The following is a 187,088-nucleotide window of genomic DNA, read 5'->3' as shown; positions in this document are numbered from 1 at the left end:
GCCGCTCTCGTAGATGGCCCGCAGAACCAGACGGCCGATACGGCCAAAACCGTTGATCGCTACCCGAACAGCCATTGTTTTCCTCCAGTCTGGCATTCCCCGACCCCGAACCGAACGGCTTGGGGCGGTCACTCCCGGCCCCGGACCGAAGTCCGGGGCGGCAATTCGATTACAAGCGCGCCTTCGCCGCGGCGACGACAGCCTCAGCGGTGATGCCGAAGTGCTTGTAGAGTTCCTGATAGGGGGCCGACTCGCCGAAGCCGCTCATGCCGATGAAGGCGACGGCCGTGGCGCCCGGATAACCCAGCCAGCGGTCCCAGCCCTGACGGATGGCGGCCTCGACCGCAACGCGGACGCCGCTGCCCAGAACCGATGCCTTGTAGGCGTCGTCCTGCGCCTCGAACAGCTCGAAGCTCGGGATCGACACGACGGCGGCGCCGATGCCCTCGGCCTGCAGCGCCTTGCGGGCTTCGGCGGCCAGCGAGACTTCCGAGCCGGTGGCGAGCAGCGTCACCTTGCGCTCGCCCTCGGCCTCCAGGATCACGTAGCCGCCGCGGGCGGAGCGGTTCTCCGCCGCGTGCTCGGTGCGCAGGGTCGGCACGTTCTGACGGGTCAGCGCCAGGACGGACGGGCCGTTGACGCGCTCCAGGGCGATCTGCCAGCACTCCGCGGTCTCGACGGCGTCGGCCGGGCGCAGGGTCAGCAGGTTCGGGATGGCGCGCAGCGCGGCCAGATGCTCCACCGGCTGGTGGGTCGGGCCGTCCTCGCCGAGGCCGATCGAGTCGTGGGTCATCACGAAGATCGAGCGCTGCTTCATCAGCGCGGCCAGACGGATCGACGGGCGGCAGTAGTCGGCGAACTGCATGAAGGTGCCGCCGTAGGGAATGACGCCGCCGTGCAGCGCCATGCCGTTCATGACGGTGGCCATGCCGTGTTCGCGCACGCCGTAGCGGACGTAGCGGCCGTTGAATTCACCACGGCCCTTAACGTCGGCGGTGTTCTTGGCCTTGGTGTTGTTCGACGGGGTCAGGTCGGCGGAGCCGCCGATCATCTCCGGCAGCGCCGGGACCAGGATGTCGAGCACGTTGCCCGAGGCGACGCGGGTCGCCCAGCTCGGCCTGTCCTCGGACACCTTCTTCTTGAAGGCGCCGATCAGCTCGTCCAGGCCGGCGGGGACGCCGCGGTCCATGGCCGCCTCGAACGCCTTGCGGGCGGAGGGGTCCATCGCCGCGACGCGCTCCGCCCAGTCGGCGTAGGCGGCGTCGGCGCGGGTGCCGGAGGCGCGCCAGGCGTCGAGCACGTCCTGCGGGACGACGAAGGCCTCGTGCGGCCAGCCGAGATTCTCGCGGGTGGCGGCCACCTCGTCGGCGCCCAGCGGCGAGCCGTGGCAGCCGTGGGTGTTGGCCTTGTTCGGGGCGCCCTTGCCGATGATGGTGCGGCAGGCGATCAGCGTCGGCTTGTCGGAGTCCTGCGCGGCCTCGATGGCCTTGGCGACGGCCTCGGGATCGTGGCCGTCGACGGTCGCGGTGTTCCAGCCGTAGGAGCGGAAGCGGGCCGGCGTGTCGTCGGTGAAGCTGAGATCGGTCGAGCCGTCGATGGAAATGTGGTTGTCGTCCCACAGCACGATCAGGCGGTTCAGCCCGAGATGGCCGGCCAGCGAGCAGGCCTCGTGGCTGACGCCCTCCATCAGGTCGCCGTCCGAGGCGATGACGTAGGTGTAATGGTTGATCAGGTCGTCGCCGAAGCGGGCGTTGGTGATCCGCTCCGCCAGCGCGAAGCCGACGGCGGTGGACACGCCCTGGCCCAGCGGACCGGTGGTCATCTCGATGCCCAGGGAGGGGTCGACCTCCGGGTGGCCCGGCGTCAGGCTGCCGAGCTGGCGGAAGCGCTTCAACTCGTCGATGGTCATCCGCTCGTAGCCGGTCAGGTAGCCCAGCGAGTAGATCAGCATCGAGCCGTGGCCGGCCGACAGGATGAAGCGGTCGCGGTCGGCCCAGGCCGGCTGCTTCGGGTTGAACTTCAGGAAGCGCGTGAACAGCACCGTGGCCACGTCGGCCATGCCCATCGGCATGCCGGGGTGGCCGGACTTCGCGGCCTCCACCGCGTCCATGGACAGCGCGCGGATGGCGTTCGCCATGGTGGTGATGGGGGCGGGCGGGGTGGCGGCGGAAGCAGCGGACATCGGGCAGGGTTCCTGAAGAAATGTTCCCGTGGGCAGGCGGGCAAGTCGAACGGGGTTGGGCCGAGCGGGGTCGAGCAACACCGATTGGGCGGGAAACCAGGGGTTCCCGCAGGACGCGCGCACCATGCAGAAGCCGTGTGCGCAGGTCAACACGGGAATGGGGATGGCGGCCCGGCTTTCAGCGCATTTTGGAGGCGCCATTTCCACCGCAATCCGTGGCGTAATTCCGGTTGACGGCGTGGCGTGGTCGGCCCAACTGTAGCGCTCGGCATTTTATGCATGTGCGAATTATGCATGTGCGAACTGCTGCCCCGTTCGCCGTCCATCCGTCCGTCAAGGTTCCCCGCCCATGGATTCCCTGAAAGCCGCGCTCGACCGCCTCTCCAAGTCCGTGGATCGTCTGGAGCATGCCGCGTGTGCCCGCGAGGAACGGGTGGCCAAGCGCGAGCAGGAGCTGAGCGAATCCCTGCGCGAGGCCCGTATCGAACAGGCGCGCGCCCAGGAGAATGCGGAAACCGTGTCGAAGCGTCTGGAGGCGGCCATCGGCCGTCTCGAAGCGGTTTTGGAGAATTGAGCCATGGCCCAGGTGGAATTCGAGGTGAACGGGCGCGCCTACCGCGTCTTCTGCGAGGATGGGCAGGAATCCCGCCTGCGTGAACTGGCCGCCTTCGTCGACGCCAAGCTGAAGCAGGTGACCGGCGGCGGAAAGTCCGGGTCGGAGGCGCAGATGCTCGTCCTGACCGCCATCGTCATGGCCGACGAGATGCAGGACCTCATGGCGGGCCGGGGCCTCGCCCCGCTGTCCACGGTCAACGAGGCCGAGGTGGCCGCCGCTGTGGATAATGTCGCTTTGCGCATCGAAGAGGTTGCCGCGCGGCTCGAGCGCGCTTAAGTTAGTCCACGGAAGGTCGCTGCCTGGTTCGTCAGGTCGCAATAATCCCCAGGGCCGATAATCTTAGACTCTCGGGAGCTGTCCCTGTCCGGACCTTGGTCCGGGTATATGGCGCCCACCTGCTCTGCAGGTCATGGAGGATAAGCATATGCCAACGGCCAAGGCGGCACCTTCCGCCTCTCCCCTGATTTCCCCCGGCGTTTCCAGGCGACGATGACCGACCCGCGCGCTGCCAAGGACGCCGCCCGAGCCCAGGCGCGCGCCCGGCGCGACTCCCTCAACGACGACCGACTGCGCGCTTTTGCCGCGGAGGCCCTGCGCGAGCGTTTCCTGGAGAAGCTGGTCCTGCCGGGGTTCATCCCGGACGGCCCCGTTGCCGGCTATTGGCCGCTCGGCTCGGAACTCGACGTACGCCCCCTTCTGCTCCATCTTAAGGCGGGTGGGCGCTCCGTCGCGCTTCCGGTGTCCGGGCCGCGCGGGCAGGCTCTGGCCTTCCGCGACTGGGACCCGGCGCAGCCGCTGGCCGCCGGCCGCTACGGCATTCATGAACCCGGCGCCGACCGGCCCGAGCTGGTTCCGGCGGTGCTTCTGGTGCCGATGCTGGCCTTTGACCGCAGCGGGCACCGGCTGGGCTACGGCGCCGGCTACTACGACCGGACGCTGGACGCCCTGCGCGCGATCCGTCCCGTCCTGGCGGTCGGCACGGCCTTCGCCGCACAGGAGATGGACGCGGTGCCCCACGGGGCGCATGACGAGCGGCTCGATTGGATTCTGACGGAGCGCGAGACGCTCCGCTTTACGCACTGAAGGTTGGGGACGATGCGGCTTTTGTTTCTGGGCGACGTGGTGGGGCGGTCGGGACGCGACGCGGTGATCGCGCATATGCCGATGCTGCGCGACCGGCTGGACCCCGACCTGACCGTGGTGAACGGCGAGAACGCCGCCGGCGGATTCGGCATCACCGTGAAGATCGCCGAGGAGTTCTTCGCCGCCGGCGTGGACGTGGTGACGCTGGGCAACCACTCGTGGGACCAGAAGGAGCTGGTGGCGGCGATCGACCAGCAGCCGCGCATCATCCGCCCGCTGAACTATCCGGAAGGAACGCCGGGGCGCGGCTTCGTGCTGCTGCAGGCGCGGGGCGGGCGCAAGGTGCTGGTCATGAACGTCATGCTGCGCCTGTTCATGGACCCGATGGACGATCCCTTCGCCGCGGTGGACCGGGTGCTGCGCGCCCATCGGCTGGGTCCCAACGGCGCCGACGCCATCCTGGTCGACGTCCATGGCGAGGCGACCAGCGAGAAGATGATCATGGGCCATTTCTGCGACGGCCGCGCCTCGCTGGTGGTCGGCACGCACAGCCACGTCCCGACCGCGGACCATGTGGTGATGAGGGGCGGCACCGCCTATCTGACCGACGCCGGCATGTGCGGCGACTACGACAGCGCCATCGGCATGAAGAAGGAAGTCGCCATGGCCAAGCTGATCCGCAAGCTGCCGACTGAACGGCTGAGCCCGGCGGAAGGCGAGGGCACCGTCTGCGGCTGCTACGTCGAGACGGACGACCGCACCGGCCTCGCCACCAGCATCCAGCCGTTGCGGCTGGGCGGCCGGTTGAGCCAGTCCGTGCCGGTGCGGGGCTGAGCGACGCCGCCGTCCCCGGCCCCGCAGGGCGCAAAAGGGGCGCCCCAATACTGCCATATTGACTTTCTATATGGGTAGGTGTCGTCTCCGGCGCCGAAGGCGTGCGGTGGCGCACAAAGGCTGGTACATGTGTCCCACCGCTTACCAAGCTGTTTCACAAGACCTTGTATCTTTGAATCCATCTGGGGCTCGTTCGACGCATGGCCGGTCATAGCCAATTCAAGAACATCATGCACCGCAAAGGCGCGCAGGACGCCAAGCGGTCGAAGATCTTCAACAAGCTCGCCCGCGAGATCACCGTGGCGGCCAAGGGCGGCCTGCCGGACCCGGCGGCCAACCCGCGCCTGCGCGCCGCGATCACCGCGGCCCGCGTGCAGAACATGCCGCGCGACCGCATCGACCGCGCGATCAAGCAGGGCACGCCCGGCGGTGGCGACGACGCGAACTACGACGAGGTGCGGTACGAGGGCTACGGCCCCGGCGGCGTCGCGCTGATCGTCGAGGCGCTGACCGACAACCGCAACCGCACCGCGTCGGAAGTGCGCTCCGCCTTCACCAAGTATGGCGGCTCGCTGGGTGAGACGAACTCGGTCAGCTTCATGTTCAGCCGCGTCGGCGCGATCTACTACCCGGCCGCCGCCGCGGCGGCGGACGCCGTGTTCGAGGTGGCTCTGGAAGCCGGCGCCGAGGACGTGGCGTCCGACGAGAACGGTCACGAGGTCACCACCACGGTGGAGAATTTTGCGATCGTGCGCGACGCGCTGGAGGCCAAGTTCGGCGGTGCAGAGAGCGCGCGCCTGACCTGGAAGCCGCTGAACACCGTCGCCCCGTCCGAGGACGCCGCCGCCAGCCTGATGAAGCTGCTGGACGTGCTGGAGGACAACGACGACGTCCAGACCGTCGAGGGCAACTTCGACATCTCCGACGAGCTGATGCAGAAGCTGACGGCCTGAGTTCAGGTCGCGGAGCGGAGGGGAACCGGGGTGCTTGGGCAGGCCGGAAGGAGCGGGGCGGCGCAACAGCCGCCCGTACGCCTGTTGGGGCTGGACCCCGGCCTCCGGCACACCGGCTGGGGCGTCATCGACGTGTCCGGCAACCGGCTGACCCATGTGGCGGACGGCGCCGTCCATTCCGACGGCGACCGTCCGCTGGCCGAACGGCTGTGCCAGCTCCACGAGGCGCTGACCGAGGTGCTGGAGCGCTACCGTCCTGACGAGGCGGCGGTCGAGGAGACCTTCGTCAACAACAACGCGGTTTCCACGCTGAAGCTGGGGCAGGCGCGGGCGGTGGCCCTTCTGGTCCCGGCGCTGGCGGGGCTGTCTGTGGCGGAATACGCCAACAACATGGTGAAGAAGGCCGTGGTGGGGCAGGGCCGGGCCGACAAGACGCAGGTGCAGGCCATGGTGCGCCTGCTGCTTCCCGGCTGCGCCATCACCACGCCGGACGCCGCGGACGCTCTGGCCGTGGCGATCTGCCACGCGCATCACCGGCAGTCCCTTCTGTCCTGGACGCCGACCTCTCCCCTCTCCCCCCCGGGGAGAGGGCAGGGTGAGGGGGTGCAACTTCTAGCGCGCGGCAAGATGAGCAGCGTTCCCCCCTCACCCCAACCCTCTCCCCGGGGGGGAGAGGGAGAATGGGGCATGCTGGCGCAAGAGAAGCCGTCCGAAGTCCAGACCGTTCGGGCGCGCCAGTTGCGGCAGAACTCGACCGATGTCGAGAAGCTGCTGTGGCAGCGGCTGCGGAACGCCCAGATGGGGGCGAAATTCCGCCGTCAGGAACCGATATTGGGCTTCACAGTGGATTTCGTGGCCCACGACCATCGTCTGGTCATCGAACTGGACGGTGGACAGCATGCGGATCGCGTTGAACAGGATCAGCGCCGGACCCGCATGCTGGAGCAGGCGGGTTTCCGCGTGCTCCGCTTCTGGAACAACGAATTGAACGAGAACCTGGACGGGGTCCTTGAAACGATCAAGGCCCGTCTCGACGAAACAACCATTCTGCGGCGCCAACCGTCCGGCAGGGAGTCATTTCCATGATCGCCAAGCTCACCGGTGTCGTGGATTCGGTCGGGACCGACTGGGTGGTGGTGGACGTCAACGGGGTCGGCTACCAGGTCGCCTGTTCCAACCGCACGCTGTCGCGCATGGCGGTGGGGGAGCGGCGGGCGCTGGTCGTCGAGACCTTCATCCGCGACGACCGGATCACCCTCTATGGCTTCGCCGACGCTGGCGAGCGCGACTGGTTCCGGCTGCTGACCACCATCCAGGGCGTCGGCTCGCGCCTCGCCTTGTCGATTCTCGGCGTGCTGGACCCCGATCAGCTCACCCGCGCCATCGCCGCGCAGGACAAGACGGCGCTGACCCGCGCCGACGGCGTGGGGCCGAAGGTGGCCGCGCGCATCGTCAATGAGTTGAAGGACAAGGTGGGCAACCTCACCCTCGGCGCCTCGGCCTCCGCCGCTCCGGCGGCGGGCGGCAAGGCGGCGCCGGCGGGCGGCCCCGACAACATGGTCATGGCGGACGCCGTCTCGGCCCTCGTCAACCTCGGCTACGGGCGGTCGGAGGCGTTCGGCGCCGTCGTGGCCGCCGGGCGCAAGCTGGGCGACGGGGCCGGCGTGTCGGAACTGATCCGGCATGGCCTTAAGGAACTCAGCCAATGACCGCCGACCAGAACGGCTCCGATCCCGACCGGCTGGTGCAGCCGGGGCGGGGCGCCGGCGACTCCGGCGAAGCCTCGATCCGGCCGCTCTCGCTCGCCGAGTTCATCGGCCAGCGGCAAGCGCGTGAGAATCTGTCGATCTTCATCCAGGCCGCCCGTTCCCGCGGGGAGGCGCTGGACCATGTGCTGCTGTTCGGGCCGCCGGGCCTCGGCAAGACGACGCTGGCCCAGATCGTCTCGCGCGAGCTGGGGGTCGGCTTCCGCGCGACCTCCGGCCCGGTCATCGCGCGGGCCGGCGACCTCGCCGCGCTGCTGACCAACCTGCAGCCGCACGACGTCCTCTTCATTGACGAGATTCATCGCCTTAATCCCGCCGTGGAGGAGGTGCTCTATCCCGCCATGGAGGATTTCCAGCTCGACCTCATCATCGGCGAAGGCCCGTCGGCGCGGTCCATCCGGATCGACCTGCCGCCCTTCACTCTGGTCGGCGCGACGACGCGGTCCGGCCTGATCACGCGCCCGCTGCGCGAACGGTTCGGCATCCCCGTGCGGCTTCAGTTCTACGAGCCGGACGAGCTGGAGCTGATCGTCCGCCGCGCCGCGGGCGTGCTCAACATGCTCATCACCCCGGAAGGGGCGCGGGAGATCGCCAACCGCTCGCGCGGGACGCCGCGCGTGTCGGGGCGGCTGCTGCGCCGGGTCCGCGACTTCGCCTCGGTGGCCGGCGTGCCGGAGGTGGATGCCCGCATCGCCGACGCCGCCCTGACCCGGCTGGAGGTCGACCGGCTCGGCCTCGACAGCATGGACCGCCGCTATCTGGGCATCATCGCCAACAACTACGGCGGCGGGCCGGTGGGCGTGGAAACGCTGGGCGCCGCGCTCGGCGAGCAGCGCGACGTGCTGGAGGAGGTGGTGGAACCCTACCTGATCCAGCAGGGCTTCCTGCAGCGGACGCCGCGTGGGCGCATGCTGACCGACCAGGGCTTCCGCTATCTCGGCCTCAACCCGCCCTCGGCGCCGACGCGGCAGTTCGACCTGCTGGACCGGCTGTCGGAGGCCAACCCGGACCCGGAGGACGGCGATGTCTGACGGCGCCGGGACGGCAAATCTCTCGGGCTGCTTTGACGAGAACGCGCAGCACAGGCTGGTGCTGCGGGTCTACTACGAGGACACGGACGCCGGGGGGCTGGTGTATCACGCCAACTACCTGCGCTTCTTCGAGCGGGCGCGCACCGAGATGCTGCGGCTGACCGGTTTCACCAACGCCGGGCTGGCCCAGAGCGACGGTGTGTCATTTGCGGTACGACGGGCGGAGATCGATTTTGTCGCTCCCGCAAAGCTCGAGGATACGCTTGAAGTGGTGACGCGAATCACCGATACCGGCGGTGCCTCCTTCGCAGTTGCACAACTTGTCCGTCGCGACGGCCGTGACCTCGCGCGGGCGGTGATTCAGCTGGCGATGATCAATTTGGCCGGTAACCGGGCCGGACGTCCCGCGCGCCTTCCGGCGCCGGTCCGCGAGGCGCTCAATGATTTGTACAAAAGGCAGAAGCGAGACTGACTGCGATGGATCTTAATTCCGCCCAGGTGGTCGGGGCCGCGGTGAAGGCCCACGACATCACGATGTGGGGCCTGTTCTGGCAGGCCGACCTGATCGTCAAGGTCGTGATGCTGATGCTGCTCGTTGCCTCGGTGTGGTGCTGGGCCATCATCATCGAGAAGCTGATGCGCATCCGCCGCCTGAACGCGCAGGCGGACGCCTTCGAGGAGAGCTTCTGGTCCGGCGGGTCTCTGGACGCGCTGTACGACCGCATCGGCCAGAACCCGACCGATCCGATGTCGGCGACCTTCGCCGCCGGCATGCGCGAATGGCGCCATGCCGCCGACCGCGGCATCGGCTCCATGAAGGGCTCGCTGCAGCAGCGGGTGGAGCGCGTCATGTCGGTGACCATCGGGCGCGAGATGCTGCGCGCCGAGCGCTACATGACCTTCCTGGCGTCGGTCGGTTCGACGGCCCCCTTCATCGGTCTGTTCGGCACGGTGTGGGGCATCATGAACTCCTTCACCTCGATCGCCGCGTCGGGCAACACCAGCCTCGCCGTCGTCGCCCCCGGCATCGCCGAGGCGCTGTTCGCCACGGCGCTGGGTCTCGTGGCCGCCATTCCCGCCGTGATCTCGTACAACAAGTTCACCACCGACCTCGGCCGCTACGCCGACCGGCTGGAGACCTTCTCGGGCGAGTTCTCGGCGATTCTGTCGCGCCACCTCGAGGAGCGGGGAGCCGCCTGACATGGGAGCCCAGCTCGCAGGAAAGGGCGGCCACGGTCGGGGCCGCCGCCGCGGATACCGCGCGATGGCCGACATCAACATGACGCCCTTCATCGACGTCATGCTGGTGCTGCTGATCGTCTTCATGGTCGCCGCGCCGTTGCTGACCGTCGGCGTGCCGGTGGATCTGCCGAAGACCAACGCCGCCCCGCTGGAGGCGCAGAAGGACCCGCTGTTCGTGACCGTCCAGGCCGACGGCCGGGTCTATGTGCAGGAGACGGCGGTGGAGACGGCCAACATGGTGCCGCTGCTGATCGCCGTCACCAACAACAACCCCGATGCCCGCATCCTGGTGCGCGGCGACGCGAAGATCGCCTACGGCAAGATGCTGGAGGTGATGGGCACCATGAGCGCCGCCGGCTTCAAGAAGGTCGGGCTGGTCGCCGAGATGCCCAGCGGGCCGGGCGCCACCGGGCCGCGCGTCGGCGGCTCGGCGCAGCGCTGAGACGCCACGGCGAGTTGAAGGCTGACCCATGCGCAAACCCCTGATCGCCTCGGCAACGCTGCACGTCGCGCTGGTCGCGCTGTTCGTGCTCGGCATGCCGCCCAGCGATCGCAAGCTGGACATCCCCGAGTCCATCCCGATCGAGATCGTGGACATGGGCGAGGTGACCCAGGCCGCGCGCGTCGACAAGGGCGAGCCCAGGCCGTCGGCCCCCAAGCCGCCGGTGCCCGAGGCCAAGCCGAGTCCGCCGGCCCCCGCGCCGCCGGAGCCGGCCAGCGAGCCGCCGCCCCCGCCGCCGCCCCGGCCCGAGCCAAAGGTTCCGGAGCCGCCGAAGGTCGCCCAGGTGACGCCGCCCCCGGCGCGCGAACCGCCGCCGCCGCCCAAGCCGGCGCCGCCCCCGCCGCCGCCCGATCCGGAGCCGGCGCCGGCGCCGGTGGTCAAGCCGCCCGAGCCCAAGCCGGAACCGAAGCCGCAGCCTCCGAAGCCGGAGCCGCCCAAACCGGAACCGCCGAAGCCGGAGCCTCCCAAGCCCGAGCCCCCGAAGCCGGAGCCGAAGAAGCCTGAGCCGCCGAAGCCGGAACCGGCCAAGCCCGAGCCCAAGAAGCCCGAGCCGGCCAAGCCGGAACCGCCGAAGGCCGAACCGAAGAAGCCGGAAAAGCCGCCGGAGAAGACCGACGCGCTGGCCGACCTTCTGAAGAACGTTCAGAAGAACGCCCCGGCCAAACCGGCGGCTTCGGAGAGCAAGGCCGACGCCAAGCCGACCCAGAACGCCGCCGCATCGGCGGCGCCCTCGGCGGCGCCCTCAGGGGCCGCCAAGGCGGTGAACGGTCCCGACAAGCCGTTCAAGCCGTCCGGGCGCGCCATCGACGGCATCCGCGGCGCGGTGAGCAAGAACTGGAACTTCGACCCGGGCCGCAAGGACGCCGGGAACATGCAGGTGGAGATCATCGTTGAGCTGGGCCGCGACGGTTCGGTGCTGAACGCGACGATCAACGAGAGGTACCGCTCCCGCTACATGTCGGACGCGGCCTTCCGGGCATCGGCCGACGCCGCGCTGCGCGCGGTGAAGCGGGCCAGCCCCCTGCCCATCAGCGAGTTTTCCGGCGACTTCACGCCCGCCCGGTATGAAGAGTGGCGTTACTTCGTGTTCAATTTCGACCCGAGGGACATGTTCTGACCATGACGAAGAAGACGAGGCTTCTGCTGAAGGCCGCCGGTTGCGCCGGCGCCCTGCTGCTCGCCCTCGGCGTCGCGGCGCCCGCCCCGGCCCGCGCCGAGGTGCGAATCGACATCACCAAGGGCGTGGTCGAGCCGCTGCCGATCGCCATCACCAGCTTCGCCGGTGCCGGCGGGCGCGAGGCGCAGGTCGGTTCGGACATCTCCAAGGTGGTCGCCGCCGATCTGGAGCGGTCGGGCCTGTTCCGTCCGCTCGACCCCAAGGGCTTCCTGCAGACCCCGGACCAGCTCCGCTCCGGCGAGCCGCGCTATCAGGACTGGCGCGCCGTCGGCGCCCAGGCGCTGGTCGCCGGCAACACCACCGCCATGGGCGACGGCCGCATGAAGGTCGACTTCCGCCTGTGGGACGTCGCCGCCGGCCAGTACATGCAGGGGCTGAGCTACACCGCGACCGCCGACAGCTGGCGCCGCATCGCCCACATCGTCGCCGACGCCATCTACAAGCGGCTGACCGGCGAGGAGGGCTATTTCGACACGCGCATCGTCTATGTGGCCGAATCCGGCCCGGCCAACGCGCGCAAGAAGCAACTCGCCATCATGGACCAGGACGGTGAGAACCATCAGTTCCTGACCGACGGCAAGAACCTCGTCCTGACGCCGCGCTTCTCGCCGGCGACCCAGGAAATCACCTACATGTCGTACTTCAACAAGAAGCCGCGCGTGTACCTGTTCAACATCGACAGCGGCCGCCAGGAGGTCCTCGGCGACTTCGTCGGCATGACCTTCGCCCCGCGCTTCTCGCCGGACGGCAACAAGGTCGTCATGAGCATGGCGCAGAACGGCAACACCGACATCTACGCCCTGGACCTGCGCACCCGTCGCCAGACCCAGCTCACCGATTCGCCGGGCATCGACACCGGCCCCAGCTACTCGCCGGATGGCCAACGCATCGTCTTCGAGTCGGACCGCGGCGGCAGCCAGCAGCTCTACATCATGGGCGCGGACGGTTCGGGGCAGAAGCGCCTGACCTTTGGCGAGGGCCGCTACGGCACGCCGGTGTGGTCGCCGCGCGGCGACCTGATCGCCTTCACCCGCCAGCGCGGCAGCAACTTCGCGCTCGGCGTGATCCGTCCGGACGGCACCGGCGAGCGCATCCTGACCGAGTCGTTCCACGTCGAAGGCCCGACCTGGGCGCCGAACGGCCGCGTGCTGAGCTTCTTCCGCGATGTTCCGGCCGGGGACGGCCGCGGGCGAAGCGCGAAGCTCTACACGATCGACGTGACTGGGGCAAACGAACGTCGTGTGATCACTCCGCTCGACGGCTCCGATCCCGCATGGTCGCCCTTGATTCCCTAGTGGAGTAGCCCTATTTTGCGCGCGCAAGAACGACGCTCAAGACGAAGGCCGGAAGTCGGTACTTCCGTCGGGGTCTGGCGGAAGTCGGCGGCGTTCTTCCTTCACAATCCGGTCAAAACAATCTCGTGTCGCTTAGGGGGTCATTAGACATGCGTATCAAGTATCTGAGCCTGATCGCGGCTGTCGCTCTGGTTGCCGCTTGCGAAACCGCTCCGAAGGACGCCGGCAACGCCAACACCACCGGTGGCGCCACCCAGTCCAGCATCCGTCCGGGCTCGCAGGAAGACCTGGTCGTCAACGTCGGCGACCGCGTGTTCTTCGGTCTCGACCGCTACGACCTGGCTCCGGAGGCTCGCGCCACCCTGGACCGTCAGGCTTCCTGGCTGAAGCAGTACCCGAACGTCACCGTGACCGTCGAAGGCCACGCCGACGAGCGCGGCACCCGCGAGTACAACCTCGCCCTGGGCGAGCGCCGCGCCAACTCGGTGAAGAACTACCTCGTCGCCGGCGGCATCAACACGTCGCGCGTCAAGGTCATCTCCTACGGCAAGGAGAAGCCGGCGGTCCTCGGCTCGAACGAGGCCTCCTGGGCGCAGAACCGCCGTGGCGTGACCGTCGTCGACTAACGACGGCGCCCGTCCGGGTTCCAAGAAAAACGCCGCTCCGGAGCGATCCGGGGCGGCGTTTTTCTTTTGGGGACGTTGGGGGAGGGCCGGGGTGGGCAGACCCAGTCCATCGCTGAACGCAGAACGCAAAAAACCACGCAAGCCGGCCAACGGCTGCGCTTCAGCATTCTCAAAGAAATAACGAAGGGGGGAGGATGGTGCTGCCAGAGAGGATTGAACTCTCGACCTCTCCCTTACCAAGGGAGTGCTCTACCACTGAGCTACGGCAGCGCCGGGACGGTGTTGCTGGCCGGGAAGAACTTGCGGCCAACCGTCGAAGTGGCGCGGTTTATGCCACAGGCTTTGCTCCGATGCAAGCGGTGAAGTGTCCCCCTTTGAAGAAAATGGCACCAAAGAAAAATGGGCGGGGAATTCCCCGCCCATGGTCACGCGCGGTTCGCGCACCGCGCCGTCGGGGGCGCCCTGGTTCAGCGATCCGCCTCGCCGGTTGCCGCAGCATTGCCGAAGGCGCTCGGCGGCGGCAGGACGGCCTCCGCGCGGAAGTCGGGGACGATGTTGGACAGGATGGTCATCACCCGCTCCGCATCCCCCGCCCGCGCCGCCGTTTCCAGCTCGCCCAGCGCGCGGTTGATGAGGGCGTAGTCGATCACGCGGGGCGAGGCGAGGAATACGCCGTCGGCCTCCGTGCGCGTCGGAGCCTCGGTCGAGGTCAGGATCTCCTCGAACAGCTTCTCGCCGGGGCGCAGGCCGGTGAACTCGATCTTGATGTCGTGGCCGGGCCGGTAACCGGCCAGCCGGATCATCTGCCGGGCGAGGTCGACGATCTTCACCGGTTCGCCCATGTCGAGCACCAGCACCTTGCCGCGCTCTTCCAGGCGGGCCACGCCGTGGGCCGAGGCCTGGAGCACCAGCTCCACCGCCTCCCGCACCGTCATGAAGTAGCGGCGCATGTCGGGGTGGGTGACGGTCAGCGGGCCGCCCTTGGCGAGCTGGCGGGTGAACAGCGGCACCACCGACCCGCTGGAACCCAGCACGTTGCCGAAGCGGACCGTCATGTAGCGGGTCGCCGTCTCGCCGCCGTCGCGCGGCGGCAGCATGTCGAGCGCTTGGCAATAGCATTCGGCGAAGCGCTTGGTGGCGCCCATCACGCTGGTCGGGCGGATCGCCTTGTCGGTGGACACCAGGACCATCGCCTGGCAGCCGTTGGCCCGCGCCGCGTCGGCGACGTTGCGGGTGCCGATGACGTTGGTCAGCGCGCCTTCCGCCGGGTTGGCCTCCACCAGCGGCACATGCTTCAGCGCCGCGGCGTGGAACACCATGTGCGGGCGCTGCGCCTGGAACAGGCGGAAGATGCGGTCGCGGTCGCGCACGTCGGCGATCACCGCCTGGAGCGCCAGGGCGGGGAAGCGCTCCCGCACCTCCATCTCGATGCTGTAGAGGTTGAACTCCCCGGCGTCGACAAGGGTCAGCGTCTCCGGCTGGAGGGCGGCGATCTGGCGGACCAGTTCGCTGCCGATGGTGCCGCCCGCTCCGGTGACGACGACGCGCCGTCCGGTGACGAGGCTGGCGATGGCGCCGCGGTCGAGGACCGCCTGGGGGCGGCCCAGCAGGTCCTCCAGCGCGATCGGGCGCACCTCGATCTTGCCTTCGCCCAGCGCCGACTTGAACTCGGTCAGGCTGGGCAGCCGGGCCATGGACAGGCCGAGCGATTCCGCCTGCTCCAGCAGGTCGCGCAGGACGGTGCCGGGCACGTCGGCCTGACCCTTGGCGACGATCAGGCGCTGCGGGCGGTCGCCGCGCTGCGCCAGTTCCTCGACAACGCGGGGCAGGTCGTCGGGGCCGCCCAGGACGGGCACGCCGCGGATCGCGTGGCCGATGCGCCGGTTCTTGTCGTCCAACAGGCCGACCGCGCGGTAGGCGGCGCCGGCGTTCTGGTCCAGCGAGCGGATGAACAGCTCCGCCGCGTCGCTGACGCCCAGCAGGAGAACCGGGATGCGCGGCACCCCCGTCGAATCCCGGTCATGCAGACCCAGCCGGCGGTCCTTCACGAGACGGTAGGCGAAGCGCGGCCCGCCCAGCAGGACAAGCTGCACGAACCACAGGATCACCGGCAGGGACCGGGGCAGGGCCTCCAGCCGGGTCAGCAGGAACATGACCGCCAGGAAGCACAGCACGACCGTCGTGACCGCGCGCAGAAGCTGCGCCAGATCGGGGACGGAGGCGTAGCGCCAGATGCCGCGGTACAGCCCGGAGAAGCGGAACACCACCGCCGCGATCAGCACCAGGATGGGCAGTCCCGTCAGCAACGGGTCTCTGTATTCCTGGAACGCCTGCTCGCCCACGCGCAGATACAGAGCCACGACCAGGGCGGCGGCCGTCATCGTCAGATCGTGCAGGTAGACGAGGGACGCCCGCGGAGACGGGATACGCATGCGCTTTACCTTAGACTATCGCTTCGCCGGGGTTGTTCCCTTGCGGGAAATCCCAGGCCCATCCTGGCCGTTCAGCCGCGCAAAGCTTTGAACCATTCGGCGGTCAGGCGCAAGCCGTACGCGGGGTAGCAGGGCGGGCGCCAGTTCAGCGCGCGGCGGATGGCACCGTCGTCGATCACCAGCGAGCCGGCGACGCGGTCCAGCATGGCCTCCCGCCGGACCAGCCGGGCGGCGAACGCCAGCATCGACGGCGGCACGGGCAGAAGGCGCGCGGGCTTGCCCAACGCCTCCGCGATGGCGCGCACCAGTTCCGCCGTGGACATCGGACGCCCGTCATGGACCAGGAACCGACCGCCCGCCGCTTGCGGGTGGGTCAGGCACTCCTGGACGGCGTCGGCGAGATTGCCCACGAAGATCAGGCTGCGTCGGTTCTCCAGGGCGCCCAGCGGCAAGGGAATGCCGCGGTCCACCGCCTGCATCAGCCGCAGGAAGTTGCCGCCCACGCCGGGGCCGTAAACCAGCGGCGGACGGATCACCACGGCCTCCAACCCGGTGCGGGCCGAGATCTCCGCCAGCGCCCGTTCGGCCTCCAGCTTGGAGATGCCGTAGGGAGAGTGCGGATCGGGCTCCGTCTCCTCGCTCAGTTCGTCGGGGCGGCTCTCGTCGGCCAGCGCCTTGACGCTGCTGAGATAGACCATCCGCTTGACGCCCGCGGCCGCGGCGGCCTCGGCCAGAACGCGGGTGCCGGCGGTGTTGACGCGGCGGAAGGCGGCCAGCGGGTCGGATTCGCGGTCGCGCATGACGTGGACGCGGGCGGCCAGATGGACCACCGCGTCCATGCCCTGAAGGACGTTGCCCCAGGCGGTGGCCGGGCCGATGTCTCCGATGGTGACGGTGTCCGCGGCGCCGGGAACGGCGGCGCCGGCCCGGCGCACCACGGCGCGCACGCTGTGCCCGCGCTCCACCAGCAGGGGAATGACCGTCCGCGCGACGAAACCGGTGGCTCCGGTGACCAGGACGCGCATCACGCCGCCGCCCGCGCAGGCCGCGCCAGCAGGGCCAGCAGAAGCACGACCGCAGCGGCCCCCGCCGGCAGCACCGTCCAGCCGAGCGCCAGCGACGCCACGGCCAGCAGAAGCAGCGTGGCGTTCAGCGCCAGGACCAGACGAACCACCTGGGCGTGGTTGCGCCCGCGCTGGGTGGCCTTCTGATAGAAATGCTCGCGGTGCGCCTGCCACACCTTCTTCCCCTCGGCCAGACGGCGCAGCAGGGTGACGGTGGCATCGGCCAGGAAATAGGCGGGGATGAGCAGCGCCGCCACCCAAAGCCCCGACGCCGCCAGGACCAGCAGCAGCCAGCCCAGCGTAAAGCCCAGCGGCACGCTGCCGACGTCGCCCATGAAGAGCTTGGCGGGGTGCCAGTTCCACACCAGGAAGCCCAGCGCCGCCCCCGCCGCGGCCAGCCCGTAGAGCGCCAGCGCCGGGTCGAGCGCGCCGAGCGCCGCGACCAGCGCCAGCCCGGCGCCGATGGACGCCGCCTCGCTGCCGGCCAGCCCGTCGATGCCGTCCATGAAATTGAACAGGTTCACGAACCACAGCCAGCCGACCGCGGCCACCAGCCGGTCCGCCCAGAAGGGCAGAAGCCCCTGGAAAACCAGGCCATCGCCGGGAAGCGCGCTCAGCCCCGCGACCACCGCGGCGATCTGGGCGAGGAATCGCGGCGCCGGACCCAGCCCGCGCCGGTCGTCCATCCAGGACACCGCCATCAGCGCCAGCGTTCCGGCCAGAATCGGCAACGCTCGCAGCGGATCGTCCGCCGTCATGGCGATGAGCGTCCAAACGGGCAGCAGAGTCAGCATGACGCCCCAGCCGCCGCCGCGCGGCGTCGGGATTGAATGGCTGGAGCGGTCGTTCGGATGGTCGAGGATCGCCTTGCGCCGCAGATAGGCGAGCACGCGCCCGGTGAACAGCCAGGACAGCGCGAAGCTGCCAGCCAGGGCGAGGAACAAGGCAAGCAACAAGGCCAGGGGGCCGCTCATGATGCCTCCGCGACCGGCGCCGTGCCGGGCTGGGTGGATGCCAGCAGCCGATGGTACAGCTCGACCGTCTTCGCGCCCACCCGGTCGGACGCCATGTCGGATTCGACCAGACGCCGGCTGGCGGAGCCGAAGCGCTGGCGCAGGGCGGCGTCGCGCACCAGAACCTCCAGCGCGTCGGCCAGGGCCGCGGCGTCGTCGGGTGGGACGAGCAGGGCGTTCTCGCCGGCGTGCGCCACCTCGCGGCAGCCCGGCACGTCTGTGGCGACGATGGCCCGCCCGCAGGCCGCGGCTTCCAGCAGGCTCTTCGGCAGCCCCTCGCGGCGGGAGGCCAGCACGGCGATGTGGCAGCGCGCCCAGACCTGCCGCACGTCGGCGCTGTGGCCGGGCAGTTCGACACCGGGCAGGGCGGCCCAGCGGTCCAACTCGGCCTGAGTCACGGAGGTCGGGTTTTCCGGATCGGGCGTGCCGGCCAGCAGCAGCCGGACGTCCAGCCCCTTGGCCCGCAGCCTCTGCTGCGCCTCGACCAGCGGGCCGACGCCCTTGTCGGCCAGCAGGCGGGCGACGCAGCCCACCGTCACCGGCGGCTCCGGCGGCTCGGGAAGCACCTGATAATGGGCGGTGTCGATGCCGGAGCCGCGGATGATCCAGGCGCGCTCGTCGGGCAGCAGCCCGGCGGCCACCAGCGTCTTCCGGTCGTCCTCGTTCTGCAGGATGGTCAGGCTGTTCGGGCGCTTCAGCACGGTGCGCAGCAGCGGGCGGGCCGCGGCCCCGGCGACGCGGGACTTCAACCCGCCGGTGCCGAGGAAGGCGGAGCCCAGCCCGGTCAGCGCGTTCACCACCGCCGGCACCCCGGCCAGACCGGCGGCCAGCCCGCCCAGCAGAACCGGCTTCATGGCGACATGGTGGACCAGATCCGGCGCCTCCCGCCGATACAGCGCGGCAATCTCCGCAACGGCGGACAGGGCGCCCGCCGGGTTGATGCTGCGCCGCTGCCAGGACAGGGGCAGCACGCGGAAACCCTCCGCCTCGATGCGGGGGCCGTGCTTGTCGACGCGGGTGGCGACGGCGACCTCGAACCCGGCCTCGCGGGCGGCGCGGGCCATGGGCAGGCGGTGGGACCAGAAATACCAGTCCTCCGTCACCAGATAGATCAGCTTGCGGCCGGCGTTTGTGGGGCTGGCGCTCACGGGATGGACCTCAGGCAATGCCGTGATAGTCCTTGTACCACGCGATGAAGCGGGGCAGGCCGACGTCGATCGGTGTCTTCGGCTCATAGCCCAGGTCGCGGCGGCTCGCCTCGATGTCGGCGGTGGTTTCCGGCACGTCGCCCATCTGCAAGGGCTCCATCACCTTCACCGCCTCGCGGCCCAGCGACTCCTCGATGATGCCGATGAAGCGCATCAGGTCCTCGGTCCGGTTGTTGCCGAGGTTGTAGACGGTGTGCGGCGCGCCGTTGGCGTCGGGTTTCGCCGGATGGTCCAGCGCCGCCAGGACGCCCGCCGCGATGTCCTCGACGAAGGTGAAGTCGCGCTTCATCCGGCCCTCGTTGAAGACGCGGATCGGGCGGCCCGCCATGATCGCTTCGGCGAACAGGTAGGCGGCCATGTCCGGACGCCCCCACGGGCCGTACACGGTGAAGAAGCGCAGGCCGGTCGCCGGAAACTTGTAGAGGTGGCAGTAGGCGTAGGTCATCATCTCCGCCGCCTTCTTCGTCGCGGCGTAGATCGACATGGGGGAGTCGACGCGGTCCTCCACCGAGAAGGGCATTTTCTTGTTGGCGCCGTAGACGGAGGAGGTGGAGGCGTAGACGAAATGCTTCAACTTCGGCATGCGCCGTGCCGCTTCGAGCATCGCCACCTGCCCGGTGACGTTGGCGTCCACATAGGCGTAGGGGTTCTCCAGCGAATAGCGCACGCCGGCCTGGGCAGCCAGATGCACGACGCCGGTCGCCTCCGCGAAGTCGGGGGCCAGCGCCTCGATGGCGGCGCGGTCGGAGACGTCGGCCTTGACGAAGCGGAAGCCGGGGCGGGCGGCGAGGCGGGCCAGCCGCGCCTCCTTCAACGCCACGGAATAGTAGTCGTTGAGGTTGTCGATCCCCAACACCGTCTCGCCGCGATCCAGCAGGGCCGCCGCGACGTGCGAGCCGATGAAACCGGCCGCGCCGGTGACCACGATCGTCATATCCACCATCCTTGACCGGCCCGCGCCGGCCAGACGCTTGCCTCAAACGTAACGCGCGCGCGTCAACAGCCCGTCTTATGCCCGAGCCGATGCCGGGATGCCAGCCCGCAAACGGCGCCCGCCGCTTGACAGGCGCCGGGCGCACCCGATCTACTGCCGCAACCTTAATCACGTTGCCGAGCCGGACATCCATGCCGCCGAAGAAGAATCCCGCGAACCTCAACCCGCTTCAGCTCAAGACGCTGACCCTCCTTCAGGAACTCGCCCGTCTGGAGCAGAAGCCGGTCGAGGGCGAGGAGGGGGCCTTCCAGGTCACCAACCTGCCGCACGCCCATGGCAACCACTTCCATCTGGGCAGCGCGGTCGTCGCCTCCCGCGACGCCACCGGCCTGACCAACGAGGCCGTCTGGACCATTCTTGAGCGCAAAGGCATGCTGCGCCGCGATGCCGGTTACGGCGTCGTGACCGCCGAGGGCATGGCCTACGAGACGGGCCTGCGCGACAGCATCCTGCACCGTTCCGACCACTAAGGACGGGGTTTCGCGCCGTGTGCGGCATCTGCGGCTTTCTGGCCGGTCCCGGCTCCGGATCGGGCCCCGAGTCCGGCCTTGAGGCCGCAGCGCGGCGCATGGCCGACACCATCGCCCACCGCGGCCCCGACGGGGACGGCGTGTGGGCCGATGGCGAGGCCGGGATCGCGTTCGGCCACCGGCGGCTCGCCATCGTCGAGCTGTCGCCGCTGGGCCGCCAGCCGATGGAGTCGGCGGACGGGCGCTGGGTGATCGCCTACAACGGCGAGATCTACAATTTCCAGGACCTGCGGGCGGAACTCGAAGCCGCCGGCCACCGGTTCCGCGGCCATTCGGACACCGAAGTGCTGCTGGAGGGCTGCGCCGCCTGGGGCGTCGAGTGCACCGTGCGCCGTCTGGTCGGCATCTTCGCCTTCGCCCTGTGGGACCGCCGCGAGCGCACGCTCCACCTCGTCCGCGACCATCTGGGGGTGAAGCCGCTCTACTGGGCGCGGATGGGCGGGGCGTTGCTGTTCGGCTCCCAGCCCAAGGCGTTGCGCGCCCATCCGGCCTTCGCGGCGGAGATCGACCGCGACGCGCTGTCCGCCTATCTGCGTTTCAGCTACGTTCCGGCGCCGTACAGCATCTACCAGGGCGTCCATAAGCTGGAGCCGGGGAGCATCCTGACTGTCCGTCCGGGGCGCGAACCCGAGCGCACCGTCTATTGGGACGCCGGTGCGGCGGCACGGGCCGGCATTGCCGACCGGCTGTCGCTGTCCGACGCCGACGCGACGGACGCGCTGGAAGCGCTGCTGAAGGACGCGGTCGGGCGGCAGATGATGGCCGACGTGCCGCTGGGCGCCTTCCTGTCCGGAGGGATCGACAGTTCCATCGTCGTCGCGCTGATGCAGGCGCAGAGCGCGCGGCCCGTGCGCACCTTCACCATCGGTTTCGGCGAGGACGGCTACGACGAGGCGGTTCACGCCCGTGCGGTCGCCGCCCATCTCGGCACCGAGCACACCGAGCTTCGGGTGGAGGCCCGCCACGCGCTGGAGGTCATCCCCAAGCTCGCCGACTGGTACGACGAGCCTTTCGCCGACAGCTCGCAGATCCCGACGCTGCTGGTGTCGGAGATGACGCGGCGCTCCGTCACCGTAGCGCTGTCCGGCGACGGCGGGGATGAGCTGTTCGCCGGCTACAACCGCTATCTCACGGCGCCCGCCCTGTGGCGGCGCATGGCGACCCTTCCCTCCGGTCTGCGGCGCGGCGCCGCCGGGCTGATCCGCGCCGTCCGGCCCGCCGGATGGGACGCGCTGGCCGGGATGATCCCCGAAGGGCGGCGCCCGCGCCAGACCGGCGACAAGCTGCACAAGCTGGCCGGGGTGCTGGACGCCGCCGGGCCGGACGCCATCTACCGCCGTCTGGTCAGCCAGTGGCAGGACCCCGATGCGCTGGTCCGCGACGGGCGGGAGCCTCATGGCCCGGCCTGGGACGACGGGCTGGCCGCGGGCATCCCCGATTTCGTCGAGCGCATGCAGCATCTCGACAGCGTCACCTATCTGCCGGACGACATCCTGGCGAAGGTGGACCGCGCCAGCATGGGCGTGTCGCTGGAGGCGCGCGTGCCGCTGCTCGACCATCGGGTGGTGGAGTTCGCCTGGCGTGTGCCGCAATCGCAGAAGCTGCGCGACGGCAAGGGCAAGTGGCTGCTGCGCCAAGTGCTTTACCGCCATGTCCCGCCGGCCCTGGTGGAGCGGCCCAAGGCCGGCTTCGCCATTCCGCTGGACGGTTGGCTGCGCGGCCCGCTGCGCGACTGGGCGGAGGATCTGCTGGACGAGGGGCGGTTGCGCCGGGAGGGCTTCTTCGACCCGGCGCCGATCCGCGCCTGCTGGGCGGAGCATCTCGCCGGGACCCGCAACAACCAGCACCGGCTCTGGAACGTGCTGATGTTCCAGGATTGGAACCGCCGCTGGGGCAGCGCCGCCGCCCCGGCCCCGCTTGCCGCGAGCGCCGCATGACGACCGACGAGACGACCAAGACTCCCGCCGCCCCGCCGAAAAAGGACGACAAGCAGGACCGGCTCGCCGCCCGGCTGCGCGAGAACCTGCGCAAGCGCAAGGAGCAGGCGCGCGGGCGGGAGAAGGACGGCCAGCCGGGCTGACCGTCACGGGCCGGTGACGCATTTGCCGCATCGGTTCGGAGTTGGTCACACGGTATCGTTGCCGCCGATCCGGAACGGGGCAGGGCAGGGCCATGGCGGTTGAGTCGGCGCGGGCGCGCCTGTGGGGCTATGGCTGCATCGTCGCCTCCGCCCTGCTGTTCGGCGTGGCCGGGACGGCGGCCAAGATGATGTTCGTCGCCTCGATGCCGCCGCTGGTCATGATCGCGGTGCGCGCCATGGTGTCCGCCGCCGTGCTGGCCCTGATCATGCTGGCGCTCGGCCGGCCGATCCGGGTGCGGCGGGCGGACCTGCACTTCCTGTCGGAGCTGGCGGTCTGGCTGACGCTGGTCAACCTGACCTTCTTCTACGCCATCGCCCTGACCAACGTGGCGCTGGCGCTGATGCTGGAATACACCGCGCCCATGCTGATCGTAGCCGCCGGGCTGCTGCTCGGCACCCACCGGATGAACCGGGTGGTCGCGCTGATCCTGGCGGGCAACGCCGCCGGCTGTTTCCTGCTGGTCGGCGCCTACGACCCGGCCCTGTGGTCGGGCAACGCGCTGGGGGCGGCGGTGGGGATGCTCTGCGCCGTGTCCTTCGCCGCCTACAACGTCCGCTGTGCTCACGGTCACCGGCGGGGGCTGGACAGCTGGTCGATGACCTTCTGGCCCTTCTTCCTGTCGGCGCTGTTCTGGCTGCTCGCCACTCCAGCCATTGATTACGAGGCGGTCGAGGTGACTTGGGAGACGGTGGGGTTCGTGCTGTTCATCGGCGTCTTCGGCACGGTGGCGCCCTACTGGCTCTATCTGGAGGGGCTGAAGACCATCGAGCCGTTCCCGGCGACGGTGATCGGCATGCTCGATCCCGTCTTCGCCGGGGTCACGGCCTTCCTGCTGCTGGGCGAGAGCTTCGAGCCGCCGCAGCTGGCCGGGATGGCTGTGGTCTGCGCGGTGATCGTCTTCCTGAAGCGCAACGAGTCCGCCGTGCAGGCTATTCCCCGTCCCGCCGCAGAGCCTTCCTGAGCCAGATCTGCGTGTGCCCCGGCGGGTAGCCCTCCATCTCCGCCCACACCTCGTAGCCCTGCTTGCGGTAGAAGCCCGGCGCCTGGAAATCGTAGGTGTAGAGGCGCGACCAGCGGCAGCCGCGCTTCACCGCCTCCTCCTCCGCGGCGGCGAGCAGGCGGGCGCCGAGCCCGCCGCCGCGCCGGCCGTCATGGACCCACAGATAGTCCACATACAGCCATTCCCAGTTCGTGTAGCCGGTCAGCCCGGCCATCAGCGCCCCGTCCGCGTCACGGACGGTCGCCAGGACGTCCCGCAGGTCGTAAGGGGCGGTGAAGCGCTCGTTGAAGGCGCGCAGTTCGCCGTGGATCTGCTTCACCTCGTCCGGGTCGAGCCGCCCGGAGAGGGAGAAGGTCAGCCCGGCCATCATGCTGTCCTGGGTGTTGTCCCGGGCGCTGTCCTGTGTCACGCGGTCGATCCTTTCAATTGCGGCGGGAGAAGGGCTTCCATGAGAAAAAGCCTCAATTCCTTCCCTTGAGCGCGCCCGCATGCTCCGCTACAACGCCTGACAGATTCAATCCCCGTAAGACCCGAGGAGTCCGCCGACGATGGGCCTGTCGCCGGACCTTCGGACCCGCATGATGGCCTAATCCGCCGGGCTTCGGCCTTTTCGACAGCATCTGACCGGACAAGACAGCTTCATGGACAAGATCCGCATCCGCGGCGGCAAGCCCCTTCACGGGTCGATCACGGTCGGCGGCGCCAAGAACGCGGCGCTGCCCCTGATGACCGCGGCGCTCCTCACCGACGGGACGCTGACGCTCACCAACCTGCCGATCCTCGCGGACATCAACACGCTGTGCAACCTGCTGCTCCAGCACGGCGTCGCGATCCACATGGCCGGGGCGGGCGGGGATTGCGCCGGCCGCGTGGTGGAGTTCACCGCGCGCGACATCACCAACACCACGGCCCCCTACGACCTCGTCCGCAAGATGCGGGCGAGCGTCCTGGTGCTCGGCCCGCTGCTTGCCCGCTGCGGCGAGGCCAAGGTGTCGCTTCCCGGCGGCTGCGCCATCGGCGCGCGCCCGGTGGACCTGCACATCAAGGGCCTGGAGGCCATGGGGGCGGACATCCGCATCGAGGGCGGCTACATCGTCGCCAAGGCGCCGCCGGGCGGCCTGCGCGGTGCCGAATATGTGTTCCCCAAGGTATCGGTGGGCGCCACCGAGAACCTGCTGATGGCCGCCACGCTGGCCCGCGGCACCACCGTGCTGGTCAACGCCGCCCGCGAGCCGGAGGTCAGCGACCTCGCCGACTGCCTCGTCAAGATGGGCGCCAAGATCACCGGCATCGGCACCGACCGGCTGACCATCGTCGGCGTCGACCGGCTGAACGGCGCCCGCCACATGGTGGTGCCGGACCGCATCGAGACCGGCACCTACGCCATGGCGGCGGCGATGACCGGCGGCACGCTGGACATCCTGAACACCCGCCTGGACCTGATCAAGGCGGCGGTGACCGCCCTGGTCCCGGCGGGCGTGGAGTTCACGGAGATCGAGAATGGAATCCGGGTGTCCCGCGCCAACGGCGAGCTGGTCGGCGTGGACGTGATGACCGAGCCCTATCCCGGCTTCCCCACCGACCTTCAGGCCCAGATGATGGCCCTGATGTGCATGGCCAGGGGTGCAGGCATGATCACCGAGACCATATTTGAGAATCGGTTCATGCACGCGCCCGAGCTGACCCGCATGGGAGCCCGCATCACGGTGCACGGTTCCTCCGCCCTCGTCCGGGGTGTGGAGCGTTTGACCGGCGCGCCCGTTATGGCGACGGATCTCCGCGCGTCGGTGTCGCTGGTTCTGGCCGGTCTTGCGGCGGAAGGGGAGACGACGGTCAACCGCGTCTATCACCTCGACCGCGGCTATGAGCGGCTGGAGGAGAAGCTGGCGGCTTGCGGCGCGGACATCGAACGCATCCGGGCGGAGGACGACTGACGGCGTCCTGCGCCCGCTCAGCCGTCCACAGCGAAGGGAAGCTCATGACCGCCACGCCGATCCGCCTGCGCGCCCAGGATGCCGAGGATCTGAAAGTCGTCTCCGCCTGCCTGCAGGACGCCATCCTGCCGATCGGCGACATGTGCTTCCTGCCCGAAGAGTCGCGCTTCGTGCTGGTGGCCAACCGTTTCAAGTGGGAGACGGCGGACCGGCGGCGCCCCGGCCCCACCGCCGACGACGACCACCTGAACCCCTTCGAGCGCGTCAATTGCGGCGTGCGCATCGAGGGGGTGACAGCGGTCAAGCTGCGTGGCCTCGATGTGAGGGACCGGGCGCAAATCCTGGAACTGCTCTCCGTCGAGGCGGCGGAGGGCGCCCTGGTCCTGAATTTCGCCGGCGGCGCCTGCATCCGGCTGGAAAGCCCGTCCTGGACCTGCTTCGTGGAGGACCTGGGGGAACCCTGGCCGACCGGCTGCAAGCCCTGCCATCCATTGGAAGACGAACAATAATCGGGAGACCGCCATGAAGGCGCGGGTGAAGTGGGTTGATGGGCGGATGTTCGTCGGCGAGTCCGGCAGCGGCCACGCCGTGGTCATGGACGGCGCGCCGGAGGCGGGCGGGCGCAACCTGGGCATCCGTCCCATGGAGATGCTGCTGATCGGCATGGGCGGCTGCACCGGCTTCGACGTGGTGATGATCCTGGAGAAGGGCCGTCAGGCCATCACCGACTGCGTGGCCGAGATCGAGGCCGAGCGCGCCGAGACCGACCCCAAGGTCTTCACGAAGATCCACGTCCATTTCGTGGTCACCGGGCGCGGCCTGGACCCGGCGAAGGTGGAGCGCGCCATCGCCCTGTCGGCGGAGAAATACTGCTCCGCCTCGATCATGCTGGGCGCCACCGCCGCGATCAACCACGATTTCGAGATCGTCGAGGCGCCGTAAGCGTAACGGTGGAGGAACCGGCGGGCTCCGGGCGGGTTGGGACAGCGTCGATGCTCGTCCCAGCCAACGGAGCCCCGCCGCCATGCCCACCAATCCTGTTGCCGGCCGGAACCGGCCCGTCGTCGTCGTCACCGGAGCGTCCGCCGGGGTCGGGAGGGCGACGGCGCTTGCCTTCGGGCGGGAATGGGGTGCGGCGGTCGGGCTGATCGCCCGCTCCCGCGCCGCGCTGGAGGAGGTGGCGGCGGAGATCGAGCGGCTCGGCGGCACGGCGCTGGTGCTGCCCGCCGACGTGGCTGACGCCGACGCGGTGGAAGCCGCCGCCGAGCAGGTCGAGCGGGCGCTCGGCCCCATCGACGTCTGGGTCAACAACGCCATGGTGACGGTGTTCGGGCGCATCCGCGACCTGACGCCAGAGGAAATCCGGCGGGTGACCGAGGTGACCTATCTCGGCTCCGTCCACGGCACGCTGGCGGCGCTGCGCCGTATGCTGCCGCGCGACCGCGGCCTCATCCTCCAGGTCGGGTCGGCGCTGGCCTACCGGTCCATCCCGCTCCAGGCCGCCTATTGCGGGGCCAAGAGCGCCATCCGCGGCTTCATCGACAGCCTGCGCTCGGAACTCATCCACGACGGCAGCCGCGTTCGGGTGACGATGGTCCATCTGCCCGCCGTCAACACCCCGCAGTTCGACTGGGCGCGCAGTCACATGCCGCACCGGGCGAAGCCGGTCGGCGCCATCTTCGACCCCGACGACATCGGCCGCGCCATCGTCCGGGCCGCGGCGGACCCGAAGCGGGAACACTGGTTGGGCTTCACCACCGCCGAGGCGATCCTCGGAACGCAGGCGCTTCCCGCCTACGCCGATTACCGGGCGGCCTTCACCGCCTTCGAAGGGCAGGAGACGGAGGAGGCGGAAGCGCCCGGCCGGCCCGACAACCTGTTCGAACCGGTGTCCGGCCTGCACCGCACGCACGGGCGCTTCACCGGGCAGGAGGAGCGCCTGTCGCTGAACACCACGGGAACCGCGGCGCGCGGCTTCGCCTTCCTCGCCGGCCTCGCGGTGGTCGGGGGGATCGGCTACGCCGCGCGGGCGGCCCTGCGGAAGGAGCGCGCCTGATGGCGGCGATGGGTCAGGGCGTGATCAGCTTCAGCCCGAGGATGCCCGCCACGATCAGCGCGATGCAGCCGAGCCGCAGGATGTCGGCGGATTCCCCGTAGAGCAGGATGCCCAGGATGACCGTGCCGACCGTCCCGATGCCGGTCCACACGGCATAGGCGGTACCAAGTGGCAATGACTTCAGCGCCATCCCCAGCAGGGCGAGGCTGACGACCATCGAGGCGACGGTCAGCGCGGTGGGAATGGGACGGGTGAAGCCTTCCGTCTGCTTCAGGCCGACGGCCCAGCCGATCTCGAACAGGCCGGCGAAGAACAGGATGACCCAGGACACGGAACACCTCCGATGGATTGGAGGCAGGGTCGTCCCCGCCGAACTCCCCACGCCCGACTCGGGGGTGCCATGGTCGGGCGTGCCGTGGTGAGGTCGTCCTCACGGGAAGGCGACCGGGATATAGGGATGCGGGTTGCCCGGTCAAGCCCCGTCCCAGCGATGGCCGCTGTCGGTCTCGCACAGCACGGCGATCTCGCGGCGGGGACAGCGGCGGTCGTCCAGAGGCAGGAACGCGAGGCTGGGCTCGGGGCGCTCGCGGGTCGCCGGCTGTGACGGGGGTGGGGGCTGAGGGTGGAATGCGCTGCGTCGGGTCATGGCGGTCACCAGGGCGGGAGGGGCGTTCGATCCACTCTAGCCCTGGTGTTCTCGCCCCGCTGTGGTGGGGCTCACAGGGCGGGTCACGCCCGTTTGCGCTCCGCTGCGTCCTTGGGCAGGAACAGGCGGCAGGTCAGGACCGGCCCGATCTCGTAGCCGTTCACGCGTGGAAAGCGCTGGGCGACGCGGTCCAGCGCCTCCTTCTGGTTGGCCGCGACGATCAGGTAGGCCCGCCCGTCGCGCCAGGAAGCGGCCATGGCGGCGCTGGTGTAGAGCGCGTCCGGGGCGCGGCGCACCGCCACCTCCCAGATTGTTCCGGGCCGTGCCTCCAGCCGGTCGAAGACGTGGAAAAGCTCCATCGGCGCCTGCTGGACCGCGTCGAGCTGCCGTTCCAGTACCTCGGCCTGCCGCTTCGCCTCGGCCAGCGTCTCCTCCAGGCCGCCCAGCTTCCCGCGGGTCGTCTCCAGCGTCTTCCGGGCCTCCTGGACGCTTTGCTCGATGGTCCGGATATCCTTGTCGGCAGTGGCCAATTCGTCGCGCGCCGCGCGGACGCGGCGTTCGCCCATCCGGTTCACCAGCACGCTGGCCGCCAGAATCAGCAGCGCCGCGTAGAGGATGATCGCCGTCATGGGGAGACCGGCCGTACGCCGTCGTTGGCCCCGTTTCCGGCCGGGATCAATGGGATCGTCTCGGGCCGCGAGGACAGCACCCCGTTGCGCGCGCTGAAGGCGCGCTGAAGCATCGCGGCCGCGGCGTCCGGGGTGTCGGCCCAGATGCGGGCGATGTTCCGGCGCTCCCAGATCACCCGTGCGAACAGCATGCGCCGAGGGTCGAGGCGGGCGAAATCCGGAACGGTGCGCAACTCGCTCTCATAGCGCTGGGTGCCGCTCTGCGCGTCGCCGATTTCGTGCACCAGGGCGACCTTGGATGCCTTCACCGACGCGATCAGGCTGGTCAGGCGCCCGCGCTCGGCGGTCAGCCGGTCGATGGACTCTTGCCGGGCGGCGCTTTCGGCCTGGGCATCCTCGATCTGCCGGCCGAGCGTGGCGAGGTCGGCGGTCAGGGCGTCCAGCTTCCGCCGCACCAGCGCCTTGCGGCTGCTGGTGGCGGTCATGCGGGACGCCTCATAGACGATGGCGAGGCCGAGGGCGCCGACGCAGAGGACCAGCACGGCGAAGGCGAAGGTGTCCATGTTCATCGCGTCATCATCCGAACCATCAGCGTCCGCCCAATCCGCCGCCCAGTCGGCCAGCCGATGCGCCGGTCGCGCCCATCACCCCGGACAGGGCCGGACCGCCGCCGAGCGGAGGCATCTCCACAACGCCGCCATCCGTCTCCTCCGTGTGCGCCGTCAGCCAGGCGGCGGCGGCATCGACCAGCGGTAGGGGCAGCAGCGCGCGAAGCGCTGCGCCGAGCAGGGGATCGCGGCGTGTGTAAAGACCGGCCACCGCGAAGAGGGCCATCGCCTCCGGCGGGACGCTGCCGTCGGCTATCGCGCCGCGCACGCAGGCCAGCAACTCGTCGATCTCCATGTCCGGCGCCCGCCCGCCCAGCGACCGCCACCCGTCGGACAGGCGCAGCGCGGCGGCCAGCGTGTCCACATCCGTGCCGTCCAAGGGACGCAGCGCAGCGACGCCACCGGGAATTGCCAGGGTGCTGGCGGCACGCATGCGATGCGTGTTGGCCTCCTCCAGGAAGTGGGCGAGCGCGGCGGGGTCGGTGCGCATCGCGTCCAGGACGGCCAGCGACCGGTCACGCAAGGTTTCGGCCCAGTCCACCATTTCCGGCGAGGCGAGGACGCGATCCAGGGCGCCGTCGGCCAGCCGGTTCTCCAGGCGGGTCTGCACGGTGACCGGCAGGTCGTTCATGCGCCGCGACAGGGCCGGCCACCAGCCGGCGGTGTCGATGACGCGAATGCAGCCGGGCAACGGGTCCGGAATGGAGAGCAGGACCGGATCGCGCAGCATCACCGGTTCCAGCCAACGCGCCCACAGGCGGCGCGTGTGGGCTCGGCGCCGGCTGGACAGCAGGCCAAGAAGCATGGTGCGCATGGGGGGGCTTGCCGGTTGCTCCGCGGTCCGCGACGAACCGGTTCGGTGATCGAAGCGCGACAGGAACCGGCGGAACGCCGCGTATCGGGCGGATGCGCCGTTCGGGTTCGTGCCGTTCAGGTCCATGCCGTCCAAGCCCCCAGCATCAAGATCGCCGCCCTTGAGATCGGCGACCCGGTAACCGCTCGTAAGATCGCCGTTGAGTTCCATGTCCATACGTGGGCCAACTCCCTCGTTTTCGGGGAGTATAAAAGATTAAGGTAATACTTGGGTATTCATCAAAGGGCAGAATGGGCGCCAATTCGCGCTAGGTGGCTCTAAAACATTGCGTTTTGTGACAATTTGATACGGCCCTGGACGGGCGGGCCTAGGTCTCGTACCGCTTTGGTGCCTTTCTGGCCGGTGATGCGGAACCATTTGAGTAGGTCGTGCGTGGAGGAGGCCATGGGCCAGGATATGGACGAAGGTCTGGACGACGAGCCGCTGTTCGGCCCCGACGACGGGTTTGCCGACGACTCCGCGGCCAACGCCCGACCGGCGGACCCCTGGCCCGTTCTGGTGGTCGACGACGATCCCCAGGTCCATACCATGACCGAGGTGCTGCTGCGCGATTTCGAGTTCGAAGGCCGGCCGTTCGAGGTGGTCAGCGCCCTGTCCGCCGCGGCCGCGCGGTCGCTGCTTCTGACGCGCCCGGACATCCCGGTGGCGCTTCTCGACGTGGTGATGGAGACGGACGACGCCGGGCTGCGTCTGGTCCGCTTCATCCGCGAGGACCTGAACAACCACCGTATGCGCATCATCCTGCGCACCGGCCAGCCGGGGCAGGCGCCGGAGCGGGACGTGGTCGTCGCCTACGACATCAACGATTACAAGGCCAAGAGCGAACTCACCGCCCAGCGCCTGTTCACCACGCTGGTCAGCGGACTGCGGGCGTGGCGCGACATCGTGACCATCGAGCGGCACCGCCAGGGTCTGGAGCGCATTCTCGCCGCCTCCGCCCCGCTGTTCGAAACCCGCTCCATGCGCACGCTGGTGGAAGAGCTGGTGGACCAGCTCAGCAAGGTCGTGGACAACAGCGGCGGCGCCGTTCTGGCCTGCCGCATGGTGGACCGCGGCGACGGCAAGACGCGGGCCACGGTGATCGCCGGCTCCAGCCGCTTCGCGCGGCTTATCGGGCGCCCCGCCTCCGACGCGCTGGAGCCCGACCTGACCGCCCAGGTGATCTCCGCCTTCGAGACCCAGCGGAGCGGTTTCGGATCGGCTCGCTGCATCCTGGCCTTCCGCACGCGGGAGCACGGGACGACGGTCTTCGCCCTGGAGCGGAGCGAGCCCTATAGCGAGGACGACCACCGGCTGCTGGAGCTGTTCTGCGCCCGTGTCATCATCGGTTTCGACAATGTGTGCCTCTATGAGGATCTGGTGGCGCTGAACCAGTCGCTGGAACGGCGCGTCGGCGAGCGGACGGCCGAGCTGGCCGCCAACCAGGCCGCTCTGGTCGCCGCCAAGGAGCGGGTGGAACGCGCGCTGGAGGCGGAGCTGGTCGCCCGCGAGCAGCAGCGTCAGTTCGTCACCATGGTCAGCCACGAATTCCGTACCCCGCTGGCCATCATCGACAGCGCGGCGCAGATGCTGACCCTGCGGGCGGAGCGGGAGACCCCGGAGTCGCTGGAGCGGCTGCGCGTCATCCGCAGCAGCGTGCAGCGCCTGACCGGACTGATCGACACGCATCTGACCGACGAAAGGCTGCAGGCCGGAACGCTGAAGGTGCAGCGGGCGGAAGTTGATCTGCCGGCGCTGCTGCGTTCGGTGACCGAACCCTTCCGCACCGCCTACCCAGGGTGCGACTTCCGCCTCGATCTCGACCGTCTGCCGCCGATGGTGATGGCCGACGGGCATCTGCTGGGAATGCTCTTCAACAACCTGCTGAACAACGCCTTCAAATACTCGGACGGCGACTGCCGCGTCACGGTGAGCGGGTGGGCCGAGGGCTGCGTGGCGGTGGTGGAGGTGGCCGACCAGGGCCGCGGCATCCCGCGGAACGAGTTGCCCCTGCTGTTCGAGCGGCATTACCGGGGGGCCGGTTCCGCGGGTGTGCCGGGAACGGGAATCGGTCTGCACACGGTGCGGCAGATCATCCTGCTGCACGGCGGATCGATCACCGCGGAAAGCACAGTCGGGCAGGGCAGCGTCTTCCGCGTCCGCCTTCCCGTGAAAGGCTGAATCCGCAACGCCGGGCTGCCGTTGTGCGCCGTGATAATTCTTCCAGCGCGGCGGACGGAAATGTAACGTGTCCATAACGAGGCCGGCGCGAACTCCGGATGCGGTCCGGAACGTTCAGACGCAACGGACGGCCTCGTCGCACTCCAACGGAAGAACCGTGGACTCCACCATGCTCGCTCAACAATATGTCGGGATCAAACGGGACCTTGACGAGAAAGGCATCATCTTCTCGTTCAGCGGCTATCTGTCCGAGGGGATACTCTATTCCCTGGGTGAGGCGTTGCGGGAAAAGATGACGTTGGAAGACACCGATGGCCCGACGGTCCGCCGGGTCTTCGCCGTCTTCGTCGAGCAGATGCAGAACATCATCCGTTATTCGGCCGAGAAGGTGACCGGCGCGCGCGAGAAGCCGGTCGAACTGAGCGCCGGCATGGTCACCATCGGCATGGAAGGCGGGAAGGTCTTCATCGTCTGCGGGAACACCGTGTACAACGCCGACGTGCCGCGCCTGCGCGAACGGCTGGAGTATCTGAAGGGCTTGGACAAGGACGCGATCAAGACCTATTACCGGGAGCAGTTGCGCGAAACCCCGGAAGAGGGCGCGCGGGGCGCCAACATCGGGCTGATCGAGATCGCGCGCCGCGCCAGCGAACCCATCGAGTACGACTTCCTCGAAATGGACGAGGGCAAGAGCTTCTTCTGCCTCAAGGCTCGGATCTGAAAGCGGCTGTGGACATCCGGACGACCATGGAATCCCTGAAATTACCCGCGACGGGCCGGACGCCCGAGGTCGATTTCGACTTCGCCCAGGGCGTGCTCCGTCTCAGCGGCGAGTCCTATCCCGACGACGTGGCGACCTTCTTCGGGCCGATCTTCGCGGCGCTCCGCGCCTTCCTGGGCGAGGCGGGCGGTCATCCCATCCGGTTCGACATGGAGCTGCTGTACTTCAACAGCTCCAGCGCGAAGGCCCTGATGAACATCTTCCAGATGCTGGAGACGGCGGCCAGCGATGGGCGCAGCATCTCCGTCACCTGGTGTTACGAGGAGAACGACGATTCCATGCAGGAATTGGGCGAGGATTTCTCCGAGGATCTGCATCACGTCGCCTTCACTTTGAAACAGATTCCCGCAGACGGGGCGTCATGACCTTCAACCTCTTCGCCGCCGAAGAGCAGGCCATCGAGCAGGCCCGCCTTCTGGGGGAGAGGCTGGGCGCCGCCGCGCCCGAACTGCGCGCCGACTTCGAGGCGCTGGTGGAGGCGTTCCAGCGCAGCACGCGCGAACAGCGCCGGCTGGTCCGGGTCAGCGACCGGCTCCAGGCGCAGCTCGGCTCCGCCAACCAGGAGCTGGAGCGCCGCCGGCAGGAGGCGGAAACCGCGCTGGCCGACCTGCGCGAAGCGCAGGAGGCGATGGTCCGCGCGGAGAAGCTGGCGTCCCTGGGCGCCCTGGTGGCCGGGGTGGCCCACGAGATCAACACGCCCGTGGGCATCGCCGTGTCCTGCGCGTCGCATTTGTCGGACGCCACGGCGCGGTTGCGCGGGCGTGCCCAGTCGGGCGAATTGAGCAAGTCGGATTTTTCCCGCTACGTCGCCACGGCGACCGACACGACGGCGCTGATCCTCACCAATTGCGAGCGGGCGGCCAAGCTGATCGCCAGCTTCAAGCAGGTGGCGGTGGACCGCGCCAGCGCCGAGCGCCGGGTCGTGCATCTCAACCGCTACATCCAGGAGACGCTGGTCAGCCTGGAACCGAAGCTCCGTCAAGGCAAGCACAGCATCATCGTGTCCTGCCCCGACGGGCTGGTGGTGGACACCTATCCGGGCGCCTTGTCGCAGATCCTGACCAATTTCGTGATGAATTCCGTCACCCACGCCTTCGTCGACGCGCATGGGGCCGAGGGGCAGGGCGGTTCCCTGTCGATCGCCGTGGACGAGCCGGAACCCGGCACCGTGCGGCTGGTCTACACCGACAACGGCCGGGGCATTCCGCCGGACCATCTGCCGCGGGTCTTCGATCCGTTCTTCACCACCCGGCGCGGCGAGGGAGGCAGCGGGCTTGGCCTGCACATCGTGCACAATCTCGCGGTCGGCGCGCTGAAGGGGACGATTTCCGTGGACAGCGCGCCGGGGCAGGGAACGCGCTTTGTCCTGACTTTCCCGAAGGACACCCCTCCGGACGACGCAGCCGCCTGAACGGCGTCAGAGCCCCCGCCGTTCAGATCACCCGGACTGGGGCTGAGAACACATAGCCCACGCCGTGGACCGACTTGACCGGGGCGGTTTCACCGATCGCGTTTTCCACCTTGTGACGCAGGCGCCCGACCACCGTGTCGATGGAACGGTCATCGGGGTTCCAGCGGCGGTTGTAGAGCGCGACGGAGATCTGGTCGCGAGTCGCCGGCTGGCGGGCCTGTCCGGCCAGCAGGGAGACCAGCTTCATCTCCATGCTGGTCAGGCTGACGCGCACGCCCGCCGGGCTGGTCAGCGCCCAGGCGGTGGCGTCCAATATCCAGTTGCCCTCGTCGGTCGCGGGCTGGCCCGAGGGCTGCGGGGCCGGCGGGGCGGCACCGCCGTTGCTCGTCTCCAGACGGCGGAGCAGGGCCTTGGCCTGGGCTTCCAGTTCACGCATTTCGACGGGCTTCACCAGATAGGCGTCGGCCCCCAGTTCCAGCCCGACCACCCGATCCACGGTGGAGCCGCGGGCGGTCACCATGATGATTCCAATGGCGGGATTCTCGCGAAGCCGCGTGGCGATCTTGAATCCGTCTTCACCCGGAAGGTTGACGTCCAGAACAACCAAGGACACCGGGCGCGACGCGATCTGTTCGTCCAGTTCGCGTCCACTCTTCGCCCCGATTGCATCGAAGCCGCAACTGCGCAGGTACTCGATCATGTCACGTCGCAGAGACGCCTCGTCCTCGACGACAACGATCGTAACGGCCGCCATCCCCTCTGCTCCCCCGTTACCGGTGCTTATTGTTCATAGGGCCGGTGTGGAAACTATATGAAGTCGAATGGTAGGTCGAGCGACTTCGGCCCGCGGCGGCCCCCTGCTGCACTATTACGCAATCCTTCGAAGGGTAGTTACGCGATTTCCCACAGTGTGTTCCGCGTCGGGGCCGCGGGATCGCCGGCCAGCCGGACGCGGAAGCCGATCATGGTGATGTCGTCGCGTTGCGGGCGGTCGCCCTGGAAGCCGGACAGGCTGGCTTCGATGCGCTCCTTCTGCCGGTCGAGCGGCAGGGCGCTGCACTCCTCGACCACACCGTGCAGACGGCGCTTGCCGAAGCTCCGCCCCCGCTCACCGCCGCATTGGTCGGTCAGCCCGTCGGTGCAGATGTAGAAGGTCTGGTCAGCCCGCAGGTCCAGGCTGCGGTTCGTGAAGGCCGGGGTGGGGCCGGACGCGCGGTAGCCCAGGCTGCGGCGGTCGGCGCGGATCTCGGTCAACCCGTCCGGGCCGGCGACGGCCAGGGGCAGGCGGGCGCCGGCATAGACGAGCCGCCGCTGCGCCGGCCGGACATAGCACAGCGCCAAGTCCAGCCCATTGTCGAATCCACCTTCCCAGCTTGCCGCGTCGCCGTCCTGGTGCAGGGCCGCCCGCACCTTGTCGTCCACCGTGGCGAGCAGCGCGGCGGGGTCGGCGGCGCCCATGCCGTCCACCACGTTGTTCAGCACCGCGCTGGCCGTCATGGTCATGAAGGCGCCGGGGACCCCGTGGCCCGTGCAGTCGGCCATGCCGATCAGGAATCCGTCCTCCACCTCGCGGTAATAGTAGAAGTCGCCGCTGACCACGTCGCGCGGACGCCACAGGACGAAGTGCTGGGCCAGCCCGCTGTCCAGGACCTCCGGTTTCGGCAGGATGGAGGACTGGATCAACTGCGCGTAGTTGATGCTGTCCATGATGCGGCGGTTGATGTCGGCCAGCGCCTCCGTCCGCTCCTGAACGCGGGATTCCAGGGTCTGGGTGTAGTCCTGGACCGTCTCGGCCATGCGGTTGAAGGTCTTGGTCAGGACGCCGATCTCGTCCTCCCGCTCGGTGGCGAGGCGGGCGCCGTAATCGCCGCGGGAGACCGCCTGGGTCGCCTGGGTCAGCCGCCGCAGCGGGCGGAGCACGACGCGGTTCAGCATGACGCTGATGATGGCGATGGCGGTGACCAGGGACAGCAGAAGCAGCCCGACCACCGGCAGCAGAGCGTCCAGCGTGTTGCGGTGGATCTCCTCGGTCGAATAGAGCAGGCGCAGCGTTCCCACCTGCCGGGTCACCCCGTCGCGCCCCCGCAGATCGATCACCTTTTCGACGGTCGTGGAGTCGGCGGAGGTCCTGGGGTCGCCGGACACCGCCATCGGCTCGCTGTGTCCCTGCTCGAAGACGGAGACGGCGAGAATGGCCGGGTCGCGCTCGCGCAGCGAATCGATGATGTTGCGGACGGCGCGGTCGTCGATCTCCCAGATCGGGTTGGCCAGCGCGTCCGTCTGCATGGCGGCGACCAGCTGGGCCCGCTTGGTCAGCGCCGAGAACTGCTGATGCTCCACCACATTGGCCGACACGGCCACGGCGACCACCCCCACGGCGGCGGCGGTGACCAGGATGACGCTGCCGACGCGGGTCAGCAGCGAGCGGTCGCGCCGTCCGACGGCAAGGGAGCGCAGTTCGGTCACGGGGTGATTCCCAGCCGCGTCCACAGCGCCGGAAGCGCGCCGCTGCGCTCCAGCCGGTCGAGCGTGGCGTTGACCCAGGACACATCGACCGGGCCGTTGCGGCGGACCAGGATGGTGTGCTCGTAAATCTGGTCGGTGCGGTCTGACACCAGAAGCAGGGGCGCCATGTCGGGATTGGCTTTCAGGAATTGCGCCAGGAAGGAGCGGGTGACGATGGCCATCGCGGCGCGCCCGGCGGCGACGCTGCGCACGTTGCCTTCGTGGGTGACGGTCAGGCGGGTGTTGAAGCGCTTCTCCAGGATCTCCGGGTCGGCGGTCATGCCGGCGAAGGCGTAATGGTAGCCGAGCCGCCCCAGGATCGTCTTGTCGTCCAGCCGGTCGAAATAGCTCTGGTCGACGCCGGGACCGGCCTTGGCGACGAACACCTCCGCATCGTGAAGGAACACCCGCGAGGCATCCACGGGCCGTCCCTTCCAGCCCCAGGCGAGGCTTTCGAAGGCGATCATGTCGAAGCGGCCGCGTTCCATGTCCTCGTAGCGCCGCTGGGGAGAGGTGCGGACCAGCTCGAATCGGAAGTCGCTCTGCTCCGCGTTCAGAAGGTCGAGCAGAGACCGCGTCACGCCGCCGCCGGCTTCGGTGACATAAGGCGGGAACTCATAAGCGCCGACCTTCACGGTCACCGGCGCGGCCGTCGAGTCCGCGGTTGCAGCAAGGCCGAACGACGACAGGCCGCTCGCCGTCACTCCGGCGAGCGCCAAGGCCAGTACCGTCCGGCGGGCAACCGCTTTTGCCATCCTCAGCCCCGATGCTGTTCGCACGGCCGTGCGAAAAATCTACGCCATGCGAAAATTCTACGGCATTTTACCAATGTATGCGCGTATGCAGCAATGTTTGTCGTTGAATGTGAACGAGAAATTTCGCCATCAGGCCGCCTCCGTCTCCCGTTCCTCCTCCGCCAGCGCGCCGATCTCCTCGCCGCTCAGCGTTTCGCGTTCCAGCAGGGTGGCGGTGATCCGCTCCAGCGCGGCGCGGTCGGCGGCCAGGATGCGGCGGGCGCGCTCCATCCCCTCATCGGTGATGCGGCGGACCTCCTCGTCGATGCGCCAGGCGGTGCGCTCGGAGCGCACGACGGCGGGGTCGTTGCCCGCGTGGGCGACGTAGCCGATGGCGTCGCTCATGCCCCAGGCGGTGACCATGCGGCGGGCGAGGTCGGTGGCGGCGCGGAAATCGGCCTCGGCCCCGGTGGTGACCGCGTCCGGGCCGAACACCAGATCCTCCGCCGCGCGCCCGGCCATGGCGACGGCGATGTCGGCCAGCAGCTTGGCGCGCGACACCGACACGCGGTCGCCCTCCGGCAGCCGCACCACCATGCCCAGCGCGCGGCCGCGCGGGATGATCGTGGCCTTGTGGATGGGGTCGGCCTCCGGGCAGCGGATGGACACCAGCGCGTGACCGGCCTCGTGATAGGCGGTCAGCCGCCGCTCATGGCTGGACAAGGCGAGGCTGCGCCGCTCGTTGCCCATCAGGACGCGGTCCTTCGCCGCCTCGAAATCGGCCATGCCGACGATGACCCGCCCGTTGCGCGCGGCGGACAGGGCCGCCTCGTTGGTCAGGTTGGCCAGCTCCGCGCCCGAAAAGCCGGGCGTGCCCCGCGCCACCGTGCGGACGCAAACGTCCGGGGCGAGGCGCAGCCGGCCCGTGTGGACGCCCAGGATGGCCTCACGCCCGGCCACGTCGGGCAGCGCGACATGGATGTGGCGGTCGAAACGGCCCGGCCGGGTCACGGCGGGGTCCAGCATCTCCGCGCGGTTGGTGGCGGCGATCACCACCACCTCGCCGCCGTTGACGATGCCGTCCATCTCGACCAGAAGCTGGTTCAGGGTCTGCTCGCGCTCCGAATGGGAGTTGGATTCGCCGCGCTTGCCGGCCAGCGCATCCACTTCGTCAATGAACAGCAGGCAGGGCGCGGCGGCCCGCGCCGTCTTGAAGACGCTGCGCACCCGCGCGGCACCCAGCCCGACGAACATCTCCACGAAGTCGGAGCCGGAAACGGTGAAGAAGGGCACCCCGGCCTCGCCCGCCGCGGCCTTCGCCAGCATGGTCTTGCCGGTGCCCGGCGGACCGACCAGCAGGATGCCCTTGGGGACGCGGGCGCCAGCCATGGCGAAACGGCGCGGGTCGCGCAGGAACTCCACGGTCTCGCGAAGCTCATCTTTCGCCTCGTCCACGCCGGCGACGTCGGCGAAGACGGTGCCGGTGTCGCGCGGGCGGACGCGGGTGGCGCGGCCGCCGCCGAGGAACTGCCCGCCGCTGAGCAGCAGCGCGCCGATCAGCAGGCCGATCACCAGGAAGGGCGCCAGCTTCTCCAGGACGGAGACGGTACCGGAAACCAGCCCGCCGGCCTCCTCCTCGAAAGCGATGGCGATCTTCCGCCCGCGCAGCTCCTTCAGCAAGTCGTCGGTGACCGGAACGATGGCGCGCAGCCCCTGGCCGTCCGGCGTGACGGCGTGCGCCCCGTCGCCGCGGAAGGTGACCGAGGCGATGTCACCCCGTTCAGCCGCCGCCACCAAGTCGCTGTAGGTCGCGATCTCCTCGGCGCCGTCGCGCGCGTAGTCGGTCCAGGCCGCGAAGGCGAACCAGCCAAGCAGAAGCGCAGCAACAACGGCGATGGCGGTCAGATATTTTTTCGGGATCGGCGGCATGGCGTCCTACGAAAGCAGCGAAAGCCGTTTCCGGCACATCGCCGCCATTGATGAAGGCGCCGCCGCCCCGCATCAACCGCATTCGTTCCAGGACTTTTCTTTGACATACAAGTAAGGAGAGGGTTAACGGCCTGAATTCACTCCAGGCCGGCCTTCTTGCGCACGTCGTAGCTGCGCGTCCTGGACCATTCCTCCATGAACTTGACCAGTTCCGCGTCGGGCGGGTCGGGGAGGACGACCTTCAGCTTCACATACTGGTCGCCGGCCTGCTTGGTCGCCTGGTTCATGACGCCCTTGCCGCGCAGCCGCAGGGTGGAACCGGTGTTGGCCCCCGGCTGGATCTTCAGCGCGACCGGGCCGCTGACGGTGGGCACGCGGATGGTGGCGCCGAGAACCGCCTCGTTCAAGGTGATCGGCACCTCGACATGGATGTCGGGGCCCTGGCGGGTGAAGAAGGGGTGCGCCTCGACATGGACCTCGACGATGGCGTCGCCCGCCCCGAAGCCGCCGGCGCCGGGAAGCCCCTGGCCCTTCAGCCGCAGCTTCGCCTGATCCTCCGTCCCCGGCGGAACGGCGACGTCGATGCTCTTGCCGTTGGACAGGCTGATGCGCCGCTTGGTGCCCTGCGCCGCCTCGATGAAGGGCACGGAGACCGAGTAATTGATGTCGCTGCCGCGCGAGCGGGAGCCGCCGCCGGAGGCCCCGCCGCCGCTGGCGGCGCCGCCCGCCCCGCCACGCTTGCGCCCGCCGCTGAACAGGTCCGAGAACCAGTCCTCGCCGCCGAAGAAGGAATCGTCGCCCGCACCGCTGTAGGCGCGGCTGCGCCCGGCGTGGGAGCGGCCGCCGAATCCGTGGTGCCGCTCCTGGCCGGAGGCGTCGATCTCGCCCCGGTCGAAGCGGGCGCGCTTGTCGGAATCCGACAGCAGCGTGTAGGCCGCCGAGATTTCCTTGAAGCGCTCCTCGTTGGCGGCGTTGCCGGGCTTCAGGTCGGGATGGAACTCCTTGGCGAGCTTGCGGTACGCCTTCTTGATGTCGTCGGCGCTCGCGGAGCGGGGGAGGCCGAGGATTTGATAAGGGTCACGCATGCTTTCCACGGACAGAGTTATTCCACCCCGAAGCCCGGGGATAAGGCGTTACGAATTGGCGACGATCTTCCACGTACCGTCGGCCTGTTTGCAAGCGGTTCCGTAGGCCAATTCGGTTTGGCTCCTTGTGGTTACCGTTTGGTGGAACTCCCGGCAGTACTGACCGGCGTTGTTGTAGCCCTCGCGCGTCGTGGTCAACGAGCCGTAATGGCCCGTCGCCGGGTTGGTCCAGCCCACCTTGTCGCCGATCGGGGCGGCATAGGCGCGCTTGGCCGCGGCTTCGGCGGCGGCGGCGTCCGACGGCTGGATCGCGGCGCCGCCGATGAAGGCGCCCAGCAGCGGGCCGGTGCCCGAGGAGGCGACCTTGCCCGACGCGCTGCCATAGGTGGACGAGATCCGGCCGCCGACGGTCTCCGCGTTCTTGGTGGCTTCCTGGGAGGTGCTGACGCAACCCGCAAGCAGGGCGACCGCCATCGCCGCCGGGACGAGCTTCTTCACGAACATCGATGCTGCCTCGAAAGGTTGGGAGCCGGCATGCCTTGCTTCTGGCGCACCGGTGGACACTCATATATGCGAGGCTATCCGATCTGTGAATTGGGCATATTTGTGAACTGGGAAGACGCCGTGACCGGCGGCGAAACCCAACGTTGAAACTTTGGGCCCACGGCCGCGCGACGAGGTGAAGATGAGCGAATCCAACGACCGGGACCCGTACGCCCTGTTCCAGGACTGGATGGACGAGGCCACCCGCAGCGAAATCAACGATCCCAACGCCATGGCGCTGGCCACCGCGGACGCGCAGGGGGCGCCGTCGGTGCGCATGGTGCTTCTGAAGGGCGTCGATCCGCGCGGATTCGTCTTCTACACCAACACGGAGAGCCGCAAGGGCGAGCAGCTTCTCGCCAACGCCAACGCCGCGCTGTGCTTCCATTGGAAGACGCTGAAGCGTCAGGTCCGCGTCGAGGGCGCGGTGGAGCCGGTGTCCGACTCCGAGGCCGACGCCTATTTCGAAAGCCGCCCGCGGGAAAGCCGCATCGGCGCCTGGGCGTCGCAGCAGTCGCGCCCGCTTGAGGGCCGATGGGAGCTGGAGAAGCGCGTTGCCCAGTTCGCCGCCAAATTCGGCCTGGGCGCCGTTCCCCGCCCGCCGCACTGGACCGGATTCCGCATCCTGCCGCGGCGAATCGAGTTCTGGCAGGACCGTCCCTTCCGCCTGCACGAGCGCAATCTGTATCTGCGTGAGGGCGACCCGGCGGCGCAGGAGCCGGCGCGCTGGACGACGGAGCGTCTTTTCCCGTAAAGGACCGGTGTCGTCATCACATAAGAAGACGCTCATGAGCGAAGCGCGTTCGCACCGGCTGCGCCGACACGCCACCTACGCCAGCGTGTCGGTGTCGCTCACGCTGATCCTGGCGAAGCTGGCGGCCTATCTGGCGACCGACTCGGTCAGCATCCTGTCGTCGCTGATCGATTCCAGCACGGACATGATGGCCTCGGTGGTGACGCTGCTGGGGGTGCGGACGGCGTTGCGCCCGCCGGACGAGGCGCACCGCTTCGGCCATGGCAAGGCGGAGGCGCTGGCCGCGCTGGCCCAGGCCGCCTTCATCGGCGGTTCCGCCCTGTTCCTGACCATCGAGGCGGTGCGGCGCCTCGTCACCCCGCAGCCGGTGGGCGAGGGGGCGGTGGGCATCGCCGTGATGCTGCTGTCCATCCTGCTGACCGCCGGCCTGATCACCTTCCAGCGCCATGTGGTGACGGCCACCGGCTCGGTTGCGGTGGGGGCGGACCGGCTGCACTACTCCGGCGACCTGCTGATGAACGCCGCGGTCATCCTGGCGATCCTGCTGACCGGATGGACGGGGATCAACGCCTTCGATCCGCTGTTCGGTCTGGGCATCGCGGCCTTTCTGCTCTACGGCGCCCGCAAGGTCGCGAAGGAGGCGCTGAACGTCCTGATGGACCGGGAACTGCCGGCGGAGGAGCGGGAGCGCATCGCGGCGCTGGTGATGGCGCAGCCGGACGTTGCGGGGATGCACGATCTGAGGACCCGCAGCTCCGGCGTCGGCGCCTTCATCGAGCTTCACCTGGAACTCGATCCGACGCTGACGGTCGCCAGGGCGCACGACATCACCGACCGGGTGGAGGCGCGTCTGCGGGACGTCTTCGCCAACGCCGAGGTGATGATCCATCAGGAGCCCGCCGGCTTGCAGGATGAGCGGCTGGATCAACGCATCGCCGATGGACGCGCCGGCGAGGACGGTGTGGGTTGACGCTTTCTCCGCCTTCGGTTGCGAACGGGTTACCGGCGCGCAATAATTGAGCATATTGCCCTTTGGAATGACCCTTCCTCCGTTGCGCAATTGTAAGGGTTCGGTAATAATTGCATTGGATTTTAGCGCTCTGCGCATTCTTGTGAAACGGATGGCGGAAAAATGGACAGTGCGTTCGGCGGCCGCTCTCATCTGATCGCGGACATTGCCACTGAAGCGGGCAATCTCGGCATCGAGATCGCGGACATCGCGGGCCATGTGGAGGAGGTCAACGGCCGCCTCGGCCATCAGGCCAACGTTTTCGCGCAACTGCGCGGCACCGGGAACAAGATGTCGGAGAGCACGCAACGCATCTCCGCCGCCGCGACCGTGGCGCGATCCGTGACCGAGCAGGCCCGGCAGGAGGTCGAATCCTCCCACGACCGGGTGCAGCGGTCGATGAACGACATCCATGCCCTTGTCGCCGCGGTGGGGGGCATCGAGGGGCAGATCGCCGGCCTGCAGGAGGCGCTGGACCGCGTGGGCCGGGTCGCCAAGGAAATCTTCGTCATCGCCAAGCAGACCAACCTGCTGGCGCTCAACGCGACCATCGAGGCGGCCCGCGCCGGCGAGGCCGGGCGCGGCTTCGCCGTGGTGGCGAACGAGGTGAAGGCCTTGTCCAAGAAGACCAGCGAGGCGACGACGGAGATCGACGCCACGCTGAAATACCTCAACGACCAAGCCCAGCGCCTGATGGCCGAAAGCGCGTCCAGCGCCAGCAAGGCCCGCGCGGTGAGCGAGGGCACCACCGCCATCGGCACCGTCATCGAGACCGTTGGCCGCGCCATGTCGGAACTGAACGGCGAGACCGACAAGATCGACGCGGCCTCCTCCGAGATCGGCGCCAATTGCGAAGAGCTTCAGCACGAGATCGACGACCTCGCGGTCGGCGTGCAGCTGTCCAGCGACAATCTGGCCCAGGCGCGCGACCGCGTGAACACGCTGGTCGGCATGAGCGAACGGCTGATCGGCATCACCGCCGAATTGGACGTGGAGACGGTGGACACCCCCTTCATCCGGCTGGTTTGCGACGCCGCGTCGCGCATCTCCGCCGATTTCGAGGATGCGCTGTCGCGCGGCGAGGTTCGCGACGGCGACCTGTTCGACAGCAATTACCAGCCCATCCCCGGTTCCAACCCGCAGCAGCACATGACCCGCTTCACGGAGTTCTGCGACCGCATGCTGCCGAGGGTGATCGATTCGCTGCTGGGGCAAAGTGAGCGCATCGTCTTCTGCGTGGCGGTCGATTCCAACGGTTACCTGCCGACCCACAACCGCAGGTTCAGCCAGCCCCAGGGGGCCGATCCGACGTGGAACGCGGCCAACTGCCGCAACCGCCGCATCTTCAACGACCGCGTCGGTCTGGCCGCGGGGCGCAGCACCAAGCCGTTCCTGCTCCAGACCTACCGGCGCGACATGGGGGGTGGCCAATACGCCCTGATGAAGGACGTGTCCGCCCCGATCACGGTGCGGGGACGCCATTGGGGTGGCCTGCGTCTGGCCTACAAGGTCTGAGCCGGCAAGGTCTGAACCGTCCCGCATCCGCACATTGCCGGTTTGCATACCGGGGGATGACATTGCGCCGCAGGGGGCGGCGCGATTCCGGTCGGCATTCCGTGTTGCGGATTTGTGATTGCGTCGATTCAATGCGGCTCGGGTGGGTTGCGGATGATTGAATGAGCCGACGACCGGCCGTTCGGTCGTCCTTGGGGGTCGTCACCGATAATCCTTGGAGGTGATGTTCATGCCCGAGCGTATCGTGGCGTTGTCGCGCGCCGTGTCCGATCTTGCCACGCGCAAAATGGACGAGATCCAGGCCGTTACGAACACGACCAAGATCCTGGCGCTCAACGCCCTGATCGAGGCGATGCGCGCCGGGGAGGCCGGACGCGGCTTCGCCGTGGTGGCCCAGGAGGTGAAGGCCATCTCGGAGCGGATCACCGGCATCGGCGGGCAACTGCGCGCCCAGATGGCGGTGCAGACCGACGAGTTGAACACGCTGGGCAACCGTTTGGTTTCGCAGTTGCGTGGCGGACGGCTCGCCGATCTGGCGCTCAACATGATCGACATCATGGACCGCAATTTGTACGAGCGGTCCTGCGATGTGCGGTGGTGGGCCACCGACAGCGCCGTGGTGGATTGCGCCGCCGATCCGTCCGAGGCCAACCGGCGCCACGCGGCGCAGCGGCTGGGCGTCATTCTGGGCGCCTACACGGTCTATCTCGACCTCTGGGTCGTCGATGCCAGGGGCGTGGTTCTGGCGACCGGACGGCCCGACCGCTACCGCCGCGCCGTGGGCAGCTCGGTCGCGTCCGAATCCTGGTTCCGCGAGGCGATGGCGACCCGCAGCGGAACCGACTTCGCGGTGGCCGACATCGGCGCCAACGACCTGCTGGACCGCGCGACCGTCGCCACCTACGCCACGGCCATCCGGGTCGGCGGCGAGGAGAGCGGCCCCGTCATCGGCGTGTTGGGGGTCTTCTTCGACTGGCAGACCCAATCCCAGGGCGTGGTCGACTCCGTCCGCCTGACCGACGAGGAGCGCTCCCGGACCCGCTGCCTTCTGGTGGACAGCCGTCACCGCGTGATCGCCGCCTCCGACCGCAGGGGTGTCCTGACGGAAAGCTACCCCTTGCGCACCGGCGGCCACGGGCACGGCAGCTATTCCGACGAGCAGGGACGCGTCGTCGGTTTCGCCGTGACGCCGGGCTATGAAACCTACAAGGGGCTCGGCTGGTTTGGAGTGATCGTCCAGGATTCGGTCGGCTCTTGCGAATAGACGTGTCGTATTGCAGCAATTCGAATCTTTTGAGGGCGCTGCCTGAAATGTTGGCGAAACACCCCTGTGGTGCAGTTGGACCACGGAAAGGTGTTTCGCATGCAGGCTCTCAGGCAAATCGTGACCGTACCGGAACAGGAAGACGACCTCGTCGCGGAGGCGATCCGCGACGTGCTTGTGGCGGACGTCATCGATCAGGCCACGAAGGACCGGCTGGTGGATGGGCTGACCGTTCTGAAGGCCGGGCTGGACTGCCCCGACGCGGGCTGCACGGGATGCTTCCACCGCCGGTCCTGCGAACGCTTCATCGAAGGCATCCTGTGGACCAGCTGACCCAGGGGCGTCGACTGGGTCCAATCTTGGTCCAATCCGGAAGGGGGCGGGCTCCCTCTTTGGAACCGGCGGGGCTGTGACGGTCGTCACCGCGTAAACCGAAAACCATGCTAAAATGCCGTCTTAACGGTCCCCACCCGCAGGCTTGGTGCGGCGCGGTGGTCCGGAGATCGGTGTCTCGAGGTCGGTATGGGCTTTTCGGTGACCTTCTGGGGGGTTCGGGGCACGGTCCCTTGCCCGCTGCCGTCCCATATGGGCTTCGGCGGCAACACGAGTTGCGTGGAGGTGCAGGCGGGCGGCCAGCGCATCGTCATCGACGCCGGCACCGGCATCCGCATGCTCGGAAAGCGCCTGTTGAACGAGGGTGCCGCCGAGGCGACCCTGCTGATGAGCCACACCCATCTCGACCACATCTGCGGCTTTCCCTTCTTCGCCCCGGCCTACAGCAAGGGCTTCCACCTGCGCATCGTCTCCGGCCATCTGAAAGGCAATCCGGGCATCGAAGCGGCCATGGCCCGGCAAATGGAGCGTCCCCTGTTCCCGGTGCCGATGCGCACCATGGGAAGCAACATCGTGTTCGACGAGATCACGGCCGGCGACCAGTTCGCGCTGGGCGAGGGGGTGCAGGTCCGCACGGCGCTGCTGAACCATCCGGACGGCGCCACCGGCTACCGCATCGAGCATCTGGGCAGATCCTTCGCCTATGTGACCGACACGGAGCATGTGTCCGGCCATCCCGACCGCAACATCCTCGACCTGATCGACGGCGCCGACCTCGTGCTCTACGACAGCACCTACACGGACGAGGAATGGCAGAACCGAATCGGTTGGGGCCACTCCACCTGGACCGAGGGGGTCCGGCTGGCGCAGGCCGCCGGGGTCAAGCAACTGGTGTTGTTCCACCACGACCCCGACCACGACGACGCGGCCATGACCGCCATCGAGGCGGCGGCCCAGGCGGTGTTTCCCGACTGCTTCGCCGCGCGGGAAGGGATGACGGTCACGCTGGCCTGACCTCGGCTTGGCGCCTATGGCCTGACCCTGTGCCGGGCCGTTATAGAGGGGCTCCCTCCATCCCGCAGCGAATCCCCCCTCCATGCCCGCTCTTCCCCTGACCGTCCCGCCCATGACGCTGACGGTCGTCGCGCTGTTCGTCGTCACCTATGTCGGCATGGCGCTGGGGCGCTTTCCCGGCCTGCGCATCGACCGCACCGGCATCGCCCTGGTCGCGGCCATTCTTCTGCTCGCCATCGGGGCGCTGGAATCGGGGCAGGTGACGGAAGCGATCGACTTCCCGACTCTGTTCATCCTGTTCGGGCTGATGGTGCTGTCCGCCCAGTACGCGGCCAGCGGCTTCTACGACTGGTGCGCCCTGCGGGTGGCCCAGGCGGCGCGCTCTCCGGCCCGGCTGCTGGCGGTGACGGTGGCGGTGGGCGGCGGCCTGTCGGCGATCCTCGCCAACGACGTGGTGGTCTTCGCCATGACGCCGATGCTCTGCGTCGGTCTGCTGGCCCGCCGGCTGGACCCGCGGCCCTACCTGATCGGCCTGGCCGGAGCGGCGAACGCCGGGTCTGCGGCGACGGTGATCGGCAACCCGCAGAACATCCTGATCGGCCAGATGGGACATCTGGACTTCTGGCGCTTCCTGGCGGTCTGCGGGGTGCCGGCTCTGGTCGGCCTGCTGGTGGTCTACGCCGTGGTGTGGCTCGCCTGGAGGGGCCGCTTCGGCGAGCCGGACGACGGTGTGATGGGCGAGGGCGCTGCGGGAGAGGGCGGGGCGGAGCCGGTGGCCTTGGACCGGGCGCAGTTCGGCAAGGCGCTGGTGGCCACCCTGGTGCTTCTCGGCCTGTTCACCACCGACCTGCCGCACGAGATCGGCGTGCTGCTGGTCGCCGGGGCGATGCTGATCAGCCGGCGGCTGGCCTCGCGCGGGATGCTGGGCATGGTGGACTGGCATCTGCTGGTCCTCTTCGCCGCGCTGTTCGCCATCAACCACGCGCTGAAGCTGACCGGCCTGCCCGCGGAGTTCGTGTCGGGGATGGAGGCCGCCGGCTGGCTGCCCGACCGGCTGGCGGTGATGACCCCGCTCGCGCTGGCGGCGAGCAACAGCATCGGCAACGTGCCGGCGGTGATCCTGCTGCTCGCCGCCTGGCCGTCGCCGCCGGAGGGGGCGCTCTACGGGCTGGCGATCCTGTCCACGCTGGCCGGCAACCTGCTGATCCCCGGCAGCCTCGCCAACATCATCGTGGTGGAGCGGGCGGCGGCCTCCGGCGTCCGGCTCGGCTTTCTGGAGCACGCCCGTTGCGGCATCCCGATGACCCTTTTGTCGATGGGATTCGCCGTTTTGTGGCTGTGGGGCACCGGCTGGATGCGTCTGAGCTGATTTTTCTCCTTATGGGCTATGCGAATGGTGCCGCCCCTCTCCGTCCGGGGCATTGCCCTCTCTTCGCAAAGCAAAAAACTTGGGGTGGCCTCGTTTCGAGGTCGGCCCCAAGGCCCCATGGCACAGACGCCCCAAGGCACACACGAAGGACGGAAACCGCATGTCAGAAGCCCAGACGCCCCGGACGCTGGACACCGGAGCCCAGGAACGGCCCCAGGAAACGCCCTGGGAGACTCCGGTCGTCGCGGTGGTGGTCACCCACAACCGTCTGGCCCTGCTGAAGACCTGTCTGGCGGCCATCCATGGGCAGGAGCCGCGGCCCGACCGCATCGTCGTGGTGGACAACGGCTCCAGCGACGGCACCGCGGAGTGGCTGGCCGAGCAGCGGGCGGTGATGCCGGAACTTCTGGTGGTCCGGCAGGCCAACATCGGCTCCGCTGGCGCCTATCACACCGCCTTCGCCACAGCGCTGGAACTGGGCGCCCGCTGGATCTGGAGCACCGACGACGACGGCATCCCGGCGCCCGGCGCGCTCGCCGAACTGCTGCGCCAGGGTGAGCGGCACGACCTCGACCTCGTCGGGCCGACCGTGGTCGCGGCGGAGGACCGCGGCGATCTGGCCTTCACCATGCAGGGCTTCACCAAGGCCGACGCCTTCGCCGCCGCGGCGCAGGACGGCATCGTGCCGGGCGCCATCGCGCTGTTCAACGGGACCCTGCTGCGCCGGCGCGTGTTCGAGCGGATCGGCAACATCAAGCGCGAGATGTTCATCTGGGGCGACGAGTGGGAGTTCACGCTGCGCGCCCGCCGGGCCGGGCTGCGCGACGCAACGGCGGTGCGCGCCCTGCACGTCCACCCGCGCAACCGCCGCACCCAGCGCCCGTTAGTCGGCGGCTTCCTCGGCACGGTGGAGGAGATGCCGGAGAACCGCGCCCCCTATTTCTTCCGGAACATGGGCTACATCCACGCCACCTACGAGCGCAAGTCCATCGCCCGCATGATGGTCAAATACACGCTCTACTATCTGCTGCACCGGCGCGCCGACGTGAAGGGGCTGCGCGGCTTCTGGACCCATTACCGGGCCGGCCTGCTCAACCGCTATCCGGAGGACTTGCAGGCGTCTCCCACGGCCGCGGCGCCCGCCGCTCCGCCCCGGTCCTTCCCGAAAAGCGTCTGAGGGGGCCGCATGTTCAGGGATTTCACCCTCGACGGACGGGCGGCGTCCCGCGCCGAGTCCGTGTATGTCTGGCCCGCCGCCTTGCTGATCCTGGTGGCGGCATCGATCCCTGTCTGGATGTTCGAGATTCCGGCGCTGGGCGACTACGTCAACCACGTCACCCGCATGTACGCCCTGGCCCATCTGGACCAGGACCCGGCGCTGGCGCAATTCTACATGGTGCGCTGGGCGATCATTCCCAATCTGGTGATGGACATCGTCGTGCCGCCGCTGGCCAAGCTGATCGGGGTGCACACGGCGAGCCGGCTGTTCGTCACCGCCAGCTATCTGGTGCTTGTGACCGGCTCCATCGCGCTCTACCGCGCCGTCTGGGGCCGGGTGGAGCTGGGGCCGCTGGCCGCCGGGCTGTTCCTCTACACCCTGTCCACCTACATGGGTCTGTTCAACTACCTGTTCGGGCTGGGGCTGGCGCTGTGGGGAATCGCCGGCTGGATCGTGATGGTGGAGCGCGCACCCTGGCAGCGCGGGCTGGCCTCGCTCGGCATCGTGTTGCTGCTGTTCATCTCGCACCTGTTCGCGCTCGGGCTCTACGGGCTGACGCTCCTCGCCTTCGAGGGGTGGCGGCTGTGGCGGAGTGGCGGCTGGCGCGAGCCGTGGCGGGCGTTGCCGGACGCGCTGGCCTTCGGTCTGCCCTTCCTGATCGTGCCGCCGCTTCTGCTGATGAGCCCGTCGTCGGGCTTCGCCGACGCGGTGCTGTGGGTCGGCACGGCGAAGCTGATGGGTTTCGACTTCCTGTTCGGCGGCTACGCCGACACGGTCGGCTATGTGACGGGCATCGCCGTCGGGCTGGGCATCGCCTGGGGGTTGTGGAGCGGGGCGCTGCGGCTGCACCCGGTCGGCGCCATCACCATCGCGCTGGGGCTGGTGGTCTATGCGGCGATGCCGCTCGTCCTCTTCGGCTCCTGGTTCGCCGACAGCCGCCTGCCCATCGGTATCGCCTTCGTCGCGCTGGGCTTCGTGCGGTGGGAACTGGCGACCTTGACCATGCGGGTGGCCTTCCTGTCGGTGGTGGTCGCGCTGTCGCTGCTGCGCAGCGCCGACGCCGGGGTGGGGCTGGCCAAGGTGGACCCGCTGCTGGAGGAGGTGCGCCAGTCCCTGCAGCGGATCGAGCCGGGCAGCACCGTGCTCGCCACCTACGCCGACGAGACGCTGCACAAGTCGATCTTCCGCGCCACCCAATTCACCGACGACCGCGCCCTATCCTTCGGCCTGCACCACGCGCCGGTGCTGGCGCTGATGGAGCGGTCCAGCCTCGTGCCCATCGCCTTCACCCATCCGGGCAAGCAGGTGCTGTTGCTGAAGCCGGACTATGCGGACCTGGATGGTGATTTCACCTACATGCCGCGCATCGGCTACGTGGCCGACGCGGTGCGCCAGCCGGGCTTGCGCGACAACCATTACTGGGCCGACTGGCCCCGGCGCTTCGGTTACGTTTATGTGCTGTTCAGCGAGCCGGGCCGCGCAAATCCGGTGCCGGAGCACCTGACGCTGGTGCAGGAGGGGCGGTACTTCCAGCTTTACAAGGTGAAGTGAGGCGGGCGGTTGCCCCCACCCTAACCCTCCCCCGCTTTCGCAGGGGAGGGGACTGCCGCCGCTTCGCGAACATCTCCCTCCCCTGCGTAGCGGGGGAGGGCCGGGGTGGGGGCAATGATGTCCCTCAGGCCCCTTCCGCGCCCCAAACGAACTGGTCGAACATCGGCTGGATCACCGCCTCGCCGATGTCGCGGGTGATGAAGACGATCTTGGAGCGGTGATCCTCGCCGGGCCATTCCTGGAGCTGCACCGGCGGGTGGAACATGTGCTGCACGCCGTGGACGACGACCGGCAGCGGGCTTTCCTTCACGTTCAGCAGCCCCTTGATGCGCAGCAGGTTTTCCCCGCCGGTGGCGATCAGCGCCTCCATGAAATCGACGAAGTTGTTCCACGGAATCGGCTCGTCCACCACCATGCAGAAGGCGCGGATGTGGTCGTCGTGCCGGTTGGCGTCGTGGTGGTGGTGATCGTGCCCGCAATCCGGGCCGCAGGCGTCGCCATGGTCGTGGTGATGGTGGTCGTGCCCGTGATCATGGTCATGCCCGTGATCGTGATGATGGGCCTGCTCGTCGCGGTACGCCTCCTCCCGGAGCCAGCGCGCCACGTCGGGGCTCTTGGTGTCGGGATTGTAGAGGCCGGCGTCGAACAGCTGCTTCGGGTCCACCTCGCCGAAGGCGGCGGGGATCTGCGGGGCCGCCGGGTTGATCGCCGACAGGCGCTGGCACAAAGCGAGCGTCGTGTGCGGAGTGGCCAGATCGGTCTTGGTCAGCACGATGCGGTCGGCGACGGCGGCCTGCTTCACGCTCTCCGGCTGGCGGTCGAGCTGGTTGGCGCCGTGCACCGCGTCCACCGTGCTGATGACCCCGTCCAGGCGGAAGCGGGCGGCCAGCAGCGGGTCGCTCATCAGCGTGTGGATGATCGGGGCCGGGTCGGCGAGGCCCGTCGTCTCCACCACCACCCGGTCGAACTCCGGGATGTCGCCGCGCACGCGCTTCAGGAACAGGTCGCGCAGCGTGTCCACGAGATCGCCGCGGATGGTGCAGCACAGGCAGCCGCTGTCCATCAGCACCATGTTCTCCGACGCCTTGGCGACCAGCAGATGGTCCAGCCCGACCTCGCCGAACTCGTTGATCACCACGGCGGTGCGGGCCATGCCGGGATGGTGCAGGAGCCGTTGCAGCAGCGTGGTCTTGCCGCTGCCGAGGAAGCCGGTCAGCACCGAGACGGGCAGGCGGGGCGCCGGCGGAGCGGCGGGGGTCGGGGCGGCGGCGGTCACGGGGTCTTCTCCTGGCAATCGGTGCATGTGCCGCGCACCTCGACGGTGGGGCGGCTCACCTGGAAACCATGCTCGGCGGCGATGGTGCCGATGGCGGCGCGGATGCGCGGATCGTCGATCTCCACGGCGTTGCCGCAGGTCTCGCACACCAGGAACTGCCCGGAATGGACGGCTCCCGGCGCCGCGCAGCCGATGTAGGCGTTCAGCGATTCGATGCGGTGGACCAGCCCGTGCTCCACCAGGAACTCCAGCGCCCGGTAGACGGTCAGCGGGGCGGTGGCCTTGCCCTCGCGCTGGCTGAGGTCTTCGAGGATGGCGTAGGCGCCGCGCGGCTTGTGGCTGTTCCAGACCAGCTCCAGGACCTGCCGGCGGAGCGCGGTCAGCCGGGCGCCGCGTTCAGCGCACAGGGCGTCGGCGCGCATCAGCGCGTCGGCGATGCAATGCGCGTGGTCGTGCCCATGAGCGGGGGGCGGGCCGGCGGTGGGATGCGGGTTGGCGGTCATGGCGTTATCTTATTACATCGCCGGACGCCGACACCAGACAAAGAAGAAGGGCGGCCCCGGACGCGGGGGCCGCCCTTTCAAGGCGTGTCGCTTCGTTATGGGACGGACGCCCGGTCGGTCAGAGACCGATCACGCCGCCGTCCTTCTTGGTGATGGCGACCACCGACGGGCGCGGCGGCATGTTGGGCTTGAAGTCGGGCCAGCGGGTCGCTGGGTCCTCGAAGGAGGAGAGCTTGCCCTTGAAGCCTTCCCACTGGTCGACGCCGTCGGTGGCCGGGTGCTGCACGGCGACGAACAGGGTCCTGTCGTCGGTGGTGAAGCAGGGGCCGCACATCTCCGCACCCACCGGCACGCGGTAGAACATCTTGGACAGGCCGCGCAGGTCGCCCTCGGTCTCCACGGCCCAGACGCCGTCGGCGGTGCCCGACGCCTTCTTCCAGTTCTCGCCCTGGTCGGTGGTGATCCACAGGCGGCCGCGGTGATCCACCGCCGCGTTGTCCGGGCAGGAGAACCAGCCGTTGGCCGAGGTGTCGGCGTGGAACTGCGCGCCGACCTTCCCGTCCGCCGGGTTGCCGCCGCGGACCAGGATCGTCCATTCGCCCTTGGTCGAGGCGTGGTTGCCGCCTTCCGGCAGGATCTCGACGATGTGGCCCCAGTTGTTCTCGGCGCGCGGGTTGGTCGCGTCCACCTGCTCCGGCTTGCGGCGGGAGTTGTTGGTGAGCATGACGTAGACCTTGCCGGTCACCGGGTTCACCTCGATGTCCTCCGGGCGGTCCATCTTGGTGGCGCCCAGCGCGTCGGCGGCGAGGCGGGCGTTGATCAGGACGGTGGCCTGGTCGGGGAAGCCCTTCTCGGCCGTCAGCGGGCCCTGGCCGTGGACCAGCGGTAGCCATTCGACCGAGGCGTCGGCCTTGAACTTCGCCACATAGAGCGTCCCGGTCTCCAGGATGTCCATGTTGGCGGCGCGATTCTTCGGATCGAACTTCTTCGCCGCGACGAACTTGTAGACATAGTCGAACCGCTCGTCGTCGCCGGTGTAGGCGACCACGGTGCCGTCCTTGCCCAGCGCGATCTGGCAGGCCTCATGCTTGAAGCGGCCGAGCGCCGTGCGCTTCTTCGGAGTCGAGGTCGGGTCGTAGGGGTCGATCTCGACAATCCAGCCGAAGCGGTTGGACTCGTTCGGCTCCTTGGCGATGTCGAAGCGGTCGTGATAAACGCCCCAGTTGTACCATTCGCCGGGGAAGCCGTAGCGCTTCAGCACCTTGGCGTTCGGGTTGCTGTCCTCGACCTTGCCCCAGAAGTAGCCGTTGAAGTTCTCTTCCGCCGACAGCCAGGTGCCCCAGGGCGTCATGCCGCCGGAACAGTTGTTCAGCATGCCGCGGACCATCGTGCCGGTCGGGTCGTAGCTGGTCTTCATCAGGGCGTGGCCGGCGGCCGGGCCAGTGATGGCGCAGGCCGTTTCGCCGGTGATGCGGCGGTTGTACTTGGAGTTCGGCTCGGTCACCCACTTGCCCTTGACCTTGCGGATCTCGACGACGGTGCCGCCGTGGGCGGCCATCTCGATGTCCACCAGCGTCCTGGTCATGCGGGCGAACTTGTCCTTCTGCTGCTCCACGCCGACGCCGGGGAACATGACCTCCTCGTCGGTGTATTCGTGGTTCACGCAGAGCAGGGCGCGGTCCGGCGACTGCGAGCCGAGCGGCAGCGGGGCGTAGCCGACGAAGTCGTTGTTGTAGCCGAACTGCTTCGACTGCGCCTCGGCCGACTGGTTCATCGGGTCGAAGGCCGGCGCGCCGGGGACCACCGGGTCGCCCCAGCGGATCAGGATGTCGGCGTTGTAGCCGGCGGCGACGTGATGGTCGGCGTCGACACCATGCGCCACCTCCTGGAAGGAGAAGCTGGCCTTGGCCGGGCGCGGGGCGCCGGTGACGGCGGCCTCGGCCTCGCGCGGCGAGGAGAGCAGGGCGGCCGGGCCGATCAGGGCGCTGACCGCCGCACCGGTCAGCATGCCGCGCACCATGTCGCGACGGCCGAGGCGGGCGTTGATGACGTCGCCCATGGTCGGGTTTTCGGACGGGTTGGAGCCGATGTCCTCGCGGCCCTCGAAGGTCAGGTACTTGGTGCCCTTCTGGGGCAGGTCATGGGTGTCCATCGGTGCGCCTCGTCTCTTTTCGCAGATTTATTGTGGTAGGGGCGGGCGCACCTTACCGGCGGCCTGTGACGGTTTCTTTGCACTCCCATGAAGGCGGAATGAAAACACACGGTCGGATTTCACGACTCCGCGTCGATCAATCGCCGGCTTTCTTGATCTCGTTGAAGGCGGCCAGCGCGCGGTCGCGGGCGGTGCCGTGGTCGACGATCGGCCGTGGATAGTCCTTGCCGAGCGTGATCCCCGCCTGCCGCAGCGCCTCGTCCGGCGCCTCCCAGGGCTTGTGGATCCAGCGGCTGGGCAGCTTGTCCAGTTCCGGCACGTAGCGCCGGACATAGGCTCCCTCCGGGTCGAACTTCTCGCCCTGGAGGATCGGGTTGAAGACGCGGAAGAACGGCGCCGCGTCGGCGCCGCAGCCGGCCACCCATTGCCAGTTGCCGGCGTTGTTGGCGATGTCGGCGTCGACCAGCGTGTCCCAGAACCACGCCTCGCCCTCCTGCCAGGGAATCAGCAGGTCCTTAATGAGGAAGGAGCCGACGATCATGCGCACGCGGTTGTGCATCCAGCCGGTCTGCCAGAGCTGCCGCATGCCGGCATCCACGATGGGGTATCCGGTGTGCCCGCTCTGCCACGCGCGCAAGCCCGCCTTGTCCGTCCGCCAGGGAAAACGGGTGAAGCGCGCGTCCAGCGGCGTGTCCGGAATGCCCGGCTCCTCGCGTAGCAGATGATGGTTGAATTCCCGCCAGCCGAGCTCCCGCAGGAAGGACTCGGCGCCGGCGGCCAGTTCATGCCGCTCGGCGGCGGCGTGGCGCGCGGCGTGCCAGATCTGCCGCGGCCCGATCTCCCCGAAGGCGAGATAGGGGGACATGGAAGACGTACCGTCATGGTCCGGGCGGTCGCGCTCCGCCGGGTAGGCGGCGACCGGCCCATCCAGGAAATCGGCCAGCCGCTCCCGTGCCGCCTCCTCGCCGGGCTCCCAGCGGTCGCGCAGGCCGCCGGCCCAGTCCGGCGCGGTGGGCAGCAGGTCCCAATCCTTCAGCGACTCGCTGGACACCGGTTTGCCCGGCGGCGTCAGCCTGGTTGGCGCGCGGCTGGGACGCGGCGGCTCCGGCATGGTGAGCAGCGCCTTCCAGAAGGGCGTGAACACCCGGAAGGGCGTGTCGGACTTGGTGCGGATGGTTCCCGGCTCATAGAGCAGGGCGGCGTTGTGGGGATGAACCGTCACGCCGCGTGCGGTCAGCCGCTCGCCCACCCGGCGGTCGCGGGCGATGGCGGTGGGGCCGGCGCGGCGGTTGCACAGCACCGTGTCGGCGCCGGTCTCCTCGGCCAGCGCCGCCAGCACGGCGGCGGGGTCGCCGCTGCGCAGCACCAGAGGCGAGCCGAGCTTGGCCAGCGCCTTGCCCAGCCGCTCCAGGCTGCCGTGCAGCCACCAGCGCGAGGCGCCGCCGGGAAGCCAGGGATCGTGGGCGTCCTTCTCCCGGATATAGACCGGGATGACCGGCGCCCCATCCTCCGCCGCGGCGCTGAGCGCCGGGTTGTCGGCAAGGCGAAGATCGTTGCGGAACCAGACGAGGATGGGGGATTGATCGGTCTTCATCGGCCAACTTTAAGGAAATGGACAGAAAAACGGGCATGCCAAAACGCCGCAGTCAATGACCACGGTCAATGGCTCTTGCTACGCGGCGCCGATTGCTCCGGATCACCACGACGGCAAAAATTTTTCCTGGGGAAATCCTATTGACCGCGATTTCAGCGCCGCTATTTCCGCCTTCGCTGCCACGACGTGGAGCCGGAGGCACGGCGGCCGACGGCGCCGGTTCCACGGTCGGGGGAGGAACGAGACGCCATCCAACGGAGGAAACCACATGTCCCGCCTGTCACGCCTGCTGACCGCCGCCACCGTCGCCCTGCCGCTGTCCCTCGCCGCTGTCGCTGCGAAGGCGGCGGACGTCGTGGACACCGCCGTCGCGGCGGGCCAGTTCAAGACGCTGGTCCAGGCCGTCCAGGCCGCCGGCCTTGCGGACACGCTGAAGGGCAGCGGTCCCTTCACCGTCTTCGCCCCGACCGACGAGGCCTTCGCCAAGCTTCCCGCCGGCACCGTCGAAAATCTTCTGAAACCGGAGAACCGCGAGAAGCTCCGCTCCGTACTCACCTATCATGTGGTGTCGGGCAAGGTGACCTCGGCCGATATCGCCGGCAAGACGGCATCGCCGAAAACCGTGCAAGGCACCACCGTGGACATCGACGCGACGAAGGGCGGCGTGATGGTGGACAACGCGAAGGTCGTGAAGCCCGACATCATGGCGTCCAACGGCGTCATCCACGTGATCGACACGGTCATGATGCCGAACTGACGTTCTGCTTTTTCATCGAGGTCCCTCCTGCCGGACGTTTCACCGCCGGTTCCGGCAGGACCACTCGCCCGGAGAGTTCCCCCGACTCTCCGGGCTTTTTCTTTATCCCTTATCCGGAGACAGGCGGCTGCGCGGGAAGCGGTGGACCTTGCCGCGGGCCAGCAGATGCACCTCGAACCGCTCCGCCAGCAGGCCTGACACCGCCGGGTCCAGCACGTTCAGCCCGCCCGCGAAGGCGCCGAAGGCCGGCAGGATCAGCTTTCCCCCGTCGAAGGCGAAGCAGCGCTCCCGCACACGCCGTCCCGGCACCACGACGGCGGCCACCGGGTGCAGATGCCCCGACAATTCGCCCAAGGCGCCGGGCACCGCCTCGTGCCGGAAGGTCAGCGGGCCGAGCGCCAGCTCGTCCAGGATGCGCCCGCCGAACCCCTCCGGCGGTTCCGGGTCGTGGTTGCCGGTGACCCACAGCCAGTCCGCCACCCGCCCGGTCAGGTCGCGCAGCCGCGCTACGTCCCCCGCCTCCATGCGGCTCGCCGCGCGGCGGTCGTGGAAGCTGTCGCCCAGGCAGATCACCCGCTCCGGGGCCAACCGCTCCACCAGTTCCGCCAGCCGGCCGAGCGTCGCCCGCGTGTCGTAGGGCGGCAGCATCCGCCCGCGCGCCGCGAAGGCGGAGCCCTTCTCCAGATGCAGGTCGGCGACCACCAGGGTCCGCTCCACCGGCCAGACCAGCGCGCCGGAGGGATCGGGGGCCAGTGCGGCGCCCCGCAGGGTCATCGTCGTGTCCATGATCATCATAGCGTCAGCCGGCCCTGTGCATCACGGGGCTCAGCACGGGGCAAGTCCAGCTCCGGCATCGCCTCGGCCACCAGATCGGCGGCGGCCTGCTCCAGAAGCTCGTCGGTGGCGGAGCCGTCCACCCGTTCCCGACCGATCTCCAGGATGACCGGCACGGCGAGGGGGGAGATGCGGTCGAGGTCCTTGTGGGTGATGCGGCCCTTCACCCGAACCAGGAAATCCGACAGGCGCCGCACGTCGGTCAGCCCGCCCGCCGCGTCGGCGCGGGTGGCGCGCAGCAGCACATGGCCGGGGTCGTGCTTGCGCAGCACGTCGTAGATCAGGTCGGAGGAGAAGGTGACCTGCCGCCCCGACTTCTCCTGTCCGGGATGGCGGCGGTCGATGACCCCGGTGATCAGCGCCACGTTGCGGAAGGTCCGCCGCAGCATCGAGGACTCGTCCATCCAGGCTTCCAGATCGTCGCCCAGCATGTCCTGGTCGAACAGCCCGTCCATATCCTTCGGCGTTCGCAGCGACCACACCGCCAGCACATAGTCGGTGGCGACGAAGGCGAGCGGGCCGTAGCCCATCCGCTCCATCCGGCGGGTCAGCAGCATCCCCAGGGTCTGGTGCGCGTTCCGCCCCTCGAAGGCGTAGACGACGAGGAAGCGCTTGCCCGCCTTGGGGAAGCTCTCCACCAGCAGCCCGTCGCGCGCCGGCAGGACGGAGCGCCAGCGCTGCAGCCGCAGCCATTCCTGCACGTCCTCCGGCAGGCCGGGCCACTGCGCCGGGTCGGCCAGCATCGCGCGCACCCGGTCGGCCAGCGCCGTGGTCAGCGGCAGCCGCCCGCCGGCGTAGGCCGGGACCTTCGGCTCCCCGGTGCCGCCCTTGGCGACCTGCGCCTCCATCTCGCGGATGCCGAGGAACTTCAGCAGCTGGCCGGCGAAGACGAAGGTGTCGCCGGGGGTGAGGCCCTGGATGAAATGCTCCTCCACCTCGCCCAGCACCGGGCCGCGGCTCAGGCGCACGCGCAGCATGGCCTCCTGCGTGATGGTGCCGACGTTCATGCGGTACTGCCGCGCCACCGCCGGCCCGGCCACCGCCATGCGCCCGTCCTCGCGCAGCGTCAGCCGGTGGAAGCGTTCGTAATTGCCGAGCGCGTAGCCGCCGGTCGCCACGAAATCCAGCACGTCGTCGAACTCGTCCCGCGCCAGCCCGGCGTAGGGGGCGGCGCAGACCACCTCGTCGTACAGGTCGTCGGGCCGGAACGGCTCCGCGCAGGCCATGCCGAGCATGTGCTGGGCCAGCACGTCCAGCCCGCCGGGGCGGGGCCGCTCGCCGTCCAGGCTCATGGCCGCCACGGCGTCCAGGGCGGCGCGGCATTCCAGCACCTCGAAGCGGTTGGCGGGAACGAGCAGGGCGCGGCTCGGCTCGTCGAGCCGGTGGTTGGCGCGGCCTATGCGCTGGACCAGCCGGCTCGCCCCCTTCGGCGCGCCGATCTGCACGACCAGATCGACCGCCGCCCAGTCGATGCCGAGGTCGAGCGAGGAGGTCGCCACCACCGCCCGCAGCTTGCCCGCCGCCATGGCGGCCTCGACCTTGCGCCGCTGCTCCGCCGCCAGCGAGCCGTGATGGAGCGCGATGGGCAGGGTGTCGTCGTTGAGGCGCCAGAGTTCCTGGAAGACCAGCTCCGCCTGGGCGCGGGTGTTGACGAAGACCAGCGTCGTGCGGTGGGCGCGGATGCGCTGGTACACCTCCTTCAACGCGTGCATGGCCATGCGGCCGGACCAGGGCAGCCGCTCGCGAGTCGTCAGGATCTCCACCTCGGCGGAGGCGCCGGCCCGCCCGGTGACCAGCCGCACGTCGCCGCCGTCCGCGTGTCCGGTCTTCGACAGCCAAGCGAGCAGCTGCGCCGGCTCCGCCACCGTGGCCGACAGCCCGACCCGCCGGGCCTGCGGCGCCAGTTTCGCCAGCCGCGCCAGCCCCAGGGCCAGCAAGTCGCCGCGCTTGGTCCCGGCCAGGGCGTGCAACTCGTCGATGATGACGCAGCGCAGGTGCCGGAAGATCGTCGCCGCGTCGGCGTAGGCGATCATCAGCGCCAGACTTTCCGGCGTGGTCATCAGAATGTGCGGCGGGTTGGCCCGCTGCCGCCGCCGCTTGGATTCGGGCGTGTCGCCGGTGCGGGTCTCGGTGCGGATGGGCAGCCGCATCTCGGCGACGGGCTCCTCCAGATTGCGCTGGATGTCCACCGCGAGCGCCTTCAGCGGCGAGATGTAGAGCGTGTGCAGCCCCTCCCGCGGGCGCTCCGCCAGATCGATCAGCGAGGGGAGGAAGCCGGCCAGCGTCTTGCCGCCGCCGGTCGGCGCGATCAGCAGGGCGCTGTCCCCGGCCGCCGCCGCCTCGACCATGGCGAGCTGGTGCGGGTGCGGCGCCCAGCCCCGCGACCGGAACCAGCCCTGGACGTTGGCGGGGAGGAGGGGGGAGGGGAGATCGGGCATGAAGGACCGGATGATTCGCTGAGACCGGAAAGAATAGTGTCGCGAATCGAACGGAGCAAGAACGGGAGCGCTTTTGCGTCCCGTTGACGGCTTTCGGGGCTGTGGTATTTTGGGAGGCAAGGAGGTGATGCGACTTCGGTTCCCTGAAGGCGAGACCGGTTACCCGGCCCCGCCCCGTGGGTTCTTAGGTATCGTGGTCCTGGTTGAAGCCCGCTTCGAACTCGAACTTCATCCGGAACCAGAAGCGTCGGAACCACTTCAGGTACTTTTTCAAGCGCATCACCTCCTCTCGGATGCCGGACGGGCGAGGCCCGTCGGCACGCAACATCCAAAGGAATGCGCGGGCGCGCGGTCAACCGGGGATATGGCTCGGTGGGAAGGCTGCGCCACTTGGGCGCGTTGTCGGGGTGGAACGTGTTGCCCCCTCCCTGACCCTCCCCCGCTCTCGGCGGACCAAAGGTCCGCCTGCCGCGTCAGCGCAAACCTTCGGTTTGCGCGAGAGCTTCGCAGGGGAGGGAATTAAGCGCCGGTCACGATGCGGACGTGGATGGGCACGAGGATCGTGCCGCCTTGCGCTTGCGCGTCGAAGCGGCGGGTCACCTCGGCGTCCAGGTCGGTGCGCTGCCCGGTGGTGAGGTCGTGCAGGCGGTGGCCGAAGCTCATCTCCAGCGTGGCGCGCCAGAAGGGTTGGCCCTGCGGGGCCTTGCGGACCGGGGTGATGTCGGTCTCGCCCACGGTGGCGAAGCCGGCGACGCGCATCGCTTCCGCCAGAAGGCCGGGGGCGGCGAAGCGGAACAGCGGGTCCAGGCTGCGATCCTCGCCCAATTGGGCGGCGACGGCCTCGCCCACCGTGTCGAACAGGGCGTTGCCAGCGCGCGGCCCCCAGACCATGAAGGCCGCCCGCCCACCGGGGCGCAGCACCCGCCGCAGTTCGGCCAGGGCCGCCGCCACGTCGGGGACGAACATGATGCCGAAGCGGCAGGTCACCCGGTCGAAGCTCTCCGCGGCGAAGGGCAGGGCGGTCATGTCGGCGGCGGCGAAGGCCGGGCGCAGTCCTTCCGCGATCCCCGCGGCGCGGCGCCGGGCGCCGGCCATCATGCCGGGCACGAGGTCGCTGCCCACCACCAGCCCGCCCGGACCTGTCCGGAGGGCGGCGCTCAGCGCCGGTTCGCCGGCGCCGGAGGCGAGGTCCAGCACCCGGTCGCCCGTCGTCACCCCGGCGGCGTCCAGCAGGGGTTGGTTCAGCTTGTCGGCCAGATCGGCCATCGGGTCGGCCCAGCGGTCCCAGGCGTCGGCGCTGGCCGTCCAGCGGGCGCGCTCGGCGTCGCCATCGATGGGGCGGTCGGACAAATCGGGCATGGTCAGTGAAGGAGCCTTGCGCTGCCGGTGATGCGGGGGGCGGAGTCCGCGTCGCGCAACCGCTCGTTCAGCGCCGCGACCTCCTCCGCCAGCTTGCGGTTCGCCTCGGTCAGGGTCTGGATGCGGCCCTCGGCGGCCTGCTGCTGGGCGTTCAGGGTGGCGACGTTTTCCGCCAGTTTGCGGATTTGCTGCGATTGGCGGGCGCCGCCCTCGTTGACGCTGCGGCGGATCGAGCCGACGGCGGCGAGCACGATGACGCTGACCGTGGCGCCCGTCAGAAGGGCGGCGATGGCCAGAGCCCAGATCCAATCCCCCGATGGCAGTTCCATGGCCGAAGCCGCCCCCCGCGTTGCGTCCGGACCACCGGCGGCGACCCTCCGGTGGACGAAGGATTTCAGCATCCGATGAATTGCCGAACGGGTCAAGCCGGGCACCGGAACGGCAAAAGGCCCAGCCGTTGCCGGCCAGGCCTTTCGTGAAACCGGGGTTGCGCTCTGCGGTCAGGCGACGGTGTCGTCGACCGGGCGGGTGGCCTTGGCGCGCATGTCCTTCAGGTGGTCGCCGAAGGCGCGCAGCACCGGCATGATCCGCTGCATCTGGTCCGACGTGACATGGGCGTCGGTCTTCAGGACGATGGTCGGCGCCTCCGACATCAGGCGCTTGGAGCGCATCGGGCCCACCTTGTCGTCCATGAACATGGACAGCCCCATCAGGATGCCGAGCGTCACGTCATCGGGCGCCTTGGGCAGAGCCAGCACGTCGTGCAGCTCGTTGAGGAGGGTGTAGGCGACGATGGACGTGCGTTCGATGGTGTCAACGTCGGCGGCCATGGACATCGGCGTAATCCTTGAGGCGCTGAAAGTGTGCGATATGGCCAAAGGTTAGCCCTCGGATCGTAACCAAACTGTTAACCATCCCTCACCCGAGTCGCCACGAGTCGCTTTTTTCGAGTCGCAATCCCCGGTCGCCGAAACAGGAGAGTCGACTCATGTCGCCGCGTGAGCCGACTCGGTGGTCATCGCCCGCTCCACCCGCTCGATGGCGGCCATCACCGCGTCCGGGCGGGCGTGTTGCGGCATGTGCCCGGTTTCCGCCAGCAGATGCAGCGTCGATCCGGCCACCGCGTTGTGCAGGCGCACCGCGTGGGCGTGCGGATCGACGATGCGGTCCTCCCGCCCTGCGACCACCGACATCGGGCAGCGGATCTCGGAATAGCGGGGGGCCATCGCCGCCACGCCGGGGATCAGCGCGGCCAGCTGGGCGGCGGCGGCTTCCAGCTGCTTCGGGCGCAGCAGAAGGTCGGGAGGCAGCTCGTTGTAGCTGGGCGGCACGGGGTTGGGTTCGAAGATTCGGCGCATCATCGCCGGCAGGATCAGCCGGTCCAGCGGCGGCAGGACGGTGTGGCTGAGCAGCGGCCCGGCGGCGGGAATGGCCGGCCCCATCATGGGGAGGAAGTCGAGCCGCGGAGTCGGATGGGTGAAGGCCGACAGTATGACCAGACCGCCGATCTCCTCCGGGAAATCCAGCGCCCAGGCGAGCGCCACCGCCCCGGCCAGCGAATGGCCGACGACGATGGGGCGCTTCAGCCCCAGCTTGCGGGCGGCGGCGCGCAGCAGCGCGGCCTGGGCGGCGGGACCGGCCTCGCGTCGCGGCGTCGCCTCGCTGTAGCCGTGGCCGGGCCGGTCGAAGCAGACGCAGCGCCGGTGCCGGGCCGCCTCGTCCAGAACGCTCAACGCCCAATCGTCGGCGGTGGTGCCGTTGCCGTGCAGGAACACCACCGGGGGCGCCGTAGCGTCCTTCGGCCCGTGGTCGAGGTAATGCAGCCGGGTGCCGCCGACGCTCATGAAATGGCCGGTCGGCGGGTGTTCGCGCTCCGCACGGTTGGTGCGCCGGCGGGTGTCCAGCCATAGGCCGGCCATCAGACCGGCCGCGAAGGCCAAGCCGCTGCGCATCAGCGGACCCTCCGAGGGCACGCTTGCGGTGTGACGGAACAGCGTGTGGACTGGGGCATGGCCGGGCTCCTCCGGGTTGCAGGGACAGGGGTGCAACAGGAGGTGAAGGGGGCGGTTCCGGTGCGCAGGGCCGCCATGTCTCAACATTGTTTCCACAAATTAAACTAAAATCTTATCATTCTTGCGACAGAAGGACGAGGAAACCGTCCACCGTTCGGAATTGGAACGACGCCATACCATGAAGGTTTTTTCCAAAGCGGGAGTATCGCGATGAGCGCCGCCGCCAAGCAGCAGCCGACCCCAGCCGTGCCGGAGAGAGCCACGCCGGACAGCGCCGCCCCGGCGGGCGCGTCCCTGCCCGCCGTCTACACCGACCTTGGCCGCATCATCGAGAGCATGACCCGGCGTTTCCTGGACGTGCTGCGAATGGAGCTGGCGCGGATCGGGATCGACGACCTCAGCCCCGGCCAGGCCCTGATGCTGATCAACATCGGCGGCGAGGAGCTGTCGGTGCGCGACCTGCTGGAGCGCGGCTACTATCTCGGCTCCAACGCATCCTACAACCTGAAGCATCTGGTGGAGGCCGGCTATGTCGACCGCTCCGCCTCGCAGCGCGACCGGCGTACGGCGCGGCTGCGGCTGTCCGAACGCGGCCTGAAGCTGTGCGAGGCGCTGCGCGGGCTGGAGGCCGTCCGTGGCGAGGCGCTGATCCGTTCCGACGAGGAAGCCGCCGATCTGGAGACGACATACCGCACGTTGCGCCGTTTGGAGCGGGCGTGGAGCGATCTGATCCGCTACGATACGCCGGAGTATTGATCCCGAGCGTCCGTTCCGGAAGACCCAGCGCATGTCACAGCGGTCCCTCAGCCAGAAGGATGTCGAACGCCTGTTGGCCGCACCCGATGCCCAGGCGCGCATCGACACCATGACCCATCTGGTGCGCGACCTGGAGGCGGGGGACCTCGCCGAGGCGGAACGGGCGCTGGCCATGGACATCCTGCAACGCTTCGCCGCCGATGCGGTGACCGCCGTGCGCGAGGCGGTGGCGTGGCAGATCCACAACTCCTCCCTGCTGACGGAGGGGCTGGCGGAGAAGCTGGCCCGCGACGTCGACCGGGTGGCCTTTCCCATCCTGCGCCACGCGGAAAAGCTGAGCGAAGGCTTGCTCCTGGACATCCTGCGCGAACGGCGCCCGGCAAAGGAGCTTGCCATCGCCGGGCGCCGCTCCGTCTCGCCCGCGGTGTCCGACGCATTGGTGCGCAACGGCAACGTCATCGTCATCACCGAGCTTCTGCGCAATCGCGGGGCCGTCATCGCGGAACCGTCCCTGCACAGCGTGCTCGACCGCTGGGGCGGCGTCGCCACGGTGAACGAGGCCATGGCGGCGCGGCCCGACCTGTCGGCGGCGGTGGTGGAGAAGCTGATCCTCTTCGTGTCGGAGGAGATCCGCAACCGGCTGATCCGCAGCCACCGGCTCAACCCTCGCCTGATCGGCATCCTGGTGGAGCGGGCGCGGGAGGCGGTGACCCTGCTCCTGCTGAAGCCGCTGACCCCGCGCGAGGCGGACGTGGAGCTTCTGGCCCGCCACCTGCTGATCCGCGGGCGGCTGTCGGCGCCGCTGCTCTTCCGCGCGCTGTGCGCCGGGGAGATCGCGCTGTTCGACGCCGGCCTGGCGGTGCGCGCCAACCTGCCGCCGGAAAACGCCCGTCAGCTCGCCTGGGATGGCGGGCCGCACGCGCTGAAGGGGCTGTTCGCCAAGGCGGGCCTGTCCTTCACCCTGCTGAAGCCCTTCCGCGTCGCCATCGCGGTGGCGAAGGCGCTGGATTATCGGGGCGGCGACGAGGGGCGCGAGCGCTTCCAGACGGAGGCCATCGCCACCCTGTTCGACGCCTGCGGCAACAGCCAGGACCGCGAGATCGACGACCTGCTGCTGCAGCTGTTCGACCAGACCTCGGCGGAGGTGATCGAGAAGGCGCTGGAGCAGGCGGGGATGCCCTTTTCTCCGCTGAGCAACTGACTCACAAACTGAAGAACGTCTTCAGCCGGGCCAGCAGGTCATGCTCGGTCGTCGTCGGAGTCACGGCGGCGGGGGCGCTGGCGCGGCGGTGGGCGTCGTTGCGGCGCTGGCGCAGGCCCATCAGGTCGGCCAGCCGGGCGGCCAGCTCCGGACGGCGGCGCAGGACGGGATCGAGCGCCTCCTTGTCCAGCTCGTAGACCACGGCGTCGGTGTTGGCGATCACCGACGCGCTGCGCGGCTGGCCGGTCAGCAGCGACATCTCCCCGAACACGTCGCCCGGCCCCATGTGGTCGAGCAGAAGCGTCCGTCCCCCGAAGGCCCCGCGCACGTCGAGCGCGCCCTCCGCTACCAGGAAGAGGGAGGTTCCGGTCTCGTCCTGGCGGACCACCGCCTCCCCGGCGGCGACGTGGCGCAGATGCATGCCGGAGGCCAGCTCCGCGATCTCCTCCGGGCGGAAGGCGGCGAAGAGATCCACATGGGACAGCAACTCCCGCCCCAGCCCGCTCGCCGAACAGGGCGGCGCGGCGGCGCGGCGGCGGCGCATCTCCTGCTTGGGGCTGGCCGGCTCCAGTCCGGCATGGGCCAGATGCTCCAGGATGGTGGTCGCCACGGCGTCGCGGGTCGCGGCCAGCCGGGAATAATCCGCCACCCAGAAGCGCGCCTGATAGGTGACGCCGTTGAGCGTAATGCTTTCCACAACCACGTCGGGCCGCGGCTCGGTGGGGACGGCGTCGCAGCAGACGATGGCCGACAGGATGATCCGTTTGGCGCGGGCCACCGGCACCTCGGCGTCGAGGGTCACCGGCACGCCGGCGCGGAAGCCGGTGCCGGGCTGGCTGTAGTTGGTGATGCGGTTGCCCGCGGCCAGTCCGTTCGGCACCACCAGCGCGGTGCCGTCCAGCGTGACCAGCCGGGTGGCCCGCCAATTGATCTCGTCCACCCGCCCGGTCACGCCGGGGGTCAGCTCCACCCAGTCGCCGATGCGGTAGGGATGCTCGACGTTCAGCGCGATGCCGGAAAAGATGTCGGCGATCATGTTGCGCAGCGCGAAGCCCAGCACCGCGATTACCACGCCGGAGGTGGCGACCAGCCCGGTCACCGGCTGCCCCAGCACGAAGGCGAGGATGCCCAGCACCGCCAGCCCGTAGAGCAGGGCACGCAGCAGGTCTGTCAGCAGGCGCGGCATCGGCGTGGCGCGGACGTTGCGCGCCACCACGAGGTCGATGATCCGCGACCCCAGCCATGCCGCCCCGAGCCACGCCACCGCGGCGAGCAGCGAGGCCAGCGCGTCCGCCACCATGACGCCTGTGATGGGGGTGATGTGGCCGGACAGCCAGGGGCGGTGCCCCGCCAAACCGGCCGCCCCGAGGGTCAGCAGCGCCGGGGCCAGCAGGTGGCGCAGGCCGAGGCGCGGCGGTGCGCCGGTGGGTCCGACGGGAAGCGGGGCGAGGCGGGATGAATCGGGCATGCGGAACCGGCAACCTCCTGCCCCGTGACCTTCGCACCGCGAGCACAACCGTCAAGCCCAAAATAGGAATAGGCGGCGAGGCCCCGGTCTTCGCTCAAAGTGGGGTGGTTGAGGATCACCTTCGCTCCTTAATATTCGGAGGGTGGGGAGAGAAAGGATAGGGGCCGAAAAACCGCGAACATTGTCCGCCCACCAAGCATAAGATTGAAACTCCCAAAGAGAAGAGCCAGAAGAGCGAGGTGTCCATGCCTCATGCCGCCATGATCGTGGCGGCCGCGCTGTTCCTGTTGCCGGGCGCGGCGTCGGCCCAAAACGCCAATTCCCAAAGCACAAATGGGCGTGAGAAGGCTCCGGAGGGTGCCCGCGCCTACATCATGTGGCCGTCCAACGGCACCACCATCTCCGGCGGAAAGCTGTGGGTCCGCATGGGCTTGCAGAACATGGGCATCGCCCCCGCGGGCATCCGCAAGGAGGACACCGGGCACCACCATCTGCTGGTGGACACCGATCTCGCCACCTACGACGAGCCGATTCCGAACACCAAGCAGTCGCTGCATTTCGGCGGCGGCCAGACGGAGGTGCGGCTGGAACTGCCGCCGGGCCGGCACACGCTCCAGATGATCCTGGGCGACGCGGACCATGTGCCGCACGACCCGCCGATCATGTCGCAGAAGATCACCATCATCGTCCCTTAACGGGCATCGTCCCTTAACGGGAGCGCGACAGGGAGGAAGTCATGATGCGCACCGCCGCCGCCCCGGTCCTTCTGGCCGTCCTGCTCGCCGCCGGGCCGGTCGCCGCGCAGTCGTCGCCGGAGGCCGATCCGCTCGACAAGCCGCTGTCCGACACCACCAACACGCCCCAGCCCGCCAGCCCCGGGCACGAGCATGAGAGCACGCCCTCCACCCCCGACGCGGCGAAATCCGGGCGGACGGCGTCGCCGAAGGACGCCTATATCTACGTCGGCTGGCCCAACGACGGCGAGGTGGTGAGGGGCCGCTTCAAGGTGTGGTTCGGACTGCGCAACTTCGGCGTGGCCCCGGCGGGCGTCCGCAAGGACAACACCGGCCACCATCACCTGCTGGTGGACGCCGACCTGCCGCCGATGGACGAGCCGATCCCCAACAACCGCAACTACATCCATTTCGGCAAGGGCCAGACGGAGACCTACCTGGAACTGCCGCCGGGCCGGCACACGCTCCAACTCCTGATGGGCGACGCGGAGCATATCCCGCACGACCCGCCGATCCTGTCCAAGAAGATCACCATCACCGTGCGTCCGGGCGGCGACGGCCCGCGCGTGTCGGCCCGCTGATCCGGTCCGGTGAACCTCCAGGGAGTGAATCCATGGCATTTGTCCGGCGCACCGGTTTCGCGAGAGTGGCGGCGGCCGCGGCGCTCCTGCTGATGGGGGCCTGCGTCACCTCGGGCGAACAGGCGACCGTGGTCCAGAAGCCGAAGACCCCGCCCGTGCGCACCGTGTCCAACTTCAGCGAGGCGCTGCGCTGCATGGACACGCTGATGTGGAACCATGGCAAGCGCGACATCTTCATCACCTCCAACGGCATTCCCGACGCCACGGGCCGGGTGGCCGGCGGCACCAAGGAGATGCTGATCACCGCCGTGTCGCGCATGTCCGAGCGGTCGAACGCCTTCCGCTTCGTCGATTTCGAACCGACGCTGGACGACGTGAACGCGCTTTACTGGATGATCGGGGTGCAGCCCAACTTCCGCGCGCCGTCCTACTACGTGCGCGGCGCCATCACCCAGCTCGACGACAACGTGGTGAGCGAGGCGGCCAGCGCCGGCATCTCCCTGCCGACCTTCGACCTGGGCATCTCCGCCGATCAGGTGATGTCGGTGATCTCGGTCGATCTGAACATCGGGGAACTGGCGACCCGCCAGATCATCCCCGGCCTGTCGGCCAGCAACTCGCTCGCCATCATCTCGTCGGGCAAGGGGGCGGACGCCGGGGCGGTGATCGGCAAGGCCGGCCTGTCCTTCAACGTCTCGCTCAACAAGTCCGAAGGGCTGCATCAGGCGGTCCGCACCCTGATCGAACTCAGCACGATCGAGGTGCTGGGCAAGATGACCCGCACCCCCTACTGGCAATGCCTGGGCATCGACCAGACCAACCCGGCCTTCGCCGGGCAGGCGCGCGACTGGTTCGACGGCATGGCGCCGTCGCAGCGCGTCGCCTACGTCCAGCGCGTCCTGCTGGCCGAAGGTTATTACGACGGATCGGACAGCGGCCAGCTCGACGAGCGCACCCGCGACGCGATTTCCCGCTATCAGGCGGACAACGACCTGATCGCCACGGGGCGCATCGACTTCGACCTCTATCAGCGGATGCTCGCCCAGCCCAGCGGCCAGAAAGGGCCGGGGGCGCCGCGCCTGCAATCGGTGTCGAACGCGGGCGGGGAGGGGCTGCCGCGCGCCACGCCGGCGCCCGCCGGGGCGCCGCCCGATCTGGTCCTCAGCTCCGACCGCGGGCCGCAGCCGCGCTACCGCGCCGGGGAGGCGCTGGTGGTCAAGGTGCAGCCGACGGCCAACGGCTTCGTCTATTGCTACTATCAGGACGCCGCCGGCTCGGTGGCCCGCATCTTCCCCAACCGCTTCCAGCCCGACAGCTTCGTCCAGGCCAACCAGCAGGTGGAGGTTCCGCCGGGAGCGCAGAAGCCCTTCAACCTGCGCATGGACCGTCCCGGCGCCTCCGAGATCATCGCCTGCGTCGTCTCGCCCGACGAACTCGGGACCCGCATCGCCGACCGCTACAAGACCGAGGATCTTCAGCCCATCCCCGGCGCGACGCTGGCGGACGTGGTGGGCGCCTACGGCAGCATCCAGGGCACCAACGTGCGCAGCCGGCAGATGGCCGTGCAGGTTCTCCCCGCCGTGTCGGCTCAACGATAGGATCGGCGCAGCGCCAGGATTTGTGGGCCGGCTCACAGCGCGGGGACGGGAGACGGGGTAGAGAAGGGGGCAGCCGAACACCACGCCAGATCATGGCGCCGAATCATGGGAGACCACCGATGCCGCGACCGACCTCCAAGACCATCGCCCGACGGCTGAACGGCGTGGCGCTTCCCGTTCTGGCCCTGCCGATGATCGCCCTGGCCTGCATGGCGGTTCCCGCGCGGGCGCAGACCGTCGAGGGCTCCGGCGGCAACCGGGTCATGATGTTCGAGCGCCCGCCGACCGTGGACGAGCTGCGCGAGGCGGTGAAGCCCGGCCCGGCGCCGACGGACGGCAGCGAGCAGCCGAAGATCCGCACCCGCAGCATCGAGATCATCGGCGGCGGCATGAACAGCGCCAATCGTCCGCGCCCGACCGACAGCGTGAACTATGGCGCTCCCGCTCAGCAGCAGGCGACCCCGCAGCCGGGCTACAGCCCGCCGACCGCCCCCGTGGCCCAGCCGGAACCGGCGCCCCAGCCCAAGCCCAGGCGCGCGCCCGTTCAGGAGGCCGCGGCCCCGCCCGTCGCCCCGCCGCCCGTCGCCCCGCGCCGTTCCAGCGGCGTGCAGCCGGCCACCCTCTCCGCGCCGGAAACCCCGGCGGAGACCCGTCCGACGAACGGCTTCGGCTTCCGCATCAACTTCGCCTTCAACTCCGCCGACGTCCCGAAGGAGTTCTATTCCTACGTCGACGCGGTCGGCGGGCTGATGTCGCAGGACCCGCAGCTCCGCCTCGTCATCGAAGGGCACACCGACGCCGTGGGAAGCGAGCAGTACAACCTCGCCCTCTCGGAACGCCGGGCGGTGTCGGTCGGCGAGTATCTGGTGCGCGTCCATCACATCGAGCCGCAGCGCATCGCCATCGCCGGCCTGGGCAAGAGCCAGCCGCTGACCCCCGACCCGACCGACAGCCGCAACCGGCGCGTCGAGTTCCGGCCCATCCAGTGATCGAGTGGGAAGGGAGGGCGCGCCATGATCCGGAAACTCCTTCTCCTGGTGGCGATCGTGGCGCTCCCCCTCGTCGGGGGCGCCGCCGACGCGACGGTGGTCCGCAAGAAGAGCAGCGATGCGGGCGTGCAGCCCGGCGGCATCGACGTCGGGGTTCCGAAGGGCCGCGTGCGCATCCAGTGCTGGCAGGACGGCGAGAAGATCATCGATGAGACGGATCTGAACGTCCTGTCGCTCAGCGTCGCCAGCCAACTGAACGCCCTGCGCTTCCGCCGGGCGGGCGAGCCGGAGAACAGCCTAGCCATCGTGACGCGGAACCGGACGTCGTGCTTGTTGAGCCCGAAGGAATGAGTTGAGTGCCTTGCCCCCACCCTGACCCTCCCCTGCGCAGCGGGGGAGGGAATTGGTGCTGCATGTACAAAAAGCCCTCCCCTGCGCAGCGGGGGAGGGAGGGGACCCGCGAAGCGGGGAGGGTGGGGGCAACGCCCCCATCGCCTCCGCTCTCAATGCACGCTGACCAGCTCCATCCCATGCTCCTGAAGCGTCGCCCCGGCCGACGCGCGGTCGGTGTCCAGCCACAGGCAGGTGCCGTTCGCGGCGTACACGGCGTAGGCGGGCAGGCCGTCGATCTCCACCGACCGCAGATAGGCGACCTCCAGGATTCCATGACGGGCGAAGCGGTCATCGAACCCGGCGGCGAAACCATCGGCGACATCGGCATTGGTGCGGCGGGCGGTCATGGTCGGTCTCCTCGGGCGAAGGGGCGGACCAACGGGGCGCCGGTCCTGCCCGGCACTGTATGGGGCGGGGCCGGGCCGCGCTGTGGCGCCCGCCACACCCAGTACGTCGGAGGGGGCCCAACTCCTGCGCAACTTTGTGCCGCGTCTCACAGCGTCCGCCGCCTTCCGCCGTCTAGGCTCGACGGGCCGGCATAGGGCCGGCACGCATCATTTCGGAGGTCCGACCATGCCCGTCCGCTCACGGCGTCCGCCCTTCTTTGGGCCGGGTCCGCAGCCCCGCCATTCCCCCTTCGCCGCCTGGACAGGCGTCCGGGAAACGCCAATGATTCCGCGATCCCCGCCGGTGGAGGCCAGCATGGCGCACAGGACCCTGAGCGGACTCGTGGCGGCGGCCCTGACCCTGGCCGCCGTCGGGGCGGTCGGCTTCACCGCCGGCCGCGCGTCGGCGGAGCAGGCGGTGGTCGTCGCCTCCACCGCCCCCGGCTACGCCCAGGGGCAACTGGTCCCCGACGGCGCCGCGGTCACCGTGCCGGACGGTGCCAACGCCATGTTCCTGTTCGCCAACGGGCGCATGCTGCGGATCAAGGGGCCGTTCGACGGCCCGCTGGACCGCATGCCCGACGCCTCGGGCTGGGGCGGCGTCGGCAGCCTCGTCGGCGGGGAGCGCTTCTTCCAGACCGACCTCGGCGCCGCCCGCGCGGTCGGCATCCCCATGCAGAAGGGGGAGGAGCAGGTCTTCACCCTCGATCCGGGCCGTGCCGGAACCCAATGTGTGAAGTCCGGCGGCACGGTGCTGCTGAGCAAGCCCGCCGACCCGGCGCTGATTCCGGCCACCCTGCGCGAGGATAACCGCGGCGCCACCGCCACGCTGCGCTGGGACAAAGGGGCGACGGTGCCCTGGCCGCGCGAGCTTCCGATGATCGACGGCACTACCGTCTCCGTCGCCGGGTCGGATGGGCGGGTGCGCCACAGCATGACGTTGCGCGTGATCAGTGCCGAAGGGCAGGGCGCGGAGCTCGCCGTCCGGCTGGCCGGTGCCGGTTGCGCGGCGCAGGCGGCGGTTCTGCTGGACCCGGTGCGGGACAGCATGGCGCCGCTGAACCTCTATCTCGCCACCGACCGCGGCCTTTACCCGACCTACCGGTCCGGGGAGTCGGTGACGCTGGTGCTCCAGACGAACCGGGACGCGCATCTCTACTGCTACCTGCGCAACACGCGTGGCCAGTTGACGCCGATCTACCCGCCGGAGCCGTCGGCCAGCTCGCTGGTGGAGGGGCACCGCACCCTGACGCTGGCTGGCGACCGCATGCCGGTGCCGTTGCGCGCGGCGGAGCGGTCGGGAAGCCTGTCCGCCGACCAGGAGGTGCGCTGCTTCGCCGCCGGGCGCGATCTGGGCGCGGACCTGCCGGGGCGTCAGGACGCCTTCCGGCCCCTGTCCGACGAGGCCGCGGCCCGGCTGGAGCGGACGCTCGCCTCGCTGAAGCAGACCGAACTGGTGATGGCGCAGGTGATCCTGCGCGTGGAGTGAGGGCGCCGCCGTTGGGGACATCGAGGGGCAAGCCAAGTTGGGCGAAAGTCCCGTGGCTTGCCAAGGGGCTTATGGGATTGGCCGCGGTGGTCGGCGTGTCGGCGGCGGCGCTGGGGCTGACCCGGCTGGTGCCGCCCCTGCGCTCCGCCGACGAGAGCTTCCGCGACCTCGCCATCGCCTACTTCACGCCGCCCGCCCCGCAGCATCCCGGCATCGCGCTGGTCACGCTGGGGGAGGACCTGTTCGCCACGCTGGCCTGCCGGTCACCGGTCGATCGCGGCTTCCTCGCCGATCTGGTGGGGACGCTGGAGGCGGCGGGGGTGCGGGCCATCGGGCTGGACATCCTGTTCGACCAGCCGACCCTGCCGGCGCTCGACGAGCGGCTGCGCCAGCGCATCCAGCGCGCCACGGTGCCGGTGGTCGCCATCACCGCGCTCGGCGACACGGCGCTGACGGAGGAGCAGCGCCGCTACCTCGGGCGGTTCCTCGACGGCATTCCGCACGGCCACGCCAACCTCGCCAAGGACAGGCTGGACGGCACGGTGCGCTGGCATGTGCCGCGCGGTCCGGACGGGCTGCCCAGCTTCCCGGCGCGGATGGCCCAGCTTGCCGGAGGGGCGGCAGGGGGGGAGGTCCCGGCGGAGCCTTTCCGCATCGACTGGCACGCCCGCCCGTCGCCGGACGCGCCGCCCTTTCCAACCTATCCGGCGGACATGGTGGGGATGTTGCCGCGCGGCTGGCTGGCCGGGCGGATCGCCGTGGTCGGCACCGTCCTGGTCGGGGTGGACCAGCACCGCACGCCGCTGTCGGTCGCCGGCCTGTCCACGCCGGGGGTGGAGATCCAGGCCCACGCGCTGGCCCAGATCCTCGACGGGCGGACCAGCCGCGACCTGTCCGACGGCTGGGTCGTCGCGCTGGTGCTGGCGCTGAGCGCCGCGGGGGTGGCCCTGGCGGCGGCTGGCTGGCCGGTGTGGCTGCTGGTGCCGGCCAGCCTGCTGGGGCTGCTGGCGCTGTGGGCGGCGGCGCTGGCGCTGTTCGCCCAGGGCGGGCCGCTGGTGGCGATGATGGCACCCTCGGCGGCGTGGCTGGGCGGCATCGCCGCAATGACCGCGCATCTGTCGCTGAAGGAGCGCACCGACCGCCGCAGCCTGATGCAGCTGTTCGCCAACCACGTCTCCCAGCCCGTCGCCGACGAGATCTGGCGGGAACGCGCGACCTTCCTGGCCGGCGGGCGCCCCCGCCCGCAGGAGCTGACCGCCACCGTCTTCTTCTCCGACATCGAGGGCTTCACCACGGTCTGCGAGGCGCTGGAGCCCGAGCCGCTGATCCTGTGGCTGGAAGGCTATCTCGACGCCATGGTGCGGGTGGTGGCGGCGCATGACGGGATCGTGCTGCGCTTCATCGGCGACGCCATCCTGGCGGTCTTCGGCGCTCCCGTCGCCCGCACCACCCAGGCGGAGATCGACGCCGACGCCGAACGCGCCGTGCGCTGCGCCATCCAGATGGGGCGGGAGCTTCAGGAGCTGAACAAGCGCTGGCAGGCGGAGGGGCTGCCAGCCATCGGCATCCGCGTCGGCATTCACACCGGGCCACTGGTGGCGGGCAGCCTGGGCGGGCTGCGGCACATGGAATATTCGCTGCTCGGCGACACCGCCAACACCGCCGCCCGGCTGGAGGCGCTGGGCAAGACGGTGGGCATGCGCTCCTCCCCTCATTGCCGGATCGTCATCGGGGAACCGACCTGGACGGCGGTGCAGGGCACGGTGGCCGGGCTGCCGGTGGGCGAGATGGCGTTGAAGGGTAAGCGCAAGGCGGTTCGCGCCTGGCTGGTCCTCGACCAGGAGGGGGAGGAGGTGCGGCCGGCGGCGGAGGCTGGGGAGTAATCACCCATTCCCCGTATTCGGGATTAGGCTGAATGAACGCTTGGTGCGCAGGAATCGAAATATTAAGATCGGCTAATCGGCAATTTTATGCTGGAGAGAGCGTCGCCGTTCAACCCTCTCCCCTCTGGGGAGAGGGGATTGTCTGATGGAGCCGGCCGATGTTCGACGGACCCTTGACGCAACGTCGTTTGGGCAGGGACCTCTGGTCGCTCGGCCTCGTCCTGCTGTTGGTGGGCCTTCTCGGCTGGGCACCGGGCGCGGCCGCCCAGTCTTCTTCGCCCCAGGCCGCCCAGTCCCCGGAAAAGCGCATCGCGCTGGTCGTCGGCATCGGCAAGTACGAATTCGCCCCCGAACTCCAGAACCCGGTGAACGACGCCAAGGCCATCGCAGAGGCCCTGCGCACGCTGCAGTTCGACGTGGACGAGAAGTTCGACATGGACAACCGCGGCTTCGAGCGGGCGCTGCGCGACTTCGGCATCCGCGCCTCGCAGGCCGACGTGGCGGTGATCTTCTACGCCGGGCACGGCATCCAGGTGGGCGGCAACAACTACATCGTCCCGGCGGACGCCAAGCTGGAGCGCGAGCGCGACCTCGTCTACGAGGCGATGCCGCTGAATCTGATGATGGGCGAGCTGTCGCAGGCGCGCAAGCTGGGCATCCTGATGCTCGATTCCTGCCGCAACAACCCCTTTGTGGACCGGCTGAAGCAGGCCGGACAGAACCGCATCCAGGTCAATTACGGCTTCGCCCGCGTCGACGACACGCCCAGCGACACGCTGGTCGCCATGGCCACCCGCGCCGACCAGCTGGCCGAGGACGGGCAGGGCGATCATAGCCCCTACACCGACGCGCTGCTCCAGCATCTCCAGACGCCTGGGTTGGAACTGAGCCTGTTCTTCCGCAACGTGCGCGACACCGTGCGGCAGGCGACCAACGGGCGGCAGGAGCCCTACATCTTCGGCTCGCTGGGGGCGGCGCCCTTCTACTTCAACCCGCGCCCGCCCAACCGACCGCCGGTGCTCGGCGAGATCCGTCCGCTGGAATTGTTCGACCGCGCCGACGCCGAGCCGCTGCGCATCGGGCGTCCGACCGATCCGGACGACGACCAGCTCTTCGCCCAGATCTCCGGCCTGCCGCGCGGCGGCAGCGTGCGCATCGGCGACCGCATCGTGCTGATCGGCGATTACCTGACGGTGGAGCAGCTCGCCGCCACCAGCTTCAAGCCGGACGCGACGGTGGTGGGGGACGCCGGGCGCTTCGACTTCGCAATCATGGACGGGCGCGGCGGCGTGGTGCGGGGCGGCGTGGCGATCACCATCAAGCCCAGCAACCGTGAACCGGTGGTGGCCGGCGCGCGCACCGTCCGCGCCCTGCCGAACCGCTTGGCCATAGAGGCGCCGGTGGACCCCGACGGTGACCCGCTGACCGTCACCGTCACCGCCGTGCCCGACCGCGGCAAGGTGCGCGACGGCGCCACCCTGATCCGCCCCGGCGACCGCCTGCCGGCCGAGGGGCTGACCCGGCTGACCTTCGACCCGGAGCAGGAGCGGGCGGGTGCGGCGGGCGCCTTCACCTATCAGGTGGAAGACGGCAAGGGCGGCAAGGCCACCGGCACGGTGGCGCTGGAGATTGCTCCGCCGGGCGTCGCCCCGGCGGCACCGGCGCTGGAGGAATCGCTGTGGCAGATGGTCAAGGGAAGCCGCGAGCCCGCCGACTTCGAAGCCTTCCTGCGGCTGTTCGGCAACGGCACCTACGCCAAGCCGGCGCGGGAGAAGCTGGGCGCGCTCACCCCCGCCGCCAAGCCGCCGGAGGTCGCATCGACCCAACCGCCGCCGCCGGCACAATCGGCTGCTCCTGCGGTCCCGGTCGTCGAAGCGGCACCTTCGCCGCCACCGACACCGCCGCCGGCACCACCCCAGCCGGCACCCGCACCGGAGCAGGTGGCCGCGGCGCCCCCGAACGGCAATGGGAACAGCGCGGTGCGCAACCACAGCCGTTCGGCCAGCTTCCAGGACTGCCCGGCCTGTCCGGTGATGGTGCGGATCGCACCCGGCAGCTTCACCATGGGCAGCGACCAGGGTGACCGCTCCGAACGTCCGGTGCACAAGGTCACCATCGCCAAGCCCTTCGCGCTCGGCGCCTACGAGGTGACGGTGGCCGAATGGCGCGCCTGCGTGGAGGGTGGCGGCTGCACCGATGGCATGCCGCGCATGACCAAGCCCACCGACAGCACCCCGATCCACAACATCTCCTGGCTGGAAGCCCAGGCCTACGCGAAGTGGCTGAGCCAGAAGACCGGCCAGCGCTATCGCCTGCCGTCCGAAGCGGAATGGGAGTACGCGGCGCGCGGCGGCACGACGGGCCGCTACTGGTGGGATGGGCAGACCGGGACGCTCGCCAACTGCAAGGACTGCGGCGGCGCGCAGGAACGGCTGACCCCGGCCTCGGTCGGCAGCTACAAGCCGAACCCCTTCGGGCTGCACGACATGAACGGCGGCGTGGCGGAGTGGGTCGCCGACTGCTGGCACGCGGACTACGCGGGCGCGCCGACGGACGGCAGCGCCTGGACCTCGGCCAACTGCCGGGAGCGCGTGCTGCGCGGCGGGTCCTGGCGGGGCGGCCTGGCTGATATCACCGACACGGCACGGCTGTTCTACGATCCCGACGTGCGGTACCTGAACAACGGGGTGAGGGTGTTGAGGGAGTTAAATTGAGGGGTGGTTGAATCGGGCCCCCACCCCGACCCTCCCCCGCTGCGCAGGGGAGGGAAATCTCTGCGAAGCGGCGGCAGTCCCCTCCCCTGCGTTAGCGGGGGAGGGTTAGGGTGGGGGCTCAACGAGACACTTCACCCATTCGCCTCGGCGATCTCCTCCAGCGCATTGCGGTCGAGCAGGGTGATCCGCCCGGACTCCATGGCGATCACGCCGTTGCGCTGCCATTCGCCCAGCAGCTTGTTGATGCTCTCCCGCGACACGCCCACCAAGCAACCAAGCTGCTGCTGCGACAGCTTGATGTCCAGCTTCAACCCGCCCGGCGCCGGCTTGCCGAACACGTCGGCCAGCCGCATCAGCGCGCGGGCGAAGCGGGACGATGCTTCCAGGAACAGCGTGTCCTCCAGATGCTCGCTGGTCTGGCGCAGCCGCTTGCACAGGACGGTGATGAGCTGGAGCGCCACCGCCGGACGCTCATTCAGCAGCGGCACGAACTTCGAGCGGTCGAGCACCAGCAGGTCGGTCTCCTCCAGCGCCACGGCGTCGGCGGTCCGCGGCTCGCCATCGAGCAAGGCGATCTCTCCGAACAGACCGCCCTTGTTGATGATGTTCAGCACCAGCTCCTTGCCGTCGGTGGAATGGGAGCAGATCTTCACCCGCCCGCGGATGACCGCCATCATGCTGTCGCCGGGGTCGCCCTTCTGGAAGATGACCGCGCCGGGCCGGAAATAGGCCAGCCGGGCGCTGGCGGCGAGGCGTTGCAGTTCCGGCTTCTCTAGATGCTTCAGCAGGAAATGCCCGGACAGCACCAGTTCCTTGTCGAACGCGATCCGCACCGTCGTCATGGTCGCCCCCATACGGCTCGATGCCGGACAGTGTAGCGGGCGGAGGGCCTGCAACCGCAGCGCCAGAGGCGGTAACGCGCTCGCCCGTCCCTGCCACGTTCTTGCGGGCATAGGGGAGGGGACCGACCAAAGGTGAAACTTGTTCTGTCCAATGGTTCGTGACTACCATCATCGGCAAGGCGTTCGATGTAAGGCGCCGGCCCAGAAAACAGGGACCGCAGAACAGGGAAGGAGACGAGCGTGGACGCCACCACTCCGTCCGCAGACCTATCCAGGCGCACGGCCAACCATGTGCCGCTGACGCCGCTGGACTTCCTGCGCCGCTCCGCGATGGTCTATCCGGACAAGACCGCCGTGGTCTACGGTCCCCTGCGACGGAACTGGGCGGAGGTGGAACGCCGCGCCCGCGCGCTGGCCTCCGCGGTGAGCAGGGCCGGCGTCCAGCCGGGGGAGGTGGTGTCCGTCCTGGCCTTCAACACCCCGGCGATGCTGGAGGCGCATTTCGGCATTCCCGGCGCCGGCGCGGTGCTGAACGCCATCAACACGCGGCTCGACCCGCCCGCCGTCGCCTTTATCCTGGAGCACGCCGAAAGCCGGCTGTTCCTGGTGGACCGCGGCCTGTCCGCGGTGGCCCGCGCCGCGCTGGAGCGCATGGCGGCCCCGCCGCGGGTGGTGTGGATCGACGATCCGGCGGCGCAGGACGCCGACCCGGTGGGCGATCTGGAGTATGAGGATTTCCTCAAGACCGGCGATCCCGAGGCTCCCTGGCGGACGCCGGAGGACGAGTGGGAGACCATCGCGCTCAACTACACCTCCGGCACCACCGGCAACCCCAAGGGCGTGCTGTACCATCACCGCGGCGCCCATCTGAACGCGCTCGGCAACGTCATCACCTTCGGGCTGCGGCCCGACAGCGTCTATCTGTGGACGCTGCCCATGTTCCACTGCAACGGCTGGACCTACCCCTGGGCGGTGACGGCGGTCGGGGCGACCCATGTCTGCCTGCGCACCGTCGACCCGGCGGCGATCTTCCGCCTGATCGCGGAGGAGAAGGTCACCCATCTCTGCGGCGCGCCGGTCGTGCTGACCATGCTGATCCACGCGCCGGACGCGGTGAAACGCGGCTTCGACCATGGCCCGGTGCAGGTGGCGACCGGCGGGGCGGCGCCGCCCAGCGCGGTGATCGCGGGGATGGAGCGGATGGGCTTCCGCCTGACCCACCTCTACGGCATGACGGAATGCTACGGCCCCTCGACCGGCTGCGCGTGGCAGGAGGCATGGGCGGACCTGCCATTGGACGAGCGGGCGGTGAAGATGGCCCGCCAGGGCGTGCCCAACGTCACCATGTCCGAGCAGACCGTGCTCGACCCCGACACCGGCGGCGAAGTGCCCGCCGACGGCGAGACGCTGGGCGAACTGGCGCTGCGCGGCAACACGGTGATGAAGGGGTATCTGAAGAATCCGGCGGCGACCGACGAGGCGCTGCGCGACGGCTGGCTGCACACCGGCGACCTCGCCGTGCTGCATCCCGACCGCTACGTCGAGATCAAGGACCGCGCCAAGGACATCATCATCTCCGGCGGCGAGAATATCGCCTCTCTGGAGGTGGAGGAGGTTCTCTACAAGCACCCCCACGTCATGGAGGCTGCCGTCGTCGCCCGTCCCGACCCGAAATGGGGCGAGAGCCCTTGTGCCTTCGTCACGGTGAAGCCGGGATCGGAGGGGCGGGTGACGGAGGCCGAGATGATCGGCTGGTGCCGCGACCACCTCGCCCATTTCAAGGCGCCTCGGACGGTGGTGTTCGGGGCCTTGCCGAAGACATCGACCGGGAAGATCCAGAAGTTCGTGCTGCGCGAACAGGCGAGGGGGTTGTGAGGGAGTGGTCGCATCGGGCCCCCCTCCCAACCTTCCCCCGCTTCGCAGGGGGAGGAGCCATTCCCTCCCCTGCGAAGCTCTCGCGCAAACCGAAGGTTTGCGCTGACGCGGCAGGCGGACCTTTGGTCCGCCGAGAGCGGGGGAGGGTTAGGGAGGGAGCCCAACGAATGAACCCTAACAACATAAACTCAGGACCCCCATGACCCTCTCCCTCACCAACCGCACCGCCCTCGTCACCGGAGCCTCCGCCGGCCTGGGCCGCCACTTCGCGGGCGTGCTGGCCGCGGCGGGCGCCCGCGTCGCGCTGGCCGCAAGGCGGCATGAGAGCCTGGACGCCGCCGTTGCCGAGATCGAGGTGGCGGGCGGGCAAGCCATCCCCGTTCTGATGGACGTCACCGACGCCGCCTCCGTCCGCAACGGGGTCCGCGAGGCGGCGAGCGCGCTTGGCGGGCTGGACATCCTCGTCAACAACGCCGGGGCCACCGTCGCCAAACCCGCGCTCGACTACGCGGAGGAGGAGTGGGACCGCGTGATCGACACGAACCTGAAGGGCGCCTTCCTCACCGCGCAGGAGACGGCGCGTGTCATGAGGGAGCGGGGGCGGGGCGGGTCGATGGTCAACATCGCCTCGATCCTCGGGCTGCGGGTGGCCGGCCATGTCGTGGCCTACACCGCGTCGAAGGCCGGGCTGGTGCAGATGACCCAGGCGCTCGCCCTGGAATGGGCGCGTTACGGCATCCGAGTCAACGCGCTGGCCCCTGGCTACATGGAGACCGACCTGAACCGCGATTTCCTGGCGACCGACGCCGGGCAGGCGCTGATCCGGCGGGTGCCCCAGCGGCGGCTGGGGCGGCTGGCGGACCTCGACGGGCCGCTGCTGCTGCTCTGCTCCGATGCGTCGGCCTACATGACCGGGGCGGTCGTGCCGGTGGACGGCGGGCATCTGGTCAGCACCTTGTAATCAAGAAGAAACGACGGAGAGGACCCGAACCGATGGATTTCAGCCTGCCCCCGCACATCGAGGAGTTCCGCCGCCGCGTGCGCGCCTTCGTGGAGGAGCGCATCCTGCCGCTGGAAGCGGACCCGGCCTCCTACGACGCGCATGAGAACATCGCGCCCGCCCTGCTGGAGCGCCTGCGCGGGGAGGTGAAGGCCGCCGGGCTGTGGGCGCCGCAAATGCCGACGGAGCGCGGCGGGCAGGGGCTGGGCATCGTCGGCATGGCCGCGGCCTACGAGGAGATGAACCGCTCCATCTTCGGGCCGGTCTGCTTCAACTGCGCCGCCCCCGACGACGGCAACATGCAGCTTCTCAACAAGGTGGCGACCGAGAGGCAGAAGGAGCGCTGGCTCCAGCCCATCGTCGACGGCAAGGTCCGCTCCGCCTTCGTGATGACCGAGCCGCATCCCGGTGGCGGCTCCGATCCCTCGATGATGAAGACGCGGGCGGAGCGGAAGGGCGACCTCTGGGTGATCTCCGGCCACAAATGGTTCATCACCGGGGCGGGCGAGGCGCAGCATTTCATCCTGATCGCCCGCACCTCCGACGACAAGCGCAAGGGGCTGACCGCCTTCCTGTTCGACAAGGACCAACCCGGCTGGGAGATCGTCCGCCGCATCCCGATCATGGGGCCGGAGGAGCATGGCGGCCATTGCGAGCTGCGCTTCGACGGGCTGGAGGTTTCCGACGAGAACGTCCTGATGAACATCGGCGACGGGCTGAAGGCCACGCAGATCCGCCTCGGCCCGGCGCGGCTGACCCATTGCATGCGCTGGACCGGCCTGTCGAAGCGGGCCATGGAGATCGCCGCCGCCTATGTGCGCGAGCGCGAGAGTTTCGGCACCACGCTCGCCGGGCACGAGGGCGTGCAGTGGATGATGGGCGACGTCGCCATGCAGATCGAGATCGGCCGGCTGCTGGTCATGAAGGCGGCGTGGCAGCTCGACCGCGGCGACTTCGCCCGCAAGGAGGTGTCGATGGCCAAGGTCCATGTCGCCGAGACTCTGCACAAGGCGGTGGACACGGCCATCCAGCTCTGCGGGGCCAGGGGCTATTCGAAGGACACGGCGCTGGAGTGGATGTACCGCTACGCCCGGCAGGCCCGGCTGGTGGACGGGGCGTCGGAGGTCCACAAGATGGTCCTGGCGCGGTTCTACATGGACGAGGGTGACGGCTTCTGGGCCTGGGGGTGACGGGATGGGTGCACTGATCGACGGGGAAAGCCGGCCGCGGCTGGAATCGTGGCTGGCCGGGGCGACCGGCGCGACGCGCGTGTCGGTGGCCGACGAAGGCACGCTCGGCGGGGGAGCCATCTCGCTCAACCTCGCGGTGACGCTGGACATTGACGGCGGGCCGCAGGCCGGGCGGCACGCCTGCGTGCTGCGCGCCCAGCCCGGCGGCGGCGCGGCGGCGGCGTCCGGCATGAAGGCCAGCATCTCCAAGGCGCAGGAGTTCGCCGTGCTGCGCGCCGCCTTCGGCGCCGGGGTGGCCGCACCCGAACCCATCGCCGCATGCGGCGACCCGGCGGTTCTCGGCGCCGACTTCTACATCATGCGCCGCGCCGAGGGCATCGGGGCCGGGCACAAGGTGGTCAAGGCCGACCAGCCGCAGCGCGGCCTCGCCCGCGAGCTTGGCCGGCAGCTCGGCCGCCTGCATCGGGCCGGTCCGGACACGCCGGGGCTGGGGGACCTGCCGGTGCCGAACCCGTCTCCGGCGCTGGATTGCGTCCACGCCTACCGCGACTGGCTGGGCGATCTGGCGCTGAGGGATGCCGTGCTGGCCTGGGGCTTGCGCTGGCTGGAGATCCACGCGCCACCGCCGGGCGATCTGGTGCTGTGCCACCGCGACTACCGCACCGGGAACTATCTGGTGAAGGACGGCGGGCTGACCGCCATCCTGGATTGGGAGTTCGCGGGATTCAGCGACCCCATGGAGGATCTCGGCTGGTTCTGCGCCCGCTCCTGGCGGTTCGGGCGCCACGACCGCGAGGCGGGCGGGCTGGCCGGCCGGGAGGATTTCTACGCCGGTTACGAGGAAACCTCGGGCCGCCGGGTGGACCCGCGGGCGGTCGCCTATTGGGAAACCGCGGCCTACATGCGCTGGGCGGCCATCGCGGTCCTCCAGGGGCGCCGCCATACCTCCGGGGAGGAGCCGTCGCTGGAGCTGGCCTTGACCGGGCGGATGCTGCCGGAGATCGAGCTGGATCTGATGCGCCACATCCGCGGGCTGGGACTGACGGCGTCCGCTCCGGCGGCGGTGGAGGCCGAACCGTCCGGCGATGCCGGCGAAGAGAGGGTCGCCTGATGCGCACCAGCCCCGACGCCCAGGAATTGCTGAGCATCGTCGCGGAGACCTTCCGGACCGACCTGCTTCCCCACATCCCGCCGGCCCAGCGCTACACGGCGCTGATGATCGCCAACGCGCTGGGGATCGTGCAGCGTGAACTGGCCGGGGTGGACGAGGCGGGTCACGCCGTGCTGGCGGCGCTGGCCCTGCTTTACGGCGAGGACGCGGACGACAGCCTGTCCGGCGCTGACCTGCGTCAGCGGGTGGAGGCCCTGCAGCACCGCCTGTGCATCGAGATCGCCGCGGGCGACTTCGACCACGACGGCCAGGACGTGCTTATGGAGTGCCTGGAGGAGATCGTCCAGGCCCGGCTGGGCATCACCAACCCGAAGCTGTTGCGGGGGTAGGCCAGGTACCCCTCTCCCGCCATGGGAGAGGGGAGCGAAAGCTGTGGGCGTTACTCCGCGATCGGCTCGTAGAATTCCGGGCCGAAGTCGGCGGCTTGGCGGCTGGTCACGTTGAAGGGCTTCTTCAGGCCGCCGCGGAAATACCGCTTCACCAGATCCTGCCACGTCTCCACCGGGTCCACGCCGCGCTTGGCGCAGAGATGGCCGAACCAGCGGCGCCCGGCGGCGACGTGGGTGATCTCCTCGTCGTGGATGATCTGGAGCAGGGCGGCGCTCTCAGCGTCGCCGAACTCGCGCAGGCGGCGGACGGTTTCCGGGGTCACGTCGAGCCCGCGCGCCTCCAGCACCATCGGCACCACGGCCAGCCGGGCGGCGAGGTCGTGGGCGGTGGTGGTCGCTGCCTGCCACAGCCCGTCATGGGCCGGCAGCTCGCCGTAGCCGGACCCGAGCTGGTTCAGCCGCTCCTCCAGCATCTGGAAATGCCGGGCCTCGTCGTCGGCGACCTGCACCCAGTCGTCGGTGAAGCCCTTCGGCATCCCCTCGCCGACGAAGCGGCACACGATGTCCCAGGCGAGATCGATGGCGTTCAGCTCGATGTGGGCCAGCGCGTGAAGCAGGGCGACGCGGTTCTGCGCGCTGCCGCCGCGCCCGCGCTTGGGCATGTCGCGGGGCAGCATCAGCGGCGGGCGCTCCGGACGGGCGGGGCGCTCCGGCGGGACCAGCGCGCCGAATTCGCTGATGCGTCCGTCGCGCCACGCCGCGGCGTAGTCCCGCGTCAGGCGCACCTTCTCCAGCGGCGCCGCGGTGGTCAGAACCGCGACGGCCGCATCACACAGCGTGGTCACCATCCATACGCAACGAAATGGGGGTTCAGGATGTCGGCCTTGCCGTAGAGGAAGGGCGAGCCGTCGGGCTGCTCCACCCGCCCGCCGGCGGCGGCGAGTATGGCGTGGCCGGCGGCGGTGTCCCATTCGCTGGTCGGGCCGAAGCGGGGGTAGAGGTCGGCCTTGCCGGAAGCCACCGTACAGAACTTCAAGGAACTGCCGCAGGTCACCCGGTTCTTCACCGTGTAGCCGGCCAGAAAGCTCTCCAGTTCGCTGCCGCTGCCGTGGGAGCGGCTGGCGACCACGGTCAGGCCGTCGGGAGGCGGCTTGCGGACCTGGATCGGATAGTCATGGCGGCCTTCCACCCAATGGACGGCGGTGCCCGCTCCGCAGGCGGCGTAGAGATCGCCCGTGGCCGGCGCGTAGACGACCCCCAGAACCGGGCGCCCGCCCTCGATCAGGGCGATGTTGACGGTGAACTCGCCGTTGCGGCTGATGAATTCCTTGGTACCGTCCAGCGGATCGACCAGCCAGAAGCGTCCGCCGGAAATGTCCGGCCGGTGCCCGGCGGCCACGGCCTCCTCCGCCACCACCGGGATGCCGGGGGCGATGTGGTGCAGGGCCGGGGTGATGACGTGCTCGGCGGCCAGATCGGCCTGGGTGACCGGACTGCCGTCGACCTTTGTGGCGGCGTCGATGCCGTCGTTGTAGAAGCGCAGGATCACCTGACCCGCTTCGTGGGCGATGGTCCGCACCTTGGGCAGCAGGCTCGCCGCGGCGGTGTCGGTCATGGGTGGTCCTCCGGTCGGCTGGTGTGCGAACGGCCACCATAGCGCGCCCGGATGCTGGGCTGGAAGGCTGGAAAGGGCGGGAAGGATGGGAGAATGCGGATGAACGGGGGGTGGCGCGCCATGGAAGCGACGGACCTGGACCGTGTGATGGCCATCGCCGAGATCGTGCACCCCGATTACCCGGAAGACCGCGCCGTCTTCGCCGAGCGTCTGGCCCTCTACCCGGAGGGCTGCGCCATGGCGGAGGCGGATGGGCTCGGCATCGGCTACATCGTCATGCATCCGGGGCGGTTGGGCGTTCCGCCGCCGCTCGATTCGCCGCTCGGCACGCTGCCGGAGGCGCCGGATTGCCTCTATCTGCACGACGTCGCCCTGCTGCCCGCGGCGCGGGGGCTGGGGCTGGGTGTCGCGGCGCTGGAGCGCATGGACGCGCTGGCGGTGCGGCAGGGCTTCCGCTGGCTGGCCCTGACGTCAACCCCCGGCGCGCGGGCCTTCTGGGACGCGCAGGGGTTTGTGCCTCGTGACGGTGGGCCGCAAGACGGTAGGGCCGGTCTGGCGGCCAAGCTCGCCTCCTACGGTGGCGGCATGACCTATATGACCAAGCCGGTGAAAGGCTGATCCGGAGGCATTGAATAAATTTTGCCGCAAATCGAATCCATTGCGCCGGGCGCTGATTCGATTTGCGGCAAGTTGTCCGACTCCGGCCGGCGGGTCCGGATGCTATCTTGCGGCGTTCTCCGCACCTCAAGCACGGCCGTTCGCCGGCAGGCCCCCATGCAGCCATCCGCCAGTTTCCCGTGGAAGACCGAATACACGGTTGGAAACGAGTCCATCGACGAACAGCACCGGACGCTTCTGGAACTGGCCGGGCTGCTGCACATGGCGGTGGCGGCGGGGCAGGGCTACAAGATCATCCAAAGCGCCTTCGCCGCCCTGGTGAAGTACACGGATGAGCATTTCACCGCCGAGGAGCGGTTTTGGACCGACGCCAGGAGCGGTGGCGTGGAACAGCACAAGCGGCTGCACCGGCAGATCACCGAAGAGCTGCTGGCGCTGCGGTTCGAGGGGCCGTACGGGGTCGTCTTCTGCACACCCAACGAATTGACCAACTGGGTCGAACACCGCCTGATCGCCCATTTCATCGAAGAGGATCAGGACGTCTACCGCAGCCTGTCCCAAGGCGCCAAGCGGAGGCGGGCCTCCTCCTGACCGCCTTCGGGCGACCGTCGTTTGCGGAACCGGCCCACCGGACCGGCCCCGAGGCCCTCTTCCCCCGGCCTCGATGGACGCCGGAACCGCGCCCGCTCCATCCCGGATGGCCTGCCCCGGAGGCGGGCAGGATGCGGACTGTGAAAAGCACGTTTGCATGAAAACTCGAAGGCAAACGATTGAGTGCAAATGCATTCAAATAAAATAGTTTTATTATGAAAATTATCACCGCTATTGTTTTTTGAATGCTCCGACCATTCCTAAATAAATATGAATGAATGCAATTCGTGAATTCATGAATTGCATCGTCATGGTTGGCGTTCGCGTCAATGCCATGCGGAGGTTGGGGTGTTTTGCCAACCGCGAGGGAACGCCATGTCTGAACTTTACCTGCTTCCGCCGTCCACGTCCGTGGCCTATCCGTCCAGCCTTCCGTCGGGCACGGTGAAGCTGTACGCCGATCAGAACTGGAGCAGCGACAATCTGACCATCACCACCTCGGGCGCGATCGAAGGCGTCCAGAGTTCCTTCGCCGGGACCAACCTGAACGACCGGACCACCTGGGTCGCCTTCAACCTGCCGGAGGGGGTCGTCCTGACCCTGCTGGAGCACAAGACCACCCCGCCCGCCGGCCAGCCCTACAGCTTCAACGGCTGCGGGCGTTGCGTCGATCTGATCGGCAACGGGAAGACGCAAACGGTCGACGTCGAGAAGCTCGGCGCCAACGACTGCCTGTCCGCCTACATCTGGCGCAACGTGGATCTGAACACCGGCGTCTTCCAGCTGTTCGACGGGCTGAACTATGCCGACAACCGCAACACCTTCTTCCTGTGCGAATGGCCGATGGGTTCGGTGCTGTCGCTGGTGGGCTGGTACATCTGCGACCGGGCGGCGTCGATCTATTTCGGCGGGCTGACCGCCCAGCAGGTGGCGCTGTACGACGGCGGCCAGGCCGAAGGAGAAACCCTGTCCGTCGCCGGCTGGCTGAGCATGGACGGCATTCCGGACCTGCGCAGCTATTCCTTCGTCGACAAGGAGGCCTCGTGGCGATGGGATCTGCTGCCTCCGGCCCATTCGGAGGTCGATCCCTTCACGATCACCTCGCCGGTCCCCACCAGCCCGTCGAGCAGCATCAGCAGTTCCATCTCCGGCACCAACGAGGGGGCGGCGACGATCACCGACACGGTGTCGGTGACCAGCGGGAAATCACAGTCCCTGACGCTGTCGGTCACCGATTCCCACACGATCGGTTATGTCCAGGAGGTGCGCTTCACCTACGGGATCGGTCTGACCGGCGAGGTCGAGGTCGGTTGCACCTTCTCCATGTCCTACACCTACACGGGCACGAAGGAGACCTCGGTCACCAATTACTACGATCTGTCGGTCAGCCAGATGGTCGAGATCCCGGCCGACTGCCGCTACAGCTCGACGATGACGATCCTGATGGCCGAAATCCCGCCGACCTCCTACAGCACGCCGGCGGTCTTCTACTACACCCAGCCGGTGCCCGGTTCGACCTACGATCCGGCGATGAGCGCCGAACTCGGCAAGACGGTCTACGCGCTGCGCCAGACGGTGACGGGCTACGTCAACGGCGGCGTCTCGGTGGACGTCCGGAGCAGCACGGAAACCCAGCCGCTGACCGTCGCGACGCTGGCCGACGCCTGACGCCGGCACCGCCCGCGACGCGGGTCCGCCATCGCAGGTTTCACGTCCAACGTTGCCTTTGCCGTGGAACGGACCCAACTCTAACTGGTTTATGATGTGGCGCGGCTGCCGGATGGGCGCGGGATTCCCCGCCCGTCCGGCGACCCCGCTCCACCAGACCAGCGGAGCGACGGGGCGGTATGAAGAACTCGGACAATGGCCGGATCGATCGGAACGACACGCTCTGGTACAAGGACGCGGTCATCTATCAGCTTCATGTGAAGGCGTTCTTCGACGCCGACAACGACGGCATCGGCGACATCGCCGGCCTGACGCAGAAGCTCGACTACATCCAGGAGCTTGGCGTCACCACGCTGTGGCTGTTGCCCTTCTACCCCTCGCCGCTGCGCGACGACGGCTACGACATCGCCGATTACAAGGCGGTCAACCCGTCCTACGGCAATCTCCAGGACTTCAAGCGGTTCCTGCGCGAATGCCATGACCGCGGCCTGCGCGTCATCACCGAGCTGGTCATCAACCACACCTCCGACCAGCACCCGTGGTTCCAGCGCGCCCGTCAGGCCAAGCCGGGATCGAACCACCGCAATTTCTACGTCTGGTCCGACACCGACCAGAAGTACCAGGGCACCCGCATCATCTTCTGCGACACGGAAAAGTCCAACTGGACCTGGGATTCCGAGGCGCAGGCCTATTTTTGGCACCGCTTCTACTCGCACCAGCCCGACCTGAACTTCGACAACCCAAAGGTTCTTCAGGAGGTGCTGAACGTGATGCGCTTCTGGCTGGACATGGGGGTGGACGGGCTGCGGCTCGACGCCGTGCCCTACCTGAAGGAGCGCGAGGGCACCAACAACGAGAACCTGCCGGAGACCCACGACGTCTTGAAGGCCATCCGCACGGAGATCGACAAGGGCTACGGCGACCGCATGCTGCTGGCCGAGGCGAACCAGTGGCCGGAGGACGTGCTGCCCTATTTCGGCGACCTGGAGAAGGGCGGCGACGAATGCCACATGGCCTTCCACTTCCCGCTGATGCCGCGCATCTACATGGCCGTCGCCATGGAGGACCGGCACCCCATCGCCGACATCATGCGCCAGACGCCGGACATCCCGGACGAGTGCCAGTGGGCCATCTTCCTGCGCAACCATGACGAGCTGACGCTGGAGATGGTCACCGACCGGGAGCGGGACTATCTTTGGGACTTCTACGCCGCCGACCGGCGCATGCGCATCAACCTGGGCATCCGGCGGCGCCTCGCCCCGCTGCTCCAGAACGACCGCCGCAAGATCGAGTTGCTGAAGAGCCTGCTGCTGTCCATGCCGGGCACGCCGGTGCTCTACTACGGCGACGAGATCGGCATGGGCGACAACATCTATCTCGGCGACCGCGACGGCGTGCGCACGCCGATGCAGTGGTCGCCCGACCGCAACGGCGGCTTCTCCCGCGCCGACCCGGCGCGGCTGTATCTCCCGGCGATCCAGGACCCCATCTACGGCTTCCAGGCCATCAATGTCGAGGCGCAGCAGCGCAGCCCGTCGTCACTCCTCAACTGGATGAAGCGGCTGATCGCCGTGCGCCAGCAGCACAAGGCGTTCGGGCGCGGCAGCTTCCAGCTTCTCTATCCGGGCAACCGCAAGGTCTTGGCCTATCTGCGCTGCCATTCGACGGAGGAGGGCGACGAGGTCATCCTCTGCGTGGCCAACCTGTCCCGTTCCGCCCAGGCGGTGGAGCTGGACCTGAAACAGTTCCGCGGCCGCGTGCCGGTGGAGATGCTGGGCCGCACGGTCTTCCCGCCGGTCGGCGATCTGCCCTACCTGCTGACCATCCCCGCCTACGGCTTCTACTGGTTCGCCCTGGCCGCCGAGGCGGCGCTGCCGTCCTGGCACGAGACGATGCCGGAGCCGGTACCCGACCTGCTGACCATCGTCATGCGCGACGGCTGGAAAAGCCTGATCAGCGGGCGCGCGGAGGCGGAACTGGCGCGCGACATCCTGCAGGCCTATCTGCCGCAGCAACGCTGGTTCGCCGCCAAGGACCGCCGGATCGAGCGCGCGCATGTCCCGGTGTCCGCGCGGCTGAACGGGCCGGGCGACGGCTTCATGCTGCTCCACACCGACGTCGAGCTTTCCGGTGGCGGCACGCAGTCCTACTTCCTGCCGCTCGCCATGAGCTGGGAGGAGAACGCCGGCAACACCGGCTGGCCGCTGCTCCCCTTCACGCTGGCCAAGGCCCGGCGCGGCCCGCGCACTGGCGCCATCTACGACGCCATGCAGGCCGACGCCTTCACCCGCAGCCTGCTGACCGCTCTGCGCGAGGGGCGGGAGATTCCGGCGTCGCATGGGCATCTGCGCTTCTCGCCCACGGCCTGCATGGCCGACCTCGTGGTGGACGACGAGACGGAGATCCGCCGCCTGGGTGTGGAGCAGAGCAACAGCTCCATCCTGGTCGGCAGCCAGGCCGTGCTGAAGGCGTTCCGCCGCCTGACCCCCGGCGCCCATCCGGAGCTGGAGGTCGGACGCTTCCTGACCGAGGTGGCGGGCTTCCAGAACACGCCGCCGCTGCTCGGCTCCGTCGAGCATGTGGCGGAGGACGGCACGCCGACCGCTTTGTTCGTTCTCCAGGGCTTCGTTCGCAATCAGGGCGACGGCTGGAGCAGCACCGTCGATTCGCTGGTGCGCGACCTGGACGACATCCGTCTCGGCCTGTCCCACGACCCGGAGGAGCCGACCGAGGGCGAACCCTTCGGCATGCACGCCGCCATGATGGCGACGCTCGGCCAGCGCACGGCGGAACTCCACTGCGCGCTGGCGAAGCGGACCGGCGATGCCGCCTTCGATCCGGAACCGGTCACCGCCGACGACCTGAAGGGCTGGGGCGAGGCCGCCCGCCGTCAGGCCGAGGCCGCCTTCGCCGCGCTGCCCGGCGCGCTGGACCGTCTGGCCCCCGCCGTGCGGGAACAGGCGGAGTCCCTGCTGGCCCGCCGCACCGACGTGATGAACCGGCTGGCCGAGCTGGCCGACACGCCGCCGCAGGGCGACAAGACGCGCATCCACGGCGACTATCACCTGGGGCAGGTGCTGCGCGCCCAGAACGACTGGTACATCATCGATTTCGAGGGCGAGCCGGCGAAGTCGCTGGAGGAGCGCCGGGCCAAGCACAGCCCGCTGCGCGACGTGGCGGGGATGCTGCGCTCCTTCAACTACGCCACCTGGGCGGCGCTGTTCCGGATCGACGAGACGGGCGCGCTGGAGGAAGCCGGCGCGGTGATGGAGGCGGCGCTCGATTGGGAGCGGCGCAGCGTGCAGAGCTTCCTGGAGGCCTACCGCGCCGCCATGGCGGCCTGCCCGGACGTGCCGGACGGAACCGCCGCCGACCGCCGCCTGCTGGCGCTGTTCCTGATGGAGAAGGCGCTCTACGAAATCGCCTACGAGGCTGCCAACCGGCCGAACTGGATCGGCATTCCGGTGAAGGGCGTGCTGGGGCTTCTGGACGGCGAATCCTGAGGCGAAACCCAATGGGCGACATAGGACGCCGCGGGCGTGGTGTGACAAACGCCCCGGCGCTATGTTCACACCCCAGGAACGAGCAAGGGTAAGGGGAAAGTCAGCCGATGCCGAACGACATCCGAACGGGAAACCGTGCCAAGGCGCAGGAAGCGTCGCCGAAGGCCGTGTCGCCGTTGAGCGGCGGCATCGAGGCCATCGTCCGCGCCGACCACGGCGATCCCTTCGCGATCCTGGGCATGCACCAGACCGGAAAGGATCAGCCCGTCGAGGTCCGCGCCTTCATCCCCGGCGCGGAAAAGCTGTGGGTGGTCGACAGCGCGTCCGGCGATCCGGCGGGCGAGGCGGACAAGGTCCACGACGAGGGCTTCTTCGTCGCCGTCCTGCGCGACCGCAAGGAGCGCTTCCGCTACCGCCTGCGCGTCCAGTTCCCGCTGGCCACGGTGGAGTTCGAGGATGCCTACCGCTTCTGGTCCGTCCTGGGCGAGCTGGACATCCATCTGCTCGCCGAGGGCACGCACCTCAAGAGCTTCGAGCGGCTGGGCGCCCACCCGCGGGAGATCGACGGAGTGGCCGGCGTTGCCTTCGCCGTCTGGGCGCCCAACGCGCGGCGGGTCAGCGTGGTCGGCGACTTCTGCGACTGGGACGGGCGGCGCCTGCCGATGCGCAAGCGGATGGAAGCCGGCGTGTGGGAAATCTTCGTGCCCCACGCCACCGTCGGCCAGCGCTACAAGTTCGAGATCAAGGGGGCGGGCGGCGATCTGCTGCCGCTGAAGTCCGATCCCTACGCCTTCCAGGCCGAGTTCCGTCCCCAGACCGCCTCCGTGGTGCACGGTCTGCCGTCCTACGACTGGCAGGACGCCGAGTGGCAGCAGACCCGCTCCGCCAGCGCCGACCTGACCGCGCCGATCTCCATCTACGAGGTCCATCTCGGGTCCTGGGCGCGGGTGCCGGAGGAGGGCGACCGCTTCCTGACCTACCGCGAACTGGCCGAACGGCTGGTGCCCTATGTGAAGGATCTCGGCTTCACCCACATCGAGCTGCTGCCGATCACCGAGCATCCCTTCGACGGCTCCTGGGGTTACCAGCCGATCGGCATGTACGCGCCGACCAGCCGTCATGGCACGCCGGAGGACTTCAAGCATTTCGTGGACGCCTGTCACGCGGCGGGGATCGGGGTGCTGCTCGACTGGGTGCCCGGCCACTTCCCGACCGACCCGCACGGGCTGGGCTGGTTCGACGGCACGCACCTGTACGAGCATTCCGATCCGCGCCAGGGCTATCATCAGGACTGGAACACGCTGATCTACAATTTCGGCCGGACGGAGGTGCAGAACTTCCTGCTGGGCAACGCGCTGTTCTGGCTGGAGCATTACCGGCTGGACGGGCTGCGGGTCGATGCCGTGGCCTCCATGCTCTACCTCGACTACAGCCGCAAGGCCGGCGAGTGGGTCCCCAACCGCTTCGGCGGGCGCGAGAACCTGGAATCCATCGCCTTCCTGAAGCGGATGAACGAGCTGACCTACGGCCATCATCAGGGGATCATGACGGTGGCCGAGGAATCCACGGCTTGGCCGGCGGTGTCGCGGCCCGTCTATCTCGGCGGGTTGGGCTTCGGCTACAAGTGGAACATGGGCTGGATGCACGACACGCTGGAGTACATGGCGAAGGATCCCATCCACCGCCGTTACCACCACCACCAGCTCACCTTCGGCCTGATCTACCAGTTCTCGGAAAACTTCGTGCTGCCGCTCAGCCACGACGAGGTGGTGCACGGCAAGGGCTCGCTGATCAACAAGATGCCGGGCGACGACTGGCAGAAATTCGCCAACCTGCGCGCCTATTACGGCTTCATGTTCGCCCATCCCGGCAAGAAGCTGCTGTTCATGGGCGGCGAGTTCGGCCAGTGGCGCGAGTGGAGCGAGGCGCGCAGCCTGGATTGGCACCTGCTGGAGGAGCCGCTGCACCAGGGGCTTCACGCGCTGGTGCGCGACCTGAACCGGATGTACCGCGGTCTGAAGCCGCTGCACCAGACCGATTGCGATCCGGCTGGCTTCGAATGGATCGAGGCCAACGACAGCGACAACTCCATCCTCGCCTTCCTGCGCAAGAGCGGGGAGGACCCGGAGCACCATGTGGTCGTGGTGTGCAACTTCACGCCGCTGCCGCGCGATGGCTACCGCGTCGGCGTGACCCTGCCGGGGCGGTACGAGGAGGTGCTGAACACCGACGCCCCGGAATACGGCGGCAGCGGCGTCGGCAACGCCGGCGGCGTGGCGAGCGAGGAGACGGAATGGCATGGCCGTCCGCATTCCATCTGCCTGACCCTGCCGCCGCTGGGCACGCTGGTGCTGGAGCGCAAGGCGGGGTAGGGGCGCCGCCGTCTCGTCCCAGCGGGCACCCTTGACGGGCGCTGCGTGCCTCCTCTTTATTGACTTGGCTATCCCGCACAGGCTCCGGGTGGACGAGCGTCCGGGGGGACGATCATGACGATGAGGAACCGGCCGCCGTCCGTCGAAGAGGTGGTGCGCATCCTACGCAGCCACAGCGCTGACCTGCGTCGGCGCGGTGTTCTGCATGCCGCCGTCTTCGGGTCGGTGGCGCGCGGCGAGGCCCGGCCCGACAGCGACATCGACATCGTGATTGATCTGGACCCCGGTCGGCCCATGGGTCTGTTCGAGTACACGCGGGTGACGCTCGACATCGGTGACCTGTTCGACCGGCCAACGGATGTGGTGGTGCGGAAGAATCTGAAGCCCGCCCTTCGGGACAGCGTGGCGGGGGAGGCGGTGCATGCCTTCTAGGTCGCCGCAGCGGCGGCTGGAGGACATCGTCCAGAACATCGATGCCATTGCCCGATTCGTTTCCGGAATGGGTTTCGAGGATTTTCTGGCCGATCAGAAGACCAGCTACGCCGTGCTGCGCGCTCTCGAAATCATTTCGGAAGCCTCTCGGCGCATCCCCGATGACGTCAGACAGCGCCATCCCGAAATCGATTGGCGGGCCATAGCCGGTGCCGGTAACATCTACCGGCACGATTACGACAACGTGGACGACGCTCTTACGTGGCACACCATTCAACACGAACTTTCGCCGCTGAGGGCTGTGGTCGTCGCGGAATTGATGCGGATCGAAGGGAACCGGCCATGACGGTCCCACAAGACGGGATCGTCGTCTGATGTCCATCTCCACCGCCACGCGCACCGCCGTTTGGCCCGGCAAGCCCTATCCGTTGGGGGCGAACTGGGACGGGTTCGGGGTCAATTTCGCCCTGTTCTCCGCCCACGCCGAGAAGGTCGAGCTGTGCCTGTTCGACCAGACCGGCCAGCGGGAGGTCGAGCGGGTCGTCCTGCCGGAGCACACCGACGAGGTCTGGCACGGCTATCTGCCGGAGGCCCGGCCGGGCCTGCTCTACGGCTACCGCGTCCATGGCCCCTACGAGCCGTTGGCGGGGCACCGCTTCAACCCGAACAAGCTGCTGCTCGATCCCTACGCCAAGGCGCTGTTCGGGCCGTTCCGCTGGTCGGACGCCCATTACGGCTACCGCGTCGGCTCGACGCGCGAGGATTTGTCCTTCGACCGGCGCGACAACGCCCGCGGCATGCCGAAATGCCGGGTGGTCGACCGCGCCTTCACCTGGGGGCATGACCGGCATCCGGCGGTTCCCTGGTCGGACACGGTGATCTACGAGACTCATGTCGGCGGCTTCACCATGCGCCATCCGGAGGTACCGGCCCCGCTGCGCGGCACCTTCGCCGGCATGTCCACCCACGCGGTGATTGACTATCTGAGGGCGCTGGGCATCACCTCGGTGGAGTTCCTGCCGGTGCAGTCCTTCGCTGACGACCGGCATCTGGTCGGGCAGGGCTTGCGCAACTACTGGGGCTACAACAGCATCGGCTTCTTCGCGCCCGAGCCGCGCTACATGACCACCGGCGTTCTGTCGGAGTTCAAGACCATGGTCGCCCGCCTGCACGAAGCGGGGATCGAGGTCATCCTCGACGTGGTCTACAACCACACGGGCGAGGGCAACCATCTCGGCCCGACCCTGTCCTTCAAGGGCATCGACAACCTCAGCTACTACCGGCTGCTGCCCGACAACCCGCGCTTCTACATCAATGATACCGGCACCGGGAACACCCTGAATCTCAGCCACCCGCGCGTGCTCCAGCTGGTCATGGACAGCTTGCGCTACTGGGTGACGGAGATGCATGTCGACGGCTTCCGCTTCGACCTCGCCACCGTGCTGGCGCGGGAGCCCTACGGGTTCGACCCCGGTTCGGGCTTCCTCGACGCGGTGCGGCAGGACCCGGCGCTGGCCGACGTGAAGCTGATCGCCGAGCCGTGGGACGTCGGTCCCGGCGGCTATCAGGTCGGCAACTTTCCGCCGGGCTGGGCGGAGTGGAACGACCGCTACCGCGACACGGTGCGCCGCTACTGGCGCGGCGACGACGGCATGCTTCCGGAGCTGGCGGGACGCATCGCCGGCTCGTCGGACCTGTTCGAGAAGCGTGGACGGCGGCCCTGGTCGTCGGTGAACTTCGTCACGGCGCATGACGGCTTCACCCTGCACGATCTCGTTTCCTTCAATGACAAGCACAATTGGGCCAACGGCGAGGACAACCGCGACGGCCATTCCGCCAACCATTCCTGGAACCACGGGGTGGAGGGCGAGACCGACGACCCGGCGATCCGCGAGGCCCGCGCGAAGCAGAAGCGCAATCTGCTGGCCACCCTGTTCCTGTCTCAGGGCACGCCGATGATGCTGGCCGGCGACGAGATTGGCCACAGCCAGAAGGGCAACAACAACGCCTATTGCCAGGACAACGAGACCTCGTGGCTGGATTGGGCGCGGCTGAAGGGCGAGGGCGGGCCGATGCTGGCCTTCGTCAAGCGGCTGATCGCGCTTCGCAAGGCGCATCCGGTGCTGCGCCGCCCGGTCTTCCTGCACGGACGGCGGATCTCGCCGAACGGATTGAAGGACATCGTCTGGTACACGCCGCAGGGGGTGGAAAAGTCGGCGGAGGATTGGCGCAACGGCCATGCGCGCTGCATCATGCTGCTGCTGAATGGCCATGCCGGAACCTACACCGGGGTGGACGGGGCGCCGCAGGACGACGGGGTGCTGCTGATCGTGCTGAACGCCCACACCGACACGGTCAACGTCACCCTGCCGGAGGTGCCCGACGCGCGCGGCTGGCGCTGCGTGCTCGACACCCGCGTGGCGGACGGAGCCGGCGACGGGCGGATGCAGCTCGCCGGGCGGACGATGCCGGTGGACGGGCGGACCGCGCTGGTGTTCGTGCAGGTTGATTCGCCTGGCCGTTGATGCGGGTCAATAGGCGGTCTTTTCCGCCTGTGCTAACGTCCAGGCCGGGGATGGCCTTTCCACCTCCGGTTTCCGCGGAACCCACGCATGCCCGACTACGACTACTCCCTGGTTGATGCCGCCATCATCGACACGCAGTCCAACACCCAGCGCGTCCTGCGCGAGGTGCTGGCGCGGCTGGGGATGAAGCGGGCGGAGGCCTACGGCTCGGTCCGGGACGCGGTGGACATGGCGACGGCGGCTACGCCCGACCTGATCCTGCTGGACATCGATGGAGAGGAGGCGGAGGCGTTGCGCCTCATCCGCCGTCTGCGCAACGAGCCGGACACCCGCAATCCCTACGCCTGCATCGTCGCCACGACGTGGCAACCGACGCCGCTTCTGGTCATGCGCGTCACCAATGCCGGGGCCGACGACCTGCTGGTGAAGCCCGTCTCGCCCAAGCAGGTGCAGGACCGGCTGGCCGCCCTGATCGAATCGCGCAAGAAATTCGTGGTGACCGCCGACTACACCGGCCCCGACCGGCGCAAGTCGCCGCGCGAGGGCGCCCAGGTGCCGCTGCTCGACGCGCCGAACACGCTGCGGCTGAAGGCCACCAACCGCTGGGCGCACATCAACGCCCGGCAGCTCATGGCCGAGGCCAACCACTTCGTCAACGAGCAGAAGCTGCTGCGCATCAGCGTCCAGGTCGCCTTCCTGATCGAATTCGCCGCCACCGGCCTGACCGCCCGTCCGCCGGAGCGCATGGCGGTGGACCATCTGGCCCGCGTCCCGGCCTTCCTGGACGACCTGCTGCGCCGCCTCGACGACCTGGGTGAGCCGGGGCCGGCGGAGTCCGTCACCAAGTCCTTGAAGATGATGGCGGAGCGCTTGCGCCTCCAGGCCGAATCGGGCGCCGTCGCGGCGGAGGAGGTGGAGCGCGTCCGTACGCTCGCCCGTGATCTGATGCAGGCGGTGGATGCGAACCGCTCCCTGGAGGCCATGATGGCCGAGGTAGCCGCCGCGGTGACCGGCTATCGTGCCCGTCTGGAGCAGATGGCGCAGGCCAAGGCGGAGGCCGCGCGGGCCGCGACGGCGGTGCCCGCAGCGAACGGCGATGCCGCGAAAGAGACGGTCGGGCCGTGATCCCGCAAATGGTGAGCCGCTGAAGGCGAAGGCCGGATCATCCAAGGTTGCGGCGCGTTGTCACCCTTGCCCCGTCGCCGCGCGCGAAAGCGTTGCGGTCAATATGAAAATTCGAATGTTCGGGGCTGGACGGAACCGGCCCGACGCGCAATGCTCGCGCGCAGGCCGTTGCGGCCAGGATGACGCCACCAAGACGCTACGACCGACAAACGCGGGGACCCCTGAATGAGCGATCTCGACCGGCTTGCCGAACGGCTTGGCATCGAGCCCTTCTACCACGACATCTGGGGCAACCGGCGCGAGACCTCCGACGCGACGAAGCGGGCTCTGGCCGCCGCCATGGGCTATCCCGCCGGCAGCGGCGAGGAACTGGCGGGGAGCCTGCACGCGGTGGAGGACCGGTCGTGGCGGCGCATGCTGCCCCCCGTCCTGGTGATCGACGAGGGCGCGCCGCTCAGCCTCGCCCTGGCCGTTCCGGCCGGGCTGGAGGACGCCGAGCTGACCTGGACGCTGACCGAAGAGGGCGGACTTGCCCACCGCGCGTCGCTGCGCGTCGGCAACCTGCCGCTGGCCGAGCAGCGCGTGCTCGACGGCGTGGCCTACGAGCGGCGGACGGTGTCCACCCGCCTGCCGCCAACCCTGCCGCTCGGCTATCACCGGCTGTCGGTGGTGATCCGGCCCCAGGGCATGGGCGGCACGCTGGAGGGCGGCACGGTGCTGATCGTCGCGCCGCAGCGCTGCCTGACGGTGGAGGATGTGGTGCCCGGCGGGCGGACCTGGGGCATCGGCCTGCAGCTCTACGCGCTGAAGAGCAGCGACGATTGGGGCATCGGCGACTTCGACGACCTCGGGCGCTTCGCCGAGACAGCGGCGGGGCTCGGGGCTGGACTGGTCGGGCTGAACCCGCTGCACGCCCTATTCCCGGCCGACCCCAACCACATCGGCCCCTATTCGCCGGGCAGCCGGACCTTTCTCAACATCCTCTACATCGACGTGGAGCGGGTGCCGGAACTGGCGGCCACGCCCCAGGCGCAGGCTCTCATCGCGTCGGAGGAGTTTCGGCAGCGGTTGGCCGCCGCACGGGCGACGGAGCTGGTGGACTATCCCGCCGTGTCCGCCCTGAAGATGCCGGTTCTGGAGGCGCTGCACGCCACCTTCCGCGCGCTCGGCGAGAGCGACGCGCGGCGCGAGGCGTTCGAGACGTTCCGGCGCGAGATGGGCGAGCCGCTGCGCCGCCACGCCGTGTTCGAGGCGCTGCACGAGCATTTCTACCGCCGCGACCCGTCCCAGTGGATGTGGCGGACCTGGCCGCCGGCCTTCCAGCACCCGGACAGCCCCGAGGTCCAGGCCTTCGCCGCCGAGCAGGCCGATCGGGTGGGTTTCTTCGAGTATCTGCAATGGGAGGCCGACCGCCAGCTGGGCACGGCGGCGGAGCGCGGGCGGCGGGCCGGGTTGCCCATCGGCTTCTACCGCGACCTCGCCGTGGCGGCGCATCCCGGCGGGGCGGCGGCCTGGGGCGAGTCGGACATTCTGGTGCAGGGCGCCAACGTCGGCGCACCGCCGGATCAGTTCAACATGAAAGGGCAGAATTGGGGCCTCGCCCCGCTGTCGCCGGTGGGCTTGCGGGAATCGGCCTATGGCAGCTTCATCGCCATGCTGCGCGCCAACATGCGCCACGCCGGGGCGCTGCGCATCGACCATGTGATGGCGCTGCAGCACCTGTTCTGGATTCCGGCGGACGGCAGCGACGGCGCCTATGTCGAGTACCCGTTCGAGGACCTGCTGCGGATCATCGCGCTGGAAAGCCGGCGCAACCGCTGCATCGTCATCGGCGAGGATCTCGGCACCGTGCCGGAGGGCTTCCGCCCGGCGCTGGAGCGGGCCGGCATCCTCAGCTACCGCGTGCTGTATTTCGAGCGCAGCGCCGACGGCGGATTCAAGGCGCCTCAGGAGTATCCCGCCGGGGCCATGGTCACGGTGACCACCCACGACCTCGCCACCTTCAAGGGCTTCTGGACCAACCGGGACCTCGACTGGCGCGCCCGGCTCGACCTCTATCCCGACGAGGCCGCGCGGAACAAGGACGTCTGGGATCGTGGCGTGGACCGCTGGTGGATGCTCCAGGCGCTGGAACGGGAAGGGCTGCGCCCGGTCCGCTACCCGAACAACGAGGGTTCGCAACCCTTCTCGCGCGAGCTGATGGAGGCGGTGCACCGTTACCTCGCCCGCTCGCCGGGCCGCATCGCCATGGTGCAGATCGAGGACGCGCTGGGGGAGGTGGAGCAACCGAACCTTCCGGGCACCGTCGACCAACATCCGAACTGGCGCCGCCGCCTGGGCGTGCCGGTCGAGGCGATGGCCGAGAACGAGGGACTGCGCCGGCTGGCCGAGGCGGTCCGCAGCGAACGGCCTTGAAGCCAGCCGAACCGGAAGCCGATTGCCATCCCGCGCTATTGGCTTACACTTCCATTCAGTCGTCGGGCAAAAGAACAGGCGCCGCGCGCAACGTCGTGCGGCCAATCAAGACGGAGGGGTAGATGAAAGGTGATCCGAAGGTTATCCGGCACCTCAACACGATTCTGACGAACGAGCTGACCGCCATCAACCAGTATTTCCTGCACGCCCGCATGTTGAAGAACTGGGGCCTGCACCGGCTGGCGCACAAGGTCTACGAGGAATCCATCGGCGAGATGAAGCACGCCGACAAGCTGATTGAGCGCATCCTGTTCCTGGAAGGGCTTCCCAACCTCCAGGACCTGCACAAGCTGAAGATCGGCGAGGATCTTCCGGAGATGTTCACCGCCGACCTCGGCATCGAGAGCCACAACCGGGGCAATCTGCTGGAGGCCATCGCCGACTGCGACGCGGTGCGCGACTATCAGAGCCGCGAGATCTTCCGGGAGATCCTGGAGGACACCGAAGAGCACATCGACTGGCTGGAAACCCAGCTCGACCTGATCCAGCGCGTGGGCCTGACCGCCTACCAGCAGGAGCAGATCTACGGCGAAGACTCCTCGTCCTAAGCGAAGGGGTGCGATCCGCCGCCTAGACGGACATCCTTGCCGACGTCCCGGCCGCATAGGCCGCGGCGTCGGCCTTGCGGTAGGCGGTGATGGCGGCGGACCAGGGTTCGATGTGCAGGCCGCTGCCCATCGCGTCCTGATGAATGCTCTGCGCGATGAAGCCGGCGTTCGGCGTCGCGCTCAGGCGCGGCGGCGCGCCGGTCACCGGCCCGTCGCTGGCCTCCGCGTCGTCCAGCGCAAATCGGGATGAGGAACCGGAACGGCGGGCGCGGTTGCCTTCCGCTCCGCCCAATTCCGTCCGGTTTCCGCTTTTCAGCGCATCGTCGGTGGCCGAAACATCGTCGGATCGCCGGCGTTCCGGCTCCCCCGGCACGCGCCGGATCGGCTGCACCGCGATGGCTTCGCTGGCCAGCATCTGACGAAGCCGACCCATCCCGGACAGGGGCTGCGCGTTCGACGGCGATGATAGGGACGGGATGCTGGACACGGGAGCGCGGCGGGTTGTGGGTGAGCCTGATCCCGCATGGTATCAGCGCAAAGCTTCCCGATGCCTTAAAAAATTCGGGCAGGGGCGCGGCGCCGTGGTGGCCGTCCATCCGACGGCGCCGAGGGGTTCCCTTCGAAGGGCTTAAGCCCCCTTGCGGCCCCGGACGTTGCGGCGGACGACCGATTGCGCCTCCACGACCAGATCGCTGCCGCCGAGGATGCGGGTGAACAGCGCCTTGACGGTCGCCCGGCCATGCACTGTCAGCACGCCGCTGTTCGTATCGTCCTCGATCCTCAGCGCCGCGGCGTGGGCGCCGAGAAAGCTCTTGGAAAAGGCGTTGTCGAAGAAGGTGCGGATGTGGCCGTCGCGCTGGTCGTCGAACATGACCCGCCCGCCGGCCAGAGCGGCCGCGTCCACCGCCTGCGCCAAGCGTGCTTGCACCGCATAGCCGCGCACCGTCTCCATGGTGTAGCCGGCGCCCACCGCCAGGGGGAGGCCGAGCGCGACAATCAACGCCAGCGCCAGCCTGCGCCCGGACCGCCGTTCCTGCCGATGCTGGAGCGCGTAAGGGTGGTAAACCATCACCATCGCCGGACCCAAAAAATGTGAAGGAGAGCACAAGACCAAATCTGCCGGTTTTGCCTTAATGAGCGATTAACGGCGGCCCAATAAGTCTTTGAATGTTTAAAGGCGCGATAACGAGAGCGGGTATTTGTTCGCGCTTTCTCTCATTATTATTTTGAGTTGGGTAAGCCTTTTGATTGTTATTGGGGTAAAATGGTTCGAAATTCGTACTAAATTCTCTGAGTGGGCCTGCATGGCGAGGCCGTCGGAGACCATAAGGAATTCGCGCCGCATCGTAAGGGGGAAAAAGGAAGGATCGGCCATGCGGCTGGGCGATGCGTCGAAAGGATGCGGGAATAAAGCCGTCCGTCCCGGCGTCCACGAACCACCACGGTCTGAACAACAAGGCAGGGGAGGGCACCCATGGTTCGCACCATCTTTGGGGCTGGTATCGGCGCTGCGATTTCGGCGGCTGTTCTGCTGACGGCGGCACCGGCATCGGCGCAGACATCCGGGGGTTCGACGGGCATGAGCTTCTTCATCACCAGCGTCGGATCGGGGAAGGGCGCCGATCTGGGTGGGCTGGAGGGGGCGGACCGCCATTGCCGGCAACTGGCGCAGGCCGTCGGGGCGGGGAACCGCGACTGGAAGGCCTACCTGTCCACCCAGGCGGCGGATGGCCGGCCGGCGGTGAACGCCCGCGACCGCATCGGCGCTGGCCCCTGGCAGAACGTGAAAGGACAGGTGATCGCCCGCAGCGTGGAAGATCTTCACACCACAAACGGTCTGACCAAGCAGACCGGGCTCACCGAAACCGGCGAGACGGTGAAAGGCCGTGGCGACACCCCCAACACCCACGACATCCTGACCGGCAGTCAACCGGACGGCACGGCCTTCGGCGGCGCAGAGGACCGGACCTGCGGCAACTGGACCCGCAGCGGGACGGAGGGCGCCGCCATGGTCGGCCACCACGACCGCATCGGGCTCAGCGACGACCCGCCGGCCAAATCCTGGAACAGTTCGCATCTGACGCGGGGCGGCTGCAGCCAGGACGCTCTCAAAGGCACGGGCGGTGCGGGGCTGTTCTACTGCTTCGCGGCGGATTAGCGGCGGAGCGATGGAGCAGGAGCGGGAGGGCTGACCCGCCCGCTCCCTTTCCGCCGGCATCCGGGAGCGTTACAGTCGCGCCATTCGTACGGTGTGTGGAGGCGGCCCGATGCGGGGCGGGGCGTGGCGTTCGGCGGTGCTGGGCTTTGCGGTGGCGGGCATGGCGCTCGCCTTCCTGGGGGTGGAGATCGGGCGGCTGGCCGTCGCCGACCCGGAGCGTTCCTTGCTGGATATGGGGGCGGTCGGGCTCGGCGTGCTGGCGCTGTGGATGGCCTTCGCCCGGTTGAACCGCCATTTCCGCGATCTGGGCCGGCTGCGCGAGACCCTGTCGGCCTGGCGTGGGCGCAGTGCCAATTCCCTCGCCGCCGATGCGAAGGAGGATGAGGCCGGCGACCTCGCGCGGGCGGCGGCGGAGGCGCTGCGCCATGGCCGCCACGGCGAGCATCGCCCCGGCGAACGGCTGGCTGGCGTGATCGCCGCGCTGGAGGAGCCGGTGGTGGTGCTCGACGATTTCGGGCGGATCGACACGCTGAACCCCGCGGCCTCCGCCCATCTGGGGCTGTCCGCCGGGGCCGACATCTACGACCACCTTTCGCGCCCCGAGCTGTTCCGCGCCATCGAGCGGGCGCGCGAGGACGGCCAGCTGGTTTCCGCCCTGCTGCGCCGCGCCCAGGGCGGCGAGGTGCCGGTGCGCGTCAAGGATCTGGGACTTCAATCGGGAGTCGCCCTGGTCTTCCCGGCGAAGGGAGGGGAGGCGCAGCCGCTTCTGTCCGGCGAGCGGCGGCTCCTGCGCCCGAACGCCCGTCCCGTCCATCTCGGCGACGAGGACCCGCTGCTGGCCCTGCCGATGGTCAGCCTGTGGGTCGCCACCGCCACCGGGCAGCCGGAGGAGGGGACGGTCGTCGCGGTCGGCACGGTGCGGATGGTCGGGCCGCGCGTCTTCCGCAGCCTGTCGCTGGAGCTGTTCATCGATCCCGGCGCGCCCATCCCGGCGGAGGGCAGCGCGATCCACGGCGTGACCACGGCGATGGCGGCGGGCGCGCGTCCCTTCGCCGCGGCCTGGCCGGTGATCGCCGACACCTTGCGCGGCTGCGCGGTGGTCGGCTGGGGGGTGGACACGGCGCTCGGCACGCTGGCCCGCGCCTGCCGCGACGCCGGTCTGCCGGAGCCGGAGGCGCCGCCGACGCTCGACCTCGCGCGGCTCGCCGCGGCCCTCGACCCCGCGCTGGAGGGGGCTTCCCTTAACCGGCTGGCCGCCGCCTTCGGCATCGCGACCGACCGCCGCACGGGTCCCTTCGCCCCCGCCCAGGTCGAGGCGGAACTGGCGGCGGTGCTGCTGACGCGGCTGGACCAGCGGGGAATCGCCACGCACGGGCAGGCGCGCGCCTTCGCCGCCGGTCAGGCCGGCGCGCTGCCCAAGTGAACGCTGCCCAAGTGGACGCTGCCCAAGCGAACGCTGCCGGAGTGACGCCTTAGCGCCATTTCGGCCGCCGCCCGGCCTTCAATGCCTGCACCGCCTGATCGAGCGTCTGCAGGAACTTCGACTTGTCCTGCTGGCTCATCGGCTTGTTGCCGCCGCTGACCACGCCCATGTCGCGCAGGTCCTGCATCAGCGCGCGGGTGGCGATGGCCGAGCCGATGCTGTCCTCCGTGAAGGGGCGGCCGGTCGGGCCGATCACCACGGCGCGGTTCTTGACGCAGCGGTCGGCCAACTGGATGTCGGCGGTGACCACGATGTCGGCCTCGGTCGCGTGCTCCGCGATCCAGTTGTCGGCGGCGTCGAACTCCGACCCGACGACGACCAGTTCCGACAGGCATTCGTTGGGCAGGCGGAGCGGGCCGTTGCTGACGATCCAGACCTTGATTCCGCTGCGCCCGGCCACCCGGTAAATTTCGGCCTTTACCGGGCAGGCATCGGCATCCACATAAATCTCGACCACCCGGCCTCCCTCCTTCGCCGTTTCATGCCGCGTCCTTATGCGCTAAAACCCTGGGCGAGCGAAGTGGCGCCGCCGGTGGCGTCCTGAAATTTTTCCTTTTTGTGCAGAAGGGGCGGAGCGGCGCATGGCGTCCTATCAATATGTTTATGTGATGAAGGGCCTGTCCAAGGTCTACCCCGGCGGCAAGAAGGTTCTGGACAACATCTGGCTGTCCTTCCTGCCCGGCGTGAAGATCGGCGTTCTCGGCGTCAACGGCTCCGGTAAGTCGACGCTGATGAAGATCATGGCCGGTCTGGACAAGGATTACTCGGGCGAGGCGTGGGTCGCGCAGGGTGCCAAGGTCGGCTACCTGCCGCAGGAGCCGCAGCTCGACCCGACGAAGACGGTGCAGGAGAACGTCCTGGAGGCCCTGGCCGAGACCAAGGGCCTGCTGGACCGCTTCAACGCCGTGTCGGAGGCGATGGGCGAGCCCGACGCCGACTTCGACGCGCTGCTGGCCGAGCAGGCCGAGCTTCAGGAGAAGATCGACGCCGCCGACGCCTGGGACATCGACCGCACGGTCGAGATCGCCATGGACGCGCTGCGCTGCCCGCCGGGCGACGCCGACGTGACCAAGCTGTCCGGCGGCGAGAAGCGCCGCGTGGCGCTGTGCAAGCTGCTGCTGGAAAAGCCCGACCTGCTGCTGCTCGACGAGCCGACCAACCATCTGGACGCCGAGTCCGTGGCGTGGCTCCAGAAGCACCTTGAGGACTACAAGGGCACCGTCGTCCTGGTCACCCACGACCGCTACTTCCTCGACAACGTAACGGGCTGGATTCTCGAACTCGACCGCGGCGCCGGCATCCCGTACGAGGGCAACTACTCCTCCTGGCTGGAGCAGAAGCAGAAGCGGCTGGAGCAGGAAGGCCGCGCCGAGGAGGCCCGCCAGAAGCAGCTCTCCACCGAGCTGGAATGGATCAGGCAGTCCCCGCGCGCCCGTCAGGCCAAGAGCAAGGCCCGCATCTCCGCCTACGAGACGCTGCTGGCCGAAAGCGGCAAGGAGGCGACGGGCGAGGCCCGCATCGTCATCCCGACGCCGCCGCGCCTGGGCAACGTCGTCATCGAGGCCGAGAGCATCAACAAGGGCTTCGGCGACCGTCTGCTGATCGACGGCCTGTCCTTCCGCCTGCCGCCGGGCGGCATTGTCGGCGTGATCGGCCCGAACGGCGCCGGCAAGACCACCCTGTTCCGCATGATCACCGAACAGGAGGGGCCGGACGCCGGCGCCTTCCGCGTCGGCGACACGGTGAAGCTGGGCTATGTCGACCAGAGCCGCGACACGCTGAACCCGAACAAGACGGTGTGGGAGGAGATCTCTGACGGGCTGGACGTGATCGACCTCGGCAAGAAGTCGATGCCGAGCCGCGCCTACGTCTCGTCCTTCAACTTCCGCGGTCCGGACCAGCAGAAGAAGGTCGGCCAGCTGTCCGGCGGTGAGCGCAACCGCGTCCATCTCGCCAAGATGCTGAAGTCCGGCGCCAACGTTCTGCTGCTCGACGAACCGACCAACGATCTGGACGTCGACACGCTGCGCGCGCTGGAAGAGGCGCTGGAGAGCTTCGCCGGTTGCGCCGTGGTCATCAGCCACGATCGCTGGTTCCTCGACCGCCTCGCCACCCACATCCTGGCCTTCGAGGGCGATAGCCACGTGGAGTGGTTCGAGGGCAACTTCGAGGCCTACGAGGCCGACAAGAAGCGCCGTCTGGGCGAGGATGCGGTGAACCCGCACCGCATCAAGTACAAGCCGCTGGTCCGTTCGTAAGCGGCTCCTGCGAACTCCCTCTCCCGACCAGGGAGAGGGAGCGTTCTCCGGTTACCCTTCCAGCTTCTGATGCTCCAGGAAGGCGGTCTTCAAGAGCTGCTTGAGATCGTCACCATACTGGTGGAAGCGCACGGAAACCTGCCCTTTCCCAACGCCCTTGTGCACCACGACCATCCGCGCGGTGGCCATGAGATCGTCCCGCCCGGTGATGGACAGGCGGCCCTCGATCGTCTCCCCTTCCTCGAACAGATCGTCCGGCGCGTGGAGGCAGACCCCGCCGATCGACCAGTTGCGGGAGGAGTGGGCGCCGCGGTCGGTCTGGACGATCAGACAGGGTTGGGCGTAGCGCTTCTGCGCCCGCCGTTCTTCCGGCGCTGCCGGCGGCGGTGGGGCGGTGTCCACCGCCACCGTGATCCCCGTGCCGTCGAGCTTCGCCCCGCCCAGCTTGGCGGAACGCAGCACCGCGTCCTCCATCCGTGCATCGCGCAGATCGGCGCCGGTCAGGTTGGCGCCATCGAAGTTGGCGGGCCAGGGGCGATTCCCGGACAGGCGGGCGGGGCGGGCGTCGGCGCGCGCCAGGACGGCGCGGGACAGCCCGGCGCGGCGCAGGTTGGTGCCGTTCAGGCAGGCCTCCGTCAGGTCGGCCCCGATCATCTCGGTGTAGGAGAGGTCGGCCATCTCCAGGCTGGCCTTGCGCAGCCGCACGCCCATCAGGCGGCAGCGGCGCAGCCGCGCCGCGGCGAGCACGCGGCCGGTCAGGTCGGCCCCGACCACCGACACAAGGTCGAGATCGAGATGGCGGCCCTCCGCCCCCTGACTGTTCACCCACCGCTCATGCTCGGCGACGGCCTCCAAGAAGGCGCCCGACGGCATCGGCTTGTAGGCCGGCCTGACGATGGCGTTCTTGGGAAGGGAGGCGGGCAGGTAGTTGCGGTCGAGCGTCGCCTCGTCGATGGTGGTGCCGTCGAAGGTCACGCCGTCCAGGGTGGCGCCCCAGAAATCGGCGCCAACCAGCACGGCCGCGGTCATGTCGGCGCCCGTCAGGTCGGCGTCGTTCAGGTCGGCGCCGCTGAGGTCGCAGCCCGTGAAGTTCGCGCCGGCCAGGATGGAGCGCTCCATCTTCGCCTCGGTCAGGCGGGTGACTCCGTCGCTGCGCGGCTTGTCGTCCGTTCCGCTCATCAGCGACCCGGCGCGGAAGTCGGCGCCGCGCAGGTTGGCGTCGGTCAGGATGGCCCGGTGCAGGTTGGCGCCGCGCAGATCCGCCCCGATCAGGGTCGAGGCGGTCAGGTTCGCCCCCTCCATGTCGGCGCCGAACAGGTCGGCCTGCGAAAGGTCGGCCCGGACGAGGCGGGCGCCGACCAGATTGGTCCCGGCCAGCTTCGCCCCGTTCAGATTCACCCGGTCGAGGTTGAGATTCGAAAGATCACGGAAGCTGAGGTCGGCCCGCCGCCCGCCGCGGCGCGTCAGCCACGTCTGGTGGGCGAGGATGATCGCCCTGATCTCGTCGATCTCGTTCGGAGTCCGGTCGGCCATCGGATGGGGCGCCCGTTGCTGCAACACACAAGAGAGGCTCTGGGCGCGACCATACCTCTTCCGGCGGTGTTCGTCACGGAAACGCCGTTTGGACCTTCATGAAAATACAGCGAGAAAGACGGTGGGCATGAAAAGGGCCGCCCGAAGGCGGCCCTCAAGATGGCCCGGTCGTTCCGGTTGCGCGGAGCGGCCAGGGATCAGCCGGCGCTGCCAACCTTCTGGCGGAGCGCCTGGAGCAGCCCTTCGACCCGTCCGCCATTCTGGCCGATGACGGAGGCGAACTCCTGGCGCTGGGTCACACCCATGCTGACGCCTTCGACCACCACGTCGATGATCTTGTAGGCGGTGTCGCGCTTGCGCACGCGCCAGTCCACATTCACCGGCGGGCCGCTGGGGCGGACGATCTGAGTGGAGACCATGGTGTCCGCCTCGCCTTCGACGCGGGACCCGGTGATCCGGAAGGTCTCGCCCGAATACTCGACGAAGCGGTCGGCGTAGGTGTTGACGATCAGACGCTCGAACAGCTTCTGGTATTCGTCGTGCTGGGGCGGCGTGGCGACGTTCCAGTAGCGGCCCAGCACCCAGCGGCCGATATAGGCCACGTCGAAGCCCTGATAAAGCAGCTTGCGGAAGCGCTGCACCGCCTGTTCGCGCGACAGGCTCTTGTTCGAGAAGGTGGCGACGGCCTCGTTCCCCAGCGATTGGATGAACGCGGTCGCGCCCGGATCGGCCGATTGCGCGGCGGCGGGACGGGCGGCCCAGCTGCTCACCGCGAGCAGGGCCGCGCACACGAGAAACAGGCGACGTGTCAGCATGGCAAGGCAAAAGTGGCTGCCGCGGGGGCTTTGTCAACACTCAATCGGCTAAAGGATCGAGCGCGAACGGTCACACCGCGGCAGGCCCCCTCCTTATTTCTTGGCGGGTTCGTCAAAATCGGGGAAGTCCGGCGTCGCCGGCGCGATGTCGTTGGCGATCGCGGCGCGGCGCTGCTGCGCGTAGAGGCTGCGGGCCGTCGCGTAGAAGTCCAGCGAGTTCTTGCGCAGGTCGTCGATCTCGCGCAGGAGCTGCGAACGGCGGTCCAGGCCCGCGGCGGCGGTCCGCCCGTACATCGCGTTGTCCGCCCCGGCGGCGTTGGTGCCGATGCGGAACGGGTCGGCCAGCGTATCGACGCCGTAGCCCAGCGTGTCGCGGACGTTCGACGGGCCGAGGAGCGGCAGGACGACGTACGGGCCGGGGCCGACGCCCCACACGCCCAGCGTCTGGCCGAAATCCTCCGGACGGTCACCGATTCCGGCCTCCGTCGCCACGTCGGCGAAACCGCCGATGCCGAGGATGGTGTTGGTCATGAACCGCCCGGTGGCGACCTGGGCGCCCTCGAAATCGCCCTGCAGCAGGTTGTTGGCGATGTAGAGCGGGCCGAGCAGGTTCTGGATGAAGTTGTGCACCGCCTGGCGCAGGGGGTCGGGAACGACTCCCACATAGACCTCCGTCGCCGGACGGATCAGCAGAATGTCCGCGGTCTCGTTGACGGCGAAGACGAATCGGTTGGGAATCTCCAGCGGATCGCTCACCGTGACGTCGGCCTCGCTGTTGCCGGGCGCGCTTGCGCAACCCGCCATGCCGAGGGCGACGACGGCCACGGCGGCCGAGCGAAGAAGGGAGCAGGAGAGGTTGGCCAGCTTCATCGGCGACGGCTCTTTCTGGGGACACGACTTTGGGCGGGGCATCCGATTCCGCGGCTCCATCGCGCCACGTCCGAAGGGTTCGACCCCTCACCGGGCGGCAACGGACGCTGCCGGACAGGACATCGCCCGGAAAATCCGTGCGATCCCTTTGTTCCGTGCCTAACACAGGCGCCGCCTTTTGACCAGCGCGCCACGCGAGGTCGCCATATGGATACTGCCCTATGTGGTAGGATTGCCGCGCCCTTCGCGTCCCCACCGGGCGTCCCGTCAGCCGGTGCCGCCCGATTGGAAGGGGGATCGGTGAAAACGTGTTTACGCTGCATAAAGATATCTTTATATCTGTATCCCGCATGGCGGGCCGCGGTGGCCGGCCGGCCCATCGGGGCGTTTCGGGACGGTGTCGGCGGTCATGGACGAACTGCTTGCGACATTGAAGGCGGCGGCGGAGACCACGCGGCTTCGGCTGCTGGCGCTGTGCGCTCATGGCGAGCTGACGGTGACGGAGCTGACCCAGATCCTGGGCCAGAGCCAGCCGCGCGTGTCCCGCCATCTGAAACTCCTGTGCGACGCCGGTCTTCTGGACCGCTTCCGCGAAGGCACCTTCGCCTTCTACCGGCTGACGGAACGCGGCGCGTCGGCGGAGCTGGCACGGGTGCTGGTGGACGCGATCCCGTCCGACGACCCGACCCTGACGCTGGATCTGGAGCGGCTGGAGGCGATCAAGCGCGCCCGCTCCGAGGCGGCGGCCAGCTACTTCCGCGAGAACGCTGCCCGCTGGCATGAGATCCGCTCCCTCCACGTTCCGGAACGCGAGGTGGAGGAGGCGCTGCTGCGCCTGATCCCCGCCGACGGGATCGGCGATCTGCTGGACATCGGCACCGGCACGGGCCGCATGCTGGAGGTGCTGGGCCCGCGGGCCCGGCGCGCCGTCGGGGTGGACCAGTCGCGCGAGATGCTGTCCATCGCCCGCACCAAGCTGGAGGACACGGCACTCCGTCATTGCCACGTCCGGCAGGCGGACATGTACCAGCTTCCCTTCCCATCCGGCTCCTTCGACGCGGCGGTCGTCCATCAGGTGCTGCATTTCGCGGAGGCGCCGGCCGATCTGCTGGCCGAGGCGGCGCGGGTGCTGCGGCCCGGCGGCCTGCTGCTGGTGGTCGATTTCGCTCCCCACGTCCTGGAATCCCTGCGGGCGGAGCACGCTCACCGCCGGCTGGGCTTCTCCGACGCGGAGGTCGCCGCCTGGTGCCGTCAATGCGGTCTGGATTGCGGCGCGGTGGTGCATCTGCCGGGCGAACCGCTTACCGTATCCATCTGGCCGGCGGTGCGCGCCGCGAAGGGCGCATCCCCGGTCGATCCCTCCATCCTCTCCATCAGCGGAGCCCAGTCATGACGTCCGGCATCCCGTCGGTCAGCTTCGAATTCTTCCCGCCCAAGACGGAGAAGATGGAACAGAGCCTGTGGCAGGCGATCCAGCGCCTTGCCCCGCTCGCCCCGTCCTTCGTCTCGGTGACCTACGGGGCCGGCGGCTCGACGCGCGAGCGCACGCACAACACGGTGACGCGCATCCAGAAGGAGACAGGCATCCCCGCCGCCGCGCACTTCACCTGCGTGGGTGCGACGCGCGAAGAGATCGACGCCATCGCCCGCACCTATTGGGACGCCGGCATCCGCCATCTCGTGGCCCTGCGCGGCGATCCGCCGGAGACCGAGGGCGGGGTCGGCGGGCGCTACGTTCCGCATCCCGGCGGCTATGCCTACGCCGCCGATCTGGTGGCGGGGATGAAGAAGGTCGCTGACTTCGAGATCTCCGTCGCCGCCTATCCGGAGTGCCATCCGGAGGCGCCGAGCGCGCAGTTCGACCTGGACAACCTGAAGCGCAAGGTGGACGCCGGGGCGACGCGGGCGATCACCCAGTTCTTCTTCGACAACGACGCCTATTTCCGCTTCCTCGACCGCTGCGCCGCAGCCGGCATCACCGTGCCGATCGTGCCCGGCATCCTGCCGATCACCAACTTCGCCCGCGCGGTGGAGTTCGCCGGCAAGTGCGGGGCGGCGATGCCCCAGCGCTTCGCCGAGACCTTCGAGGGGCTGGACGCCGATCCGGAAACCCGCCAGCTCGTCGCCGCGACCATGGCGGCGGAGCAGTGCCAGGCGCTCCAGGCCCAGGGCATCAAGGAGTTCCATTTCTACACCCTGAACCGCTCGGACCTGACGGTGGCCATCTGCCGGATGCTGGGCGTGAAGGCGAAGCAGCCGGCGGTGTCCTGACCGCCCCCCTGTGATAGGGTGTTGCGGATGATCGCGGTCGCGGAGGAAGGGCCATGGACAGCCGGATCGGGTACGACGACGACTTTTACGCCTGGACCCAGGAGCAGGCTCGTCTGCTGCGCGAAGCGGCGCGGGAGCGGCTGAACACGCCCATCGACTGGGACCATGTGGCGGGGGAAATCGAGGACATGGGCAAGAGCGACCGGCGTGCGATCAACAGCCATCTGGCCCGCGTCATCGAGCATCTGCTGAAACTGGAGTTTTCCCCCGCACCGGACCCGCGCGGCGGATGGCGGAGGTCGGTGCGCGAACAGCGGGCCGCCGCCGTGGATGCGCTTGCCGACAGTCCCAGTCTGAAAGGCCATGTGGACCTTAATCTCGCGTTCCGCCGTGGATGCGGTTTCGCCAGTGACGGGCTTGGACAGGATCGCGTCGATGAGCGGGATCTGCCGTCCGAATGTCCCTACGCGCTTGAACAGCTTTTCGACGAAGACTGGTGGCCGGTGAACCGCCACGGCCTCGAATGAAGCGCTGATTTCCTGAACTTTTCCGCCCGACCTTCCTTCCGAAACGGACCAGACCCTTCCCATGCCGCACATTCTCGACACTCTCCGCGACCGCGTCCTGCTCTGCGACGGCGGGTTCGGCAGCCGCATCCAGGCGCTCGACCTCGATGTGGAGAAGGACTACTGGGGGCACGAGAACTGCACCGACATCCTGCCGCTGTCGCGCCCGGACATCGTCCGGGAGATCCACCGCGGCTATTTCGAGGCCGGCGCGGACATGGTGGAGACGGACACCTTCGGCGCCTCCCCGGTGACGCTGGGCGAGTTCGGCATCTCGGAGAAGGCGTTCGAGATCAACCAGCGCGCGGTCGAACTGGCGCGCGAGGCAGTGGAGACCTTCACGGACGGGCAGCCGCGCTTCGTCATCGGCTCGGTCGGGCCGGGCACCAAGCTGCCCAGCCTGGGCCACATCCCCTATCAGGATCTTGAGGACAGCTTCTTCGTCCAGGCGGCCGGCCTGATCGCCGGCGGCGCCGACGCCATCCTGGTCGAGACCTGCCAGGACCCGCTGCAGATCAAGGCCGCCGTCAACGGCATCAAGCGAGCCCGTGCCGAGGCCGGGTCGGACACGCCGGTCTTCGTCCAGGTGACGGTGGAAACCACGGGCACGCTGCTGGTCGGCACCGACATCGCCGCGGCGGCCACCGTGATCCAGTCGTTGGACGTGCCGCTGATCGGGTTGAACTGCGCCACCGGCCCGCTGGAGATGAGCGAGCATGTGAAGTGGCTGACCCAGAACTGGCCGGGCCTCGTCTCCGTGCAGCCGAACGCCGGCCTGCCGGAACTGGTCGACGGCAAGACCCACTACCCGCTGCGCGCCGACGACTTCGCCCATTGGCTGGAGCGCTTCGTGACCGAGGACGGGGTGAATCTCGTCGGCGGCTGCTGCGGCACCAACGTTCCGCACATCGCGGCGGCCAACCAGATGCTGCGCAAGCTGGCCCCGGCCGGGTCGCACCGCCCGAACCCGAAGGGCCGCACGGTCCATTGGGTGCCCGCGGTCGCCTCGCTCTACTCCCAGGTCACGCTGCGCCAGGAGAACGCCTTCTTCGCCATCGGCGAGCGCTGCAACGCCAACGGCTCCAAGAAGTGGCGCGAGCTTCAGGAGAAGAACGATTGGGACGGCTGCGTCGAGATGGCCCGCGAGCAGGTGAAGGAAGGCTCGCACACGCTGGACGTCTGCACCGCCTTCGTCGGCCGCGACGAGGTGGCGGAGATGCAGGCCGTCGTGCAGCGTTTCGCCGGTTCGGTCACGGCACCCCTGGTCATCGACTCCACCGAATACATCGTGCTGGAGAAGGCGCTGGCGCTCTACGGCGGCAAGGCAATCATCAACTCCATCAACTTCGAGGACGGCGAGGAGCCGGCCCGCAAGCGCCTCGCGCTCGCCAAGAAGTTCGGTGCGGCGGTGATCGCGCTGACCATCGACGAGGAGGGCATGGCGAAGACGCCGGAGCGCAAGCTTGCCATCGCCAAGCGCCTCTATGACCTCGCGGTCAACGAATACGGCCTGCCGGCCCACGACCTGCTGTTCGACCCGCTGACCTTCACCATCGCCACCGGCAGCGAGGACGACCGCAAGCTGGCCATCTGGACGCTGGAGGGCATCGAGGCGATCAGCCGCGAGATGCCCGGCTGCCAGATCATCCTGGGCCTGTCCAACGTCTCCTTCGGCCTGAACGCGGTGGCGCGCCACGTCCTGAACTCGGTCTTCCTCGACCATGCGGTGAAGCGGGGAATGACCGGCGCCATCGTGCATGTCTCGAAGATCATGCCCCTGCACCAGATCCCCGAAAAGGAGGTCAAGACCGCCGAGGACCTGATCTTCGACCGCCGTTCCGAAGGGTACGACCCGCTCCAAGCCTTCATCGCCCTGTTCGAGGGCCGCAAGGCTGCGGACGCCAAGAAGAAGGCCCGCGCCGAGACGGTCGAGGAGCGGCTGAAGGAGCGCGTCGTCGATGGCGACCGCACCGGTCTGGAGGACGATCTCGCCGAGGCGATGAAGACGCATTCGCCGCTGGAGATCATCAACACCTACCTGCTGGACGGCATGAAGGTGGTGGGCGAGCTGTTCGGCGCCGGCAAGATGCAGCTTCCCTTCGTGCTCCAGTCGGCGGAAACCATGAAGGCTTCCGTCGCTTGGCTGGAGCCGCACATGGAGAAGGCGGACGGTCAGCAGAAGGGCACCATGGTGCTGGCCACCGTGAAGGGCGACGTCCACGACATCGGCAAGAACCTCGTGGACATCATCCTGACCAACAACGGCTACAAGGTCGTCAATCTGGGCATCAAGCAGCCGATCGGCGCGATCATCCAGGCGGCGAAGGAGCACAAGGCCGACGCGGTCGGCATGTCCGGCCTGCTGGTGAAGTCCACCGTCGTCATGCGCGAGAATCTGGAGGAGATGACCCGCGAGGGGCTGGAGGTTCCGGTCCTGCTCGGCGGCGCCGCGCTGACCCGCGCCTATGTGGAGACCGACTGCGTGGCTTCCTACGGCTCGGGCCGCGTGGCTTACGCCGGCGACGCCTTCGACGGGCTGACCCTGATGGATCAGGTGGTGGGCGGCAGCTTCGACCAGCAGCTCGCCATCCAGCAGGCCAAGCGGTCGGGCCGGGCGGTCAACCGCCGCCGCGTGCTGGGGCAGGCGACCAGCGCCGCCGTCGGTCCGGTGGACAAGGACGCCATCCGTGCCCGCCGCGCCCGTCTGGCCGAGGGCGTGCCGGTGCCGACCCCGCCCTTCTGGGGGGCGAAGGTCATCGAGCATGTGCCGCTGAAGACGCTGGTGACCTACCTGAACGAGCGCATGCTCTATCAGCTCCAATGGGGCTACCGGAAGGATGGCAAGTCCTTCGAGGAGTTCAAGGAATGGGCGAAGAAGGAGCTTCGCCCGGTGCTCGACCGCATCCTGCGCATCGCCGCGAAGGAGGAGATCCTGCGGCCCCAGGCGGTCTACGGCTACTGGAAGGCGGCGGCGGACGGCAACGACGTCATCCTGTTCGCCGAGGACGGAACCAGCGAGGTCGCCCGCTTCACCCTGCCGCGTCAGGCCAAGGAGGACGGCGAGTGCATCGCCGACTTCCTGCGCGACGTGAACGATCCGGAGCGCGACGTGATCGGCCTTCAGGTCGTCACCATGAGCCAGCACGCGTCGGAGGTGGCGCGGGACTGGTTCGCCGAGAACCGCTACCAGGACTATCTCTACCTGCACGGCCTGTCGGTGGAGATGACCGAGGCCATGGCGGAGTACGTCCACGCCCGCATCCGCGCCGAGCTGGGCTACGGCGCCGAGGACAGCCGCGACAAGGAGAAGCTGCTGCAGCAGGTCTACCGCGGCAGCCGCTACAGCTTCGGCTACCCGGCCTGCCCGAACCTCGCCGACCAGGAGCAGCTTCTGAAGCTCCTCGACGCCGGGCGGATCGGCGTGGAGATGTCCGACGAGCACCAACTGCACCCGGAGCAGAGCACGTCGGCCATCGTCCTGCACCACCCGCGGGCGAAGTATTTCAGCGTGTGATGCGGATTGCCTGAATCGGGGCATCGCCTCCTTTCCCTTGGTGCAAGGGGGAGGAGGCATCTTCGGGGCGGTTCCTCAACCCGTCCGGCTGAGCATCCAAGCCGGTTCCCAAAGCGCGGCGGCATCGCTTATCCTTGAGGGCATGAACCATTCGCCCACCCCGCTTTGCCTGCACCGGGAAACCGTCCGCCCGGAGTGGATCGACTACAACGGCCACATGAACGTGGCCTACTATCTGCTCGCCTTCGATCATGCGACCGACGCCGTGCTGGACCATTTCGGGATCGGCAAGGCCTATGCGGAGGGCGAGGGGCGGTCGATGTTCGCGGTGGAGGCGCACCTGACCTACGCGCGCGAGGTGACGGAGGGCGACGGGCTGACCTTCACCTCCCTGATCCTGGGGGCGGACGCCAAGCGGCTGCATCTGTTTCACGAAATGCGCCATGAGGAGGACGGCTTCCTCGCCGCGACGGCCGAATTCGTTCTGGTCCATGTGGATCTGGCGGAGCGCCGGTCGGTGCCGCTGGCTCTGGAATCCGCGGAACGGTTGACCCGCACAGCGGCTGAACACGCCGCGCTGCCCGTGCCGCCGCAGGCCGGGCGTTCGGTCGGGTTGCGGGCGCCGAAGGGGGCGTGACAGCAGGTCGCTGCCCGTTACGGCCTTTTGTTGCGCCGGACCCTTTGTTATTCGGCCTGCGCGACACTATCTGTTTGCGCATGAAGACGACAATTTTCGCCGCCTTCGCGGTACTTGCCACCTTCCTGGGCACAGCCCTGGTCCCCTCCATCGCTCTGGCCGAATGCACCGACCCGGCGCAGCCGAAGGTGAACTGGCGCCGCTGCTATTTCGACGGGCGCGATCTGTCGTCGGCGAAGTTGGCCGGGGCGATGCTGCGCGACGCCACCTTCCAGCGGGCCACGCTGAAGGACGCCGACCTGTCGGAGACCGACGGCTACCGCGCGAAATTCTTCAGCGCCACCATGCCGGGGGTGAAGCTGGACGGCGCCCGCCTGATCGAGGCTGATTTCACCCGCGCCGACCTGACCGGGGCGACCCTGAAGGAAGCGGATCTGCGCAACGCGAAGCTGGTGAACACGATCCTGCAGAAGGCCGATTTCACAGGGGCGCGGCTGGGTGGCGCGGACCTGCGGCACGCCGATCTGTCGGGCGCCACCTGGGTCGACGGCACGACGGTCTGCGCTGAGAAATCCGTAGGTCAGTGCAACTGATCGGTCGGGAAGTATATTTCTGGTCACCTGTAATATAATGACCTGATCCGAAAGTTGCTTGCTCGTCTCTTTCCCGCTGCGGTAGCTTTTTTTCCAATGAGCAATGGAAAGGCGGCGGCAATGGCGGGCGAAGAGGATTTCGAGACGGCACGGCTTCTCGCCGTCCGTGCCATGGATCGGATCAACGCCAATGGCCTGTTGCCAAATCCGGAGAACTTCACCCTCTGGTACGCTTATTTCAGCGGGCAAAATCCGGACCTGACGCGCGCCATCGAACTGGCCCAGCGCGACGGCGCCACGCTGTCGCAGAGCCATTGCGATGAAATGTACAAGCGCTTCTTCACGCTGGACGCCGAGGCCCAGGCGATCCGCGAAACGTCGGAGCGGGCGCGCGTCGCCTTGGGCCGCATCCTCGACCAGCTGGGCAGCGTCGGTTCGGAAACCGACCGCTATGGGCAGGCGCTGGCCGGCTTCCGGGGGGAACTGGATCAGCCGATGAGCCTGGCCGAGCTGCGCGCCATGGTGGCGGCCATTGCGGCGGAGACGACCGCCATCGTGGATCGCCAGACTCGCCTGCAAAGCCAGCTTCTCGAATCCAGCCAGCAATTGGCCGAGCTGCGCGTCGTTCTGGATTCCGCGCGGCGGGAGGCGATGACCGACGGGCTGACCGGAATCGCCAACCGGCGCGGCTTCGATCTGGCGCTGGCCTCCGCAGCGGAGGACGCGGCGCAGACCGGAATGCCGATGACCCTGCTGATGGTGGACATCGATCATTTCAAACGCTTCAACGACACCCACGGCCATCTCGTCGGCGATCATGTGCTGAAGCTGGTCGCCAAGGTGCTGACCGAAGGAGTGAAGGGGCGCGACACCGTCGCCCGTTACGGTGGGGAGGAGTTCAGCGTCATCCTGCCGCACACCGGCCTTCAGAACGCCGTGAAGCTGGCCGAGCAGCTTCGCGCCTCCGTGGGGTCGCGGCAGATCATCAACCGGACGCGCAACGCCAATTACGGCTCGGTCACCCTGTCGGTCGGGGCGGCCGAATACCGTCCGGGCGAGGACCTGCTGGCCCTGATGCGCCGCGCCGACGAGGCGCTCTACACCGCCAAGCGCGGCGGGCGGAACCGCGTCTGCGCGGAGGGGACGGTGGCGGGTTAGCCGCCGGCCGTCAGGAACAGCCGGTCAGGCGTCGGACCGCGGCGTCGGTTTCGTCCACCAGCCGGGCCATCAGGTCCGCCGCCATCTGCCGCCGTGCCAGACGGACCCCCTGACCGGCCCACAGGGATAGGAACTCGGCGCGCCCCTGCTGCGCCGCTGCGCTGCGCATCGGGCGGGTCAGCGTGTTCTGCAGGGGGAAGGGCAGGGCGTCGCCGTCGGCGATGTCCTCCATGACCCTGTTGACGATCCCGCGCGCCGGGCGTCCGGAGAAGGCGCGGGTCACCCGCGTCTGCGTCTCGCGGGCATCAAGGATCGCCTGCTTGTGCGCCTCGGGGATGCCGGCCTCCGCGCAGGTCAGGAAGGCGGTGCCCATCTGCACCCCGGCGGCGCCCAGCGCCAACGCCGCCGCGATGCCGCGCCCATCCATGATGCCGCCGGACGCCAACACGGGAAGGTTCACCGCGTCGACCACCTGCGGGACGAGCGCCATGGTACCGACCAGCCCGGCGGCGAAGTCCACCTCTCCCGGACCGGTGGCGAAGCTGCCGCGGTGCCCGCCGGCCTCGGCCCCCTGGGCGATCACGGCGTCCATGCCCGCCCGCTCCAGCGCGACGGCTTCCTCGACGCTGGTCGCCGTACCGATCAGGAGCATGCCCCGCGCCTTGATCGCGGCCAGCGCGTCGGCGGGCGGGATGCCGAAGGTGACGCTGAAGGCCGACGCTCCGCAGTCCAGCGCCGCGGCCAGTTGGGCGGCGAAGCCGTCGGCGCCCAATGCCGGTGTTCCGGGAGCGGGCAGGCCGAGATCGGCGTGGTAACGCGCGATGCGGGCCACCGCCGCGTCCATCCTCCCGGCGTCCGGTGCCTCGGGCGCGGGCAGGGGGGCGAACAGGTTGATTCCGAAGGGACGGGAGGTTCGGGCGCGGATCGCCCGCGCCCGCTCGGCGATCTGGTCCGGAGTCAGATAGGCTGCCCCGACGAAGCCGATGCCGCCCGCCTCGCCCACCGCGGCGACGAGGTCCGCCGTGTCGGCGCCCCCGGCCATCGGGGCCTGCACGATGGGGTGGGACAGGCCCAGGCGCTGGGTCAGTGTGGTTTGAACCGGCATCGCGCCGCCCTCCGCTTTCAATGATCCGTGGAGGGAGGCTAGGGCAGTCCGATCATCGTGAAAAATGATTTGTTCAGATGGGACGGATCATGTCCGGTGATGGGTGCCGGGGTCGGTTCACGCGGCGCGAAGCCACACCGCCGTGTCGTGGAAGGCCGCACCGCCCGCCGGCGGGATCGGCTCGGGCGAGGTCAGGGTGTTGATCCCGATCCCCTCCAGGAAGGCGCTGTTCGGCCAGATGCCTTCCACGATCACCACCCCGCGCGGCACCCCGGCGAAGGGCTTGGCGTGGACGACGACGCTGCCCAGCCCGTTGCCGAGGCGCACGGCGTCACCGTCGGCCAGGGCGAGCGCCGCCGCGTCCTCCGGATGGATCAGCACGGTGGGACGGCCTTCGCGGCGCTGGGCGGTCACCGTCTCGGTGAAGCTGGAGTTGAGGAACTGCCGCGCCGGCGCGGTGACCAGGCGGAAGGGATGCTCGGCATCGGCAGGGCGGCCCGGCGTCATGTGGTCCGGCAACTCCGGCAACTGGCCGGCGCCGTAGGGGCCGAGCGCCGCCCAGTCCGGCGCGAAGCGGAAGCGCCCGTCCGGGAAGGCGAAGCCGTTCAGGAAGTGCGAGGTCTCGAAATCCGGCTGGGCGTCGATCCAGCGCTGCTCCGTCAGGGTGGCGGCGTCGGTCAGGCCGGAGGTCTTCAGCATCGAGTCGATGATCTCCAGCGCGCTCATGGCGAAGCCCGGATGCTCGGCGCCAACGCGGCGGGCCAGCTCGGAGATCACCCAATGGTTCTCGCGCGCCTCGAACTGCGGCTCGATCACCTTGCGGCCGATCAGGATGTGCATCTGCCCGCCGCCGCGGTAGAGGTCGTCATGCTCCAGGAAGGTGGTGGCGGGGATGACGATGTCGGCGAGTTGCGCGGTGTCGGTCATGAACTGCTCGTGCACCGCCACGAACAGGTCGTCGCGCAGGAAGCCGCGGCGCACGCGGGCGCTGTCCGGGCAGATCGCCGCCGGGTTGGTGTTCTGGATCAGCATGGCGGTGACCGGCGGGCCGCTCTTGATGTCCTCCCCGGTCAGCACCGCGCCGATGCGCGACTGGTCGAAGCCGCGCACCGACGTGTCCAGCCGGTCCAGCCCCTCCGACAGGGTGCGGTCGATGCTGTAGATGCCCGACGAGCAGTAGAGCGCCCCGCCGCCCTTGTGCGCCCAGGCACCGGTGACCACCGGCAGGCAGGACACCGCGTGCATCTGCGCCGCTCCGTTGTGGCCGCGCGTCAGCCCGTAGCCCAGCCGCAGATAGCTGCGCTTGGTGGTGCCGTAGAGGCGGGCGAAGTCGACGATCTCCTCCACCGTCAGGCCGGTGATCGCCGCCGCCCATTCGGGGGTGCGGGTGGCGAGATGCGCTTCGAGCCGGTCCGCCCCGGCGGCGTAGCGGTCGAGATAGGCGCGGTCGGCCAGACCGTCGCGGAACAGCACGTGCATCACCGCGCAGGCCAGCGCGCCGTCGGTGCCGGGGCGCAGCATCAGGTGCCGGTCCGACACCTCCGCCGTGCCGGTGCGGTAGGGGTCGATGGTGACCAGCGTCGCCCCGCGGCCCTTGCGGGCGCGGCTGACGTGGGTCATCACGTTGACCTGGGTCGCCACCGGGTTGCCGCCCCAGTTCACGATCAGGTCGCTGTCGGCCATCTCGCGCGGGTCGGCGCCGCGGATGTCGCCGTGTCCAGCCAGCCAGCCCATGTTGGCCGGGGTGTCGCAGACCGTGCTGATCTGCCGGGAATAGCCCTTCGCGTGGCGCAGCCGCTGGATGGCGCCGCGCTGCACCAGCCCCATGGTGCCGGCGTAGAAGTGGGGCCAGACCGCTTCCGCGCCCAGGCGCCGCTCGGCGTCCAGGAAGGCGTCGGCGATGCGGTCCAGCGCCTCGTCCCAGCCGATTTCGGCCCACTGGCCGGACCCCTTGGGGCCGGTGCGCCGCAGGGGAGTCCTCAGCCGGTCGGGGGAGTGGACGCGCTCCGCGTAGCGGCTGACCTTCGCGCAGATGACGCCCGCCGTGTAGCTGTTGGCGGCGGCCCCGCGGACCTTGCCGATGCGGTCCGGCGCCACCCGTTCCACTTCGAGGGCACAGGTGCTGGGGCAATCGTGCGGGCAGGCGGTCGGCAGGAAGACGGAGTTCACGGAAGGACGCCTCGGCGGGGAAGAAACGACGGTCAGCTTATGTCCGGCATCCGGCTTTCCGCAACCGGTCGGGATTGTTTAAGGACTGCCATCAGATTTCAATATTGCAGCCCTATCCTAGTGGTGGCGCGTCTCGGAAAGATGTATGTTTTCAAAAAAATGCTCGCATAAGTCGGCATTCGGGCCGCCGTTGGCACGGAACGACACAGCAAGGGGAAGCCGTATGATCGCGAATGTTGCCGCAGGCGCCCGGTGGACGCTGCGGGCCTGGGTGTTCGCCAGCCTGATCGGTGCCATGGTCGGCGCCGTCGCCGGAATGACCGTTCCGGGGATCGCCGCGGCGCGGGCGGACGGCGTCAAGCTCGGCTATGTGGAGTTCCCGCCCTACACCCAGACCGACGGCGGGGCCGCGAAGGGCAGCCTGATCGAATCGTTCGACAAGGCCGCCAAGGCCGCCGGCATCGCCTACACCGCCGAATCGGCCCCGGCCCGCCGCCTCTTCTCCGGCATCGCGGAGGGCGAATTCAATATTTTCCTGGGCATCCGCACGGTCAAGGAGTTCGACGGCACCACTCTGATCAGCGCCGCACCCATCGCCCGGATCGAACTGAACGCCTATGGCCTCGGCGAAGCCCCGGCGGTGAAGGCGAAGGAGGATCTGTCGGGCAAGGCGGTCATCGCGCTGAACGGCTATTCCTACGGCGGCTGGCGCGCCTGGATGGAGGACCCGGCCAACAAGGTGCAGATGGTCGATGCGCGCACCGCCGATCAGGCGCTCCAGCTTCTCCAGGCCGGGCGGGCGCCGACGCTGCTGCAATACTCGCTGCCGATGCAGCAGGCGCTGGGAGGTAAGACGCTTCCCGACCTGAAGGCGACGCCGGTCCAGAGTCTGGACGTCTACATCGTCGTTTCGAAGAAGACCCCGGACGCCGCGGCGGTTCTGGCGAAGCTCGAAGCCGGGTTCAAGGCGACCCAGTGACGCCACGGCGGGCGTCGTCGGGCGCCGACCTCGGCAACCGGTTGTTCAGCAAGGAAAAAGGGCGGATCATGACGGTCAGCGGGGCGGCAGACGCGATGCCGGACAGCGGGAATCAAGGCGGTGGTTTGGGGCTGCGCCTGCGGGCGATGCTGCTGATCGGCGGCGTGCTGCTCGTCTATCAGGTGCTGGCCATCGCTTGGGGCGTGCACGGCTCGGCCAACCAGGCCAAGGAGACGCTGGCGGCGCGCGCCGACATGGTGGCGTCGCTGCAGGCCCGCGCGGCGGCGATCCCGCTCTACGACTTCGACACCGAACAGGTACGCGAGGTCGCCAAGGCGCCGTCCTCCGATCCCGATTTCCTCGGCGCCCAGGTGCGCGACGACAAGGCCAAGGTGGTGGCCGAGATCGGTGACACCAAGGCCACGAAGGGCTTCATCGAGGTGGTCAAGCCCATTGTCGGCGGGCAGGCCGGGCAGCGCAAGGCCATCGGCGAATTCGTCCTGCGCCTGCGCACGGACCGGGTGGAGGCGCGGGTGACCGCCGACGCGGTGACCCAGATCGCCGTCGGGGCGGTCGCCTTCCTCGCCATCATGGCGGCGCTCTACCTCGTCGTCTCGGCCATCACGCGCCCGTTGATGCAGATCACCGCGATGGTCGGCCGTCTGGCCCAGGGCGACTACGCGGTCGCCGTGCCGGCCCTGGACCGCCGCGACGAGATGGGGGCGATGGCCCGCACCATCGACATGCTCCGCCAGAACGCCCAACACCGCCGGCAGCTCGAAGCCGAGAAGCTGGCCCGGCAGGCGGAGGAGGCGCAGCGGGGCGAGCGGCTGACCCACCTTGCCGCCGCTTTCGACCGCTCGGTTCAGGCGACCGTCGGCGAGGCCTCCACCGCCGCCTCGCAGATGAAGGGAAGCGCCGGCAGCATGCTGGACAGCGCGTTGCGCGCCGACCAGTGCAACGCCTCGGTGGCCGGCGCCGCCGACGAGACCAGCCGCACCGTCCAGACCGCCAGCGCGGCGGCCGAGCAGCTCACCCAGTCGATCCGCAGCATCGCCGAGAGCGTGAAGCAGTCGGTCGCCATGTCCGCCCAGGCCATCGACCGCGCCGACGCCAGCCGCAAGACGGTGGAGGCGCTGGCCGCCGGCGCCGCCAAGATCGGCGAGATCACCAGCCTCATCACCTCCATCGCCGGGCAGACCAACCTGTTGGCCTTGAACGCAACCATCGAGGCCGCCCGCGCCGGGGAGGCCGGAAAGGGCTTTGCCGTGGTGGCGAGCGAGGTGAAGAATCTGGCCAGCCAGACCGCCAAGGCGACCGAGGAAATCGCCACCCAGATCGGCGCCATCCAGTCGGTCACCCAGGACACCGTCTCGGCCATCGGTGCCATCACCGAAACCATCGGTCAGCTCAGCCAGCGCTCGACGGAGATCGCCGCCGCGGTCCAGGAGCAGTTGACCGCGACCGGCGAGATCGCCGAGAAGGTCCGCACCGTGGCCGGCGAGGCCGACACCGTGACCCGCAGCATCGCGGTCGCCTCCGGCGCCTCGTCGGAGGTGGCGGCGGCGGCCCGCGAGTCGGTGGAGGTCGCCCAGACCCTTCAGGCGCGCTTCGTCGACCTGCGCGACGAGGTGCAGAGGTTCCTGGCCTCGATCAAGGCGGCGTAAGGGGGCGCGATGACACGCAAGTTGCCTGCGATGGGTGGAAATGCCCGCCGCGGGCATGTTGCGTTTCCGGATTTCGCTTCGCCGCACTAGGATGCCGCTCCCGAACGGCGAGGATGATATGGACGACGGTTTGAAGTGCCCGAAATGCAACTCCGAGCATGTCTATCAGGATGGCATGCTGTGGATCTGCCCCGAATGCGCGCATGAATGGAACCCGCAGGCCGAAGGCGGCGTGGGCGCGGATGCCGCGGCGGATCAGGGGGTGCGGGACGCCAACGGGAATGTCCTGAGCGACGGCGACGCGGTCACGGTCATCAAGGATCTGAAGGTCAAGGGCTCGTCCCTGGTCGTCAAGGGCGGCACCAAGGTGAAGAACATCCGTCTGGTCGACGGAGCCGACGGCCACAACATCGCCTGCAAGATCGACGGCATCGGCGCGATGAACCTGAAGTCGGAATTCGTCAAGAAGGCGTGACGGCGCCCCGGCGTCCCCGAAAAGAGAAAACCCCTCGCCGGAGCGCTCCGGCGAGGGGTTTTCTCTTAGGGGCCTTCGCCCGGGGACGGGGACTACATCATTCCCAGCGCGCGCGGCAGCCAAGTGGAGATGATCGGCACGTAGGTGATCAGCACCAGGAAGCCCAGCATCGCCAGCAGCCACGGCCAGACGGCCACGGTAAGCTCGGTGATGCCCATCTTCGTGATGCCTGACGCGACGTAGAGGTTCAGGCCCACCGGGGGGTGGCACATGCCGACCTCCATGTTCACGACCATCATAATGCCGAAATGGACCGGGTCGATGCCCAGCTTGATGGCGACCGGGAACAGGATCGGCGCCATGATCAGCACGATCGACGACGGCTCCATGAAGTTGCCGGCCATCAGCAGCAGGATGTTCGTCACCAGCAGGAAGGCGATCACGCCCAGCCCCTGGGCGACGATCCAATCGGCAATGCCCTGCGGGATGTTCTCCGACGTCAGCACGAACGAGAACAGCACGGCGTTCGTGATGATGTAGAGCAGCATCGCCGACATGCTGGCCGAGGATAGCAGCACCTTCGGCACGCCGCGCAGCGGCATGTCCTTGTAGACGAAGACCGCGATGATGAAGGCGTAGACGGCGCTCATCGCCGCGGCCTCGGTCGGCGTGAAGATGCCGGAATAGATGCCGCCGATGACGATGACGATCAGCAGGAGGCCCCAGATCGCCTCGCGGAGCGCCTTCAGCCGCTGAGCAAGGCTGGCCTTGGGCAGGCGCGGATAGCCGAACTTGCGCGCGCGGTACCAGGTGACTCCGCCCAGCACGAAGGCCAGCATCAGGCCGGGGATGACGCCCGCCATGAAGAGCTGGCCGACCGAGGCGGCGTGCGGGCTGCCGCTGGTGGCGACCGAGTACATCACCATCACGATGGACGGCGGGATCAGGATGCCCAGCGCGCCCGAGGTGGTGATGACGCCGGCGCCGAACTGCTTCGGGAAGCCCTGGGCGACCATCGCCGGAAGCACGATGGAGCCGATGGCCACCACCGTCGCCGGGCTGGAACCGGACACCGCCGCGAACAGGGCGCAGCCCATCACGCCGGCGAGGCCGAGGCCGCCGTGCCAATGGCCGACCATCGCCGTGGCGAAGTTGATCATGCGCCGTGCCACGCCGCCGTGCGTCAGGAAGTTGCCGGCCAGGATGAAGAACGGGATCGCCATGATCTCGAACTTCTCGATGCCGGTGAACAGCTTCAGCGCCACGGCCTCGATCGGCACATTGGTCATGGTGAAGAGGAAGGTCAGAACCGTCAGGCCGAGCGAGATCGAGATCGGCATGCCGGTCAGCATCAGAACCAGCAGAAGGCCGAAGATGATGGCGGCGTTCATCGGTCGTTCTCCTTCGGTCCCTTACCGGCGGTCGGGCCGGCGGCCGGGCCGTTTCCGGGCTTGCGGCCCTCGTGATGGGCGATGTCGTGCGGGTGCAGGTTGTCGTCCATCTCGTACCAGTTGACGTCCTGCGCGGCGCGCTGCGGGTCGGTGATGTCCTCCTCCAGACCCTCGACATGGCCGTGGTCGTGGTGCGGCAGTTCGCCGGTGCGCAGGAAGTTGACCATCACCTGAAGGAAGCGGAAGCACATCAGGTAGGAGCCGACCGGGATCGCCAGGTAGATGATCCACATCGGCCATTCGAGGTCCGCCGAGACCTGCTCGGTGTTCGACATGTGCCAGACGAAGGTGGAACCCATCGTGCCGACGACGCCGGTGAACGTCGCGCCGGCCAGCAGACCGAACACGATGAACTTCGACCGCAGCGGGACCGACAGCTTGTTGATGAGCACGTCCACACCCACATGGATGCCGGTGCGGACGCCATAGGCGGCGCCGAATTTCGCCATCCAGACGAACATGTAGATGCAGAGTTCCTGCGCCCAGGCCAGATTCCAATGCAGGATGTAGTCCTGGATGACGGGGATGCCGGAGGCGTAACGGTGGACGACAGCGACGAAGATGATCGTCGTCGCCGCGGCCATCAGGAAGGCGATAAGAATCTCCTCCAGATGGTCTAGGATTTTCATGGGCATGGTGGCTCCGCGCGCAGGAGGAAGCGCCCGCGTCGAATGTGCGGGCGCTTGCCGAAGGCCGTGCTTTTGTCTTGTTTTCTTGAAAGACCGGGCGGGGATGCCGCCCGGCTATCCGAACCGTGTTATTCGCACTTGGCGGTGTCGGTCTCGGTCTTGATGCTCGCCAGCAGCTCCTTGCCGACGCGCGACGCCATGTCCTCATGGACCGGCAGCATCGCCTGGCGCCACGACGCGCGCTCGTCCTTGGTCAGCTCGTAGAACTTGGTCTTGCCGGCGGCCTTCATCGCCTCCAGCGCCTTGTCGTTCTCTTCCTGGGCGATGTTGTTGGCGTATTCGGTCGCCTCCTTCATCGCGCCGTCGAGCTGGGTGCGGACGTCGGCCGGCATGCCGTCCCAGAACTTCTTGTTCACGATGACCGCGTAGCCCAGATAGCCGTGGTCGGACAGCGTGGCGTGGCTCTGCACCTCGTGCATCTTCTGGGTGTACATGTTGGACGGCGGGTTCTCGGTGCCGTCGACGACGCCGGTCTGCAGCGCCTGATAGACCTCGGAGAAGGCCATCACCTGCGGCAGGGCGCCGAGCGCGCGCATCTGCGCGTCGAGCACCTTCGACGACTGGATGCGCATCTTCAGGCCCTTGAAGTCCGCCGTGGCGTGCAGCGGCTTGTTGGCGCTCATGATCTTGAAGCCGTTGTCCCAATAGGCCAGACCGGTGATGCCCTTGTTCTCCAGCTTCTGGAAGAGCTGCTTGCCGATCGTGCCGGTGGTGACCTTCACCAGGGCGGCCTTGCAGGGGAAGATGTAGGGCAGGTCGAAGATCTCGAATTCCTTGGCGCCCAGCGGACCGAACTTGGCCAGCGACGGGGCCAGCATCTGCACGGCGCCGAGCTGCAGGGCCTCCAGCTCTTCCTTGTCCTTGTAGAGCTGGCTGTTGGGGTAGACCTCGACCTTCACCTTGCCGCCGGTGCGCTGTTCGGCCAGTTGCTTGAACTTCTCGGCGCCCTTGCCCTTCGGAGTCTCGGGAGCGACGACGTGGCTGAACTTGATGACGATCGGCTCCTGCGCGGTGGCGGCGGTGGCGGCCATCAGGCAGCCGGCGGCGACGGTGGCGCACAGCAGCGAAACGAACTTCATAGGGGTCATCCTCCGTTTGTTGTTGGTCAGACTGATGGTCCGGCCTTTGATATTCTTTCATTGTTCGATAATTTCTCCCCCGACGCTATTGTGGAAATCCGTAGCTGTGAACGTGACATATTGGTTGCCGTGCCAACACCTCTCCCCCCTCTGACGAACGGTGCGGCCAGCGCCGCCTACGGCCTCGGCCAGCGCGGCCCGGTTCAGGCCATGCCGATCGTCGCGATGGCGCTGGTTGTCCTTCTGTTCGGCGTCTTCCTGTGGGTGCTCCACCGCAGCGAGCGGGAGGAGGAGACTCTCACCCTCATCAAGGACGTGCTGTGGGTGGAGCAGAACCTGCATTTCCAGCTCACCTCCGATGAGGAGAAGCTGCAGTATCTCGCCGAATCGCTGGGGCGCGAGGACACCGCGCCGGTGAACTACTCGGTGATGGCGCGCCACATCGTGACGGTGAACCCGGCGATCCAGCGCGTGGTGCGGCTGGACCCGCAGGGCCGACCGGTGCGGTCGGAACCGCCGGTGGACGACGGCCCGGCCCTGGACGACGCCTTCGGCCCCAGCCCGCGCGCCGACGCCTTCCTGATCGCCCGCTCCTCGGGCCGGCGGGCCTATTCGGCGCCCTACCGGCTGGGGGCCGCGGACACCGCCTTCGAGGTCGTCATCCCCATCTTCCGCGGGCAGGAATTCGCCGGCGCGCTCGCCGGTGTGCTGTCGATCGACGCCCTGCTGACCCATCACGTGCCCTGGTGGTTCGCCCAGCGCTACCAGCTGGAGGTCATCGACCCCTACGGGGCGGTGCTGGGGACGAAATCGCGCATCGCGATGCCGGAGCCGCGGCGCAGCCACGTCGTGCCCTTCGATCCGCCGGGGCACGGCCTGACCCTGGTCGCCACGCTGCATCAGCTGTCCGGCAACCTTGGCCGCAACATCCTGATCGCCGCCATCTTCGCGCTGACCGTTTCGGCCCTGTGGAGCCTGTGGGCGGTGCGCCGCCACATCGCCCGGCGAATCCGGGCGGAGGAGGCGCTGCGCGCCGAGCACGCCTTCCGCAAGGCGATGGAGGACAGCCTGACGGTGGGCATGCGCGCCCGCGATCTGGACGGCCGCATCATCTACGTGAATCCGGCCTTCTGCCGCATGGTCGGATGGTCGGCGGAGGAACTGGTAGGGGCGGGGCCGATCATGCCCTACTGGCTGCCCGAGGATCTTGTCCACACCGAGGAGGTTTTCCGCGCCGTCCTGGCCGGCAACGCGCCGGCCAACGGCTTCGAACTGCGCTTCCGCCGGGCCAACGGCGAGCGGTTCGACGCGCTGATCTACGAGGCCCCTCTGATCGACGCGAAGGGGCGGCACACCGGCTGGATGGGCTCCGTCCTCGACATCACCGAGCGCAAGCGGGCGGAGGAACTGGCCCGCCAGCAGCAGGAACGGCTCCAGCAGACGGCGCGGCTCATCACCATGGGCGAGATGGCCTCCACCCTGGCGCACGAGCTGAACCAGCCGCTGTCGGCCATCGCCAGCTATTGCACCGGCTGTCTCAACCGCCTTCAGGCCGGCAGCATCCGGCCGGACGAGTTGGCGACGGCGCTCGAAAAGCTGTCCGGGCAGGCCAAGCGCGCCGGCCAGATCATCCGCCGGATTCACGACTTCGTGCGCAAGAGCGAACCGAACGTCGCTCCCTGCTGCCTGTCGCAGGTGCTGGAGGATTGCGTGGCGCTGATGGAGGCCGACGCCCGCCAGCAGGGTGTGAAGCTGGTGCTGGAGATGGGGCGCGGCCTGCCGGCGGTGATGGCCGACCGCATCCTGCTCCAGCAGGTGGCGGTGAACCTGATGCGCAACGGAATCGAAGCGATGGCGGCGACCCGTCGCGACCGCCGCCGGCTGAGCGTGACGGTGCAGGAGGTCGACGGGTCGGTCCTGACGCGCATCCAGGACCGCGGTTGTGGCATTTCGCCCGAAAATGCGGAAAAACTGTTTTCTCCCTTCTTCACCACCAAGACCGAGGGCATGGGCATGGGCCTGAACATCTGCCGGTCCATCATCGAACATCATCAGGGGCGCCTGTGGTTCGAGCCCGCGGCGGACGGCGGCACCGTGTTCCTCTTCTCCCTGCCGGTCCTGTCCGCCCCGTCTTTGACGGACGCGACGGAGTCCCAGGACGAGAGACCGCAGGATGTGTGAGCCGAAGCTGCACATCGTCGATGACGACGAGGCGATCCGCGACGCCCTTGGCTGGCTGTTCCAATCGCGCAACGTCCCGGTGGCCTCCTGGCCGTCGGCGGAGGCCTTCCTTGCCGACTACGACCCTGCCATGGCCGGTTGCCTTCTGCTCGACATCCGCATGGAGGGGATGAGCGGGCTGGAGCTGTTCGACCGGCTGTCCGCCATGGGCTGCCGGATGCCCGTGCTGTTCCTGACCGGCCATGGCGACGTGCCGATCGCGGTGTCGGCCTTGAAGAAGGGCGCCCGCGACTTCGTGGAGAAGCCCTTCAACGACAACGATCTCGTCGACCGGGTGATCGAGGCGCTGACCTTCGACGCCGGGGAGCGGGCGCGGCAGGCCGGGCAGGCCGGCGTTGCGGCCCGGCTGGCGACCCTGACCCAGCGCGAACGGCAGGTGATGGGGCTGGTGGTGGCCGGCAAGCTGAACAAGGTCATCGCCGACGAGCTGGGAATCAGCATGCGGACCGTCGAGGTGCACCGCGCCCACGTCTTCGAGAAAATGGGCGTCAAGACGGCCGTGGAGCTTGCCCGCATACTCGCGTCGGTGGGGTAAGGAGGCGCGAGAGCAACCGACGGACTTGACAGGCGGGCGGATGCGGGCGACCCATTGGGACGGGACGTGCACGCCGCCTTCCCCTTTCCAGTCCGTACGCCATTCCGTTTCCGTCAAAGGTCGGAGAGTGCCTTGCGCCTGCCCTCATCGACGCTTGGTCTGGGGCTAGCCGCCATCGCCCCGCTGCTGCTGTTCCTGGCGGTGGTGGTCTGGATTCTGGATCTCCGGCAGCAGGACGTGCTGGCGGCGGAATTGGCGGCGCAGGCCCGTTCCGTGATGGTCGCCATCGACCGGGAATTGGAAAGCAAGGCCCGCCCTCTCGAACTTCTGGCCGCGTTGAGCCGCGACACGGTGGACGATCTCACCTTGCTGAAGTCGGAGGCCGCGGAGGCCGTGCGCAGCCAACCGGGTTGGCTCGCGATCGGAATGGTGAGGGTGGAGGATATGTCCCTCCAATTCCATACCCAGTACCCGCTGGACGCTCCGCTGCCGCCGCCGCGCCTGGACGAGGTGACCCGGCAGGTGGTCGCCGCGCGGCGGACGGTGGTCGGCGGTGTTCTGCCTCCGGGGGGGCCGCCGGGGCGTCCGGCCTTGATTGTCCGTGCGCCGATCCTCGACCCGGAAGGCCCCCCGGACGCGCCCGTGCGGCACGTCCTGTCGCTGGCGGTCGGGCTGGACGGGCTGGGTGCCGTGTTGCGCGGCTCGGGAATTCCCCCGGCTTGGACGGTGTCGGTGGTCGATCCCACCTTGGTCATCGCCGCGCGGTCCCCCGATCCCGACCTGCATGTCGGCCAGAAGGTCAGGGAACAGATGGTGCCCCGGCTGATGGAACAGAATCCGAAACCGTTTTCGGCGACGACGCGGGAAGGGCAGGAGGCGCTGGTTCTCGTTCACCGGTCGCAACAGACCGGCTGGTCGATCATCGTGGCCGTTCCGTTCGAGCAGATCAGCGGCCAGTTGAACCAGACCCGCACCACCATCCTGGCCGGTGCCGCGGGTGCCGGGCTGGCGACGCTGGTGCTGTCGCTGGTGGTGACGCGCCATGTCCGCCGCCGCCGCCACGCCGAGCGTGAGGCCCGTCAGGCCCGCGAGGCCATGCTGGCGGAGCAGCGCCGCCGGTTGGAGGCGGAGAAGGAGCATGCGGAGGCCGCCAACCTCGCGAAGTCCGATTTCCTCGCCAACATGAGCCACGAATTGCGCACCCCGCTGAACGCGATCATCGGCTTCAGCGAGGCGTTGCTGTCCGGCCTGTTCGGTCCAAGCCCGCCGAAGCACCAGGAGTACATCGCCAGCATCCACGTCTCCGGCCAGCATCTGCTGTCGCTGGTCAACGATGTGCTGGACATGGCGAAGGTGGAGGCGGGGCGCCTGGAGCTGTATCCGGAGCCGGTCCGGGTCACGGTCCTGCTGGGCGAGTGCGTCGAGTTGGTGGAGGCGCTGGCCGGCCAGAAGGGGGTGCGGGTGGAGTGCCCTCCCGTCGAACCCGGCCTGACGGTGATGGCCGACGCCATGCGCTTGCGGCAGGCGCTCCTGAACCTGCTGTCCAACGCCATCAAGTTCACGCCGGCGGGCGGGTGCGTGCGTGTGGAAGCGGCGCGTGGCGGGGATGGCTGCGTGACGCTGGCCGTCGCCGACACCGGCATCGGCATGTCACCGGAGGACGTCAAGATCGCGCTGGAGCCCTTCCGTCAGGTGAACAGCTACATGACCAAGGCCCATTCGGGCACGGGGCTGGGGCTGCCGCTCGCCAAGCGCTTTGTGGAGGCCCATGGCGGGCGGTTGACGTTGAGCAGCGCCCCTGGGGAAGGCACGGTGGTGAACATCGTCCTTCCGGGCACGCCGTCGCCCACTCCGCCGGCCGAACGTGGGGCTGTCCTGCTGTTCAAGGCGGAGTGATGCGGCCCGGTAAAGGGCGTTCGCCGTTTCGGGGCGCAACCGTTTCGGAGCGCAACCGTTTCGGGGCGTCTGGCGGTCAGGCCGCCTTGCGCGACAGGCCGGCTTCCAGGTGGTCGATACCGCTCACCAATTCTTCCGCCGCCTGGTCGGCGACGGCACGGGCGAAGGCCCAGGCATCGTCCGTGGCGATGCGCGCCGCCTCGACGCGGGCGCACAGCCGGTTGTGCTGGCCGCGCAGGGCGTCCAGCGTGCGTTCCATCTCTTGCCGGCTCATGGCTTCACGAACCTCGGGGCCGGACCGCTCCACCAGCGACCGCAGCCGGTCCAGCCGGTCGGCGGTTTCCTGGAGAAGGTCGCGGCATTTGACGTCGTAAGCGTGCCGGTTGCGGCAGCCCATTTCTCACTCCTCCCTTCGGATCGCATGGGGACCGTTCGCCTGATCGTCAGGCCTGTGGTCCGGAGCGGCGCTGCACAGCGGACGCTTCGTCTGCAATATGTGCATCGCAGCAAAAAATTCGCTGCAGCGCCAAAAAAAGAAATCCGTCTGGTTGCCTTTCATAGACGTATGAAAAGCATTTCCAGCTCCCAAGAACTTTAAGTTTTGTGTGTCCTGCCCAGTCGGGAGCGTTCCATGCCGCTCCGAAGTCTTCGGATTTCTTGAATCCGGTTGGACTCTTTCTGCATCATCGCTCCCGCCCCGTCAAGCGGACCAGGGGGATAAGACTATGGCGATTTGTCGCAGCCTAATGGAAGATCCCAACTGGTCCGGACAGGCAGAAAAGCGGCACAAAACGGCCGCTTCGCCCCGAAATAAATCGACGGACTTCTGGATTAAAGCAGGAAACCACGCCGAAGGGACGGACGCTGTTGTCGTTGCGACTTGGAAGGTGGGGCAGGGTGGCGCCCGTTACTCGGCCGCGATGCCGTAGGGGAAGTTTTCGGTGTTGGCCGGTTCCGGCAGCGTGGCGGGATGCTGCGTTGCGGCGTGGCTGGGGCAGGTCGGGCATTGGTTCGCGCAATGGCTCTGCGCCATCTCCCGCATCATCGGAACGCATTTGCCGCACTGGACCTGACGCTCATAATGCCGGAAGACGGAAGCCGGGGTGCGGGCGCCGTTCTCCAGCGCCTTGGTAACCTGCTTGTCGTTCAGCGCGTGGCAGATGCAGACGTACATGGGCCCCCGGCAGCGGTGCGTGTTGTGCGGTCGTGCTGGGGGCAATGTGCTGCGACTGAGAATGATTGTCAATTGATCTGAATCATGACGGCCAAATTTGAGCGTATTGCGACGGAATGTCACAGTTCGAACGAAGGGATGATGCGGCTACCTCCGTCGTCGATGCCTTCCTTCAAGCGGTGGGGGACGCGGTGCTGCGAATGGGACGGCTGCCGATTGCCGGAGTTGCGGTCCTCTGGGTCGGCGGTGCCGCGGCAGAGGCCGGGCCGCCCGCGTGGGACCCGCCGGGCTTCGACCGGGCGGCCATTCACGGGCGTCTGAACGCGGGGATCGCTGATTCCTTCGACCGCGCTCTTGCAATCGAACGCCAGGAGCGCTAGCCCCTCGGCATGAGCGACTCATCCGACACCTCGTCCGCCCGCGCGACCCCGGCGCACACCTCCCTGGGGCAGACCATCTATTTGGCGCCCGAAGGCTTCGTGCCGGACCTTGTGGCCGAACTGGGCGACGTGGCGGCGGTGGAGGACCGGCTGGTCTTCGCCGACGGACCGGCGCGCCCGGCCGCCTGGGCGCAGAACATCTGGCACGATCCGGTGCGGATCGAGTTCGCGTCGATCAAGGAAGGCGCGCGGACGCTGCGCTCCATCCAGCGCAACTGGGCGCTCTGGACGTTGCGCCATCACCGTCGGGCCAGCCTGATCCAGGACAACCTGCCCCATGTCTCGGCCAAGCCGGTGGTCTTCCCGTCGCCGCTGCCGACTGCCCCGCTGGGCTCCTGGACGCTGCTTGACGAGAACACCATCGTCGCGGCGGCGCGCTGTTCCAGCCCCTACCGCCACGGCGAGGTCACCTTCGTCGAGAACCGGACGGTGCCGCCCAACCGCGCCTATCTGAAGCTGTGGGAGGCGCTGACGCTGTTCGGGGAGCAGCCGGGGCCGGGTGACCGCTGCATCGACCTCGGCGCCTGCCCCGGCGGCTGGAGCTGGGTGCTTCACGAGCTGGGCGCCAGCGTGGTCAGCGTCGACAAGGCCCCGCTCGACCCGGCCATCGCCGCCCTGCCGCGCATCACGTTCCGCCAGGAGAGCGCCTTCGGCCTCAAGCCGCAGGATGTCGGGCCGGTGGATTGGCTGTGCTGCGACGTGATCTGCTACCCCACGCGCCTGCTGCGGCTGGTGAACCAGTGGATGGAGAGCGGGCTGGCCAAGCGCTTCATCTGCACGCTGAAGTTCCAGGCCGAGACGGACCACGATACGGCGCGCGCCTTCGCCGCGATCCCCGGCGGGCGGGTGCTGCACCTGCACCACAACAAGCACGAACTCACCTGGATGTGGCCGGCGGCTCCGGTCTGAGCGTGGTCACGCCCGGCGCAGCGCCAGTTCCAGCGCGGGCTTGAGGATCGACGCGGCGCCGTAGCCGATCTCCACCACCTCCTCCGCCCGGTCGAACTCCAGGATGCCGATGTGGGCGAGGCGCGGCGCGATCAGCACGTCCGGCGGCTCGCCGGCCAAGCGGGAGCGGGTGATGCGGTCCTGCATGATGTCGATCGACCCGGCCATCACGTCCATCACGTTGGGCGGAACGTTGGAGGCCGGGGCGCGCGTCAGCTGGTCGGCGAGGAAGCGCGTGCGCGCCGCCGGGCGCCGCCCCATCCAGGAGGCGATTTGCGAAGTCAGGGTGGAGAAGACCGGCGAGGTCGCATCCCCCGCCGGGGCCATCGCCACCTCCGGAACGGGATGCGCCTCCTGCATTTGAGGCGCCTGCATCTGGGCCGGCTTGGCCTCCGCCGCCTTGCGCAGTTTGGCGGCCCCGCGTCCGGAGGGGCGGCTCAGCGGCGACAATTCGCTGTTCAGGTTGACCGCGATCACCACGTCCGCCCCCAGCGCGCGGCAGAGCGACACCGGCACCGGATTGACCAGCGCGCCGTCCACCAGCCAATGATCATCGCGTCGCACCGCCGGGAACAGACCGGGCATGGCGGCCGAGGCCTGCACCGCGCTGAGCATCGGCCCGTCGCGCAGCCAGATCTCCCGCCCGGTGCCGAGGTCGGTGGCGACCGCGGCGAAGGGCTTGCGGAGCTGCTCGATGGTGACCTCGGTCCGGTGGTTGCGGAAGCGGTCGAAGGTGCGGTCGGCGGCCAGCAGCCCGCCGCGGCGGAAGGTGAGGTCGATTATGCCGAGCATGCCGAGCCAGCCCATGCTCTGCGCCCAGGCCTGCAACTCGTCCAGCTGGTCAGTCAGGTAGGCCGCGCCGACCACCGCGCCGATGGAGGTTCCGCAGATCACGTCGGGCTCGACCCCGATCTCCTCCAGCGCGCGCAACACGCCGATGTGCGCCCAGCCGCGCGCCGCCCCGCTGCCCAGGGCCAGTCCGATCTTCAGTCCGCTCACCGCCAGCACCTCGTGTCTTGTGGGCTTGGTCAGGCTCGTCCGGCGCCGACGCGTCGATGGGTGTCCAAAGGGATTTGGGGCATCGGACCGTCGGTGGAAACCCTTCCATCCGGGGGACGCGGAACGCGCCCGAAGGCCCCCTCATGGGGGATGCCGAAAATTGTACCCGCTTTTGCCCTCTATTTGACTTGTATCACATTTTCTTCCGATTACCTGTGGCATTCCAATGGATGAAAGAGTTTCCGGATGACGTTAACCAAACATCAACTGGAAGCGTCCAATGTCGCTCCCATCACGGACAATCAGGGATGGCGGAGGTTGCCATGGCCCAGGATCTCAAGAGTTTCAAGAAGGATTGGCAGCGCTGGTCGGCGGCGGAGAAGCTGACGGCGGTGGCCATCCTGATCGTTGCCGCGGTCGCGCTGGGCGGTCCGGTGACGATTCTGTTCTGACATCGCACCGGGTGACCGGCGCATTGCGCCTCCTCACAGGCCGCCTCCTCACAGCAGAGAGGCGAGGGCCGCGATCCCGAACCCTCCCAGCACCGCGCCCGAGCCGCGGTTGATCCACAGCATGGCGGCAGGCGTGACCCGGCGCCGGAACGCCCCGACCGAGGCGCTGAGCCCCAACCACCACATCGCCGACCCGGTGAAGACGCCCGCGACGAGCAGGGCGGCCACGCCCGTGCTGTTCCCGTCCCCCGCCGACACGCCCAGCCCGCCGAACACCGCGGCGAAGCTGAGGATGGTCGCCGGGTTGGCCAGCGTCAGCGCGAAGGTGGAGGCGTAGGCTCCGGCCAGACCGCCGCCGCCGCGGGCGTCCGCGGCGCGCTCCGCCGGGCGGGCGCGCAGGGTGCCCCAGCCCAGCCACAGCAGCACCAGCCCGCCCACCAGCTTCAGCGCCACCTGCGCGCCCAGCAGCGCGTCGGTGACCAGAACCACCCCGAAGCCGGCGATGGCACCATAGACCGCGTCCGCGCTGGCCGCGCCGAGCCCGCTGACGAAGCCGTGCGCCGGCCCGTCGGCCAGGGTGCGCCGGATGCACAGAAGCCCGACCGGCCCGACCGGGGCGGCGATGCTGAATCCGATGATCAGGCCCTTCAGCAGGGCGGGCAGCGCGTCCATGGCGGATGCTCCGGGTGGGTCAGTCTGACTCGATGGGAAGGACCGGCGTTTCCTTGACCGAGGACAGCGCGATCACGGTGTGGGAACGCACGACGCCGGGAAGGGCTTTGAGCCGGTCGGACAGGAAGCGCTCCAGCGCCTCCGTGTCGGCCACGCGCACCTTGAGCAGATAGGACCAGTCCCCGGTGACGTGGTGGCATTCCTGAACCGCCGGCGTGGCGCGCATGGCGTCGCGGAAGGGCGCGTCGTGCTCCGGACGGTCGAGCAGCACCTCGACGAAGGCCAGCACGTCCAACCCGGTGGCCTTGGGCGACAGCCGCGCCCCCCAGCCCTGGATCACGCCGTTCGCTTGCAATTTCTTCAGCCGTTCGTTCACGGCGGACACCGACAATCCGACCGCGGTCCCGATGTCGGCGTAGGAAGCGCGTCCATCTTCCTGGATGTGCGCTATGATTTTGCGGTCTGTATCGTCCATGACAGCAATATTTGCCGAAGAGGCGCGGAAGAGCAAGGATGATTTGCTGATCAATCGCCCATGCGGCGGAAATCCGGCTTGCCGGCGCCGCAGCGCGGGCAGAACCAGTCCGCCGGCAAGTCCTGGAAGGCGGTGCCCGCCGGCTCGCCGTGTTCCGGGTCGCCGTCGCGGGGGTGATACTCGTAGCCGGGGCAGTCGCCGCCGCCGCACCGCCAGATTTCGGACAGGCGCGGGTCGTTGGCCCGCGCGGGGCGGACGAACAGGGCGATGAGGGCGGTGGGGAGCAGGCGCAGGGCGCCACGCCGGAGGAGGGGGCGGGAAAGGGGGTGGGGAAGGGTGGGCATGGCGGACCGTCCGGCGGATCGAGGTGCCGCACTATGCGCCGCGGTCCTTTGCGGGATGATGACGGTCGTGGAACGAAGGCAGGCGAGTCAGCGCCGCCGCGGCGCCTTGCCCTTGAAATGGGCGCGTTGGAGCTTCGCGCCGGTCAGATCGGCCCCGTCCAGGTCGGCGTTCTCCAAATCGGCGTCGGTCAGGTTGGCCTGGACCATGCGGGAATCGGTCAGCATCGCCTGCCGCAGATCCGCACCCATCAGATTGGCGGCCCAGGAGCGGCCGGTGGGCCGTCCGCTGGGGTCCTTGATCTCCGCCGGCCCGAGGTTGACCCGCGTCAGATCGGCGCCGGTCAGCCGGGCGAAGCTGAGGTTGGCGCCGCACAGGTCGGCCCCCATCAGGTTCGCGTGCTCCAGATTGGCGCCGGACAGGTCGGCCATCATCAGCCGGGCGCCGGTCAGCGCCGCGTCGGACAGGTTGGCGCCGCGCAACGAGGCCGCGCTGAGATTGACCCCGCGCAGGTCGGCGCGGCTGAGGTCGGTGCCGTCCAGATCGGCGCGCTCCCCGCGCTGGCCGACGCTGTCGATCCAGCGCTCATGGTCGAAGATCGCCCGCTGGATTTCCGACCCCATGCTGTCGATCGGGCGGGTCAGGCAGGCGGAGCCGAGCTTGGCTCGGGAAAGGTCGCAATCGACCATCCGCGTGCCGACCAGATCGGCGTTGTCGAAGGTGCAGCCGTCCAGCAGGGCGCCGCTCAGGTTGGCCCCGTTCAGCCGCGCCCCGGACAGGTTGGCGTCGGTCAGAACCGCGCCGGTCAGGTCGGCGTTCTGAAGCACCGCCCCGCACAGGTCGGCTTCCGTCAGGTTGGCACCGGCCAGCACGGCGCCGGTCAGGTCGGTCGGAATGCCGCTCTCCGCCGTGGCGCCACCCTGAAGGCGGGCCAGGGCGGTCCGGTGGCTTTGCCGGATGGCCTCGGCGTCCTGGGCGTCCGGATGGGCGTCCGGGCCGGTGCCGCGGCGGGCGGTCCCCCCCGGCTCCAGCGTGCCGGCGCGCAGGTCGGCGTCGCGCAGATTGGCGTTCGAGAAGTCGGCGGAGCGCAACCGGGCGCCGCGCAAGTCCGTCTGCATCAGGTTGGCGCGCGTGATGTCCGCGTCGCGCAGGTCCACGCCGAACAGGTCGGCGCCGGCCAGATTGGTGCCGCTGAGCCGGCAGCGCGCCAGCTTCGCCCCGACCAGCCGCGCGCCGCGCAGGTCACGCTGCGCCAGATCGGCGCCCTCCAGGTCGGCCAGCACCAGATTGGCGCGCGCGCCGCCCGGCTGGCCCTTGATCCAGCGGGCATGCCGGTCCAGCACCTCGGCCAGTTGATCGGGCCGAAGATAGGAGGGAGCCGGCGCTGGGGCTGTGGCGACGGGGGACACGGGCAGGAATCTGACGGGGGTTGTTTCCACTACTCAAACTATGGGGGTAGATTCCTTACCGAAGGCTAAACGGCAAAGGCCGCGGCAGTACCCCTTATGGTTGCCGTTTTTTGCCCTGCTCTTGTCACGATCGGTTCCGGCGGGGGACTCGGGCGAATCGGGAGCGCGGTCTGCTGTATTTCACCCCTGTAACGCATCCCACCGCGTTTCCGGCCGCCTCAGGGCCACCCTGGCAAGCCCAGGAAGGACGGGCGTTTTAAAGTCGTTAACCATTGGTTTCTTGACAGAAGCGGGGGCGCTGCCGCCAAAAGGCGTCGGACAAAAAGGGGCGCTTTGCGCGTCGACCCGTTCGGGACCCCATGGAGGCATGATGACCGAGGCCAAATTCCAACCGACCCCAGCAGCCAAGCTCGGCCGGAGGGAACTGTTGCGCATCGGTCTGGCGACGGCCGCCGCCGGGATGGTGATGGCCCCGGAGGTGTCGGAGGCGGCGTTGCGCGCTCCGCCGCGGCAACTGGTCCTGCTCAACCTCCACACCGGGGAGCGGGTGCGGGCGGAATACTGGTCCAAGGGCCGCTACCAACGCGACGGGCTGCGCGAGATCAACCACCTGCTGCGCGACCACCGCACCGGGGCCGTGCACCCCATCGACCCCAAGCTGCTCGATCTGCTCCACGCGCTGACCCGCAAGGTCGGCGGCAAGACGCCGGTGCACATCATCTCCGGCTACCGCTCCCCCGAATCCAACGCCTGGCTGCGCGAGCAGGACGGCAGCGGGGTCGCCCAGAACAGCTTCCACATGCAGGGCAAGGCCATCGACCTGCGGGTGCCCGGCCTGCCGTTGCGCAGTCTGCAGCGCGCGGCGCTCAGCCTGCGCGGGGGCGGGGTGGGCTATTATCCGGACAGCAACTTCGTCCATGTGGACGTCGGTCCGAAGCGTTACTGGGCGTCCTGAGCGGCCTCCCGAACGGAAAATGAAAAGCCCCCGCCGGATGGACGGGGGCTTTTCCTTGGCGGGACCTGGTTCGACCGGGCCGCCTTACTCGACGGTGACCGACTTGGCGAGGTTGCGCGGCTGGTCGACGTCGGTGCCCTTGAGCACGGCGACGTGGTAGGCCAGCAGCTGGACCGGGATGGCGTAGAGCAGCGGGGCGACCAGCGGGTCGCAGGCCGGAAGCTCCAGCGACCAGCGGACCTTGTCGGACAGCTTGTCGATGCCCTTCCTGTCGGCGATCAGCAGCACCTTGCCCGACCGCGCGCAGACCTCCTGGACGTTGGACACCGTCTTCTCGAACAGGTTGTCCGACGGCACCAGGACGATCACCGGGACGCTCTCGTCGATCAGCGCGATGGGGCCGTGCTTCAGTTCGCCCGCCGCGTACCCCTCGGCGTGGATGTAGCTGATTTCCTTCAGCTTCAGCGCGCCTTCCAGGGCCAGCGGGTACATCGCGCCGCGGCCCAGATACAGCACGTCGCGGGCCTCCGCGACCTCCTGCGCCAGCTCGTGCAGGCGCTCGTCGTGGGCCAGCACGTCGGCGGCGCGGGCCGGCACCTCGCGCAGCGCCTGGGCGATCTGCTGCATCCGCTCCGCCGGGATCACGCCGCGGGCGTGGCCGACGGTGACCGCCAGACAGGCCAGCGTGGTCAGCTGCGTCGTGAAGGCCTTGGTCGAGGCGACGCCGATCTCCGGACCGGCCATGGTGTAGAGCACCGCGTCGGATTCACGCGCGATGGTGCTTTCCGGCACGTTGACGATGGACAGGATCTTCTGGCCCTGGCGCTTGCAGTAGCGCAGCGCCTCCAGCGTATCCAGAGTCTCGCCCGACTGGCTGATGAACAGCGCCACGCCGCCTTCCGGCATCGGCGCCTCGCGGTAGCGGAACTCCGAGGCGATGTCGACCTCGACCGGCAGGCGGGCCAGCGTCTCGAACCAGTATTTGGCCACCACGCCGGCGTAATAGGCGGTGCCGCAGGCGACGATGGTCAGCTTCGTCGCCTTGGCGATGTCGAAGCTGGTCTCCGGCAGGGTGACGCGGCCGGTCTCCGGGTTGATGTAGGCGTTCAGCGTGTCGCCGATGACCTGCGGCTGCTCATAGATCTCCTTGAGCATGTAGTGCCGGTAGCCGTCCTTGCCGATCAGCGCGCCGGACAGGGCGGTGGTCTTGACCGGACGCTCCACCACCGCGTCGCCGGCGTCGTGGATCACGGCGGCGGTGCGGGTCAGCTCCACCCAGTCGCCGTCCTCCAGATAGCAGATGCGGTTGGTCAGCGGCGCCAGGGCGAAGGCGTCGGAGGCGAAATACATCTCGCCCTCGCCGTAGCCGACGGCCAGCGGCGTGCCGTGGCGGGCGCCGACCAGCATGTCCTCCTGGCCGGAGAACAGCAGCACCAGCGAGAAGGCGCCGGTGAAGCGCTTGAAGGAGGCGGCGGCGGCCTCGACCGGACCCAGCCCTTCCTTCTCCATGTAATAGGTGACGAGGTGGGCGATCACCTCGGTGTCGGTGGCGCTTTCGAAGACGTAGCCGTGGTCGATCAGCTCGGCCTTCAGCTCCTGGTAATTCTCGATGATGCCGTTGTGCACCACGGCCACGCGGTGGGTGGCGTGCGGGTGGGCGTTGTTCTCGGTCGGGCCGCCGTGGGTGGCCCAGCGGGTGTGGCCGATGCCGATCACGCCCGGCAGCGGCGCCTCGCGCAGCTTGGCGTCGAGGTTGATCAGCTTGCCCTCGGCGCGGCGGCGCTCGATGCCGCCCTTGACCAGCGTGGCGACGCCGGCGCTGTCGTAACCGCGGTATTCGAGGCGGCGGAGACCCTCGACGAGACGGGGGGCCGCGTCATGCGTGCCGATGATGCCGATGATGCCACACATGAACCTGCAACTCCTGAATGATGGCCGGGGCCGGGTGAACGGTCAACCGGGGCAATCTTACGCCTTTTTCGCTTTCTCGTTTTGCTTCCGTTCGCGGAAACGCTTGGCCCAGCCGGTGTAAGCCTGCTGGCGCCCGCGCGCCACGACCAGCGCGTCGCCCTCGACGTCGGTGGTGACCACGCTGCCCGCCCCGACGATCGCGCCGTCGCCCACCCTGACCGGAGCCACCAGCGCGGTGTTGGAGCCGATGAAGGCCCCGGCGCCGATGTCGGTGTGGCTCTTGGCGTAGCCGTCGTAATTGCAGGTGATGGTCCCGGCGCCGATGTTGGCCTTCGCCCCCACCCGCGCGTCGCCGATGTAGGTCAAGTGGTTGACCTTGGCTCCGGCCTCGATCTTCGCGTTCTTGATCTCGACGAAGTTGCCGATGTGGGCGTCCGGCCCGATCTCCGCCCCCGGACGCAGGCGGGCGTAGGGGCCGACCTGGGCGCCGCTGTCCACCCGCACCTGCTCCAGATGGCTGAAGGCCTTGATCTCGACCCGGTCGGCGACGAACACGCCGGGGCCGAACACCACGTGCGGGCCGACGATCACGTCGCGGCCGAGGCGGGTGTCCACACAGAAGGTGACGCTGTCCGGGTCGGTCAGGGTGGCGCCGTTGTCCATGGCGGCCTTGCGCAGGCGGCGCTGGATCAGCTTCTCCACCTCCGACAGTTCGGCGCGGGAGTTCACGCCGACGACCTCCGCCGGGGCAGCCTCGACCACCGCGCAGGCCATGCCGTTGCTGCGGGCGATCTGCACCACGTCGGTGAGATAGTATTCGCTCTTGGCGTTGGCGTTGCCGATCCGGCTGATCAGGTCGAACATCCGCGACCCGTCGAAGGCCATCAGCCCGGCGTTGCACAGGGTGACCTGGCGCTCCTCCTCGGAGGCGTCGAGATACTCGACGATTTTCTCCAGCCCGCCGCGGGCGTTCAGGATCAGGCGGCCGTAGGCGCCGGGATCGTCGGGGCGCATGCCCAGGACGACGACCGCCGGGTCGCTCGCTTGGCGGCGGGCGGCGACCATGGCGCGCAGCGTGTCCGGCGTGACCAGCGGCGTGTCGCCGTAGAGCACCACCACGTCGCCGTCGAATCCCTCCAGCAGGCCGAAGGCAGCGCGCACGGCGTCGGCGGTGCCGCGCTGCTCGTGCTGGACGGCGGTGGGGTAGGGGGCGACGGCGTCGGCCACATTGTCCATGCCGGGGCCAACCACCACGACCACATGGTCGGGGTCGAGCGCCCTCACCGCGGACAGCACATGGCCGACCATCGGTTGGCCGGCAACGCGGTGCAGGACCTTCGGCAGGTCCGACTTCATGCGGGTGCCTTTGCCGGCGGCGAGAATGACGCAGGCGAGCGGGCGGTGCTGAGTCATCGGATATCCCTGCAGTATTGGAAACGGGTTATGGCAAAGGGGTGGAAAAGCGTACGCATCAAAATCCGGGCAAACGGTCTGTGCTCAAGCATTGAGTGCCACATCCGGCGCCAGGACCCCAAGTCAACTTTTGTGTCAATCTGACATACACAAAACGCGGCCCGAGGGTGTACGCACGCCGCGCCAGCGGCACCGAAGGGCCTATGCCGGGGGCGTGTTGCCTGAACAAGGGGTCGCCGTCGGAGGAGGGGCGTGCTATCGAACGGGGTGCCGCTCGCCTTTGGACTATCATGGAACTCGTGCCGATGTCCGCCATGTCCGCCACCATTCCCTTCGCCGCGGTCGTCTTCGACCTGGACGGCACGCTGATCGACAGCGCGCGGGACATGACCCGCGTCCTGAATCGCACCCTGTCCCGCTTCGCGCGGCCCAGCCTCAGCGAAGCGCAGGTGCGCGGCATGGTGGGCGACGGGTCGGCCGCCCTCGTCCGGCAGGCTTTCGCGGCGACCGGCGACGCCCTGACCGAGGATGCTCTGCGGTCGGCCCTCGACGATTACCTCGACGCCTATTTCCAGGACGACGAGCCCCCGGTGCTCTATCCCGGCGTGCCGGAAACCCTGGCGGCGCTGGCGGAGGGTGGGGTGAAACTGGGGCTGTGCACCAACAAGCCGGAACGGATCACCCGGAAACTGCTGGAGGCGCTGGGCCTCTCGCCCCTGTTCTCCGCGCTGGCCGGCGGCGACACGCTGCCGGTGAAGAAGCCGGACGGGCGCCATCTGTCCTGGGTGGTCGAGGCGCTGGGCGGCGGCAGCGCCGCGATGGTGGGGGACAACCGCAACGACGTGAAGGCCGCCCGCGCCGCCGGGGTCCCGGTGGTGGCGATGACCTACGGTTATCCCCGCATGCCGGTGCAGGAGCTGGGCGCCGACATCCTGCTCGATCGCATCGCGGACCTGCCGGACGCCCTGCGGCGGCTGGGCGGCTGAGCGGCCGGCCGGGTTGCCGCATCCAGCGGGGGCTTCGCCGTAGGTCTCCTTCTTGTCATGGTTAACGAGAGATTAACGGTGGCTAACGAAAGGTAAATGTAGTTGGATGGGTGCATCGAATGGTGGTGAGCGAAGGAGACACCCGATGGCCCAGATCCTTGCCTTCCCCGGTAAGACCCAGACCGGCAAGACCCTGTCCGCCGACGCCCTGTCCATCGAAGCCCACATCGCCACCCACGCTCCGGCCAACAGTCAGATCGACTCGGCCACCGCCGACTTCGATCGGATGATGGCTCACCACAGCGACCTCCAGCGCAAGATGGACGAGTTCAACCGCTTGTGCGAACAGGCGCTGGCCGAGCGGCCCATGGCCGAACTGCTTTATCATCCCACCGCCTGCAGCGGCAGCGTCGGGCGCGCCTGATCCTTCAACGAAGCGGTGACGGCACCGGCCCGGCGGGACGCTCCGCCGTCTGGTCGGTCTTGCGCACGGCGGTGAGGTGGACGACCACCCCGCCGAATCCGCTGTCGGTCTCCAGCCGGACGGGCAGGGGCGGGCCGGCCCCCTCCACGGGAGCGATCCACAGATCGACGGGCGGGCGCTCCTCCCGGTTTCCACCGCGTTGCCAGAAGGGTTGGCGTGGCGTGCGCTCGTAGCCGGCGATCGGCGTGTGGGACACCCGGCATTGCCGCGCCGCGCCCGAAAACACCGAATGGCGCGACATCCCGACCATGGTCATTCCCCGGTCCGTGAAAATCATGTCGTAACGGCGACGCCCGTCATAAATGGGCACGGTGCGCTGGCATCCCCCGCCGTGAAGCGCGGCGAGCAGCAGTTCCACGACGCCGCTCAACGGATCACGGGTCTGCCGGCTGAGCGCTTCGGGGACGGGGGCGCGGTCCTCCTCTTCCGGGGGCGGGGAGACCTGCGTGCGGACGCTGCCGTCCGGGCCGTAGTCCAAGGTGACGGTCCGGGGGGAGCCGCGCAGAACGCCGGACTGGGTGTGGCGGATCGGGGCGACGCCGTCGGGCCGGACCGTGCCGACGCTGAGCGATTGGGTGTCCCAGGGGAACAGCCGCCCCAGAAAGCCGTCCGTCGCGGCGTTGACCTGGACGCTGTAGCGGCCCTCGGTCAGGGTCAGTTCCGCCCACGCGTCGAGGACGGCCACGCCGCCGACATGGACGCGGTAGTCCAACTGCCAGCGCTGCGCCAGGGCGGGCAGGGGGAACAGTCCGGCGAACGCCGCGCACATTCCTGCGATGAGGCCGGCGACGAGGGCGGCCGAGGGACGCTTAATAGGAGGCTGGGTGGGAAGCGCGGTCCGGTGCGTCATGTCCATTGGCTCATCGGGGGCTCCGAGCGGAAGGGCTTCTTTGATATTGGTGTGAAACAGGTGCTTGACAGGAGGGGGCGGGGCCTTTAGAAACCCGCCTCACCGCAGCGGTGGCAACGACGCGACAGCGAAACGAGCCTGATGCCGACGCGGTTTTACTGGGATGGGCGCATAGCTCAGCGGGAGAGCACACCCTTCACACGGGTGGGGTCGTAGGTTCAATCCCTACTGCGCCCACCATCCCAAAGTCCGGTGGTTCATGGGCTTTGCGGATGGTACCATCCCCTCCACCTTAAGGGCCGGTCAGGATCGGGGTCCGTCGGGCCTCGTGTTTCCGTCTCCGCGGTGCGTCAGCGGTTGTTTCTTTGGGATGGGCGCATAGCTCAGCGGGAGAGCACACCCTTCACACGGGTGGGGTCGTAGGTTCAATCCCTACTGCGCCCACCATCCCAAACACCGCCCTTTCTCCGGTACATCGTTGGAATTCGCCAGTAATGAGCCGTCGCGCAGGTTGCGCCGGCATGTGCTGGAGGCATGATGCCGTCCGGAACTCCTGCCCATTTGCGCGTGCCTTTTTGAGACGAACGCCGCCGCAGTTGATTCAGATCAGCTACAGCGCGTGGGGTTTTCGTCTATCGCTTCCAACATCCGATTTGCTCAATCATCTGGAAGCAGTGACATGGAAGATACGCGCGTGACCCTTCTCGCCCTCGGCCTGCTGGTCGTGGCGCTCGTCGTGATCCTCGGTTCGGTGGTCCTGTCTCCGGCCACCCTGGTCCTCCTGGCCACGCTCGGCGCCTGGGTGAACCTGACCTATCTGGTCGTCGTCACGCTGATGCGTTGACCCTTCCACGGGCGGGGCGGGCTCCGCGGCCCCTCCCGCCCGCCGGCCCGCCCGCCGGATGGATAAATTTCAAATTCGGGCGCTGCCGGTTAATTCCATGACTGGACAGCGCCGGGCCGGCGGTTTATCCCAGCGCCGTTTATGACGCCTGTGGAGCACCCGCCATGACCTCCCTCGCCGCCGCCCGCCCGCCGGAGTCGGATCTGCCCTTGCCGGTCGTCCGCAGCGTGGACGATCTCCGCGCCCAGGTTACCGCTTGGCACCGCGACGGCAAGACGGTGGCCCTGGTGCCGACCATGGGCGCGCTGCACGACGGCCATCTCGCTTTGGTGCGCCGCGCGTGTGAACTGGCCGACCAAGTGGTCGCCAGCGTCTTCGTCAACCCCACCCAGTTCGCCCCGCACGAGGACTTCGACCGCTACCCGCGTGACGAGGCCGGGGATTCGCGCAAGCTCGCCTCGGCGGGCTGCCATCTGCTCTACGCCCCCACCGTGCGCGCGATGTATCCGGAGGGATTCGCCACGGCCATCTCGGTCGGCGGCCCGGCGGAGGGGCTGTGCGGCACCTTCCGGCCCCAGATGTTCGGTGGCGTCGCCCTGGTCGTGACGAAGCTGTTCCTCCAGGCCCAGCCCGACGTGGCGGTGTTCGGGGAGAAGGATTACCAGCAGCTCATGGTCATCCGCCGCTTCGCCCGCGACCTCGACATCCCGGTGCGGGTGGAGGGGCTGCCGACGGTGCGGGAGGCCGACGGGCTCGCCATGTCGTCGCGCAACGCCTATCTGTCCGCTGACGAGCGCGCCCGCGCGCCGGAGCTGAACCGCGCGCTCCTCGACGCCGCCTCGGCGCTGGCCGGCGGTGCCGAGGCTGCGACGGTGCTGGAGGCGGTGCGGGCTCGCATCACCGCCGCCGGTTTCGGCTCCATCGACTATGTCGAGCTGCGCGACGCCGACACATTGGAGCCGGTGAGCCGCGTGGAACGTCGGGCGCGCCTGCTGGCCGCCGCTTGGATGGGCAAGGCCCGCCTCATCGACAACGTGCCGGTCCTTCCGGCGTAACCGCCGGCGTTCCATCCCCGGCTCGCACGCCTGCCCACGCCACGCGAAGGATCGCAGAGCGGGCGAGGTGCCCTATACTCTCTGCCGAACGCGCGGCCGACCGCGAGGCCGCGTGCAAGAAACGAGGGAAGGAAGGCACCATGCCGTATGATTCCGTGGACACCGCCCGCCGTCTTGGGTTGAAGGACGCCGAGCTGCTGCGCTTCCAGTGTTTCGTCGATGGCCGGTGGGTAGACGCCGACAGCGGCAAGACCGTGGAGGTGACCAACCCCGCCGACGGCAGCGTCCTGGGCAGCGTGCCGATGATGGGCGCGGACGAGACGCGCCAGGCCATCGACGCCGCCGAGCACGCTTGGCCGGCCTGGCGTGCCCTGACCGCGAAGGAGCGCGCGAAGACCCTGCGGACGTGGTTCGACCTGATGATGGCGAACCAGGAGGATATCGCCCGCATCATGACGGCGGAGCAGGGCAAGCCGCTGGCCGAGGCGCGGGGCGAGGTGGCCTACGCCGCGTCCTTCATCGAATGGTTCGCCGAGGAGGGCAAGCGCGTCTACGGCGACACCATCCCGCAGCATCTGCCGGGCCGCCGCATCGTCGTGACCAAGGAGCCGATCGGCGTCACCGCGGCCATCACGCCGTGGAACTTCCCGGCGGCGATGATCACCCGCAAGGCCGGTCCGGCGCTGGCCGCCGGCTGCCCGATGGTCATCAAACCGGCGACCGCCACCCCGCTGACTGCGCTCGCCATGGCGGTGCTGGCGGAGCGGGCGGGCATTCCGGCGGGCATCCTCAGCGTCGTCACCGGCTCCGCCCGCGCCATCGGCGGCGAGATGACCGGCAACCCGGCGGTGCGCAAGCTCACCTTCACCGGCTCCACCGAGATCGGCAAGGAACTGATGGCCCAGTGCGCCGGCACGGTGAAGAAGGTGTCGCTGGAGCTGGGCGGCAACGCGCCCTTCCTGGTCTTCAACGATGCCGACCTCGACGAGGCGGTGAAGGGCGCCATCGCGTCCAAGTACCGCAACACCGGCCAGACCTGCGTCTGCGCGAACCGGCTGCTGGTCCAGTCCGGAGTCTACGACGCCTTCGCGGCCAAGCTGGCCGAGGCGGTGAAGGCGCTGAAGGTCGGCCCCGGCCTGACCACGGAAGGGGCGCAGCAGGGGCCGCTGATCGACATGGCCGCGGTGGAGAAGGTCGAGGACCACATCCGCGACGCCACGGAGAAGGGCGCCCGCGTGGTGCTGGGCGGCAAGCGGCATGAGCTGGGCGGCAGCTTCTTCGAGCCGACCATCCTCGCCGACGTGACCCCGGCGATGAAGGTGGCCCGCGAGGAGACCTTCGGCCCGGTCGCCCCGCTGTTCCGTTTCGAGACGGAGGAGGAGGCGGTGCGGATGGCCAACGCCACCGAGTTCGGTCTGGCCGCCTATTTCTACAGCCGCGACATCGGGCGCGTCTGGCGGGTGGCGGAGGCGCTGGAATACGGCATCGTCGGCATCAACGAGGGCATCATCTCCACCGAGGTCGCCCCCTTCGGCGGCATGAAGGAAAGCGGCATCGGCCGCGAGGGGTCCAAGTACGGCATCGAGGATTACTTGGAAATCAAGTATTTGTGCATGGGTGGCATCGGCGGCTGAATGCCGGACGCTGATTTCAAGTAAAAAAGCGGGGCTGGTCGTGCGACGCGCTTTGACCGGCCCCGTTTTTTTAACTAGGATAAATCATCGTTAAATTTGCCCATGCCCCCAACAGGGGAATAATGGGGGAAAGGCGGCCCGGTGCGGTTTTTGCTGCGGCGCTCCGATGGGGAATCGGTGTCCCTGATGCCCGTCCTCGTCGCGGTGGCACTGGTGCTGCTTGCCGCGCTGGGAACCTGGACCGTGGTGTCCGCCAAATCCGGCGCCCGCAGTGCCGGTGGCGACCGCAAGCCGCAGAAGACCTACGCATCCTTGCCGACGATGACCTTCACGCTGGGCGGCAGCGACGCACGTCTGGTGGACATCCGTGTGCTGCTGGAGATCGAGCCCACCGGGGACCCGAACCCGGCCACGCCCTTCGTCCCCCGCATCGCCGACCAGATGGCCGACCGCCTGCGCCAGATCGAGCCGGGCCAGTTGAGCGGGGCCGAAGGCGCCAACCTGATCAAGAGCACCGTGGCGAGCGTGATGAAGCGCGAGGCCCAGGCCATCCGCGTGCGCGAGGTGCTGCTGGAGCGGATGGTGGTGCGATAAGCGCTCGCACCGCTTGCCCCCACCCCGGCCCTCCCCTGCGAAAGCGGGGGAGGGCCGGGGTGGGGCAGTCGTACCCCTAGGAAAACGCCTTACTCCGCCGCCGCGCGGCGGTCGGCGTCGCGCTTCAGACGGGCACGCTTCAGCTCTTCGGCCAGCAGGAAGGCCAACTCCAGCGCCTGGCTGGCGTTCAGCCGCGGGTCGCAGGCGGTGTGGTAGCGCAGCGCCAGCTTGTGGTCGGTGATCGCCTGGGCGCCACCCGTGCACTCCGTCACATCCTGGCCGGTCAGCTCGAAATGGACGCCGCCGGCGTGGGTGCCCTCGGCCTCGTGAACCGCGAAGAAGTCGCGCGCTTCCGACAGCACCTTCTCCACCGGCCGGGTCTTGTAGCCGCTGGAGGACTTGACGGTGTTGCCGTGCATCGGGTCGCTGGACCAGACGACGACGCGGCCCTCGCGCTGCACCTTGCGCAGCAGGGGCGGGAACTTCTCCGCCACCTTGTCGGCGCCCATGCGGACGATCAAAGTCAGGCGGCCCGGCTCGTTGGTCGGGTTCAGCAGGTCGATCAGGCGGATCAGCTCGTCCGGATCGGTCGTCGGGCCGCATTTCAGGCCGATCGGGTTCTTCACGCCGCGCAGGAACTCGACATGCGCGCCGTCCAGCTGGCGGGTGCGGTCGCCGATCCACAGCATGTGGGCCGACACGTCGTACCAGTCGCCGGTGGTGCTGTCGACGCGGGTCATCGCCTGCTCGAACGGCAGCAGGAGCGCCTCGTGGCTGGTGAAGAACTCGGTCTCGCGGATCTGCGGGGTGGTCTGGGCAGTGATGCCGCAGGCCGCCATGAAGCCCAGCGTCTCGTCCAGCCGGTTGGCGATCTCGCGGAACTGCTCACCGGCGGGGGAGCGCTCGACGAAGCCCAGCGTCCACTGATGGACCTTGTGCAGATCGGCGTAGCCGCCCTGGGAGAAGGCGCGCAGCAGGTTCAGCGTGGCGGCGGCCTGGGTGTAGGCCTGCATCATGCGCTCCGGGTCGGGAACGCGGGCGTCCGGCGTGAAGTCGAAGCCGTTGATGATGTCGCCGCGGTAGGAGGGAAGCTCGATCCCCTCCAGCACCTCGGTGTCGGCGGAGCGCGGCTTGGCGAACTGGCCGGCCATGCGGCCCACCTTGACCACCGGGATGGCGGCGCCGAAGGTCAGCACGACGGCCATCTGCAGCAGGACGCGGAAGGTGTCGCGGATGTTGTTCGGGTGGAACTCCGCGAAGCTCTCCGCGCAATCGCCGCCCTGCAGCAGGAAGGCGTTGCCGGCGGCGGCGGCGGCAAGGCTGTCCTTCAGCCGGCGCGCCTCGCCCGCGAAGACGAGTGGGGGATAGGAGGACAGGCGCTGCTCCACCGCTTCGACCTTGGACGGGTCCGGATAGGTCGGAAGCTGCTTCGCCGGCTTCGACCTCCAGCTGTCGGGGGACCAACGCTCAACCATGACGCCCGCTCTTTCCTTGTGCTAAGGGTTCCTCCCGGGGCCGGATAACGGCCAGAGGGGACCTCTGTATAGCGGTCTCCGGGAAATTTTTCCATAGTTTCGACCGCAACTTCCGCAATGGATGATGCGGCGCGTCGCCCGAAAAAGCGCGCTGGCCGGAGCATCCGGCCGCGGCCTATACAGACGGATACGCAGGTGTGCGGAAGGGTTGAGCGGGTGAAACCATCCTCCTGGGGGCAGGCGGCCTCCGTCTATCTTGACCGGCGCGTTCTGGCCATTCTGTTCCTCGGCTTTTCCGAAGGGCTGCCGCTGGCGCTGACCGGCTCCACCCTGTCGATCTGGCTGCGCGAGGGCGGCGTCAGCAAGACGGCCATCGGCCTGTTCGCGCTGGTCACCATGCCCTACGCGCTGAAGTTCGTCTGGGCGCCGCTGATCGACCGGCTGCGCCTGCCGGTGATGACCCGCCTGTTCGGGCGGCGGCGCGGCTGGGCGCTGGTGGCGCAGGCCGGGCTGATGGCGGCGCTGATCGGGCTGGGCAGCACCAACCCGGTCACCGACCTGTGGTGGACCGCCATGCTGGCCATGGTCGTCGCCTTCTTCTCGGCCAGCCAGGACATCGTGGTTGACGCCTACCGCGTGGAGGTGCTGGAGGAGCACCAGCAGGCCGCCGGTGCGGCCATCCTTGTGCTGGGCTACCGCTTCGGGATGCTGGCGGCGGGGGCGGGGACCTTGTACCTCGCGGAGTTCTTCGGCTGGCACATTGCCTACTATGTCATGGCCGGGCTGGTCGCGGTCGGCATGGTGACGATTCTGCTGAACCGCGAGCCGAAGGTCGCGGATTCGGCGGAGTCCAAGGCGCGGGAGCGGCATGTGGCGGATTGGCTGGCCGCGCGCCCGCACCTGAGCGGCTGGAAGGCGGATCTGCTGGCCTGGGTCTACGGGGCGGTCGTGGCGCCCTTCGTGGAGTTCATGACCCGTCCGGCCTGGGCGGCGGTCCTGCTGTTCATCGCCTGCTACAAGCTGGGGGACGTGCTGGCGGGGGTGATGTCGGCGCCCTTCTACGTCGATCTCGGCTTCGAGAAGACGGAGATCGCCAACGTCACCAAGCTGTTCGGCCTGTGGGCGACCATCGTCGGCGGGTTGATCGGCGGCGTGCTGGTCGGGCGCATCGGCGTGCTGCGCGGGCTGCTGGTCGGCGGGCTGATGCAGATGCTGTCCAACCTGGGCTACGTCATGCTGGCGCAGGTCGGGCACGACGTGTCGGCGCTGGCGGTGACGGTGGCGCTGGAGAATGTCTGCGGCGGCATCGCGACGGCGGCCTTCGTCGCCTATCTGTCGAGCCTGTGCAACATGGCCTACACGGCCACCCAATACGCGCTGCTCAGCAGTTTCTACAAGCTCGGCGGTGACCTGTTCGGCGCCTCGTCGGGCTGGCTGGCCGAGCGGATGGACTGGAGCAGCTTTTTCCTGCTGTCCACCGGCGGGGCGGTGCCTGGGCTGCTGGTGCTGCTGTGGCTGATGACGCGGCCGAGGCGGGACGAGGCGGTGGTGAAGGTTTAGGCGGGGGAGTCGGCAATCCAACACTTGCCCCCACCCTGACCCTCCCCCGCTCTCGGCGGACCAAAGGTCCGCCTGCCGCGCCAGCGCAAACCAGAGGTTTGCGCGAGAGCTGGGCGGGGGAGGGAAATATGAGCCTTACTTGACCGGGGTCATCTTACCGGAACCGGGGCCGGCGCCGAGGTCGGCGCCCGTCACCGGGTTCACGTCGGTGCGCGACATGGTGCGCTTGGCGGCCTCGTTGACGGCCTTCATCTCTTCCGCCGCCAGCCGGACCGAAGGGTTGCCGTCGCCGCCGCTGACCGGGGCCTGGTCGGGGGTGACGTTGACGAACTCCCACTGCTCGCCCTGGTTCCACGGGCCGCGCATGTCGCCGTCGCCCTGGCTCATGTTGTAGTACTTGTCGGTGTATTCGGGGTTGCCCGGCAGCTTGCCCGGCGGGAAGTTGTTGTCGATCGAATAGAGCGCCTTCTCGAACATCTTCTGGTGGGCGATCTCGCGCGTCATCAGGAAGGTCAGCGCGTCCTTCACGCCCGGATCGGGGGTGATGTTGATGAGGCGCTCATAGATGATCTTGGCCCGCGATTCCGCGGCGATGTTGGAGCGCAGGTCGGCGGTCGGCTCGCCGATGCTGTCGATGTAGCCGCCGGTCCAGAGCTGCCCCGCGGAGTTGGTCAGCGCCGGGCCGCCGCCGTAGAGCAGGGCCAGCGTGTGGCTGCCGTTGCCCTTGGCGATGTCGGCGTAGAGGTCGGTGACCTCCTCCGCGCCCTCGGCCAGCTTGCCCTTCACGCCCTTGGTCAGCATGGCGACGATGCTGCCGATGATCTCCAGATGGCTCAGTTCCTCGGTCGCGATGTCGATCAGCATGTCCTTGCGGCCCGGGTCCTCGTCGGAAAGGCCCTGCGTGAAGTAGCGCAAGGCCGCCGCCAGTTCGCCCTGGGGACCGCCGAACTGTTCCAGCATCAGGCTGGCCAGCTTCGGGTCCGGTTCAGCGACGCGGACCGTGTACATCAGGTTCTTGTTGTGCATGAACATGCGTAGGAGCCCTCCCGGAGCCTGGATGAAGGATGGGAGGCGGCGACTTCCGCGGTGGTGCTGGACCGCCGCCGTGATCGCCGCCGCCATCGTCGTGTGCCCTCAACACAGGCTTCTTAGAAGCGTTCCAGGAAATCAGGCTCCTGACCTTTGGTTTTAGGTCCGATCGTCAGGACACCTTCTCGCGCATCAGGACGAACTCTTCGGCGGTAGAGGGGTGGAGGGCGATGGTGCGGTCGAAATCCCTCTTCGTGGCGCCGCAGTTCAGGGCGATGCCCAGACCCTGGACGATCTCCGGCGCGTCCATGCCCATCATGTGGCATCCGAGCACGCGCTGGCTCTCGCCGTCCACGATCAGCTTCATCAGGACCCGCTCGTCGCGGCCCGACATGGTGTGCTTCATCGGGCGGAAGCCGGCCTTGTATATGTCCACCGCCGCATGCTTCGCCCGCGCCTCCGCCTCGGTCAGGCCGACGGTGCCGAGCGGCGGGATGGAGAAGACGGCGGTCGGGATGTTGGCGTAGCTGATGCTGGTCGGGTTGTCGTTGAACAGCGTCTCGACGAAGGCGCGCCCCTCGGCGATGGCGACGGGCGTCAGGGCCATGCGGTCGGTGACGTCGCCGACGGCGAAGATGTTGTCCACGCTGGTGCGCGAATACTCGTCCACCCGGATCGCCCCGCTCTCGTCCAGCGCGACGCCGGCGGCTTCCAGCCCGAGGTCGCGCGTGTTCGGACGGCGCCCGGTCGCCGCCATGACGAGGCCGGCGGAATGCTCCCGCCCCAGCTGGTCGGTGACGGTGAAGCCGCCGGGGCCTTCCTCGACCTTCACCGGCTGGGTGCGGGTGAGGATGGTGATGCCGCGTTTGCGCATCTCCTGGGCCAGGGCGACGCGGATGTCGTCGTCGAAGCCGTTCAGAAGCTCCTCGCCGCGGATCATGATCGTGACCTCGGCGCCCAAGCCCCGGAAGATCCCGGCGAACTCCACGGCGATGTAGCCGCCGCCCAGGATGATGACGGAGTGGGGCAGGGTGCCGAGCTGCAACGCCTCGTTGGAGGTGACGGCGTGCTCGATCCCTGGAATCCTGGGCAGCGACGGCCAGCCGCCGGTGGCGACCAGGATGTTCTTCGCGGTGTAGCGCTGGTTGGCGACCTCCACCGTGTGGCGGTCGATCAGCCGCCCAAAGCCGGTGTGCAGGGTGACGCCGGAGTTCTCCAGCATCTTGATGTAGATGCCGTTCAGCCGGTCGATCTCGGCATCCTTGCGCCCGATCAGCGTGGCCCAGTCGAAGGCCGGCGTGGTGGTGGACCAGCCATAGGCGCTGGAGTCCTCGAAGGCGTCGCGGAACTGGGCGGCGTAGACCAGCAGCTTTTTCGGCACGCAGCCGCGGATGACGCAGGTGCCGCCGACCCGGCTGCCTTCGCAGATGGCGACCTTGGCCCCCATGGCCGCGGCCCGCCGGCTGGCCGCGACGCCGCCGGAGCCGGCACCGATGGTGAAAAGGTCGAAATCGAACTCGGCCACGGCCGTCTCCTTGCAATCCCAAGATCCGAACGGGACAGGAGTGTTCCCCATTCCGGAACGCCTGTCGAGCGTTGGCCGAGATGGCGGATCGAGGCGGCTGGCTGGCCTTCGCTCAGCGCATGACGAGTTCCTGGACCAGCACCTGACGGATCTTCATCGCGCCGAGTTCCTTCGCGGCGGTGCGCATCACCGCGTCCTTGATGTAGAAGGCGCCGTTGCGCCCGCGCAGTTCGCCGGGGTCGGTTTCCAGCATCACGTTGGTCATCGCGCTGGCGATGCGCGGCCCGTAGCTTTCAACCGTCTTGGCGGGGGCCGTCGGCTCCATGTCGAGCACCACACGGACCCGCAGCTCGCGCAGCCGGTCGCCGTCGCTCAGCGTGAAGATCATCGCCGGCAGGCGCGCGTAATTGGCGGCGGTCCGCAGCGTGTCCCCCACCACACGCCCGGCCTGCGCCGTGCCGGGCTTCAGCAGGAAGGCCCCGCCGGTGCCCGCCGCGGCCAGGCCGGCCATGGTGCAGAGAAGCCCGACCACCACCCGGCGGCTCAGGCGGTCGAGCGTCGAGGGGGCTGCCGTCGAAGGGCCTGCCGCAATGTTCGGCGCGTTCTGGCGGATTGTCCGGCTCATGCCGACCTCGTCGCTTTTCCCGGCACCGCAAGGGGGTGGCGCCTGTTCTTGGGTGTATGGTGGATGGGTAAAATGAAGGCGTCAAATACAGGTATTTTATACTTTTTGGTGACAGCGCATTACAGCCAGGAACTGCGCATTTCTTCTCAGCTTCTTTGTGTTTGAAATGAGTCGGATTTCGTAACGTATTTTCGGTAAATCACCATTGCTTGCGGCGGTTGGCCGTAGCGGATGAAGCCTCTTCCACCGGAGGGCCGGGGCGTATAATGCTGGTTTCTCAATCGGATTGCCGTTTCCGCCGTGGGGGCGGCCTCCGGACGTGATCGTCGCGAAGGGCAAGAGCGGGAAGACAAGGACATCGCCATGGACGAGACCAGGAACCAACCGCCGGCCAGTCACGCGCCCGCCAGCCATCCGCCCGCGTCGGCCATCACCGAATGGACCGACACCTATTTCAAGCGGACCAAGGAGGCGGTCGGGAAATTCGGTGACAAGAAGGTCACCTACGCCATCTTCATGCGCCGCCCGGTGGTCTGCGCGCCGCGACTCGCCATCGAATGGCTGGAGGCGGTGGCGCGGGAACGCGGGTTCGACCTCGACATCGTCCTGAACTATCCGGAAGGGAAGTGGGTCGGTGCGGGCGAGCCGATCCTGTACATCACCGGCTCCTTCTACCATCTGGTCGACACCGAGACGATCATCCTGCAGAAGCTCGGCCCCGCCTGCGTCGGCGCCTACAACGCCTTCACCATGTGCGCCGACCTGCCGAAGACCGCCTTCCTCGCCATGGAGGCGCGCCACTGCGCCGGCACGGAGATGGAGGAGATGATGGCCTACGCGGCCTCGGTCGGGTCGGACCGGGCGAAGCGCAAGGTCGGCGCCAAGGGCTTCATCGGCAACGCCACCGACGCCACCGCCCATTTCTTCGGCCAGAAGAAGGGCATGGGGACGATGCCGCACGCCCTGATCGGCTATGCCGGTTCGACCGTGCGGGCGGCGGAGATGTTCCACGAAACCTTCCCCGAATTGCCGCTGACCGTCCTGGTCGATTATTTCGGGCGCGAGGTGACCGACGCGATGGAGGTCTGCCGCCGCTTCCCCGGCCTCGCCGCGCAGGGCAAGCTGGCGGTGCGGCTCGACACGCCGGGCGGGCGCTTCCTGGAGGGGCTGGACCCGCCGGGCTCCTACGCGGTGCTGGAGCGGCACGCGCCCCATTCCATCCGCGGCTATCGCGACGAGACGCAGCTCCGTTACCTGATCGGCACCGGCGTGTCGGCGGCGGCGATCCATTTCATGCGCGAGAAGCTGGACGAGGCCGGTTTCCCGGCGGTGAAGATCGTCGCCAGTTCCGGCTTCGGCCCGGCGAAGTGCCGCCTGATGGCGGAGGCCAACGCCCCCGTCGACATCATCGGCACCGGCAGCTACCTGCCCGAGCGCTGGACCGAAACCTACGCCACCGCCGACATCATCGAATATGACGGCGAGAAGCGTGTGAAGGTCGGCCGCGAGTTCCTGTTCCGCAAGTAGCATCGTCGTTTCGCAAGAAGAAAGCCCCTCCGCCGGCCGCGCCGCGGAGGGGCTTTTGCGTTCAGCGGGTCAGCACCATCACCAGCCGTTCGACCGGCGAGTCGTTGACGAGGTGCGAGTCGACGATCTCGTCGATGTCGGCGGCCGTTTCCGGGCGGTACCACAAGCCCTCCGGATAGACCACCATCAGCGGGCCGGCGGAGCAGAAGCCGAGGCAGCCGGTCCAGGCAATGCCGACGTCCAGCAATCCCTTGGCCTGGATGCGTTGGCCGAGCTGTTCCCACATCGGGTGGGCGTTCTTCGCGGCGCAGCTGCCGCGCGGATGGCCGGGCGGGCGCTGCTGGGAGCAACAGAAAACGTGGTGGCGGAACACCGGAGGAAGATCGAGAGACATCGCAGGCTCCAAATTCCATAATTTTCTTATGGTTATAAGGCCTGCTGCAGTGCAGCGCCACCGTTTAAAACGATTCCAATATCTCAGGCATCCTCGGCCAGCCGCAGGCCGGTGAAGGACAGGCGGGATTCCGGCCGCAGGTAATGCCTCGTCGTGGGGTTGGCGTGGTCGAAGGGGGTGACGCAGCTGCCGCCCCGCAACACCATGCGGTTGATCATGAATCGGCCATGGACGGCCTCGTCCACCCCATCGGGCAGGCGGTAGCCGGGGTAGGGGACGAAGGGGCTGCGGGTCCATTCCCACACGTCGCCGAACAGTTGCCAGGGGCCGTCGCCGTGGCAGGTGCTGGGGCGCGGGTGTCGGTTGCCGGTGCCCAGCAGGTTTCCCATGCTGTCGCAGCGGGACGCCAGGGCCTCCCACTCGGCTTCCTCGGGCAGGCGCTTGCCGGCCCAGCGGGCGAAGGCGTCGGCCTCGAACCAGCTCACATGGCAGACCGGCTCGGCGGGATCGAGCGGGCGCATGCCGTAGAGCGTGAAGATCTGCCACGCGCCGTCGCGCCATTCCCAATAGAGCGGGGCCTGCCACCCCTCGGTCTGCACCGCTTCCCAGCCGTCGGCGAGCCAGAGCGAGCGCTTCGCGTAGCCACCGTCTTCGACGAAGTCCCGAAAGGCGCCGCAGGACACCGGCAGGGCGGCGAGGCGGAAGGGCTCCAGATGAATCCGGTGGCGCGGCCCCTCATGGTCGAATCCGGCTCCGGCATCGGTCAACCCGATCTCAACGAGGCCACCCTCATGCTCGACCCAGCGTTCCAGCTGCGGCGGAGCCGGAACCGCCTGTGGCGGCTGGTCGTAGGCGGGGCGCAGCGGGTTGCTCCAGAAGGCGTGCTTGATGTGGGTCAGCAGCCGTTCCTGGTGGCGCCGCTCGTGCGTGATGCCGACGATCACGCGATCGGCGATCTCCGGCAGGTCCGCCTCGTCGGTCTGGTTCAGCAGGTGCAGCACCGCGGCGTTCACATGGTCGCGGTAGCGCATCACCTCCGCCGCGTTGGGCCGGGACAGCAGGCGCAGGGTGGGGGAGGGAAGCTGGTGGCTGCCGAACCGGTCGTCGCGGGCGGCGAACAGCGTCAGGAAGGCCGGGTCGAAGGGACGGTATCCGGGGTTGCAGGGCACCAGGACGGTGGTTTCGAACAGCCACGTCGTGTGGGCGAGGTGCCATTTGGCCGGAGCGCCATCGGCCACCGACTGGACCATCAGGTCTTCGGGCGACAAGGGCGCCGCGAGTTCGGCGGTGCGGGCGCGGATCTTTTGAAAACGGGTGGAAAGTGCTTGGCGAAGGGCGTCGCCGGACGGCTGGGCATGCGTGGCGAGATGGGTGTCGGGCACGGGGGAACCTCCCTGCGGGAGCGGGTTTTCCGCGGCGGGAACGGCGCGGGGACGCGCCCGGACTCCGCCGGAGAAACAACAGGGCCATTGTGCCGCATGGCCCGACCATCCTGGGTGGCGCATCGGAGGAGGGCTTTCTCCGAATTCGCGCATCATACCCGCGGTGGGGCTGTGGTTATGCGTCCACCACCAGATGCGGACGGAAGGCGCCTTCAAGCGTCAGAAGAAGGCGCAGATACACGGCAACGCGCCGCGATGTCGTCGTCCGCTGCTCCAAACATTCGCGGAGCTGGTTGGCGAGCGCCACGTTTTCCGCCGTTTGCCCGGGTGGAAGCGTCGGGTTCGTCGGCGCCGCGATGTCGACGATGTGGTCATGGTCGACGGAGCGGGCGGCGACGGCTTTCTCAAGAAGCGCCGCCGCGATGCGTTCGATGTCCTGATCCGCCGGCGGCGGCTGGGCGAGGTTGGGGGCGAGATGGGGCGGCGGACGGCGGTTGGCGAGCTGCGCGCGCAGATTTTGCTTGATCCGCGCCCGCTGCCCGGCGTTCAGCGTGTCCAGCTCATCGATCTCGTCGAACAGCAGGTCGTAGAGGCGTCGCCGCTTGTGGTTGGCCTCGTCCTGGTCGCGGCGTTCCTGCTGCTCCCGCTCCTGCTGTTGCAGGTCCTGCCGATTCTGTCGCCGCTGCTTGCGGTCGGTCGCGCTGCCGGTGCGCTCCACCACACCGGCCGAGCGGACCAGAGGTTCCGAGCGTCCGATCGAACCGTCGGTCATGGCGACCTCCACGGCTAATGGCTGGGACTGTTCAGTGTACCAACTGTCGCGATTCTGTCAAGGTGACGCTTTGGCGTGAGGCGAAGACCCCATTTTCAGGTGAGCGTTGCTCATTCGAAAACGTGGCGTACTCGTTTGTCAGGGATGTGGCTCGGGCTCGACAGTGGGGCATTCCAAACGCAGGAAAGAGGAATACGCCATGCCCCACACCGATTCCGCCAACCCCATCCTGTGCGTCACCGCCGGAGGAATCGCCACCCTCACCCTGAACCGCCCCGCCAAGCTGAACGCCATCAGCACGGCCCTGGCCGCCGCCATGCTCGACACGTTGGACGCGCTGGAGGCCGACGCGGCGGTGCGGGCGATCATCGTCACCGGCGCCGGGGAGCGGGCCTTCTCCGCCGGGGCGGACATCGCGGAGTTCACCCCGGCCGTCCGGCGGGGACCGGAGGCGGCGGTGCGCGCCTTCCGGCCCGGACAGACGCTGTGCGCCCGGATCGAGTCCTTCCCCAAGCCCATCATCGCCGCGGTCAACGGTATCTGCTACGGCGGCGGTTGCGAGATTCTGGAGGCGGCGCACCTCGCCGTCGCCAGCGAGCGGGCGAGTTTCTCCAAGGCGGAGATCAAGCTCGGCATGATGCCGACCTTCGGCGGGACGCAGCGGCTTCCCCGCAACGCCGGGCGCAAGCGGGCGTTGGAATGGCTGCTGACCGGCGACGCTTTCCCGCCCGCGACGGCGCTGGCGGTGGGACTGGTCAATCAGGTGGTGGCCCACGACGCCCTGCTGCCCGCGGCCTTCGAACTGGCCGGGCGGATCGTCCGGCATTCCCCGGCGGCGGTGTCCGGCATCCTGGGGGCCGTGACCCGCGGGCTGAACATGACCATCGGCGAAGGGCTGGTGGTGGAGACCGAGCGCTTCGCCCGGCTGGCCCCCGGCCCCGACCTGCGCGACGGGCTGGAGGCGTGGCTGGCGCGCTGAATCAAGCTCCTTCCGGGGGATCGTCCGGCATTTCGGTTTGCGCGGGGGCGTGCCGGTGTGCAGGATGCGGGGGTGGATGTGGACCGCTCCGCCCCCTATCTTCCGGGGCCGGGGCTTTTTGGCGTGGATGGCATGAGCGACGAGAACACCCTGTCCGAGAGCGGCGAATCCCTGGAAAACCGGCGCAAGCGGCTGCGCTTCCGGTCGTGGCACCGCGGCATGCGCGAGATGGACCTGCTGATCGGCAGCTTCGCCGACGCCCATGTCCCGGCCTTCGACCACGCGCAGCTCGACCGCTACGAGGCGCTGCTCGAACTCAGCGACCCCGACCTCTACAACTGGTACGCCGGGCGCGAGCCGCTGCCCGCCGAGCATGACACCGACGTCATGCAGCTGTTGACCAAATTCCGCTACACGCCCCGTCAGGGGTCCTGAGGCCCGATCCTTGCCCAGCTTCGAACAGTTGCAGCCGGGACGCTCCGGCCGCCTTCTGGTCGGCGGCGCCCCCGCCGGCCATGACGCCCGCGTCCTCGCCGACCTCGCCAAGCGGGCGGGGAGCGCCGGACTTCTCCACGTCGCGCTCGACGACACCCGCGCCGCCCAGCTGGCGGAGGCGCTGGCCTTCTTCGCGCCGTCGCTGGAGGTGCAGGTTTTCCCGGCCTGGGACTGCCTGCCTTACGACCGGGTGTCGCCCAACGGCGGCATCGTGGCGAAGCGCATCGACACGCTGACCCGCCTGCTGGCGCGCAAGGCGGACGCGGCGCCGCTGGTCGTGCTGACCACCGTCAACGCCATGGCGCAGAAGGTGCCGCCCCGCGCCGCCTTCCGCGACGCGGTGTTCTCGGCGAAGCTGCGCGACCGGATCGACCTGGAGAAGCTGCAGCGCTATCTGGCCGGCAACGGCTACACCCGCGCCCAGACGGTGCGCGAGCCGGGCGAGTTCGCCGTGCGCGGCGGCATCGTCGACCTGTTCCCGCCGGGCACCGACGAGCCGTTGCGCCTCGACCTGTTCGGCGACGAACTGGAGGCGGTTCGCAGCTTCGACCCCATGTCGCAGCGCACCACCGACAAGCGCGACGGCATCGACCTCAAGCCGATGTCCGAGGTGTTCCTGGACGAGGCGGGGATCGCCCGCTTCCGCTCCGGCTACCGCGAGCTGTTCGGTGCCGTCACCGACGACGACCCGCTCTACGAGGCGATCAGCGCCGGGCGCAAGTACGGCGGCATGGAGCATTGGCTGCCGCTGTTCCACGAGACCATGGAATCGCTGCTGGCCTACATGCCCAAGGCCATCCTGTCGCTGGACCATCAGGCGACGGAGGCGCGCGATTCGCGAATCGCGCAGGTGGTGGACTTCCACGCCTCCCGCGAGAGCATGATCGTCATCGAGAAGCGGACGGGCTCGCCGGTCTACAAGCCGGTGCCGGTCGGCATGATGTTCCTCGACGCCCAGGCCTGGGACGACCTGTTTGCCGCCCACGCCGTGGCGCAGCTCCAGCCCTTCGGCACGCCGCCGGGCATCAAGGGCACGCTGGATGCCGGCGGGCGGCGGGGCCATGACTTCGCCGAGGAGCGGGCGCGCCCCGACGTCAACGTCTTCGAGGCGGTGAAGGACCACATCCGCGCCCTGCGGGCCGACGGGCGGCGCGTGCTGGTGGCCGGCTATTCCGCGGGCTCCCGCGACCGTCTGATGACGGTGCTGGGCGACCACGGCATTCCGGGGCTGGAGCCGGCGGAGAGCATCGAGGACGTCCGCCGCTTCGACCGTCACGTCATCGGCATGATCGTGCTGGGGATGGAGCACGGCTTCACCTCCGCCGACATGGCCGTCATCACCGAGCAGGACATCCTCGGCGACCGCCTCGTCCGCCCGGCGGCGAAGAAGAAGCGCAAGGCCGCCAACTTCATCGCGGAATACACGGCGCTGGCGTCGGGCGACCTCGTGGTGCACATGGACCACGGCATCGGGCGCTACGACGGGCTGGAGACGCTGGAGGTGTCCGGGGCGCCGCACGACTGCCTGCGGCTGATCTACGAGGGCGGCGACAAGCTCTACGTCCCCGTCGAGAACATCGAGGTGCTGACCCGCTACGGGTCGGAGGACGCGCACGCGCAGCTCGACAAGCTGGGCGGGGCCGGCTGGCAGGGCCGCAAGGCCCGCGTCAAGAAGCGCCTGAAGGACATGGCCGAGGCGCTGCTGAAGATCGCCGCCGAGCGGATGCTGAAGAAGGCCGATCCGGTCTACACGCCGGAGGGCGTCTATCAGGAATTCGCCGCCCGCTTCCCCTACCCGGAGACCGACGACCAGCTGAAGGTCATCGAGGAGGTCTTCACCGACCTCGGCTCGGGCCGTCCGATGGACCGTCTTGTCTGTGGCGACGTCGGCTTCGGCAAGACGGAGGTGGCTCTGCGCGCCGCCTTCCTCGTCGCCATGAGCGGTCAGCAGGTCGCCGTGGTGGTGCCGACCACGCTTCTGGCGCGCCAGCACTTCAAGACCTTCACGACGCGCTTCGCGGGGCTGCCGCTGCGCGTCGTCCAGCTGTCGCGCATGGTGACGCCCAAGGAGCAGGCCAAGGTCAAGCAGGAGCTGACGGAGGGCACTGCCGACATCGTGATCGGCACCCACGCGCTGCTCGGCAAGGGCGTGCAGTTCAAGCAGCTCGGCATGGTCATCGTCGACGAGGAGCAGCATTTCGGCGTGAAGCAGAAGGAGCGGCTGAAGGAGCTGCGCGCCGACGTGCACGTCCTGACGCTGACCGCCACGCCGATCCCGCGCACGCTCCAGATGGCGCTGTCCGGCGTGCGCGAGCTGTCGCTGATCGCCACCCCGCCGGTGGACCGTCTGGCGGTGCGCACCTTCGTGCTGCCTTACGACCCCGTGGTGGTGCGCGAGGCCATCCTGCGCGAGCATTACCGGGGCGGCCAGACCTTCTACGTCTGCCCCCGCGTGGAGGACCTGCCCAAGGTCGCCGAACGGGTGCGCGAGCTGGTGCCCGAGGTCAAGATCGTCACCGCCCACGGCCAGATGCCCGCCAGCGAGCTGGAGGAGGTGATGACCGCCTTCGACGAAGGCAAGTTCGAGGTGCTTCTCGCCACCAACATCATCGAGAGCGGCATCGACATCCCCAACGCCAACACGCTGATCGTGCACCGGGCGGACATGTTCGGTCTGGCGCAGCTCTATCAGATCCGCGGGCGCGTCGGGCGGTCGAAGGTGCGCGGCTACGCCTACCTCACCTACGCGCCGAACAAGCCGCTGACCGGCACGGCGCAGCAGCGGCTGCACGTCATCGAGACGCTGGATTCCTTGGGCGCCGGCTTCCAGCTCGCCAGCCACGACATGGACATCCGCGGCGCCGGCAACCTGCTGGGCGAGGAGCAGTCGGGCCACGTCAAGGAGGTCGGCGTCGAGCTGTACCAGCACATGCTGGAGGAGGCCGTCGCCAACGCCCGCGCCGGCATGGACGGGCAGGTGCCGAGTGGTGCTGAGGACCAGCCCTGGACCCCGCAGATCAACCTGGGCACCCCGGTGCTGATCCCGGAGGAGTATGTCCCCGACCTGACGGTGCGCCTGTCGCTCTACCGCCGCATCGCGGAGTTGGTCGACCGGGCGGAGATCGACGGCTTCGCGGCGGAACTGATCGACCGCTTCGGCAAGCTGCCGGCGGAGGTGGAGAACCTGCTCGACGTGGTGACCATCAAGCAGCTCTGCCGCCAGGCGGGGGTGGAGCGGGTGGACGCCGGGCCGAAGGGCGCGGTTCTGACCTTCCGCAACAACAGCTACGCCGAGCCGGCCAAGCTGCTGACCTACATCAGCCAGCAGATCAGCCTGATGAAGCTGCGGCCCGACCACAAGCTGGTCTACACCCGCGAATGGACCGACGAGCCTCAGCGGGTGCGCGGCGTCAACCGGCTGATGAGCGATTTGGCTCAAATGGCTGGCGGCGGCGCCGTGCCGAAGGGCGAGGCGCCGCCGCCCCCGCCACCCCCTCCGCCGCCGCGTCCCAGCGCGCTGAAGGCCGGGTCGAAGTTCGGGCGGAACATCCCCTCGCGTCCCTTCGGGCGGCGCTGAGGCGATGAAAAAGGATGGGGGGCTGGCGAAGGCCCTGGCGCTCGGCGGCGACCGTCGCGCATTCGGCGACATTCCGACGGTGGCGGAGGCGGTGGCCGCCGATCCCGCCCGCCTGCCGGAGCTGGTTGCCTGCCTGTTCGACGGCGACGCCGGGGTGCGGATGCGCGCCGCCGATGCCCTGGAGCGGGTATCGCGCGGCGACGCGCGTCCGCTGGACGCCTTCGCGGAACGGCTGCTGACCGAAGCCGCGGCCATCGAACAGGCGGAGGTGCGCTGGCATCTGGCGGCCGTTCTGCCACGCCTGACCCTGACGGAGGAGCAGCGCGGGCGCGCCGTGGCGCTTCTGGAGGGCTGGTTCGAGAACCGGGCCAGCCGGATTGTGCAGAGCGCCGCGCTTCAGGCCATGGTCGATCTGGCGGCGGACGATCTGGAGCTTCGCCCGGTCGCGGCGGACATGCTGGGCCGGGCCATGCGCTCGCGCATCCCGTCGCTGGCCGCGCGGGCCAAGCGTATCCTGAAACCGTTCGAGGTGGACCGCGCCACGCTGGACGCCGCCCTGCTGCCGGAGACCAAGCCGCTGACCCTGTCGGTCCTGCCCGACCGGCTGGCGGTGGCGCGGCTGGCGCCGGGGGACGGGATGCCCGGCTGGCTCGACTGGACCGACCCGCTGGTCAGCGCCACCCGCACGGGCGAAGAACTGTCCATCCTCTGCCGCGAGTCCCGCGTGCCGGACGGCGTGACGGCGGAGCGCGGCTGGCGCGCCTTCAAGGTGGCGGGGCCGCTGGATTTCTCGCTGTTCGGGGTGCTGGCGCGCATCGCGGTGCCGCTGGCCCAGGCGCGGGTGCCGATCTTCGCCATGTCCACCTACGACACCGATTACATTCTGGTGCGGGACGAGGACGTGGAGCGCGCCGCCGACGCGCTGAAGCGGGTCTGCACCGTCGTCGCGCCCTCCTGACCTTATTCCGGCCGGGCTTTCTCCGCTTCGGTGGCCTCCGGCTTGCTGTCCTCCGGCTTGCTGTTTTCCGGGGCGGCGGCAACCACGCCCAACTCCTCCAGGTGCATAAGGGCGCTGGTCAGGCTGGTCGCGACCCGGTCGGCGGCTGTCTGGGAGGTGGCGTGCTCGGGCGCTTCGGCTTCCGGGTGTGCGCTCCACAGGCACAGAAGGATCGGCACGTTCGGGCCGAAATGCAGGCGCATGCGGCGCACCAGCCGCCGGGCGTGGGACAGGGCGGACGGGTCCAAGTAGGACAAGGCCACCGCCGACACGCCGGTCGGGGCGAGGGCGCCGATGGCGCGGACCGACACCGTTTCGCAGGCGATCACGTCCGCGCGCAGACCCCGCGGGCGCAGCGTGTGGGCGAGCAGCCCCGCCGCGGCCTCGTCCAGGTCGTTGCGGGCGCCGATGCACAGGATCAGCGGCGCTTCCGCCGCGGCGGGCGGCATGGTTTCGGCCAACTCGTCGACCAGGGCCGTCATGCCCTCGGCCACGGCCTGCCGCCCCTCCGGGGTCAGGCGGTTGCGCTGCCGGTCCTGCTCGGCCAGCGACAGGGTGGGCAGCAGCAGGCCGTGCCCGGTCTCCGTCAGGCCGCCCTTGTTCATCCGCTCCTCGGCGATCTCCATGGCCTCGATGGGATCGCGGGCGAGCAGGCGCTGGTACAGCTTGGCCTCGTCGGGCAGCACCGGGCGGTCGCCCAGCATCACCTCCAGGAAATGCAATTGCGGCACGTGCCGCCCCAGCACCACCAGGCAGACGGTCAGCGGAGTCGCCAGCAGCAGGCCGACCGGCCCCCACAGGGTGGTCCAGAACACCGCCGCGACGATGATCGCCAGCGACGACAGCCCGGTGGCGGAGCCGTAGAGCCAGGGCTCCACCACGTTGTTCGAGAACAGCTCCACCGCCACGAACAAAGCGATGCAGAGCAGCGGCAAGGTCCACCCCGCATCGACCGCGAAGGACAGCAGGATCGGGAAGGTGGCGGCGATCGCCGGTCCCAGGAAGGGGATGAAGCGCAGGACCGTCGCCAGCAGGCCCCACAGCAGCGGGTTGGGCACGCCGAGCAGCCACAGACCGATCCCGATGGGCAGGCCGTAGGTGACGTTGACCACGCACTGCATCAGCAGATAGCGGCTGACCCGCTCGCCGGCGTCGTTCATCGCCTCCGTCGTGCGGCTGAGGTCGCCGGACCCGGCCAGCCGGATCAACCGGTCCCGCAGATCCTCGCGTTGCAGCAGCATGAAGATGGTGAAGACCAGCACCATGCCCGCCGTGGCGACCGGCGCCATGGCCGGCCCCAGCACATCGCTGATGATGGTCAGTGCGTCGGCCCCGTTCTGCTCGATCCGCACGGGCACCGGTTCCCGCGCGGCGCCGGGGGCGGGCAGGGCGTTGGCCGGAGACGTGGCGGCGGGCGGGGTCTCCCCGGTCACCTGCTCCAATCCCTGCTTCAGATCGCGGAATGCTTCGGTCGCCTGCTGGACCACCCCGCCACTGCCCGCCGACGCGGCGCTGGAGCGCAGCGAATCCATCTTGGCGTGCAGATTTCGCTGATAGCTGGGCAGGTTGTCGGCCAGATCGGCGATCTGCCCGCCGACCACCGTGCCGAAGGCGGCGATGCCCGCGAAGACCAGCACCACAACAGCCAGAACCGACGGCACCCGGCCCAGCCGCAGCCGCTCCAGCCGGCTGACGATGGGCGCCAGGACGAAGGTCAGCAGCACCGCCAGCGCGATGGGGACCAGGATGCCGCTTCCCAGATAGAGGGTGGCCACCACCAGCGCGATGACCAGCAGCGTCGTCTGGGTGGAGGCGGGCGGGGCGGCCTTCGGCACCGGGATGGGACGGGCCTGCAACCGGCGGGCGGTGTCTTCGGCCATGATCGGCGGAGCCTCGGGGGAGAGTTGAGAGAGTGCAGAACGCTGCCGGACGCGGCGCGTTCCGGCGCCATCGGGCGCAATCTCCGCAAGGCACCGTGACGATTGCGGTCCACGGCCTGTTTAAACCCGCGTGGTTATCTCGTCTGAAGGAGGGGGCTATGCGTAAGGTTGCTGTTCCGGTCCTGTCGGCGTTCGCGCTTCTGGCCCTGGCGGGCTGCGCCGAGACGTCGAGCTGGTTCGGTGGGGGAAGCGAGCAGGCGTCCCGTCCGATGTCCGAGCAGTCGCTCCAGACCGCCTCGCGGATCGAGCCGCAGGCCATGCTGGGCAAGTCCGTCGTCGCCTATGACGGACAAAAGGTGGGGCAGGTCGAGGACGTACTGTTCAACAGCAGCAACCGTCCGAGCCAGCTGGTGGTCTCCACCGGCGGCATCATGGGCATCGGCGGCCGCAACGTGGCGCTGGACATCGACAACGTCCGCTACAACCAGCAGCAGGACGCCATCGTGGCGACCCAGCTGACCAAGGATCAGTTCGCCAACCTGCCGGAGTTCCAGTATGGCGGGAACATGATCTCCCTGAATCGGCAGAAGACGACGCAGTAAGCGGCGTCAGTCCTCCGGCTTGCCGGAGCGCAAACGCTTGATGTCGGACCTCTGACCCTTGGCCTCCAGGCGGCGTTTCTTGGAGCCAAGGGTCGGCTTGGTCGGACGGCGGCTCTTGGGCACCACCGTCGCGTCGCGGATCAGGTCGATCAACCGCTCCCGCACATCCTCGCGGTTGCGCAGTTGACTGCGGTAGGTGTCGCCGACGATGATCAGCACGCCTGCCGCCGTCATGCGCGACCCGGCCAGCCGGACCAGCCGGGCCTTCACATCGTCGGGGATGTTCGGCGAGGCCGCCACGTCGAAGCGCAATTGAACCGCGCTGTCCGTCTTGTTGACGTGCTGGCCGCCAGGGCCGGAGGCGCGGATGAAGCTCTCCTGAAGCTCGCTCTCGTCCAAGCTGATGCGGGGCGTCACGCGGATCATCAATCGGCCGCCGCCGTCACACCTTCCTGCTCCTCCACCCCGAGGTCGAGAAGCGGGAGGAAGCTGGCGGGCTCCTGTGCGCCGGACAGCGCGTAACGCCGGTTGAAGATGTAGCAGGGCACCGCCTGAAGGCCGAGTTGGCGCGCCGTGGCGTCGGCGTTGAAGACCGCCGACGTCTCCGCATCGCCGTTCAGCAGGGTCTTGATGTCCGCGAAATCGAAGCCCAGGCCGGCGGCGGTCGCGGCCAGCGTGTCGCGGTCCCCGATGTCCAGCCCGTCCACGAAATAGGCATGGAACAGCGCGTCGGCCATCCGGTCGCCCAGCCCGTGGCGGGCGGCGATGCGGATCAGCCGGTGTCCGTCGAAGCTGTTGGGCGTGCGCCGGACGCGGTCCAGCCGCAGCGGCAGGCCGTCGCGCTCCGCCGTTTCCTCGACCACCAGATGGATCTGCCGCGCCCGCTCCGTGCCGCCGAACTTGGCCGCCATATAGGCGCTGCGCTCCATCCCGCCCGGCGCCATGTCCGGGTTGAGCTGGAAGGGCTGCCAGCGCAGTTCCACCTGCACACGAGGCCGGTCGGCCAGCGCACGGGCAAGCCGCCGCTTTCCGATGTAGCACCAGGGGCAGATCAGGTCAGCGTAGGTTTCGATCAGCATAGGCCCACTATCCCCCATTCCCGCCCCGCCGCGCAACCGCCCAGCCCGTGGGGCACCCCGCCGCGTTCGGGCAACCGCTTCTGCAACCCTTTGTTAACCCTTGCCGCCGGAGAGTCCCAGAGTTTCGCGGATGAGGGTCTGCGGCGGTCGGAGACGTGTGGCGATGGCGAATTCCTATGTGGACGGCAAGGTGCGCGACGCGCTGGTGGCGGCCAAGGGGAGCCGGGCGACCGCGCAGAAGCTGCTGATGGCCTGGGCGGCCGAGGACCCTCAGCTTTTGCTGGGCATCTCGCAGCCCTTCCTGAAGGCGATCGCCGCTGCGGCAATCGAGCGGGGCGTCCGTCCGTCGGCGCCCAGCCGTTCGGCGCCCGCGCAGCCGGGCCGGTCCCGTGGTTCCGTGGATTCGGCACTGAGCAAGGAGGCGCTGGCCGACGTGCTGAGCCGCCTCGGCCGCGATCCCGGAGAGGACGCCGCGCCGACGCGCGGCCGCGCCGGCTCACCCGCTCCGGTCAAGTCCGCCACCATGGTGGTTCCCGCCGGCAAGGGCGGGCAGGGTGGCGTCACCCATGAAAAAGCGATGATGACCCTCGCCAAGGCCTTCGTGGCGAAGAAGATGCGCTGAGCAACGGCGCCGGGTTTACTCCGTCGCCGTCATCCGCTCGATCCAGCCGGGCTGCCGCGGTTCCGGGCGGATGTCCGGCGGCGGGCTCGCCAAAGCGGTGTGGCCGTTCCGGTGCGGGTCGGGAATGTGGTGACAGTCCACATCGGCCAGAGTTTTGTAGCAATAGAGGCGGGAGCGGTCGACATAGACCTTCTCCGGGCAATAGTGCCCGGATTCCGAAAAGGACACGGACGAACAATCGCGCCCGGTTGCCGCCGACACCAGATGATCGCCGAGCGTCTTCTTGGTGCTGGTGACGGAGGCGAGATCGGCGCCGACGCTGGCGACCATCATCGGCCCGCTGCAGGCGCCCAGCGGAACGGCCGCCAACGCCAGAACCGCGATTGACTGAGCGAGCCTCATCACCCCTTGCACCCCGTCCCGTGTGTGAATCGGATTCCAGGCAAACCCTGTTAACAAGCCGTGAATCAGCGCAACAGCGTGCAGATTCGCGACCGGCACTGCACCAGCACGAAGGTGTCCTTGTCCTCCGTGCAGCCCACCTTGAACACCGTCTGGCCAGAGCGGCCGGTGACATAGCTCATCACCTCCACCTTGCCGGGCGTGCAGTTGCCCAGCGACTTGGCGGCCTCCTTCGCCTCCGCCTGCCCGGCGGAGACGTTGGCGGCCTGGACCGTCGGCGACGCCGACAGGCACAGCGCGAGGGCGCCGAAGGCAGCGAGGCGGAGTGCGGTGACGCGCATGGCCGGATCGGTGGGCTGGTGGGTGCTGACGGAGTTTATGGCACGGGCGGCGCGGATTCGGCTGTGCAAATGTGGTAACCGCAAACTCACGCGCTTTCCGCCGGGGCGGGATGCCGGTGGGACAGGAAAAAGCGCAGCATCTCCCGCGCGGCGTCCGGCCCCTGGGGGTCGGTGTAGGTGCCGTCCGGGCTGCCGCCTGACCAGGCGTGGCCGCTGCCGAGGACGGTCCATTGCTCGAACAACGTTGTGCCGTCACGGCCCTGATGGACGGTGCGGCTGTAGCCGCGTCCGCCGGGGGCTTTGCCGTCTTCGGTCGTTGCGGTCAGGCCATCGGCGTTGGCGGTGGCTTGGGCCATCACATGGTCGCCGTTGCGCGGGTGCACGACCTTGTCCGCGTCGCCGTGGAAGACGATGGCGGGAACCACCGGAGCCCCCGCCGCCGGACGCTGGCCGGGCGAGGAGCCGGCCTTCATCGCCAGCAGGGCGGACGGCACGCCGCTGGCCGAGCCGTAGGGCAGGCCGGAATGGACGCCCACGGCGGCGAACAGGTCGGGGTGGGTGGTCGCCAGGACCATTGCGGCGGACCCGCCCGCCGAAATCCCGGCGACGTAGACGCGCTGCGGGTCGGCCCCTTGCTCCGCCAGGACCTGCCGGGCGGCTCCGGCGATCAGCGCCGGTTCGCCGCGCTCGCGGCGCTGGTGGTCGGGGTTGAACCAGTTCCAGCACTTCTTGTCGTTCGCCGCGGGAGTCTGCTCCGGATAGAGGACGAGGCAGCCGGCCTCCCCGGCCAGCCGGTTCATGCGGGTTCCGACGGCGAAGTCCTCCGGCGACTGGGTGCAGCCGTGCAGCATGACCAGCAGCGGGCGCGGTTCCGCCGGGGCGCCCTCGGGCACGAACAGGCGGTAGGCGAGCGAGCCGGAGTCGCCGGTGAAGATCCCGGATTCCATCGGCTCCGTCACCGGCACCGGCACCGGCTTCGGCGGGGGCGGAGGGATGGGCGCGCCGCGGCGGAACAGTTTTCCGGTCAGGCGGCGGAGGAAGGCTGCGGCGCGGGCCAGGGCCGGGCGGGGCCGGTTGGTGTCGGTCACGGTCGGCGGCTCCGGGATGGTTCGGGAAGGAAGGCGGCGGCGGATGGTACGGGACGGAGGTGGCGGAGGACAACCGCCATGGCGGTTTGCGCCGGGGCGCCAACTGCGCTAACCATCCGGTTCCGCAAGCGCCCGTCCGCCAAGCGTCGCCTATCCCGCAACCGTCTAGGTGGCCCGACCGTCATGAGCACCGACATCACCCTGGTCCTGGGCGGCGCCCGCTCCGGCAAGAGCCGCTACGCCGAGGGGCTGGTGACCGCATCGCCCGGCCCGTGGGTCTACATCGCCACCGCCCAGATCTGGGACGCCGAGATGGCCGACCGCGTCGCCCGCCACAAGGAGGACCGCGGCCCCGGCTGGACGACGGTGGAGGAGCCGCTCGACCTGCCCGGCGCGCTGCGCCGCCATGCCGGAACGGGGACGAACGTGCTGGTCGACTGCCTGACGCTGTGGCTGTCCAACCTGATGATGGCGGATGCCGACGTGCCCGCCCGCGCCGCCGAGCTGCTGGACGCTTTGGCCGGGGTGGAAGGGCGGGTGGTGCTGGTTTCCAACGAGGTGGGGCTGGGCATCGTGCCGGACAACGCGCTGGCCCGCCGCTTCCGCGACCATGCGGGGCGGCTGCACCAGGACATCGCCGCCGTGGCCCAGCGGGTGGCCTTCGTCGCCGCCGGGTTGCCGCTGCTGCTGAAGGGAGAGACACCATGACCGAGGACGCCGACCAGAACGAACGCCACGCCGAGAAGATGAAGCGGCGCAAGGCGCTGCACGACCGGGTGATGGCCAGCAAGACGCAGGAGAAGGGCCTGCTGATGGTCAACACCGGAAACGGCAAGGGCAAGTCCACCGCCGCCTTCGGCCTGATCCTGCGCGCCGCCGGGCACGGCATGCGCGTGGGCGTGGTGCAGTTCGTCAAGGGCGCCTGGTCCACCGGCGAGACGGTGGCACTGGAGCGCTTCGACGACCTCGTGGATTTTTACACGATGGGCGAGGGCTTCACCTGGGAAACCCAGGACCGCGAGCGCGACATCGCAGCCGCCAAGGCCGCCTGGGCCAAGGCGCAGGAGCTGATGGCCGATCCCCGGTACAGCCTGATCGTGCTCGACGAGCTGAACATCGTGCTGCGCATGGGCTATCTGCCGGTGGAGGAGGTGCTTCCCGTTCTGACCGGGCGGCGCGAGGGGCTGCATGTGCTGGTCACCGGCCGCACCGCCAAGCCGGAGCTGATCGAGGCCGCCGACCTCGTGACCGAGATGACCTTGGTCAAGCACCCCTTCCAGGCGGGCATCAAGGCCCAGCCGGGAATCGAGTTCTGAGCCATGGCCGCAGCGAAGGCCCCCACTCGCGCGATCATGCCGCGCGCGATCATGTTCCAGGGCACCGGGTCCGACGTCGGCAAGTCGCTGCTGGTGGCCGGGCTGTGCCGGGCGCTGGTCCGCCGCGGCCTGACCGTGCGGCCCTTCAAGCCGCAGAACATGTCCAACAACGCCGCGGTCACCGCCGACGGCGGCGAGATCGGGCGCGCCCAGGCGCTCCAGGCGCGGGCCTGCGGGGTGGCGCCGTCCGTCCACATGAATCCGGTGCTGCTGAAGCCGCAGTCGGACGTCGGGTCCCAGGTGGTGGTGCGCGGCGTGGTGGCGGGCACGGCGCGGGCCGGCGATTACCAGTCGCGCAAGGGGCAGCTTCTCCCCACCGTGCTCGACAGCTTCGAGCGGCTGAAGGCCGAGGCCGACGTGGTGGTGGTCGAGGGGGCGGGCAGCCCGGCCGAGGTCAATCTCAGGGCCGGCGACATCGCCAACATGGGCTTCGCCACCGCGGCGGGCGTGCCGGTGGTGCTGGTCGGCGACATCGATCGCGGCGGGGTGATCGCCAGCCTCGTCGGCACCCACGCCCTGATTCCGCCGGAGGAGCGGGCGCTGGTCGCCGGCTTCCTCATCAACAAGTTCCGCGGCGACGTGCGGCTGTTCGACGGCGGCCTGTCGGTCATCGCGGAGCGTACAGGCTGGCCGAGCTTCGGCGTCGTGCCCTGGCTGGCCGACGCCGCCCTGCTGCCGGCGGAGGACGCGGTGGCGCTGGACAGCTGGAAGACCCGTTCCGGGGGGCGGCTGCGCGTCGCCGTGCCGATGCTGTCGCGCATCGCCAACTTCGACGATTTCGACCCGCTGGCCCAGGAGCCGGACGTGGCCCTGTCCATGGTGCCGCGCGGCCAGCCCCTGCCGGGCGACGCCGATCTGGTCATCCTGCCGGGCAGCAAGGCGACCATCGCCGATCTGGCGGTGCTGCGCGCCCAGGGCTGGGACGTCGATCTGGCCGCCCATCGCCGTCGCGGCGGGCGGGTGCTGGGAATCTGCGGCGGCTACCAGATGCTCGGCCGCCGCATCGCCGACCCGGACGGCATCGAGGGACCGCCGGGCGAGGCCGAGGGGCTGGGCCTGCTGGACGTGGACACCGTGCTGAAGGGGCCGAAGGTGCTGGAGGAGGCAACCGGTACGGACTTCACCACGGGGGCCGTGGTCGCCGGCTATGAGATGCACATGGGCCGCACGGAGGGGCCGGACCGCGCCCGCCCGATGCTGACCCTGGCGAACGGGCGGACAGACGGCGCGGTGTCCGCCGACGGGCGGGTGATGGGCTGCTACCTGCATGGCCTGTTCGGGGCGGACGGCTTCCGCGCCGCCTTCCTGACGGGGCTGGGGGGCGAGGCGTCCGGCCAATCCTACGCCGCGACGGTCGAACAGGCGCTCGACCGCATTGCCGCGCGGCTGGAGGAGCATATGGACATCGACGCCCTGCTGGCCGCGGCCCGGTGAGCAGGCGCTTCATGAAACCGATTTCATGATCCCGCAACGCTGGGGTCAGGCGGGACGCGCTAGAACTGCAGTCATTGACGACGTTGATTACTGGCGAGTCATCCACCGGCGGTTCCCGCCGCCGGCCACACACGATCCGGAATGTTCCCGCATACCCTCGGATCGTTTCTTGCGGCGGTGTGCATCGGGTTTTTGCCTTGGATCGGCGTCCCCCGCCCAGGCTTCCCCCCAAACCCTTGCACACCGCCGTCTTCTTTTCCCCTCCCGGCCCTCCTCGGCAAACCGCCGCGCTTGACGCGGAGCCCCCTCGGCGGGCTTGAATGGGTGCCATAGGTCCCCGTTTCCCTTGCCGAGACCCCATCCCTGTGCGTCCCGTCGTTCTCTTCCCTCTGTTCCGCCCGGTGACGGCGCTCCCCGGCCTCGGTCCCCGGCTGGGCAAGCTCGTCGAAAAGCTGGCCGGTCCGCAGGTCGTGGACCTGCTGTGGCACCTGCCGTCCGGCGTCATCGACCGCCGCTATGCCCCGAAGATCGCCGAGGCGCCGAACGGGCGGATTGCCACCTTGACGGTGCGCATCGATTCGCACGCGGCCCCACACAATTCCCGCCATCCCTACAAGGTGCGCTGCACCGACGAGACGGGCGTGCTGGAGCTGATCTACTTCCATGTGAAGGGCGATTGGCTGGAACGGCAGATGCCGGTCGGCGCGACGGTCGTCGTGTCCGGCAAGGTCGAGTGGTTCCACGACACGCCGCAGATCACCCACCCCGACGCCGTGGTCCCGGTGGAGTCGAAGGACGAGATCGAGGCGGTGGAGCCCGTCTATCCGATGACCGCCGGCCTGCCGGCCAAGACGCTGCGCAAGGCGGTGCGCGCCATGCTGAACGACGTGCCGGAGCTGCCGGAGTGGCAGGACGCCGCGTGGCGTTCCCGCAACGGCTGGCCGACCTGGCACGAGTCGATCCGCCGCGCCCACACGCCGGAGGACGAGGCCGACCTCGCCCCGACCAACCCGATCCGCCGCAGGCTGGCCTATGACGAGCTGCTGTCGAACCAACTCGCCCTGACGCTGGTCCGTATGCAGCAGCGCCGCCTGTCGGGCCGCGTCATCCAGGGCGACGGGCGGTTGCGCGCCAAGGTGGCCGCGGCGCTGCCCTTCTCGCTGACCAGCTCCCAGGCCGGCTCGCTGGAGGAAATCTACGAGGACATGGCGGCGGAGCGGCGGATGCTGCGCCTGCTCCAGGGCGACGTCGGCAGCGGCAAGACGGTGGTCGCGTTGATGGCGATGCTGAACGCGGTGGAGGCCGGTCATCAGGCCGCCCTGATGGCGCCCACCGAGATCCTGGCCCGCCAGCACGCCGAAAGCCTTGCCCCGCTGTGCAAGGCGGCTGGCGTGGACCTCGCTTTGCTGACCGGGCGCGACAAGGGCAAGGCGCGGCAGGCGGTGCTGGACCGTCTGGCCTCGGGCGAGCTGCCGCTGCTGGTCGGCACCCACGCGCTGTTCCAGGAGGATGTCGCCTTCAAGGACCTCGCCCTGGCGGTGATCGACGAGCAGCACCGCTTCGGCGTCCATCAGCGGCTCCAGCTCTCCGCCAAGGGGCGGGCGGTGGACGTGCTGGTGATGACGGCGACGCCGATCCCGCGCACGCTGACCCTGACCGCCTACGGCGACATGGACGTGTCGCGCCTGACCGAGAAGCCGGCGGGGCGCAAGCCGATCCAGACCGTGACCGTCGCGCTCGACCGGCTGGAGGAGGTGGTGCACGGCATCCACCGCAAGGTGCAGGAGGGCGCGCGGGTCTACTGGGTCTGCCCGCTGGTCGACGAATCGGAACAAACCGACCTCGCCGCCGCGACGGAGCGTCATGCGTTCCTGCGCGCCACCTTCGGCGACCGGGTCGGGCTGGTGCACGGCAAGATGCGCGGGCCGGACAAGGACGCGGTGATGGCCGCCTTCCAGGCCGGAAACCTGGACGTGCTGGTCGCCACCACGGTGATCGAGGTCGGCGTGAACGTGCCCGAGGCCACCGTCATGGTGATCGAGCACGCCGAGCGCTTCGGCCTCGCCCAGCTTCACCAGCTCCGCGGCCGGGTGGGGCGCGGCGAGAAGCCGTCCTCCTGCCTGCTGATGTTCGACCCGCAACTGACGGAGACGGCGCGCGCCCGCCTGAAGACGATGCGCGACACCGAGGACGGCTTCGTCATCGCGGAGGAGGATCTGCGGCTGCGCGGCGCGGGGGAGGTGTTGGGCACCCGCCAGTCGGGCCTGCCGGGATTCCGCATGGCCGATCTGGCGGTGCACGGCGACCTTCTCGCCGCCGCCCGCGACGACGCGAAGCTGATCGTGGACCGCGATCCGGACTTGGCCGGCGAGCGCGGTCAGGCGCTGCGCACCCTGCTGTACCTGTTCGAGCGGGATGCCGCCGCAAAGACGTTGCGGTCAGGGTAGGAGCGCAGAACAAGACCCCGTTTTCATGGGCGCAAACCATTGATTTTGCTCGATCCGATCAAAATCTTGATCGGCGCCTCAAGTCTGTTCTCCGGCAAGCTTCTCAAGCCTGAAGTGCGCGCGCTTTTTCGCGCGAGCCTGCCCGTCGCCGGGTCCCCAAAGAGTGCCTCTTTTTCAGTGCATCACCGCTGCCAAGTCGGCAGGAAAAATGCTCGCCTACACTCCTTCAACGAAATGCAATGCATACGCAAATATTCAAGTAATTTGTGTCGGTGTCTAATGATTAGATAACTAATGGTTGGTGAATTTTTGTATTTTTCTATTGAGGTTTGCCTTTCTTTCGACTAATTATGACTTCTCATCAATGGAAGTATAAATTGAACAAAGAGTTCGTTATGGCTGTGATTATTGGAACGGCGGGCGCGGATTATCTGCCTGGAACCGCCGGGGATGATAGTATTGTTGGCCTTCAAGGAAACGACGAAATTTACGGCGGCGGCGGAGATGACTGGATCTACGCCGATGATGGAAACGATTACGCTGATGGTGGCTGGGGACGGGATCGTGTTTACGGGAACAACGGCAACGATACGCTCTTCGGCGGAGGAACAGCGTCCGGATTGAGCAATGCCGATACGCTATACGGCGGCTCTGGTAATGATTTATACTATCACGACTTTTCTCTTGGCGGAATTACCGTCGTTGATGATCTCTCAGGGAATGAGTTCAATAATTATGACTTTCTTTACATGGTGAATGCCACATCGCTCACGGTGACTTGGGGCGATGATCGATCCACATTTTACATTTACCAGAGCGGCGAGCTTAACGATGGCAGCTTCGACAATGGCATCATGATTCGCGGAATGCTGACGAATCTCGGAAACGATGGTGTTGGTACCATTGAGGGAGCCGCAGTCAACGGATCGCTCGTCAGCGGCTGGGGCACTCTCGCGCACTCGTCATGGAACAGCCTGTTCTCCTGAGTGATTCTTGGAAGAGAGTAATTGAATATTAATAATATTGATCACTGCTCATACGCAGGTCGCGTGAGAAATTCAAAGCGCCCTGTCGGCTGGGCGTTGATCAATGTTTGAGTTTGGCGAAATGTGTCCTGAATTTATTAACGCATATGTATGTGGTTTTGCGTGTGATTTGTGTCTTCATGATCATTTTTGTTTATGATTAGCACAATTCCTCTTTTCCTAACTGGCGAGGAATCCGGCGATGAGCATTTCCGATGTCTCCTCACAACTGGGCGGATCAATCCAACGCACATCGTCTTCCGTTCCGTCTCCGTCCGCTTCGTCGGCGTCAGGAGGCGGAACAGGGCGGGCGATCGGTGGGACCACCGGAGGGATCGCGGACAGTGTGTCGTTGAGCCCTCTGGCCTCTTCTCTGCGCGATGAGTCTTTGACCGCGTTCAATGCGCTGTCTGCTGAAACACGGACGCAGTTGTCGTCGTTGGTCGACAGCGGCAAGCTGACCGGCGAAGACGTCCATAATGCGCTCAAACAGCGGCTCAAAGAGTCCCGTCTCACGGCGTACTCGGCGACGTTTCGCATGGCTCACAATGATAATGCGGGGCTTTTCTCCAGCGACGACACCACGTCGGATGATTTCAGAAAAGCTCTCAGCGCGACCAGTGCGAAGCGAGAGGAGCTTATGGGAAAGCTGTCCCTGCTGGATCAGCGTGGTCAGGGAGCGTCGGAGCAGTATGGGGAGATATCGACCTCACTGATAGCGCAGGGCACCAACCCGGCGCTGTTGCTTGCTCAATCCGGTAACCAGCGTATGAACCTGGATCCCTTCCAGGGCTTCAGCATCACGCAGCCCGCCGACTCGCGGATGGCGTACACCCGCAAGGAAGCCGATGCGGCTTATAAGTTGAAGGACGCTGGGGTTGACCTGTCCTCCATCGACAAGGCCCTTCGCTCCCTCGGAGAGCGTGATGCGGCTTCTCTGATTGCCGAGCGGACGGGGCAGCCATCCACCCATACGGTTGCGCAGGACCGTGAATTCACGTCGGACGATTCGTTGTTTCCCTCGATCTCCCTTCCTGCAACGCAAGCCAGGACGGACGCTCCGGTGATGGGCCAGCGGGTTCAATTGCGCGAAGAGGTCATGGCGGCGTGGGAAGCGATGCAGAAGAGCGGAGTTGGTACTTTCGAGGACGCGAAATCCGCCCAGCAATACCGCGAAGGCATCCGTGTGAGCTACTGAGCGGGTTGAGGGGGCTGGTGCTGGTCAAGCGCTTTTGCGCTCCCGATCCAGCTTGTGAAGCTGCGGAGGGGGCTTGCGGTCGGGCGGAGTGACGATGCCGCCGGACATCACCAACTTCAGCCCATCCTCCACCGTCATGTCCAGAACGGTGACCTCGCGCCGCGGCAGGATCGCCAGATAGCCGGCGGTCGGCGGGGCGCAGGGGATGAAGACGTGGACCATCTCCTCTTCGGAGATCTTTTGGATCTCCGGATGGGCGCCGCCGGTGATGAAGCCCAGCGACCATATGCCGTTGCGCGGGAACTCGACCAGCACCACCTCGCGGAAGGCCTTGGACTTCTTGGCGAGCACCGTTTCCACGATCTGCTTCACCGCCCCATAGACGGAGCGGACGACCGGCATGCGCTCCACCACGCCCTCGCCGATGCGCACCACCAGCCGCCCGACATAGCCGGCGGCGAAGGCCCCGATCAGGGTCAGCACGATGATCAGCGTCAGCACCCCGATGCCAGGGATGGAGAAGGGCAGGTAGTTCTCCGGGTTGTAGGCCAAGGGGATCAGCGGGCGCACATGCCCGTCGATGAAGGCCAGCAGCCACCAGCCGAGATAGACCGTGACCGCGATGGGCGCCGTCACCAGAACGCCCGCCAGGAAATAGGCCCGCAGCCGCCCCATCAGGCCGATGCCGGCGGGCCGGTGGGACGCGCTCTCGTCCGCCGCGCTCTGGCTGCTCTGCTCGTTCCGTTCCACCGCCCCACCCCCGAAAATCCGACGCCCGATATAGTGATACAGGACATGACTTTCGCTCAATCCACAACGATGCATCGGACGGCGGGAAAGAGTCGCGGGGGAGCAAGCGAAGGAACTCCCTCCGGGGGGCTGGTCCGCCACCCCCGCGCGCATCACTTCGCTGAGGATGACCCATACCCCCCGCATCCTCTCGCTCGCCACCGCCCTGCCGCCCCATCGCCTCAGCCAGGACGAGGCGCTCGGCGTCGCGCGGGCGGTCTTCGGGCCGCGGATGCGCGATTTCGACCGGCTGGTGCCGGTCTTCGCCAACACCGGCATCGAGACGCGCCACGCCGTCATGCCCATTGACTGGTACATGGAGCCGCGCGGCTGGCCGGAGCGCACCGCCGCCTTCCGCGACGGCGCCCTCGCCTTGCTGGAAGAGGCGGCAGGGCAGGCGCTGGCCCGCGCCGGCCTGAGGCCGCAGGACGTGGACGCCATCGTCTGCGCCTCGACGACCGGCATCGCCACGCCCAGCCTGGAGGCGCTGCTGCTGGAGCGCATGGGCTTCCGGCCGGACACGGTGCGTCTGCCGCTGTTCGGGCTGGGCTGCGCCGGCGGCGTGCTGGGGCTGACCCGCGCCGGGCAGATCGCCCAGGCGATGGCGGGGCGCACGGTGCTGTTCCTGGTGGTCGAACTGTGCACGCTGGCCTTCCGCTCGGCCGAGGCGACTCCGACCAACGTCGTCGCCAGCGCCCTGTTCGCGGACGGCGCCGCCGCCGCGGTGCTGCGTGCCGATCCAGAGGGAGAGGGGCCGCGCCTTGTGGATGGGGCGGAGCACACTTGGCCGGGAACACAGGGCGTGATGGGCTGGCGGGTCGAGGATGACGGGCTTGGCGTGATCTTCAGCCAGAGCATCCCGGCTCTGATCCGCGATCGGCTGGAACCGGTGCTCGACGGCTTCCTGGAGCGGCGGCGGCTGCCCCGTGGCGAGCTTGCCGGGTTGATCTGCCACCCCGGCGGCGCCAAGGTGCTGCACGCGCTGGAGGAGGTCTGCGCCCCGGTCTCCGCCGGGCTGGACGACGCCTGGGCGGTGCTGCGCCGCTGCGGCAACATGTCGGCGGCCAGCGTGATGTTCGTGCTGGAGCGGCGCATCGCGTCCGGTGCCCGCGGCCCCCATCTGATGACCGCGCTCGGCCCCGGCTTCACCGCCGCGATGGCCCAGATCGACCTCTAGGAGCGCTTGGAATGGAGACGCTGCCGCTGGGCTGGCCCCACGTCATCCTACTGCTGGTTGCGGCCCAGCGCCTGGGTGAACTTGCCGTCGCCCGGCGCAACACGCGCCGTCTGCTGGCCGAGGGCGCGCAGGAGGTCGGGGCCGCCCATTACCCGCTGTTCGTCGGGCTGCACGCCGGCTGGCTGGCCCTGCTGTTCGCCGTCGTGCCGGCGGACGCGCCGATCAACGGTTGGTTGCTGGCTATGTTCGTGCTGCTGCAGGCCGGGCGGGTCTGGGTGATCGCCACGCTGGGGCGGTTCTGGACCACCCGCATCATTACGTTGCCCGACGCCCCGCTGGTGCGGCGGGGGCCGTTCCGCTGGGTCCGCCATCCCAACTATCTGGTCGTGGCGGGGGAACTGGCCGTGCTGCCCCTGGTCTTCGGGGCGTGGTGGATCGCGGTGCTGGCGACGCTTCTGAACGTGCCGCTGACCTTGCACCGCATCCGGGTCGAGGATGGCGCGCTGTCCGGACGGCGCGCGCTCAGGTCAGCAGGAAGCACAACATCGTGACGCAGCCGGCGATGGCCGCCCCGTCGAGGTGGTTCGGGAAGGCGTGCCAGAAGGACTCGCGGGACTCCGGCTCCGAGCGGTCCATCTCGTCGAGCCACAGCCCGGCGGGCAGGCCGCCGTTGGCGCGCTCCGCCAGGGCGCCGGACAGATGCGCCATCGACACCGCCAGATAGCAGAACTTCACGAAGTTCAGGACGAAGTACATCGGCCCGCCGGCCTCGGCGATGGGGTCGGTCACGCCGCCCATCGCCGCCACGGCAGCCGCCATGGCGATGGCCGCGGCGAAGGGGATGGCGACGACCGACAGCAGGCGCTGCGAATCCACGCGGCCGGCGTAGGGGATCAGGCTGTGGGGAACGGGGCCGGAGGGCAGTTGGAACGACATGGCTCTCTCAATTCCGGTGGGCGCGTCCCGTCCGTTCTGCCGCTTTCAGGGTTAACGGGACGTTAGCGACACCCGTTGGAGGGAGGCGGTTCCACCTTTGCGCAGGCCCGGCTATGCTCAGCGTTGCGCTTGAGGGCGGTTGTCAGAAAAGGATGCGACCCCGTGCCTGCCGACGCTGGACCGTCCCGGCTTGATGGAATCACGTTGCTGAGCCCGCTGTCCGCGGAGGAGCGGGCCGCAGTGGCGCGCCAGTGCCGTTGGCGCCGTTTTCACGCGGGCGAGCAGATCATCGACCATCAGGGGGACTCGCGGGACGTCGTTCTGGTGGTCGAGGGGCGCGTGCGGGTGCTGAGCCATTCCCCGAGCGGCCGCGAGATCAGCTTCGACGACATCGAGGCCGGCGGCTTCCTGGGCGAGATGGCCGCCATCGACGGGCTTCCCCGTTCGGCCTCCGCGGTGGCGCTGGAGGAGGGGACGCTGATCGCCCTCCTGGCGCCCCGGCCCTTTCAGGATCTGGTGTCCGGCCACCCGGATCTGGCCATGGCGGTGATGACGCGGTTGTGCCGGGTCGTGCGCATCGCCACCGACCGGGTGATGGAACTGTCCACGCTGGGCGCCAACAACCGGGTCCATGCCGAACTGCTGCGGCTCGCCAAGCGTGGGCGGTTGGAGGGGCGAACGGCGGTGATCGCGCCGATTCCCGTTCATGCCGACATCGCCAGCCGGGTCAGCACCGCCCGCGAGACGGTCGCCCGCGTGCTGAGCGACCTCGCCCGCGATGGGCTGGTGGAGCGGCGGGCCGACGCGTTGGTCGTCCGCGACCTGCGCCGGTTGGAGGCCTTGGTGGAGGATGTCCGGGCCGGCGTCTGACGGCGTGAACCCGGAAACCGCGTGTCAGTCCCTGTTCCCCAGGAGGGTCAGGATCAGGGCGCGAAGCGATTCGGGGTCGTAAGGCTTGGGAAGGAAATGCCAGCCCGCGGCGCGGATATCCGCCTTGGTGCCCGCGGACTCATCGCCGGTGGTGATGATGACGGGGAGGGCGGAGCCGATTTCCGCCAGCACCGCCCTTACCGATTCCGGCGCCTTGCCGTGCCGCCCCAGATGATAGTCGGCCACCAGGATGTCGGGGAGCGCCCCGCCGTTCAGCGCGTCGAGAAGCGCGCCGGGGGTCGGGGCGCTGACCAGCAGCATTCCCCAATCCTCGAACAGGGTCTCCATGCACAGGCACAGCACCATATCGTCCTCGAGTAGGGCGACGGTCAGTGTGCCGGAGCTTGCGAATCGGCCGGCGATGGGAGCGTCGGTCATGCATTTTCCAATGAGCAGCAGTGGTCCAACGAACAGCAGTCGGCGATGCCGGCTGCCCTCCGTCCGGCCTGTTTGAAGAAGCCGTTCCGGGATGGCCGCTGTCCGCTCCGTGGTCTGCCCACTCGGTTATCCAAGCAGGCAATTTAGATTCTATATCGATCCCCTCGCCATCGCTCTGTCATAGGTTAATCGGAGGAGGGATATCGAAGGGGACTGAAAATATGATCAGTCGCCCGCGCGCTTGCGGTCGGACTTGGTGTCCAGCGCATGCTCCAGTTGCTTGGGCGCCTGGATCAGGTGCAGGTACAACTCGTCGAACTGGCCGACGGAGGCGAGTTGCTTCACGTCGTGGACGGTGATCTGCTGGCCCGCCAGATCGATCAGCCCGATGTCGCGCAAACGGCGGAGCGTCCGGTTGATGTGAACGATGCTGAGGCCCAGAGCGTCAGCCAGGATTTCCTGGGTGACCGGCAGGGTGAAACGCCCCTCATCGACCAGCCCGACGATGCTCAACCGCCGCAGCAGTTCCACGATCAGATGGGCGGTGCGTTCCAGCGCGGTGCGGCGCCCGACACTGAGCAGGCGTTCAGCGATGATCGCCTCCTCCTTGGCACCCGACCAGGCGAGGGCGGCAGCCAAGCGGGGGAAGAGCGTGAAAAG

177 protein-coding genes, 3 tRNA genes, 1 other RNA gene and 1 pseudogene (1 of these 182 cut by a window edge) are annotated in these 187,088 nt (G+C 68.6%); 109 read left to right on the top strand and 73 right to left on the bottom strand.

Translation table 11 applies throughout. The annotated features are described in order from the left end of the window. Positions 1–75, bottom strand: a 75-nt coding sequence (locus JJL56_RS33680) for a glyceraldehyde 3-phosphate dehydrogenase NAD-binding domain-containing protein (RefSeq protein WP_200485412.1), incomplete at its 3' end; no start/stop codon positions are given. 94 nt (positions 76–169) lie between these two features. Continuing rightward, positions 170–2,182: a transketolase gene (tkt, locus tag JJL56_RS13565; RefSeq protein WP_200485398.1), complete on the bottom strand. Its 2,013-nt coding sequence runs from the start codon at positions 2,180–2,182 to the stop codon at positions 170–172. Positions 2,183–2,531: 349 nt separating this feature from the next. On the opposite strand from tkt, the gene JJL56_RS13560 reads away from it, so the two are divergent. From JJL56_RS13560 to pal, 16 genes and pseudogenes are all read left to right on the top strand, one after another. Then, positions 2,532–2,756 carry a hypothetical protein gene (locus tag JJL56_RS13560; protein ID WP_145626108.1) on the top strand — a complete coding sequence of 75 codons (225 nt, stop codon included), beginning with the start codon at positions 2,532–2,534 and terminating at the stop codon, positions 2,754–2,756. 3 nt (positions 2,757–2,759) lie between these two features. Further along, a complete protein-coding gene (locus tag JJL56_RS13555; protein WP_145626107.1) occupies positions 2,760–3,074 on the top strand; it encodes a cell division protein ZapA in 315 nt (104 codons plus the stop codon). 13 nt (positions 3,075–3,087) lie between these two features. After that, positions 3,088–3,248, top strand: a non-coding RNA gene (ssrS, locus tag JJL56_RS13550) — 6S RNA. Between the two features lie 39 nt (positions 3,249–3,287). Beyond that, positions 3,288–3,881 (top strand): 5-formyltetrahydrofolate cyclo-ligase, encoded by a 594-nt coding sequence (locus tag JJL56_RS13545; protein ID WP_200485397.1) that lies wholly within the window; start codon positions 3,288–3,290, stop codon positions 3,879–3,881. Between the two features lie 12 nt (positions 3,882–3,893). Next, complete coding sequence (locus tag JJL56_RS13540) at positions 3,894–4,715, top strand: TIGR00282 family metallophosphoesterase (RefSeq protein ID WP_200485396.1); 822 nt, start codon at positions 3,894–3,896, stop codon at positions 4,713–4,715. A gap of 200 nt (positions 4,716–4,915) precedes the next feature. Continuing rightward, on the top strand, positions 4,916–5,668 hold the full coding sequence (locus JJL56_RS13535; RefSeq protein ID WP_014240508.1) for a YebC/PmpR family DNA-binding transcriptional regulator: 753 nt from the start codon (positions 4,916–4,918) through the stop codon (positions 5,666–5,668). Between the two features lie 30 nt (positions 5,669–5,698). Beyond that, positions 5,699–6,220, top strand: a pseudogene (gene ruvC / locus JJL56_RS33100) (crossover junction endodeoxyribonuclease RuvC); the annotation flags it as partial. A gap of 75 nt (positions 6,221–6,295) precedes the next feature. Continuing rightward, entirely contained in the window at positions 6,296–6,754 is a 459-nt protein-coding gene (locus JJL56_RS33095) for an endonuclease domain-containing protein (protein ID WP_345772576.1), read from the top strand. Continuing rightward, the gene (gene ruvA / locus JJL56_RS13525) at positions 6,751–7,377 is read left to right on the top strand and encodes a Holliday junction branch migration protein RuvA (protein WP_145626103.1); all 627 of its coding nucleotides are present in this window, start codon (positions 6,751–6,753) and stop codon (positions 7,375–7,377) included. The genes JJL56_RS33095 and ruvA overlap by 4 nt, the downstream gene beginning before the upstream one ends. After that, entirely contained in the window at positions 7,374–8,465 is a 1,092-nt protein-coding gene (gene ruvB, locus JJL56_RS13520) for a Holliday junction branch migration DNA helicase RuvB (RefSeq protein ID WP_200485394.1), read from the top strand. The genes ruvA and ruvB overlap by 4 nt, the downstream gene beginning before the upstream one ends. Next, a complete protein-coding gene (ybgC, locus tag JJL56_RS13515) occupies positions 8,458–8,937 on the top strand; it encodes a tol-pal system-associated acyl-CoA thioesterase (RefSeq protein WP_200485393.1) in 480 nt (159 codons plus the stop codon). The genes ruvB and ybgC overlap by 8 nt, the downstream gene beginning before the upstream one ends. A gap of 5 nt (positions 8,938–8,942) precedes the next feature. Then, the gene (gene tolQ / locus JJL56_RS13510; protein WP_145626100.1) at positions 8,943–9,665 is read left to right on the top strand and encodes a protein TolQ; all 723 of its coding nucleotides are present in this window, start codon (positions 8,943–8,945) and stop codon (positions 9,663–9,665) included. 1 nt (position 9,666) lies between these two features. Continuing rightward, positions 9,667–10,149, top strand: a complete 483-nt coding sequence (gene tolR, locus JJL56_RS13505; protein WP_109069626.1) for a protein TolR — start codon at positions 9,667–9,669, stop codon at positions 10,147–10,149. A gap of 28 nt (positions 10,150–10,177) precedes the next feature. After that, positions 10,178–11,326: a TonB C-terminal domain-containing protein gene (locus JJL56_RS13500; RefSeq protein WP_200485392.1), complete on the top strand. Its 1,149-nt coding sequence runs from the start codon at positions 10,178–10,180 to the stop codon at positions 11,324–11,326. Positions 11,327–11,328: 2 nt separating this feature from the next. Beyond that, positions 11,329–12,681: a Tol-Pal system beta propeller repeat protein TolB gene (gene tolB, locus JJL56_RS13495; RefSeq protein WP_035680557.1), complete on the top strand. Its 1,353-nt coding sequence runs from the start codon at positions 11,329–11,331 to the stop codon at positions 12,679–12,681. A 149-nt stretch (positions 12,682–12,830) separates the two neighbouring features. Beyond that, positions 12,831–13,307, top strand: a complete 477-nt coding sequence (gene pal / locus JJL56_RS13490; RefSeq protein ID WP_145626098.1) for a peptidoglycan-associated lipoprotein Pal — start codon at positions 12,831–12,833, stop codon at positions 13,305–13,307. A 195-nt stretch (positions 13,308–13,502) separates the two neighbouring features. Here the strand turns inward: pal and JJL56_RS13485 are convergent. The 6 genes from JJL56_RS13485 to JJL56_RS13460 form a co-directional block, all read right to left on the bottom strand. Then, positions 13,503–13,577: transfer RNA gene (locus JJL56_RS13485), tRNA-Thr, on the bottom strand. Between the two features lie 197 nt (positions 13,578–13,774). After that, positions 13,775–15,739: a polysaccharide biosynthesis protein gene (locus JJL56_RS13480; RefSeq protein ID WP_200485391.1), complete on the bottom strand. Its 1,965-nt coding sequence runs from the start codon at positions 15,737–15,739 to the stop codon at positions 13,775–13,777. 71 nt (positions 15,740–15,810) lie between these two features. Beyond that, positions 15,811–16,764, bottom strand: coding sequence for a UDP-glucose 4-epimerase family protein (locus JJL56_RS13475; RefSeq protein ID WP_200485390.1), 954 nt, complete (start codon positions 16,762–16,764; stop codon positions 15,811–15,813). Next, positions 16,764–17,777: an MraY family glycosyltransferase gene (locus tag JJL56_RS13470; RefSeq protein ID WP_200485389.1), complete on the bottom strand. Its 1,014-nt coding sequence runs from the start codon at positions 17,775–17,777 to the stop codon at positions 16,764–16,766. Before JJL56_RS13470 ends, JJL56_RS13475 begins: the two co-directional genes overlap by 1 nt. Continuing rightward, complete coding sequence (locus JJL56_RS13465; protein WP_247889449.1) at positions 17,774–18,964, bottom strand: glycosyltransferase family 4 protein; 1,191 nt, start codon at positions 18,962–18,964, stop codon at positions 17,774–17,776. The genes JJL56_RS13470 and JJL56_RS13465 overlap by 4 nt, the downstream gene beginning before the upstream one ends. A 10-nt stretch (positions 18,965–18,974) precedes the next feature. Continuing rightward, a complete protein-coding gene (locus tag JJL56_RS13460; protein WP_145626094.1) occupies positions 18,975–19,958 on the bottom strand; it encodes an SDR family NAD(P)-dependent oxidoreductase in 984 nt (327 codons plus the stop codon). Between the two features lie 191 nt (positions 19,959–20,149). On the opposite strand from JJL56_RS13460, the gene JJL56_RS13455 reads away from it, so the two are divergent. From JJL56_RS13455 to JJL56_RS13440, 4 genes are all read left to right on the top strand, one after another. Next, on the top strand, positions 20,150–20,488 hold the full coding sequence (locus JJL56_RS13455) for a hypothetical protein (RefSeq protein WP_014240524.1): 339 nt from the start codon (positions 20,150–20,152) through the stop codon (positions 20,486–20,488). A gap of 17 nt (positions 20,489–20,505) precedes the next feature. Then, positions 20,506–22,485 carry an asparagine synthase (glutamine-hydrolyzing) gene (gene asnB, locus JJL56_RS13450; RefSeq protein ID WP_200485388.1) on the top strand — a complete coding sequence of 660 codons (1,980 nt, stop codon included), beginning with the start codon at positions 20,506–20,508 and terminating at the stop codon, positions 22,483–22,485. Further along, positions 22,482–22,628 carry a hypothetical protein gene (locus JJL56_RS13445; protein ID WP_200485387.1) on the top strand — a complete coding sequence of 49 codons (147 nt, stop codon included), beginning with the start codon at positions 22,482–22,484 and terminating at the stop codon, positions 22,626–22,628. Before asnB ends, JJL56_RS13445 begins: the two co-directional genes overlap by 4 nt. Positions 22,629–22,720: 92 nt before the next feature. Continuing rightward, positions 22,721–23,650, top strand: a complete 930-nt coding sequence (locus JJL56_RS13440) for a DMT family transporter (RefSeq protein ID WP_200485386.1) — start codon at positions 22,721–22,723, stop codon at positions 23,648–23,650. Here JJL56_RS13440 and JJL56_RS13435 read toward each other — a convergent pair. Next, on the bottom strand, positions 23,619–24,098 hold the full coding sequence (locus tag JJL56_RS13435) for a GNAT family N-acetyltransferase (RefSeq protein ID WP_345772575.1): 480 nt from the start codon (positions 24,096–24,098) through the stop codon (positions 23,619–23,621). The genes JJL56_RS13440 and JJL56_RS13435 overlap by 32 nt on opposite strands. A gap of 232 nt (positions 24,099–24,330) precedes the next feature. Between JJL56_RS13435 and murA the strand changes: the two genes are divergently transcribed. The 4 genes from murA to JJL56_RS13415 all read left to right on the top strand — a co-directional run bounded on the left by murA (position 24,331) and on the right by JJL56_RS13415 (position 27,679). Continuing rightward, positions 24,331–25,623 carry a UDP-N-acetylglucosamine 1-carboxyvinyltransferase gene (gene murA / locus JJL56_RS13430; RefSeq protein WP_200485385.1) on the top strand — a complete coding sequence of 431 codons (1,293 nt, stop codon included), beginning with the start codon at positions 24,331–24,333 and terminating at the stop codon, positions 25,621–25,623. A gap of 44 nt (positions 25,624–25,667) precedes the next feature. Then, on the top strand, positions 25,668–26,132 hold the full coding sequence (locus tag JJL56_RS13425; RefSeq protein ID WP_145626091.1) for a DUF2948 family protein: 465 nt from the start codon (positions 25,668–25,670) through the stop codon (positions 26,130–26,132). Between the two features lie 13 nt (positions 26,133–26,145). Continuing rightward, entirely contained in the window at positions 26,146–26,565 is a 420-nt protein-coding gene (locus tag JJL56_RS13420; protein ID WP_200485384.1) for an OsmC family protein, read from the top strand. Positions 26,566–26,647: 82 nt separating this feature from the next. Further along, positions 26,648–27,679: an SDR family oxidoreductase gene (locus tag JJL56_RS13415; protein WP_200485383.1), complete on the top strand. Its 1,032-nt coding sequence runs from the start codon at positions 26,648–26,650 to the stop codon at positions 27,677–27,679. 13 nt (positions 27,680–27,692) lie between these two features. Here JJL56_RS13415 and sugE read toward each other — a convergent pair whose 3' ends face one another. The 5 genes from sugE to JJL56_RS13390 form a co-directional block, all read right to left on the bottom strand. Then, complete coding sequence (gene sugE, locus JJL56_RS13410; RefSeq protein ID WP_145626089.1) at positions 27,693–28,010, bottom strand: quaternary ammonium compound efflux SMR transporter SugE; 318 nt, start codon at positions 28,008–28,010, stop codon at positions 27,693–27,695. A gap of 141 nt (positions 28,011–28,151) precedes the next feature. Further along, entirely contained in the window at positions 28,152–28,325 is a 174-nt protein-coding gene (locus JJL56_RS13405; RefSeq protein WP_186452937.1) for a hypothetical protein, read from the bottom strand. 83 nt (positions 28,326–28,408) lie between these two features. Further along, positions 28,409–28,954 (bottom strand): hypothetical protein, encoded by a 546-nt coding sequence (locus JJL56_RS13400; protein ID WP_200485382.1) that lies wholly within the window; start codon positions 28,952–28,954, stop codon positions 28,409–28,411. After that, entirely contained in the window at positions 28,951–29,523 is a 573-nt protein-coding gene (locus JJL56_RS13395; RefSeq protein ID WP_200485381.1) for a hypothetical protein, read from the bottom strand. The genes JJL56_RS13400 and JJL56_RS13395 overlap by 4 nt, the downstream gene beginning before the upstream one ends. Positions 29,524–29,542: 19 nt before the next feature. Further along, positions 29,543–30,592 carry a hypothetical protein gene (locus tag JJL56_RS13390; protein WP_200485380.1) on the bottom strand — a complete coding sequence of 350 codons (1,050 nt, stop codon included), beginning with the start codon at positions 30,590–30,592 and terminating at the stop codon, positions 29,543–29,545. Between the two features lie 228 nt (positions 30,593–30,820). Between JJL56_RS13390 and JJL56_RS13385 the strand changes: the two genes are divergently transcribed. From JJL56_RS13385 to JJL56_RS13370, 4 genes are all read left to right on the top strand, one after another. Next, entirely contained in the window at positions 30,821–32,596 is a 1,776-nt protein-coding gene (locus JJL56_RS13385) for an ATP-binding response regulator (protein WP_200485379.1), read from the top strand. 169 nt (positions 32,597–32,765) lie between these two features. Further along, positions 32,766–33,317 (top strand): SiaB family protein kinase, encoded by a 552-nt coding sequence (locus JJL56_RS13380; RefSeq protein ID WP_145626084.1) that lies wholly within the window; start codon positions 32,766–32,768, stop codon positions 33,315–33,317. An 8-nt stretch (positions 33,318–33,325) separates the two neighbouring features. Continuing rightward, positions 33,326–33,742: a DUF1987 domain-containing protein gene (locus JJL56_RS13375; RefSeq protein ID WP_345772574.1), complete on the top strand. Its 417-nt coding sequence runs from the start codon at positions 33,326–33,328 to the stop codon at positions 33,740–33,742. Beyond that, positions 33,739–34,788 carry a sensor histidine kinase gene (locus tag JJL56_RS13370; protein WP_145626082.1) on the top strand — a complete coding sequence of 350 codons (1,050 nt, stop codon included), beginning with the start codon at positions 33,739–33,741 and terminating at the stop codon, positions 34,786–34,788. The genes JJL56_RS13375 and JJL56_RS13370 overlap by 4 nt, the downstream gene beginning before the upstream one ends. Positions 34,789–34,810: 22 nt before the next feature. Here the strand turns inward: JJL56_RS13370 and JJL56_RS13365 are convergent, their stop codons facing one another. The 6 genes from JJL56_RS13365 to JJL56_RS13340 form a co-directional block, all read right to left on the bottom strand. Further along, a complete protein-coding gene (locus JJL56_RS13365) occupies positions 34,811–35,542 on the bottom strand; it encodes a response regulator transcription factor (protein WP_145626081.1) in 732 nt (243 codons plus the stop codon). Between the two features lie 137 nt (positions 35,543–35,679). Next, positions 35,680–37,254, bottom strand: coding sequence for a SpoIIE family protein phosphatase (locus tag JJL56_RS13360; RefSeq protein ID WP_200485377.1), 1,575 nt, complete (start codon positions 37,252–37,254; stop codon positions 35,680–35,682). Beyond that, positions 37,251–38,048, bottom strand: coding sequence for a substrate-binding periplasmic protein (locus JJL56_RS13355; protein ID WP_200485376.1), 798 nt, complete (start codon positions 38,046–38,048; stop codon positions 37,251–37,253). The genes JJL56_RS13360 and JJL56_RS13355 overlap by 4 nt, the downstream gene beginning before the upstream one ends. Before the next feature lie 129 nt (positions 38,049–38,177). Next, entirely contained in the window at positions 38,178–39,956 is a 1,779-nt protein-coding gene (ftsH, locus tag JJL56_RS13350) for an ATP-dependent zinc metalloprotease FtsH (RefSeq protein ID WP_200485375.1), read from the bottom strand. A 137-nt stretch (positions 39,957–40,093) separates the two neighbouring features. Next, positions 40,094–41,041 (bottom strand): DnaJ C-terminal domain-containing protein, encoded by a 948-nt coding sequence (locus JJL56_RS13345; protein WP_200485374.1) that lies wholly within the window; start codon positions 41,039–41,041, stop codon positions 40,094–40,096. 48 nt (positions 41,042–41,089) lie between these two features. Then, positions 41,090–41,545 (bottom strand): RT0821/Lpp0805 family surface protein, encoded by a 456-nt coding sequence (locus JJL56_RS13340; protein WP_145626076.1) that lies wholly within the window; start codon positions 41,543–41,545, stop codon positions 41,090–41,092. Positions 41,546–41,726: 181 nt separating this feature from the next. Between JJL56_RS13340 and pdxH the strand changes: the two genes are divergently transcribed. From pdxH to JJL56_RS13295, 9 genes are all read left to right on the top strand, one after another. Next, entirely contained in the window at positions 41,727–42,338 is a 612-nt protein-coding gene (pdxH, locus tag JJL56_RS13335) for a pyridoxamine 5'-phosphate oxidase (RefSeq protein WP_145626075.1), read from the top strand. A gap of 34 nt (positions 42,339–42,372) precedes the next feature. Next, positions 42,373–43,308, top strand: coding sequence for a cation diffusion facilitator family transporter (locus tag JJL56_RS13330; protein WP_200485373.1), 936 nt, complete (start codon positions 42,373–42,375; stop codon positions 43,306–43,308). 162 nt (positions 43,309–43,470) lie between these two features. Beyond that, positions 43,471–44,862, top strand: coding sequence for a methyl-accepting chemotaxis protein (locus JJL56_RS13325; protein ID WP_145626073.1), 1,392 nt, complete (start codon positions 43,471–43,473; stop codon positions 44,860–44,862). A 229-nt stretch (positions 44,863–45,091) separates the two neighbouring features. After that, on the top strand, positions 45,092–46,126 hold the full coding sequence (locus JJL56_RS33675; RefSeq protein WP_200485372.1) for a methyl-accepting chemotaxis protein: 1,035 nt from the start codon (positions 45,092–45,094) through the stop codon (positions 46,124–46,126). A 99-nt stretch (positions 46,127–46,225) separates the two neighbouring features. Beyond that, positions 46,226–46,459: a hypothetical protein gene (locus JJL56_RS13315; protein WP_145626071.1), complete on the top strand. Its 234-nt coding sequence runs from the start codon at positions 46,226–46,228 to the stop codon at positions 46,457–46,459. A 189-nt stretch (positions 46,460–46,648) separates the two neighbouring features. Further along, entirely contained in the window at positions 46,649–47,473 is an 825-nt protein-coding gene (locus JJL56_RS13310; protein WP_145626070.1) for an MBL fold metallo-hydrolase, read from the top strand. Positions 47,474–47,555: 82 nt separating this feature from the next. Beyond that, complete coding sequence (locus tag JJL56_RS13305; RefSeq protein WP_425599131.1) at positions 47,556–48,842, top strand: SLC13 family permease; 1,287 nt, start codon at positions 47,556–47,558, stop codon at positions 48,840–48,842. A 160-nt stretch (positions 48,843–49,002) separates the two neighbouring features. After that, complete coding sequence (locus JJL56_RS13300) at positions 49,003–50,019, top strand: glycosyltransferase (protein WP_200485371.1); 1,017 nt, start codon at positions 49,003–49,005, stop codon at positions 50,017–50,019. Between the two features lie 9 nt (positions 50,020–50,028). After that, the gene (locus JJL56_RS13295) at positions 50,029–51,612 is read left to right on the top strand and encodes a hypothetical protein (protein ID WP_200485370.1); all 1,584 of its coding nucleotides are present in this window, start codon (positions 50,029–50,031) and stop codon (positions 51,610–51,612) included. 124 nt (positions 51,613–51,736) lie between these two features. Here JJL56_RS13295 and JJL56_RS13290 read toward each other — a convergent pair whose 3' ends face one another. From JJL56_RS13290 to JJL56_RS13275, 4 genes are all read right to left on the bottom strand, one after another. Next, complete coding sequence (locus JJL56_RS13290) at positions 51,737–52,915, bottom strand: CobW family GTP-binding protein (RefSeq protein WP_200485369.1); 1,179 nt, start codon at positions 52,913–52,915, stop codon at positions 51,737–51,739. Continuing rightward, a complete protein-coding gene (locus tag JJL56_RS13285) occupies positions 52,885–53,391 on the bottom strand; it encodes a Fur family transcriptional regulator (RefSeq protein WP_145626066.1) in 507 nt (168 codons plus the stop codon). Before JJL56_RS13285 ends, JJL56_RS13290 begins: the two co-directional genes overlap by 31 nt. 118 nt (positions 53,392–53,509) lie before the next feature. Further along, positions 53,510–55,543 carry a PhoX family protein gene (locus JJL56_RS13280; RefSeq protein ID WP_145626065.1) on the bottom strand — a complete coding sequence of 678 codons (2,034 nt, stop codon included), beginning with the start codon at positions 55,541–55,543 and terminating at the stop codon, positions 53,510–53,512. 136 nt (positions 55,544–55,679) lie between these two features. Then, entirely contained in the window at positions 55,680–57,137 is a 1,458-nt protein-coding gene (locus JJL56_RS13275) for a cryptochrome/photolyase family protein (RefSeq protein ID WP_200485368.1), read from the bottom strand. A 268-nt stretch (positions 57,138–57,405) separates the two neighbouring features. Here JJL56_RS13275 and JJL56_RS13270 point away from each other — a divergent pair, with 268 nt between their 5' ends. Next, positions 57,406–57,894 (top strand): fasciclin domain-containing protein, encoded by a 489-nt coding sequence (locus tag JJL56_RS13270; protein ID WP_145626063.1) that lies wholly within the window; start codon positions 57,406–57,408, stop codon positions 57,892–57,894. Between the two features lie 102 nt (positions 57,895–57,996). On the opposite strand, the gene pdeM is transcribed toward JJL56_RS13270, so the two are convergent. From pdeM to JJL56_RS13240, 6 genes are all read right to left on the bottom strand, one after another. Next, positions 57,997–58,686, bottom strand: coding sequence for a ligase-associated DNA damage response endonuclease PdeM (gene pdeM / locus JJL56_RS13265; RefSeq protein ID WP_200485409.1), 690 nt, complete (start codon positions 58,684–58,686; stop codon positions 57,997–57,999). Then, on the bottom strand, positions 58,686–61,166 hold the full coding sequence (locus JJL56_RS13260; protein ID WP_200485367.1) for a ligase-associated DNA damage response DEXH box helicase: 2,481 nt from the start codon (positions 61,164–61,166) through the stop codon (positions 58,686–58,688). Before JJL56_RS13260 ends, pdeM begins: the two co-directional genes overlap by 1 nt. Positions 61,167–61,685: 519 nt before the next feature. After that, positions 61,686–62,525, bottom strand: coding sequence for a class I SAM-dependent methyltransferase (locus JJL56_RS13255; RefSeq protein WP_200485366.1), 840 nt, complete (start codon positions 62,523–62,525; stop codon positions 61,686–61,688). A 2-nt stretch (positions 62,526–62,527) separates the two neighbouring features. Continuing rightward, positions 62,528–62,854, bottom strand: coding sequence for a hypothetical protein (locus JJL56_RS13250; RefSeq protein WP_200485365.1), 327 nt, complete (start codon positions 62,852–62,854; stop codon positions 62,528–62,530). A gap of 171 nt (positions 62,855–63,025) precedes the next feature. Next, positions 63,026–63,355, bottom strand: a complete 330-nt coding sequence (locus tag JJL56_RS13245) for a hypothetical protein (protein WP_236778094.1) — start codon at positions 63,353–63,355, stop codon at positions 63,026–63,028. Between the two features lie 156 nt (positions 63,356–63,511). Continuing rightward, entirely contained in the window at positions 63,512–64,477 is a 966-nt protein-coding gene (locus tag JJL56_RS13240; RefSeq protein WP_200485364.1) for an alpha/beta fold hydrolase, read from the bottom strand. A 270-nt stretch (positions 64,478–64,747) separates the two neighbouring features. On the opposite strand from JJL56_RS13240, the gene JJL56_RS13235 reads away from it, so the two are divergent. Both JJL56_RS13235 and JJL56_RS13230 read left to right on the top strand, forming a co-directional pair. Further along, positions 64,748–65,293 carry a MarR family winged helix-turn-helix transcriptional regulator gene (locus JJL56_RS13235; RefSeq protein ID WP_149163410.1) on the top strand — a complete coding sequence of 182 codons (546 nt, stop codon included), beginning with the start codon at positions 64,748–64,750 and terminating at the stop codon, positions 65,291–65,293. Between the two features lie 31 nt (positions 65,294–65,324). Beyond that, on the top strand, positions 65,325–66,494 hold the full coding sequence (locus JJL56_RS13230) for a DUF2336 domain-containing protein (RefSeq protein ID WP_200485363.1): 1,170 nt from the start codon (positions 65,325–65,327) through the stop codon (positions 66,492–66,494). 1 nt (position 66,495) lies between these two features. Here JJL56_RS13230 and JJL56_RS13225 read toward each other — a convergent pair whose 3' ends face one another. Beyond that, a complete protein-coding gene (locus tag JJL56_RS13225; RefSeq protein WP_247891065.1) occupies positions 66,496–67,962 on the bottom strand; it encodes a mechanosensitive ion channel family protein in 1,467 nt (488 codons plus the stop codon). A 245-nt stretch (positions 67,963–68,207) separates the two neighbouring features. Between JJL56_RS13225 and JJL56_RS13220 the strand changes: the two genes are divergently transcribed. The 5 genes from JJL56_RS13220 to JJL56_RS13200 all read left to right on the top strand — a co-directional run bounded on the left by JJL56_RS13220 (position 68,208) and on the right by JJL56_RS13200 (position 72,215). Then, positions 68,208–68,657, top strand: a complete 450-nt coding sequence (locus JJL56_RS13220; RefSeq protein ID WP_145626125.1) for a DUF4399 domain-containing protein — start codon at positions 68,208–68,210, stop codon at positions 68,655–68,657. A 41-nt stretch (positions 68,658–68,698) separates the two neighbouring features. Then, entirely contained in the window at positions 68,699–69,277 is a 579-nt protein-coding gene (locus JJL56_RS13215) for a DUF4399 domain-containing protein (RefSeq protein WP_247889445.1), read from the top strand. A gap of 32 nt (positions 69,278–69,309) precedes the next feature. Then, the gene (locus JJL56_RS13210) at positions 69,310–70,875 is read left to right on the top strand and encodes a DUF4384 domain-containing protein (RefSeq protein WP_145626057.1); all 1,566 of its coding nucleotides are present in this window, start codon (positions 69,310–69,312) and stop codon (positions 70,873–70,875) included. Between the two features lie 119 nt (positions 70,876–70,994). Next, positions 70,995–71,864, top strand: coding sequence for an OmpA family protein (locus JJL56_RS13205; protein WP_186452935.1), 870 nt, complete (start codon positions 70,995–70,997; stop codon positions 71,862–71,864). 24 nt (positions 71,865–71,888) lie between these two features. Further along, positions 71,889–72,215 (top strand): hypothetical protein, encoded by a 327-nt coding sequence (locus tag JJL56_RS13200; protein WP_200485362.1) that lies wholly within the window; start codon positions 71,889–71,891, stop codon positions 72,213–72,215. A 152-nt stretch (positions 72,216–72,367) separates the two neighbouring features. Here JJL56_RS13200 and JJL56_RS13195 read toward each other — a convergent pair whose 3' ends face one another. Further along, positions 72,368–72,604 carry a DUF1150 family protein gene (locus JJL56_RS13195; RefSeq protein WP_200485361.1) on the bottom strand — a complete coding sequence of 79 codons (237 nt, stop codon included), beginning with the start codon at positions 72,602–72,604 and terminating at the stop codon, positions 72,368–72,370. Between the two features lie 355 nt (positions 72,605–72,959). On the opposite strand from JJL56_RS13195, the gene JJL56_RS13190 reads away from it, so the two are divergent. The 3 genes from JJL56_RS13190 (at position 72,960) to JJL56_RS13180 (ending at position 78,729) form a co-directional block, all read left to right on the top strand. Beyond that, entirely contained in the window at positions 72,960–74,132 is a 1,173-nt protein-coding gene (locus JJL56_RS13190; RefSeq protein ID WP_200485360.1) for a DUF4384 domain-containing protein, read from the top strand. Between the two features lie 71 nt (positions 74,133–74,203). After that, positions 74,204–76,015, top strand: a complete 1,812-nt coding sequence (locus JJL56_RS13185) for an adenylate/guanylate cyclase domain-containing protein (RefSeq protein WP_200485359.1) — start codon at positions 74,204–74,206, stop codon at positions 76,013–76,015. Positions 76,016–76,173: 158 nt separating this feature from the next. Then, positions 76,174–78,729, top strand: a complete 2,556-nt coding sequence (locus tag JJL56_RS13180) for an SUMF1/EgtB/PvdO family nonheme iron enzyme (RefSeq protein WP_200485358.1) — start codon at positions 76,174–76,176, stop codon at positions 78,727–78,729. A 131-nt stretch (positions 78,730–78,860) separates the two neighbouring features. Here JJL56_RS13180 and JJL56_RS13175 read toward each other — a convergent pair whose 3' ends face one another. Then, a complete protein-coding gene (locus tag JJL56_RS13175; protein WP_186452934.1) occupies positions 78,861–79,571 on the bottom strand; it encodes a Crp/Fnr family transcriptional regulator in 711 nt (236 codons plus the stop codon). Positions 79,572–79,811: 240 nt separating this feature from the next. On the opposite strand from JJL56_RS13175, the gene JJL56_RS13170 reads away from it, so the two are divergent. The 5 genes from JJL56_RS13170 (at position 79,812) to JJL56_RS13150 (ending at position 85,136) form a co-directional block, all read left to right on the top strand. After that, a complete protein-coding gene (locus JJL56_RS13170) occupies positions 79,812–81,446 on the top strand; it encodes a long-chain-fatty-acid--CoA ligase (RefSeq protein WP_200485357.1) in 1,635 nt (544 codons plus the stop codon). A gap of 199 nt (positions 81,447–81,645) precedes the next feature. Continuing rightward, entirely contained in the window at positions 81,646–82,407 is a 762-nt protein-coding gene (locus JJL56_RS13165) for an SDR family NAD(P)-dependent oxidoreductase (RefSeq protein WP_200485356.1), read from the top strand. 32 nt (positions 82,408–82,439) lie between these two features. After that, entirely contained in the window at positions 82,440–83,636 is a 1,197-nt protein-coding gene (locus JJL56_RS13160; RefSeq protein WP_200485355.1) for an acyl-CoA dehydrogenase family protein, read from the top strand. Between the two features lie 4 nt (positions 83,637–83,640). Continuing rightward, positions 83,641–84,747, top strand: a complete 1,107-nt coding sequence (locus JJL56_RS13155) for a phosphotransferase family protein (protein WP_200485354.1) — start codon at positions 83,641–83,643, stop codon at positions 84,745–84,747. Further along, the gene (locus JJL56_RS13150) at positions 84,747–85,136 is read left to right on the top strand and encodes a DUF6285 domain-containing protein (RefSeq protein WP_200485353.1); all 390 of its coding nucleotides are present in this window, start codon (positions 84,747–84,749) and stop codon (positions 85,134–85,136) included. Before JJL56_RS13155 ends, JJL56_RS13150 begins: the two co-directional genes overlap by 1 nt. A 50-nt stretch (positions 85,137–85,186) precedes the next feature. Here the strand turns inward: JJL56_RS13150 and JJL56_RS13145 are convergent, their stop codons facing one another. After that, entirely contained in the window at positions 85,187–85,984 is a 798-nt protein-coding gene (locus JJL56_RS13145; protein WP_145626043.1) for a ferritin-like domain-containing protein, read from the bottom strand. Beyond that, on the bottom strand, positions 85,978–86,751 hold the full coding sequence (gene cysQ, locus JJL56_RS13140) for a 3'(2'),5'-bisphosphate nucleotidase CysQ (RefSeq protein ID WP_145626042.1): 774 nt from the start codon (positions 86,749–86,751) through the stop codon (positions 85,978–85,980). The genes JJL56_RS13145 and cysQ overlap by 7 nt, the downstream gene beginning before the upstream one ends. Before the next feature lie 120 nt (positions 86,752–86,871). Between cysQ and JJL56_RS13135 the strand changes: the two genes are divergently transcribed. From JJL56_RS13135 to bfr, 11 genes are all read left to right on the top strand, one after another. Further along, complete coding sequence (locus JJL56_RS13135; protein ID WP_247890309.1) at positions 86,872–87,369, top strand: GNAT family N-acetyltransferase; 498 nt, start codon at positions 86,872–86,874, stop codon at positions 87,367–87,369. Between the two features lie 156 nt (positions 87,370–87,525). Then, entirely contained in the window at positions 87,526–87,960 is a 435-nt protein-coding gene (locus JJL56_RS13130) for a bacteriohemerythrin (RefSeq protein ID WP_186452933.1), read from the top strand. Between the two features lie 375 nt (positions 87,961–88,335). Next, entirely contained in the window at positions 88,336–89,628 is a 1,293-nt protein-coding gene (locus JJL56_RS13125) for a hypothetical protein (RefSeq protein ID WP_200485351.1), read from the top strand. Positions 89,629–89,807: 179 nt separating this feature from the next. Then, the gene (gene treS / locus JJL56_RS13120) at positions 89,808–93,131 is read left to right on the top strand and encodes a maltose alpha-D-glucosyltransferase (protein ID WP_200485350.1); all 3,324 of its coding nucleotides are present in this window, start codon (positions 89,808–89,810) and stop codon (positions 93,129–93,131) included. A 107-nt stretch (positions 93,132–93,238) separates the two neighbouring features. Next, on the top strand, positions 93,239–95,503 hold the full coding sequence (glgB, locus tag JJL56_RS13115; RefSeq protein ID WP_247891064.1) for a 1,4-alpha-glucan branching protein GlgB: 2,265 nt from the start codon (positions 93,239–93,241) through the stop codon (positions 95,501–95,503). A gap of 114 nt (positions 95,504–95,617) precedes the next feature. After that, positions 95,618–95,935 (top strand): nucleotidyltransferase family protein, encoded by a 318-nt coding sequence (locus tag JJL56_RS13110; protein ID WP_145626036.1) that lies wholly within the window; start codon positions 95,618–95,620, stop codon positions 95,933–95,935. Continuing rightward, positions 95,925–96,281, top strand: coding sequence for a HepT-like ribonuclease domain-containing protein (locus JJL56_RS13105; protein ID WP_038527390.1), 357 nt, complete (start codon positions 95,925–95,927; stop codon positions 96,279–96,281). Before JJL56_RS13110 ends, JJL56_RS13105 begins: the two co-directional genes overlap by 11 nt. A 28-nt stretch (positions 96,282–96,309) precedes the next feature. Further along, positions 96,310–98,460 carry a glycogen debranching protein GlgX gene (glgX, locus tag JJL56_RS13100; protein WP_145626035.1) on the top strand — a complete coding sequence of 717 codons (2,151 nt, stop codon included), beginning with the start codon at positions 96,310–96,312 and terminating at the stop codon, positions 98,458–98,460. Positions 98,461–98,547: 87 nt separating this feature from the next. Then, positions 98,548–99,585 (top strand): response regulator, encoded by a 1,038-nt coding sequence (locus tag JJL56_RS13095; RefSeq protein WP_200485349.1) that lies wholly within the window; start codon positions 98,548–98,550, stop codon positions 99,583–99,585. Positions 99,586–99,810: 225 nt separating this feature from the next. Beyond that, positions 99,811–102,000 carry a 4-alpha-glucanotransferase gene (gene malQ, locus JJL56_RS13090; protein ID WP_200485348.1) on the top strand — a complete coding sequence of 730 codons (2,190 nt, stop codon included), beginning with the start codon at positions 99,811–99,813 and terminating at the stop codon, positions 101,998–102,000. A 122-nt stretch (positions 102,001–102,122) separates the two neighbouring features. Beyond that, entirely contained in the window at positions 102,123–102,608 is a 486-nt protein-coding gene (gene bfr / locus JJL56_RS13085) for a bacterioferritin (RefSeq protein ID WP_145626032.1), read from the top strand. Between the two features lie 22 nt (positions 102,609–102,630). Here bfr and JJL56_RS13080 read toward each other — a convergent pair whose 3' ends face one another. Further along, positions 102,631–103,023, bottom strand: coding sequence for a hypothetical protein (locus tag JJL56_RS13080; protein ID WP_200485347.1), 393 nt, complete (start codon positions 103,021–103,023; stop codon positions 102,631–102,633). 213 nt (positions 103,024–103,236) lie between these two features. Continuing rightward, positions 103,237–103,677, bottom strand: a complete 441-nt coding sequence (locus JJL56_RS13075) for a hypothetical protein (RefSeq protein ID WP_247889443.1) — start codon at positions 103,675–103,677, stop codon at positions 103,237–103,239. A 510-nt stretch (positions 103,678–104,187) separates the two neighbouring features. On the opposite strand from JJL56_RS13075, the gene JJL56_RS13070 reads away from it, so the two are divergent. Both JJL56_RS13070 and JJL56_RS13065 read left to right on the top strand, forming a co-directional pair. Next, a complete protein-coding gene (locus tag JJL56_RS13070; protein ID WP_247889442.1) occupies positions 104,188–104,766 on the top strand; it encodes a hypothetical protein in 579 nt (192 codons plus the stop codon). A 109-nt stretch (positions 104,767–104,875) separates the two neighbouring features. Beyond that, entirely contained in the window at positions 104,876–106,189 is a 1,314-nt protein-coding gene (locus JJL56_RS13065) for an exonuclease domain-containing protein (RefSeq protein ID WP_200485346.1), read from the top strand. Between the two features lie 49 nt (positions 106,190–106,238). Here JJL56_RS13065 and JJL56_RS13060 read toward each other — a convergent pair whose 3' ends face one another. Continuing rightward, positions 106,239–106,706, bottom strand: a complete 468-nt coding sequence (locus JJL56_RS13060; RefSeq protein ID WP_145626027.1) for a YaiI/YqxD family protein — start codon at positions 106,704–106,706, stop codon at positions 106,239–106,241. Positions 106,707–106,830: 124 nt separating this feature from the next. Between JJL56_RS13060 and ettA the strand changes: the two genes are divergently transcribed. Continuing rightward, on the top strand, positions 106,831–108,507 hold the full coding sequence (ettA, locus tag JJL56_RS13055) for an energy-dependent translational throttle protein EttA (protein ID WP_149163441.1): 1,677 nt from the start codon (positions 106,831–106,833) through the stop codon (positions 108,505–108,507). A 51-nt stretch (positions 108,508–108,558) separates the two neighbouring features. Here the strand turns inward: ettA and JJL56_RS13050 are convergent, their stop codons facing one another. The 3 genes from JJL56_RS13050 to JJL56_RS13040 form a co-directional block, all read right to left on the bottom strand. Further along, positions 108,559–110,040 carry a pentapeptide repeat-containing protein gene (locus tag JJL56_RS13050; protein ID WP_200485345.1) on the bottom strand — a complete coding sequence of 494 codons (1,482 nt, stop codon included), beginning with the start codon at positions 110,038–110,040 and terminating at the stop codon, positions 108,559–108,561. A gap of 197 nt (positions 110,041–110,237) precedes the next feature. Further along, positions 110,238–110,855, bottom strand: coding sequence for an MlaC/ttg2D family ABC transporter substrate-binding protein (locus JJL56_RS13045; RefSeq protein WP_145626024.1), 618 nt, complete (start codon positions 110,853–110,855; stop codon positions 110,238–110,240). 93 nt (positions 110,856–110,948) lie between these two features. Further along, on the bottom strand, positions 110,949–111,725 hold the full coding sequence (locus JJL56_RS13040; protein WP_145626023.1) for an MlaA family lipoprotein: 777 nt from the start codon (positions 111,723–111,725) through the stop codon (positions 110,949–110,951). Positions 111,726–112,134: 409 nt separating this feature from the next. Between JJL56_RS13040 and JJL56_RS13035 the strand changes: the two genes are divergently transcribed. From JJL56_RS13035 to JJL56_RS13005, 7 genes are all read left to right on the top strand, one after another. Further along, a complete protein-coding gene (locus tag JJL56_RS13035) occupies positions 112,135–113,118 on the top strand; it encodes an ArsR/SmtB family transcription factor (protein WP_200485344.1) in 984 nt (327 codons plus the stop codon). Beyond that, complete coding sequence (gene metF, locus JJL56_RS13030) at positions 113,115–113,996, top strand: methylenetetrahydrofolate reductase [NAD(P)H] (RefSeq protein WP_145626021.1); 882 nt, start codon at positions 113,115–113,117, stop codon at positions 113,994–113,996. Before JJL56_RS13035 ends, metF begins: the two co-directional genes overlap by 4 nt. A gap of 53 nt (positions 113,997–114,049) precedes the next feature. Then, positions 114,050–114,523: a DUF29 domain-containing protein gene (locus tag JJL56_RS13025; protein WP_145626020.1), complete on the top strand. Its 474-nt coding sequence runs from the start codon at positions 114,050–114,052 to the stop codon at positions 114,521–114,523. Between the two features lie 61 nt (positions 114,524–114,584). After that, positions 114,585–118,076 (top strand): methionine synthase, encoded by a 3,492-nt coding sequence (gene metH / locus JJL56_RS13020; RefSeq protein WP_200485343.1) that lies wholly within the window; start codon positions 114,585–114,587, stop codon positions 118,074–118,076. 142 nt (positions 118,077–118,218) lie between these two features. Next, complete coding sequence (locus tag JJL56_RS13015; protein ID WP_145626018.1) at positions 118,219–118,713, top strand: thioesterase family protein; 495 nt, start codon at positions 118,219–118,221, stop codon at positions 118,711–118,713. Between the two features lie 80 nt (positions 118,714–118,793). Beyond that, positions 118,794–119,306, top strand: coding sequence for a pentapeptide repeat-containing protein (locus JJL56_RS13010; RefSeq protein WP_200485342.1), 513 nt, complete (start codon positions 118,794–118,796; stop codon positions 119,304–119,306). A 96-nt stretch (positions 119,307–119,402) separates the two neighbouring features. Beyond that, positions 119,403–120,464 (top strand): GGDEF domain-containing protein, encoded by a 1,062-nt coding sequence (locus JJL56_RS13005; RefSeq protein ID WP_247891063.1) that lies wholly within the window; start codon positions 119,403–119,405, stop codon positions 120,462–120,464. Between the two features lie 10 nt (positions 120,465–120,474). On the opposite strand, the gene JJL56_RS13000 is transcribed toward JJL56_RS13005, so the two are convergent. Together JJL56_RS13000 and JJL56_RS12995 are read right to left on the bottom strand one after the other, a co-directional pair. Then, complete coding sequence (locus JJL56_RS13000; protein ID WP_200485341.1) at positions 120,475–121,569, bottom strand: NAD(P)H-dependent flavin oxidoreductase; 1,095 nt, start codon at positions 121,567–121,569, stop codon at positions 120,475–120,477. 117 nt (positions 121,570–121,686) lie between these two features. Further along, complete coding sequence (locus JJL56_RS12995; RefSeq protein WP_200485340.1) at positions 121,687–123,738, bottom strand: molybdopterin-dependent oxidoreductase; 2,052 nt, start codon at positions 123,736–123,738, stop codon at positions 121,687–121,689. 223 nt (positions 123,739–123,961) lie between these two features. Here JJL56_RS12995 and JJL56_RS12990 point away from each other — a divergent pair, with 223 nt between their 5' ends. The 3 genes from JJL56_RS12990 to JJL56_RS12980 all read left to right on the top strand — a co-directional run bounded on the left by JJL56_RS12990 (position 123,962) and on the right by JJL56_RS12980 (position 126,859). Then, positions 123,962–124,717, top strand: coding sequence for a type 2 periplasmic-binding domain-containing protein (locus JJL56_RS12990; RefSeq protein WP_200485339.1), 756 nt, complete (start codon positions 123,962–123,964; stop codon positions 124,715–124,717). Between the two features lie 68 nt (positions 124,718–124,785). After that, positions 124,786–126,384: a methyl-accepting chemotaxis protein gene (locus JJL56_RS12985; RefSeq protein ID WP_200485338.1), complete on the top strand. Its 1,599-nt coding sequence runs from the start codon at positions 124,786–124,788 to the stop codon at positions 126,382–126,384. A gap of 118 nt (positions 126,385–126,502) precedes the next feature. Beyond that, positions 126,503–126,859, top strand: coding sequence for a zinc ribbon domain-containing protein YjdM (locus tag JJL56_RS12980; RefSeq protein ID WP_145626012.1), 357 nt, complete (start codon positions 126,503–126,505; stop codon positions 126,857–126,859). A gap of 92 nt (positions 126,860–126,951) precedes the next feature. On the opposite strand, the gene JJL56_RS12975 is transcribed toward JJL56_RS12980, so the two are convergent. The 3 genes from JJL56_RS12975 to JJL56_RS12965 all read right to left on the bottom strand — a co-directional run bounded on the left by JJL56_RS12975 (position 126,952) and on the right by JJL56_RS12965 (position 130,078). After that, complete coding sequence (locus JJL56_RS12975; protein ID WP_145626011.1) at positions 126,952–128,250, bottom strand: TRAP transporter large permease; 1,299 nt, start codon at positions 128,248–128,250, stop codon at positions 126,952–126,954. Next, the gene (locus tag JJL56_RS12970) at positions 128,247–128,945 is read right to left on the bottom strand and encodes a TRAP transporter small permease (protein WP_200485337.1); all 699 of its coding nucleotides are present in this window, start codon (positions 128,943–128,945) and stop codon (positions 128,247–128,249) included. The genes JJL56_RS12975 and JJL56_RS12970 overlap by 4 nt, the downstream gene beginning before the upstream one ends. 122 nt (positions 128,946–129,067) lie before the next feature. Beyond that, positions 129,068–130,078, bottom strand: a complete 1,011-nt coding sequence (locus JJL56_RS12965) for a TRAP transporter substrate-binding protein (protein ID WP_145626010.1) — start codon at positions 130,076–130,078, stop codon at positions 129,068–129,070. 129 nt (positions 130,079–130,207) lie between these two features. Here JJL56_RS12965 and JJL56_RS12960 point away from each other — a divergent pair, with 129 nt between their 5' ends. The 3 genes from JJL56_RS12960 (at position 130,208) to JJL56_RS12950 (ending at position 134,750) form a co-directional block, all read left to right on the top strand. Continuing rightward, complete coding sequence (locus JJL56_RS12960) at positions 130,208–132,259, top strand: sensor histidine kinase (protein WP_345772572.1); 2,052 nt, start codon at positions 130,208–130,210, stop codon at positions 132,257–132,259. After that, entirely contained in the window at positions 132,252–132,854 is a 603-nt protein-coding gene (locus JJL56_RS12955; RefSeq protein WP_200485336.1) for a response regulator transcription factor, read from the top strand. The genes JJL56_RS12960 and JJL56_RS12955 overlap by 8 nt, the downstream gene beginning before the upstream one ends. A 132-nt stretch (positions 132,855–132,986) precedes the next feature. Next, on the top strand, positions 132,987–134,750 hold the full coding sequence (locus tag JJL56_RS12950; RefSeq protein WP_145626008.1) for a sensor histidine kinase: 1,764 nt from the start codon (positions 132,987–132,989) through the stop codon (positions 134,748–134,750). Between the two features lie 76 nt (positions 134,751–134,826). Here the strand turns inward: JJL56_RS12950 and JJL56_RS12945 are convergent, their stop codons facing one another. Both JJL56_RS12945 and JJL56_RS12940 read right to left on the bottom strand, forming a co-directional pair. After that, the gene (locus JJL56_RS12945; RefSeq protein ID WP_145626007.1) at positions 134,827–135,147 is read right to left on the bottom strand and encodes a hypothetical protein; all 321 of its coding nucleotides are present in this window, start codon (positions 135,145–135,147) and stop codon (positions 134,827–134,829) included. Positions 135,148–135,657: 510 nt separating this feature from the next. Continuing rightward, a complete protein-coding gene (locus JJL56_RS12940) occupies positions 135,658–135,924 on the bottom strand; it encodes a (2Fe-2S)-binding protein (protein ID WP_145626006.1) in 267 nt (88 codons plus the stop codon). A gap of 116 nt (positions 135,925–136,040) precedes the next feature. On the opposite strand from JJL56_RS12940, the gene JJL56_RS12935 reads away from it, so the two are divergent. After that, the gene (locus tag JJL56_RS12935) at positions 136,041–136,304 is read left to right on the top strand and encodes a hypothetical protein (RefSeq protein ID WP_200485335.1); all 264 of its coding nucleotides are present in this window, start codon (positions 136,041–136,043) and stop codon (positions 136,302–136,304) included. Between the two features lie 9 nt (positions 136,305–136,313). Beyond that, positions 136,314–137,273, top strand: coding sequence for an SAM-dependent methyltransferase (locus JJL56_RS12930; RefSeq protein ID WP_200485334.1), 960 nt, complete (start codon positions 136,314–136,316; stop codon positions 137,271–137,273). Positions 137,274–137,279: 6 nt separating this feature from the next. Here the strand turns inward: JJL56_RS12930 and JJL56_RS12925 are convergent, their stop codons facing one another. Continuing rightward, a complete protein-coding gene (locus JJL56_RS12925; protein WP_200485333.1) occupies positions 137,280–138,320 on the bottom strand; it encodes a patatin-like phospholipase family protein in 1,041 nt (346 codons plus the stop codon). A gap of 314 nt (positions 138,321–138,634) precedes the next feature. Between JJL56_RS12925 and JJL56_RS33670 the strand changes: the two genes are divergently transcribed. Continuing rightward, a complete protein-coding gene (locus JJL56_RS33670) occupies positions 138,635–138,763 on the top strand; it encodes a hypothetical protein (RefSeq protein WP_256380053.1) in 129 nt (42 codons plus the stop codon). Between the two features lie 48 nt (positions 138,764–138,811). Here the strand turns inward: JJL56_RS33670 and JJL56_RS12920 are convergent, their stop codons facing one another. The 4 genes from JJL56_RS12920 to JJL56_RS12905 all read right to left on the bottom strand — a co-directional run bounded on the left by JJL56_RS12920 (position 138,812) and on the right by JJL56_RS12905 (position 141,661). Then, the gene (locus JJL56_RS12920) at positions 138,812–139,435 is read right to left on the bottom strand and encodes a LysE family transporter (protein ID WP_200485332.1); all 624 of its coding nucleotides are present in this window, start codon (positions 139,433–139,435) and stop codon (positions 138,812–138,814) included. A gap of 19 nt (positions 139,436–139,454) precedes the next feature. Further along, positions 139,455–139,910 carry an Lrp/AsnC family transcriptional regulator gene (locus JJL56_RS12915; RefSeq protein ID WP_145626002.1) on the bottom strand — a complete coding sequence of 152 codons (456 nt, stop codon included), beginning with the start codon at positions 139,908–139,910 and terminating at the stop codon, positions 139,455–139,457. Positions 139,911–139,960: 50 nt separating this feature from the next. Beyond that, entirely contained in the window at positions 139,961–140,254 is a 294-nt protein-coding gene (locus JJL56_RS33930) for a rubredoxin (RefSeq protein WP_200485331.1), read from the bottom strand. A gap of 87 nt (positions 140,255–140,341) precedes the next feature. Further along, on the bottom strand, positions 140,342–141,661 hold the full coding sequence (locus tag JJL56_RS12905; RefSeq protein ID WP_200485330.1) for a pentapeptide repeat-containing protein: 1,320 nt from the start codon (positions 141,659–141,661) through the stop codon (positions 140,342–140,344). Positions 141,662–142,088: 427 nt separating this feature from the next. On the opposite strand from JJL56_RS12905, the gene mepK reads away from it, so the two are divergent. Continuing rightward, positions 142,089–142,616, top strand: coding sequence for a peptidoglycan L,D-endopeptidase MepK (mepK, locus tag JJL56_RS12900; RefSeq protein ID WP_247889440.1), 528 nt, complete (start codon positions 142,089–142,091; stop codon positions 142,614–142,616). 84 nt (positions 142,617–142,700) lie between these two features. Here mepK and glmS read toward each other — a convergent pair whose 3' ends face one another. Both glmS and glmU read right to left on the bottom strand, forming a co-directional pair. Next, positions 142,701–144,527, bottom strand: a complete 1,827-nt coding sequence (gene glmS / locus JJL56_RS12895) for a glutamine--fructose-6-phosphate transaminase (isomerizing) (RefSeq protein ID WP_200485329.1) — start codon at positions 144,525–144,527, stop codon at positions 142,701–142,703. 57 nt (positions 144,528–144,584) lie between these two features. After that, the gene (gene glmU / locus JJL56_RS12890) at positions 144,585–145,940 is read right to left on the bottom strand and encodes a bifunctional UDP-N-acetylglucosamine diphosphorylase/glucosamine-1-phosphate N-acetyltransferase GlmU (protein WP_200485328.1); all 1,356 of its coding nucleotides are present in this window, start codon (positions 145,938–145,940) and stop codon (positions 144,585–144,587) included. 305 nt (positions 145,941–146,245) lie between these two features. Here glmU and gph point away from each other — a divergent pair, with 305 nt between their 5' ends. Beyond that, positions 146,246–146,926, top strand: a complete 681-nt coding sequence (gph, locus tag JJL56_RS12885; RefSeq protein ID WP_145625996.1) for a phosphoglycolate phosphatase — start codon at positions 146,246–146,248, stop codon at positions 146,924–146,926. Between the two features lie 145 nt (positions 146,927–147,071). Further along, a complete protein-coding gene (locus tag JJL56_RS12880; protein ID WP_200485327.1) occupies positions 147,072–147,350 on the top strand; it encodes a hypothetical protein in 279 nt (92 codons plus the stop codon). Positions 147,351–147,354: 4 nt separating this feature from the next. On the opposite strand, the gene JJL56_RS12875 is transcribed toward JJL56_RS12880, so the two are convergent. Beyond that, a complete protein-coding gene (locus JJL56_RS12875; RefSeq protein ID WP_200485326.1) occupies positions 147,355–148,260 on the bottom strand; it encodes a DUF3108 domain-containing protein in 906 nt (301 codons plus the stop codon). Between the two features lie 165 nt (positions 148,261–148,425). On the opposite strand from JJL56_RS12875, the gene JJL56_RS12870 reads away from it, so the two are divergent. The 6 genes from JJL56_RS12870 (at position 148,426) to JJL56_RS12845 (ending at position 152,387) form a co-directional block, all read left to right on the top strand. Next, positions 148,426–148,500: transfer RNA gene (locus JJL56_RS12870), tRNA-Val, on the top strand. 132 nt (positions 148,501–148,632) lie between these two features. Next, a tRNA-Val gene (locus tag JJL56_RS12865) sits at positions 148,633–148,707 on the top strand. A 232-nt stretch (positions 148,708–148,939) separates the two neighbouring features. Further along, the gene (locus JJL56_RS12860; RefSeq protein WP_014240656.1) at positions 148,940–149,104 is read left to right on the top strand and encodes a hypothetical protein; all 165 of its coding nucleotides are present in this window, start codon (positions 148,940–148,942) and stop codon (positions 149,102–149,104) included. Positions 149,105–149,268: 164 nt separating this feature from the next. Then, positions 149,269–150,159, top strand: coding sequence for a pantoate--beta-alanine ligase (gene panC, locus JJL56_RS12855; protein WP_145625993.1), 891 nt, complete (start codon positions 149,269–149,271; stop codon positions 150,157–150,159). A gap of 140 nt (positions 150,160–150,299) precedes the next feature. Then, on the top strand, positions 150,300–151,793 hold the full coding sequence (gene gabD / locus JJL56_RS12850; protein ID WP_247891062.1) for an NADP-dependent succinate-semialdehyde dehydrogenase: 1,494 nt from the start codon (positions 150,300–150,302) through the stop codon (positions 151,791–151,793). A 186-nt stretch (positions 151,794–151,979) separates the two neighbouring features. Beyond that, complete coding sequence (locus JJL56_RS12845) at positions 151,980–152,387, top strand: flagellar basal body-associated FliL family protein (protein ID WP_211111858.1); 408 nt, start codon at positions 151,980–151,982, stop codon at positions 152,385–152,387. Positions 152,388–152,476: 89 nt separating this feature from the next. Here JJL56_RS12845 and JJL56_RS12840 read toward each other — a convergent pair whose 3' ends face one another. Beyond that, positions 152,477–153,862, bottom strand: coding sequence for a class II 3-deoxy-7-phosphoheptulonate synthase (locus JJL56_RS12840; RefSeq protein ID WP_014240660.1), 1,386 nt, complete (start codon positions 153,860–153,862; stop codon positions 152,477–152,479). Between the two features lie 216 nt (positions 153,863–154,078). Here JJL56_RS12840 and JJL56_RS12835 point away from each other — a divergent pair, with 216 nt between their 5' ends. Beyond that, a complete protein-coding gene (locus JJL56_RS12835; RefSeq protein ID WP_200485324.1) occupies positions 154,079–155,422 on the top strand; it encodes an AmpG family muropeptide MFS transporter in 1,344 nt (447 codons plus the stop codon). A gap of 135 nt (positions 155,423–155,557) precedes the next feature. On the opposite strand, the gene JJL56_RS12830 is transcribed toward JJL56_RS12835, so the two are convergent. The 3 genes from JJL56_RS12830 to JJL56_RS12820 all read right to left on the bottom strand — a co-directional run bounded on the left by JJL56_RS12830 (position 155,558) and on the right by JJL56_RS12820 (position 158,601). Beyond that, positions 155,558–156,454, bottom strand: a complete 897-nt coding sequence (locus JJL56_RS12830; protein ID WP_145625989.1) for a manganese catalase family protein — start codon at positions 156,452–156,454, stop codon at positions 155,558–155,560. Positions 156,455–156,623: 169 nt separating this feature from the next. After that, a complete protein-coding gene (gor, locus tag JJL56_RS12825) occupies positions 156,624–157,976 on the bottom strand; it encodes a glutathione-disulfide reductase (RefSeq protein WP_145625988.1) in 1,353 nt (450 codons plus the stop codon). A 112-nt stretch (positions 157,977–158,088) separates the two neighbouring features. Further along, positions 158,089–158,601, bottom strand: a complete 513-nt coding sequence (locus tag JJL56_RS12820) for a flagellar basal body-associated FliL family protein (protein WP_145625987.1) — start codon at positions 158,599–158,601, stop codon at positions 158,089–158,091. 363 nt (positions 158,602–158,964) lie between these two features. Between JJL56_RS12820 and JJL56_RS12815 the strand changes: the two genes are divergently transcribed. Then, positions 158,965–160,128: a nicotinate phosphoribosyltransferase gene (locus JJL56_RS12815; protein WP_145625986.1), complete on the top strand. Its 1,164-nt coding sequence runs from the start codon at positions 158,965–158,967 to the stop codon at positions 160,126–160,128. Between the two features lie 61 nt (positions 160,129–160,189). On the opposite strand, the gene JJL56_RS12810 is transcribed toward JJL56_RS12815, so the two are convergent. The 3 genes from JJL56_RS12810 to JJL56_RS12800 all read right to left on the bottom strand — a co-directional run bounded on the left by JJL56_RS12810 (position 160,190) and on the right by JJL56_RS12800 (position 162,676). Next, a complete protein-coding gene (locus tag JJL56_RS12810; protein ID WP_145625985.1) occupies positions 160,190–160,522 on the bottom strand; it encodes a (2Fe-2S) ferredoxin domain-containing protein in 333 nt (110 codons plus the stop codon). A gap of 83 nt (positions 160,523–160,605) precedes the next feature. After that, positions 160,606–161,904 (bottom strand): ergothioneine biosynthesis protein EgtB, encoded by a 1,299-nt coding sequence (gene egtB, locus JJL56_RS12805; protein WP_200485323.1) that lies wholly within the window; start codon positions 161,902–161,904, stop codon positions 160,606–160,608. Positions 161,905–162,079: 175 nt separating this feature from the next. Further along, entirely contained in the window at positions 162,080–162,676 is a 597-nt protein-coding gene (locus JJL56_RS12800; RefSeq protein WP_145625983.1) for a hypothetical protein, read from the bottom strand. Between the two features lie 199 nt (positions 162,677–162,875). On the opposite strand from JJL56_RS12800, the gene JJL56_RS12795 reads away from it, so the two are divergent. From JJL56_RS12795 to JJL56_RS12780, 4 genes are all read left to right on the top strand, one after another. Beyond that, on the top strand, positions 162,876–163,655 hold the full coding sequence (locus JJL56_RS12795; RefSeq protein WP_200485322.1) for a crotonase/enoyl-CoA hydratase family protein: 780 nt from the start codon (positions 162,876–162,878) through the stop codon (positions 163,653–163,655). Between the two features lie 132 nt (positions 163,656–163,787). Continuing rightward, positions 163,788–164,090 (top strand): FAD assembly factor SdhE, encoded by a 303-nt coding sequence (locus JJL56_RS12790; RefSeq protein WP_035674467.1) that lies wholly within the window; start codon positions 163,788–163,790, stop codon positions 164,088–164,090. A 10-nt stretch (positions 164,091–164,100) separates the two neighbouring features. Further along, positions 164,101–167,727: a transcription-repair coupling factor gene (gene mfd / locus JJL56_RS12785; RefSeq protein ID WP_200485321.1), complete on the top strand. Its 3,627-nt coding sequence runs from the start codon at positions 164,101–164,103 to the stop codon at positions 167,725–167,727. 4 nt (positions 167,728–167,731) lie between these two features. Beyond that, entirely contained in the window at positions 167,732–168,685 is a 954-nt protein-coding gene (locus tag JJL56_RS12780) for an ACT domain-containing protein (protein ID WP_200485320.1), read from the top strand. 2 nt (positions 168,686–168,687) lie between these two features. Here the strand turns inward: JJL56_RS12780 and JJL56_RS12775 are convergent, their stop codons facing one another. After that, a complete protein-coding gene (locus tag JJL56_RS12775; RefSeq protein ID WP_200485319.1) occupies positions 168,688–170,604 on the bottom strand; it encodes an AI-2E family transporter in 1,917 nt (638 codons plus the stop codon). Between the two features lie 158 nt (positions 170,605–170,762). Between JJL56_RS12775 and JJL56_RS12770 the strand changes: the two genes are divergently transcribed. Continuing rightward, positions 170,763–171,206, top strand: a complete 444-nt coding sequence (locus JJL56_RS12770; RefSeq protein ID WP_145625978.1) for a PRC-barrel domain-containing protein — start codon at positions 170,763–170,765, stop codon at positions 171,204–171,206. A gap of 6 nt (positions 171,207–171,212) precedes the next feature. Here JJL56_RS12770 and arfB read toward each other — a convergent pair whose 3' ends face one another. After that, positions 171,213–171,632 (bottom strand): alternative ribosome rescue aminoacyl-tRNA hydrolase ArfB, encoded by a 420-nt coding sequence (gene arfB / locus JJL56_RS12765; protein WP_014240675.1) that lies wholly within the window; start codon positions 171,630–171,632, stop codon positions 171,213–171,215. After that, complete coding sequence (locus JJL56_RS12760; RefSeq protein ID WP_145625977.1) at positions 171,632–172,285, bottom strand: DsbA family oxidoreductase; 654 nt, start codon at positions 172,283–172,285, stop codon at positions 171,632–171,634. Before JJL56_RS12760 ends, arfB begins: the two co-directional genes overlap by 1 nt. A gap of 163 nt (positions 172,286–172,448) precedes the next feature. Between JJL56_RS12760 and JJL56_RS12755 the strand changes: the two genes are divergently transcribed. Beyond that, a complete protein-coding gene (locus JJL56_RS12755; RefSeq protein WP_145625976.1) occupies positions 172,449–172,907 on the top strand; it encodes a hypothetical protein in 459 nt (152 codons plus the stop codon). Positions 172,908–172,922: 15 nt separating this feature from the next. On the opposite strand, the gene JJL56_RS12750 is transcribed toward JJL56_RS12755, so the two are convergent. From JJL56_RS12750 to JJL56_RS12740, 3 genes are all read right to left on the bottom strand, one after another. Continuing rightward, positions 172,923–173,309, bottom strand: a complete 387-nt coding sequence (locus JJL56_RS12750; protein WP_145625975.1) for a hypothetical protein — start codon at positions 173,307–173,309, stop codon at positions 172,923–172,925. A gap of 65 nt (positions 173,310–173,374) precedes the next feature. Further along, complete coding sequence (locus tag JJL56_RS12745) at positions 173,375–173,719, bottom strand: hypothetical protein (RefSeq protein ID WP_247891060.1); 345 nt, start codon at positions 173,717–173,719, stop codon at positions 173,375–173,377. Between the two features lie 17 nt (positions 173,720–173,736). Next, entirely contained in the window at positions 173,737–174,738 is a 1,002-nt protein-coding gene (locus JJL56_RS12740) for an extracellular catalytic domain type 1 short-chain-length polyhydroxyalkanoate depolymerase (protein WP_200485318.1), read from the bottom strand. Positions 174,739–174,921: 183 nt separating this feature from the next. On the opposite strand from JJL56_RS12740, the gene cobU reads away from it, so the two are divergent. The 6 genes from cobU (at position 174,922) to JJL56_RS12710 (ending at position 182,218) form a co-directional block, all read left to right on the top strand. After that, positions 174,922–175,446, top strand: coding sequence for a bifunctional adenosylcobinamide kinase/adenosylcobinamide-phosphate guanylyltransferase (cobU, locus tag JJL56_RS12735; protein ID WP_200485317.1), 525 nt, complete (start codon positions 174,922–174,924; stop codon positions 175,444–175,446). Beyond that, positions 175,443–176,054 carry a cob(I)yrinic acid a,c-diamide adenosyltransferase gene (gene cobO / locus JJL56_RS12730; protein WP_145625971.1) on the top strand — a complete coding sequence of 204 codons (612 nt, stop codon included), beginning with the start codon at positions 175,443–175,445 and terminating at the stop codon, positions 176,052–176,054. Before cobU ends, cobO begins: the two co-directional genes overlap by 4 nt. A gap of 3 nt (positions 176,055–176,057) precedes the next feature. Further along, on the top strand, positions 176,058–177,548 hold the full coding sequence (locus JJL56_RS12725) for a cobyric acid synthase (protein WP_425599130.1): 1,491 nt from the start codon (positions 176,058–176,060) through the stop codon (positions 177,546–177,548). Positions 177,549–177,913: 365 nt separating this feature from the next. Beyond that, a complete protein-coding gene (recG, locus tag JJL56_RS12720; RefSeq protein WP_200485316.1) occupies positions 177,914–179,995 on the top strand; it encodes an ATP-dependent DNA helicase RecG in 2,082 nt (693 codons plus the stop codon). A gap of 377 nt (positions 179,996–180,372) precedes the next feature. Further along, a complete protein-coding gene (locus JJL56_RS12715) occupies positions 180,373–180,981 on the top strand; it encodes a calcium-binding protein (protein WP_200485315.1) in 609 nt (202 codons plus the stop codon). A gap of 241 nt (positions 180,982–181,222) precedes the next feature. After that, positions 181,223–182,218 (top strand): hypothetical protein, encoded by a 996-nt coding sequence (locus tag JJL56_RS12710; protein WP_200485314.1) that lies wholly within the window; start codon positions 181,223–181,225, stop codon positions 182,216–182,218. A gap of 24 nt (positions 182,219–182,242) precedes the next feature. Here JJL56_RS12710 and JJL56_RS12705 read toward each other — a convergent pair whose 3' ends face one another. Next, positions 182,243–182,968, bottom strand: coding sequence for a DUF502 domain-containing protein (locus JJL56_RS12705; protein ID WP_200485313.1), 726 nt, complete (start codon positions 182,966–182,968; stop codon positions 182,243–182,245). Positions 182,969–183,134: 166 nt separating this feature from the next. Between JJL56_RS12705 and JJL56_RS12700 the strand changes: the two genes are divergently transcribed. Both JJL56_RS12700 and JJL56_RS12695 read left to right on the top strand, forming a co-directional pair. Beyond that, the gene (locus tag JJL56_RS12700; protein ID WP_200485312.1) at positions 183,135–184,184 is read left to right on the top strand and encodes a type III polyketide synthase; all 1,050 of its coding nucleotides are present in this window, start codon (positions 183,135–183,137) and stop codon (positions 184,182–184,184) included. An 11-nt stretch (positions 184,185–184,195) separates the two neighbouring features. Continuing rightward, positions 184,196–184,735, top strand: coding sequence for an isoprenylcysteine carboxyl methyltransferase family protein (locus JJL56_RS12695; protein ID WP_145625965.1), 540 nt, complete (start codon positions 184,196–184,198; stop codon positions 184,733–184,735). Here the strand turns inward: JJL56_RS12695 and JJL56_RS12690 are convergent. Further along, complete coding sequence (locus tag JJL56_RS12690) at positions 184,707–185,120, bottom strand: hypothetical protein (protein ID WP_145625964.1); 414 nt, start codon at positions 185,118–185,120, stop codon at positions 184,707–184,709. The two genes, JJL56_RS12695 and JJL56_RS12690, sit on opposite strands and share 29 nt — an antisense overlap. A gap of 162 nt (positions 185,121–185,282) precedes the next feature. Between JJL56_RS12690 and JJL56_RS12685 the strand changes: the two genes are divergently transcribed. After that, positions 185,283–185,990: a Crp/Fnr family transcriptional regulator gene (locus JJL56_RS12685; protein WP_145625963.1), complete on the top strand. Its 708-nt coding sequence runs from the start codon at positions 185,283–185,285 to the stop codon at positions 185,988–185,990. Positions 185,991–186,014: 24 nt separating this feature from the next. On the opposite strand, the gene JJL56_RS12680 is transcribed toward JJL56_RS12685, so the two are convergent. Beyond that, positions 186,015–186,428, bottom strand: coding sequence for a response regulator (locus tag JJL56_RS12680; protein ID WP_145625962.1), 414 nt, complete (start codon positions 186,426–186,428; stop codon positions 186,015–186,017). A 225-nt stretch (positions 186,429–186,653) separates the two neighbouring features. Continuing rightward, positions 186,654–187,088, bottom strand: partial view of a Crp/Fnr family transcriptional regulator gene (locus JJL56_RS12675; RefSeq protein ID WP_247889437.1) — the 3' portion only. The gene runs 300 nt beyond the window's last position; the window shows 435 of its 735 coding nt (coding positions 301–735); its start codon lies off the right edge, out of view; the stop codon is at positions 186,654–186,656.

This window comes from Azospirillum aestuarii, from assembly GCF_016632405.1.
Taxonomy (GTDB): Bacteria; Pseudomonadota; Alphaproteobacteria; order Azospirillales; family Azospirillaceae; genus Azospirillum; species Azospirillum aestuarii.
The sequence above is the reverse complement of the archived record's forward strand: the minus strand, read 5'-3'. Positions and strand labels throughout refer to the sequence as shown.

Excerpts from the sequence above, each read along its gene's own strand:
- JJL56_RS13540 (WP_200485396.1), top strand. The coding sequence starts at position 3,894 with ATGCGGCTTTTGTTTCTGGGCGACGTGGTGGGGCGGTCGGGACGCGAC.
- JJL56_RS12880 (WP_200485327.1), top strand. The coding sequence starts at position 147,072 with ATGGCCCAGATCCTTGCCTTCCCCGGTAAGACCCAGACCGGCAAGACC.
- JJL56_RS12700 (WP_200485312.1), top strand. The coding sequence starts at position 183,135 with ATGACCCATACCCCCCGCATCCTCTCGCTCGCCACCGCCCTGCCGCCC.
- pdxH (WP_145626075.1), top strand. The coding sequence starts at position 41,727 with ATGAGCGAATCCAACGACCGGGACCCGTACGCCCTGTTCCAGGACTGG.
- JJL56_RS13075 (WP_247889443.1), bottom strand. The coding sequence starts at position 103,677 with ATGGTTTACCACCCTTACGCGCTCCAGCATCGGCAGGAACGGCGGTCC.
- JJL56_RS12940 (WP_145626006.1), bottom strand. The coding sequence starts at position 135,924 with ATGTACGTCTGCATCTGCCACGCGCTGAACGACAAGCAGGTTACCAAG.
- JJL56_RS13275 (WP_200485368.1), bottom strand. The coding sequence starts at position 57,137 with ATGAAGACCGATCAATCCCCCATCCTCGTCTGGTTCCGCAACGATCTT.
- malQ (WP_200485348.1), top strand. The coding sequence starts at position 99,811 with ATGAGCGATCTCGACCGGCTTGCCGAACGGCTTGGCATCGAGCCCTTC.
- JJL56_RS33675 (WP_200485372.1), top strand. The coding sequence starts at position 45,092 with ATGCCCGAGCGTATCGTGGCGTTGTCGCGCGCCGTGTCCGATCTTGCC.
- glgB (WP_247891064.1), top strand. The coding sequence starts at position 93,239 with ATGCCGAACGACATCCGAACGGGAAACCGTGCCAAGGCGCAGGAAGCG.
- metF (WP_145626021.1), top strand. The coding sequence starts at position 113,115 with ATGACGTCCGGCATCCCGTCGGTCAGCTTCGAATTCTTCCCGCCCAAG.
- JJL56_RS13500 (WP_200485392.1), top strand. The coding sequence starts at position 10,178 with ATGCGCAAACCCCTGATCGCCTCGGCAACGCTGCACGTCGCGCTGGTC.
- JJL56_RS13145 (WP_145626043.1), bottom strand. The coding sequence starts at position 85,984 with ATGGTGACCACGCTGTGTGATGCGGCCGTCGCGGTTCTGACCACCGCG.
- JJL56_RS13470 (WP_200485389.1), bottom strand. The coding sequence starts at position 17,777 with ATGAGCGGCCCCCTGGCCTTGTTGCTTGCCTTGTTCCTCGCCCTGGCT.
- JJL56_RS13535 (WP_014240508.1), top strand. The coding sequence starts at position 4,916 with ATGGCCGGTCATAGCCAATTCAAGAACATCATGCACCGCAAAGGCGCG.
- JJL56_RS13255 (WP_200485366.1), bottom strand. The coding sequence starts at position 62,525 with ATGCCCGATTTGTCCGACCGCCCCATCGATGGCGACGCCGAGCGCGCC.
- JJL56_RS13235 (WP_149163410.1), top strand. The coding sequence starts at position 64,748 with ATGAGCGCCGCCGCCAAGCAGCAGCCGACCCCAGCCGTGCCGGAGAGA.
- JJL56_RS13460 (WP_145626094.1), bottom strand. The coding sequence starts at position 19,958 with ATGACGATCGTGGTCACCGGCGCGGCCGGTTTCATCGGCTCGCACGTC.
- JJL56_RS13185 (WP_200485359.1), top strand. The coding sequence starts at position 74,204 with ATGGGATTGGCCGCGGTGGTCGGCGTGTCGGCGGCGGCGCTGGGGCTG.
- JJL56_RS13380 (WP_145626084.1), top strand. The coding sequence starts at position 32,766 with ATGCTCGCTCAACAATATGTCGGGATCAAACGGGACCTTGACGAGAAA.
- JJL56_RS13440 (WP_200485386.1), top strand. The coding sequence starts at position 22,721 with ATGGCGGTTGAGTCGGCGCGGGCGCGCCTGTGGGGCTATGGCTGCATC.
- JJL56_RS13340 (WP_145626076.1), bottom strand. The coding sequence starts at position 41,545 with ATGTTCGTGAAGAAGCTCGTCCCGGCGGCGATGGCGGTCGCCCTGCTT.
- arfB (WP_014240675.1), bottom strand. The coding sequence starts at position 171,632 with ATGATCCGCGTGACGCCCCGCATCAGCTTGGACGAGAGCGAGCTTCAG.
- glmS (WP_200485329.1), bottom strand. The coding sequence starts at position 144,527 with ATGTGTGGCATCATCGGCATCATCGGCACGCATGACGCGGCCCCCCGT.
- JJL56_RS33095 (WP_345772576.1), top strand. The coding sequence starts at position 6,296 with ATGAGCAGCGTTCCCCCCTCACCCCAACCCTCTCCCCGGGGGGGAGAG.
- ettA (WP_149163441.1), top strand. The coding sequence starts at position 106,831 with ATGGCGTCCTATCAATATGTTTATGTGATGAAGGGCCTGTCCAAGGTC.
- JJL56_RS13225 (WP_247891065.1), bottom strand. The coding sequence starts at position 67,962 with ATGCCCGATTCATCCCGCCTCGCCCCGCTTCCCGTCGGACCCACCGGC.
- JJL56_RS12970 (WP_200485337.1), bottom strand. The coding sequence starts at position 128,945 with ATGCCCATGAAAATCCTAGACCATCTGGAGGAGATTCTTATCGCCTTC.
- JJL56_RS13560 (WP_145626108.1), top strand. The coding sequence starts at position 2,532 with ATGGATTCCCTGAAAGCCGCGCTCGACCGCCTCTCCAAGTCCGTGGAT.
- JJL56_RS13065 (WP_200485346.1), top strand. The coding sequence starts at position 104,876 with ATGCGGGGCGGGGCGTGGCGTTCGGCGGTGCTGGGCTTTGCGGTGGCG.
- JJL56_RS13160 (WP_200485355.1), top strand. The coding sequence starts at position 82,440 with ATGGATTTCAGCCTGCCCCCGCACATCGAGGAGTTCCGCCGCCGCGTG.
- tolR (WP_109069626.1), top strand. The coding sequence starts at position 9,667 with ATGGGAGCCCAGCTCGCAGGAAAGGGCGGCCACGGTCGGGGCCGCCGC.
- JJL56_RS12690 (WP_145625964.1), bottom strand. The coding sequence starts at position 185,120 with ATGTCGTTCCAACTGCCCTCCGGCCCCGTTCCCCACAGCCTGATCCCC.
- JJL56_RS13270 (WP_145626063.1), top strand. The coding sequence starts at position 57,406 with ATGTCCCGCCTGTCACGCCTGCTGACCGCCGCCACCGTCGCCCTGCCG.
- ybgC (WP_200485393.1), top strand. The coding sequence starts at position 8,458 with ATGTCTGACGGCGCCGGGACGGCAAATCTCTCGGGCTGCTTTGACGAG.
- cobO (WP_145625971.1), top strand. The coding sequence starts at position 175,443 with ATGACCGAGGACGCCGACCAGAACGAACGCCACGCCGAGAAGATGAAG.
- ruvB (WP_200485394.1), top strand. The coding sequence starts at position 7,374 with ATGACCGCCGACCAGAACGGCTCCGATCCCGACCGGCTGGTGCAGCCG.
- JJL56_RS13245 (WP_236778094.1), bottom strand. The coding sequence starts at position 63,355 with ATGGCCGCCGACGTTGACACCATCGAACGCACGTCCATCGTCGCCTAC.
- JJL56_RS12755 (WP_145625976.1), top strand. The coding sequence starts at position 172,449 with ATGGCGAATTCCTATGTGGACGGCAAGGTGCGCGACGCGCTGGTGGCG.
- JJL56_RS12975 (WP_145626011.1), bottom strand. The coding sequence starts at position 128,250 with ATGAACGCCGCCATCATCTTCGGCCTTCTGCTGGTTCTGATGCTGACC.
- JJL56_RS12680 (WP_145625962.1), bottom strand. The coding sequence starts at position 186,428 with ATGACCGACGCTCCCATCGCCGGCCGATTCGCAAGCTCCGGCACACTG.
- JJL56_RS12800 (WP_145625983.1), bottom strand. The coding sequence starts at position 162,676 with ATGACCGACGGTTCGATCGGACGCTCGGAACCTCTGGTCCGCTCGGCC.
- JJL56_RS13035 (WP_200485344.1), top strand. The coding sequence starts at position 112,135 with ATGGACGAACTGCTTGCGACATTGAAGGCGGCGGCGGAGACCACGCGG.
- JJL56_RS13105 (WP_038527390.1), top strand. The coding sequence starts at position 95,925 with ATGCCTTCTAGGTCGCCGCAGCGGCGGCTGGAGGACATCGTCCAGAAC.
- JJL56_RS12860 (WP_014240656.1), top strand. The coding sequence starts at position 148,940 with ATGGAAGATACGCGCGTGACCCTTCTCGCCCTCGGCCTGCTGGTCGTG.
- JJL56_RS13080 (WP_200485347.1), bottom strand. The coding sequence starts at position 103,023 with ATGCTGGCCAGCGAAGCCATCGCGGTGCAGCCGATCCGGCGCGTGCCG.
- JJL56_RS13015 (WP_145626018.1), top strand. The coding sequence starts at position 118,219 with ATGAACCATTCGCCCACCCCGCTTTGCCTGCACCGGGAAACCGTCCGC.
- JJL56_RS12935 (WP_200485335.1), top strand. The coding sequence starts at position 136,041 with ATGTCACAGTTCGAACGAAGGGATGATGCGGCTACCTCCGTCGTCGAT.
- JJL56_RS13010 (WP_200485342.1), top strand. The coding sequence starts at position 118,794 with ATGAAGACGACAATTTTCGCCGCCTTCGCGGTACTTGCCACCTTCCTG.
- JJL56_RS12815 (WP_145625986.1), top strand. The coding sequence starts at position 158,965 with ATGGACGAGACCAGGAACCAACCGCCGGCCAGTCACGCGCCCGCCAGC.
- JJL56_RS13355 (WP_200485376.1), bottom strand. The coding sequence starts at position 38,048 with ATGGCAAAAGCGGTTGCCCGCCGGACGGTACTGGCCTTGGCGCTCGCC.
- JJL56_RS12930 (WP_200485334.1), top strand. The coding sequence starts at position 136,314 with ATGAGCGACTCATCCGACACCTCGTCCGCCCGCGCGACCCCGGCGCAC.
- JJL56_RS13215 (WP_247889445.1), top strand. The coding sequence starts at position 68,699 with ATGATGCGCACCGCCGCCGCCCCGGTCCTTCTGGCCGTCCTGCTCGCC.
- ruvA (WP_145626103.1), top strand. The coding sequence starts at position 6,751 with ATGATCGCCAAGCTCACCGGTGTCGTGGATTCGGTCGGGACCGACTGG.
- JJL56_RS13480 (WP_200485391.1), bottom strand. The coding sequence starts at position 15,739 with ATGCGTATCCCGTCTCCGCGGGCGTCCCTCGTCTACCTGCACGATCTG.
- JJL56_RS13315 (WP_145626071.1), top strand. The coding sequence starts at position 46,226 with ATGCAGGCTCTCAGGCAAATCGTGACCGTACCGGAACAGGAAGACGAC.
- pdeM (WP_200485409.1), bottom strand. The coding sequence starts at position 58,686 with ATGATCATGGACACGACGATGACCCTGCGGGGCGCCGCACTGGCCCCC.
- JJL56_RS13230 (WP_200485363.1), top strand. The coding sequence starts at position 65,325 with ATGTCACAGCGGTCCCTCAGCCAGAAGGATGTCGAACGCCTGTTGGCC.
- JJL56_RS13405 (WP_186452937.1), bottom strand. The coding sequence starts at position 28,325 with ATGACCCGACGCAGCGCATTCCACCCTCAGCCCCCACCCCCGTCACAG.
- JJL56_RS13180 (WP_200485358.1), top strand. The coding sequence starts at position 76,174 with ATGTTCGACGGACCCTTGACGCAACGTCGTTTGGGCAGGGACCTCTGG.
- JJL56_RS12775 (WP_200485319.1), bottom strand. The coding sequence starts at position 170,604 with ATGGCCGAAGACACCGCCCGCCGGTTGCAGGCCCGTCCCATCCCGGTG.
- JJL56_RS13150 (WP_200485353.1), top strand. The coding sequence starts at position 84,747 with ATGCGCACCAGCCCCGACGCCCAGGAATTGCTGAGCATCGTCGCGGAG.
- JJL56_RS12920 (WP_200485332.1), bottom strand. The coding sequence starts at position 139,435 with ATGGACGCGCTGCCCGCCCTGCTGAAGGGCCTGATCATCGGATTCAGC.
- JJL56_RS12830 (WP_145625989.1), bottom strand. The coding sequence starts at position 156,454 with ATGTTCATGCACAACAAGAACCTGATGTACACGGTCCGCGTCGCTGAA.
- JJL56_RS13155 (WP_200485354.1), top strand. The coding sequence starts at position 83,641 with ATGGGTGCACTGATCGACGGGGAAAGCCGGCCGCGGCTGGAATCGTGG.
- JJL56_RS13040 (WP_145626023.1), bottom strand. The coding sequence starts at position 111,725 with ATGAAGCTGGCCAACCTCTCCTGCTCCCTTCTTCGCTCGGCCGCCGTG.
- JJL56_RS13385 (WP_200485379.1), top strand. The coding sequence starts at position 30,821 with ATGGGCCAGGATATGGACGAAGGTCTGGACGACGAGCCGCTGTTCGGC.
- JJL56_RS13330 (WP_200485373.1), top strand. The coding sequence starts at position 42,373 with ATGAGCGAAGCGCGTTCGCACCGGCTGCGCCGACACGCCACCTACGCC.
- JJL56_RS12840 (WP_014240660.1), bottom strand. The coding sequence starts at position 153,862 with ATGGTTGAGCGTTGGTCCCCCGACAGCTGGAGGTCGAAGCCGGCGAAG.
- JJL56_RS33670 (WP_256380053.1), top strand. The coding sequence starts at position 138,635 with ATGGCCCAGGATCTCAAGAGTTTCAAGAAGGATTGGCAGCGCTGGTCG.
- JJL56_RS12760 (WP_145625977.1), bottom strand. The coding sequence starts at position 172,285 with ATGCTGATCGAAACCTACGCTGACCTGATCTGCCCCTGGTGCTACATC.
- JJL56_RS13000 (WP_200485341.1), bottom strand. The coding sequence starts at position 121,569 with ATGCCGGTTCAAACCACACTGACCCAGCGCCTGGGCCTGTCCCACCCC.
- glmU (WP_200485328.1), bottom strand. The coding sequence starts at position 145,940 with ATGACTCAGCACCGCCCGCTCGCCTGCGTCATTCTCGCCGCCGGCAAA.
- JJL56_RS13445 (WP_200485387.1), top strand. The coding sequence starts at position 22,482 with ATGACGACCGACGAGACGACCAAGACTCCCGCCGCCCCGCCGAAAAAG.
- JJL56_RS13370 (WP_145626082.1), top strand. The coding sequence starts at position 33,739 with ATGACCTTCAACCTCTTCGCCGCCGAAGAGCAGGCCATCGAGCAGGCC.
- JJL56_RS12750 (WP_145625975.1), bottom strand. The coding sequence starts at position 173,309 with ATGAGGCTCGCTCAGTCAATCGCGGTTCTGGCGTTGGCGGCCGTTCCG.
- JJL56_RS13365 (WP_145626081.1), bottom strand. The coding sequence starts at position 35,542 with ATGGCGGCCGTTACGATCGTTGTCGTCGAGGACGAGGCGTCTCTGCGA.
- JJL56_RS13195 (WP_200485361.1), bottom strand. The coding sequence starts at position 72,604 with ATGACCGCCCGCCGCACCAATGCCGATGTCGCCGATGGTTTCGCCGCC.
- JJL56_RS13165 (WP_200485356.1), top strand. The coding sequence starts at position 81,646 with ATGACCCTCTCCCTCACCAACCGCACCGCCCTCGTCACCGGAGCCTCC.
- JJL56_RS12795 (WP_200485322.1), top strand. The coding sequence starts at position 162,876 with ATGCCCCACACCGATTCCGCCAACCCCATCCTGTGCGTCACCGCCGGA.
- JJL56_RS13050 (WP_200485345.1), bottom strand. The coding sequence starts at position 110,040 with ATGGCCGACCGGACTCCGAACGAGATCGACGAGATCAGGGCGATCATC.
- gph (WP_145625996.1), top strand. The coding sequence starts at position 146,246 with ATGTCCGCCATGTCCGCCACCATTCCCTTCGCCGCGGTCGTCTTCGAC.
- JJL56_RS12820 (WP_145625987.1), bottom strand. The coding sequence starts at position 158,601 with ATGAGCCGGACAATCCGCCAGAACGCGCCGAACATTGCGGCAGGCCCT.
- JJL56_RS13420 (WP_200485384.1), top strand. The coding sequence starts at position 26,146 with ATGAAGGCGCGGGTGAAGTGGGTTGATGGGCGGATGTTCGTCGGCGAG.
- JJL56_RS12710 (WP_200485314.1), top strand. The coding sequence starts at position 181,223 with ATGAGCATTTCCGATGTCTCCTCACAACTGGGCGGATCAATCCAACGC.
- JJL56_RS13415 (WP_200485383.1), top strand. The coding sequence starts at position 26,648 with ATGCCCACCAATCCTGTTGCCGGCCGGAACCGGCCCGTCGTCGTCGTC.
- JJL56_RS13110 (WP_145626036.1), top strand. The coding sequence starts at position 95,618 with ATGACGATGAGGAACCGGCCGCCGTCCGTCGAAGAGGTGGTGCGCATC.
- JJL56_RS13130 (WP_186452933.1), top strand. The coding sequence starts at position 87,526 with ATGCAGCCATCCGCCAGTTTCCCGTGGAAGACCGAATACACGGTTGGA.
- JJL56_RS13250 (WP_200485365.1), bottom strand. The coding sequence starts at position 62,854 with ATGGAACTGCCATCGGGGGATTGGATCTGGGCTCTGGCCATCGCCGCC.
- JJL56_RS13260 (WP_200485367.1), bottom strand. The coding sequence starts at position 61,166 with ATGCCCGATCTCCCCTCCCCCCTCCTCCCCGCCAACGTCCAGGGCTGG.
- glgX (WP_145626035.1), top strand. The coding sequence starts at position 96,310 with ATGTCCATCTCCACCGCCACGCGCACCGCCGTTTGGCCCGGCAAGCCC.
- JJL56_RS13095 (WP_200485349.1), top strand. The coding sequence starts at position 98,548 with ATGCCCGACTACGACTACTCCCTGGTTGATGCCGCCATCATCGACACG.
- JJL56_RS12845 (WP_211111858.1), top strand. The coding sequence starts at position 151,980 with ATGCCCGTCCTCGTCGCGGTGGCACTGGTGCTGCTTGCCGCGCTGGGA.
- JJL56_RS13545 (WP_200485397.1), top strand. The coding sequence starts at position 3,288 with ATGACCGACCCGCGCGCTGCCAAGGACGCCGCCCGAGCCCAGGCGCGC.
- panC (WP_145625993.1), top strand. The coding sequence starts at position 149,269 with ATGACCTCCCTCGCCGCCGCCCGCCCGCCGGAGTCGGATCTGCCCTTG.
- JJL56_RS13005 (WP_247891063.1), top strand. The coding sequence starts at position 119,403 with ATGAGCAATGGAAAGGCGGCGGCAATGGCGGGCGAAGAGGATTTCGAG.
- JJL56_RS13390 (WP_200485380.1), bottom strand. The coding sequence starts at position 30,592 with ATGGACATGGAACTCAACGGCGATCTTACGAGCGGTTACCGGGTCGCC.
- JJL56_RS13025 (WP_145626020.1), top strand. The coding sequence starts at position 114,050 with ATGGACAGCCGGATCGGGTACGACGACGACTTTTACGCCTGGACCCAG.
- JJL56_RS13125 (WP_200485351.1), top strand. The coding sequence starts at position 88,336 with ATGTCTGAACTTTACCTGCTTCCGCCGTCCACGTCCGTGGCCTATCCG.
- JJL56_RS12875 (WP_200485326.1), bottom strand. The coding sequence starts at position 148,260 with ATGACGCACCGGACCGCGCTTCCCACCCAGCCTCCTATTAAGCGTCCC.
- JJL56_RS13400 (WP_200485382.1), bottom strand. The coding sequence starts at position 28,954 with ATGACGGCGATCATCCTCTACGCGGCGCTGCTGATTCTGGCGGCCAGC.
- JJL56_RS12810 (WP_145625985.1), bottom strand. The coding sequence starts at position 160,522 with ATGTCTCTCGATCTTCCTCCGGTGTTCCGCCACCACGTTTTCTGTTGC.
- JJL56_RS13280 (WP_145626065.1), bottom strand. The coding sequence starts at position 55,543 with ATGGACACCCATGACCTGCCCCAGAAGGGCACCAAGTACCTGACCTTC.
- JJL56_RS12955 (WP_200485336.1), top strand. The coding sequence starts at position 132,252 with ATGTGTGAGCCGAAGCTGCACATCGTCGATGACGACGAGGCGATCCGC.
- JJL56_RS12790 (WP_035674467.1), top strand. The coding sequence starts at position 163,788 with ATGAGCGACGAGAACACCCTGTCCGAGAGCGGCGAATCCCTGGAAAAC.
- JJL56_RS12945 (WP_145626007.1), bottom strand. The coding sequence starts at position 135,147 with ATGGGCTGCCGCAACCGGCACGCTTACGACGTCAAATGCCGCGACCTT.
- cobU (WP_200485317.1), top strand. The coding sequence starts at position 174,922 with ATGAGCACCGACATCACCCTGGTCCTGGGCGGCGCCCGCTCCGGCAAG.
- gabD (WP_247891062.1), top strand. The coding sequence starts at position 150,300 with ATGCCGTATGATTCCGTGGACACCGCCCGCCGTCTTGGGTTGAAGGAC.
- bfr (WP_145626032.1), top strand. The coding sequence starts at position 102,123 with ATGAAAGGTGATCCGAAGGTTATCCGGCACCTCAACACGATTCTGACG.
- treS (WP_200485350.1), top strand. The coding sequence starts at position 89,808 with ATGAAGAACTCGGACAATGGCCGGATCGATCGGAACGACACGCTCTGG.
- JJL56_RS13300 (WP_200485371.1), top strand. The coding sequence starts at position 49,003 with ATGTCAGAAGCCCAGACGCCCCGGACGCTGGACACCGGAGCCCAGGAA.
- JJL56_RS13395 (WP_200485381.1), bottom strand. The coding sequence starts at position 29,523 with ATGAACATGGACACCTTCGCCTTCGCCGTGCTGGTCCTCTGCGTCGGC.
- JJL56_RS13345 (WP_200485374.1), bottom strand. The coding sequence starts at position 41,041 with ATGCGTGACCCTTATCAAATCCTCGGCCTCCCCCGCTCCGCGAGCGCC.
- JJL56_RS12985 (WP_200485338.1), top strand. The coding sequence starts at position 124,786 with ATGACGGTCAGCGGGGCGGCAGACGCGATGCCGGACAGCGGGAATCAA.
- JJL56_RS13285 (WP_145626066.1), bottom strand. The coding sequence starts at position 53,391 with ATGACCGCCAACCCGCATCCCACCGCCGGCCCGCCCCCCGCTCATGGG.
- JJL56_RS12980 (WP_145626012.1), top strand. The coding sequence starts at position 126,503 with ATGGACGACGGTTTGAAGTGCCCGAAATGCAACTCCGAGCATGTCTAT.
- JJL56_RS13220 (WP_145626125.1), top strand. The coding sequence starts at position 68,208 with ATGCCTCATGCCGCCATGATCGTGGCGGCCGCGCTGTTCCTGTTGCCG.
- tolQ (WP_145626100.1), top strand. The coding sequence starts at position 8,943 with ATGGATCTTAATTCCGCCCAGGTGGTCGGGGCCGCGGTGAAGGCCCAC.
- JJL56_RS33930 (WP_200485331.1), bottom strand. The coding sequence starts at position 140,254 with ATGCCCACCCTTCCCCACCCCCTTTCCCGCCCCCTCCTCCGGCGTGGC.
- JJL56_RS13305 (WP_425599131.1), top strand. The coding sequence starts at position 47,556 with ATGCCCGCTCTTCCCCTGACCGTCCCGCCCATGACGCTGACGGTCGTC.
- JJL56_RS13210 (WP_145626057.1), top strand. The coding sequence starts at position 69,310 with ATGGCATTTGTCCGGCGCACCGGTTTCGCGAGAGTGGCGGCGGCCGCG.
- pal (WP_145626098.1), top strand. The coding sequence starts at position 12,831 with ATGCGTATCAAGTATCTGAGCCTGATCGCGGCTGTCGCTCTGGTTGCC.
- JJL56_RS13205 (WP_186452935.1), top strand. The coding sequence starts at position 70,995 with ATGCCGCGACCGACCTCCAAGACCATCGCCCGACGGCTGAACGGCGTG.
- JJL56_RS12990 (WP_200485339.1), top strand. The coding sequence starts at position 123,962 with ATGATCGCGAATGTTGCCGCAGGCGCCCGGTGGACGCTGCGGGCCTGG.
- JJL56_RS13175 (WP_186452934.1), bottom strand. The coding sequence starts at position 79,571 with ATGACGACGGTGCGGATCGCGTTCGACAAGGAACTGGTGCTGTCCGGG.
- JJL56_RS13045 (WP_145626024.1), bottom strand. The coding sequence starts at position 110,855 with ATGCTGACACGTCGCCTGTTTCTCGTGTGCGCGGCCCTGCTCGCGGTG.
- cysQ (WP_145626042.1), bottom strand. The coding sequence starts at position 86,751 with ATGACCGACACCGCCGCGGCGAGCCTGCTGCCCAAGGTGCGGACCATC.
- JJL56_RS13295 (WP_200485370.1), top strand. The coding sequence starts at position 50,029 with ATGTTCAGGGATTTCACCCTCGACGGACGGGCGGCGTCCCGCGCCGAG.
- JJL56_RS13290 (WP_200485369.1), bottom strand. The coding sequence starts at position 52,915 with ATGCACCGATTGCCAGGAGAAGACCCCGTGACCGCCGCCGCCCCGACC.
- JJL56_RS13135 (WP_247890309.1), top strand. The coding sequence starts at position 86,872 with ATGGAAGCGACGGACCTGGACCGTGTGATGGCCATCGCCGAGATCGTG.
- JJL56_RS12780 (WP_200485320.1), top strand. The coding sequence starts at position 167,732 with ATGAAAAAGGATGGGGGGCTGGCGAAGGCCCTGGCGCTCGGCGGCGAC.
- JJL56_RS13475 (WP_200485390.1), bottom strand. The coding sequence starts at position 16,764 with ATGCGCGTCCTGGTCACCGGAGCCACCGGTTTCGTCGCGCGGACGGTC.
- JJL56_RS13455 (WP_014240524.1), top strand. The coding sequence starts at position 20,150 with ATGCCGCCGAAGAAGAATCCCGCGAACCTCAACCCGCTTCAGCTCAAG.
- JJL56_RS13310 (WP_145626070.1), top strand. The coding sequence starts at position 46,649 with ATGGGCTTTTCGGTGACCTTCTGGGGGGTTCGGGGCACGGTCCCTTGC.
- metH (WP_200485343.1), top strand. The coding sequence starts at position 114,585 with ATGCCGCACATTCTCGACACTCTCCGCGACCGCGTCCTGCTCTGCGAC.
- tolB (WP_035680557.1), top strand. The coding sequence starts at position 11,329 with ATGACGAAGAAGACGAGGCTTCTGCTGAAGGCCGCCGGTTGCGCCGGC.
- JJL56_RS12915 (WP_145626002.1), bottom strand. The coding sequence starts at position 139,910 with ATGGACGATACAGACCGCAAAATCATAGCGCACATCCAGGAAGATGGA.
- JJL56_RS13240 (WP_200485364.1), bottom strand. The coding sequence starts at position 64,477 with ATGCGCAGCGGCTTGGCCTTCGCGGCCGGTCTGATGGCCGGCCTATGG.
- tkt (WP_200485398.1), bottom strand. The coding sequence starts at position 2,182 with ATGTCCGCTGCTTCCGCCGCCACCCCGCCCGCCCCCATCACCACCATG.
- JJL56_RS12725 (WP_425599130.1), top strand. The coding sequence starts at position 176,058 with ATGGCCGCAGCGAAGGCCCCCACTCGCGCGATCATGCCGCGCGCGATC.
- JJL56_RS13190 (WP_200485360.1), top strand. The coding sequence starts at position 72,960 with ATGGCGCACAGGACCCTGAGCGGACTCGTGGCGGCGGCCCTGACCCTG.
- JJL56_RS12695 (WP_145625965.1), top strand. The coding sequence starts at position 184,196 with ATGGAGACGCTGCCGCTGGGCTGGCCCCACGTCATCCTACTGCTGGTT.
- JJL56_RS12965 (WP_145626010.1), bottom strand. The coding sequence starts at position 130,078 with ATGAAGTTCGTTTCGCTGCTGTGCGCCACCGTCGCCGCCGGCTGCCTG.
- JJL56_RS13070 (WP_247889442.1), top strand. The coding sequence starts at position 104,188 with ATGAGCTTCTTCATCACCAGCGTCGGATCGGGGAAGGGCGCCGATCTG.
- JJL56_RS12770 (WP_145625978.1), top strand. The coding sequence starts at position 170,763 with ATGCGTAAGGTTGCTGTTCCGGTCCTGTCGGCGTTCGCGCTTCTGGCC.
- ftsH (WP_200485375.1), bottom strand. The coding sequence starts at position 39,956 with ATGCCGCCGATCCCGAAAAAATATCTGACCGCCATCGCCGTTGTTGCT.
- JJL56_RS13555 (WP_145626107.1), top strand. The coding sequence starts at position 2,760 with ATGGCCCAGGTGGAATTCGAGGTGAACGGGCGCGCCTACCGCGTCTTC.
- murA (WP_200485385.1), top strand. The coding sequence starts at position 24,331 with ATGGACAAGATCCGCATCCGCGGCGGCAAGCCCCTTCACGGGTCGATC.
- JJL56_RS13325 (WP_145626073.1), top strand. The coding sequence starts at position 43,471 with ATGGACAGTGCGTTCGGCGGCCGCTCTCATCTGATCGCGGACATTGCC.
- JJL56_RS13200 (WP_200485362.1), top strand. The coding sequence starts at position 71,889 with ATGATCCGGAAACTCCTTCTCCTGGTGGCGATCGTGGCGCTCCCCCTC.
- JJL56_RS13425 (WP_145626091.1), top strand. The coding sequence starts at position 25,668 with ATGACCGCCACGCCGATCCGCCTGCGCGCCCAGGATGCCGAGGATCTG.